The organism is Bradyrhizobium sp. RT6a (genome assembly GCF_040547675.1).
Classification (GTDB): domain Bacteria; phylum Pseudomonadota; class Alphaproteobacteria; order Rhizobiales; family Xanthobacteraceae; genus Bradyrhizobium.
This window is the reverse complement of the sequence record NZ_JBEPQC010000002.1, coordinates 902,829-1,123,792: the sequence shown is the minus strand read 5'-3', so window position 1 is coordinate 1,123,792 and position 220,964 is coordinate 902,829. Positions and strand designations below refer to the sequence as shown.

At 64.4% G+C, this 220,964-nt stretch carries 227 protein-coding genes, 3 tRNA genes and 2 pseudogenes (2 of these 232 cut by a window edge); 95 read left to right on the top strand and 137 right to left on the bottom strand.

What is annotated here, in order from left to right; translation table 11 throughout:
• From ABIC03_RS15320 to ABIC03_RS15285, 8 genes are all read right to left on the bottom strand, one after another.
• Positions 1-426 carry the 5' portion of a hypothetical protein gene (locus ABIC03_RS15320; protein ID WP_354058914.1) on the bottom strand. 267 nt of this gene lie to the left of the window's left edge, so only the first 426 of its 693 coding nucleotides appear in the window; the start codon lies at positions 424-426; its stop codon lies off the left edge, out of view.
• 125 nt (positions 427-551) lie between these two features.
• A tRNA-Pro gene (locus ABIC03_RS15315) sits at positions 552-629 on the bottom strand.
• Between the two features lie 110 nt (positions 630-739).
• Complete coding sequence (locus ABIC03_RS15310) at positions 740-1,318, bottom strand: MerR family transcriptional regulator (protein ID WP_354058913.1); 579 nt, start codon at positions 1,316-1,318, stop codon at positions 740-742.
• 27 nt (positions 1,319-1,345) lie between these two features.
• Complete coding sequence (locus ABIC03_RS15305; protein ID WP_018456841.1) at positions 1,346-1,687, bottom strand: integration host factor subunit alpha; 342 nt, start codon at positions 1,685-1,687, stop codon at positions 1,346-1,348.
• A gap of 133 nt (positions 1,688-1,820) precedes the next feature.
• On the bottom strand, positions 1,821-2,801 hold the full coding sequence (locus ABIC03_RS15300; RefSeq protein ID WP_026233249.1) for a beta-ketoacyl-ACP synthase III: 981 nt from the start codon (positions 2,799-2,801) through the stop codon (positions 1,821-1,823).
• On the bottom strand, positions 2,798-3,859 hold the full coding sequence (gene plsX, locus ABIC03_RS15295) for a phosphate acyltransferase PlsX (protein WP_354058912.1): 1,062 nt from the start codon (positions 3,857-3,859) through the stop codon (positions 2,798-2,800). Before plsX ends, ABIC03_RS15300 begins: the two co-directional genes overlap by 4 nt.
• 298 nt (positions 3,860-4,157) lie before the next feature.
• Positions 4,158-4,721 carry a YceD family protein gene (locus ABIC03_RS15290; RefSeq protein ID WP_354058911.1) on the bottom strand — a complete coding sequence of 188 codons (564 nt, stop codon included), beginning with the start codon at positions 4,719-4,721 and terminating at the stop codon, positions 4,158-4,160.
• Positions 4,718-5,269 (bottom strand): ubiquinol-cytochrome C chaperone family protein, encoded by a 552-nt coding sequence (locus tag ABIC03_RS15285; RefSeq protein ID WP_354058910.1) that lies wholly within the window; start codon positions 5,267-5,269, stop codon positions 4,718-4,720. The genes ABIC03_RS15290 and ABIC03_RS15285 overlap by 4 nt, the downstream gene beginning before the upstream one ends.
• A 98-nt stretch (positions 5,270-5,367) precedes the next feature.
• Here ABIC03_RS15285 and ABIC03_RS15280 point away from each other — a divergent pair, with 98 nt between their 5' ends.
• Both ABIC03_RS15280 and ABIC03_RS15275 read left to right on the top strand, forming a co-directional pair.
• Positions 5,368-5,853 carry an outer membrane protein assembly factor BamE gene (locus tag ABIC03_RS15280; RefSeq protein WP_354058909.1) on the top strand — a complete coding sequence of 162 codons (486 nt, stop codon included), beginning with the start codon at positions 5,368-5,370 and terminating at the stop codon, positions 5,851-5,853.
• Positions 5,854-5,938: 85 nt separating this feature from the next.
• Positions 5,939-6,940 carry a Bug family tripartite tricarboxylate transporter substrate binding protein gene (locus ABIC03_RS15275; protein WP_354058908.1) on the top strand — a complete coding sequence of 334 codons (1,002 nt, stop codon included), beginning with the start codon at positions 5,939-5,941 and terminating at the stop codon, positions 6,938-6,940.
• A gap of 174 nt (positions 6,941-7,114) precedes the next feature.
• Here the strand turns inward: ABIC03_RS15275 and ABIC03_RS15270 are convergent, their stop codons facing one another.
• The 12 genes from ABIC03_RS15270 to ABIC03_RS15215 form a co-directional block, all read right to left on the bottom strand.
• Positions 7,115-9,235 (bottom strand): sodium-translocating pyrophosphatase, encoded by a 2,121-nt coding sequence (locus ABIC03_RS15270; protein ID WP_007611089.1) that lies wholly within the window; start codon positions 9,233-9,235, stop codon positions 7,115-7,117.
• Positions 9,236-9,471: 236 nt separating this feature from the next.
• Positions 9,472-10,470, bottom strand: coding sequence for a thiamine-phosphate kinase (thiL, locus tag ABIC03_RS15265; RefSeq protein ID WP_354058907.1), 999 nt, complete (start codon positions 10,468-10,470; stop codon positions 9,472-9,474).
• 176 nt (positions 10,471-10,646) lie between these two features.
• Positions 10,647-11,144: a transcription antitermination factor NusB gene (nusB, locus tag ABIC03_RS15260; protein WP_007611091.1), complete on the bottom strand. Its 498-nt coding sequence runs from the start codon at positions 11,142-11,144 to the stop codon at positions 10,647-10,649.
• Positions 11,145-11,146: 2 nt separating this feature from the next.
• On the bottom strand, positions 11,147-11,638 hold the full coding sequence (gene ribH / locus ABIC03_RS15255) for a 6,7-dimethyl-8-ribityllumazine synthase (RefSeq protein WP_354059654.1): 492 nt from the start codon (positions 11,636-11,638) through the stop codon (positions 11,147-11,149).
• 110 nt (positions 11,639-11,748) lie between these two features.
• Positions 11,749-12,372, bottom strand: a complete 624-nt coding sequence (locus ABIC03_RS15250; RefSeq protein ID WP_354058906.1) for a riboflavin synthase — start codon at positions 12,370-12,372, stop codon at positions 11,749-11,751.
• Entirely contained in the window at positions 12,372-13,520 is a 1,149-nt protein-coding gene (ribD, locus tag ABIC03_RS15245; protein WP_354058905.1) for a bifunctional diaminohydroxyphosphoribosylaminopyrimidine deaminase/5-amino-6-(5-phosphoribosylamino)uracil reductase RibD, read from the bottom strand. The genes ABIC03_RS15250 and ribD overlap by 1 nt, the downstream gene beginning before the upstream one ends.
• Entirely contained in the window at positions 13,517-13,999 is a 483-nt protein-coding gene (gene nrdR, locus ABIC03_RS15240) for a transcriptional regulator NrdR (protein ID WP_007603426.1), read from the bottom strand. Before nrdR ends, ribD begins: the two co-directional genes overlap by 4 nt.
• Positions 14,000-14,028: 29 nt before the next feature.
• A complete protein-coding gene (gene glyA, locus ABIC03_RS15235; RefSeq protein ID WP_007611109.1) occupies positions 14,029-15,327 on the bottom strand; it encodes a serine hydroxymethyltransferase in 1,299 nt (432 codons plus the stop codon).
• 270 nt (positions 15,328-15,597) lie between these two features.
• Positions 15,598-15,819, bottom strand: coding sequence for a hypothetical protein (locus tag ABIC03_RS15230; RefSeq protein WP_007603423.1), 222 nt, complete (start codon positions 15,817-15,819; stop codon positions 15,598-15,600).
• Positions 15,820-15,856: 37 nt separating this feature from the next.
• A complete protein-coding gene (locus ABIC03_RS15225; protein ID WP_275167861.1) occupies positions 15,857-16,093 on the bottom strand; it encodes a hypothetical protein in 237 nt (78 codons plus the stop codon).
• 201 nt (positions 16,094-16,294) lie between these two features.
• Complete coding sequence (ldtR, locus tag ABIC03_RS15220) at positions 16,295-16,813, bottom strand: transcriptional regulator LdtR (protein WP_007603420.1); 519 nt, start codon at positions 16,811-16,813, stop codon at positions 16,295-16,297.
• A gap of 498 nt (positions 16,814-17,311) precedes the next feature.
• Positions 17,312-17,809: a DUF6163 family protein gene (locus ABIC03_RS15215; RefSeq protein WP_354058904.1), complete on the bottom strand. Its 498-nt coding sequence runs from the start codon at positions 17,807-17,809 to the stop codon at positions 17,312-17,314.
• A gap of 135 nt (positions 17,810-17,944) precedes the next feature.
• Between ABIC03_RS15215 and hemB the strand changes: the two genes are divergently transcribed.
• The 4 genes from hemB (at position 17,945) to ABIC03_RS15195 (ending at position 21,186) form a co-directional block, all read left to right on the top strand.
• Positions 17,945-19,006, top strand: a complete 1,062-nt coding sequence (hemB, locus tag ABIC03_RS15210; RefSeq protein WP_354058903.1) for a porphobilinogen synthase — start codon at positions 17,945-17,947, stop codon at positions 19,004-19,006.
• A gap of 297 nt (positions 19,007-19,303) precedes the next feature.
• Entirely contained in the window at positions 19,304-19,837 is a 534-nt protein-coding gene (locus tag ABIC03_RS15205; protein WP_275167864.1) for an RDD family protein, read from the top strand.
• Positions 19,838-19,986: 149 nt separating this feature from the next.
• Positions 19,987-20,763: an arginyltransferase gene (locus ABIC03_RS15200; protein ID WP_007603416.1), complete on the top strand. Its 777-nt coding sequence runs from the start codon at positions 19,987-19,989 to the stop codon at positions 20,761-20,763.
• A gap of 66 nt (positions 20,764-20,829) precedes the next feature.
• Positions 20,830-21,186, top strand: a complete 357-nt coding sequence (locus tag ABIC03_RS15195) for a hypothetical protein (protein WP_354058902.1) — start codon at positions 20,830-20,832, stop codon at positions 21,184-21,186.
• Positions 21,187-21,225: 39 nt separating this feature from the next.
• On the opposite strand, the gene ABIC03_RS15190 is transcribed toward ABIC03_RS15195, so the two are convergent.
• Positions 21,226-22,581 carry an Nramp family divalent metal transporter gene (locus ABIC03_RS15190; RefSeq protein WP_275167866.1) on the bottom strand — a complete coding sequence of 452 codons (1,356 nt, stop codon included), beginning with the start codon at positions 22,579-22,581 and terminating at the stop codon, positions 21,226-21,228.
• A gap of 167 nt (positions 22,582-22,748) precedes the next feature.
• On the opposite strand from ABIC03_RS15190, the gene ABIC03_RS15185 reads away from it, so the two are divergent.
• The gene (locus tag ABIC03_RS15185) at positions 22,749-23,993 is read left to right on the top strand and encodes an MFS transporter (RefSeq protein ID WP_354058901.1); all 1,245 of its coding nucleotides are present in this window, start codon (positions 22,749-22,751) and stop codon (positions 23,991-23,993) included.
• A gap of 114 nt (positions 23,994-24,107) precedes the next feature.
• On the opposite strand, the gene ABIC03_RS15180 is transcribed toward ABIC03_RS15185, so the two are convergent.
• Positions 24,108-25,367 carry an adenylate/guanylate cyclase domain-containing protein gene (locus ABIC03_RS15180; protein WP_354058900.1) on the bottom strand — a complete coding sequence of 420 codons (1,260 nt, stop codon included), beginning with the start codon at positions 25,365-25,367 and terminating at the stop codon, positions 24,108-24,110.
• 185 nt (positions 25,368-25,552) lie between these two features.
• On the opposite strand from ABIC03_RS15180, the gene ABIC03_RS15175 reads away from it, so the two are divergent.
• Both ABIC03_RS15175 and ABIC03_RS15170 read left to right on the top strand, forming a co-directional pair.
• The gene (locus ABIC03_RS15175) at positions 25,553-26,710 is read left to right on the top strand and encodes an MFS transporter (RefSeq protein ID WP_354058899.1); all 1,158 of its coding nucleotides are present in this window, start codon (positions 25,553-25,555) and stop codon (positions 26,708-26,710) included.
• A gap of 31 nt (positions 26,711-26,741) precedes the next feature.
• Positions 26,742-26,933, top strand: coding sequence for a hypothetical protein (locus ABIC03_RS15170; RefSeq protein WP_354058898.1), 192 nt, complete (start codon positions 26,742-26,744; stop codon positions 26,931-26,933).
• A 5-nt stretch (positions 26,934-26,938) separates the two neighbouring features.
• Here the strand turns inward: ABIC03_RS15170 and ABIC03_RS15165 are convergent, their stop codons facing one another.
• Together ABIC03_RS15165 and dmeF are read right to left on the bottom strand one after the other, a co-directional pair.
• Positions 26,939-27,793, bottom strand: a complete 855-nt coding sequence (locus tag ABIC03_RS15165) for an N-acyl homoserine lactonase family protein (RefSeq protein ID WP_354058897.1) — start codon at positions 27,791-27,793, stop codon at positions 26,939-26,941.
• 78 nt (positions 27,794-27,871) lie between these two features.
• On the bottom strand, positions 27,872-28,822 hold the full coding sequence (dmeF, locus tag ABIC03_RS15160) for a CDF family Co(II)/Ni(II) efflux transporter DmeF (RefSeq protein ID WP_354058896.1): 951 nt from the start codon (positions 28,820-28,822) through the stop codon (positions 27,872-27,874).
• Positions 28,823-29,018: 196 nt separating this feature from the next.
• Between dmeF and ABIC03_RS15155 the strand changes: the two genes are divergently transcribed.
• From ABIC03_RS15155 to ABIC03_RS15145, 3 genes are all read left to right on the top strand, one after another.
• Positions 29,019-29,837, top strand: coding sequence for a chromate resistance protein ChrB domain-containing protein (locus ABIC03_RS15155; protein ID WP_247298211.1), 819 nt, complete (start codon positions 29,019-29,021; stop codon positions 29,835-29,837).
• Positions 29,837-31,222: a chromate efflux transporter gene (gene chrA, locus ABIC03_RS15150; RefSeq protein ID WP_354058895.1), complete on the top strand. Its 1,386-nt coding sequence runs from the start codon at positions 29,837-29,839 to the stop codon at positions 31,220-31,222. The genes ABIC03_RS15155 and chrA overlap by 1 nt, the downstream gene beginning before the upstream one ends.
• 1,314 nt (positions 31,223-32,536) lie before the next feature.
• On the top strand, positions 32,537-33,751 hold the full coding sequence (locus ABIC03_RS15145) for a YeeE/YedE family protein (RefSeq protein WP_354058894.1): 1,215 nt from the start codon (positions 32,537-32,539) through the stop codon (positions 33,749-33,751).
• 35 nt (positions 33,752-33,786) lie between these two features.
• Here the strand turns inward: ABIC03_RS15145 and ABIC03_RS15140 are convergent, their stop codons facing one another.
• Both ABIC03_RS15140 and ABIC03_RS15135 read right to left on the bottom strand, forming a co-directional pair.
• The gene (locus tag ABIC03_RS15140) at positions 33,787-35,331 is read right to left on the bottom strand and encodes a GMC family oxidoreductase (protein ID WP_354058893.1); all 1,545 of its coding nucleotides are present in this window, start codon (positions 35,329-35,331) and stop codon (positions 33,787-33,789) included.
• Between the two features lie 4 nt (positions 35,332-35,335).
• Positions 35,336-36,886, bottom strand: a complete 1,551-nt coding sequence (locus ABIC03_RS15135) for an ABC transporter substrate-binding protein (RefSeq protein WP_354058892.1) — start codon at positions 36,884-36,886, stop codon at positions 35,336-35,338.
• Between ABIC03_RS15135 and ABIC03_RS15130 the strand changes: the two genes are divergently transcribed.
• The gene (locus ABIC03_RS15130; protein ID WP_275167877.1) at positions 36,864-37,067 is read left to right on the top strand and encodes a hypothetical protein; all 204 of its coding nucleotides are present in this window, start codon (positions 36,864-36,866) and stop codon (positions 37,065-37,067) included. The two genes, ABIC03_RS15135 and ABIC03_RS15130, sit on opposite strands and share 23 nt — an antisense overlap.
• A 75-nt stretch (positions 37,068-37,142) precedes the next feature.
• On the opposite strand, the gene parC is transcribed toward ABIC03_RS15130, so the two are convergent.
• The 11 genes from parC to rpoZ all read right to left on the bottom strand — a co-directional run bounded on the left by parC (position 37,143) and on the right by rpoZ (position 48,014).
• The gene (parC, locus tag ABIC03_RS15125) at positions 37,143-39,401 is read right to left on the bottom strand and encodes a DNA topoisomerase IV subunit A (RefSeq protein ID WP_354058891.1); all 2,259 of its coding nucleotides are present in this window, start codon (positions 39,399-39,401) and stop codon (positions 37,143-37,145) included.
• A gap of 61 nt (positions 39,402-39,462) precedes the next feature.
• A complete protein-coding gene (locus ABIC03_RS15120) occupies positions 39,463-39,747 on the bottom strand; it encodes a hypothetical protein (protein ID WP_275167879.1) in 285 nt (94 codons plus the stop codon).
• A gap of 100 nt (positions 39,748-39,847) precedes the next feature.
• Positions 39,848-40,600, bottom strand: coding sequence for a DNA repair protein RecO (gene recO / locus ABIC03_RS15115; RefSeq protein ID WP_354058890.1), 753 nt, complete (start codon positions 40,598-40,600; stop codon positions 39,848-39,850).
• 120 nt (positions 40,601-40,720) lie between these two features.
• Positions 40,721-41,101, bottom strand: coding sequence for a hypothetical protein (locus ABIC03_RS15110; RefSeq protein WP_275167881.1), 381 nt, complete (start codon positions 41,099-41,101; stop codon positions 40,721-40,723).
• A 21-nt stretch (positions 41,102-41,122) separates the two neighbouring features.
• Positions 41,123-42,049 carry a GTPase Era gene (gene era / locus ABIC03_RS15105; RefSeq protein WP_354058889.1) on the bottom strand — a complete coding sequence of 309 codons (927 nt, stop codon included), beginning with the start codon at positions 42,047-42,049 and terminating at the stop codon, positions 41,123-41,125.
• Positions 42,039-42,905 carry a ribonuclease III gene (gene rnc / locus ABIC03_RS15100; RefSeq protein WP_354058888.1) on the bottom strand — a complete coding sequence of 289 codons (867 nt, stop codon included), beginning with the start codon at positions 42,903-42,905 and terminating at the stop codon, positions 42,039-42,041. The genes era and rnc overlap by 11 nt, the downstream gene beginning before the upstream one ends.
• The gene (gene lepB / locus ABIC03_RS15095; protein WP_354058887.1) at positions 42,902-43,666 is read right to left on the bottom strand and encodes a signal peptidase I; all 765 of its coding nucleotides are present in this window, start codon (positions 43,664-43,666) and stop codon (positions 42,902-42,904) included. Before lepB ends, rnc begins: the two co-directional genes overlap by 4 nt.
• A gap of 248 nt (positions 43,667-43,914) precedes the next feature.
• Positions 43,915-44,334 (bottom strand): holo-ACP synthase, encoded by a 420-nt coding sequence (acpS, locus tag ABIC03_RS15090; protein ID WP_354058886.1) that lies wholly within the window; start codon positions 44,332-44,334, stop codon positions 43,915-43,917.
• A complete protein-coding gene (locus tag ABIC03_RS15085) occupies positions 44,331-45,083 on the bottom strand; it encodes a pyridoxine 5'-phosphate synthase (RefSeq protein ID WP_354058885.1) in 753 nt (250 codons plus the stop codon). Before ABIC03_RS15085 ends, acpS begins: the two co-directional genes overlap by 4 nt.
• A gap of 45 nt (positions 45,084-45,128) precedes the next feature.
• A complete protein-coding gene (locus ABIC03_RS15080) occupies positions 45,129-47,414 on the bottom strand; it encodes a RelA/SpoT family protein (protein ID WP_007611189.1) in 2,286 nt (761 codons plus the stop codon).
• A 207-nt stretch (positions 47,415-47,621) separates the two neighbouring features.
• Positions 47,622-48,014, bottom strand: a complete 393-nt coding sequence (rpoZ, locus tag ABIC03_RS15075) for a DNA-directed RNA polymerase subunit omega (RefSeq protein ID WP_007603391.1) — start codon at positions 48,012-48,014, stop codon at positions 47,622-47,624.
• A 329-nt stretch (positions 48,015-48,343) separates the two neighbouring features.
• On the opposite strand from rpoZ, the gene ABIC03_RS15070 reads away from it, so the two are divergent.
• A complete protein-coding gene (locus tag ABIC03_RS15070; RefSeq protein ID WP_007603390.1) occupies positions 48,344-48,991 on the top strand; it encodes a LabA-like NYN domain-containing protein in 648 nt (215 codons plus the stop codon).
• Complete coding sequence (locus ABIC03_RS15065) at positions 48,972-49,646, top strand: uracil-DNA glycosylase (protein WP_354058884.1); 675 nt, start codon at positions 48,972-48,974, stop codon at positions 49,644-49,646. The genes ABIC03_RS15070 and ABIC03_RS15065 overlap by 20 nt, the downstream gene beginning before the upstream one ends.
• On the opposite strand, the gene ABIC03_RS15060 is transcribed toward ABIC03_RS15065, so the two are convergent.
• The 4 genes from ABIC03_RS15060 to dapA are packed head-to-tail and all read right to left on the bottom strand — an operon-like array spanning position 49,643 to position 52,133.
• Positions 49,643-50,236 (bottom strand): peroxiredoxin, encoded by a 594-nt coding sequence (locus ABIC03_RS15060; RefSeq protein WP_354058883.1) that lies wholly within the window; start codon positions 50,234-50,236, stop codon positions 49,643-49,645. The two genes, ABIC03_RS15065 and ABIC03_RS15060, sit on opposite strands and share 4 nt — an antisense overlap.
• Positions 50,237-50,240: 4 nt before the next feature.
• Positions 50,241-50,714: an SsrA-binding protein SmpB gene (gene smpB, locus ABIC03_RS15055; protein ID WP_027567292.1), complete on the bottom strand. Its 474-nt coding sequence runs from the start codon at positions 50,712-50,714 to the stop codon at positions 50,241-50,243.
• 59 nt (positions 50,715-50,773) lie between these two features.
• Complete coding sequence (mscL, locus tag ABIC03_RS15050; protein WP_027567293.1) at positions 50,774-51,190, bottom strand: large conductance mechanosensitive channel protein MscL; 417 nt, start codon at positions 51,188-51,190, stop codon at positions 50,774-50,776.
• Positions 51,191-51,242: 52 nt separating this feature from the next.
• The gene (gene dapA / locus ABIC03_RS15045; protein ID WP_007603384.1) at positions 51,243-52,133 is read right to left on the bottom strand and encodes a 4-hydroxy-tetrahydrodipicolinate synthase; all 891 of its coding nucleotides are present in this window, start codon (positions 52,131-52,133) and stop codon (positions 51,243-51,245) included.
• Positions 52,134-52,426: 293 nt separating this feature from the next.
• On the opposite strand from dapA, the gene ABIC03_RS15040 reads away from it, so the two are divergent.
• Both ABIC03_RS15040 and ABIC03_RS15035 read left to right on the top strand, forming a co-directional pair.
• On the top strand, positions 52,427-54,844 hold the full coding sequence (locus ABIC03_RS15040; RefSeq protein WP_354058881.1) for a transglycosylase SLT domain-containing protein: 2,418 nt from the start codon (positions 52,427-52,429) through the stop codon (positions 54,842-54,844).
• Between the two features lie 636 nt (positions 54,845-55,480).
• Positions 55,481-55,573: transfer RNA gene (locus ABIC03_RS15035), tRNA-Ser, on the top strand.
• 153 nt (positions 55,574-55,726) lie between these two features.
• Here the strand turns inward: ABIC03_RS15035 and ABIC03_RS15030 are convergent.
• From ABIC03_RS15030 to ABIC03_RS14995, 8 genes are all read right to left on the bottom strand, one after another.
• Positions 55,727-55,993 (bottom strand): hypothetical protein, encoded by a 267-nt coding sequence (locus ABIC03_RS15030; RefSeq protein WP_275167891.1) that lies wholly within the window; start codon positions 55,991-55,993, stop codon positions 55,727-55,729.
• A 1,707-nt stretch (positions 55,994-57,700) separates the two neighbouring features.
• Entirely contained in the window at positions 57,701-59,179 is a 1,479-nt protein-coding gene (gatB, locus tag ABIC03_RS15025) for an Asp-tRNA(Asn)/Glu-tRNA(Gln) amidotransferase subunit GatB (RefSeq protein ID WP_275167892.1), read from the bottom strand.
• The gene (locus ABIC03_RS15020) at positions 59,176-59,478 is read right to left on the bottom strand and encodes a hypothetical protein (RefSeq protein ID WP_354058880.1); all 303 of its coding nucleotides are present in this window, start codon (positions 59,476-59,478) and stop codon (positions 59,176-59,178) included. The genes gatB and ABIC03_RS15020 overlap by 4 nt, the downstream gene beginning before the upstream one ends.
• Positions 59,469-60,944 carry an Asp-tRNA(Asn)/Glu-tRNA(Gln) amidotransferase subunit GatA gene (gatA, locus tag ABIC03_RS15015; protein ID WP_275167894.1) on the bottom strand — a complete coding sequence of 492 codons (1,476 nt, stop codon included), beginning with the start codon at positions 60,942-60,944 and terminating at the stop codon, positions 59,469-59,471. The genes ABIC03_RS15020 and gatA overlap by 10 nt, the downstream gene beginning before the upstream one ends.
• Positions 60,941-61,153 (bottom strand): hypothetical protein, encoded by a 213-nt coding sequence (locus ABIC03_RS15010; protein ID WP_007611210.1) that lies wholly within the window; start codon positions 61,151-61,153, stop codon positions 60,941-60,943. The genes gatA and ABIC03_RS15010 overlap by 4 nt, the downstream gene beginning before the upstream one ends.
• Positions 61,154-61,235: 82 nt before the next feature.
• Positions 61,236-61,523 (bottom strand): Asp-tRNA(Asn)/Glu-tRNA(Gln) amidotransferase subunit GatC, encoded by a 288-nt coding sequence (gatC, locus tag ABIC03_RS15005; protein WP_354058879.1) that lies wholly within the window; start codon positions 61,521-61,523, stop codon positions 61,236-61,238.
• A gap of 77 nt (positions 61,524-61,600) precedes the next feature.
• Positions 61,601-62,677 (bottom strand): NAD(P)H-dependent flavin oxidoreductase, encoded by a 1,077-nt coding sequence (locus tag ABIC03_RS15000; protein WP_354058878.1) that lies wholly within the window; start codon positions 62,675-62,677, stop codon positions 61,601-61,603.
• 17 nt (positions 62,678-62,694) lie between these two features.
• Positions 62,695-63,672: an NAD(P)H-dependent flavin oxidoreductase gene (locus ABIC03_RS14995; protein ID WP_354058877.1), complete on the bottom strand. Its 978-nt coding sequence runs from the start codon at positions 63,670-63,672 to the stop codon at positions 62,695-62,697.
• Between the two features lie 97 nt (positions 63,673-63,769).
• Between ABIC03_RS14995 and ABIC03_RS14990 the strand changes: the two genes are divergently transcribed.
• Together ABIC03_RS14990 and ABIC03_RS14985 are read left to right on the top strand one after the other, a co-directional pair.
• Positions 63,770-64,660, top strand: coding sequence for a LysR family transcriptional regulator (locus ABIC03_RS14990; protein WP_354058876.1), 891 nt, complete (start codon positions 63,770-63,772; stop codon positions 64,658-64,660).
• A 216-nt stretch (positions 64,661-64,876) separates the two neighbouring features.
• A complete protein-coding gene (locus tag ABIC03_RS14985) occupies positions 64,877-65,812 on the top strand; it encodes a cyclase family protein (protein WP_354058875.1) in 936 nt (311 codons plus the stop codon).
• Positions 65,813-65,987: 175 nt separating this feature from the next.
• Here ABIC03_RS14985 and ABIC03_RS14980 read toward each other — a convergent pair whose 3' ends face one another.
• A complete protein-coding gene (locus tag ABIC03_RS14980) occupies positions 65,988-68,213 on the bottom strand; it encodes a DNA/RNA non-specific endonuclease (protein ID WP_354058874.1) in 2,226 nt (741 codons plus the stop codon).
• Between the two features lie 303 nt (positions 68,214-68,516).
• Positions 68,517-68,730 (bottom strand): annotated as a pseudogene (locus tag ABIC03_RS14975) (hypothetical protein).
• 46 nt (positions 68,731-68,776) lie between these two features.
• Between ABIC03_RS14975 and ruvX the strand changes: the two are divergent.
• Both ruvX and ABIC03_RS14965 read left to right on the top strand, forming a co-directional pair.
• The gene (ruvX, locus tag ABIC03_RS14970) at positions 68,777-69,268 is read left to right on the top strand and encodes a Holliday junction resolvase RuvX (RefSeq protein WP_354058873.1); all 492 of its coding nucleotides are present in this window, start codon (positions 68,777-68,779) and stop codon (positions 69,266-69,268) included.
• Positions 69,269-69,271: 3 nt separating this feature from the next.
• Complete coding sequence (locus ABIC03_RS14965; protein WP_354058872.1) at positions 69,272-70,195, top strand: AEC family transporter; 924 nt, start codon at positions 69,272-69,274, stop codon at positions 70,193-70,195.
• Here the strand turns inward: ABIC03_RS14965 and ABIC03_RS14960 are convergent.
• Positions 70,192-70,962 carry a CPBP family intramembrane glutamic endopeptidase gene (locus tag ABIC03_RS14960; protein WP_275168398.1) on the bottom strand — a complete coding sequence of 257 codons (771 nt, stop codon included), beginning with the start codon at positions 70,960-70,962 and terminating at the stop codon, positions 70,192-70,194. The two genes, ABIC03_RS14965 and ABIC03_RS14960, sit on opposite strands and share 4 nt — an antisense overlap.
• A 46-nt stretch (positions 70,963-71,008) precedes the next feature.
• On the bottom strand, positions 71,009-71,758 hold the full coding sequence (locus ABIC03_RS14955) for a M15 family metallopeptidase (protein WP_354058871.1): 750 nt from the start codon (positions 71,756-71,758) through the stop codon (positions 71,009-71,011).
• A gap of 207 nt (positions 71,759-71,965) precedes the next feature.
• On the opposite strand from ABIC03_RS14955, the gene ABIC03_RS14950 reads away from it, so the two are divergent.
• From ABIC03_RS14950 to ABIC03_RS14935, 4 genes are all read left to right on the top strand, one after another.
• Positions 71,966-72,913 (top strand): aspartate carbamoyltransferase catalytic subunit, encoded by a 948-nt coding sequence (locus ABIC03_RS14950; RefSeq protein ID WP_007603315.1) that lies wholly within the window; start codon positions 71,966-71,968, stop codon positions 72,911-72,913.
• Between the two features lie 5 nt (positions 72,914-72,918).
• Positions 72,919-74,220 carry a dihydroorotase gene (locus ABIC03_RS14945; protein WP_354059652.1) on the top strand — a complete coding sequence of 434 codons (1,302 nt, stop codon included), beginning with the start codon at positions 72,919-72,921 and terminating at the stop codon, positions 74,218-74,220.
• Between the two features lie 32 nt (positions 74,221-74,252).
• Positions 74,253-74,849 (top strand): glycerol-3-phosphate 1-O-acyltransferase PlsY, encoded by a 597-nt coding sequence (gene plsY, locus ABIC03_RS14940; protein ID WP_354058870.1) that lies wholly within the window; start codon positions 74,253-74,255, stop codon positions 74,847-74,849.
• A gap of 144 nt (positions 74,850-74,993) precedes the next feature.
• Complete coding sequence (locus ABIC03_RS14935; RefSeq protein ID WP_354058869.1) at positions 74,994-76,196, top strand: patatin-like phospholipase family protein; 1,203 nt, start codon at positions 74,994-74,996, stop codon at positions 76,194-76,196.
• Here ABIC03_RS14935 and ABIC03_RS14930 read toward each other — a convergent pair.
• A complete protein-coding gene (locus tag ABIC03_RS14930; RefSeq protein WP_354058868.1) occupies positions 76,188-77,432 on the bottom strand; it encodes an amidase in 1,245 nt (414 codons plus the stop codon). The two genes, ABIC03_RS14935 and ABIC03_RS14930, sit on opposite strands and share 9 nt — an antisense overlap.
• Positions 77,433-77,522: 90 nt before the next feature.
• Between ABIC03_RS14930 and dprA the strand changes: the two genes are divergently transcribed.
• Positions 77,523-78,665: a DNA-processing protein DprA gene (gene dprA / locus ABIC03_RS14925; RefSeq protein WP_354058867.1), complete on the top strand. Its 1,143-nt coding sequence runs from the start codon at positions 77,523-77,525 to the stop codon at positions 78,663-78,665.
• On the opposite strand, the gene ABIC03_RS14920 is transcribed toward dprA, so the two are convergent.
• A complete protein-coding gene (locus ABIC03_RS14920) occupies positions 78,662-79,072 on the bottom strand; it encodes a winged helix-turn-helix transcriptional regulator (protein ID WP_354058866.1) in 411 nt (136 codons plus the stop codon). The two genes, dprA and ABIC03_RS14920, sit on opposite strands and share 4 nt — an antisense overlap.
• An 83-nt stretch (positions 79,073-79,155) precedes the next feature.
• Between ABIC03_RS14920 and ABIC03_RS14915 the strand changes: the two genes are divergently transcribed.
• Entirely contained in the window at positions 79,156-79,764 is a 609-nt protein-coding gene (locus ABIC03_RS14915) for an FMN-dependent NADH-azoreductase (protein ID WP_354058865.1), read from the top strand.
• A 71-nt stretch (positions 79,765-79,835) separates the two neighbouring features.
• Here the strand turns inward: ABIC03_RS14915 and ABIC03_RS14910 are convergent, their stop codons facing one another.
• Together ABIC03_RS14910 and ABIC03_RS14905 are read right to left on the bottom strand one after the other, a co-directional pair.
• The gene (locus ABIC03_RS14910) at positions 79,836-80,018 is read right to left on the bottom strand and encodes a hypothetical protein (RefSeq protein WP_354058864.1); all 183 of its coding nucleotides are present in this window, start codon (positions 80,016-80,018) and stop codon (positions 79,836-79,838) included.
• 174 nt (positions 80,019-80,192) lie between these two features.
• Complete coding sequence (locus ABIC03_RS14905) at positions 80,193-80,966, bottom strand: SDR family oxidoreductase (protein ID WP_275167913.1); 774 nt, start codon at positions 80,964-80,966, stop codon at positions 80,193-80,195.
• A gap of 121 nt (positions 80,967-81,087) precedes the next feature.
• Between ABIC03_RS14905 and ABIC03_RS14900 the strand changes: the two genes are divergently transcribed.
• Entirely contained in the window at positions 81,088-81,558 is a 471-nt protein-coding gene (locus tag ABIC03_RS14900; protein WP_354058863.1) for a winged helix-turn-helix transcriptional regulator, read from the top strand.
• Between the two features lie 199 nt (positions 81,559-81,757).
• On the opposite strand, the gene ABIC03_RS14895 is transcribed toward ABIC03_RS14900, so the two are convergent.
• Positions 81,758-81,997 carry a hypothetical protein gene (locus ABIC03_RS14895; RefSeq protein ID WP_007603303.1) on the bottom strand — a complete coding sequence of 80 codons (240 nt, stop codon included), beginning with the start codon at positions 81,995-81,997 and terminating at the stop codon, positions 81,758-81,760.
• A gap of 227 nt (positions 81,998-82,224) precedes the next feature.
• Here ABIC03_RS14895 and topA point away from each other — a divergent pair, with 227 nt between their 5' ends.
• The 8 genes from topA (at position 82,225) to ABIC03_RS14855 (ending at position 93,508) form a co-directional block, all read left to right on the top strand.
• Positions 82,225-84,969 carry a type I DNA topoisomerase gene (gene topA, locus ABIC03_RS14890; protein WP_354058862.1) on the top strand — a complete coding sequence of 915 codons (2,745 nt, stop codon included), beginning with the start codon at positions 82,225-82,227 and terminating at the stop codon, positions 84,967-84,969.
• Positions 84,970-84,976: 7 nt separating this feature from the next.
• A complete protein-coding gene (gene rnr / locus ABIC03_RS14885; RefSeq protein WP_354058861.1) occupies positions 84,977-87,334 on the top strand; it encodes a ribonuclease R in 2,358 nt (785 codons plus the stop codon).
• Positions 87,328-87,762 (top strand): DUF983 domain-containing protein, encoded by a 435-nt coding sequence (locus tag ABIC03_RS14880; RefSeq protein WP_275167918.1) that lies wholly within the window; start codon positions 87,328-87,330, stop codon positions 87,760-87,762. Before rnr ends, ABIC03_RS14880 begins: the two co-directional genes overlap by 7 nt.
• Positions 87,763-87,794: 32 nt before the next feature.
• Positions 87,795-88,541: an NUDIX hydrolase gene (locus ABIC03_RS14875; protein WP_354058860.1), complete on the top strand. Its 747-nt coding sequence runs from the start codon at positions 87,795-87,797 to the stop codon at positions 88,539-88,541.
• Between the two features lie 246 nt (positions 88,542-88,787).
• Entirely contained in the window at positions 88,788-90,113 is a 1,326-nt protein-coding gene (locus ABIC03_RS14870; protein ID WP_354058859.1) for an LLM class flavin-dependent oxidoreductase, read from the top strand.
• 124 nt (positions 90,114-90,237) lie between these two features.
• The gene (rpmG, locus tag ABIC03_RS14865; protein ID WP_007603295.1) at positions 90,238-90,405 is read left to right on the top strand and encodes a 50S ribosomal protein L33; all 168 of its coding nucleotides are present in this window, start codon (positions 90,238-90,240) and stop codon (positions 90,403-90,405) included.
• 1,080 nt (positions 90,406-91,485) lie between these two features.
• Positions 91,486-92,154 (top strand): helix-turn-helix domain-containing protein, encoded by a 669-nt coding sequence (locus ABIC03_RS14860; RefSeq protein ID WP_354058858.1) that lies wholly within the window; start codon positions 91,486-91,488, stop codon positions 92,152-92,154.
• A 112-nt stretch (positions 92,155-92,266) separates the two neighbouring features.
• On the top strand, positions 92,267-93,508 hold the full coding sequence (locus ABIC03_RS14855) for an acyltransferase family protein (RefSeq protein ID WP_354058857.1): 1,242 nt from the start codon (positions 92,267-92,269) through the stop codon (positions 93,506-93,508).
• Between the two features lie 248 nt (positions 93,509-93,756).
• Here the strand turns inward: ABIC03_RS14855 and ABIC03_RS14850 are convergent, their stop codons facing one another.
• Both ABIC03_RS14850 and ABIC03_RS14845 read right to left on the bottom strand, forming a co-directional pair.
• Positions 93,757-94,077: a DUF6572 domain-containing protein gene (locus tag ABIC03_RS14850; protein ID WP_275167926.1), complete on the bottom strand. Its 321-nt coding sequence runs from the start codon at positions 94,075-94,077 to the stop codon at positions 93,757-93,759.
• 723 nt (positions 94,078-94,800) lie between these two features.
• Positions 94,801-95,496: a Clp protease N-terminal domain-containing protein gene (locus ABIC03_RS14845; protein WP_354058856.1), complete on the bottom strand. Its 696-nt coding sequence runs from the start codon at positions 95,494-95,496 to the stop codon at positions 94,801-94,803.
• A gap of 375 nt (positions 95,497-95,871) precedes the next feature.
• Here ABIC03_RS14845 and ABIC03_RS14840 point away from each other — a divergent pair, with 375 nt between their 5' ends.
• A complete protein-coding gene (locus tag ABIC03_RS14840; protein ID WP_354058855.1) occupies positions 95,872-97,185 on the top strand; it encodes a serine hydrolase domain-containing protein in 1,314 nt (437 codons plus the stop codon).
• Positions 97,186-97,347: 162 nt separating this feature from the next.
• Here ABIC03_RS14840 and ABIC03_RS14835 read toward each other — a convergent pair whose 3' ends face one another.
• Both ABIC03_RS14835 and ABIC03_RS14830 read right to left on the bottom strand, forming a co-directional pair.
• Positions 97,348-97,680: a hypothetical protein gene (locus tag ABIC03_RS14835; RefSeq protein WP_275167929.1), complete on the bottom strand. Its 333-nt coding sequence runs from the start codon at positions 97,678-97,680 to the stop codon at positions 97,348-97,350.
• A gap of 199 nt (positions 97,681-97,879) precedes the next feature.
• Positions 97,880-99,118 carry an MFS transporter gene (locus tag ABIC03_RS14830; protein ID WP_354058854.1) on the bottom strand — a complete coding sequence of 413 codons (1,239 nt, stop codon included), beginning with the start codon at positions 99,116-99,118 and terminating at the stop codon, positions 97,880-97,882.
• A gap of 129 nt (positions 99,119-99,247) precedes the next feature.
• Here ABIC03_RS14830 and ABIC03_RS14825 point away from each other — a divergent pair, with 129 nt between their 5' ends.
• The gene (locus ABIC03_RS14825) at positions 99,248-99,856 is read left to right on the top strand and encodes a TetR/AcrR family transcriptional regulator (RefSeq protein ID WP_354058853.1); all 609 of its coding nucleotides are present in this window, start codon (positions 99,248-99,250) and stop codon (positions 99,854-99,856) included.
• A 414-nt stretch (positions 99,857-100,270) separates the two neighbouring features.
• On the opposite strand, the gene ABIC03_RS14820 is transcribed toward ABIC03_RS14825, so the two are convergent.
• A complete protein-coding gene (locus ABIC03_RS14820; RefSeq protein ID WP_354058852.1) occupies positions 100,271-100,471 on the bottom strand; it encodes a hypothetical protein in 201 nt (66 codons plus the stop codon).
• Positions 100,472-100,750: 279 nt separating this feature from the next.
• On the opposite strand from ABIC03_RS14820, the gene ABIC03_RS14815 reads away from it, so the two are divergent.
• Positions 100,751-101,122 (top strand): hypothetical protein, encoded by a 372-nt coding sequence (locus ABIC03_RS14815; protein WP_354058851.1) that lies wholly within the window; start codon positions 100,751-100,753, stop codon positions 101,120-101,122.
• A gap of 251 nt (positions 101,123-101,373) precedes the next feature.
• Here the strand turns inward: ABIC03_RS14815 and ABIC03_RS14810 are convergent, their stop codons facing one another.
• Positions 101,374-102,747: a PleD family two-component system response regulator gene (locus ABIC03_RS14810; RefSeq protein ID WP_018455158.1), complete on the bottom strand. Its 1,374-nt coding sequence runs from the start codon at positions 102,745-102,747 to the stop codon at positions 101,374-101,376.
• A gap of 14 nt (positions 102,748-102,761) precedes the next feature.
• On the bottom strand, positions 102,762-103,127 hold the full coding sequence (locus ABIC03_RS14805; RefSeq protein ID WP_007603272.1) for a response regulator: 366 nt from the start codon (positions 103,125-103,127) through the stop codon (positions 102,762-102,764).
• Positions 103,128-103,367: 240 nt separating this feature from the next.
• On the opposite strand from ABIC03_RS14805, the gene ABIC03_RS14800 reads away from it, so the two are divergent.
• From ABIC03_RS14800 to ABIC03_RS14790, 3 genes are read left to right on the top strand one after another with little or no spacing between them, the layout of a single operon-like run.
• Entirely contained in the window at positions 103,368-103,679 is a 312-nt protein-coding gene (locus ABIC03_RS14800) for a DUF3572 domain-containing protein (protein WP_354058850.1), read from the top strand.
• Positions 103,676-104,965, top strand: coding sequence for a DNA polymerase IV (locus ABIC03_RS14795; RefSeq protein WP_354058849.1), 1,290 nt, complete (start codon positions 103,676-103,678; stop codon positions 104,963-104,965). Before ABIC03_RS14800 ends, ABIC03_RS14795 begins: the two co-directional genes overlap by 4 nt.
• Complete coding sequence (locus ABIC03_RS14790; protein WP_354058848.1) at positions 104,965-105,372, top strand: ACT domain-containing protein; 408 nt, start codon at positions 104,965-104,967, stop codon at positions 105,370-105,372. The genes ABIC03_RS14795 and ABIC03_RS14790 overlap by 1 nt, the downstream gene beginning before the upstream one ends.
• A 93-nt stretch (positions 105,373-105,465) precedes the next feature.
• Here the strand turns inward: ABIC03_RS14790 and ABIC03_RS14785 are convergent, their stop codons facing one another.
• Both ABIC03_RS14785 and ABIC03_RS14780 read right to left on the bottom strand, forming a co-directional pair.
• The gene (locus ABIC03_RS14785; RefSeq protein WP_007603265.1) at positions 105,466-105,867 is read right to left on the bottom strand and encodes a RidA family protein; all 402 of its coding nucleotides are present in this window, start codon (positions 105,865-105,867) and stop codon (positions 105,466-105,468) included.
• A gap of 66 nt (positions 105,868-105,933) precedes the next feature.
• Positions 105,934-106,779: a cell envelope integrity EipB family protein gene (locus ABIC03_RS14780; protein WP_275167938.1), complete on the bottom strand. Its 846-nt coding sequence runs from the start codon at positions 106,777-106,779 to the stop codon at positions 105,934-105,936.
• A 234-nt stretch (positions 106,780-107,013) separates the two neighbouring features.
• Between ABIC03_RS14780 and ABIC03_RS14775 the strand changes: the two genes are divergently transcribed.
• Genes ABIC03_RS14775 through ABIC03_RS14760 form a run of 4 tightly spaced genes read left to right on the top strand, consistent with a single transcriptional unit; the run spans position 107,014 to position 110,010 of the window.
• Positions 107,014-107,481 carry a RidA family protein gene (locus ABIC03_RS14775; protein WP_007611287.1) on the top strand — a complete coding sequence of 156 codons (468 nt, stop codon included), beginning with the start codon at positions 107,014-107,016 and terminating at the stop codon, positions 107,479-107,481.
• 5 nt (positions 107,482-107,486) lie between these two features.
• Positions 107,487-108,233 carry a glycerophosphodiester phosphodiesterase gene (locus tag ABIC03_RS14770; RefSeq protein WP_354058847.1) on the top strand — a complete coding sequence of 249 codons (747 nt, stop codon included), beginning with the start codon at positions 107,487-107,489 and terminating at the stop codon, positions 108,231-108,233.
• Between the two features lie 54 nt (positions 108,234-108,287).
• Positions 108,288-109,529, top strand: a complete 1,242-nt coding sequence (locus ABIC03_RS14765) for a GNAT family N-acetyltransferase (RefSeq protein ID WP_354059650.1) — start codon at positions 108,288-108,290, stop codon at positions 109,527-109,529.
• 52 nt (positions 109,530-109,581) lie between these two features.
• Positions 109,582-110,010: an HIT family protein gene (locus ABIC03_RS14760; protein WP_275167941.1), complete on the top strand. Its 429-nt coding sequence runs from the start codon at positions 109,582-109,584 to the stop codon at positions 110,008-110,010.
• A 117-nt stretch (positions 110,011-110,127) separates the two neighbouring features.
• On the opposite strand, the gene tsaA is transcribed toward ABIC03_RS14760, so the two are convergent.
• From tsaA to ABIC03_RS14735, 5 genes are all read right to left on the bottom strand, one after another.
• The gene (gene tsaA / locus ABIC03_RS14755; RefSeq protein ID WP_354058846.1) at positions 110,128-110,619 is read right to left on the bottom strand and encodes a tRNA (N6-threonylcarbamoyladenosine(37)-N6)-methyltransferase TrmO; all 492 of its coding nucleotides are present in this window, start codon (positions 110,617-110,619) and stop codon (positions 110,128-110,130) included.
• Positions 110,620-110,650: 31 nt separating this feature from the next.
• Positions 110,651-111,001 (bottom strand): AzlD domain-containing protein, encoded by a 351-nt coding sequence (locus ABIC03_RS14750; protein WP_354058845.1) that lies wholly within the window; start codon positions 110,999-111,001, stop codon positions 110,651-110,653.
• Positions 110,998-111,738: an AzlC family ABC transporter permease gene (locus ABIC03_RS14745; protein ID WP_354058844.1), complete on the bottom strand. Its 741-nt coding sequence runs from the start codon at positions 111,736-111,738 to the stop codon at positions 110,998-111,000. The genes ABIC03_RS14750 and ABIC03_RS14745 overlap by 4 nt, the downstream gene beginning before the upstream one ends.
• Positions 111,739-111,840: 102 nt before the next feature.
• A complete protein-coding gene (locus ABIC03_RS14740) occupies positions 111,841-112,395 on the bottom strand; it encodes a hypothetical protein (protein WP_354058843.1) in 555 nt (184 codons plus the stop codon).
• A 130-nt stretch (positions 112,396-112,525) separates the two neighbouring features.
• Positions 112,526-113,473: a transglycosylase SLT domain-containing protein gene (locus ABIC03_RS14735; protein WP_354058842.1), complete on the bottom strand. Its 948-nt coding sequence runs from the start codon at positions 113,471-113,473 to the stop codon at positions 112,526-112,528.
• A gap of 114 nt (positions 113,474-113,587) precedes the next feature.
• Here ABIC03_RS14735 and ABIC03_RS14730 point away from each other — a divergent pair, with 114 nt between their 5' ends.
• Positions 113,588-114,628, top strand: coding sequence for a TRAP transporter substrate-binding protein (locus tag ABIC03_RS14730; protein ID WP_354058841.1), 1,041 nt, complete (start codon positions 113,588-113,590; stop codon positions 114,626-114,628).
• A gap of 55 nt (positions 114,629-114,683) precedes the next feature.
• Here the strand turns inward: ABIC03_RS14730 and ABIC03_RS14725 are convergent, their stop codons facing one another.
• Positions 114,684-114,884 carry a hypothetical protein gene (locus ABIC03_RS14725; protein WP_275167947.1) on the bottom strand — a complete coding sequence of 67 codons (201 nt, stop codon included), beginning with the start codon at positions 114,882-114,884 and terminating at the stop codon, positions 114,684-114,686.
• A gap of 79 nt (positions 114,885-114,963) precedes the next feature.
• A complete protein-coding gene (locus tag ABIC03_RS14720; RefSeq protein WP_354058840.1) occupies positions 114,964-115,260 on the bottom strand; it encodes a hypothetical protein in 297 nt (98 codons plus the stop codon).
• A 233-nt stretch (positions 115,261-115,493) separates the two neighbouring features.
• On the opposite strand from ABIC03_RS14720, the gene ABIC03_RS14715 reads away from it, so the two are divergent.
• Positions 115,494-116,132: an HAD family hydrolase gene (locus ABIC03_RS14715; protein WP_354058839.1), complete on the top strand. Its 639-nt coding sequence runs from the start codon at positions 115,494-115,496 to the stop codon at positions 116,130-116,132.
• A gap of 4 nt (positions 116,133-116,136) precedes the next feature.
• Here ABIC03_RS14715 and ABIC03_RS14710 read toward each other — a convergent pair whose 3' ends face one another.
• Positions 116,137-117,177 (bottom strand): phenylacetaldoxime dehydratase family protein, encoded by a 1,041-nt coding sequence (locus ABIC03_RS14710; RefSeq protein ID WP_354058838.1) that lies wholly within the window; start codon positions 117,175-117,177, stop codon positions 116,137-116,139.
• A 27-nt stretch (positions 117,178-117,204) separates the two neighbouring features.
• A complete protein-coding gene (locus tag ABIC03_RS14705; RefSeq protein WP_354058837.1) occupies positions 117,205-118,221 on the bottom strand; it encodes a carbon-nitrogen hydrolase family protein in 1,017 nt (338 codons plus the stop codon).
• A gap of 197 nt (positions 118,222-118,418) precedes the next feature.
• On the opposite strand from ABIC03_RS14705, the gene ABIC03_RS14700 reads away from it, so the two are divergent.
• On the top strand, positions 118,419-119,375 hold the full coding sequence (locus ABIC03_RS14700) for an AraC-like ligand-binding domain-containing protein (RefSeq protein WP_354058836.1): 957 nt from the start codon (positions 118,419-118,421) through the stop codon (positions 119,373-119,375).
• Between the two features lie 24 nt (positions 119,376-119,399).
• On the opposite strand, the gene ABIC03_RS14695 is transcribed toward ABIC03_RS14700, so the two are convergent.
• Together ABIC03_RS14695 and ABIC03_RS14690 are read right to left on the bottom strand one after the other, a co-directional pair.
• On the bottom strand, positions 119,400-120,302 hold the full coding sequence (locus tag ABIC03_RS14695; RefSeq protein WP_354058835.1) for an amino acid ABC transporter substrate-binding protein: 903 nt from the start codon (positions 120,300-120,302) through the stop codon (positions 119,400-119,402).
• Between the two features lie 19 nt (positions 120,303-120,321).
• Positions 120,322-121,644 (bottom strand): aspartate aminotransferase family protein, encoded by a 1,323-nt coding sequence (locus ABIC03_RS14690; RefSeq protein ID WP_354058834.1) that lies wholly within the window; start codon positions 121,642-121,644, stop codon positions 120,322-120,324.
• A 221-nt stretch (positions 121,645-121,865) separates the two neighbouring features.
• Here ABIC03_RS14690 and ABIC03_RS14685 point away from each other — a divergent pair, with 221 nt between their 5' ends.
• From ABIC03_RS14685 to ABIC03_RS14670, 4 genes are all read left to right on the top strand, one after another.
• Positions 121,866-122,771 (top strand): LysR substrate-binding domain-containing protein, encoded by a 906-nt coding sequence (locus ABIC03_RS14685; RefSeq protein WP_354058833.1) that lies wholly within the window; start codon positions 121,866-121,868, stop codon positions 122,769-122,771.
• Positions 122,772-122,889: 118 nt separating this feature from the next.
• Entirely contained in the window at positions 122,890-123,915 is a 1,026-nt protein-coding gene (locus ABIC03_RS14680; RefSeq protein WP_354058832.1) for an aldo/keto reductase, read from the top strand.
• 89 nt (positions 123,916-124,004) lie between these two features.
• Positions 124,005-124,166: a hypothetical protein gene (locus ABIC03_RS14675; protein WP_275167956.1), complete on the top strand. Its 162-nt coding sequence runs from the start codon at positions 124,005-124,007 to the stop codon at positions 124,164-124,166.
• Between the two features lie 162 nt (positions 124,167-124,328).
• Positions 124,329-125,735, top strand: a complete 1,407-nt coding sequence (locus tag ABIC03_RS14670) for an MFS transporter (protein ID WP_502916925.1) — start codon at positions 124,329-124,331, stop codon at positions 125,733-125,735.
• A 46-nt stretch (positions 125,736-125,781) separates the two neighbouring features.
• On the opposite strand, the gene ABIC03_RS14665 is transcribed toward ABIC03_RS14670, so the two are convergent.
• The 5 genes from ABIC03_RS14665 to ABIC03_RS14645 form a co-directional block, all read right to left on the bottom strand.
• A complete protein-coding gene (locus ABIC03_RS14665; RefSeq protein ID WP_354058830.1) occupies positions 125,782-126,327 on the bottom strand; it encodes a cupin domain-containing protein in 546 nt (181 codons plus the stop codon).
• A gap of 81 nt (positions 126,328-126,408) precedes the next feature.
• Positions 126,409-128,814, bottom strand: coding sequence for an ATP-dependent Clp protease ATP-binding subunit ClpA (gene clpA / locus ABIC03_RS14660; protein ID WP_247498631.1), 2,406 nt, complete (start codon positions 128,812-128,814; stop codon positions 126,409-126,411).
• 293 nt (positions 128,815-129,107) lie between these two features.
• A complete protein-coding gene (gene clpS / locus ABIC03_RS14655) occupies positions 129,108-129,440 on the bottom strand; it encodes an ATP-dependent Clp protease adapter ClpS (protein ID WP_018455182.1) in 333 nt (110 codons plus the stop codon).
• Between the two features lie 478 nt (positions 129,441-129,918).
• The gene (locus tag ABIC03_RS14650; RefSeq protein ID WP_354058829.1) at positions 129,919-130,062 is read right to left on the bottom strand and encodes a hypothetical protein; all 144 of its coding nucleotides are present in this window, start codon (positions 130,060-130,062) and stop codon (positions 129,919-129,921) included.
• A 161-nt stretch (positions 130,063-130,223) separates the two neighbouring features.
• The gene (locus ABIC03_RS14645) at positions 130,224-130,562 is read right to left on the bottom strand and encodes a phasin family protein (RefSeq protein ID WP_354058828.1); all 339 of its coding nucleotides are present in this window, start codon (positions 130,560-130,562) and stop codon (positions 130,224-130,226) included.
• Between the two features lie 387 nt (positions 130,563-130,949).
• Between ABIC03_RS14645 and ABIC03_RS14640 the strand changes: the two genes are divergently transcribed.
• Positions 130,950-132,794 carry a D-alanyl-D-alanine carboxypeptidase gene (locus ABIC03_RS14640; RefSeq protein ID WP_275167962.1) on the top strand — a complete coding sequence of 615 codons (1,845 nt, stop codon included), beginning with the start codon at positions 130,950-130,952 and terminating at the stop codon, positions 132,792-132,794.
• Between the two features lie 223 nt (positions 132,795-133,017).
• On the opposite strand, the gene ABIC03_RS14635 is transcribed toward ABIC03_RS14640, so the two are convergent.
• The 4 genes from ABIC03_RS14635 to ABIC03_RS14620 all read right to left on the bottom strand — a co-directional run bounded on the left by ABIC03_RS14635 (position 133,018) and on the right by ABIC03_RS14620 (position 136,815).
• A complete protein-coding gene (locus ABIC03_RS14635) occupies positions 133,018-133,743 on the bottom strand; it encodes a DnaJ domain-containing protein (protein WP_007603236.1) in 726 nt (241 codons plus the stop codon).
• Positions 133,744-133,813: 70 nt separating this feature from the next.
• On the bottom strand, positions 133,814-134,563 hold the full coding sequence (locus ABIC03_RS14630; protein ID WP_354058827.1) for a vWA domain-containing protein: 750 nt from the start codon (positions 134,561-134,563) through the stop codon (positions 133,814-133,816).
• 122 nt (positions 134,564-134,685) lie between these two features.
• Entirely contained in the window at positions 134,686-135,546 is an 861-nt protein-coding gene (locus tag ABIC03_RS14625) for an alpha/beta fold hydrolase (RefSeq protein WP_275167964.1), read from the bottom strand.
• Positions 135,547-135,891: 345 nt separating this feature from the next.
• Complete coding sequence (locus tag ABIC03_RS14620) at positions 135,892-136,815, bottom strand: division plane positioning ATPase MipZ (RefSeq protein WP_007603231.1); 924 nt, start codon at positions 136,813-136,815, stop codon at positions 135,892-135,894.
• A gap of 274 nt (positions 136,816-137,089) precedes the next feature.
• Between ABIC03_RS14620 and panC the strand changes: the two genes are divergently transcribed.
• Positions 137,090-137,941, top strand: a complete 852-nt coding sequence (panC, locus tag ABIC03_RS14615; protein ID WP_354058826.1) for a pantoate--beta-alanine ligase — start codon at positions 137,090-137,092, stop codon at positions 137,939-137,941.
• On the opposite strand, the gene ABIC03_RS14610 is transcribed toward panC, so the two are convergent.
• The 4 genes from ABIC03_RS14610 to ABIC03_RS14595 all read right to left on the bottom strand — a co-directional run bounded on the left by ABIC03_RS14610 (position 137,938) and on the right by ABIC03_RS14595 (position 140,725).
• On the bottom strand, positions 137,938-138,378 hold the full coding sequence (locus ABIC03_RS14610) for a DUF1489 family protein (RefSeq protein WP_275167966.1): 441 nt from the start codon (positions 138,376-138,378) through the stop codon (positions 137,938-137,940). The genes panC and ABIC03_RS14610 overlap by 4 nt on opposite strands.
• A 42-nt stretch (positions 138,379-138,420) precedes the next feature.
• Positions 138,421-139,392: a hypothetical protein gene (locus tag ABIC03_RS14605; protein ID WP_354058825.1), complete on the bottom strand. Its 972-nt coding sequence runs from the start codon at positions 139,390-139,392 to the stop codon at positions 138,421-138,423.
• A gap of 159 nt (positions 139,393-139,551) precedes the next feature.
• Complete coding sequence (locus tag ABIC03_RS14600; RefSeq protein ID WP_007611353.1) at positions 139,552-139,755, bottom strand: hypothetical protein; 204 nt, start codon at positions 139,753-139,755, stop codon at positions 139,552-139,554.
• 307 nt (positions 139,756-140,062) lie between these two features.
• Complete coding sequence (locus ABIC03_RS14595; RefSeq protein WP_354058824.1) at positions 140,063-140,725, bottom strand: glutathione S-transferase family protein; 663 nt, start codon at positions 140,723-140,725, stop codon at positions 140,063-140,065.
• 125 nt (positions 140,726-140,850) lie between these two features.
• Here ABIC03_RS14595 and ABIC03_RS14590 point away from each other — a divergent pair, with 125 nt between their 5' ends.
• From ABIC03_RS14590 to ABIC03_RS14580, 3 genes are all read left to right on the top strand, one after another.
• A complete protein-coding gene (locus tag ABIC03_RS14590; protein WP_354058823.1) occupies positions 140,851-141,567 on the top strand; it encodes a DUF599 domain-containing protein in 717 nt (238 codons plus the stop codon).
• A 1,033-nt stretch (positions 141,568-142,600) separates the two neighbouring features.
• The gene (locus ABIC03_RS14585; protein ID WP_354058822.1) at positions 142,601-143,866 is read left to right on the top strand and encodes a glycosyltransferase family 2 protein; all 1,266 of its coding nucleotides are present in this window, start codon (positions 142,601-142,603) and stop codon (positions 143,864-143,866) included.
• Entirely contained in the window at positions 143,863-144,915 is a 1,053-nt protein-coding gene (locus ABIC03_RS14580; protein WP_354058821.1) for an HlyD family secretion protein, read from the top strand. The genes ABIC03_RS14585 and ABIC03_RS14580 overlap by 4 nt, the downstream gene beginning before the upstream one ends.
• A 612-nt stretch (positions 144,916-145,527) precedes the next feature.
• Here the strand turns inward: ABIC03_RS14580 and tolA are convergent.
• The 4 genes from tolA to mgtE form a co-directional block, all read right to left on the bottom strand.
• Entirely contained in the window at positions 145,528-146,523 is a 996-nt protein-coding gene (tolA, locus tag ABIC03_RS14575) for a cell envelope integrity protein TolA (RefSeq protein WP_354058820.1), read from the bottom strand.
• 49 nt (positions 146,524-146,572) lie between these two features.
• Positions 146,573-147,391, bottom strand: coding sequence for an aldo/keto reductase (locus tag ABIC03_RS14570; protein WP_354058819.1), 819 nt, complete (start codon positions 147,389-147,391; stop codon positions 146,573-146,575).
• A gap of 172 nt (positions 147,392-147,563) precedes the next feature.
• Positions 147,564-147,911, bottom strand: a complete 348-nt coding sequence (locus tag ABIC03_RS14565) for a helix-turn-helix domain-containing protein (RefSeq protein ID WP_354058818.1) — start codon at positions 147,909-147,911, stop codon at positions 147,564-147,566.
• Between the two features lie 160 nt (positions 147,912-148,071).
• Positions 148,072-149,493, bottom strand: a complete 1,422-nt coding sequence (mgtE, locus tag ABIC03_RS14560; RefSeq protein ID WP_354058817.1) for a magnesium transporter — start codon at positions 149,491-149,493, stop codon at positions 148,072-148,074.
• A gap of 116 nt (positions 149,494-149,609) precedes the next feature.
• Between mgtE and ABIC03_RS14555 the strand changes: the two genes are divergently transcribed.
• Together ABIC03_RS14555 and ABIC03_RS14550 are read left to right on the top strand one after the other, a co-directional pair.
• Positions 149,610-150,383: a polysaccharide deacetylase family protein gene (locus ABIC03_RS14555; protein WP_354058816.1), complete on the top strand. Its 774-nt coding sequence runs from the start codon at positions 149,610-149,612 to the stop codon at positions 150,381-150,383.
• Between the two features lie 190 nt (positions 150,384-150,573).
• Positions 150,574-151,899, top strand: a complete 1,326-nt coding sequence (locus ABIC03_RS14550; protein ID WP_354058815.1) for a polysaccharide deacetylase family protein — start codon at positions 150,574-150,576, stop codon at positions 151,897-151,899.
• A 3-nt stretch (positions 151,900-151,902) separates the two neighbouring features.
• Here ABIC03_RS14550 and ABIC03_RS14545 read toward each other — a convergent pair whose 3' ends face one another.
• A complete protein-coding gene (locus ABIC03_RS14545) occupies positions 151,903-152,277 on the bottom strand; it encodes a hypothetical protein (RefSeq protein ID WP_275167978.1) in 375 nt (124 codons plus the stop codon).
• A 283-nt stretch (positions 152,278-152,560) separates the two neighbouring features.
• Here ABIC03_RS14545 and ABIC03_RS14540 point away from each other — a divergent pair, with 283 nt between their 5' ends.
• Positions 152,561-152,818, top strand: coding sequence for a hypothetical protein (locus tag ABIC03_RS14540; protein WP_275167979.1), 258 nt, complete (start codon positions 152,561-152,563; stop codon positions 152,816-152,818).
• 22 nt (positions 152,819-152,840) lie between these two features.
• Here the strand turns inward: ABIC03_RS14540 and ABIC03_RS14535 are convergent, their stop codons facing one another.
• The 7 genes from ABIC03_RS14535 to ABIC03_RS14505 form a co-directional block, all read right to left on the bottom strand.
• Positions 152,841-153,029, bottom strand: a complete 189-nt coding sequence (locus ABIC03_RS14535) for a hypothetical protein (protein WP_354058814.1) — start codon at positions 153,027-153,029, stop codon at positions 152,841-152,843.
• Positions 153,030-153,039: 10 nt separating this feature from the next.
• On the bottom strand, positions 153,040-153,369 hold the full coding sequence (locus tag ABIC03_RS14530; protein ID WP_007611368.1) for a four-helix bundle copper-binding protein: 330 nt from the start codon (positions 153,367-153,369) through the stop codon (positions 153,040-153,042).
• A 101-nt stretch (positions 153,370-153,470) separates the two neighbouring features.
• On the bottom strand, positions 153,471-154,415 hold the full coding sequence (locus tag ABIC03_RS14525; protein ID WP_275167982.1) for a cation diffusion facilitator family transporter: 945 nt from the start codon (positions 154,413-154,415) through the stop codon (positions 153,471-153,473).
• A gap of 18 nt (positions 154,416-154,433) precedes the next feature.
• Positions 154,434-155,339 (bottom strand): NAD(P)/FAD-dependent oxidoreductase, encoded by a 906-nt coding sequence (locus ABIC03_RS14520; protein ID WP_275167983.1) that lies wholly within the window; start codon positions 155,337-155,339, stop codon positions 154,434-154,436.
• Positions 155,336-156,412 carry a flavodoxin family protein gene (locus tag ABIC03_RS14515; protein ID WP_354058813.1) on the bottom strand — a complete coding sequence of 359 codons (1,077 nt, stop codon included), beginning with the start codon at positions 156,410-156,412 and terminating at the stop codon, positions 155,336-155,338. The genes ABIC03_RS14520 and ABIC03_RS14515 overlap by 4 nt, the downstream gene beginning before the upstream one ends.
• A gap of 80 nt (positions 156,413-156,492) precedes the next feature.
• The gene (locus ABIC03_RS14510; protein WP_275167985.1) at positions 156,493-156,693 is read right to left on the bottom strand and encodes a hypothetical protein; all 201 of its coding nucleotides are present in this window, start codon (positions 156,691-156,693) and stop codon (positions 156,493-156,495) included.
• 2 nt (positions 156,694-156,695) lie between these two features.
• Positions 156,696-156,902 carry a hypothetical protein gene (locus tag ABIC03_RS14505; RefSeq protein WP_018455208.1) on the bottom strand — a complete coding sequence of 69 codons (207 nt, stop codon included), beginning with the start codon at positions 156,900-156,902 and terminating at the stop codon, positions 156,696-156,698.
• A gap of 168 nt (positions 156,903-157,070) precedes the next feature.
• Between ABIC03_RS14505 and ABIC03_RS14500 the strand changes: the two genes are divergently transcribed.
• Complete coding sequence (locus ABIC03_RS14500; RefSeq protein ID WP_354058812.1) at positions 157,071-157,286, top strand: hypothetical protein; 216 nt, start codon at positions 157,071-157,073, stop codon at positions 157,284-157,286.
• Positions 157,287-157,335: 49 nt separating this feature from the next.
• Here the strand turns inward: ABIC03_RS14500 and ABIC03_RS14495 are convergent, their stop codons facing one another.
• The 5 genes from ABIC03_RS14495 to ABIC03_RS14475 all read right to left on the bottom strand — a co-directional run bounded on the left by ABIC03_RS14495 (position 157,336) and on the right by ABIC03_RS14475 (position 163,072).
• Positions 157,336-157,566 (bottom strand): hypothetical protein, encoded by a 231-nt coding sequence (locus tag ABIC03_RS14495; RefSeq protein WP_354058811.1) that lies wholly within the window; start codon positions 157,564-157,566, stop codon positions 157,336-157,338.
• A 117-nt stretch (positions 157,567-157,683) separates the two neighbouring features.
• Positions 157,684-158,430, bottom strand: coding sequence for a Crp/Fnr family transcriptional regulator (locus tag ABIC03_RS14490; protein WP_354058810.1), 747 nt, complete (start codon positions 158,428-158,430; stop codon positions 157,684-157,686).
• On the bottom strand, positions 158,430-161,597 hold the full coding sequence (locus ABIC03_RS14485) for a CheR family methyltransferase (protein ID WP_354058809.1): 3,168 nt from the start codon (positions 161,595-161,597) through the stop codon (positions 158,430-158,432). The genes ABIC03_RS14490 and ABIC03_RS14485 overlap by 1 nt, the downstream gene beginning before the upstream one ends.
• A 192-nt stretch (positions 161,598-161,789) precedes the next feature.
• Positions 161,790-162,056, bottom strand: a complete 267-nt coding sequence (locus ABIC03_RS14480) for a hypothetical protein (protein ID WP_354058808.1) — start codon at positions 162,054-162,056, stop codon at positions 161,790-161,792.
• An 8-nt stretch (positions 162,057-162,064) separates the two neighbouring features.
• Positions 162,065-163,072: a chemotaxis protein CheB gene (locus ABIC03_RS14475; protein WP_354058807.1), complete on the bottom strand. Its 1,008-nt coding sequence runs from the start codon at positions 163,070-163,072 to the stop codon at positions 162,065-162,067.
• An 87-nt stretch (positions 163,073-163,159) separates the two neighbouring features.
• Between ABIC03_RS14475 and ABIC03_RS14470 the strand changes: the two genes are divergently transcribed.
• Complete coding sequence (locus tag ABIC03_RS14470) at positions 163,160-163,564, top strand: response regulator (RefSeq protein WP_354058806.1); 405 nt, start codon at positions 163,160-163,162, stop codon at positions 163,562-163,564.
• A 345-nt stretch (positions 163,565-163,909) separates the two neighbouring features.
• On the opposite strand, the gene ABIC03_RS14465 is transcribed toward ABIC03_RS14470, so the two are convergent.
• A complete protein-coding gene (locus ABIC03_RS14465; RefSeq protein ID WP_354058805.1) occupies positions 163,910-164,692 on the bottom strand; it encodes an SDR family NAD(P)-dependent oxidoreductase in 783 nt (260 codons plus the stop codon).
• A gap of 172 nt (positions 164,693-164,864) precedes the next feature.
• Between ABIC03_RS14465 and ABIC03_RS14460 the strand changes: the two genes are divergently transcribed.
• The 5 genes from ABIC03_RS14460 to ABIC03_RS14440 all read left to right on the top strand — a co-directional run bounded on the left by ABIC03_RS14460 (position 164,865) and on the right by ABIC03_RS14440 (position 169,723).
• Positions 164,865-166,040 (top strand): zinc-dependent alcohol dehydrogenase, encoded by a 1,176-nt coding sequence (locus ABIC03_RS14460; RefSeq protein WP_354058804.1) that lies wholly within the window; start codon positions 164,865-164,867, stop codon positions 166,038-166,040.
• Positions 166,041-166,051: 11 nt separating this feature from the next.
• Entirely contained in the window at positions 166,052-166,594 is a 543-nt protein-coding gene (locus ABIC03_RS14455) for a hypothetical protein (protein ID WP_275167995.1), read from the top strand.
• Positions 166,595-166,637: 43 nt separating this feature from the next.
• Positions 166,638-168,242 (top strand): alpha-amylase family glycosyl hydrolase, encoded by a 1,605-nt coding sequence (locus ABIC03_RS14450; protein ID WP_354058803.1) that lies wholly within the window; start codon positions 166,638-166,640, stop codon positions 168,240-168,242.
• Between the two features lie 144 nt (positions 168,243-168,386).
• Complete coding sequence (locus ABIC03_RS14445; RefSeq protein ID WP_007603181.1) at positions 168,387-168,566, top strand: CsbD family protein; 180 nt, start codon at positions 168,387-168,389, stop codon at positions 168,564-168,566.
• Positions 168,563-169,723, top strand: coding sequence for a DUF305 domain-containing protein (locus ABIC03_RS14440; RefSeq protein WP_354058802.1), 1,161 nt, complete (start codon positions 168,563-168,565; stop codon positions 169,721-169,723). Before ABIC03_RS14445 ends, ABIC03_RS14440 begins: the two co-directional genes overlap by 4 nt.
• Before the next feature lie 12 nt (positions 169,724-169,735).
• Here ABIC03_RS14440 and ABIC03_RS14435 read toward each other — a convergent pair whose 3' ends face one another.
• A complete protein-coding gene (locus ABIC03_RS14435; protein ID WP_354058801.1) occupies positions 169,736-170,344 on the bottom strand; it encodes a cysteine hydrolase family protein in 609 nt (202 codons plus the stop codon).
• A gap of 257 nt (positions 170,345-170,601) precedes the next feature.
• On the opposite strand from ABIC03_RS14435, the gene ABIC03_RS14430 reads away from it, so the two are divergent.
• Both ABIC03_RS14430 and ABIC03_RS14425 read left to right on the top strand, forming a co-directional pair.
• Complete coding sequence (locus tag ABIC03_RS14430; protein ID WP_354058800.1) at positions 170,602-171,231, top strand: DUF1326 domain-containing protein; 630 nt, start codon at positions 170,602-170,604, stop codon at positions 171,229-171,231.
• Positions 171,232-171,297: 66 nt separating this feature from the next.
• Positions 171,298-172,119 (top strand): DUF2182 domain-containing protein, encoded by an 822-nt coding sequence (locus ABIC03_RS14425; protein ID WP_354058799.1) that lies wholly within the window; start codon positions 171,298-171,300, stop codon positions 172,117-172,119.
• A gap of 148 nt (positions 172,120-172,267) precedes the next feature.
• Here ABIC03_RS14425 and ABIC03_RS14420 read toward each other — a convergent pair.
• Positions 172,268-172,352: transfer RNA gene (locus ABIC03_RS14420), tRNA-Leu, on the bottom strand.
• 203 nt (positions 172,353-172,555) lie between these two features.
• A complete protein-coding gene (locus tag ABIC03_RS14415; protein WP_007603171.1) occupies positions 172,556-172,798 on the bottom strand; it encodes a FliM/FliN family flagellar motor switch protein in 243 nt (80 codons plus the stop codon).
• A gap of 80 nt (positions 172,799-172,878) precedes the next feature.
• Here ABIC03_RS14415 and lipB point away from each other — a divergent pair, with 80 nt between their 5' ends.
• Together lipB and ABIC03_RS14405 are read left to right on the top strand one after the other, a co-directional pair.
• Positions 172,879-173,613 carry a lipoyl(octanoyl) transferase LipB gene (gene lipB, locus ABIC03_RS14410; protein WP_354058798.1) on the top strand — a complete coding sequence of 245 codons (735 nt, stop codon included), beginning with the start codon at positions 172,879-172,881 and terminating at the stop codon, positions 173,611-173,613.
• 197 nt (positions 173,614-173,810) lie between these two features.
• Positions 173,811-174,524 (top strand): DNA helicase, encoded by a 714-nt coding sequence (locus ABIC03_RS14405; RefSeq protein WP_354058797.1) that lies wholly within the window; start codon positions 173,811-173,813, stop codon positions 174,522-174,524.
• A 61-nt stretch (positions 174,525-174,585) separates the two neighbouring features.
• Here ABIC03_RS14405 and ABIC03_RS14400 read toward each other — a convergent pair whose 3' ends face one another.
• Positions 174,586-175,008, bottom strand: a complete 423-nt coding sequence (locus ABIC03_RS14400; RefSeq protein WP_027518492.1) for a tautomerase family protein — start codon at positions 175,006-175,008, stop codon at positions 174,586-174,588.
• 112 nt (positions 175,009-175,120) lie between these two features.
• Between ABIC03_RS14400 and ABIC03_RS14395 the strand changes: the two genes are divergently transcribed.
• Positions 175,121-175,975, top strand: a complete 855-nt coding sequence (locus ABIC03_RS14395) for a LysR family transcriptional regulator (RefSeq protein WP_354058796.1) — start codon at positions 175,121-175,123, stop codon at positions 175,973-175,975.
• Between the two features lie 12 nt (positions 175,976-175,987).
• On the opposite strand, the gene ABIC03_RS14390 is transcribed toward ABIC03_RS14395, so the two are convergent.
• The 3 genes from ABIC03_RS14390 to ABIC03_RS14380 are packed head-to-tail and all read right to left on the bottom strand — an operon-like array spanning position 175,988 to position 178,660.
• Positions 175,988-177,424: a TIGR01777 family oxidoreductase gene (locus ABIC03_RS14390; RefSeq protein ID WP_354058795.1), complete on the bottom strand. Its 1,437-nt coding sequence runs from the start codon at positions 177,422-177,424 to the stop codon at positions 175,988-175,990.
• Positions 177,421-178,086: a DUF4166 domain-containing protein gene (locus tag ABIC03_RS14385; RefSeq protein ID WP_354058794.1), complete on the bottom strand. Its 666-nt coding sequence runs from the start codon at positions 178,084-178,086 to the stop codon at positions 177,421-177,423. The genes ABIC03_RS14390 and ABIC03_RS14385 overlap by 4 nt, the downstream gene beginning before the upstream one ends.
• A 16-nt stretch (positions 178,087-178,102) precedes the next feature.
• Positions 178,103-178,660, bottom strand: a complete 558-nt coding sequence (locus ABIC03_RS14380; RefSeq protein ID WP_354058793.1) for a GbsR/MarR family transcriptional regulator — start codon at positions 178,658-178,660, stop codon at positions 178,103-178,105.
• A gap of 152 nt (positions 178,661-178,812) precedes the next feature.
• On the opposite strand from ABIC03_RS14380, the gene ABIC03_RS14375 reads away from it, so the two are divergent.
• Positions 178,813-180,333 (top strand): PAS domain-containing hybrid sensor histidine kinase/response regulator family protein, encoded by a 1,521-nt coding sequence (locus ABIC03_RS14375; protein WP_354058792.1) that lies wholly within the window; start codon positions 178,813-178,815, stop codon positions 180,331-180,333.
• Between the two features lie 8 nt (positions 180,334-180,341).
• Here ABIC03_RS14375 and ABIC03_RS14370 read toward each other — a convergent pair whose 3' ends face one another.
• The 5 genes from ABIC03_RS14370 to ABIC03_RS14350 all read right to left on the bottom strand — a co-directional run bounded on the left by ABIC03_RS14370 (position 180,342) and on the right by ABIC03_RS14350 (position 185,061).
• Positions 180,342-180,641 (bottom strand): acylphosphatase, encoded by a 300-nt coding sequence (locus ABIC03_RS14370; protein WP_027518495.1) that lies wholly within the window; start codon positions 180,639-180,641, stop codon positions 180,342-180,344.
• Complete coding sequence (locus tag ABIC03_RS14365; RefSeq protein WP_354058791.1) at positions 180,638-181,504, bottom strand: isocitrate lyase/PEP mutase family protein; 867 nt, start codon at positions 181,502-181,504, stop codon at positions 180,638-180,640. The genes ABIC03_RS14370 and ABIC03_RS14365 overlap by 4 nt, the downstream gene beginning before the upstream one ends.
• 72 nt (positions 181,505-181,576) lie before the next feature.
• Positions 181,577-183,592 carry an acetyl-CoA carboxylase biotin carboxylase subunit gene (locus ABIC03_RS14360; RefSeq protein ID WP_354058790.1) on the bottom strand — a complete coding sequence of 672 codons (2,016 nt, stop codon included), beginning with the start codon at positions 183,590-183,592 and terminating at the stop codon, positions 181,577-181,579.
• Between the two features lie 183 nt (positions 183,593-183,775).
• Positions 183,776-184,846 carry a zinc-binding metallopeptidase family protein gene (locus ABIC03_RS14355; protein ID WP_354058789.1) on the bottom strand — a complete coding sequence of 357 codons (1,071 nt, stop codon included), beginning with the start codon at positions 184,844-184,846 and terminating at the stop codon, positions 183,776-183,778.
• Positions 184,843-185,061 (bottom strand): hypothetical protein, encoded by a 219-nt coding sequence (locus ABIC03_RS14350; protein WP_354058788.1) that lies wholly within the window; start codon positions 185,059-185,061, stop codon positions 184,843-184,845. Before ABIC03_RS14350 ends, ABIC03_RS14355 begins: the two co-directional genes overlap by 4 nt.
• On the opposite strand from ABIC03_RS14350, the gene ABIC03_RS14345 reads away from it, so the two are divergent.
• The 3 genes from ABIC03_RS14345 to ABIC03_RS14335 all read left to right on the top strand — a co-directional run bounded on the left by ABIC03_RS14345 (position 185,062) and on the right by ABIC03_RS14335 (position 189,413).
• Positions 185,062-187,539 carry a PAS domain S-box protein gene (locus tag ABIC03_RS14345; RefSeq protein ID WP_354058787.1) on the top strand — a complete coding sequence of 826 codons (2,478 nt, stop codon included), beginning with the start codon at positions 185,062-185,064 and terminating at the stop codon, positions 187,537-187,539.
• Between the two features lie 282 nt (positions 187,540-187,821).
• Positions 187,822-189,072, top strand: coding sequence for an arsenic transporter (locus ABIC03_RS14340; RefSeq protein ID WP_354058786.1), 1,251 nt, complete (start codon positions 187,822-187,824; stop codon positions 189,070-189,072).
• A gap of 110 nt (positions 189,073-189,182) precedes the next feature.
• Complete coding sequence (locus ABIC03_RS14335; RefSeq protein ID WP_354058785.1) at positions 189,183-189,413, top strand: hypothetical protein; 231 nt, start codon at positions 189,183-189,185, stop codon at positions 189,411-189,413.
• 51 nt (positions 189,414-189,464) lie between these two features.
• On the opposite strand, the gene ABIC03_RS14330 is transcribed toward ABIC03_RS14335, so the two are convergent.
• Together ABIC03_RS14330 and ABIC03_RS14325 are read right to left on the bottom strand one after the other, a co-directional pair.
• On the bottom strand, positions 189,465-190,829 hold the full coding sequence (locus tag ABIC03_RS14330) for an MFS transporter (RefSeq protein WP_342761015.1): 1,365 nt from the start codon (positions 190,827-190,829) through the stop codon (positions 189,465-189,467).
• 23 nt (positions 190,830-190,852) lie between these two features.
• Positions 190,853-191,617, bottom strand: coding sequence for a GntR family transcriptional regulator (locus ABIC03_RS14325; protein ID WP_275168016.1), 765 nt, complete (start codon positions 191,615-191,617; stop codon positions 190,853-190,855).
• Positions 191,618-191,796: 179 nt separating this feature from the next.
• Here ABIC03_RS14325 and ABIC03_RS14320 point away from each other — a divergent pair, with 179 nt between their 5' ends.
• Genes ABIC03_RS14320 through ABIC03_RS14310 form a run of 3 tightly spaced genes read left to right on the top strand, consistent with a single transcriptional unit; the run spans position 191,797 to position 194,836 of the window.
• Positions 191,797-192,996, top strand: a complete 1,200-nt coding sequence (locus tag ABIC03_RS14320; RefSeq protein ID WP_354058784.1) for a mandelate racemase/muconate lactonizing enzyme family protein — start codon at positions 191,797-191,799, stop codon at positions 192,994-192,996.
• 13 nt (positions 192,997-193,009) lie between these two features.
• Positions 193,010-193,777, top strand: a complete 768-nt coding sequence (locus ABIC03_RS14315; protein WP_354058783.1) for an SDR family oxidoreductase — start codon at positions 193,010-193,012, stop codon at positions 193,775-193,777.
• Between the two features lie 27 nt (positions 193,778-193,804).
• Positions 193,805-194,836: an L-idonate 5-dehydrogenase gene (locus ABIC03_RS14310; RefSeq protein ID WP_354058782.1), complete on the top strand. Its 1,032-nt coding sequence runs from the start codon at positions 193,805-193,807 to the stop codon at positions 194,834-194,836.
• 1 nt (position 194,837) lies between these two features.
• On the opposite strand, the gene ABIC03_RS14305 is transcribed toward ABIC03_RS14310, so the two are convergent.
• Complete coding sequence (locus tag ABIC03_RS14305) at positions 194,838-195,713, bottom strand: DUF3280 domain-containing protein (protein WP_354058781.1); 876 nt, start codon at positions 195,711-195,713, stop codon at positions 194,838-194,840.
• Between the two features lie 191 nt (positions 195,714-195,904).
• Here ABIC03_RS14305 and ABIC03_RS14300 point away from each other — a divergent pair, with 191 nt between their 5' ends.
• Entirely contained in the window at positions 195,905-197,290 is a 1,386-nt protein-coding gene (locus ABIC03_RS14300) for a HAMP domain-containing sensor histidine kinase (protein ID WP_354058780.1), read from the top strand.
• On the top strand, positions 197,287-197,949 hold the full coding sequence (locus ABIC03_RS14295; protein WP_354058779.1) for a response regulator: 663 nt from the start codon (positions 197,287-197,289) through the stop codon (positions 197,947-197,949). Before ABIC03_RS14300 ends, ABIC03_RS14295 begins: the two co-directional genes overlap by 4 nt.
• Before the next feature lie 16 nt (positions 197,950-197,965).
• On the opposite strand, the gene ABIC03_RS14290 is transcribed toward ABIC03_RS14295, so the two are convergent.
• Positions 197,966-198,949 carry a VOC family protein gene (locus tag ABIC03_RS14290; RefSeq protein ID WP_354058778.1) on the bottom strand — a complete coding sequence of 328 codons (984 nt, stop codon included), beginning with the start codon at positions 198,947-198,949 and terminating at the stop codon, positions 197,966-197,968.
• 146 nt (positions 198,950-199,095) lie between these two features.
• Between ABIC03_RS14290 and ABIC03_RS14285 the strand changes: the two genes are divergently transcribed.
• The 4 genes from ABIC03_RS14285 to ABIC03_RS14270 all read left to right on the top strand — a co-directional run bounded on the left by ABIC03_RS14285 (position 199,096) and on the right by ABIC03_RS14270 (position 203,601).
• Positions 199,096-199,884: a DNA-binding transcriptional regulator gene (locus ABIC03_RS14285; RefSeq protein WP_275168022.1), complete on the top strand. Its 789-nt coding sequence runs from the start codon at positions 199,096-199,098 to the stop codon at positions 199,882-199,884.
• Positions 199,885-199,960: 76 nt separating this feature from the next.
• A complete protein-coding gene (gene mhpA, locus ABIC03_RS14280; protein WP_354058777.1) occupies positions 199,961-201,469 on the top strand; it encodes a bifunctional 3-(3-hydroxy-phenyl)propionate/3-hydroxycinnamic acid hydroxylase MhpA in 1,509 nt (502 codons plus the stop codon).
• Positions 201,470-201,493: 24 nt separating this feature from the next.
• Positions 201,494-202,345: a fumarylacetoacetate hydrolase family protein gene (locus tag ABIC03_RS14275; RefSeq protein WP_354058776.1), complete on the top strand. Its 852-nt coding sequence runs from the start codon at positions 201,494-201,496 to the stop codon at positions 202,343-202,345.
• A 44-nt stretch (positions 202,346-202,389) separates the two neighbouring features.
• A complete protein-coding gene (locus ABIC03_RS14270) occupies positions 202,390-203,601 on the top strand; it encodes an ABC transporter substrate-binding protein (protein WP_275168025.1) in 1,212 nt (403 codons plus the stop codon).
• A 4-nt stretch (positions 203,602-203,605) separates the two neighbouring features.
• Here ABIC03_RS14270 and ABIC03_RS14265 read toward each other — a convergent pair whose 3' ends face one another.
• Complete coding sequence (locus ABIC03_RS14265) at positions 203,606-204,448, bottom strand: hypothetical protein (RefSeq protein WP_354058775.1); 843 nt, start codon at positions 204,446-204,448, stop codon at positions 203,606-203,608.
• 210 nt (positions 204,449-204,658) lie between these two features.
• Between ABIC03_RS14265 and ABIC03_RS14260 the strand changes: the two genes are divergently transcribed.
• The 3 genes and pseudogenes from ABIC03_RS14260 to ABIC03_RS14250 all read left to right on the top strand — a co-directional run bounded on the left by ABIC03_RS14260 (position 204,659) and on the right by ABIC03_RS14250 (position 207,790).
• On the top strand, positions 204,659-205,537 hold the full coding sequence (locus ABIC03_RS14260) for an IclR family transcriptional regulator (RefSeq protein ID WP_354058774.1): 879 nt from the start codon (positions 204,659-204,661) through the stop codon (positions 205,535-205,537).
• A 36-nt stretch (positions 205,538-205,573) separates the two neighbouring features.
• A complete protein-coding gene (locus ABIC03_RS14255) occupies positions 205,574-206,548 on the top strand; it encodes a Bug family tripartite tricarboxylate transporter substrate binding protein (protein WP_354058773.1) in 975 nt (324 codons plus the stop codon).
• A 22-nt stretch (positions 206,549-206,570) separates the two neighbouring features.
• A pseudogene (locus ABIC03_RS14250) lies at positions 206,571-207,790 on the top strand (ABC transporter substrate-binding protein).
• A gap of 121 nt (positions 207,791-207,911) precedes the next feature.
• Here the strand turns inward: ABIC03_RS14250 and ABIC03_RS14245 are convergent.
• Together ABIC03_RS14245 and ABIC03_RS14240 are read right to left on the bottom strand one after the other, a co-directional pair.
• Positions 207,912-208,403, bottom strand: coding sequence for an SRPBCC family protein (locus tag ABIC03_RS14245; RefSeq protein WP_275168030.1), 492 nt, complete (start codon positions 208,401-208,403; stop codon positions 207,912-207,914).
• A gap of 2 nt (positions 208,404-208,405) precedes the next feature.
• The gene (locus ABIC03_RS14240) at positions 208,406-208,798 is read right to left on the bottom strand and encodes an ArsR/SmtB family transcription factor (RefSeq protein ID WP_354058772.1); all 393 of its coding nucleotides are present in this window, start codon (positions 208,796-208,798) and stop codon (positions 208,406-208,408) included.
• A 371-nt stretch (positions 208,799-209,169) separates the two neighbouring features.
• On the opposite strand from ABIC03_RS14240, the gene ABIC03_RS14235 reads away from it, so the two are divergent.
• The gene (locus tag ABIC03_RS14235; protein ID WP_354058771.1) at positions 209,170-210,231 is read left to right on the top strand and encodes a serine hydrolase; all 1,062 of its coding nucleotides are present in this window, start codon (positions 209,170-209,172) and stop codon (positions 210,229-210,231) included.
• 65 nt (positions 210,232-210,296) lie between these two features.
• On the opposite strand, the gene ABIC03_RS14230 is transcribed toward ABIC03_RS14235, so the two are convergent.
• Together ABIC03_RS14230 and ABIC03_RS14225 are read right to left on the bottom strand one after the other, a co-directional pair.
• Positions 210,297-211,130, bottom strand: a complete 834-nt coding sequence (locus tag ABIC03_RS14230) for an outer membrane protein (protein ID WP_354058770.1) — start codon at positions 211,128-211,130, stop codon at positions 210,297-210,299.
• A 270-nt stretch (positions 211,131-211,400) separates the two neighbouring features.
• A complete protein-coding gene (locus ABIC03_RS14225) occupies positions 211,401-212,117 on the bottom strand; it encodes an SDR family oxidoreductase (protein WP_354058769.1) in 717 nt (238 codons plus the stop codon).
• A gap of 103 nt (positions 212,118-212,220) precedes the next feature.
• Here ABIC03_RS14225 and ABIC03_RS14220 point away from each other — a divergent pair, with 103 nt between their 5' ends.
• Positions 212,221-213,063, top strand: coding sequence for a GNAT family N-acetyltransferase (locus tag ABIC03_RS14220; RefSeq protein WP_354058768.1), 843 nt, complete (start codon positions 212,221-212,223; stop codon positions 213,061-213,063).
• A gap of 18 nt (positions 213,064-213,081) precedes the next feature.
• Here the strand turns inward: ABIC03_RS14220 and ABIC03_RS14215 are convergent, their stop codons facing one another.
• Positions 213,082-213,522 (bottom strand): hypothetical protein, encoded by a 441-nt coding sequence (locus tag ABIC03_RS14215; RefSeq protein ID WP_354058767.1) that lies wholly within the window; start codon positions 213,520-213,522, stop codon positions 213,082-213,084.
• A 283-nt stretch (positions 213,523-213,805) separates the two neighbouring features.
• Between ABIC03_RS14215 and ABIC03_RS14210 the strand changes: the two genes are divergently transcribed.
• Entirely contained in the window at positions 213,806-214,090 is a 285-nt protein-coding gene (locus ABIC03_RS14210) for a hypothetical protein (protein WP_354058766.1), read from the top strand.
• A 53-nt stretch (positions 214,091-214,143) separates the two neighbouring features.
• On the opposite strand, the gene ABIC03_RS14205 is transcribed toward ABIC03_RS14210, so the two are convergent.
• The 6 genes from ABIC03_RS14205 to ABIC03_RS14180 form a co-directional block, all read right to left on the bottom strand.
• Positions 214,144-214,434, bottom strand: coding sequence for a hypothetical protein (locus ABIC03_RS14205; protein WP_354058765.1), 291 nt, complete (start codon positions 214,432-214,434; stop codon positions 214,144-214,146).
• Positions 214,435-214,454: 20 nt separating this feature from the next.
• Positions 214,455-214,877: a curlin gene (locus ABIC03_RS14200; protein ID WP_354058764.1), complete on the bottom strand. Its 423-nt coding sequence runs from the start codon at positions 214,875-214,877 to the stop codon at positions 214,455-214,457.
• 71 nt (positions 214,878-214,948) lie between these two features.
• Entirely contained in the window at positions 214,949-215,326 is a 378-nt protein-coding gene (locus ABIC03_RS14195) for a curlin (protein WP_354059648.1), read from the bottom strand.
• 32 nt (positions 215,327-215,358) lie between these two features.
• Positions 215,359-215,751, bottom strand: coding sequence for a curlin (locus ABIC03_RS14190; protein ID WP_275168038.1), 393 nt, complete (start codon positions 215,749-215,751; stop codon positions 215,359-215,361).
• Between the two features lie 118 nt (positions 215,752-215,869).
• Entirely contained in the window at positions 215,870-216,271 is a 402-nt protein-coding gene (locus tag ABIC03_RS14185) for a curlin subunit CsgB (protein WP_275168039.1), read from the bottom strand.
• Positions 216,272-216,436: 165 nt separating this feature from the next.
• Complete coding sequence (locus ABIC03_RS14180; protein ID WP_354058763.1) at positions 216,437-217,096, bottom strand: response regulator transcription factor; 660 nt, start codon at positions 217,094-217,096, stop codon at positions 216,437-216,439.
• A gap of 643 nt (positions 217,097-217,739) precedes the next feature.
• Between ABIC03_RS14180 and ABIC03_RS14175 the strand changes: the two genes are divergently transcribed.
• The 3 genes in view from ABIC03_RS14175 to ABIC03_RS14165 are tightly spaced (each overlapping or abutting the next) and all read left to right on the top strand, a layout consistent with a single transcriptional unit that may run on beyond the window.
• Positions 217,740-219,167: an efflux RND transporter periplasmic adaptor subunit gene (locus ABIC03_RS14175; protein WP_354058762.1), complete on the top strand. Its 1,428-nt coding sequence runs from the start codon at positions 217,740-217,742 to the stop codon at positions 219,165-219,167.
• A complete protein-coding gene (locus ABIC03_RS14170) occupies positions 219,164-219,889 on the top strand; it encodes an ABC transporter ATP-binding protein (protein WP_354058761.1) in 726 nt (241 codons plus the stop codon). Before ABIC03_RS14175 ends, ABIC03_RS14170 begins: the two co-directional genes overlap by 4 nt.
• Positions 219,886-220,964 carry the 5' portion of an ABC transporter permease gene (locus tag ABIC03_RS14165; RefSeq protein WP_354058760.1) on the top strand. Its footprint extends 145 nt past the window's final position, so the window shows 1,079 of its 1,224 coding nt (coding positions 1-1,079); it begins with the start codon at positions 219,886-219,888; its stop codon lies off the right edge, out of view. Before ABIC03_RS14170 ends, ABIC03_RS14165 begins: the two co-directional genes overlap by 4 nt.

Genomic DNA, 220,964 nt, shown 5'->3' with positions numbered 1-220,964 from the left:
AAACCGGTTGATCGGATGCATGAACAGAACCGAATAGCCTTCCGGCGCTTCGATCAGCCATGGGTTACGAAACTTGATGAGAAGCCGGTCCGGCTCGAACAACGGCGATCCCGTGACCTGACTGGAGTCGTGAAATCCAACGGGAGAGCGCGGGAAATCGAGCTCACCACCGGCTGGCAGGTCACTGTCCCAGGAAATTTCCCCGTTCTCAAACCTGACATCGCACATCAATGGGATCAGGAAGCCGCTCGTCATGGCGTCGACGACCGGAGGGCATCGCTTGACCGTATCCTCCTCGCGCTGATTGATCGCGTTGAAGGCCCGCGTCGGCATCGCCTTCAGCCAGGCAGGCAGGCCCAAACTCGCAGGGATCGGCGCCGGCAATTTGTCTTCAAGGCCCGGCGGGCAGCGGAACTTGAGGGGCATCGGCTCGTCGGGCACTTCTGATGCTCCCATTGTCGCCGGGCGCGCACCGTGAGCCTCATCGCGGACAGACAAAGCGCGTATCGCGATGCTTTTCGCGTGTGTACTCAGCCAAATCTACGAACAAATGGTCGGAGCGAGAGGATTTGAACCTCCGACCCCTAGTCTCCCAGACTAGTGCGCTAACCGGGCTGCGCCACGCTCCGAACGTCGTTCCATTAGCTAGGATCGCCGGTTTGCGCAAGGCGAGGTGACACCATTTTGGTGTCGCCATCGAAAGGCACTGGAACTGCCCCAAAGCCGAGGAGATCCGGCGTCAGGCGTCCTTCAGCGCCTGATCCAGCATTTCGCGGCAGGCGATGAGCTCGGCGAGCACCCGTCCTAGGCGCTCCCGGTCGATGGCGCTGGGGCCGGCGGCCGCGGCGGGGGTGCCGCCCTTGCGGAAGGTGGTGAGGATTTCCTCGTCGTCGGTCTCGGAGAAGCGGAAGTCGATGCCCTCCTCCTCCTCGCCCTGGTAGTCGTCATCGTCGCTGTCGCGGGCGCCGCGGACGCCGGTCTCCTCCTCGGGCTCCATCAGGCTGGCGCCGACGGCGTCCTCGATGGCGCCGAACGAGACCGCGGCCGCACCGTCGGCGAGGCCCTGCACCGATTTGACGCCGTGTTCCTTGAGGATCCGCTGCACCCCGCGGATGGTGTAGCCCTCCCCGTAGAGCAGACGGCGGATGCCCTTGAGCAGGTCGACGTCGTCGGGGCGGTAATAGCGGCGGCCGCCGCTGCGCTTCATCGGCTTGATCTGGGAGAAACGCGTCTCCCAGAACCGCAGCACGTGCTGCGGAATGTCGAGTTCCTGCGCTACTTCGCTGATGGTTCGGAACGCATCCGGCGCCTTGTCCAAATGCCAAATCCTTATCCGGAGGGCGGATTACGCCTCGGGTTGCGCCTTGCTGGCGTCGCCATTGGTGCGGTGCTGGGCGTTGATGCGCTGCTTCAGGATCGCCGACGGCTTGAAGACCATGACCCGGCGCGGCGAGATCGGCACCTCGGTGCCGGTCTTGGGATTGCGACCGATGCGCTGACCCTTCTTGCGGACCATGAAGGAGCCGAACGAGGACAGCTTCACCGTCTCGCCTTTCTCAAGGCAATCGGTGATCTCCTTCAGCACGAGTTCCACGAAGGCGGACGATTCCGTCCGCGACAGCCCCACCTTCTGGTAGACGGCTTCGCACAGATCGACACGCGTTACGGTTTTACTTTGATCGGTCATCGCCCTGCCCCACATCACGGCGAACAATTGTTGTCTGAAATTATGAGCTTACGATACGGCGGTCAACAGCGCTCATCAATGCAGGCGCATCGATAATCCGCGCTGATTCGGGCAAAATTTTATCGACTGTGGCTTACCAGCGCACCAGCGCGGAGCCCCAGGTGAAGCCGCCGCCCATGGCTTCGAGCAGAACCAGGTCGCCACGCTTGATGCGGCCGTCCTTGCGCGCCACCGACAGCGCCAGCGGGATCGAGGCCGCCGAGGTGTTGCCGTGAAGGTCCACCGTCAGCACCACCTTCTCCGGCGCGATATGGAGCTTGTGTGCGGACGCGTCGATGATTCGCTTGTTGGCCTGGTGCGGCACGAACCAGTCGATGCTGTCGGCATTGAGCCCGGTCGCCTTGAAGGCGTCGACGATCACGTCGGTGATCATGCCGACCGCGTGCTTGAAGACCTCGCGGCCCTCCATGCGCAGATGGCCGACAGTCTGGGTCGAGGACGGGCCGCCGTCGACGAACAGCTTCGCCTTGTGGCGGCCGTCGGAGCGCAGATGCGTGGTCACGATCCCGCGGTCGGTCGCGGCATTGCCCGGCTGCTCCTGCGCCTCCAGCACCACCGCGCCGGCGCCGTCGCCGAACAGCACGCAGGTGCCACGGTCGGTCCAGTCGAGGATGCGCGAGAAGGTTTCCGCCCCGATCACCAGCGCGCGCTTGAAGGCACCCGTGCGCAGGAAATTATCGGCGGTGGCAAGCCCGAACACGAAGCCCGAGCACACCGCCTGAAGGTCGAAGGCCGCGCCATGGTTGATGCCGAGCCCGTGCTGCACGGCGACCGCGCTTGCGGGGAAGGTGTTGTCGGGCGTCGAGGTCGCGAGCACGATCAGGTCGATCGACTGCGCGTCCACGCCGGCATCGGCGAGCGCAGCCTGCGCCGCCTTGAGCGCCAGATGCGAGGTGAACTCGCCCTCGGCTGCGATATGCCGCTCGCGAATGCCGGTGCGCTGCACGATCCACTCGTCGGACGTGTCAATGCGCGCCGCCAATTGGGCGTTGGTCACCACCTGCTCCGGCAAATAAGAGCCGCAGCCCAGCACGACCGAACGAATTTGAGTCACGAAACAGCCTCCTGCGCGGCCTGCACGGAATTGAGTGCACCACCTTCGCGGTTGAGCATCTGATTGATCTTGTTGAGGAGATCGAATTTGACCATCTCATAGCCAACATCGATCGCATAGGCAAAGCCTTCGGAGCTGATTCCGCCATGGCTCTTGACCACGATCCCGTTCAACCCCAGCAACACGCCGCCGTTCGATTTGTTCGGATCCATCTTGTTGCGCAGGGCCTGGAAGGCGTTGCGCGCAAAGAGATAGCCGAGCTTTGACAGCCAGCCCCGCTTCATCTCGTTGCGGAGCAATTCCGCCATCTGCCGCGCGGTTCCCTCCGCGGCCTTCAAAGCGATGTTGCCGGCGTAGCCTTCGGTCACGATGACGTCCGCGACCCCCTTGCCGATGCCGTCGCCCTCGACGAAGCCGACATAGTCGAGCTCGGGCAGGTTCCTGGCGCGCAGGATTTCGCCGGCCTCGCGAATCTCCTCGTGCCCCTTGATCTCCTCGACCCCGATATTGAGCAGGCCGACCGTGGGACGCGTCTTGTTGAACAACACGCTGGCCATCGCTGCGCCCATGATGGCGAGCGACACCAGATGGTGCGTATCGCCGCCGATGCTGGCGCCGAGGTCGAGAACGACGGAATCGCCGCGCCTGGTCGGCCACATGCCGGCGATCGCGGGACGGTCGATGCCCGGCAGCGTGCGCAGGTGGAAGCGCGACATCGCCATCAGCGCGCCGGTATTCCCGGCGGACACCGCAACATCCGCCTCGCCCTTTTTCACCGCATCGATGGCAAGCCACATGGAGGAGGTCCTGCGGCCGCGTCGCAGCGCCTGGCTCGGCTTTTCCTCGCCGCTGACCGCGACATCGGTATGGATGATCTTCGACGCGGCCTTCAGCGCGGGGTGGCGGTCGAGCTCGGGCTCAATCTTGGCGCGGTCCCCGATCAGCAGGAATTCGATCTCGCGATGCCTCTGGAGCGAGATGGCGGCGCCTGGAATGACCACGGCGGCGCCGGCGTCGCCCCCCATGGCGTCAAGCGCGATGCGAACCTTGCTTGGCATAAAAGTCCTGGAAACCTGGTCTGGTGCGGTCTTGAACGAGCGGGGCCGCAAATGGGTTCGCCACGAACATGGCGGTCGGTCAAGCGCCACTCCGCACCCGGACCGGGGCGCGACAATAGCGTTTTGTTACCCCGAAACAACCTCTTGCCCCCAGCCTTTTGCATTCGGGAACATCGGGCTGCGGACGGACTAATTCACAAGAAATACATGAAAATCAAATAGATAATTTGACCCTTCAAACCATCATCGCAAACACCTCGCCCCCCGTAGCAAAGCGGTCCTCCGGGCAAGACGGCACCTATTTGTCCTTCTTCCTGTCCTGGAGTGCCTTCAGGACCGCAAAGGGATGGTCCTCCGGATCGGGGGCGATGACCTCGGACTCAAACACCACCCCCGGCTTCCGCGGATAGGGATCGACCGCCAGGAACAGAGCGTCGGTGGCGAGCCGACCGAGGTCGATGATCCCATTGACGATCGCCTCCGGCGGGTCGGCGACCTGCTCCTGATCGTCCTTCCCCTCCTCCATCAGGTCGGCCAGGCGGCGGACCTCGGCCTCGGGGGCAAATATCAGGTCCACCTCCTCGTCGATCTCGCTCTCCATGGGGTCAAGCGTCACCACGCAGGTCTGGCCGATCCGGGCGCGGACGTGCCCCGTGACCTGGATCCGGTCGCCGCTTTTCGGCACGACATCGAAATCGGCCTGGACCGAGACAACCTCGCGCAAACCTGCCGTCTCGGCCATGGCTTGCCGCTCGGCGGCCGAGGCCTCGAGCTTGCGATGCAGGCCGGTGTCCGGGATCTGTGCAACGATGACGGGCACCCGCCAGGGATCTGGCCCGGATGCTGGTATCGGTCGGCTCATGGCGTGACATCCTCAGGGAGCGCTGGAGGAAACTTGAAAGACGCACCCAGCAGTGCGGCCTCGCCGGTCCGGCCGAGCTCGGCCTCGGCAGCCCTGGCATAGGCCGCGAGCCGCTGCGCCTGGTCCATGCCGGCCCCATTCAAGATATTCTTGCAGATCGCCCATGCCAGCGCCTCGCCGCCGCTTTCCATGGCCTGATCGTAAGCCTGGACCCGGCCGTAAAACGCCTCGCCGAAGGCCCGCATCCGCTTCGGCACGGTCTGGTCGCCTATCCCCATCTCGCGCAGATTGTCGTCCATGTCCTCGCAGAAGCGGTCGAACAGCGCCTGCGACAGCTCGGTGGCGCCCTGAACCGTGCGCAGACGGCGCAGCAGCAGCCACAGGTGCAGCAGCAACAGATCGAAACGCCCGTTAACGGTATCCGGCACGCCCAAGTCGCGGTAAAATATGGGTTCTCGCGCCTGCGTCACGATCATGCCATAGATGGCTTCAATGGTGCCCGGCGAGGCTAGGCGGGGTTTCCTGAAGTGATTGAACGGCCAAAGCATTGTGGTTTCCGCAAGCGGGCGCGCGCGTGTTGCATTCAGAGCCTCCGCCCGGTACTTCAGCGCCTCGCGCGACGCAAGGGGACGGAATCAGTTCCGCTATGACGATAACGAACCAGACTAGCCTGCGTGCAGACAAGCGGCGCGGCCTTCATGCACGTTGGCGCGGCTTGCGCCTGTTCGCGGCTGCGGCCCTGGTTGGTGCTGCGCTTGCGGGCTGCACCGGCGAGCAGTTCCAGAAGGGCTATATCCTGCCGCCCAACGCGCTCGAGCAGATCCCGATCGGTGCGAGCCAGGACCAAGTGCTGATCGTGATGGGCACCCCCTCCACGGTCGCAACCCTCGACGGCGAGGTGTTCTATTACATCTCGCAACGCTCCGAGCGCATGGTCGCCTTCATGAACCAGAGGGTGGTCGACCAGCGCGTCATCGCGGTCTATTTCGACAAGAACCGACGCGTGCGCCGGCTTGCGAATTACGGCCTCCAGGACGGCAAGATCTTCGACTTCATCAGCCGGACCACTCCGACGTCGGGCCAGGAGATGGGCTACCTCACGCCGATCTTCAAGCTGCTCAGCTTTAACTGAGCCTTCAGCCTGCGGCTTCGTGCGGCTTGCCGTTGCGCATCCGCTTCCATACGCTCCTGCAAAACAAGATGCAGGGAGTGGATTCGTGCCCAATAAATTGCTGTCCCGCCGTCGCGTGCTCACCGGCGCTGCCGCCATCTCGGCCGCAGCGATCCTGCCGCGATCGAGCCTGGCGGACTGGAAGCCCACCGAAAACGTCCGCCTCGTCGTGCCGGCAGCCGCCGGCGGTTCGACCGACGTAATGGGGCGGCTTCTGGCCGCGCATCTGCAGACCGCCTGGGGCCAATCGGCCGTGGTGGAAAACCGCTCCGGCGGCGGCGGCACGATCGGCACCGCCGAGGTGGTCCGCGCCAAGCCGGACGGTCACACCATCCTGATCGGCAATCCCGGCCCGAACGCGATCGCCTACAGCATCTTCAAGAACCTTACCTACAAGCCGGACCAGCTCCAGCCGGTCTCCAACATGATCCGGATCCCGAACATCGTCTCGGCGCATCCCAAGACCGGCATCAAGTCGATCGCCGAGCTGGTCGCCTATCTCAAGGCCAATCCGGACAAGCTCAGCTACGCCTCCTCTGGCGTCGGCCAGAGCCCTCACCTCACCGGCGCCTGGTTCCTGCAGCTCACCGGGCTGAAGATGACGCATATCCCGTTCCGCGGCGCCGGTCCCGCGCTCCAGGCGGCGCTCGCCGGCGACATCCAGATCCTGTTCGACAATCTCTATCCGAGCCTGCCGCAGGTGCAGAACGGCACCCTCACCGGCCTCTGCGTCACCACGACCGAGCGCAGCGACCTTGCACCGAACCTGCCGACCATGCGCGAGAGCGCGCCCGAGCTTGCGGCTTTCGACGTCTCGTCGTGGTTCTCGGTTTTCCTGCCGAAGGGTGTGCAGCCCGCCGTTCTCGAAGCGCTCAACCTTCAAGTGAAGGCGATGCTCCAGCGCGACGACATCAAGAAGAACATCGTGGCCATGGGCGCCCGTGCCGACTACGGCACGCCCGACCAGTTTGCCGCCTTCGTGGACGCCGAGACGAAGAAGTTCGCCGGCATCATCCAGAAGGAAGGGCTGCAGATGGACGTGCAGTAGGCGCTACTTCCGTCATCGCGAGCGCGGCGAAGCAATCCAGAATTCCTCAGTGGAACGACCCTGGATTGCTTCGTCGCGAGAGCTCCTCGCAATGACGTGGTGAGGGCGTCCAACCCATCAAACAAAAACCCCGCGGCTTTCGCCGCGGGGTTTTGTGTTTCTCGCCGACGCTCCTCAGTGGGCGAGGATCGCCAGCAGCAGCAGCGCCACGATGTTCGTGATCTTGATCATCGGGTTCACCGCGGGACCTGCCGTGTCCTTGTAGGGATCGCCGACGGTGTCGCCGGTCACGGCCGCCTTGTGGGCGTCACTGCCCTTGCCGCCGAAGTGACCGTCCTCGATGTACTTCTTGGCGTTGTCCCAGGCGCCGCCGCCCGAGGTCATGGAGATCGCGACGAACAGGCCCGTCACGATCACGCCGAGCAGCATCGCGCCCACGGCCGAGAACGCCGCCGACTTGCCGGCCGCCCCGCCCCCCGCGATCGCATAGATCACGAAGTAGACGAAGATCGGTGACAGCACCGGAAGCAGCGAGGGGATGATCATTTCCTTGATCGCCGCCTTGGTCAAAAGGTCGACCGCCTTGCCGTAATCCGGCTTGTCGGTGCCTTGCATGATCCCCGGCTTCTCGCGGAATTGTCGGCGGACCTCCTCGACGATCGCGCTCGCCGCGCGGCCCACGGCGGTCATGCCCATCGCGCCGAACAGATACGGCAAGAGACCGCCGAACAACAGGCCCACCACGACGTAGGGGTTGTTGAGCGAGAAGTCCGGTTTGACGCCGGCGAAGTAGGCGTGGTGCGCGGAGTCCGCAATGAAGAACTTGAGATCCTCGTTGTAGGCCGCGAACAGCACCAGGGCGCCGAGACCGGCGGAGCCGATCGCGTAGCCCTTGGTCACCGCCTTGGTGGTGTTGCCGACCGCATCGAGCGCGTCGGTCGACTTGCGAACCTCCTTCGGCAGGCCCGCCATCTCGGCAATGCCGCCCGCGTTGTCGGTCACCGGGCCGAACGCGTCGAGCGCGACGACCATGCCGGCAAGCGCAAGCATCGTGGCGGTCGCGATCGCGATGCCGAACAGGCCGGCGAGGCTGTGGGTGACCAGGATGCCGGCGATGATGACGATCGCGGGCAGCGCGGTCGACTCCATCGAGATGGCGAGGCCCTGGATCACGTTGGTGCCGTGGCCGGTCACCGAGGCCTGGGCGATCGACTTTACGGGACGATAGTCGGTGCCGGTGTAGTATTCGGTGATCCAGATGATCAGCGCGGTGACGGCGAGGCCGACCACGCCGCACTCGAACAGCGCCATGCCGGTATAATCGACGCCGGCGAGCTTGCCGAACCCGATCAGGTAATAGATCACGCCGGCGATGCCGACCAGCGACAGGACGCCGGTTGCGATCAGACCCTTGTACAGCGCGCCCATGATCGACTGGCTCGGTCCCAGCTTCACGAAGAAGGTGCCGATGATCGAGGTGATGATGCAGATGCCGCCGATGGCGAGCGGCAACGTCATCATGTCGGCGAGGATCGGCGTCTTGGCGAAGAAGATCGCCGCCAGGACCATGGTGGCGACCGCGGTCACCGCATAGGTTTCGAACAGGTCGGCGGCCATGCCGGCGCAGTCGCCGACATTGTCGCCCACGTTGTCGGCGATGGTGGCCGGGTTGCGCGGATCGTCCTCGGGAATGCCGGCCTCGACCTTGCCGACGAGGTCGCCGCCGACGTCCGCACCCTTGGTGAAGATGCCGCCGCCGAGACGGGCGAAGATCGAGATCAGCGAGGCGCCGAAGCCGAGCGCCACCATGGCGTCGATGACGACCCGGCTGTCAGGCGCAAGCTTCAGCGAATGGACCAGGAAGCCGAAATAGAGGGTCACGCCGAGCAGCGCGAGACCCGCAACCAGCATGCCGGTGATGGCGCCCGCCTTGAAGGCAAGCTCGAGACCACCCGCGAGCGACGTCGTCGCCGCCTGGGCGGTGCGCACATTGGCGCGGACCGAGACGTTCATGCCGATGAAGCCGGCCGCCCCCGACAGGATCGCGCCGATGGCAAAACCGATCGCGACATAGAGCCCAAGGAAATAGGCAAGCAGCACGAAGATGACGATGCCGACCATCCCGATCGTGGTGTACTGACGCCGCAGGTAGGCCTGTGCGCCTTCGCGCACCGCTGCCGCGATTTCCTGCATGCGCGGAGACCCCGCATCCGCGCTCAACACCGAAGACGTCGCCCAGATCGCGTAGACGACGGAAAGCACTCCGCAGAGCACAATCAACCATAATGCTGTCATGTGATTTTTTGCCTCAGATCCTTGATGAACGTACCCCCGGCGCCTTTTGTTTTTCCGTCGTGCGGTGCGGCGCCTTGATTTGAAAAAGGCCGCCCCTTGCCCGAAGGCGCGGCCCTAGTCGGTCACGACCTTGCCAAAATCAAATTGAGGGTGCAACGCCAGATGAGGCCGAAAAGGCCGATCTCGGCAGGTATTTAGGCTGGTCTGGGAGTCCCGACGCCGGTTTGGAGCATTTCCTAGAAGTGGCTGTAGGAGAGCCGCTTCAAGACCAGCTCCTGGCCCTGCCCGTCCAGGAAGCGCGGCCGCTCATGGCCCGCGACGATCGTGCCGATGGCCGTGACGGCAAGGCCTGCCGCCCGCCCCAAGGCAATCAGCGCGTCGCTTTGCGCCGGCGGAACGGTGCACAGCACCTCGTAATCGTCACCCCCGGCAAACAACGTTTCAACGGAAACGACGTTGCCCGCGATCAGGCCGGCCGCAGCGGCCGAGAGCGGCACGCTCATCACGTCGATCGTGGCCGAGACGCCTGATGCCGCACAGAGCTTGGTCAGATCTCCGGCAAGGCCGTCGGAGACATCCATCGCAGCCGTCGCATGGTCACGCACGGCCTGCGCGAGAACATTGCGCGGCTGCGGCACGCGATAGCGCGAGATCAGCGTCTCGCGCGCGTGCGGATCGGAGGCCAGCGCATTCGCCACCGCGCCGCCCGTGAGCACATCGAGGCCAAGCGCGGCGTCGCCAATCGTCCCGGTGACCAGGATACGGTCGCCCGGCTTGGCGCCGGTGCGGCCGACCATCCGCCCCTGCGGTACGCGGCCAAAGGCGGTGATCGAGATCATCTGCGGCCCCGGCGTCGACACCGTATCGCCGCCGAGCAGCGGACAGGCGAAGGTTTTCGCATCCTCGCCGAGCGCGTTCGCGAACGGCCTGAGCCAGGCGTCTTCCTGGCTGCGCAGCGCCAGTGTCAGCACGAACCCGGCCGGCATGGCCCCCTTGGCAGCGAGATCGGACAGGTTCACCCGCAGCGCCTTGCGCGCGATGGTATCGGGCGGATCGCTGGCAAGATAATGCACGCCCTCCACCACCGCGTCGGTGGTGACGACGATGTCGCCGCCGAGTGCCTGCAGGATGGCGGCATCGTCCACCAGCCCCAGCGCGCCGGGATCAGTCGCCAGCGGCTTGAAATAGCGCGCGATAAGGGAGTCTTCGGGGGAGGGATTGTGCGGGCTGGTCATTAGCGTCAGCCACACACATCGCTGTCATCGCCCGGCTTGACCGCGCGATCCAGTATTCCAGAGACGATCGTGTGACATCGATAGGCCGCGGCGTACTGGATCACCCGCCTTCGCGGGTGATGACAGCGGAATATGGGGCAGCCACATCGCATCAATTCACCGCCCTGCGTCTCAATCTACCCCCGCCCGAACTCGTCACCGCGAAACTGGCGGCCGATCTGGTCGAGCACCGCGTTGACCATGCCGGTCTCCTCGCGGTCGACGAAGGCATTGGCGACGTCGACATATTCGGACACGACGACCCGGCCCGGCACGTCCTTGCGGTGTTCCAGTTCGTAGGCCCCTGCCCGCAGCACCGCGCGCAGGATCGCTTCGATGCGCTTCAACGGCCAGCCCTTCGACAGCGCCTCGTCGATCAGCGGATCGAGCTTCTTCTGGTCGCGCACGACACCGGAGACGACATCGCGGAAGAACGCCGCTTCCGCCGGGAGATATGTGTCGCCCTCGACCTCGTTGCCGAGCCAGTGGCTCTCGAACTCCGCAAAAATGTCGTTGATGCCGGCTCCGCCGATATCCATCTGGTACAGCGCCTGCACGGCTGCGAGGCGCGCCGCACCGCGCCGGTTCGCCTTCTTCTCCGTGCCCGCCGGCGGCTTCTTGTTGTTATCGGCCATGATCAAGCCCGCGCCAGCCGGCGCTTTATGCGCAGCATCGCAATCGCGGCCCGCGCGGCATCGCCGCCCTTGTTCAGCTCGCTGGCGCGCGCCCGCGCCCAGGCCTGCGCTTCGGTGTTGACGGTGAGGATGCCGTTGCCGAGCGGCAGCTTTCGCGCCACCGCCAGATCCATCAGCGCGCGGGAGGATTCCTGCGAGACGATTTCGAAATGGATGGTGTCGCCACGGATCACGCAGCCGAGCGCGATCGCGGCGTCATAGGGCCTGCCATTGGCGGCCGCGGCATCAACCGCGATGGCGATCGCCGCAGGAATCTCCAGTGCGCCGGGAACCGTGATGACGTCGTGGGTCAGACCGGCCGCCTTCAGCTCGGCCACCGCGCCTTCGAGCATGGCGTCCTGGAGATCGTCATAAAACCGTGCCTCGACAATCAGCGCGCGTGCGCCGGAGATGTCGGTCTGGTCCTTCAGGGGTGCGCGCCGCGCGTCTGCCATCATAAGCCTACTGTGTCATTGCCGGACTTGACCCGGCAATCCCTGGGTCAGGACCTCTTAAGAGCATGGATGCGCGGGTCAAGCCCGCGCATGACGAAGTTTCATCACCGTCACTTCATTTCCGTCAGCCGCGCCGCGTAGCGGGCCATCAGATCGACCTCGATATTGACCTCATTCCCCGCCTTCCAGCCGCCGATCGTCGTGACCGTCAGGGTGTGCGGAATGATCAGCACCGAAAAGGTCACGTCCTTCACCGTATTAACCGTCAGCGAGACGCCGTCGAGCGTGATCGAGCCCTTGGTCGCGATGAACCGCGCCAGCTCCCGGGTCGTGGAGAGCTCGAACCGCGCCATGTCGGGCAGGTCCTCGCGGCTGACGAGGGTCGCGATGCCGTCGGCATGGCCGGCGACGATATGCCCGCCGAGCTCGTCGCCGATCTTGAGCGCACGCTCGAGATTGAGCCTGGTGCCGACCGTCCAGTGCTTTGCCGTCGTCAGCGCCAGCGTCTCGGCCGCGGCATCGACGTCGAACCAGGTCCTTTGAGCAGAGTCTTTGCCGGCTTCGACGCCGGAAGCAACCACGGTCAGGCAGACGCCGTTGCAGGCGATCGAGGCGCCGTCCGCAATGGTGGTCTGGTCGTAGCGGCAGGCGATGCGCAGCCGGTGCAACTGACCCTGCACCGTCGGCGTGAAGCCGACGATCTCGCCGATATCGGTGACAATGCCGGTGAACATTACGCGCGCTCGTAGATGGTGAGAGTATCCTTGTCGAAGGTTTCGCTAGCATGAACCTTGTAGGCCTGCGACTGCGTGATTTTCGACAGGGGCAATGCAGCGAGCGCATCCACCCCGTCGGCGCCCACCGCCTCCGCGCCGCGGAACAGCCAGATCTCGTCAACGAGGTCAACGGCGATAAAGGATGCCGCGACGCGGCTGCCGCCCTCGACCATCAGCCGCGTGATGCCCTTGGCGGCCAATGCGTGCAGCACGGCCGCAAGATCGAGTCCCGAGGCATTGCCGGGCGGCACGCGGATCACCTGCGCGCCGGCAGCACCGAGCCGCGTGGCGGCCGCGGCCTCCGCGAGTTCAGAACCCACTACCCACAGCGGAATCTCGCGCGCGGAGCCCACGAGCCTGCTCGCGCCGGGAATGCGCAGGCTCTGATCGAGCACCATGCGCACCGGTGAGCGCGCGGCCATGCCCGGCAGGCGGCAGTCGAGCTGCGGATCGTCCGCCAGCACCGTGCCGATGCCGACCAGGATGGCGTCGCTCTGGGCGCGCAAAAGATGCACGCGGTCGCGCGCCGCCTCGCCGGTGATCGCGACCGGCTTGCCCCCGGCCGCGCCGATCTTGCCGTCGGGCGAGACCGCGAGCTTCAGGATCACATGCGGGCGGTGACCCCTGATGCGGCGGAAATGCCCGGCGTGGTCGAAGGCGGCTTCGCGCGCGCACAGACCCACATCCACCATGATGCCGGCCGCGCGCAGCCGCGCATGGCCCTGACCGGCGACTTCCGGATTGGGATCCTCGATCGCGGCCACCACGCGCTTGATGCCGGCGGCGATCACTGCGTCGGCGCACGGTGGCGACTTGCCGAAATGCGAGCACGGCTCCAGCGTGACGTAGAGCGTGGCGCCGCGTGCGGCCTCGCCTGCGCGCCGCAGCGCTTCAGGCTCGCCATGCGGCCGTCCGCCCGGTTGGGTCCAGCCGCGGCCGACGATCACGCCGTCCTTGACGATGACGGCGCCGACGGCGGGATTGGGCCAGGTGCGTCCCTGCCCGCGCCTGCCGAGCGCCAGCGCAAGCTCCATGAAGCGCCGGTCGGCATCCCTGGACTCGCGCGCCTTCTGCGCGAATTGATCCTCCAGGATGCGGAAGATCATTTGCGGATCGCGGCGAGCCGCGCTTCCTCCTCACCGGAGAGCTCACCGAGCACGTCGGCGAAATCCTTGGCCTCGCGGAAATTGCGGTAGACCGAGGCGAAGCGGACATAGGCGACGTCGTCGAGCGTGCGCAGATGCTCCATCACGGTCTCGCCGATCACTTCGGAGGAGATTTCAGCCTCGCCCCCGGTCTCGAGCTCGCGCACGATGGTGGAGACCATCTTCTCCACCCGTTCCGGCTCGACCTGCCGCTTGCGCAAGCTGATCGACACCGAGCGCATCAGCTTGTCGCGGTCGAACGGCACGCGGCGGCCGTTGCGCTTGATCACCGTGAGCTCGCGCAGCTGCACCCGCTCGAAGGTGGTGAAGCGGAAATTGCAGGCAACGCACACGCGCCGCCTGCGGATCACGGAAGAGTCCTCGGTCGGACGCGAGTCCTTCACCTGCGTATCGAGACTGTTGCAGTTCGGGCAGCGCATCCGTTGACCTTGACCGGTTTTCTTGGACCTTACTGATAGATCGGGAAACGGTCGGTGAGCGCCTTGACCCGTTCCTTGATCGCGGCTTCCACCAGCGGCGCCTTGCCGTCGGAGGACTGCGCGATCGCGTTCAGCACCTCGGCGATCATGCCGCCGACCTGCTGGAATTCAGCAACACCAAAGCCGCGGGTGGTAGCCGCCGGCGTGCCCAGACGAATACCGGAGGTGACGAACGGCGATTCGGGGTCGAAAGGAATGCCATTCTTGTTGCAGGTGATGGCCGCGCGGACCAGCGCCTTCTCCGAAGCGTTGCCCTTCAGGCCCTTCGGCCGGAGGTCAACGAGCATCAGATGGTTGTCGGTGCCGCCGGAGACGATATCGAAGCCGTGGCCCTTCATCGCCTCGGCCAGCGCCTTGGCGTTCTCGACGACGTTCTTCGCATAGACCTTGAAGTCCGGCCGCAGCGCCTCGGCGAAGGCGACCGCCTTTGCCGCGATCACATGCATCAGGGGGCCGCCCTGCAGGCCCGGGAAGATCGCCGAGTTGAATTTCTTGGTCAGCGCCTCGTCATTCCACAGCATCAAGCCGCCACGCGGACCACGCAGCGATTTGTGGGTCGTGGTGGTGGTGATGTGGGCATACGGCACCGGCGAGGCATGCACGCCGCCGGCGACGAGACCGGCGAAGTGCGCCATGTCGACCAGGAGGTACGCGCCGACGCTGTCCGCGATCTCGCGGAAGCGCTTGAAGTCCCAGGCGCGCGAATAAGCCGAGCCGCCGGCCACGATCAGCTTCGGCTTGACCTCCGCGGCCTGCTTGGCGACGGCGTCCATGTCGATAATCTGGTCCTCGCGGCGCACGGTGTAGTGCGCGGCCTTGAACCATTTGCCGCTCATGTTGACGGGGGAGCCGTGGGTGAGATGGCCGCCGGCCGCAAGATCGAGCCCCATGAAGGTGTCGCCGGGCTGAAGCAGCGCCAGAAACACCGCCTGGTTCATCTGGCTGCCGGAGTTCGGCTGCACGTTGGCGAAGTTGGCACCGAACAGCTTCTTGGCGCGATCGATCGCGAGATTCTCGGCAACGTCGACCCACTCACAACCGCCGTAGTAGCGCGCGCCGGGATAGCCTTCCGCATATTTGTTGGTCATCACCGAACCCTGCGCTTCCAGTACGGCACGGCTGACGATGTTCTCGGAGGCGATCAGCTCGACCTCATGACGCTGGCGGCCGAGCTCGCCCTTGATGGCGGCTGCGATTTCCGGGTCAGCCTGCTCGAGCGAGGCGGTGAAAAACGAATCGGGCGCGGAGGCGGTTTTGGCGAAGGTCATCTTGCGAATATCTCCACCGCCGCAGCCTTTTGGCGGGCTACGGGCGGGTCTGGTGTGGCGATCGGAAGCGGCGAGCGCGATCTACCACATCGCCCGCAACAGGCCAAGGGTTTGCGGGTCGGGCCTGAGATTTATGCAAGATATGGTGGGGATCGAAGATTTTCGACACCGGGGCGGTTCTATGGAATCGCCCCGTATTCGACCCTAAGGAATAAGGCCGCTTTGAGCCTCAAACTTCCGGCTGGACCCGCTGGCCGAGGCCAGCGCCCCTCACAGCCCGGTATACCCCGCCTTCACGGGATCCACGCTGCCGTCGAGCTGCCGCAGATAGGTCAGCCCGCAAACCGTCAACCTGTGGGTGTCCTTCTCGCCGGCTTCCATCAACGTATTGAGATAGTTGGTGACCTTTTCCCGCGCCTCGGCGCTCGCCGCAGACGTGCGGTTGGCGAGCAAATCGTAGGTATGCATGATCCGGTCGATGGCAGCTTCCATGGCACCCTCTGGTTCTTGCCGCGTTTGGGAGTTGAGATCAGGCAACTGCTTTGGCCTCGGACTGCGCCTCGAACCTGACGATGGCCTTGTTGGCCAGCCTGATCTTGTTGAATTCGCCGCGCTGGAGCAGCTTGATGACGATCTCGAGCAGACGTTCGTCGGTGACGAGGGTGTCCCGGATCGCGCCCGAGCGGCGAAGATAGTTCGCGGCGATGGCATAGGCCTCGCTCACGAGTTCCACGTTCATCACCCCCACGCCACGCTCGACCAGCATCGTCCGCCCTCCGATCGAAGGGGATAAGCACCGAACCGGGAACTCGTTCCCTGCCCTTGGGGATTTTTTTCGCAACCGCGAAATGGAAAAACGCACCGGTCCGGACACAGCCGGGCCGGCGCGCTTGGGGAAGCTCAGGCACGTTCGGGAGGCTTGCCGGTCTTGTTGTGGGCCGGCTTGGCCAAATCCCGTCGAAAGAGCTCAGAGACGATACAGGATCTGGTCGGTCCAGAACCGCTCGAGGCGGTGCAGCGACTTGTTGAGGGTCGAGAACTCCTCGCCCGAGATGCCGCCGACCTGCTCGACCGTCTTGACGTGCTTCTGGTAGAGCGAGTCGACGATGCGACGAACTTCCTGGCCCTGCGGCGTCAGGCGGATGCGCACCGAGCGGCGATCGACGCGCGAGCGCTGATGATCGAGGAAGCCGAGCTCGACGAGCTTCTTCAGATTGTAGGAGACGTTGGAGCCGAGGTAATAACCGCGCGTGCGCAGTTCGCCGGCGGTCAGCTCCTTGTCGCCGATGTTGTAGAGCAGCAGCGCCTGCACCGAGTTGATGTCCGCACGGCCGCGGCGATCGAACTCGTCCTTGATGACGTCGAGCAGCCGGCGATGCAGCCGCTCCACCAGAGTCAAAGCTTCCAGATAGAGCGTCTGCACCGAACCCTGCTGGCCGGAGACGCGCTCTGCGGTATCTGCCGCAGTTGCGACGGCTTTCATCATGACACTTCCCCTGTTGTCGTTTTTATCGACACTCATTCGACGAAACTTGTGTCCCGTCTGATAGGTGCAACTTAAGGGGCTCGTTTGAAGATCGGCTTAAATAAGAGAATAAAGAGATCATGAATTTAAGACAGTGAATTGCGGATTAAGCCTGTGCCACAAGCACTTTTCGCAATAGTCTGTTGACTCTCGCAAGGTCCTGTTCACCCTCCGTCCGCCGCGATTGTCGCATTCCAGAACAGCCCCGCCCCGTTTCGAAACGGCCGCGTAAGAGCTGTGGCGGAACACGCTGGTTAGCGAAAACTTACGTCGAATTTTACGCAACCAACCGTCAACCAAGCGCGACATTCTCGTGTCCCGGACCAGCACAGCGAAGCGGAGCGCAGAGCCGGGACCCAGAAGGCCAGAGACGAGATCGCGGAGAAATGGGCCCCGGCTCTGCAACGCATCACGCCGCGCGTGCGGCGCGCTGCATTGCGTCCGGGGCACGAGAGTTTGCTATGGCGGCCGTTCGCGTGCGGCCATCCAGGCGAGCGCGAGATAGGCGGCCAGCATGAAGGCTTCGACCCCGACCACAACCAGGCTGCCGCCGTAGATGCCCGGGAACATCAGCTCGATCACCGCCATCGATACCACGGTCGTCAGCCACACCACGGCGCCCCAGGGCGTCGCCAGCCACAGCCCGACCGCGGCAACAAGTTCGATCACGGCGAAGTAGATGGTCGAGGCCTGCCAGGCCATCGACTGGTTTTCGAACGCCTCGTCCTCGCCGCCGACGAAGCCCGTCACCTGCGCCCAATGATAGAGACCCTTGAGGATCGAGAGCAGCGCCATCACCCGCAGGAACAGCACGAGCCGGCGCGTCCAGACATTGTCGTCGGACTCGGCTCGCTCGGACGAGATCGCCGCCACCGACATTGCACTGTCTCTGGCATTGTCTCGGACGGCGTCCCTGGCGCCGTCGCGGGCCGCATCGCGGGTGGAGATCTCGGACATGCCCCCTTCTGGCTGCTTTGCCCCGCAAAATCAATCGGCTGCGCCCAATCAGTTCTTTGCCTTGCGGCAGCTCAAGCCGCGGTGACGGGAACCATGCGAGCTGGTATAAGAATAATTCCAGCCGGAGGAAGAGTGATGGCGATCAAATACGGACGTCCGATCGAATTGCGCGAGGTCTCGCGCCGGGATGGCACTGCGGCCTCCCCTGCCCTCGATCTGACCGTCCGCCCGCGCCGCAACCGCAAGGCCGAATGGGCCCGGCGCATGGTGCGCGAGAACGTGCTCACGACGGACGATCTGATCTGGCCGCTGTTTCTGATCGACGGCAACAACAAGCGCGAGCAGATCGCCTCGATGCCGGGCGTCGAGCGTCTCAGCGTCGACCAGGCCGTGCGCGACGCCGAACGCGCGATGAAGCTCACCATCCCCTGCCTCGCGCTGTTTCCCTACACCGATCCGTCCCTGCGCGACGAGGAGGGCTCGGAAGCCACCAACCCGAACAATCTGGTCTGCCAGGCGGTGCGCGCGATCAAGAAGGAGTTTCCGGAGATCGGCATTCTCTGCGACGTTGCACTCGATCCCTTCACCAGCCACGGCCATGACGGCCTGATCTCCGACGGCAAGATCCTGAACGACGAGACCGTCGCCGTGCTGGTGCGTCAGGCCCTGGTGCAGGCCGAAGCCGGCTGCGACATCATCGCGCCCTCCGACATGATGGACGGCCGCGTCGCCGCGATCCGCGAGGGCCTGGATCGTACCGGCCTGCTCGACGTGCAGATCATGGCCTATGCCGCAAAATACGCTTCCGCCTTCTACGGCCCGTTCCGCGATGCCATTGGCTCCGCCAAGACGCTCACCGGCGACAAGCGCACCTACCAGATGGACAGCGCCAACACCGACGAGGCGCTGCGCGAGGTCGAGCTCGACATCGCCGAGGGCGCCGACATGGTGATGGTCAAGCCCGGCATGCCCTATCTCGACGTCGTCCGCCGCGTGAAGGACACGTTCGCGATGCCGACCTTCGCCTACCAGGTGTCCGGCGAATACGCGATGATCGCCGCAGCCGCCAACAACGGCTGGCTCGACGGCGAGCGCGCCATGATGGAGAGCCTGCTCGCGTTCAAGCGCGCCGGCGCCGACGGTGTGCTGAGCTATTTCGCACCGAAGGCGGCGGAGAAGCTCCGCGCGCAGGTGTAGGCCCCAATGTCGTCCCGGCGAAGGCCGGGACCCATACCGCGTGATCCAACGAGAGCGCGCAGTATTGGTACCGGGGAAGCGATCGACCCCTAAGTCTTCGCCAAACTGCTCTGCGTGGTTATGGGTCCCGGCCTTCGCCGGGACGACACTGTTGCTGTGGCGTCAGCTCCCTCTCCTCGCGGCTACCGCCGCCCCCGAATCGCCGGAATATTTCGGCTTGTTAATCGCGGCACCCTTGGCACGCGGACGGCCTATTCCCATGTGCTGCCACGGGAGTTTCCCCTCGGGAGGACGGTCATGTCGTATTCGGACTCGGGCAATGCCTGGCGCAGTGATGGTGCGGCTCACGCCTACGATCCCTATCTGCACCCGGAACTGTTCCGCGGCGTTGCGACGCGGCGGGTGTTCGCCTTCCTGATCGACATGGTCGTGATCTCGGTGCCGGTGATCCTCGGCTACCTCTTCATTGCGGTGTTCGGCGTGGTCACGCTCGGCATCGGCTGGGCGCTGTTCTGGCTGGCCTGGCCTGCCTCCGTGATCTGGGCCATCGTCTATTACGGCGCCTGCATCGGCGGTCCGTCGTCCGCGACCATCGGAATGCGCGTGATGGATCTGGAGCTCCGCACCTGGTACGGCGCGCCCGGGTATTTCGTGCTGGGCGCCACCCACGCGGTGCTGTTCTGGGTGACGTTCTCGTTCCTGTCGCCCTTCGTGGTCCTGGTCGGCCTGTTCAACGGCCGCAGGCGCTTGCTGCACGATTTCGTGCTGGGAACGGTCGTGATCAACAATTCCGTTCGTGCGCCGGTGCCTCAAGGCGCCAGGACCTACTGATCAAAGGACCTACTGATCAACCAACCTGGATCAAGAACCTATCAACCTGGACCCGCTATGCTGTCCGACCTGACCTGCCGAGTAGACCGATTGACCGGGGGCTTTCGTAGCGCGATGCTGATGCACATTTTGGAGGCCCACGACGTCCCTTGACCCAGCACTCGCGCGATACCCCACAATTTTACCTCACGGCGCCCTCCCCCTGCCCCTATCTGCCGGGCCGGCACGAGCGCAAGGTGTTTACGCACCTCGTAGGTGAGCGCGCCGGTGATCTCAACGACCTCCTGACCCATGGCGGCTTCCGTCGTAGCCAATCGATCGCCTACCGTCCCGCCTGCGACCAGTGTCGCGCCTGCGTCTCGGTCCGGGTGATCGCCAACGAGTTCCGCCCCTCCCGCAACTTCCGCAAGGTGATCGCGCGCAACGCCGACATCATCGGCGAGCAGCGCAGCGCAGTGCCGACCTCCGAGCAATATTCGGTGTTCCGCGCCTATCTCGATTCCCGTCACCGCCACGGCGGCATGGCGGATATGACCGTGCTCGACTACGCCATGATGGTCGAGGACAGCCACGTCGAAACCCGCATCATCGAGTACCGCAAGCGCGGCCCCGACAGCGGCATCACCGGCCGGGGCGAAGAGCTGATCGCGGTCGCGCTGACCGACGTGCTCAGCGACGGCCTGTCGATGGTCTATTCGTTCTTCGAGCCCGGCGAAGTCAGCCGCTCGATGGGCACCTTCATGATCCTCGACCACATCGCCCGCGCCCGCCGGCAGGGATTGCCTTACGTCTATCTCGGCTACTGGATCGAGGGCTCCAAGAAGATGGACTACAAGGCCCGCTTCCTGCCGCAGCAGCGCCTCGCGCCGTCAGGTTGGCTGCGCATCGACGCGCAAGGCGATGCGGCGTCCGAGCCGCAGGATTGATCGGCGCGCCGATCTAATAAGCCGGCAGTTCGTACCGCGAGATGGGACCAGCGCCGGAGGTTTTGCTTGTCGAGTATCTATGATCTGATCGCGCGGGGCATGGTCGAGCGCCAGCAGGTGCTCTGTTTCTATCAAGGGCACCCGCGTTCAATTTGCCCCGCAATACTGGGCCATACCGATGGCGAGGAACGAACGCTCGCCTTTCAGTTTGGCGGCAGTTCCAGCAAAGGCTTGGCGCCCGGAGGGGCCTGGAAGTGCTTTAAGCTGGCGGAGATGACGAAGGTCGCGCTTCAGAGGGGGAAATGGCACGCGGGCTCGAGACATCGCAAGCGCCAACAATGCGTCAAGGTTGTCGATCTCGACGTCAATCCCCTCAGTCCTTACCGGCCGCGACGCCCGCTTGGCCAGAAGCCAAGTGCGTGATTGCGGCCTCAGCACTTGATGGGCAGGGGCGCGCAACAATCACGATCCGAACAGCGTATCCGCGAGCAGCTTCAGGTTCAAAACCACGATGATGCCGGCAACGATCCAAGCGATCGCCGCGACCCACGCCGGGATTACGAACTTGCCCATCTTGCGGCGGTCCGAGACGAACCGCACCAGCGGGATCACGGCGAAAGGCAGCTGCATCGACAGCACCACCTGGCTGAATACCAGGAGATCCGCCGTGCCGCGCTCGCCGTAGATCGCGGTGACGACGATCACGGGAACGATCGCGATGCCGCGCGTCAGCAACCGGCGCGCCCAGCTCGGCAGGCGTAAATCGAGAAAGCCTTCCATCACGATCTGGCCGGCGAGTGTCGCCGTCACCGTTGAATTCAGGCCCGAGGCGAGCAGCGCCACCGCGAACAGCGTCGAGGCGATGCCAAGACCGAGCAGCGGTGACAGCAGCTCGAAGGCCTGGCCGATCTCGGCGACGTCGGCATGGCCGCTCTTGTGGAAGGTTGCCGCCGCCACCACGAGGATCGCGGCATTGATGAACAGCGCCAGCATCAGGGCGATGGTCGAGTCCGTTGTCGCCCATTTGATCGCCTCGCGCCGGCCGGTGTCGTTGCGCTCATAGGCGCGCGTCTGCACGATCGAGGAATGCAGATAGAGATTATGCGGCATCACGGTTGCGCCGATGATGCCGATCGCGATGTAGAGCATTTCGGGGTTGGTGAAGATCTCGGTCTTCGGCACAAATCCCCTCAGCATCTCGGCCACCGGCGGTGCGGCCGCGGCAAGCTGAACCGTGAAGCAGACAGCGATCACGACGAGCAGTGCGATGACGAAAGCTTCGAGGAAACGGAAGCCACGGTTCATCAGGATGAGCAGCAAAAAGGCATCCAGCGCAGCGATCAGCGCGCCGCCGATCAGGGGAATGCCGAACAAGAGTTTGAGCGCAATCGCCGTGCCGATGACCTCGGCGAGATCGCAGGCGATGATCGCCGCCTCGCAGGCGAGCCACAGCATGAAGTTCACCGCCGGCGAATAGGTCGCGCGGCAGGCCTGCGCGAGGTCACGGTCGGTGACGATGCCGAGCCGCGCCGCCAGCGATTGCAGCAGGATCGCCATCAAATTCGAGAGCAGGATGACGGAGAGCAGCGTGTAGCCGAACTTGGACCCGCCGGCGAGGTCGGTCGCCCAATTGCCGGGGTCCATGTAGCCGACCGAGACCAGATAGCCCGGGCCGACGAAGGCGAGCAGGCGCCGCCACCACACCCCCGCGATCGGGATCGCCACCGTGGCATTCACCTCGGCCAGGCTCTTGGTGGCAGGCGCGTCGGAGCGCCAGCCGGCGGCGTCTTGGGTCAGATCGGGAGAGCGAGCATCCATGGGGCGAGAATACCGAAGTCGAGCCTTATTGCAACTCATTTGCAACTGCATCTAGCCGCATCGTTGCCTCGGCGGTCGATATGTGTCGCCCCTGTCGGGAAGCGGGTGGGTTTGGCGCCCTCGGGAGGCGGATACTGGCGCCAACCCGACTTTGCAGGAAATGAGCCATGTCAAATCCGCCGCGCCTCCCCGAGACATTCAACCGCCTCGCCTGGTCCAATTTGGCTGCACAGTCGGCCGAACAGATCGCGCTGGCTGCGGCCCCCATCGTCGCGGTGCTGACGCTCGGCGTCGCCGAGGGCCAGACCGGCCTGCTCCAGACCGCGCTGACCCTGCCCTTCGTCCTCTTCGCCATTCCGGCCGGCCTGCTGGCCGACCGCATCTCCCGCCGCTCGCTGATGGCGGGCGCCGAGGCGCTGCGGGCCGCGGCCCTTGCAGCGATCGTGCTGCTGCTCGCGCTCGGCGCGCTCAATCTGTCGCTGCTGGCGCTGCTCGGCTTTGCCGCCGTGTGCGGCACCGTCGTCTACAGCGTGGCCGCGCCGGCGCTGGTGCCCTCGTTGGTGAGTTCGGACCTGTTGCCGGCAGCCAACGCGCGGATCGAGCTCGCACGCACCATCGCCTTCGCCAGCGGCCCTGCGCTCGGCGGCGCGCTGGTGGGGTGGTGGGGCGCGAGCCCGGCCTTCGGCTTTGCGGCTGCGCTATCCGCGATCGCCGTCGTGCTGCTCTCCGGCATCTACGAGCCCGCCCGCACGTCGGGGCCACGGCGACATCCGTTTCAGGACATCCGCGAGGGCGCGGCCTTCGTGTTTCACCATCCGCTGCTGCGGCCGGTCTTTATCACCCAGTTCATCTTCAACACCGGATGGTTTCTGCAGATCGCGGTGTTCGTGCCTTACGCCGTGCGTCACCTCGGCCTGACCGCCGCAGGCATCGGCACGGTGCTGACGATGTACGGCGTCGGTATGGTGATCGGCGCGCTGTTCGCCACGCGCGTGATGAAGCGTGTCGCGTTCGGCACGGTCGTCGGCCTCGGCCCCGTCACCGGCTTCGTTGCCGCAATGGTGATGGCGCTGACGGTGCTGGTCCCCTCGCCCTGGCTTGCGGCCTTGAGCTTCTTCCTGCTCGGCGTCGGGCCGATCCTGTGGGTGATCTCGACCACGACGTTGCGCCAGTCGGTGACGCCGCCGCGCCTCCTGGGCCGCGTCTCCGCCATCAACATCATGAGCTACGGCGCCCGCCCGGTCGGCTCGGCACTGGGAGCGATCGTCGGCGGCCTCTGGAGCGCGGAAGCGTGCCTTTATCTCGCCGCCGCCGTGTTCGGCGTGCAGGCCCTGGTGATCTGGCTCTCGCCCGCGGTGGCGCTGGACCGGCAGCCGGACATGGTGGGCGATGAGGCGGTGGCGCGGTGTTAGCTGCACCGTCATTGCGAGCGAAGCGAAGCAATCCAGAATCTCTCCGCGGGAACAGTCTGGATTGCTTCGTCGCAAGCGCTCCTCGCAATGACGGAGTTTGTGGGAGCAGCCAGCCTAGTTCGCCAGATACCGCTCGTAGCTCCCCGTCACCGGCTCGCTCGCGTCCACTTCCGGATCGAGCGTGTAGAGATCCTGCGCGCGGCCGATGCCGCGGAGCGCGTAGCGACCGGTGGAGACGAGATAGCGGCGGCCGGCGGCATCGAGGCCCTTGTAGAATTCCGCCGACGCCAGCAGCTCGCGATCGACCGAACGGCTCATCGAGGCGATGCGACTGACCTCGTTCACGGTCGGACCGACCACGGTGAAGTCAAGCCGGTCCTCGCTCCCGATATTGCCGTAGAAGACTTCGCCGACATGCAGGCCGATATAGGCGGACGTGGTGGGACGGCCCTCGGCGCCCCGCCGCAGGTTCAGCGCTGCCACGTTCTTGCGGAACAGATGCTCCGCCCGCAGCGCCGCGCGCCGAGCGTGCGCCATGTCCTCGCCGGTAAACATCGCGAGCACGCCGTCGCCGATCAGCTTCAAGACGTCGCCGCCGGCTTCGTGGATCGCATCGATCACGGCCTGCGCATAGTCGTTGAGGAACGGGATGATCTCGTCGGGGCCGATGCTCTCGCTGATTCCGGTCGAGCCGCGCAGATCCGAATACCAGAGCACGGCGTTGATGCGCTCGGTGACGCCGCGCGAGATGCGTCCGCTCAAGACCTGCTCTGACGCATCGCGTCCGAGATAGACGCGGCCGAGCGTGCGCGCGATGTCGACCTGCTGCGCCGACTTGATCGCGAGCCCCAGCACCGGCACGAGATCGCGCAGCGCCGCGAGCTCGCCTTCGGCGAAGCCGCTGTCGCGTCGGGTTGTCCAGGAGGAGTAGAGGCAGTCCATCTGCCCGAGCGCTCCGGTCTCCCCGAAGCGGTGCACGAAGGCCAGGAAATGGCGGTGACCCGTTTCGGCGAGCTCGCCGATCTGCGAAAAATCGAGCGAGGGCGCGTCGGCGAGGTCGATCACCATCTCGTCGTGACCATGCTCGAGCAAATGATAGAACACCGACCGGCGCCAATTGTTGGCCGCGTCGCCCTCGGCCGTCGAGCCGTATTCGACGACATCGCTCTCGTTGGTCGGCGTATCGCTCCAGCGGAAGGCGCGACCCTCATAGATCGGGTGCAGCGTATCAATGACGACAAGCCCACGCGAGAGCTCCAGCCCTTCGGCGCAGCAGCGCTCGCAGAAGCCGCGCAGCAGTTCGGGTTCGGGCAGGCCGGTGAGCCCCTGGCCCGCCAGCCAGTTCATCAGAGCAAGGCGCGAGGTCAATTGCATGCGCCATTATGCCGTGCATTCGTGACGAGCGAAAGGCGGCGCGCGGACCTTGCGTCGCCAAAGCTCCTGCTCAGGGCCGAGGCTCCCGCCCGCGGCAGGTCGCATATGTCGCGGACGCTGTTGACGCGCTCCCGCCTCGCGCTGCAAATGCGAGTGATGCCACCGCCGATCAGAAATACGGGGATATGAGCCAGCGCCAGCTTCCGATCATCCTGGCGCTCGGTACCACGCAGACCCTGGCCTGGGCCTCGAGCTACTATCTGCCGGCGCTGCTCGCCGATCCCATGGCGCGCGATCTCGGCATCTCCTCCAACTGGGTCTTTGGCGCGTTCTCGGCCTCGCTGGTGATCTCGGCGCTGCTCGGGCCACGCATCGGGCGACAGATCGATCTGGTCGGCGGCCGGCAGGTGCTCTCGGTGTCGAACCTGACGATCGCCGCCGGCCTCATGCTGCTCGGCCTCTCGCAATCCGTGGCGGTGATGGCGATGGCCTGGCTCGTGCTCGGCATCGGCATGGCAATGGGGCTCTACGACGCCGCCTTCGCCGCGCTCGGCCGCATCTACGGCACCGAGGCGCGCAGGCCGATCACCGGCATCACGTTGATGGCGGGCTTTGCATCGACCGTCGGCTGGCCGCTCACCGCCTGGGGCCTGTCGCATTTCGGCTGGCGCGAGACCTGCTTTGCCTGGGCCGCTGCCAATATCCTGATCGGCCTGCCGCTGAATTTCTTCATGCTGCCGACAATCAAGGGCGCTAGGCAGGCCGCAGCGACCGCAGAGAAGCCGCATCTGCCGCTCGACCGCACCATGATCCTGCTCGCCTTCGTTTTCGCCGCGGTCTGGACCGTCACCGGCGCGATGGCCGCGCATTTCCCGCGTATCCTGGAGACCACCGGCGCGACGCCGGTGGAGGCGATCGCGGCCGGTGCGCTGATCGGCCCCGCGCAAGTGGCCGCGCGGGTTCTGGAAGCGGGCTTCCTCAGCCGCTTTCATCCGCTGTGGTCGACGCGGCTCGCCTGCCTCACCCACCCGATCGGCGCGGTGGTCGTGGCGATCTTCGGCGGCGCCGCGGCTAGCGCGTTTGCGCTATTCCACGGCTCTGGCAACGGCATCCTGACCATCGCGCGCGGCACGCTGCCGCTGTCGATCTTCGGTCCCAAGGATTTCGGCTATCGCCTCGGCATCATCGGCGCGCCGGCACGGATGGCGCAGGCCGTGGCGCCGCTGGCCTTTGGCCTGCTCATCGACGTCATGGGCGCCAAGGTGCTGATCGTCTCGTCCGCGCTCAGCCTCTCGGCACTGGCCGCGCTATTCATGATCCGCGCGCAACCGCGGCCGGATTGACCGGGCGGAAGCTTTCGCGCACAAGCGGAGCATGACCGACGACACGCGCCCGCCCCGCACATTCAAAGGCCTCCTGCGCTGGGCGACCACGCCGCCGCAGGCCTGGGGTGTCTATCTCCTCGCCATCATCCTGGTCTGGCTGATCTCCTTCTACGCCGGCTCGCTGAAGCCGAAGAAGGCGCCGGACGCGAGCCCGCCCGCCGTGACCGCGCCGAAAGGCTAGCCGCGTCAGTCATAAAACTCAGGCGACATCTTCTGGCTGTCGCGCTGGGACTTGTCGTGGTTGATCCAGAGCTGCGCCTTCTCCTTGCCGAGCGTGTCGGCGATCTTCTGCATCGAGGCCGCGCTCTGGTCCTTGTTGGCATTCATGCTGGGCACACGGCGGTTGTCCCAATTATCCTTGAAATGCACGGCGTCGCCCGACAGCACGACGGCGCCGGTCTTCGGCAGCTTCACCAGCAGCGATTGATGTCCCGGCGTATGGCCGGGCGTCGACAGGATGGTCACGCTGCCGTCGCCGAACACGTCCTTGTCGCCCGCAAGCAGCTCGACCGGATGGGACGGCTTGAAGCGCGGCTCGTTGTTGGCGCCGGGCCAGTCATACTCGGCCTTCTGCACGTAGAGCGTGGCGTGCGGGAACAGCTCGACATTGCCGGTGTGGTCGGGATGGGTGTGCGAGACGGCCATCATCTTGATGTCATCCGGCTTGAGGCCGAGCTGTTCGAGCTGGGCGGCAAGCGTCTTCGGCCGGCGCCAGGTCACCGCCTTGGGATCGGCGGGCGCGAGGCCGTTCGGCATCGCGGCGACTGCGTCGGCGATGCCGGTGTCCCACAGGAACCAGCCCTTGGCGTGCTTGACCAGATAGCAGCTGTCGACGAAGTCCATCGTCTTGCCCTCATTGAGGCCGGGCGTCCAGCGCGAGATGTCGCCGGCGGTGCCCTCCCCGCAATTGAGGACGTAGAGCTTTTCGACACCGGTCTTTTCGGATTGCGCAAGCGCCGCATGACCGGACAGAACGAGTGCAGCGACGGCGACAGCGAGCTTGATCCTTCGCGCGATCCTCGGCGTGATCTTTGGCGTCATTCGTTCCTCCCTTGCAGCCATTGTCGGCTGTGACCGAGGGTCAACCCCGGCCAGTTCGCAGAATTCCCGCAGACCGATTTAATGCAGGCAGGTCTCGACCTCGACGGTGACGTGGCTCAGCCCCTTGAGCCCGGCGAGCCGCCTCTTGTAGACGGCCGGCTGCTTCGGCGTGTCCGACACCACCGAGATCAGCACCGCGCAATGGCCGGGACCGACCTGCCACAGATGCAAATCGGTGACGCGGTCGTCGCCGACCTCCATGCGCGCCCGGATCACACGCTCCAGCTTCTCGTCCGCGCGCACGTCGAGCAGCACCGCGCCCGATGTCTTGATCAGGCCGAACGCCCAGCTTGCGATCACGGCACTGCCAATCAGGCCGACGGCCGGATCGGCCCAGGTCCATCCCGAATACATGGCGACCACGAGCGCGGCGATCGCCAGCACCGAGGTCGCTGCGTCCGCCATGACGTGGACATAGGCCGCGCGAAGATTGTTGTCGTGATGATGCTGGTGATGATCATGCTCATGATCCTCGTGATCATCATGCGCATGGCCGTGATGGTGGTGATCGTGGCTGTCACGGAGCAGCCAGGCACTTGCGAGATTGACGCACAGGCCGAGGGCAGCGACCGCGATCGCCTCGCCATAGACGATCGGCACCGGCGTGATCAGCCGCAGCACGCTCTCATAGGCGATCTCGACCGCGATCAGTCCGAGGATGATCGCGCTAGCGAAGGCGGCGAGATCGCCGAATTTGCCTGTGCCGAAGCTGAAATGCGAGCTCCCCAGATGCCGCCGCGCAAAACGATACGCGAATGCGGCAATCCCCAGCGCCGCCGCATGCGTGCCCATGTGCCAGCCGTCGGCGAGCAGCGCCATCGAGCCGAACAGCGAGCCGGCGACGATCTCGCCGACCATCATGACCAGCGTCAGGACGACGACGAGCCAGGTGCGCCGCTCGTTCTCGTCGTGCTTTTCGCCCAGAAAGGCGTGGTCATGGGTCCATTGTTCGATGGAATGGGAATGCATCACAACGTCTCCGAAAGGTCCGGCCCGTTGACCCGCAATATAGACCTGCGGGGGTCCCGGACAAAATCCGGCGAAACGAGCCGATTGACAGATAGGTGACGTTTCGATGTAATGAAGTGCATGGGGATTTGAGCGATCTCCCCACGAGGCGACATGCCCAAGTATCGCGTCCCGTTGTTTTTCACGAGGGCGCATCATGTCTTCCTACACCACGATATCATCTGACAAACTGGCACGGTTGATCGGCACGGCGAATGCCCCTGCCCTGATCGACGTGCGCACCGACGAGGATTTTGCCGCCGACCGGCGGTTGATCCCGGGTTCGATCAAGCTCAGCCACGACAATGTTCCGGAATGGGGTGCCGAATTCGCCGGCCGCACCGCGATCGTCTCCTGCCTGCGCGGCGCAAAGCTGGCGCAGGGCACGGCGGCCTGGCTCAGGCAGCTCGGGGTTCAGGCCGAGACGCTGGAAGGCGGCTTCGAGGGATGGAAGGACGCAAAGCTGCCGCTGCTGGATACCCGCAAGCTGCCGCCGCGCGACGCCAAGGGCCGAACCGTCTGGGTGACGCGGGCGCGGCCCAAGGTGGACCGCATCGCCTGCCCCTGGCTGATCCGACGCTTCGTCGATCCAAACGCGGTGTTCCTGTTCGTGGCTCCGTCCGAAGTGGTTGCCGTCGGCGAACGCTTCAAGGCAGCCCCGTTCGACATCGAGAACGTGTTCTGGAGCCACCGTGGCGAGCTCTGCACCTTCGACGTGATGATCGAGGAGTTCGGGATTGCCGCGCCGGCGCTGCTCCGGCTCGCAACGCTGGTGCGCGGCGCCGACACCGCGCGCCCCGACCTTGCGCCGGAGGCCCCCGGCCTGCTCGCAGCTTCGCTCGGGCTGTCGCGGATGTATGATGACGACCTCGAACAGCTCGAGGCCGGCATGCTGCTCTACGACGCCTTCTATCGCTGGTGCCGCGACGCCACGTCTGAGACCCATAACTGGCCGACCAACAAGGCGAAGGCTTGATGGATACCCGTACGACCGACACAGGAGCTGATGCCGGCCACGGCGTCAGCTTCAGTGAAGCCTTTCGCGTCTGGCTCCGTGTCGCCTGCCTGAGTTTTGGCGGGCCCGCGGGCCAGATCGCGGTCATGCATCGCATCCTGGTCGAGGAGAAGAACTGGATCTCAGAAGCCCGTTTCCTCCACGCGCTCAATTACTGCATGCTGCTGCCGGGCCCGGAGGCGCAGCAGCTTGCGACCTATGTCGGCTGGCTGATGCACCGCACCGCCGGCGGGCTGATGGCGGGCGGGCTGTTCATCCTGCCCGGCATCATCGCCATCATGGGCCTGAGCTACGTCTATGCCGCCTTCGGCAATGTCAGCTTCGTCGAGGCGCTGTTCTTCGGGCTGAAAGCCGCCGTGCTCGCCATCGTCGTCGAGGCGGTGGTGCGGGTCGGCAAGCGCGCGCTGAAGAACCGCATCATGATCGCGCTCGCCGCGATCGCCTTCGTCGCGATTTTCTTCTTCGCGATCCCCTTCCCGGTCATCATCATCGCCGCAGGCATCATCGGATACATCGGCGCCAAGCAGGGCCGTCCGGAATTCGCGCCGGCCGGCCACGGGCCTGCCGGCAGCAGCGCCGTGATCGACAGCATGCTCGGCGACGCTGTGCCCGAGCATGTACGCCCCAACACCGCGCGCGCGATCCGGGTCGGCGCGTTGTGGCTGGCGCTCTGGCTGGTGCCGGTGATCGCGCTGTTGCTCGCTGTCGGACAAGACAGTGTCTTCAGTCACATCGCGCTGTTCTTCTCGAAAATGGCGCTGGTCACTTTCGGTGGCGCCTACGCCGTGCTGGCCTATGTCGCCCAGCAGGCCGTCGAGCACTATCACTGGCTCAAGCCGCACGAGATGCTCGACGGCCTCGGCATGGCCGAGACCACGCCGGGCCCTTTGATCATGGTGCTGCAGTTCGTGGGTTTCATGGCCGCCTTCCGCGATCCCAGCGGCCTGTCGCCGATTCTTGCGGCCACGCTGGGCGGATTGCTCGCGACCTGGGTCACCTTCACGCCCTGCTTCCTCTGGATTTTCGTAGGCGCCCCCTACGTCGAACGGCTGCGCGGCAACAAGGGCCTCGGCGGTGCGCTCAGTGCGATCACGGCCGCCGTCGTCGGCGTGATCCTCAACCTCTCGATCTGGTTCGCGCTGCACACGCTATTCCGCGAGACCGTGCCGGTGCACACCTTCCCGTTTGCCTTCGACATGCCGGTCCTGACCAGCGTCGATGTGCCGGCGCTGCTGCTGTCGATGGCGGCCGCAACCGCGATCTTCCGGTTCAAGCTGGGGATGTTGACGGTGCTGGCGGGCAGCTGCGTCGCCGGCGTGGCGTTGCGGCTGGCGGGGGTGATCTAGGACGCGAACTAATTGGTTCGTTGCGTCCAGCTTCTATCGAAAGGAACGTTGAATCCGACTGGGCAGCATGGTGGCCTTGGGCCAGTCGCGGAGTTGAATGAGGTCGAACCTTGTTGGGCGGTCGCGGACTTATTCAACGCGTCATGTAAAACAATACAAAAAGCACCGCTACTAACAACACTAGGTCGATGCTGGACAAGACTCTATCCACGCTCGCATAGGTCTTTGGGAAACGCCGTCTGGCCCCTTGCCAAGGCAAAATGCTGCCACAGCGAGTCCGACGAAAATGAATGAGCCGGTTAAGAACGTCCACATGATCCGGATGGATACAGGCAAAGTTATCGAACGGAAAGTCCGCATGGGGTCATGAACCGTCGATGAGCAAGCTCGGCATCACGTCCCGTCGGGCAAAACAGCCGCGACCATTTCCGCCACACCGCCTGTCAAGCCCACTTCGCAAAATATTCCACTTTACCGAAATTCGGATTCGACGTACAAGCGACACACCCTAGCCCGAGACAAGGGGCGGATCGCGATCGTCACGAACCGCGGGCTGGGCAGCGATGGACGCGACGGCGTCCGGCATAATAGGCATTGCAGGGCGGCTTCGGCCGTGAGCAATGGCCTTCGTGCCTACGACACGATGCCGACAGCGTCTTCGCATGGCTTCGGGTGTGAGCACACGCCAGTTCCCGAGGTCCCAGCGAAGACGTGCGCGGACGAACAAGTCGTGTGGTCCTGACGCCCGGGGTCTGTGCGTCAAGTCCTGCGGTGATGTGGCGGCCCGACCGGGCGCGCGCATCAGTCATCTGCATGGCGACGGGGGCAATAGTGCATCGCTCCCCGGGGAGAGCACGAAGGACACGTTAAAACCATCGCGCAGGGAAGGCCGGGCGATCCGGCGAACCTGTGGTCCACCCCGTGTGCATTTCCATCGCGCACGGACCTGCGGGTGCCAGCCAGCGCCCGGCCTTCCCTGCGCCCTTGTCTCAATGAGAGCGATGCGACGAAGCAAAACTCGGGCGGAACGCGCCGCGAGATCGCGAACGCTCGTCCGCTGTTTGAAACGTGTAACGGAGCGATGGCTGGGCGAACCTCACCCTCGGTGTCGTCGCCCGGCTTGACCGGCGACCCAGTACTCCGAGACGATCGTGATCGAGAAGAGAAGCCGCGGCGTACTGGATGCCCCGGTCGAGCCGGGGCATGACAGCCTTTCCTAGCGCCATCGCATCAGTTCCAAGGTGGAAGATTGGAACGGGAAGAATTCGCCCCGGTTAGCTCCCACTGCTGAAGGATCTGCTTTTTGGATGAGCCATGACCGATCTATCTATCGATGCGCGGCTGCTTGCCCCTGACAATGACCGCCACGGCGCCAATCTCACGGTCGTCGCTGTCGCGGCGGCAATTCTTCTGGCGGGCGCAGCCGCCTTGTCAGGCACAATTTCCTGGCAACAGGGATTGCTGTTTCTTCTCGGAGGCGCACTTGGCCTGACGCTGTACCATGCGCTGTTCGGGTTCACCTCGGCCTGGCGGGTCTTCATTGTTGCGCGACGAGGCGCCGGCCTCCGTGCGCAAATGGTCATGCTCGCGCTGGCGACGGCCCTCTTCTTTCCGGCCCTGGCGCAGGGCACGCTGTTCGGCGTTGCCGTACATGGCGAGCTCGGCGCGGTGGGCGTGGGCATGCTGACCGGCGCTTTCCTGTTCGGCCTTGGAATGCAGCTTGGCGGCGGCTGCGCCTCGGGAACGCTTTATACCGCCGGCGGCGGTAACACCCGTATGCTGGTGACCCTGTCGGCCTTCATCGCCGGATCGACGCTCGGTGCATTGCATCTGCCGTGGTGGAGCGCGCTGCCGAACGTCGGCGCCGTCTCGTTGGTCGAACGATTCGGATGGCTGCCGGCGCTCGTGCTCTGCTGGGCCGTCATGGCTGCGATCTACCTCATCACCATCAGGGCCGAGATCGGCCGGCACGGCGAAATCGAGCCGGGAGCGCGGACGAAGCTGCGCGGCGCGCGCCGCTTCATGCAGGGGCCGTGGCCGCTCCTGTGGGGCGCGATCCTGCTCGCGATCGGAAATTTCGCCACGCTCTATCTTGCGGGACGTCCCTGGGGCATCACCTCCGCTTTCGCGCTCTGGGGATCGAAGATCCTGATGAGCCTCGGCGTCGACGTCGCGTCATGGCCCTATTGGCAGGGCCCGCGCGCTCCGTCGCTGCACCAAAACGTCTTCGCCGACATCACCTCCGTCATGGACTTCGGCATCATCCTGGGAGCGTTGCTGGCCGCAGGCCTCGCCGGAAAATTCCATCCGACATGGCGCATCTCCGCATCCTCGCTCCTCGCCGCCATCATCGGCGGCCTGCTGCTCGGGTATGGCGCCCGGCTCGCCTATGGCTGCAATATCGGCGCCTACTTCAGCGGGATCGCATCGGGCAGCCTGCATGGCTGGTGCTGGCTGGTCGCGGCTTTCGTCGGCAACATTCTGGGGACACAGCTCCGACCGCTGTTCGGCCTGGCCGTCGAGCGGTAGGTCTTCGTCTGCGCGCCGGCGATCGATGCTGCCGTCTAGCGCATGATCATTCGCGCAATCGCCTCGCCGATCACCACCGTCGTGAAATGCGTGTTGGCCCGGCAATCCGATGGCATGATCGAGGCGTCGGCGACGCGCAGGCCGGAGATGCCCTTCACGGTGCCGTCAGGGTTGACCACGCCGTCGGCGTCGTTGACGCCGGTCATGCGGCAGCTGCCGGCGGCGTGCTGGATATCGCCGGTCTCTCGGCGCAGCAGCGCGTCGAGCTCGTGATCGGGCAAGGCCGCAGCCTGCGGCAGCGTCAGATCGGTGTCGGCGAGCCGGATCCAGTCGGCGATGCCCGATAGCGCCGGCTGGGCGGTGATCACGGCCAGCCGCCTCACCGCATCCATCATGCGCAGCATGTCGCGGCGATCAGCCAGCATGTTCTCCTCGACGACAGGATCGATCGCAGGGTCGGTCGAGGCCAGCTTGAGCGTACCTCGCGAATACGCGTTGAACAGGCCGGCCCCGATCGCGCCCGGCACGCCGATGCCGCGATGGTTGAAGGCGATCAGGATCATGTCGCGCTTGCCGCCGTCGGCGAGGCCCGACGAATAGGTCACGCAGCAATTGGTATGACGCGTGTCCGGATCGGTCGGCCGCAGGTCTTCGTGGAGCTGGATCGTGGCGCGAAACAGCGGGTGGTCGAAGAAGTGCCGGCCGACCGGCAGGTCGCGCTCGACCGCGATTCCCATCGCCTTCAGCTCTTCAGCCGGTCCGATGCCCGAGCGCAGCAGGATCGCCGGGCTGTGGATCGCGCCGGCGCACAGCACGATCTGGCGCGCGCTGATCTCGCTGGTGCCCTGCCCCTCGATGTGAACGCGAAGGCCGGTCGCCCGCCCGTCACTGATCAAGACGCGATCGACCAATGCGTGCCCGCGAATCTCGAGATTGGCGCGGCCGCGCGCGGGCTCCAGATAACCTTCATTGGTGGTGATGCGGCGGCTGTCGCGGCTGTTGATGGGATAGCAGGCGACGCCCTCGCCGTCAGGACCGTTGACGTCGGCGCACCAGGGATAGCCGCTCGCCAGCGCTGCATCGCGCAAGCCGCGATCGATCGGCCCCCATTTTTCCGGCGGCGCGCGATAGACCGGCAGCGGTCCGCCGCGGCCATGGCCGGCGGCATCGCCGAATTCCTGATCATCCTCGATCACCGAGAACAACGGCATCACGTCCTTAGCCGACCAGCCGGTGCAGCCATTGGCCGCCCATTCGTCGAACGCGTCGGCGACGCCGCGGATGGCGATCTGGCCGTTCATCATCGACGAGCCGCCGAGCCCCTTGCCGCGCCAGTAGAAGCGGGGCTCCTGGCCGGCCACACGGCGCGTCAGAAGATCCGGCCACTGCCATTTCTCCTGGTACTCGCGCTTGTGGATGATCGGGATCGGATTTGGCGTCATCACTTCCCAAGGCGCCTCGTCGGCGCGCCAGTCCAGGCCCGCCTCCAGCAGCAGGACGCGCCGGGCGGGATCTTCCGAGAGCCGCGCCGCAACGGCGGCGCCGGCGGAGCCGCCGCCCACAACAATGACATCGTACATCGCGCTACTTCTCAACATTCCAGAACACCGGGATGGCGGACGGTATCAGGCCGCGCAAACTGGCGCGAGAGGCCGCGGGCTGGGCGAACTGGCCCCACGGTATAGCGGGTGCCTGATCGTACATGACGGCCTGGATCTCGCCTGCGATCTTCTTGCGATCCTCCTCGGCGGGCGCCTTGGCAAAGGCCTCCATCAGCGGCTTGATGCGCGCGTCGCACTGCCAGCCGGTGAAGTCGGCGCAATTGAAGGCGACCATGACGTTGGTCAAGGGCGAACCGAGATCGAAACCGCCGGCATGGACGCCATAGACGCTCCAGCCCTCCTTCTTGGCGCGGCGCGCCAGCACGCTCGCCCAGTCCATCACCTGGAGGTCGACGGTGAAGCCGGCCTGTTTCAGCCGCTCGGCCAGCACCTGCGCCGAGACGCGCGGGGCTTCAAGATCGTTGGCCTCCATCACGATGACAGGCTCGCCGGCATATTTTGTCGCCTTCAGCGCGGCTCTCGCCGCCTCGATCGACGGGCTGACTGCGGCGTCAGTCCCGGCCTTGCTGTCATAGGTGGTGCCGCAGGTGAAGTACGTCGCGCAAGGTGCCGCGTATTTGGCGTCCAGGCCGAGTGCGTCCAGCACCTCGCGCTGATCGACCAGCTTCCACAGCACGCGTCTGATGGCGGGATCGTCGAACGGCTTTGATGCGGCATTGAGGCGATAAGCTCCGGCGAACATGTTGCCGCCGGTGAAATTGACCAGCTTCACCCGTGAGTTCTTCTCCATGGTCGGCAGCAGATCGAACGGCGCGTATTGCATGAAATCGACTTCGCCGGATTGCAGCGCGGAGGCTGCGGTCGCGCCATCTGGAATGACGCGGATCTCGAGCGTATCGAGGCTGACGCGCTTGCCGCCGGCGAGAAAGTCGGCAGGCTCGGGACGCGGCACATAGTCGGCGAATTTCTTCAGGACCATGCGATCGCCGGTGCGGTGATCGGCCTTGCTGTAGACGAACGGGCCGGAGCCGACGATCTCGGTGATGCGCTGGTCGCCGGGCGTTTTGGCAATGCGCTCAGGCATCATGAAGGCGACCGGGCTGACGGGATTGCCGAGTGCGTCGATGACGAGACCAGACGGCTCCTTCAGGGTCAGCACGAAGGTTTTTGCGTCGGTCGGCTCGAGCGAGGCCGTGATCGCGAAGATGCGACGGCCGAGCGCGCTGCGGGTGCCCCAGCGGCGCAGCGAAGCGACGCAATCGGCGGCGGTGACCGGCTGGCCGTCATGCCATTTCAGGCCATCGCGCAGCGTGAAACTGTAGGTCAAGCCATCGGCCGAGACTTTCCAGTCCTGCACCATCTGCGGCTTGATCTCGCCTTTGGAATCCTTCGCAAACAGCGTGTCGAACACCATGTAGCCAAACGTGCGCGAAATGTAGGCCGTGGAGAAATGCGGATCGAGCGTGACGATCTCCGCCTCGAGCACCGCGACGAGATTGCCTGCCGCATGCGCCGGCGCCGCGGTCAGCGCCAAGGCGAGCAGCGCCGGAATGAAAGCCTTCAGTTTGGACATTGGTGCCTTTGCCGTTTTGACTGAAACGTTTGCAGTCGCCAGGAAAAAGCAATGTTCGTGCCCGTTCGATGAAAGCACTCATGCGCACACGGCTATCTGCCGCGCGTTTGCGCGCCACACCCTCACTGTCATCGCCCGGCTTGACCGGGCGATCCAGTATTCCAGAAAAAGCTATGATTGAGCCGAGAAGTCGCGGCGTACTGGATGCCCCGCCTACGCGGGGCATGACACTGTCGATATGGCAACGGCCCGCGGACTACCCGATCACCCTGCCGAACTTGTTCGACTTCGGGAATCCCTTCGGCGGCAGACGGCCGGCGTCGGCGCGGGAGCCTTTCCACTCGGCGAGCTCCTTCATGGTCGCAGAGAATTCGCGTCCTGCGGAGTCTTTCCAGGTCAGGCCCGTCTTGGCGTCGAACACGGCAATGTCGGAGAGGCCGCCGTCCTTGTACTTCTGCAAGCGAACGCCGCGGCCGCGGGCCATCTCCGGCACCTGGTCGAGCGGGAAGATCAGCATCTTGCGGTTCTCGCCGATGACCGCGACGGTATCGCCGAGCACTTCGGTGACCGTGCGCGCCTCGTTCGGCATGTCGACGTTGAGGACCTGCTTGCCCTTCTTGGTGGTGCCGACGCAATCGTCCTCGTTGACCACAAAGCCCTGGCCCTCGTGGCTCGCGACCAGGAATTTGCGTCCGCCCTTGTTGACGAACAGCGTGACCGGCGCGGCCTCCGGCTCGAGATCGATGAACTGGCGGATCGGCTCGCCGTGACCGCGGCCGCCCGGAAGTTTTGCGACATCGAGCGAATAGAACTTGCCGTTAGTGGCGAACAGCAGCAGCTTCGAGGTCGTTTCCGCGAAAAACGCGAACCCGAGCTTGTCGTCCTGCTTGAAAGCCAGGCCCGAGAGATCCTCGACGTGGCCCTTGAGGGTGCGGATCCAGCCCTTGTCGGAGACCACGACCGTCACCGGCTCGCGCTCGACCAGAGCCTCTTCGATCGCGGCGAGATCGTGTTCGGGCGCGTCGGCAAAGGTGGTGCGGCGCTTGCCGAGCGGGGTCTTCGGTCCGAACATGTCGCGGACCTTTCCGACCTGCTCGCCGACCTTCTTCCACTGCTCGGGTTCGGACGCCAGCAATCCCTCGATGCCCTTCAGCTCCTTGCGAAGATCCTTGTCCTCGCTGCGGATCTCCATCTCCTCGAGCTTGCGCAGGCTTCGCAGCCGCATGTTGAGGATGGCTTCGGCCTGCAGCTCGGTGAGCTTGAACGCCTTGATCAGCGCCGGCTTTGGCTCGTCCTCGTTGCGGATGATCCTGATCACCTCGTCGATGTTCAGGTAGGCAATCAGCAAGCCGCCGAGAATCTCCAGACGGCGCTCGATTTCGGCCTTGCGATGATTGGTGCGACGGATCAGCACGTCGCGCAGATGGTCGAGCCATTCGCGCAAGCATTCCGCGAGCCCCACGACTTTGGGAATGCGGCCCTTGATCAGCACGTTGAGGTTCAGCGGAATCTTGTTTTCGAGCTCGGTCAGCCGGAACAGCGATTCCATCATCAGCGCGGGATCGACGTTCTTCGATTTCGGCTCGATCACGATACGGACGTCTTCGGCCGACTCGTCCCTGATATCGCCGACCAGCGGCAGCTTCTTCTGGTCCAGCAGCTCGGCGATCTTCTCGATCAACCGCGACTTCTGCACCAGAAAGGGTATCTCCGAGACGACGACGACCCAGGTGCCGCGCGCGCCCTCTTCTTGCTCCCATCGGGAGCGGACGCGGAACGAGCCGCGGCCGGTGGTGTAGGCTTCAGCGATCGCCTGCTTGGAATCGACGCAGATCCCGCCGGTCGGGAAATCCGGACCTTTGACCCATTTCAGCAGCGCCTTGGATTTTGCGTCGGGCTTCTCGATCAGATGCAGCGCGGCGTCGCAGAGTTCGGCGGCGTTGTGCGGCGGGATCGATGTCGCCATGCCGACTGCGATACCTTGCGCACCATTGGCGAGCAGGTTCGGGAAGCCACCGGGCAGGACGATCGGCTCTTTCGACTGGCCATCGTAATTGGGGCGGAATTCGACCCCGTCCTCATCGATGCCGTCGAGCAGAAGCCGCGCGACGTCGGTCATGCGCGCTTCGGTGTAGCGGTAGGCGGCGGGATTATCGCCGTCGATATTGCCGAAATTGCCCTGGCCGTCGACCAGCGGGTATCGCGAGGAGAAATCCTGCGCCAGGCGCACCATGGCGTCGTAGATCGCCTGGTCGCCGTGCGGATGGAACGAGCCCATCACGTCGCCGACGATTTTGGCGGATTTCTTGAACGCCGTGCCTGGATCGAGCCGGAGCAGGCGCATGCCGTAGAGGATGCGCCGGTGCACCGGCTTCAGGCCGTCGCGCGCATCGGGCAGCGCGCGGTGCATGATGGTGGAGAGCGCGTACGCAAGATAGCGCTCTTCCAGCGCCTCACGCAGCGGCACCTCGTGAATTTCGGCCGGGTCCTCCGGCGGAATCAATCGTTTTCCCATGCCGCCCGGTTAAACCGTGGAAGCGAATCGGGCAAGGATCGATTGGTTCCCTGTAGGCGGCCTACTGGCCGGCCCAGCCTGCGGTGAAGGTCTGGGTGGGTGGCGCGGCTTTAGCCTGCGTGGTGGCCGGGGCATTGGTCAGGCACCGCCGGGCCGTCTCGATCTCGGCCTCTGTCGCGCCCTTGGACCTCGCCCATGCCTCTGCGGCTGCAGCGGAATATTTGGCCACATAGAATCTGACGACGGTACAGGAGGCACGGCGAAAGACGCCCGGCTGCTCACCCGCGAGGGCATCCGGCGCCAGCGCGATCAGCGCTGCCGATATCACAAGTCCCTTGATCAGCATTAGGATATCCCCGGTTGGAACCCCCGGGGGCAAGTCAGGGAAACCCGGTTTCGTTCCACGGCGGACCAGCATATTGCGACGATGCAGAGTCGCGTCAGGCTCATGGCGCGGGCATTGTGGCCTTTGCCTGCTGTCGAATCAGCGCGTTGATGAAGCCTGCTCGCGCGTCGGAATGGCCCTGCCCGCGCGGCTCCAGCACGTGGCGCAACAGGAACAGGCCGGTCAGTCGAAAGCCGTCCTGGAGATCCTCGTCGGTGAGGTCGCCGTGCACCTCGCCCTGGCGCAGGAACGGCGGCAGTCGCAACAGGCGGTCGCGCCACGGTTCGCCCGCTCCGCGCGACACCGCGCCGCCGGATTTGGGCGAGACGTAGATCAGGTCGGTGGTTTCTCCAGTCACGGCGCAGTTTTCCAGCGCCAGCCCGAATCCGAGTTCGGTGAGCATCGCCAGCTCGAAATGGATCACGTGTACGGCGGCGCTGCCGATGTCGTCGAAATCGTCCAGCGAATGTTCGAGCAGCGCCAGGAGGTTTTCGTGCGGATCGCGCTCCGGCAGCAACCGCGCAATCGAGGCGAGATGCGTGATGCCGTAGACGCCGTGGGATGATCCCAGCAGCGTCGCCGCCCTTAGCTTGAGGCCCTCGATGGCATAGGTGCCGAGATGCTCGTCGAGCCGCGCCCGCCACACCACGCTGAGGCTGTTGCCGGGCTGCAGCAGCGGCCGCATCCGTGAGCCGGCGCCGCCGCGGACGAGACCGAGATGGCGGCCGTGCGCACGGCTCAGCAGCTCGACGATGGCGCTAGATTCGCCATGCCGCCGCACCCCCAGCACGATGCCTTCGTCGGTCCATTCCATGGGTGAAGTCTAGCGGATTCCGGTCTTCAATCGTAGGGCGGATTGGCCGAAGGCGTCATCCGCCAATCGCGCGTCACTCCTGGATGGCGGATTACGCGCCGCCAATCACCCGGCGCGGCCTTACGCGTTAAACCAGCCCTGCGCGTCGCCGCGAAACGAGAAATACAGCCCCATCGCCGTCAGCACGCAGGAGACGATCTCGATGGCGCTGTCGAGTTCCATGCCCTTCTGGCCGATGATCTGGCCGAGCGAGATCACCGACAGCACGAGCGCTGCCGCCAGCACCCAGCGCGGCCAGTTCTTGCGCCCGTGCGCGGCCAGCCTGACGAAATAGACCAGCAGCAGGATCATGCCGCCGGCGAACAGCATCGACGTCATGATCATCTGCTCGGTCATCTCGGCTGTGGGCGTGCGGTCCTGCACCGCCACCGACAGGGCATCAAGCATCAACGATGCATAGAGCAACGCTTCGAAGCGCCGTACGTTGCTGGGTACGCTCATCGCTGACCGATCTTTTCTTGGTTATTCTTTGGGAAATTCCAGGCCCATCTCGCGGTAGCGATCAGGATCGTCGCTCCAGTTCTCGCGCACCTTGACGAACAGGAACAGGTGCACCGGCACGCCCAGGATCTCGCCGATCTCCTTGCGCGAGTCCGCGCCGATCGACTTGATGGTGGCGCCGCCCGCGCCGAGCACGATCTTGCGCTGGCTTTCGCGCTCGACGAAAATCGTCTGCTCGATGCGCACCGACTTGTCCTTGCGCTCCTCCCACTTATCGGTCTCGACGGTGGACTGGTAGGGCAATTCCTGGTGCAGCTTGCGAAAGATCTTCTCGCGGGTGATCTCGGCCGCAAGCTGCCGCATCGGCGCGTCCGACATCTGGTCTTCGGGATAGAGGAACGGACCCGGCGGCACGATCTCGGCCAGTGTATGCCTGAGGTCGTCGACGCCGTCGCCGGAGATCGCCGCGATCATAAAGGTCTTTGCGAACGCCATGCGCTCGTTGGCGGCCTGCGCCAGTGCCAGCAGCTTCTCGCGCTGGACCAGGTCGACCTTGTTGATGACCAGAATCTTCTCGTGCTTGACGCTGGCGACCTTGGTGAGGATCGCCTCGGCTTCCTCGTCGATGCCGGCCTTGGCATCCAGCAGCACGCAGACGAGATCGGCATCATGCGCGCCGCTCCAGGCGGTCGAGACCATGGCGCGGTCGAGCCGGCGCTTGGGCAGGAAGATGCCGGGCGTATCGACCAGGATGATCTGCGCGTTGTGCTCGATCACGATGCCGCGGATCAGCGCGCGCGTGGTCTGCACCTTGCGCGACACGATCGTGACCTTGGCCCCGACCAGCGCGTTGACCAGAGTGGATTTGCCGACGTTGGGCGCGCCGATCAGCGCGACGAAGCCGCAGCGCGTCGCAGTGGGCGCCTCGCCGCTTGCTTCAACCGTCATTGCCGCCGCCAACGCCTTCACGTTCGATCATCACTGAAGCTGCCACCTTCTCTGCCGCGCGCTTGCTGCCGCCAATACCTTCCGCCGGCGCCAGCCCCGGCAGGTCGACCGCGACGCGGAATTGCGGATCGTGATGCGGGCCGGTGCGCTCGACCTCGCGGTAAACCGGCGTCGGCAATCCCTTGCCCTGCGCCCATTCCTGGAGAACGGTCTTGGGATCACGCAACGGACGCCGCGGCTTGTGCATGCGCTCGGTCCAGTTGCGCTTGACGAAGTCGGCCGCCGCCGCGTAGCCGCCGTCGAGGAAGACGGCGCCGATCACGGCCTCGCAGATGTCGCCGAGCACGCTCTTGCGCAGGCGCGCGTCGGCGCTGGAGCCGACCGAGCCGAGCTTGATGTCGTCGAGCAGACCGAGCGACTTGGCGACATCGGCGCAGCTCTCTTTGCGCACCAGTTCGGCAAGTCGCTTGGACAGCTCGCCTTCGTCGGCGTTCGGGAAGGTGTGATAGAGCATGTCGGAGACGACGAGCCCGAGCACGTGGTCGCCGAGGAATTCCAGCCGCTGATAGCTGTCGCCGCGCTTGCGCCCGGACTTCAGCGCGGAGACATGCGTGATGCCTTGCATCAAGAGGTTCGGATCGGCAAAGCTGTAGCCGATGCGTGCCTCGAGCCCCGCATTCGCATCCGAGCCCCTGGCCTTGCTGCTCCGCACCCGCTTCTTCTTTGCAGGCGCCTTGTTTTCAGGAGTCTTGATCTCAAGAGTCTTGTTCTCAAGAGTCTTGGTCGCAGCTTCGCCGTCGGGGCCCGCTTGCGCCTCGGTCGGCAGGGTCGCGATGTCCTTGGCTTCGTCTTTCATCGGACGATTTTGAAGAAGCGATTCCAGCGCACCGCCCAGGGCCAGCGCCAGAACATCCAGGCATGCTCGCCTTCGGCGATGGAGAAGAAGATCATCTGGGCGCGCCCGATCAAATTCTCCTGCGGCACGTAGCCGACCTGACCGAGGAAGCGGCTGTCGGTGGAGTTGTCGCGGTTGTCGCCCATCATGAAGAAGTGGCCGGTCGGCACGGTGTAGACGTTGGTGTTGTCGACGTAGCCGTTATCGGCGCAGTCCAGCGTCTCGTAGGACACGCCGTTAGGGAGCGTTTCCTTCCAGCGCTTCACCCGGGAGACGCCGCTGCCTTCAGCGCCGCAGGGGTCCTCGCCGACAAATTCGCTCATGCGCTGCCGCTCGACCGGCGCGTCGTTGATGTAGAGCAGCCCGTCCCGCATCTGGATGCGGTCGCCGGGAAGGCCGATCACGCGCTTGATGTAGTCGGTGGAATCGTCCTTCGGCAGGCGGAATACGACGATGTCGCCGCGGTTCGGGTCCGAGCCCCAGATCCGCCCCGAGAACAGCGGCGGCGAGAACGGGATCGAGTAGTGGCTGTAGCCGTAGGAATATTTCGAGACGAACAGATAGTCGCCGACCAGCAGTGTCGCCTTCATCGAGCCGGATGGGATGTTGAACGGCTGAAACAGGAAGGTGCGGATCACCAGCGCGATCAGGAGAGCGTGGATCACGACCCGGATCGTTTCGCCGATGCCGCTCTCAGTTTTCGTTCCTGAAGTCACGCTCATTGCTCTCTCAATTCCGGCGGGCGGTCACAGCGCGCCCTCCTCCCGCGAACAGCCCATCGCTCGCGGCCCAAGGAGATTGTCCTGATTCTGATAATGAGGGCCAATTCCGGCGTAAAGCCGAATTCGCCCAGCCTGATTTGCGTCCGCGGACTTTTAGACGGTTGTCGGAGACCACGCAATCAAGGATCGCATCAAAACTGCATAAGCGCTTGATTTTGAATGCGAATTATAAAATGATCGGTGCGCCTTCAGGGTTTGGCCAGCGGCACGGCGGAAATGATGACGAAGGCCTGTGCCAACGGCCAGTCATCGGTGATCGACAGGTCGATCTGCGGCGCGAACCCCTCCGGCGTCAGGGCCTGGAGCCGGGCCAGCGCCCCGCCCGTCAATTGCATGGTTGGTCGCCCTCCCGGCATGTTGACCACCCCCATGTCGCGCCACCATACGCCGCGCCTGATGCCGGTGCCGAGCGCCTTGGAGCAGGCCTCCTTGGCGGCGAAGCGCTTGGCGTAGGTTGCCACCACCATCTTCTCGTTCTTGGCGCGCCGCTCCGCCTTGGCCCGCTCGGCCGCGGTGAAGATGCGGTCGAGGAAGCGCTCGCCATGGCGGTCGATCACCTTGCCGACCCGGGTGATATCGATCAGATCGGAGCCGATGCCGATGATCATGCCCGGCTCCGGCCGCGGTCCATTGCCGCGCGCATGCTGCGCACCGTCTCGGCGAGACCGACGAACAGGGCTTCGCCGATCATGTAGTACCCGATGTTGAGCTCCATGATCTCAGGCAAGGCTGCGATCGTCTCCGCCGTCGCGTAGTCCAGCCCGTGTCCGGCGTGAACCTCCAGCCCCGCTTCCTTCGCCAGCTTCGCCCCCGCCACGATCCGCCGCCATTCGGCCTCGGCCTTGTCGGCGTGGCCGTCGACGACAGCGTCGCACCAGGCGCCGGTGTGGATCTCGATCACGGGCGCGCGCAGCCGCGCCGCCATCTCGATCTGGGCGGGATCGGCCGCAATGAACAGCGACACCCGGATGCCGGCATCGTTCAGCCGCGCGATATAGGGCGCCAGCGCATTGTGCTGGCCGACGACGTCTAGCCCGCCTTCGGTCGTCACCTCCTGGCGGCGCTCCGGCACGAGGCACACCGCGTGCGGTCTAGTGGCGAGCGAAATGCGCATCATCTCGTCGGTCGCCGCCATCTCGAAATTGAGCGGCTTGGAGATCTCGGCTTTCAGCCGCGCCATGTCCTCGTCGCGGATATGCCGGCGGTCCTCACGCAAATGAGCGGTGATGCCGTCGGCACCGGCCTCGATCGCCAGCAGCGCCGCGCGCACCGGATCGGGATTGCGGCCGCCGCGCGCGTTACGCAGGGTCGCGACATGGTCGACATTGACGCCGAGGCGGAGCGGAGGTGCAGGCATTTCAGGACTCACGGAATCATAGGAATAGACCAGGACGGAAGGCGTCTATCCATTAACACGTTCGGCGCGGGCGACGACCGCCTTCGCGCGCAGCTGGGCCAGGATCGCGCTCAAATGCTTGAGATCGTAGACTTCGAGATCGATCGTCGTCTCCGTGAAGTCCGGTGAGCGGCGCTGCATGCTGATGTTGTCGATGTTGCCGTCGTGCTCGGCGATCACGGTCGCGATCTGCGCCAGCGCGCCGGGCTCGTTGACGTTCTCGACCTTGATGCGGGCCGGGAAGCGCTGCGGCGCGGAGTCCTCGATGTCCCAGCGCACGTCGAGCCAGCGCTCCGGCTCTTCCTCGAAATCCTTCAGGGCCGGCGCCTGGATCGGGTAGATGGTGATGCCCTCGCCCGGCGTGACGATGCCGACGATGCGGTCACCGGGCACCGCGCCGCCGTTCGGCGCGAACTTCACCGGCAGGTCGGAATTGATGCCGCGGATCGGGATCGCGACCGGGCTGCGCGGCGGTTCGGACGACTTCTCCTTGAGCTTGGCGGCAAGCCCCTTCTTGACGCCGTAGCGCGCGATGCGCTCCTCCTTGTAGTCGGGATACATCGCACGCGCCACGTGGGAGGCCTTGATCTCGCCGCGCCCCACAGCCGCCATCACGTCCTCGATCGAGGTCCGCGCGAGGCGCGGCAGCGCGCCCTTGAGCTTGTCGTCGGCGTATTCGATCTTGGCGCGCTCGAACAGGCGCTCGACGATGCGCCGGCCGAGACCGACATATTGATCGCGCACCGCGGTCCTGGTGGCGCGGCGGATCGCGGCGCGCGCCTTTCCGGTGACCGCGAGTGTTTCCCATGCGGACGGCGGCGCCGCTTGCGCTTCCGAGGTCAGCACCTCGACTTCGTCGCCGTTCTGGAGCTCCGAGGACAGCGGCGCAAACTGGCCGTTGATCTTGCAGCCCACCGCGCTGTTGCCGACGTCGGTATGCACGGCATAGGCGAAGTCGATCACGTTGGCATGGCGCGGCAGCGCGATCAGCTTGCCCTTCGGGGTGAAGCAGAACACCTGGTCGTGGAACAGCTCGAGCTTGGTGTGCTCGAGGAATTCCTCGGGGTTGGCGCTCTCCGAGAGAATGCCGATGGTGTGGCGCAACCAGGCGAATGCATTGGACTCGCGCTTGAGGAATTCGGTCGGCGAGCCCACGCCTTCCTTGTAGAACACGTGTGCGGCGATGCCGCGCTCGGCGATCTGGTCCATCGCCTCGGTGCGGATCTGCAGCTCGACGCGCTGATTGCCGGGGCCGATCACGGTGGTGTGGATCGAGCGATAGTCGTTCTGCTTCGGCGTCGAGATGTAGTCCTTGAACCGCCCGGGCACGACCGGCCAGTTCGTGTGGACGATGCCGAGCGCGCGATAGCAGGCTTCGATGTCGTTGACGACGACGCGGAAGCCGAAGATGTCGGACAATTGCTCGAAGCCGACCGACTTGCGCTCCATCTTGGTCCAGATCGAAAATGGCTTCTTGCGGCGGCCATAGACCCGCGCCCCAAGACCCCGGTGGCGCAGATTGTTGGAGAGCTGGTCCTCGATTTCGCCGATCAGATTGCGGTTGCGCTCCGCCAGCGCATCGAGCCGCTGCATCACCACCGAATAGGCTTCCGGGTCGAGGGTCCGGAACGACAGGTCCTCCAGCTCCTCGCGCATTTCCTGCATGCCCATGCGCCCTGCCAGCGGCGCATAGATGTCGAGCGTCTCCTCGGCAATGCGCCGTCGCGATTCCGTCGGCACGAAGTCCAGCGTGCGCATGTTGTGCAGGCGATCGGCGAGCTTCACCAGGAGCACGCGAACGTCGTCGGCAATGGCCAGCAACAATTTGCGCAGATTTTCGGCCTGCTTGGCCTCCCGCGACACCAGCTCCAGCCGCTTCAGCTTGGTCAGGCCCTCGACCAGCGCGCCGATCTCGGGCCCGAAGATCTGGTCGATCTCGGCCCGGGTCGCTTCGGTGTCCTCGATCGTGTCGTGCAGCAGCGCAGCCACGATGGTGGCGTCGTCGAGCTTCAGATCGGTAAGAATCGCCGCCACTTCAAGCGGGTGGGAGAAGTATGGGTCGCCCGAGGCGCGGGTCTGCGAGCCGTGCGCCTTCATGGCGTAGACATAGGCGCGGTTCAGCAAATCTTCGTCGGTGTTGGGATTGTAGGACCTGACACGCTCGACGAGGTCATATTGACGCATCATGCGGGCGCGAGGCTTCGCCGGGCGCGCCACCGGCGCAGTCGGGGCCACGGCAACCGATTCGGTTGCGGCCTGCATCTGCGTTGGTGTGCGGCGTCGATATACCATGCCGTCCTGCCTTCAAACGGACCACGACACAGCCCGTTGTATACATCTTAGCTCCGATCGCGCGCGTGTCCGATCAATTCAGTGACAGGGACAGGCGCGAACCGACGACGCTATGGTAACCACGAAAACGCCAACAAAAGCAAAGGCCCGAACGACGGTTCGGGCCTTATCAGATCACAAAGAAGTCGATGAGCGCGACGGGACGATTTACTCGTCTTCCTCGGGCTGCTCCTCGGGCGGCGCCAGGCCTTCGAGACCCTTCAGGAGCTCTTCTTCCGTCATGCGCTCAACGGCGACTTCGGTATCGTCTGCATCCACGCTTGCACCGGCGGAACCGATCAGCGGCACAGTGTCCGGCTCGGGTTCGTCGACCTCGACGAACTTCTGCAGCGAATGCACCAACTCCTCGCGGAGGTCCTCCGGCGAAATGGTGGTCTCTGCAATTTCGCGCAAAGACACAACAGGGTTCTTGTCGTTATCGCGGTCAACCGTTAGTTGTGAACCAGACGAAATCATGCGGGCGCGGTGGGCGGCCAGCAGGACCAGGTCAAACCGGTTGTCGACCTTGTCGATACAATCTTCTACGGTGACGCGAGCCATCGACTGTCGCTCCGTTGTGGGTGAGACGAAATATGTGGATGAATGCCGCTACTTATAGGGACCGGGAGGGTTTCGCAAGGCCAATTTGTGATTTGGTCTCGCCAAACGGCTCTGCTACCCCCACATTGGGGCTGGGATGGGTGGTTTCCCGGGTTGTTGGCGACGGCAGCGCCGGGTCTATGCAAGTTGGCCATAACTATACCTTGATTGCCCCGACTTCTCCGGATTTGCGGTTTCGACGGGTTTCGGCGGGACTTTAGAAGTGCGCGGCTTGCTGTCGCCGCGCCAACAAAAAACGATCAATCACGAACTCTACGCGAGCAAACTGAATGTCACCTTCCTCTACCGACAAGATCGCGCTCTTCATCGATGGAGCCAATCTCTACGCGACGGCGAAAACTCTGGGCTTCGACATCGATTACAAGCGCCTGCTGAAGGAGTTTCAGAGCCGCGGGACGCTGCTTAGGGCGTTCTACTACACCGCGATCATCGAGGATCAGGAGTACTCCTCGATCCGGCCGCTGATCGACTGGCTCGACTACAACGGCTACACCGTGGTCACGAAGGCGACCAAGGAGTTCATCGACGCCTCCGGCCGCCGCAAGGTCAAGGGCAACATGGACATCGAGCTCGCCGTGAACGCCATGGAGCTCGCCGAGCACATCGACCAGATGGTGCTGTTCTCGGGCGACGGCGACTTCCGCTCCCTGGTCGAGGCCGTTCAGCGCCGCGGCGTGCGGGTCACCGTGATTTCCACGATCGCGAGCCAGCCGCCGATGATCGCCGACGAGCTGCGCCGCCAGGCCGACGTCTTCACCGACCTCGTCGAGCTGCAGTCCAAGCTCGGCCGCGACCCGTCCGAACGCCCCGCCCCGCGTGACCGCGGCGACCGCGAGGCGCGCCACCACGCTCCGCAGTTCCTCCAGCGCGCGACCACGATGGCGCCGGCGAGGGGCGATGACGACTTCGAGGAGTGAGGCGGCCCGGTCAAGCCGCCAGCCTCTCAGCCTCGTCCCCGACCGTGACTGTCCGCTCTGTCCGCGCCTGGTCGCCTTTCGCGAGGCGAACCGCGCGCGCGAACCATCGTGGCACAATGCTCCGGTTGCGCCTTTCGGCGACATCAAGGCGCGCCTGCTGATCGTCGGCCTTGCGCCGGGGATGCAGGGCGCCAACCGCACCGGCCGTCCCTTCACCGGCGACTATGCCGGCGACCTGCTCTACGCGACGCTGCTCGAATACGGTTTCGCCAAGGGCAAATATCAGGCGCGTCCCGACGACGGCCTGAAGCTGGTCGACTGTCGGATCGCCAATGCGGTGCATTGCGTGCCGCCGCAGAACAAGCCGCTACCGATCGAGATCAATACGTGCCGGCAGTTCCTCGCGGCGAATCTCGCAACGATGCCGAACCTGCGCGCGATCGTCGCCCTCGGGCGCATTGCGCACGATACCGTGCTCAAGCCGCTGAACCTGAAGGGATCGCAAGCCCCCTTCGGCCACGGCGCCGTGCATCAGGCCGGCGCATTCAGGCTCTACGACAGCTATCACTGCTCCCGCTACAACACGAACACCCGCGTGCTGACGCCAGACATGTTCCGCTCCGTGTTCGCGAAGGTAAAGTCCGACCTCGACTAATCCTGAGACAAGCCCTTGGCGGGATTGGCCTTCAGCCAGTCCAGGACATCGCCGGCGTTTCGGTCGGGCGGAAACACCGGATAGAACACATGCGTGATCCTGGCGTCGTCGACGATCAGCGCAACGCGCTTCATCAGCGTCAGGCCCGCGACCTCCATGGTCGGCAAATTCAGGGCGCGCGTAAGCACCAGCTTCTCGTCCGAGAGCACCGGGAACGGCAGATGAAGCCGCGAGGCCATCTCGGTCTGGTACGCGTTGCTCTGGGTCGAGAGGCCGAACACCTGCGCGGCGCCGGCGGCCTTCAGCTCGGCAAACAGATCGCGAAACGCGCAAGTCTGCGGCGTGCAACCGCGCGCGCCCGGGATCATGTCCCAATCGTCGACCAGCGCGATCTTGCCGGGCTCGCCGGTGCGCGGATAGCCAAACACCACGGTCCGGCCACGCAGCGCCGACAGCGCGACTGACGTGTCGTCAGTGGCGAGCAGGCTGATCGGCGGCAGCGTCATGCCTTTCAGGTGCGCGGCGCCGCCGTCGTCGGCGGGTGCGGGAATCCGGGTCCAATCGACCTCGAGCAGGTTTCTCTGAGTCATCCCGCTATCCCCTCGCCCGCATCAGGCGGCCCTTCTCCCGGCTCCAGTCGCGCTTCTTCTCGGACTCACGCTTGTCGTGCAGCTTCTTGCCTTTTGCAACCGCGAGCTGTAATTTGGCGCGACCACGCTCGTTGAAGTAAAGCTTGAGCGGGATCAGCGTCATGCCTTCGCGGTCGACCGCACCCATCAGCTTGTTGATCTGCTTGCGATGCAGCAGCAGTTTTCGCGGCCGCTTGGGTTCGTGATTGAAGCGGTTGCCCTGGAGATATTCGGGAATGGTGGCGTTGATCAGCCAGATCTCGCCGTCCTTGGAATCGGCGTAGGATTCCGCGATCGTGCTCTTGCCGCTGCGGATCGACTTGACCTCGGTGCCGGTCAACGCAATGCCGACCTCGATCGTATCCTCGATCGCATAGTTGAAGCGGGCCTTGCGATTTTCCGCCATAACCTTGATCGGACGTTCGTTCTTGTCGGCCATGGAAGACAAACCTGATCGAGATGCGCGAGGACGCTAACAGTTTGGATGAAGCGCGCGCGTCAAGACTTCTTGAGGAGATCGCGGATCTCGGTCAGCAGCTCGACCTCGGCCGACGGCTTTGGCGGAGCGGCAGGCTCCGCCTCGTCCTTGCGCTTCAACTTGTTCATGGCACGGATCACCAGGAACAGCACGAAGGCAATGATGATGAAGTTGATCGTCAGCGTGAGGAAGTTGCCCCAAGCCAAGACGGCGCCCTGCTTTTTCGCGTCCGCGAGGTTTGCGGCGGTGACTTTGCCCGAAAGCGGCGTGAAGTAGTTCGAGAAGTCGAGGCCGCCGGTCGCTGCGCCGATGATCGGCATGATCACGTCGCCGACCAGTGACGTCACGATGGCGCCGAAGGCCGCGCCGATGATGACGCCGACCGCGAGGTCGACGACGTTGCCCTTCATGGCGAACTCGCGGAACTCCGTGAGCATCCGCGTGCCTCTTGCCTCGATCGCCATGGAAGCTCCCCGATCGGCTAGCGCGTCAGTTGATGAGGCCGGCATGAACCATCGCGCTGCGCACGGCAACGCGGGTCGGCTCGGTGACCGGCACCATCGGCAACCGCAGCGTCTCGTCCAGCTTGCCGAGCAGCGACAGCGCGTACTTGATCGGCGCCGGATTGCTCTCGATGAAGAGGTTGTTGTGCAGCGGCATCAGCTTGTCGTGCAGCTTCAGCGCGGTGGCATGATCGCCCTTCGCCCAGGCAGCCTGGAACTCGGAGCACAGCCGCGGCGCGACGTTCGAGGTCACCGAGATGCAGCCATGGCCGCCATGGGCCATGTAACCGAGGATGGTCGCATCCTCGCCCGAGAGCTGGTTGAAGTCCTCGCCCATCGCCGCGCGTTGCTGCGAGACGCGCACCATGCTGGCAGTGGCGTCCTTGACGCCGGCGATGTTCTTCAGCTCCCACAGCCGCGCCATGGTGTCGACCGACATGTCGATCACCGAGCGCGGCGGGATGTTGTAGATGATGATCGGAATCCCGATCGCGTCGTTGATCGCCTTGAAGTGCTGGTACATGCCTTCCTGGGTCGGCTTGTTGTAGTAGGGCGTCACGACCAGAACCGCGTTCGCGCCCGCCTTCTCGGCGTGCTGGGCGAGCTCGATCGCCTCCTTGGTCGAGTTGGAGCCGGCGCCGGCGACGACAGGCACGCGGCCTTTCGCTTCCTCGATGCACCATTCGACGACCTTCTTGTGCTCGTCATGGCTCAACGTCGGGCTCTCGCCGGTGGTGCCGACCGGGACCAGGCCGTTGGTGCCCTCTGAAATCTGCCAGTTGACCAGGGAGCGGAACGCCGCCTCGTCCAGCGAGCCGTTCTTGAACGGCGTGACCAAGGCGGTGAACGATCCCCGGAATTTCGTCTTGGCTGCCATGGACTTCCTCCGTACGCGGCGATCTCGAGCGAGCCGCATTCATATCGGGTCTATCCCGCCGGTAAAAGACCCGCCTCGGCGTGACGCACCGTTTAGGCCGCGATTTTGCCGCGGTGGTGGTGCAAACCCGGCGAAGGTAAGCGGCTGTTGGTATTTTGTCCGCATATTCAATCAAATACAGCCAGATCTTGTACAGCTGGGTCTTGAGCCAATTGACTGATTCGGGGCGACGAAACGCCGTGATCTCCTTTCCGCGCGCCGCATGGCGATCCACTACTCTGATCGTATGCCTGATGGCAGGGCTGTCGGCCGGCTGCGCCGCCTGGGCCAAATCCAATGAGACAACCGCGGAGACCGTCAAGGAAACCGCGAAGGAAACCGGGAAACCGGCGGCCAAACCAGCCGCCAAGGACACCGCGAAGGGGGCGTCAAAGGGAACCGGCAAGGAAACTTCGAAGGACGCCGCCAAGGGGGCAAGCAAGGGCGCAAGCAACGGCGCGACCAGTGCCCCCGCCAAGGATGTTGCGAAGAAGCCTGCCAAGGATGCGGGTAAGGATGCTGGCAAGAACGCAGGCAAGGAACCTGCGAAGGAGAAGCTGAAGCCCACGGCGGCCGCGCCAAAGTCAACGCCGACCGCTGGCGGCTCGGCCCCGAAGACCGCAGCCGCGCCGGCTGCGACGGCCACCGTCAGACCGACCGCCCCGGCCTCCGCCAAGCCCCTCGCGGCTCCGGTCCTGGCTCCGGCGACCCGCCAGCATGCCGCTCCGCGCAAGCCGGTCACACCGGCTGCGGTTGCCGCGACCTCCTCGACCTCGCAAGCCGACAAGGACACGCTGGAGACCGTGATCGAGCTCGTGCGCAAGCGCAAGGCGGGCGACGCCAGCAGTGCCGCGGCCACGATCTCCGATCCAGTCGCGCGAAAACTGGCGGAATGGATCATCCTTCGCAGCGAGGACAATGGCGCGACTGTGGAGCGCTACCGCGCCTTCCTGTCCGCCAATCCGAGCTGGCCGTCGCAGACCTTCCTGCGCCGGCGCCTGGAGGCCGCGATGTGGGACGACAGGCGCGACGACCAGGTCGCTTGGTCATGGTTCGAAAACGAATCCCCCGTGTCCGCCAAGGGCCGCTTCACGCTCGCCAAGGCGATGCTGGCGCGCGGCGACCGCGCCAACGCCGAACGTCTGGTGCGCGATGCCTGGCGCAGCGACCCGATGTCGGAAGACACCGAGAACAACGCACTCGACCAGTTCGGCGCGCTGCTGACGCCCGGCGATCAGAAGGCACGGATGGACACGCTGCTCTACGGCAGCGAGAACGAGGCCGCACTGCGTGCTGCGAAGCGCCTCGGGGCCGGCTATGTCGCACTCGCCAAGGCCCGAATCGCCTCCCTCAAGAAAGCGCCGAACGCTCGTGCGCTGCTCGACGCCGTGCCGCGCGAGCTGCACGGCGATCCCGGCTTCATCTTCAGCAAGATCCAGCTGCTGCGCCGCGAGGAGAAATTTGCCGAAGCCGCCCAGCTCATGCTGTCGGCACCGAAGGATCCGGGCCGGCTCCACAATCTCGACGAATGGTGGATCGAGCGGCGCCTCCTGGCGCGCAAGATGATCGACACCGAGGAATTTCGCAGCGCCTATCTGATCGCGCGCGATGCGGCCCTGCCCTCCCGCGACATCTACAAGACCGAGCAGGAGTTCACCGCCGGCTGGATCGCGCTGCGTTTCCTCAACGATCCCGCGGCCGCCACCCAGCATTTTGCCCGCATCGGGATCGGCAGCGTCAATCCGACCGCGCTGGCGCGCGCCGGCTATTGGCAGGGCCGCGCCGCCGAAGCTGCAGGCCGCCAGCAGGAGGCGCGTAACGCCTACGCGCGGGCAGCCGAGCAATCCACCAGCTATTACGGCCAGCTCGCACGCGCCAAGCTCGGCCTGCCGCAGATCGAGCTCAACGCGCAGCCGCGCAGCCGCGGTGCCGAACGGCTGGAGATCGTGCGCGCCGCGCAGCTGCTCTACGAGCTCGACGAGCGTGAGATGGCGATACCTGTTCTCGCCGACATGGGCGAGAACGGCGATCCCGAAGCGCTTGCCGGCCTCGGCGAGCTCACCCAGCGCCACAGCGACGCGCGCGGCATGCTGCTGCTGGGCAAGGCCGCGCTCAATCGCGGGCTGCCGTTCGATTTCTATGCCTATCCCGTCAACGGCATTCCGCAGTTCACGCCGATCGGCCCCGAGGTCGAGCGCAGCATCATCTACGCCATTGCGCGGCAGGAGAGCGCCTTCAATCCTTCGGTCGTCTCCCCGGCGCAGGCCTATGGGCTGATGCAGGTGACGCCGGAGGCCGCACGCTATGTCTGCAAGCGGCACGGCGGGACCTACGATCTGGGGCGTCTGAAGAACGATTCGGCCTACAACGCCACGCTCGGCTCGGCCGAACTCGGTGGACTGCTCGAGGACTATCGCGGCTCCTACATCATGACCTTCGCCGCCTACAATGCCGGCCGCGGCAGTGTGAAGAAGTGGATCGATCGCTACGGCGATCCGCGCGACCCCAAGGTCGACGCGGTCGACTGGGTCGAGCTGATCCCGTTCTCCGAGACGCGCAACTACGTGCAGCGGATCATGGAGAACCTTCAGGTCTACCGCGCCCGCTTCGGCGGCGGCACGCGGTTGCAGATCGAAGCCGATTTGCGCCGCGGCGGCGGCAGCGTGGAGTAGCGATCATCCTCCCTCGACGCGCTGCGGTGAGTCCGTTGGCGGCAGCTGCCATCGTCGCCAGTACTTGAGCCACCGGCGAAGAGCTGGGGTGCGAAGCGTCAGGCGGGCTTTCTCGCGATGCCCGTTGGCGGCAAAGCAAAGGGAGAACTATTGGCCTTCCTTGCGGCGACGCCTGGCGCGACGGGGGGCTCCTCGGCCGGCGAGCGAGTTATCCCGACGATAATAGTGAGAGCGCCTTTCCCGCAGCCTGACACGGGACCCGTCGGCCGATCCGAGAGCGATCACCGCTCCTCAGCTTGTGGCGAATCGGGGAAAGAGGCAATCAAATCAATCACTTGCAAATGAACCACTCGACAGAGGCGATCGACGAGGAAGGCAGTCGTCCCCCGCGCGAGCCATCCGATCTAATTTGATAGCAAAATCAGTCGTTTATGCGGATGAAGGGAGCCTTTGTCCGCGCCAAAACCGCTCATAATACAGGCGCCAGAACCTCCAGCTTTGTGTCCGTTATCGCGGCGTTACGTTCTCGCCCCGGGAGCAAACCGCTTGGTTTCGGAATTCGCTGGGAATATTCGAGCAAAAACACACGCTTCCAAATTGACCAGCCCAAGTAATTAGATGCATAAGGCTCGCACCGGAGAGGTGGCCGAGTGGCTGAAGGCAACGCTTTGCTAAAGCGTCATACGGTCTCAAGCTGTATCGAGGGTTCGAATCCCTCCCTCTCCGCCACTCCGCGGCAGAATCTGAGATCTGTGCGTTCCTTCACCTGACACCCGACGGCGGTCTCATGCGGCTCCGAACCGGATGGGGGACCACGAGGGAACCTGATTCAGCGAAAGCCAGGTTCACCTCCGAAACGGCGTCCAAGACCTGATTCTCCGCTCAGTGGGCGGAGACCCACGCCCTCGCGTCGCGCTGCGCGGCCGAGATATCGGCGTCCGACATCTGTCCGGCGACTTCCTGGCGCAGTGTCACGGCGTCCTTGCGGCCCTTGAGCGCGGCGAGGTTGAACCATTTGTGCGCGGCGACGAGATCGACAAGACCGGAGCGTCCGCTCGCCCAATAGAGGCCGCGCTCGAACAGCACGTCCGACAGCGCGCCTGCGTCGATCGGCGTCGCGGTCTCCAGATCGAAAGTACCCTGAAACATAACGCATCCCCTTTTTTCTTATGCCGCCTCGTCCCCCGAGCGCGGCTCCCGTCCAATCAACTGTTCAACTCATCCCCGGGGCTTCTTGCCCGTGCCGTTTGCCGGCTTGTTGGAGGTAATGATGGCGGGCAAATTTGAATGGCAGTTTAAGTATCGCGATGAAGCAGACGTAAACGCGCCAGCCCCAGGCGCGCACGACAAATGCAAGAAGTCCCGGTTTCGCAGGCACTTCTGCAATTTGTCAGATTCGGTTTACCTTGGGATTTTGGGAGAACGATAACCATCGCGCACGGTGACGCGTGTCCTGTGGTGTCCCCGCCCGCTGTCGTCACCGGTATTCCAGAGATAGCAATGGTCTCACGAGAAGCCGCGGCGAACTGGATCGCCAGGTCGGAGCCAGGCGACGACACGGCGAATGGAGAAGCGGCGCGTGAACAGCGTGCAACAGCGCCGCAGCCTCCCTGCTCAAGAAGCGCGCATATGAAGAAACATATGGCTGGAAGCTCGACTGCGGCCATCCTTCGAGACGCCCGCCTGCGGCGGGCCGTCAGGATGGGGGATGAGTATGCGGCAGCATCAACGCAGATGGACGCAGCCGAGCCTTATCCTGAGGAGGCCCCGAAGCGGTCGTCTCGAAGGACGAGGCGCTCGCTCAGGCGTCGCCGAGACGTCACATGCGAGAGCCCGGCCTGCTCAAGAGCAGAACAGCCACGTCGCGGTCAGATCAACAATGTCGGGAGATGGGAATGCCGGCAATACCCCGGCCTCATGAGAACGAGGGCGTCGGCGAACACGTCAGGACCAGATTCCACGTTGGCCCGAAGGCCGCTTGTGAAATTGCGGAGCCCCTTACGGAGAACCGCACCGAACGAAGAAAACCTGTTTCTTCTGCCGGATCGGGCTTAGCGAGCGAACTCGCGAAGAGAACGATCCGACCGTTGACCTGATGTCTCGCCGACACCCTCTATCGTCGACCAGAACCTTTTGAGAGGCGCTGATGACGTGCCGGCTCTCTAGGAGCCGGCAACTTCAAAAAGCGAAGTTACTTCTTCTTGGCGACCTTGCGGGTCTTCTTCGCAGTCTTCTTCACTGCGCTCTTCGCCTTCTTCGCCTTCTTTGCCTTCTTAGCTTTCTTGGCCATGTTGCCCTCCGATGTGTGAGATGGCTTAATCGCTGCATGCAGTCGGGGATCGAGTGCACACTCATCCCGAATACACCAACACAACGAAAAAAACAGCGTCTCGCTTAAAGAAGTGTTGACGGCGAAACGCGCCTGCGCTGGCGAACGCGATGCAAGCGGACTGCATGAGTTGTGCTTGCGATCGCAGAGAGTGCCCGCGGCATCGACGTTTGCAAAAGATGCGACTGCAGAAAAACACTATGCAGCAAGTATTTTTCTGCACGCGCGCATCGCGCGCGATCGATGTCATGACGTATCGCGCCGATCGCGCGAGCGCCTCGCGAAGGCGCTTCGCGGACTCTGAGTCGCGACTTTTGGCAACGAAAATATTTTCATGATTAACGGCGCCAGGGCTCGTCAGAGCGTGTGCAAGTCGCCGTTTTGCGCGAATCGCGTGACGGCGATTCGGTCGGCGTGTCGCGTTCGATCGGGATGAAGTTCGTCGCCGAGGATGCGCGCGAGCGTCACATCGTGAACCGAAAGCGAGGTGACGACTCCTGTCCGTCACCTCGTTCGAACGCGCGAGGTCAGATGCCGAGCTTGGACTTGAGCAGCTCGTTGACGCTCTGCGGGTTGGCCTTGCCGCCGGATGCCTTCATCACCTGGCCGACGAACCAGCCGAGTGACTGCGGCTTGTCCTTGACCTGCGCCGCCTTGTCGGGATTGGCCGCGATGATGTCGTCGACAACCTTTTCGATCGCGGAAAGATCCGTGACCTGCTTCATGCCGCGGCTTTCGACCAGCGCGCGGGGATCGCCGCCCTCCTGCCAAACGATCTCGAACAGATCCTTGGCGATCTTGCCGGAGATCGTACCCTCGCCGATCAGGTCGATGATCCCTGAGAGCTGTGCGGCATCGACCGGAGAGTCCGTAATGTCCCGGCCTTCCTTGTTGAGACGACCGAACAGCTCGTTGATCACCCAGTTGGCGGCGACCTTGCCATCGCGCGCGCGGTTGGCGAGCTTCTCCAGCACGGTCTCGTAGAACACCGCGCTCTCGCGCTCGGCGACCAGCACGCCGGCGTCGTAGGCCGACAGGCCGAGATCCGCGACGAAGCGCGTCTTCTTCTGGTCCGGCAGCTCGGGCAGCCCAGCCTTCAGCTCGTCGACAAAGCTTTGCGAGAACTCCAGCGGCAGCAGGTCGGGATCAGGGAAGTAGCGGTAGTCGTGCGCCTCTTCCTTGGACCGCATCGACCGCGTCTCGCCCTTGTTAGGGTCGTAGAGCCGGGTCTCCTGGTCGATCGCGCCGCCCTCCTCGAGGATTTCGATCTGGCGCCGGGCCTCGTACTCGATCGCCTGGCCGATGAAGGTGATCGAGTTCATGTTCTTGATCTCGCAGCGGGTGCCGAGCGGCGCGCCCGGCTTGCGCACGGAGACGTTGACGTCGGCGCGCAGGGATCCCTTCTCCATGTCGCCGTCGCAGGTGCCGAGATAGCGCAGGATCGAGCGCAGCTTGGTCACATAGGCCTTGGCCTGCTCGGCATCGCGGATGTCGGGTTTCGACACGATCTCCATCAGCGCCACGCCGCAGCGGTTGAGGTCGACATAGGACATGGTCGGCGACTGATCGTGCAGCAATTTGCCGGCATCCTGTTCCAGATGCAGCCGCTCGATGCCGATCGTGGCGGTCTTGCCGCCGTCCAGTTCGACCACGACCTCGCCTTCGCCGACGATTGGCGACTTGTACTGGCTGATCTGGTAGCCCTGCGGCGAGTCCGGATAGAAATAGTTCTTGCGGTCGAACACCGAGCGCAGATTGATCTGCGCGTTGAGGCCTAATCCGGTCCGGACAGCCTGCCTGACGCATTCCTCGTTGATGACGGGCAGCATGCCCGGCATCGCCGCGTCGACCAGCGACACATGCGTGTTCGGCTCGCCGCCGAACGCGGTGGAGGCACCGGAGAACAGCTTCGCGTTCGACGTCACCTGAGCGTGGACCTCCAGGCCGATGACCATCTCCCAGTCACCGGTTGAGCCCTTCAGAAGCTTGTGCGTGGCCGTGCTCATGTCTTGCTCCCGAGCAGCGTGGCAGCGATCCGCTCCCACTCTGCTTGTAATGAATCCGTTGCCACGGGCTGGCCGGCCTGGCGGTACCAATAGCCGGCATTGCCAAGGTCGCCCTCGACGCGATGCAGATAGGCGTGCACCCAGGCGGCCTCGCGGCTGCTCTCGTCCTGGACGATTCTGTGCGCCTGGTCCCAGTCGCCCTTGGCGGCCCACCACAAGCCGGCGAGCGGCGCGCTGAGATCCGGCGGCGGCGCGGCGCCGTCGAGGCTGGCGATATACGCCGCCATGTTCACCACCATTTCGCCGGCGTGAAGCGGCCGGCGGCCTGCTCGATCACCTCACCGAGCGAGAACAGCGTCTCCTCGTCGAAGGGACGACCGATCAGCTGCAGGCCGAGCGGCAGGCCCTGCGCGTCCTTGCCGGCGGGCACGGCGATGCCCGGCAGGCCCGCCATGTTCACAGTCACCGTGAAGATGTCGTTGAGGTACATCTCGACAGGGTCCGCGCCGCCCTTCTCGCCGATGCCGAACGCCGCCGACGGCGTCGCCGGCGTCAGGATGGCGTCGACGCCCTTGGCGAAGCAATCCTCAAAGTCCTTCTTGATCAGCGTGCGCACCTTCTGGGCACGCAAATAATAGGCGTCGTAATAGCCGGCCGAGAGCACGTAGGTACCGATCATGACGCGGCGCTTCACCTCGGCGCCAAAACCTTCTGCGCGGGTGTTCTCGTAGAGTTCGTTGATGTTCCGGCCCTGCTCGCGCAGGCCGAAGCGCACGCCGTCGTAGCGCGCGAGGTTGGAGGACGCCTCCGCCGGGGCCACGATGTAATAGGCCGGCAACGCGTATTTGGTGTGCGGCAGCGACACCTCGACGAGCTCGGCGCCGGCCGCTTTCAGCCAGGCCGCGCCCTCGCTCCAGAGCTTTTCGATCTCGGCCGGCATGCCGTCAAGACGATACTCCTTGGGAATGCCGATCCGGATGCCCTTCACGGACTTGCCGATCGCGGCCTCGTAGTCCGGCACGGGCATGTCGACCGAGGTCGTGTCCTTCGGATCGTGGCCGGCCATCGAGCGCAGCAATATCGCGGCATCGCGCGTGCTGCGCGCGATCGGACCGGCCTGGTCGAGCGAGGAGGCAAAAGCGACGATGCCCCAGCGCGAACAGCGGCCGTAGGTCGGCTTGATGCCGACGGTCGCGGTGAACGCCGCCGGCTGACGGATCGAGCCGCCAGTATCGGTCGCGGTCGCACCCATGCACAGCAGCGCCGCAACGGCCGAGGCCGAGCCGCCGGACGAGCCGCCCGGCACCAGCGTCGTGTTGGAGCCATCACGCCGCCAGGGATTGCCGACCGGGCCGAAGCACGAGGTCTCGTTCGCCGAGCCCATCGCGAACTCGTCATTGTTGAGCTTGCCCAGCATCACCGCGCCGTCGCGCCAGAGCTGCGAGGTGATGGTGGACTCGTAAGTCGGCACGAAATTGCCGAGGATTTTCGAGCACGCGGTGGTGCGGACGCCCTTGGTCGCAAACAGGTCCTTGATGCCGAGCGGAATGCCGGCGAGCGGTCCCGCATCACCCTTGGCGATCTTCTCGTCGACGGCCTTCGCCATGTCACGCGCGCGGTCGGGCGTCTCCATGACGAAAGCATTGAGCACGCGCGCGGCTTCGATCGCGTTCAGATGCGCGTCGGTCAGCTCAAGGGACGTAAAAGTCTTGGCCGCGAGGCCCTTGCGGGCCTCCGCGAGCGTCAGCGATGTCAAATCGGTCATTTATTGATCGGGCTGCAGAAGAACGGAGACAGGGACTTGTCGTTGGCCGGGTCGTCTTTCTTGGCGGCCGCTTTCGCAGCCGCCTCGATCTCGTCGAGCACGGCATTGACGGCGACGTTGGGGTCGGCAGCCTTGCCCTGCCGCTCCATCTTGTCGAGATAGTTCATGTAGGCCTGATAGGCCTTCTCGTCGTCGCAAAGCATGCACATCGACAGCGTCCTAAGACTCTTTAGTTTGACGCGTTTTCTTTATGCGAACCGGCTTCCACTTCGCTCGAAAACGCTATGTAAATTACTCGACGACCTTGGGTACAAGATAGAAGTGACCTTCGGTCGCAGGCGCGTTGGCAACGATATCGTCGGCGATCTCGCCGTCATTGACCAAATCCTGCCGCTTCTTCATCTGCATCGGGGTGACCGAGGTCATGGGCTCCACACCCTCGACATTGACCTCCGAGAGCTGCTCGACAAAAGCGAGCATGGCGTTGAGCTCGCCCTGCAGATGCGGAACCTCGCTCTCTGAAACCGCAATGCGCGCCAGATGCGCGATGCGGCGGACGGTAGTGGCGTCGACGGACATTATATAAGGCCTCTCACGGCAAAACCTATGTGCCGTATAGCAGAGGCCGCTTTTGCGCCGCAACCGGCGCCTCCCGCCTATCCAGCCAGCGCTTTCAGGCGTGCCAGGGCCGATTCCGCCAGATGCCGCGTCAATTCGGCTGCCGGGACCTCGCGGCCCAGGGCGATCGCCTGCCCGGCCCAGAGATTGGTGAAATCCACCCTGCCCTGCTTCTCGGCCGCCGCCTTCAGCGGCCCCAGGGCCGTTGCGGCATGGGGAAATGGCGGCGCGTCCGGCGAAATCGGGCCGGCCTCGCGCATCAGGCGGTTTTGGACGCCGCGCGCCGGCCGCCCCGTCATGACATTGGTGATGACGGTGGAATCATCCCGTCCCTCGGCGAGCGCCGCGCGGGCCGCCGCACTGACCTTGGATTCCGGACAGCGCAGATAGGCACTTCCGATCTGCACGCCGGATGCACCGAGCGCGAAGGCGGCTGCAATGCCGCGGCCGTCCGCAACGCCGCCGGCCGCAATCACCGGGACCTTCACCGCGTCGACCACCTGCGGCACCAGCGCAAAGGTGCCGGGCTGTTCGGAGATCTTGTCGGTCAGGAACATGCCACGATGGCCGCCGGCCTCCGCACCTTGTGCGATCACCGCATCAGCGCCGTGCTGCTCGAGCCAGACCGCTTCCTTCACCGTCGTCGCCGAGGAGATGACGAGACATCCAGCCGCCTTGACCCGCTTGAGCAGCGCGTCCTCCGGCAAGCCGAAATGGAAGCTGACGATCTCCGGCTTCAGCTCCTCCACGACCTCGCAGAAGCCGGCGTCGAACGGCGCGCGGTTCGCGGCATTGATGGGTGCGGCGGGATCGAGGCCATGCTCATTGTAGTAGCCCGCGAGGCGCTGTTTCCAGCGCGCCTCCGCCTCGGCCGTGAGCTCGACCGGTGTGTGGCAAAAGAAATTCATGTTCACCGGCGCGGAGACGCGCTGCCGGATGATGTTGACCTGCTCGCGCGCCTTCTCCGGCGACAGCATTGCGCTCGGCAGCGAGCCGAGCCCCCCGCCTTGCGCAACGGCGATCACCAACTCCGCGTCCATCACGCCGGCCATCGGCGCCAGCACGATCGGGAATTCGGTCTTGAAGAGATCGATCAGACGACGGTTCGGCCACATGGTTGTTCTCTCGCACTTTAGGCGGACACGCTGGAATTGCGCCGACCGATTAGCAGTTGCTCGGCCTCGGTCGCAATCCGTTCGACGATTTCGGCGGCAGACGGAATATCATGGATCAGGCCGACCGCCTCGCCCGCGATCACCGCGGCGATGTCGAAATTGCCTGCTGCCTTCGCGGCCGCATACTCGGCCCCGACTGCGGCGACATTCTGCATCAGTTCGACCTCGCGGCCGATCCAGCGTCTGGCGTGATCGTTGACAAGGCACCGGCCGGTAAACGGCGCGGGCCAGACATTGTTGCGGGAGAGATCGAAAATGATTCCCCGCACTGTTGCGCCACTATCTGCCGCGCAGATGCGCCGCTTGGCCTCTTCCGCACCATCGGCCTCCTGGCTCGCGTAGAAGCGCGTGCCGAGCAGCACGCCGCTTGCACCGAGCATCATCATGGCCGCAAGTCCCCGCCCATCGGCAATGCCGCCGGCCGCGACCACCGGCACACGACCCGCGGCAAGATCGACGATTGCCGGCACGAGATCCATCGTGGTGCGCGAAGCGCCGTGACCGCCGGCCTCTGTCCCCTGTGCGATCAGGATATCAGCGCCCGCATCGAGCGCTTGCCGCGCCATCGTCTCGTCCTGCACCTGGCAGATCAGGCGTGCACCGGCGCATTTGATGCTCGCCGCGAAGGGTGCGGGATCGCCGAACGACAACATGATCGCGGATGGGTTTGCGGCGAGCGCAATGTCGAGAAGTTCGGGCCGCTTGGCGAGGCTCCAAGTTATAAAGCCGATCCCGAACGGCGCCTTCATGCCGGCGAGCTTGGCAATCTCCTGCTCCAGCCAAATCCTCTCGCCGTAGCCGCCGCCCAGGATGCCGAAGCCGCCGGCGCGGCTTACCGCCGCCACGAGGCGGCTGCCTGCCACGACGTCCATCGGCGCCAGCAGGATCGGATGCTCAATCTCCAATAGCGTGGTCAGCGACGTCGCGATCGGCATGGCTCCTCCCAGGTCTGGACAGTGAGACTAGGCGCGAATACCATTCTCTAAAATTGAATTCTTGCGAACGCTGCCATCTCAAAAGAGAAACGATATTATGGAACTCAGCGACATCCAGACCTTCGCCGCCGTCGCCCGTACCGGGGGCATCACCCGCGCGGCCGAAGAGCTCAACACGGTGCAGTCCAACGTGACCCAGCGCGTGAAGGCGCTGGAGGCGGAGATCGGTACGCCGCTGTTCGAACGCCATAGCCGCGGCATGACCCTGACCGGCGCGGGCAAAAGGCTGTTACCTTACGCGCAACGGATGTCCGCACTGGCGCGCGAGGCCGTGCTCGCGGCCTGCGACGACGGCGAGCCCAAGGGACCGCTCGCGATCGGCTCGATGGAAACGACCGCAGCGGTGCGGCTGCCGCCATTGCTCGCGGACTTTCATCACCGCTTTCCAGCCGTCCGGCTGAGCCTGCGCACCGCGCCCACCGCCGACCTCGTCGCTTGCGTGCTCGAAGGCACGCTCGACGGCGCCTTCGTCGCAGGTCCGATCGCGCATGCCGATCTCATCGCGACAAGCGCGTTCCGCGAAGAGCTGGTGCTGGTCAGCGCGCGGCGCTGGGCCACGCTGGCCGAGCTGCGCGCCGGCACGCCGGAATCCGGCCCGACCGCGCTGGCGTTCCGCACCGGCTGCACCTACCGGCAGCGGCTGGAACAGATCTTTGTCGAGTTCGGCTGGCCGTCAGCCGCACGCTTCGAGCTCGGCACGCTCGACGGCATGATCGGCTGTGTCGCCGCCGACATGGGCGTGACGCTGCTGCCGCGCGCCGTCGTCGAACGCAGCGCGATCAACGGCAGCGTGTCGATCCACGCACTGAGCCATTCGCACGCGCAGGTCGAGACGCTCTTCATCCAGCGTCGTGCCGGACATCAAACCAGCGCGCTGAGCGGGTTTGCCGGCTGCCTGAAGCAAGACGACGAAGTCATCGCAGCCTGAGATGCCAGCGCGTTCCACCGCGCGAAATTCTCCGTCACAAATCTGTCGCACTTGATCAGATCGACGCTGGGCGCAGCGAGTGCTGCGTTCAGCCGCCGCAGCATGGCACCGCGAAAAGTTTTGAAGCCCGCGGCTTTTCTACGTTAGGATGAGCGACTGGCCAGCGCGAAATCATAACGAAGCCAAACATCGGCAAAAACATCGGGAGGACTATTGATGCGCAATACGCTCGTGTTGTGCTGTGTCGCCGCGTTGTCTGCGACGATCGAAACAGCAAGCGCCCAAGACTGGACCAAATCGAAATGGGGGCCGAACGACGAGATCGGTGCTGCCAACTACATGACGCCCGAACTCGTGCTGAAGTCCGCATCTCTGGTGAAGACCGGAAAGACCTACGCACTCGGCATTCCCGTTACGTCCAGCACGCCGGCCTATCCGCCGCGCAGCTTCAAGATCACCGTGGTGCAGCCGGGACAGGCGGGCAGCGCAGGTCTCGGACCGAACAAGGCGACCTATAACGACGACATCCTGGACACATGGGTCGGCATCGGCAGCCAGCTCGACGGCCTCGGCCATCTCGGCGTCGAGCACGTCTACTACAACGGCAACAAGCTCGCCGACTTCGCCGATCCCACCGGGTTGAAGAAGCTCGGTATCGAGAAGGTCCCTCCGATCGTCACCCGCGGCGTGCTGCTCGACATGGCGGCGTATTACAACACTGATATCGTGAAGGAAGGCACCGCCTTCAACGCCAAGGAGATCGACGAAGTCGCCAAGAAGCAGGGCGTCGAGATCCGACAGGGCGACGTCGTCATCTTCCACACCGGCTGGCTCAGCCTGATCGGCAAGGACGACAAGCGTTATTCGGCCGGCGAGCCCGGTCTCGGCGTCGAAGGCGCAAAATACCTGACCAGCAAGGGCGTCGTCGCGATCGGTGCCGACACCTGGGCGCTCGAGGTGCTGCCGTTCGAGTCCAAGAACGTGTTCGAGGTGCACCAGATCCTGCTCGCGATGAACGGGACCTACATCCTCGAGAATATGGACACGGCCGCGCTCGCCCGGGACAAGGGCTACGAATTCCTGTTCGTGCTCGGCCAGCCGCGCTGGACCGGCGGCGTGCAGGCGATGATCAACCCGATCGCGATCCGTTGATCGGGAGCTGCCCATCACGGGCGAGGATGGCCTGCCGCCCGGCAAGCCGCCTCGCCCGCTCTTCGTTTGTCCCGCCCGTCATCGCGGCCTGAGATGCCTACGCCGCAGCGCGACGACGGCCCGGATCGCCTGGGGTCTCGCGACACCCCTCCGCATCATATCCGACCGCGTCCGCCTAGATTCGGATCTCCTCGTAGGACTCGATGAGACGCGGGCCGACCGAGGTCTCCTCGTGCGAGTCCGCGTCGGCGAGATTGCCGAAGCCGAGCTTGGTCAGCTTCGCAAGATCCGCAATCGAGACCTGAAATACGCTGACATCTTCCTCGGACATGCGCTCGAGCAGATCCGCCTCCTCGATCCGGTCGATCCCCATGACCAGCTCTCTCTGGCTCATCAGGAATGCCGCCGCCTTGAGGACATCGTCTTCGCGGTCGCGCCGGATCAGTATCTTCCAGAAATACTTCGGAATCTGGATACCACCGAAGCTCGGATCCTTGTGCGGCCGACCGGACGGATTGGGCACATTGGATCCATCGGCGTCCGGTCCGTTGAAGACCGGTCCGTTCATCACGATGCCCTTCTCCTTGCCTTCAAGCAGAACATTACGCGTGTAATCCTCCAACCCTGCCCAGAGCTGCTTGCCCTGGTTGAACGAGAAGAACTGCGGCGAGCAATTGGTGAAATGGAAGGAATCGTCGCCGTGTTGCTTGGCCTTGGCGACCGTATCGCCCCAGGTCGCATCCAGGCGGCGCACGAGATGACCGCGGTCGAACGGATTCTTGCTGCGATCCGCCTCGAAAGTGGCCTGCTTGCGGTAGAACTCGTCGCCGATCTGGGCGTCCTCGTCGATGCGCGGATCGCGCAGCCAGGAATCACCCTCGCGCTTGCCGACGTCCTGCTGCTTTCCGCCGTCGATATTGACGCAGCTGAAGAAGGCAAGCCTGCGCTGTTTGTTCATGACGACGCTATAGTTGAAATACTTCAGCTCGAACTGTTTGGACTTCCCCTTCAACATCGCAATCTCGGGTTTAAGTTCAGCGGGAATCTTCGGCAAGGCGACGGAGAATTTGCCGCTGCCGAGAAAATTAGTCTTGAATCCCGGACGGGATTTAAGCGTGCTCTGGTCGATATGCACTGCCTCCATGGGCAGACCGTTGTTCGCGCTGATGTGAGGCAACAAGCCGAGCGGCGGAGCGACCAAAGGCCTGCTGCCGTTCTGCTTGCCGCCATTCGGCGCCCCTCCGTTGCCTCCGGCCGGGACTGGCAGGCGAGCCAACGGGGGCAAAGAAACATCCTTCCTGAACATGGGCAGCGGCACGCGAAACGGGACCACCAGCGACGCGCCGTCGACGGATTGCTCGACCCAGACGTTGGTGCCGTACGGCGCTGTTACGATCGAAGGCGGCTGGGCTCTCTGGACCTCGTGCCGGGTCGGCGGCTCAACCTCGTCAAGAACCGGTCTGATCAGGGCATGGGAACCAACGGCAATCTTGAGATCGGCAACGATTGCACTGATCCGGATGCCTTCGTTGGCGATCCAGTCGATCGAGGTTTCATCCATCGATGGATCCCAAACCTTGCCGTCCTTGGTGAGAGTGCGGCCCTGCGCATTCTTCTTTGGAATACCGCTGTGGTGCAGCGCGACCACCTGCCAGAAGCGGTTGAACGCCGGCGAACCAGACGACCCGGCCGTCGTATCGGTGTTATACCAGAGGAAGTCTCCGACATATTTAAGCAGCTTGTTCTCGCGGACGCAGACCTGCTTCATCTGTCCGCTGGGATGCTGGATGATGGTGAGGTACTCGCCGGGGTCCGCCTTGCCGGGCGCACCGCTGAGCGGCAACCACCCCCAATTCTCAAGCTCCTCGTGACCTGACAGCGAGGTCGGCGCCACCGCGACGATTGAGAAATCGAGTCTGTCGTTGGTGTAGAAGAATTTGGCCGGCTCGAATCCGAACCGGATCGGCACCCGCTCTTCTCCCGAAATGTCCAGCTCATAATCGAAATCGGCGATCGAATTGGCTGCGTCGACCGGCTTGCCGAAAACGTGATGGTTCGTCATCAGCAGGCCCGGCCCGATCAGAAAGCCCGAACCATAGCCGAGCAGATTCGACTTCATGTCCCTGAGGTGAATGCGACACACCGAGCGCGAGGCCGCGGTGCCCTTGGCGAGATAGTTGATGCTGTCGAGATCATTGCCCTGGATGATCCGCTCCAGGCCAATCTCTGCCGCCTGCACGTTCCCCGTCTCCGCGAACAGCTGGCGCTGGCGCAGGATTTTCTTGTCGGAGCTTATCTGGATCGGGCCATCGCCTAATTTTCGGTTCAGGGCTTCAGGTGAAAACTCGGCTTGCTTAAATCGCCTTTCTGAGCCCGCGATCAGGCTTGGCTTGATGAGCATGATGACCTCTCAAAAATGACTGGACGAATCTGGACGTTGTCGGGGGCGCATCGAAAATTTGCGCGAAGGTTGCAGCGCCGCCGGACTGTCGGGTGCTGCCCATCGTTCTGGAAATCGGAGGCTTCGCCCCGCACTACTTTAGACTATAAATTTAATTTACCGCAACCAGAGCGTCAATCGATGCGCGCGGCCGGAGACGCGACATCATGCCATCGTCCGCGACGTCACCCGTGTGAGATTTGCCACAAATGGTCGATACACCTGCGCATCACGATTTCGCGCGTCGTGGTGCCGCCGGACGATCTACGGCCTGAGACGCCAGCGCCGCAGCGCCACGACGGCCCAGATCGCCTCCGACCACGCCGAACGGCCAGGCCCCTTGCAGGAAGCCGTAGGCCGAACCGAGCACGCAGGACATTGCGAACAGCAGCACGAACCAGTGGCTGCGGTCTTCCAGGGCGTAAGTGACCAGCATCGCCGTCACGGCGAACAGGCCAAATAGTGTCAGCGCATCCATGTTCCGGGTTCACTCCGCAGCGCGACGCGTGATATGCGCTAACACCATGCCGGCTCTTATCCTGCCTCTCGTCGATGCTGCAATCCACTGGCCCGAACGCGGCGGGTTGGTCGGCCTTGATCTGGGTACCAAGACCATTGGCGTTGCCGTCTCCAATCCGGACCGCCGGTTAGCGACCGGCGTCGAGACGATCCAGCGCAAGGCGTTCAAGCAGGATGCCGCCCGGCTGCTCGCGATTGCCGGTGAACGCAAGGCCGTCGGCTTCGTGCTCGGCCTGCCCATCAACATGGACGGCAGCGAGGGCCCGCGCGCGCAATCGACCCGGGCGTTTGCCCGCAACCTCGCCGGCCTGACCCCGCTGCCGATCGGCCTCTGGGACGAGCGCCTGTCGACCGCTGCGGTCGAGCGCGAGCTGATCGGCATGGACGTCAGCCGCGCCAAGCGCGCCGAAGTGATCGACGAGCACGCCGCGATCTTCATCCTGCAAGGCGCGCTCGACCGCCTCGCCAATCTGCGCGCAGCCCCGGGGCCAGGCTGATCCATGGCCGTCGTGATCGCGGCGCTCCTCCCCGTCTTCATCCTGATCGTGCTCGGCGTGGTGCTGAGGCGCACCCTGATGCGGCTCGACACGCAATGGAACGGGCTGGAGCGGCTAACTTATTTCGTGCTGTTTCCGATGCTGCTGGTCCAGACGCTGGTGAAGGCCGACCTGTCCAGCGTGCCGGTCGCCGGCGTCGGCGGCGCGCTGCTGCTGTCGGCGCTCGCGATGTCGCTGCTCTGCCTCGCGCTCCGCCCGGCTCTCGCACGGCTCGACATCGAAGGTCCCGCCTTCACCTCGATCTTCCAGGGCGCGATCCGCTGGCAGACCTATGTGGCGCTGTCCGTCTCCGCCAACATGTTCGGCGAGATCGGGCTGGCGCTCGCCTCGGTCGCGATGGTGGCGATCATTCCTCTGGTCAACGTCCTCAGCGTCGCGGTGCTCGCGCACTTCGCCGCGCCGGAGAAGCAATCCGCGCGCGCGATCGTCATGACGGTTGTCCGCAATCCCCTGATCTGGGCCTGCGCGATCGGCCTCGTCATCAATGTCATTCATCTGCCGCTGCCCCGGATCTGGCATGAGGTAGCAGACGCACTCGGCCGCTCCTCCCTCGCCATCGGCCTGCTCGTCACCGGCGCCGGACTGCATCTAAAAGGCCTGCTCCGCCCCAGCGCGGGCGCCGCTATCGGCGTGGTGTTCAAGCTGGTGTTGATGCCGATGGTCGCGCTGGTGCTTGCCGTCTGGTTCGGACTGTCCGGTGACAGCCTCGCGATCGTCGCGATCTGCGCCGCAGTGCCGACCTCGACCAGCGCCTATGTGCTGGCCCGCCAGATGGGCGGCGATGCCCCACTGCTGGCGCAGATCATCACGCTGCAGACGATTTTGGCGGCGATCACCATGCCGATCGCCATCGCGCTGGTGGCCTAACTCCCCAGCCACATCGTCAGCACCACCGCCGTCAGATTGTTCAGCGCGTGCAGCACGATCGTGAGCCAGAGCGAGTTGCTGCGGTAGCGCATGTAGCCGAACCACAGGCCGATGGAGAAGACCTCGGCGAGGAAGTACAGGTCGTATTGCAGGTGCACGACCGTCCACAGCAGCGACGACAGGATGATCGCGCCGGGCACGCGCAGGAAACTCGCCGACCAGCCGCGATAAAGGAAGCCGCGCGCCAAAATCTCTTCCGACATCGGCGCTGCCACGCTGAATGCGAACAACAGGAAGAAGGCTGCGCCCTTATCGCGGCCAGATTTCAACAGATCGGTCATGAAGCCCGGCGTGGCCTCGCGGCCGAGGCTCCGCGACATCGTCTCCCAGGCCACGACGATCAGGATGAGGCCAACGGCGCCAAACAGGAGTTGCTTCCAGGACGGCCAATGCAGCGCGAGATAGTCGACGAAGGAGGTCTTCTTGATGCGGATGGCAAGCCACACCGCGGCCAGTGTCGCCGGCAGGCCCAATATCACCGACAGCGCGAGCGCCTGCGGCTCGCCGCCGACGAGCTGAAGCGACGCGAGGTCCATCGGCAGGCCACGCTGTACCGCCAGCAGAACGATGGCGCCGATCTGTCCGACGAACATTGCAGCGAAAATGACGACGCCCCATATCGCCGTGCCCCAGAATTTCCAGACGCGCGTCGCCTCGTGCGCTGGCGTCGCAGTCAGCGGCGGATGATCGGGATTGAGCGAGTCCATCAAGGCGCTTTCATTGGGGAGCATTCCGGGCTGGTCGGATTGCGATCTACTTCGTCCGCGGCGGAATCGGGAAATCATAGGCCGCCCCGCCCGCCCCCGGCAGGGAAAAATGCCACCACTCCTTCGCATAGTTCACAAAGCCTTGCCTCGCCATCGCTGCCACGAGCCGCTTGCGCCAGGCGCGCTGGTCCGGACTGATCGACGGTGCGGCGGTGTGCCCTTTCACGTCGGTGCAGTCATAGCCGGTGCCCATGTCGACGCTGCCCTCTGGCGGGCGAGCCTCGACCGGCGCGGTACAGTCAGCGTAGGCCTTTGACGGGTCGTATTTGCCTGAATTGTCGGCCTTGAGATCGACCAGCGTGAGATCGAGCGCGGCGCCCGTCGAATGCTGCGAGCGGCTTGCGATGTAGCCGAGGCGGAATAACTCGGTCTTGGGAATTTTGGGATTGTAGCGCCGCTCGGCGGCCGTCTCGTGGCCGTTCTGCGACCACCTGACCATATCGAGCGAGGCCCGCGCCGGCCGGTAGCAGTCGAACATCTTCAGCGAGAGATTTTGCGCCGCCAGTTCCTGCTGCACCGCCTTCAGCCGCAGCCCCACCTCCCGCTTCACCACGCATTCGCCGGCGCCGTAGCCGGCGAGCGGACGGCCGACGAAATTGTTCGAGGTGGCGTAGCGGATGTCCTGGACGATGCTGGGGTCGACGTCGCGCAAATAGACGAAACCGCCGGGAAGCGATTGGGCATGGGCGGATGAGATGAAGCCGATTGCTACAAGAGCGGTAAGACCTGTTTTCACGATGCCTCCACATCCTCCGGCGTCATTCCGGGGCGGCTCGAAGAGTCGAACTATGGTGCGGGCTCCCGCACCAGAGAATCTCGAGATTCCGGGTTCGATGCTTCGCATCGCCCCGGAATGACGACAAGGTACAGATCGGGGGATAACTCCCCGCCCGGGCTTTGGCCCTTGCCCCCCCGGCCATCCCCGCCTATAGGTCTCGCTTTAATGACATCGAAATCGACCTTCGTCCTCGGCCACCGGCATTTGCTGGGCATCGAGGGCCTTTCCGCGGCCGACATCACCGGCCTCCTCGACCTGTCCGAAGAATATGTCGAGCTCAACCGCCAGGTTGACAAGAAGCGCACCGTCCTGCGTGGACGGACGCAGGTGAACCTCTTCTTCGAGGCTTCCACCCGGACCCAATCCTCGTTCGAGCTCGCCGGCAAACGGCTGGGCGCCGACGTCATGAACATGTCGGTCTCCTCCTCGTCCATCAAAAAAGGCGAGACGCTGGTCGACACGGCCATGACGCTCAACGCCATGCACCCGGATATCCTGGTGGTGCGCCATCACGCCTCCGGCGCGGTGGAACTGTTGGCCCGCAAAGTCGACGGTTCCGTGATCAATGCCGGCGACGGCGCGCATGAACATCCGACCCAGGCCCTGCTCGACGCGCTGACCATTCGCCGCAACAAGGGCCGGCTCGAGGGCCTCGTGGTCGCGATCTGCGGCGACGTGCTGCATTCGCGCGTCGCCCGATCCAACATCATCCTGCTCAACGCGATGGGCGCCCGCGTCCGCGTCGTCGGCCCCTCCACGCTGCTGCCGCCCGGCATCGAGCGGATGGGCGTCGAGGTCGCGCGCGACATGCGCGAGGGGCTCAACGGCGCCGACATCGTCATGATGTTGCGGCTCCAGCGCGAGCGCATGAACGGCTCCTTCGTGCCATCCACCTCCGAGTATTTCCATTATTTCGGGCTGGACCAGAAGAAGCTCGCCTACGCCAAGCCAGACGCCCTCGTCATGCATCCCGGCCCCATGAACCGCGGCGTCGAGATCGACACTGCGGTCGCTGACGGCGCCCAGTCCCTGATCCGCGAACAGGTGGAAATGGGCGTGGCCGTGCGCATGGCGGTGCTGGAAGCGCTCGCCCGCAACCTGCCGAACGCGTGATGCTCATGTTGACCGACCGCCGACCCATCCTCCTTGCCAATGCCCGCGTCGTCGATCCCAGCAGGGATTTCGATGGACCCGGCGATGTCCTGATTGCCGACGGCATCATCCGGGAGACCCGCCGCGGCATCGGCGCTGCCGGCGTCCCCGAGGGCACCGACGTCGTCAACTGCGCCGGCAAGATCGTCGCGCCCGGCCTGATCGACATGCGCGCCTTCGTCGGAGAGCCCGGCTTCAGCCATCGCGAGACCTTTGCCTCCGCAAGCCAGGCGGCTGCGACCGGCGGCATCACCACCATCATCTGCCAGCCCGACACTTCGCCCGTCATCGACAACTCGGCGACGGTGGACTTCGTGATGCGTCGCGCCCGCGACACTGCCATCGTCAACATTCAGCCGATGGCGGCGCTGACCAAGGGCATGCGCGGCGAGGAGATGACCGAGTTCGGTCTCCTCAAGGCAGCCGGCGCGATCGCCTTCAGCGACTGCGACAAAAGCGTGATCAATGCGCAGGTGATGCGCCGCGCCTTGACCTATGCGCGCGATTTCGACGCGCTGATCGTGCACTACACCGAGGATCGCGATCTCGTCGGCGAAGGCGTGATGAACGAGGGCGAGTTCGCGTCGCGGCTCGGCCTGATGGGCATCCCGAACGCGGCGGAAGCCGTGATGCTGGAGCGCGACATGCGCCTGGTCGCGCTCACCGGCGGCCGTTATCACGCGGCGTCGCTGACCTGCATCGAGTCGCTCGACGTGCTCAAGCGCGCCCGCGACGCCGGCCTCGCCGTGACCGCCTCGGCCTCGATCAACCACCTTGCGCTGAACGAGAACGACATCGGCCCTTACCGTTCATTCCTCAAGCTGTCGCCGCCGCTGCGCACCGAGGACGACCGCCGCGCGCTGGTCGCCGCCGTCGCCTCCGGCCTCGTCGACGTCATCATGTCCGACCACAATCCGCAGGACGTTGAGGTCAAGCGCCTGCCTTTCGCGGAAGCAGCCCCCGGCGCGATCGGACTGGAGACCATGCTCCCGGCGGGCCTTCGGCTCGTGCATAATGACGAGCTGGGCCTCAAGACGCTGATCCGGGCGATGTCGACCCGGCCGGCCGAGATTTTGGGATTGCCTGGCGGAACCTTGCGTCCGGGCAGCCCCGCCGACGTCATCGTGATTGACCCCGATGTCCCCTGGGTGGTCGATCCCGCCGACCTCAAATCGCCCTGCAAGAACACGCCGTTCGACGAGGCCCGCTTTACAGGCCGCGTGATGCGCACCATTGTCGGCGGACGGACCGTGTACGAGCATGTCTGACGTGCGGAGCTGCAGCCAGGGAATTTGCAGACATGGCACTTGAATTGTTCCTGCCGGTGGCTTTCGCCATCGGCTACCTGCTCGGCTCGATTCCGTTCGGATTGATCCTGACGAGACTCGGCGGCACACAGGATATCCGCTCGATCGGCTCGGGCAGCATCGGCGCCACCAACGTGCTGCGCACGGGACGCAAGAGCCTTGCCGCGGGGACCCTGCTGCTGGACGCGCTCAAAGGCACCGTCGCGGTGGTGATCGCCGGCTACATCGCCGGTCCCAATGCCGCGATGCTGGCCGGACTCGGCGCCTTCCTCGGCCATCTCTTCCCGGTCTGGCTCAAGTTCCGCGGCGGCAAGGGTGTCGCCGTCTATATCGGCGTCATGCTCGGGCTGTTCTGGCCGGCCGCGGTGGTGTTCTGCCTGCTCTGGTTGGCGACCGCGTTCACCGCCCGCTATTCCTCGCTCTCGGCCCTGGTGGCCTCGTTCATCACCCCGCTGTTCCTGTTGTGGTTCGGCCAGCCCGCGCTCGCGGCGCTGGCGGCAGTGCTGACGCTGCTGCTGTTCTATGCTCATCGCGAGAACATCAAGCGACTGCAATCGGGCAAGGAAAGCCGGATCGGCGAGAAGGCATAAGCCGGGAATCCACGGATACCGCGGCACCCCTTCTGCATTATATCCAAATGGTGTTCGCAACTTGCAGCCGAATCACGGCTGTATGGACGAACGGGTTCCTGGCTTGGCCCTGATCGTGGGCATGGCTCTACGCGGTTGCTCAGAATGAGCGAGAAGATTGTCAGCTCGCATGTTGAAGGTGGCTTGCAGGGCACTGCGGCAAGCCGGATGCTCTCGACGACGGACATCTGGTCCGCTGGGCCCTTGCCGCTTGTCGCACCAGCGCCTGCTTCCGTCTCGCCACCATCGCGCGAGCCCGATCCGATCGTGGAAGCGCGGAAACCGGTCGAAAGCGTAACTGTCGCAGCGCCCATCGCGCACGATCGAACGCCGGGGCAATGGCCGCCGCAAAAACTGTCGCTGGCGCTTCAGGGCGGCGGCACCTTCGCTGCTTTCACCTGGGGCGTGCTGGAGCGGCTGCTGGAGGAGCCATCCATCGCGATCGACACCATCAGCGGCGCCAGCGCCGGCGCCATCAACGCGCTGCTGCTCGCCTCCGGTTTCGCCGAAGGCGGCCGTGAAGGCGCGCGTGCGCGGCTGAACCGGTTCTGGATCCGGCTGATGCACGAGGCTTCGTTCCGATCGCTGATGCTGATCGGCGGCTTCTCGCCGGCGGGAAGCTCGGTCGCGTTCGGTCCGACGCTGCGCTCCGGCCAGTTCGATCCGTTCGATCTCGATCCGCTGCGGCAGGCGCTGTCGCGCGACATCAACTTTTCCGCGTTGCGCGACGCGCGCTGTCCGAAGCTTCTGATCGCGGCGACCCGGATCCGCGACGGACAGCAGCAGATCTTCAGCAACGACGTGATCACCGCAGACGTCGCGCTGGCCTCGACCTGTCCACCGCTGGTTCATTGCGCGGTGGAGATCGACGGCGAGGCTTATTGGGACGGCGGCCTCGGCGGCAATCCGCCACTGCTGCGGCTCGTGCAGGACACGACGAGCACCGAAATCCTGCTCGTCCAGGTCACGCCGGCGCGCGACAGCTACGTGCCGATCACGCTCGCCGCGATCGACCGCAGGCTGGACCAGATCGCGGCCAACGCCGCCCTCAATGCCGAGATCGCGGCGATGGAATGGGCGCAATCGCAGACCGGATCGTCGTTGCGGCTCTCAAGAATCGCCGCGGAAGATTTCGTCGACGGCCTGGCGCAGCGCTCGTCCACCGATCTCGGCCGCGGTTTCATTCGCGCGCTGCACCGCAGCGGCCGCGAGGCCGCCGGGCGCTGGCTCAAGCAAGGTGCCGATCACAGCGTAGCGCCGGCCGCATCCGGCCAGCGCATCGTTGCCCTCGAACCTGCGCTAGCCTGATTTCGCCAGCGCCTGCTCCAGGAACCACGCCGTCGCCAGCGCATGCGCGTCGTTGCCGAAGCGCGCGATCACCTGCACGCCGATCGGCAGGCCATTGGCCTTGAGCACCGGCACGTTGACGCAAGGGTTGCCCATCAGCGTCCAGAGCCTGTTGTAGCGGGGATCGCCGGTGCTCGCGAGCTCCTTGGCCGGCGGCGTGCCTGGCGCCGAATAGGTCAGAAGCACGTCGAACCGCTCGAACAATTCGCCGAGCTCGCGGCGCCCGCGGCGGCTGATCCGGCGTGCGTCGTCGTAGTCCTTGGGTGTGAGACCGACCGTCGCGTCGAGACTGGCGCGCAGCATCGGCGCGATCTCGTCGTGGCGTTCGGAAAATTCCCAGGCGAGCGCGCGATGCGCCTCGAAGTCCTGAATGATCGGATGGATGCGCCAGGCCTCCTGCACCGCCTGCGGCAGATCGATGGTCTGCACGCCGGCGCCGGCCTTCTCGGCGGCCTTGATCGCGGCCTGCAGCCCCTCCTCGGCGGCCGGCTCCACCGCACCGGCGAACTCCTGCCGGACCACCCCGATGCGCGGCGCCTTCGCCGGGACAATGCCAGTGAATTCGGTGCGGCCGGACATCGCCAGCAGTCCCCGCGCGAGATCTTCCGCGCGCGCGCCGAACAGGCCGACCGTGTCGAGCGCCCACGAATAGCATTTGACGCCGACCGTCGGCAGCATCCGGAACGACGGCTTGATCGCGGCGGTCCCGCAATAGGCCGCAGGCCGGATCACCGAGCCGCCGGTCTGGGTCCCCAGTGCCAGCGGGATCATGCCGGCACCGACCGCCGCGGCCGAGCCCGAGGACGAGCCGCCCGGCGTATGGCCGAGATTGTGCGGATTGAGCGTCGGGGTCGGATCGCGCGAGGCGAACGCCGTGGTCGTGGTCTTGCCGATGATGGTGGCGCCCGCCCGCTTCAGCATCATCACCACAGGCGCGTCCGCGCGCGGCTGCCAACCGCGATAGATCGATGATCCCATCTCGGTCGGGAAATCAGCGGTGTCGATGATGTCCTTGATCCCGACCGCGATGCCGCGCAGCGCCCCGGCGCCTTGCGCCTTCGCGGAGCTGTCGTGACGGACGAAGGCGTGGACGTCCTTCTCCCTGGCCTCGATGGCTGCATGCGACTGCGCGATGGCGGCCTCAGGCGAAAGCTCGCCCGCTTCGATGCGGCGCTGGAGGTCGGCGAGTGAGATCATGGCAAAACCCTTCTTATTGGGATCGCTTTTAGCATCGCGACGAAGCCGCGCAAGCGCACGCCACTGTTGCCCACGCCCTCAGGTTGTTCCATGCTGTGCCTGCAAGGAGCCGCCGTGGACGCCATCAATCCAAGTGTAGAGCTGACCGAAGCCGACAGGATCGACCGCCTGCGGCTGATCCGGTCCGACAATGTCGGGCCGCGCACGTTCCGGTCGCTGGTCGATCATTTCGGCACGGCGCGCGCGGCGCTGGAGCGGCTGCCGGATCTCGCACGCCGTGGCGGTGCGCAGCGATCGGCACGCATCTGTAGCGCCGACGAGGCGAAAGCCGAGCTTGCCGCCAGCCGCAAATTCGGCATCGCCTGGCTCGCGCCCGGAGAGGACGGCTATCCGGCGCGGCTGGCAACGCTCGACGATGCGCCCCCGTTGCTCGCCGTACGCGGCGACAATGCCACGCTGGTGCGGCCGATGATTGCGATCGTCGGCTCGCGCAATGCCTCCGGTGCAGGCTTGAAATTCGCCGGTCAGCTCGCCCGCGAGCTTGGTGAAGCCGGCTTTGTCGTCATCTCCGGCCTCGCCCGCGGCGTCGATCAGGCCGCGCACCGCGCCAGCATCGAGAGCGGCACCATCGCCGTGCTCGCCGGCGGACATGACTGCATCTACCCGCCGGAGCATGGCGCTCTCATCGCCGCGATCCTCGACCGCAAGGGTGCTGCGATCTCGGAGATGCCGCTCGGCCATGAGCCGCGCGCCCGCGACTTCCCCCGTCGCAACCGGCTGATCTCGGGCGCCGCGCTCGGCGTCGTCGTGGTCGAGGCGGCGCATCGCTCGGGCTCCCTAATCACCGCGCGCATGGCGGCCGAACAGGGCCGCGAAGTGTTCGCGGTGCCGGGCTCGCCGCTCGATCCGCGCGCCGCCGGCACCAATGATCTGATCAAGCAGGGCGCGACGCTCGTCACCGAAGCCGCCGACGTCGTCAACGCAGTCGCACCGATCATGGAGCGGCCGCTGATGCGCACCGCGAACGAGCCCGACCGCGAGCCGTTCGAAAGCGACCCGCAAGGACACGACCGCGACCAGATCACCGGCCTGCTCGGCCCTGCCCCCGTCACGATCGACGATCTCGTGCGGATGTCCGGCGCCTCGCCTGCCATCGTGCGCACCGTGCTCTTGGAGCTCGAGCTCGCCGGCCGGCTCGAACGCCACGGCGGTGGCCTTGTCTCGCTGCTTTAAGGAGTGTTCCGCTCGTCGAAGCGCGTGCGCGCCGAGGCGATCTGCTGCTGATGGGTGATCGCCCATTCGCCGAGTGCCTTCACCGGCTGCTGCAATCCGCGGCCGAGATCGGTCAGCTCGTAATCCACCCGCGGCGGAATGGTCGGGAAGATCGTGCGCGTGACCAGGCCGTCGCGCTCGAGCCCGCGCAGTGTCAGGGTCAGCATCCGCTGCGAGATGCCGTTGATCATGCGCTTGAGCTCGTTGAAGCGCTTGGGTCCATCACTCAGCATCATGATCACGAACACGCTCCATTTGTCGCCGACGCGCGCGAGGATCGAGGCGACGCCACGGCAGTCCGCGTGGTCGCGATCCGGCATCGGTGGGGCAGTCAAATCGATGTGCGCAGGTTTCAAGGATGTGCCCATGGCTCAAAAATGTGCGTTCTTGCGGGGATTTCGATAGTCACTCATGTAGCTCTGGTTACAAACTTATACCAGGGTGATCCCGAATGAAACTCCTCCACATCGACTCCAGCGTGCTCGGCCCCCACTCCGTCTCCCGGCAGGTCTCGGCCGCCATCGTCGACCGTCTCCGGCAGGCGACGCCATCGCTGGACATCGTCTATCGCGACCTGACGCAGAGCCCGCTCGCCCATCTCTCCGGCTCGCATCTGGCGGCCGCGCAAGGCGCGCCTGCGCCGGCGGAACTCGGCCCCGACCTCGCCGCCAGCAAGGCCGCGCTGGACGAGTTTCTTGCAGCGGACATCGTCGTGATCGGCGCGCCCATGTACAATTTCACGATTCCGAGCCAGCTCAAGGCCTGGATCGACCGGGTCCTGGTGGCGGGGAAGACGTTCAGCTACGGAGCCAACGGCCCGCAGGGCCTTGCCGGCGGCAAGCGCGTGATCTTCGCGATCTCGCGCGGGGGCTATTACGGCGCCGGCTCGCCCGCCGCGTCGCTGGAGCACCTCGAAAGCTATCTGCGGGGCGTGTTCGGCTTCATGGGCATCCATCACCCCGAATTCATCAGCGCCGACGGAATCCAGGTCGGGCCGGAGCATCGCGAGAAGTCGCTTGCAACCGCGCTTCAGGCGGCAACCAGCCTTCGCGCGGCCTGACGCAACGCGCACATCGTCGGCCGCCGCAACTCGGTCGCGGCGGCTGATCGAGCGGTGCGCGATCGGCGAAGCTAAAACCAGGCGCCCTGAATGCCGAGGATGACGGCGACGAGCGAGACGAACAGGCCGATGCCGGCAAAAAGAGCGACCCCGATGAACTCGGAGGTGTCGGAACGCTTGGCGGGAACGATGGTATTTTCAGTGTAAATACGCGGTGCTGAAATCGGGGAAATAATACGAGCTGCCTTTGGCATATCGGGCTCCCTTGAAATGAGTCTCGTGACCCCTGCCCGTAAAAGGGTCTTGGCAGCCAAAGCGAAGGTTCAACGCCTCACGCAAGGTTCAGAAAATACAGCTCGCGAGAGGTGGGGATCAGCCGGCGCAACCGCTTTGCGTGCGCCGACCGATTCAATTTTCACTTCAATTGATCAGCCACGATAGATCGGCGCACCGCTCGGCGAGGCGACCGCACCGCCGTCGACGAAGATTTCCTGGCCCTGCACATGCGCGGAATCGTCGGAGGCCAGGAACAGCACCGTCTTCGCGACGTGATCTGTTTCGCCAATGCGCCCCAGAGGCGTCGTCAGCGCGATCCGCTTCTCAAACGCCTTCTCGGCTTCGGGCGTCGCAGTCGCAGGTCCCCAGATCGGCGTGCGGATCGCACCGGGCGCGACCACGTTGACGCGAATGCCGCGCGGCGACAGTTCTGATGCCATGATCCGCGCCATCGCCCGCACGCCGGCTTTGGCGGCGCCATACGCCGAATAGCCGGGAATGCCGAGCACGGAGATCACCGAGCCGTTGAGGATGATCGAGGCGTTGTCGTTGAGATAAGGCAACGCGGACTGAACGGTGAAGAACACGCTGGTCAGATTGGTGCTGATGACCTTCTCGAAGACCTCCAGCGTGGCCGACCCCAGCGGGGTGCCGCCGGCGATACCGGCATTGGCGAACACGATGTCGAACTTGCCGAATTTTTCCGCGCCCTTCTTGATCGCAGCTTCGGTCGCGGCAATGTCGGTGGCGTCGGCGGCCAGCGCGAGCCCGTTCGGCCCGAGCTCCTTCGCGGCCGCCTCGAGCGTCTCCTTGTTGCGCCCGGTGATCACCACCTTGGCGCCCTCGGCCACGAACAGCTTTGCCGTCGCCAGTCCAATGCCGCTATTGCCGCCGGTGATCAGGGCCGTCTTGTTCTTCAGTCTCACGTTCGCCTCCAGTGGTTGCATCATAAAACTATGATTGCCATCTAGGGCATATGGTTTTATGATGCAACCACACAAGCGCGTGATCGGCTCTGAGATCGGGCGATCGCGAAAGGACTAAGCAATGGTGAAACGAACGAGCTTCGAGGGCGATACCTGTCCGATCGCACGCTCGCTGGAAGCGATCGGCGACCGGTGGTCGCTGCTGATCATCCGCGAGGCGCTGTTCGGCCTGCGCCGCTTCGGCGAGTTTCAGAGCAAGCTAGGCATGGCCAAGAACATCTTGTCGGCACGGCTGGGCTCACTCGTGGACCACGGCATTTTAGCAACCGCCCCCGCGTCCGACGGCAGCGCCTATCAGGAATATGTGCTGACGCCGAAGGGCCGCGGCGTCTTCCCGGTGTTGGTAGCGCTGCGCCAATGGAGCGAGGAATTCGACGATCGCCCGTCGGAGATCGCGACCATCCTGGTCGATCGCGAGAAAGGCCGCCCGGTGCGCAAGCTGGAGCTGCGCGCGGAGGACGGGCGATTGCTGACGCAAGCCGATACCACGCTGAAGCCACGGCCGGCGCCGCGGCGGCGGTCGGCGGGATAGCGGCGCGCTGTCTCTCCAATGTCGTCCTGGCGAAAGCCAGGACCCATTACCCCAAGCAGGAGTTTGGCGAAGACTCGTCACCCGGAATTCCCACCGCGCTCCGGTCGATAGACCTCGCGGTATGGGTCCTGGCTTTCGCCAGGACGACTCCGGAGAGAGAGAGAGAGAGAGCGTGATCGATTCCGCTCGGTCTTCGCTGCTACGACAGCTTGCGCTTGCTCCGCAGCCGCAGATGCTCGTCAGCTTCCAGCTTGGTCATGCCCAGGAGATAATGCAGCACGTCGAGCTTGTGCCGTTCGGCGAGCTTGCGCAGTGCCCCGACCTGCTCGGCGATGAAGGCGACCGCCTCCTCGACGCCGCCCTCCCCCGGTTCCTCGTGACGCGAGCCTCCAGCCGCGCGCGATGCGGCGCCCGCCCGTTTCTTTCCTGGCTTAGTCACCAGCCCCCACCCGAATCCATGCCCCGCAGAAACATTACGCCGACATCGGCCGCAACTCAAAGGTGGTGTTTTGCAACTTTCTCGATATGAAACTTTTCCCATCTGGATGGCTTTCAACACCCCTCGATTTGACAGCGAGGGCCTCACCACCCATGTTCGGGACGAAAGGGCCGACCCGAATCTCATCGAATTCGGCCCCAAATTTCCCCATAAGTTACTGGAACTACATGAATATCGTCATTGTGGAGTCGCCGGCGAAAGCCAAGACGATCAACAAGTATTTGGGCTCGTCCTACGAGGTTCTGGCCTCGTTTGGCCATGTCCGCGACTTGCCCGCGAAGAACGGCTCCGTCGATCCCGACGCCAATTTCAAGATGATCTGGGAGGTCGACCCCAAGGCGGCCGGCCGGCTCAACGACATTGCCAAGTCCCTCAAGAACGCCGATCGCCTGATTCTGGCCACCGACCCTGATCGCGAGGGCGAGGCCATCTCCTGGCACGTGCTGGAGGTCTTGAAAGAGAAGCGTGCGCTCAAGGACCACAAGATCGAGCGCGTGGTGTTCAACGCCATCACCAAGCAGGCGGTCACGGACGCCATGAAGCATCCGCGCCAGATCGATGGTGCGCTGGTCGACGCCTATATGGCGCGCCGCGCGCTGGACTATCTGGTCGGCTTCACCCTCTCCCCCGTGCTGTGGCGCAAGCTGCCGGGCGCCCGCTCGGCGGGCCGCGTGCAGTCGGTCGCGCTGCGGCTGGTCTGCGACCGCGAGCTCGAGATCGAAAAGTTCGTTGCGCGCGAATACTGGTCGCTGATCGCGACCCTGCTGACGCCGCGCGGCGACGCCTTTGAGGCACGTCTCGTCGGCGCCGACGGCAAGAAGATCCAGCGCCTCGACATCGGCACCGGCGCGGAAGCCGAGGACTTCAAGAAGGCGCTGGAAGCCGCCAGCTACGCCGTGACCGCGGTCGATGCCAAGCCGGCCCGGCGCAATCCGCAGGCGCCCTTCACCACCTCGACGCTGCAACAGGAGGCCAGCCGCAAATACGGCTTTGCGCCGGCGCACACCATGCGCATCGCGCAGCGGCTCTATGAGGGCATCGACATCGGCGGCGAGACCACCGGACTCATTACTTATATGCGGACCGACGGCGTGCAGATCGATCCGTCCGCGATCACCCAGGCACGCAAGGTGATCGGCGAGGATTACGGCAACGCCTATGTGCCGGACGCACCGCGCCAGTACCAGGCCAAGGCCAAGAACGCCCAGGAAGCCCACGAAGCGATCCGGCCGACCGACATGTCGCGCCGTCCCGACAGCATGAGCCGCAAGCTCGAGTCCGATCAGGCGAGGCTCTATGAACTGATCTGGAAGCGCACCATCGCGAGCCAGATGGAATCGGCCGAGCTGGAACGCACCACGGTCGACATCACGGCGAAAGTTGGCGGCCGCACGCTCGACCTGCGCGCCACCGGCCAGGTCGTCAAGTTCGACGGCTTCCTCGCACTTTATCAGGAAGGCCGCGACGACGAGGAGGACGAGGACTCCCGCCGCCTGCCCGCGATGAGCCCCAACGATGCGTTGAAGCGGCAGTCGCTCGCCGTCACCCAGCACTTCACCGAGCCGCCGCCGCGCTTCTCCGAAGCCTCGCTGGTCAAGCGCATGGAAGAGCTCGGGATCGGCCGGCCCTCGACCTATGCCTCGATCCTCCAGGTTCTCAAGGACCGCGGCTACGTCAAGCTCGAGAAGAAGCGCCTGCACGGCGAAGACAAGGGCCGCGTCGTGGTCGCTTTCCTCGAAAGCTTCTTTGCCCGCTATGTCGAATACGACTTCACCGCCAATCTGGAAGAGCAGCTCGACCGCATCTCCAACAACGAGATCTCCTGGCAGCAGGTGCTGAAGGATTTCTGGACCGGCTTCATCGGCGCGGTCGACGAGATCAAGGACCTGCGCGTCGCGCAGGTACTCGACGTGCTCGACGACATGCTGGGACAGCACATCTATCCGCCCCGCACCGACGGCGGCGACATCAGGCAGTGCCCGAGCTGCGGCAACGGACGGCTCAATCTCAAGGCCGGCAAGTTCGGCGCCTTCGTTGGCTGCTCGAATTATCCGGAATGCCGCTACACCCGTCAGCTCGCCGCCGATGGTGAGGCCACCGCCGATCGTTCGCTCGGCCAGGACCCCGATACGGGTCGCGATGTCTGGGTCAAGGCCGGCCGGTTCGGGCCCTACATCCAGCTCGGCGAGCAGAAGGATTATGCGGAGGGCGAGAAGCCGAAGCGCGCAGGCATTCCGAAGGGGACCTCCCCTGGAGATGTCGAGCTCGAGCTTGCGCTCAAGCTGCTGTCGCTGCCGCGCGAGATCGGCAAGCATCCGGAAACCGGCGAGCCGATCACGGCAGGTCTCGGCCGCTTCGGCCCGTTCGTAAAACACGAGAAGACCTACGCGAGCCTGGAGGCCGGCGACGAAGTGTTCGACATCGGCATCAACCGCGCCGTGACGCTGATCGCGGAGAAGATCGCCAAGGGCCCGAGCCGCCGCTTCGGCGCCGATCCCGGCAAGGCGATCGGCGATCATCCCACCCTCGGCACCGTCACGGTGAAGGGCGGTCGCTACGGCGCCTATGTCACGGCGGGCGGCGTCAATGCGACGATCCCGAGCGACATCGAGAAAGATGCCATCACGCTGCCGCAGGCGATCGCGCTGATCGATGAGCGCGCGGCCAAGGGCGGCGGCAAGAAACCGAAGAAGGCGGCGAAGCCGGCCAAGGCCAAGAAGGCTGCGGCGAAGGCCGCCGACGGCGATGACGCCGCGCCAAAAACCAAAAAGCCGGCCGCGAAGAAGGCGGCCAAACCCAAATCCGAATCCACCAGCAAGGCGCGCGCCGCCGTGTCGTCGACGGCCAAAACGTCGCCGACCAAGGCAGCTGGCGCCAAAGCTCCGGCCAAGAAAAGTGCCGGCACCAAATAGAGGTTAAGTGAAACGCAAGAATGACCGTGGCTTTCCCGACAGGGCAGCCATCGTCGCCTTCATTAAGGCAAATCCTGGCAAGGTCGGAACCCGCGAAATTGCACGCGAGTTTGGCCTGAAGAACGCCGACCGCATCGAGCTCAAGCGCATGCTGCGCGAGCTCGCCGACGACGGGCTCGTCAAGAAAAAGCGCCATACGATTTCAGAGCCGGACAGCCTGCCGCCGACGCTGGTCGCCGACATCACCGGGCGCGACGCCGACGGCGAGCTGGTCGCCTCCCCGACCGAATGGGACGAGGTCGAAAGCGGCGAACCGCCAAAGATCCTCATCACGATGCCGCGCCGGCCCAAGCCCGGCACCGCGGCCGGCGTCGGCGATCGCGCGCTGCTGCGGGTCGAGCGCTCCGATGAGACCGAAGGCCCGGCCTATCGCGGCCACATCATCAAGGTCTTCGACAAGACCAAGAGCCGCATCCTCGGCGTCTTCCGCAGCCTGCCCGAAGGCGGCGGACGGATCATCCCCGTCGACAAGAAGTCCGCCGACCGCGAGCTGAACATCGCCCCGACCGAGACGCACGGCGCGCAGGACGGCGATCTCGTCAGCGTCGACATCATCCGCTCGCGCGGCTTTGGGCTGGCATCGGGCCGCGTCAAGGAGAAGCTCGGCTCGGTCAAGTCGGAGAAGGCGATCAGCCTGATCGCGATCTACGCGCACGACATCCCGCTGCAATTCCGCCCCGCGGCGGAGCGCGAGGCCGAAGCGGCGGAGCCGGCCACTTTGAAGGGGCGCGAGGACTGGCGCGACGTGCCGCTCGTCACCATCGATCCGCCGGATGCCAAGGATCACGACGACGCGGTGCACGCGCAGCCGGATCCTGATCCCAACAACAAGGGCGGCTTCATCGTCGATGTCGCCATCGCCGATGTGAGCTTCTACGTGCGGCCGGGCACCGCGCTCGACCGCGACGCGCTCGATCGCGGCAACTCGGTCTATTTCCCCGATCGCGTCGTGCCGATGCTGCCGGAGCGCATCTCCAACAATCTGTGCTCGCTGGTGCCGGGCGAGCCGCGCGGCGCGCTCGCAGTGCGGATGATCATCGGCCCCGACGGGCGGAAACGCTCGCACAGCTTCCATCGCATCCTGATGCGCTCCGCAGCCAAGTTGAACTATGCCCAGGCGCAGGCCGCGATCGACGGCCGGCCGGACGACACCACGGGCCCCCTGCTCGATCCGATCCTGCGGCCGCTCTATGCCGCCTATGCCTGCGTCAAGCGCGCACGAGACGAACGCGATCCGCTCAATCTCGACCTGCCCGAGCGCAAGATCCTGTTGAAGAGCGACGGCACCGTCGACCGCGTCGTCGTCCCCGACAGGCTCGACGCGCACAAGCTGATCGAGGAGTTCATGATCCTCGCCAATGTCGCGGCAGCCGAGATGCTCGAGAAGAAGTCGCTGCCGCTGATCTACCGCGTGCATGACGAGCCGACCCTGGAAAAGGTCCACGCGCTTGCGGAATTCCTGGAGACGCTGGACGTTCCGTTCGCGAAAGGCGGCGCGCTGCGCCCCGCTCTGTTCAACCGCGTACTGGCGCAGCTCGAAGGCCACGACCACTTTCCGCTGGTGAGCGAGGTCGTGCTGCGCGCCCAGGCGCAGGCCGAATATTCCTCGGAGAACTACGGTCATTTCGGCCTGAACCTGCGCCGCTATGCGCATTTCACCTCGCCGATCCGCCGCTATGCCGATCTCGTCGTGCACCGTGCGCTGGTTCGCGCGCTCGGGCTCGGCGAAGGCGCGCTGCCCGACACCGAGACGCCGGAAACCTTGAGCGAGGTCGCAGCCCACATCTCGGTCACCGAGCGGCGCGCGATGAAAGCGGAGCGCGAGACCGTCGACCGCCTGATCGCGCACCATCTCGCCGACCGCATCGGTTCGAGCTTCCAGGGCCGCGTCTCCGGCGTCACGCGCGCCGGCCTGTTCGTCAAGCTCGCCGAGACCGGCGCCGACGGCCTGATCCCGATCCGCTCCTTGGGCACGGAATATTTCAACTATGACGAGGGCCGCCATGCCCTGGTCGGCACGCGCAGCGGCACCATGCATCAGCTCGGTGACGTCGTTGACGTCCGCTTGATTGAAGCAGCCCCCATCGCAGGCGCGCTACGCTTCGAGCTGCTGTCGTCATCGTCCGGCGAGACCGCGCCGCGGGGCCGCAGGTCATCCGGTCCGCAGCGCCGCCCCTCGTTCAAGGCGCACCCCGGGCGCAGTCCCGACAAGAAGCGCAAGCCGGACAAGCCGAAGAAACCCAGCAAGGGCAAAAAGGCCAAGGGAAAAAGCAAGGGCAAGGGCCAGAAGGGCAAGGCATGGTGAGCGCAGCCCCGAAGATCTGGACCCGCGAGACCGGCCTTGTCGAGAAGCGCGACGTCTTTGCTGCGATGAGGCGCGGCTTTCGCGGCCGCTGCCCGCGCTGCGGCGAGGGAAAGCTGTTCCGCGCCTTCCTGAAGACCGCGGACAATTGCTCGGTCTGCGGCCTCGATTTCACGCCGCATCGCGCCGACGATTTGCCCGCCTATCTCGTCATCGTCATCGTCGGGCACATCGTGGTGCCGGCTATTCTGTGGATCGAGACCAACTACACCACGCCGGTCTGGATCAGCTTCGCGGCCTATCTGCCCTTCACCTTCGTCGCCTCGCTCGCCCTGCTGCAGCCGGTGAAGGGAGCCGTGGTCGGATTGCAATGGGCTCTGCGCATGCATGGGTTTGACGAGAACCCGACCGATGGTATTCCGCCGGTGTAAGCAAAATAAGCAAAAGTGGTTTGGGTGAGGACATGACGGATACGGCGCAGGCAGAAAAGGCGAAGATCCACGAGGGCAAGGAAGCCGATCATCATCCTTATTTCCGCCCGCGGGATGCGGCGACCCTGATCCTGGTCGACCGCAGCGGCACAACTCCAAAAGTCCTGGTCGGCAAGCGCCACGACAACGTGGTGTTCATGCCCGGAAAGTTCGTTTTTCCCGGCGGCCGTGTCGACAAGGACGATTATCGGGTGCCATGCGCGGCGCCTGTAACCGCCGAGCTTGAAGCCAATCTCGCCAAGGGCAGTCCGAAGACGCCGGCCTCGCGCGCGAAGTCGCTCGCGATTGCCGCGATCCGCGAGGCCTGCGAGGAAACGGGTCTCTGCCTCGGGCGCAAGGCGGAGGTGAAGGCCAAGCTCGAAGGTCCCTGGAAGCCTTTCGCCGATGCGGGCCTGTTGCCCGATCCCTCCAGCCTGTTCCTGATCGCGCGCGCGATCACCCCGCCCGGCCGCGTCAAGCGGTTCGACACCCGCTTCTTCACGGCGGACGCCTCCGCGATCGCCCATCGCGTCGACGGCGTGATCCATGCCGATGCCGAGCTGGTCGAACTGGTCTGGGTCGAGCTCGGCTCAAAGCCGCTCGCCGATCTGCATCCGATGACGCGCAACGTGCTCAACGAGCTCGACACCCGCCTCGCCACTGGCCCGCTCCGCCACGACGCGCCGGTGCCGTTCTTCCATTTCTACGGCGGCAAGATGCAGAAGGATATTTTGAGCTGACTGGCCGCGCGGGCCCACGTCTCTCCTCCGTCATTCCGGGGCGCGCGAAGCGCGAACCCGGAATCCATTCATCACCGTCCTTGCTGCTCGATGGATTCCGGGTTCGCCGCTACGCGGCGCCCTGGAATGACGGGTTTGTGCTGAGCTGATATCGAAAAACAAAATAATCTTCCCGCCTTCCCCGATGGCGGAGTTCCAGGGCATGCCTATGTCTTCCGGAACGACACCAAAAACGGACACCGGGCGATGGCACAACGGCAACTCAAGCTTGGCGCGTTCATGCGCCCGATCAGCATCCACACCGGCGCCTGGCGCTATCCCGGAGCCTGGCCCGACGCCAATTTCAACTTCGGCCACATCAAGACGCTGATCCAGAAGCTCGAGGCCGGCAAGTTCGACGCCTTCTTCATGGCCGATCACCTCGCCGTCTTGAACATGCCGGTCAATGCGCTCAAGCGCAGCCACACGGTCACCTCGTTCGAACCATTCACGCTGTTGTCGGCGCTCTCCGCCGTCACCGAGCGGATCGGCCTGATCGCGACGGGCTCGACCACATTCGACGAGCCCTATCACGTCGCGCGGCGCTTCGCTTCGCTCGACCATCTCAGCGGCGGCCGGGCGGGCTGGAACATCGTCACCACCTCGAACCCGGATGCGGCGCTGAATTTCGGTCTCGACGACCACATGGAGCACGCCGAGCGCTACAAGCGCGCCCGCGAGTTCTACGATGTCGTCACTGGCCTCTGGGATTCCTTTGCCGACGACGCCTTCGTGCGCGACGTCGAAAGCGGTGTGTTCGTCGATCCCGCCAAGATGCATGTGCTCGACCATCAGGGCAAATATCTCAAAGTGCGCGGCCCCCTCAACATCGCCCGCCCGGTCCAGGGCTGGCCGGTGATCGTGCAGGCCGGCGCCTCCGAGGACGGCAGGCAGCTCGCCGCCGAGACCGCGGAAGCCGTCTTCACCGGCGGCGGCAGTCTTGCCGACAGCCAGAAACTCTATGCCGACATCAAGGGCCGCATGGAGAAGGTCGGCCGCGATCCCGAACACCTCAAGATTCTCCCCGGCGCCTTCGTCGTGGTCGGCGACAGCGTCGATGAAGCCAAGGAGAAGCGCGCGCAGCTCGACAGCCGCGTGCACTATGACAGCGCCATCGCCTCGCTCTCGGTCATCCTCGGCACCGATGCCTCCGGCTTCGATCCGGATGGACCGCTTCCCGAAATTCCCGAGACCAACGCCAGCAAGAGTGGCCGCCAGCGCATGGTCGACCTCGCCGCCCGCGACAAACTCACGGTGCGCCAGCTCGCCCAGCGCGTCGGCGGCTATGGCGGGCTATCCTTCGTCGGGACGGCCAAAACCATCGCCGACCAGATGGAGGAATGGCTGGTCGGGCGCGGCTCCGACGGCTTCAATATCATGTTCCCGTTCCTGCCCGCCGGCCTCGACGATTTCGTCGACAAGGTGGTCCCGGAGCTGCAGCGCCGCGGGATTTTCCGGAAAGAGTACGAAGGGCCCACTTTGAGAGAGAATCTGGGCTTGCCGCGGCCCAAAAACCGGTTCTTCGAGGCGTAATCGGGCCGATTTGAGCGGTTTTCGACCCCTAAAATCTTGACATCAAGCCGTTTCTGGCTAGGTTGCCGGCCAACGCGGGCCATTTGGCCGGCTCCAGATTCCCTTCATTCCTGAGGTTCTGAACATGGCCAAAGCGGTCACCATCAAGGTCAAGCTCGTGTCCTCGGCCGACACCGGCTTCTACTACGTCGCCAAGAAGAATTCGCGCACCATGACCGACAAGCTGGTCAAGAAGAAGTACGACCCCGTGGCGCGCAAGCACGTCGAATTCCGCGAAGCCAAGATCAAGTAAGAAGATCAAGTAAGATCGCGGATAGACTGAAGAACTTCTGCGGGGCCCTTTCGGGCCCCGTTTCATTTTGTACCCTCCTCTCTCGTGTCCCGGACGCGCGGCAGCGTGCAACGCTGCTGCGCAGAGCCGGGACCTAGAATGCAACACGGCACGCCGCGGAGACATGGGCCCCGGCTCTGCAGCGCACCGCTGAAGAAGCGCTGCGCTGCGTCCGGGGCACGAGAGCTGAACTCGGCGCGGTGAGTCATCCGCAGGCGTTTCATCAACCCCCGGTTGCTCGGCGCAAAATGTATGTTACCGTGCACTTGCCGGGCAGAATGTCCGTCCCGGCTTTGGAAGGACATGGTCATGAGATTCTCATCAAGCCTTGTCGTGCCTTCAGCCGTCGCTGCCTTGTCAACAATCTTGCTGTGCGCGCCGGCAGCGTCGCAAATCCCAACCGGCTCCGCCGCCACGATTCCCCCTGTAACGGTCGACGCGCCGAAACAGGTGGCAAGGCCGCACGTGCTGGTGCGGGGTGCAAACACAATTGCGCCGCGTCGGACTGCGCCAACAGCTCAAACGTCAGCCGCGCGCACGCCTTCTTACGCGCCGGGTTCTGTGATGGGGAGAATTGCCAGCCTGGAGAAAGTCGCCAGCAGCTGCAACGGTGGCTGTGCATCGAGCTTTCCGAAAGGCAAGGAGCCTTGGATCGGATGTAGCGAGTCGGGCGGCCAACTAGACTACGGACCCTTCTCACCAACCTGCCGAGACACCATCACCCACACATCTTACCTGGGTTGCGTCGAAACAAAGACGTTCTTGGGCGAAGGCCGCAACAAGGCCCACTGGTTGTGCAGCAGCCTGGCCGCCGGCAACAGGTTTAAGGTCGCCGATCTCAAGCGGTCAGGACGCACGCGTTAGTTCATACCGCTGGCGTAGCGAACAACGAGCCGCCAGCCTGCCCAAAAGCTGGCGGCTTTTCTTTTCGCCTTGCTGCAGTACCGCTGCGCTCATTGCATCGAACTTGATCTCCCTCAACCTTGCTTGCCGTTCTTTCCCATAGCCTCAGTTTGGTTCCGCGCAAGCGGGGGAGGAACGATGCTCGTAAGAAAGCAACAAATTGTGCCTCAACGGCCAAGCTCGAGCGAATTGAATGCGCTCGCCGGGCACGCTGTGTTTTGCAGCGAATTCAAATATCGACGCGGCACCGAGATCTTCGGAGAGGCGGAGCCGATCCAATATCTTTACCAGGTCAAGAGCGGGGCGGTTCGAAGCTATAAATTGTTGGCCGACGGTCGGCGGCAGATTATGGCCTTTCATTTGCCGGGTGACATCTTCGGCGTCGAGAACGGTGCAGTTCACCGATTTACCGCCGAGGCGATTGTGGAAACGATTGTCCGCCTGACCGACCGCCAGAATGTCGCTGAGCACGAGCGTGGCAGTGCGACCGTGACCAACAACGTGCTCAGGCTCGTCACCGGCAGCCTTCAACATGCCGAAACTCACATGCTGTTACTCGGGAGGAAAACGGCAATCGAGAAGGTCGCGGCTTTCTTGATCGAGATGGACGTCCGCTTGACTGCGGCCGGAATTATGAGCCTCCCCATGAACCGTCGCGATATCGCCGACTATTTGGGGCTGACGCTGGAGACGGTGTCACGTGCTCTGTCACAACTCAGGGATCGTGACATTCTCAGCTTCATCGGGCAGTCCCAGCGACAAATCATATTGCGGGATCGAGCAAAATTGACCGAGTTCGATCAATGAGCGGAATTGATGCATTTGGCCCGGGACAGACCAAGTGTGACCCACCTCGCAGAGCGCCGTGACCGGTTTCAATATCTCCAGCGGGATCGTTGCATGAACCTGGTCCATTCCCGTGAAGAGCCATTTGCCGTTGCTGGATCCGCTGCGCTTCGCCGCCGCCCTCGGCGTCGCCATGTTTCACCAGATGTTCTGGTCCTGGGCTTGGACCTCGATCGGCGTCCCGGGTTTCGAGCGCACCGTCGCCGCCGATGTTCTCTACCCGTCCGCCGCGCCCTACACATGGTTCGGCTGGGTCGGCGTTGAAATCTTCTTTGTCATTTCCGGTTTCGTCATCGCGAATTCCGCGAGCACATCTTCGCCGGGCGAGTTTCTCCTTGGCCGCGCGCTCAGGATTTATCCGGCGGTCTGGGTTTGCGCCACCGCGACCTTCCTCGTTCTGCTCCTCTTCGGAAGCGGACCCGCATCCGAATTCATTCGGCCCTACATCCACGCCATGCTGATGGTCCCGAAGGGCGTCACAGGCCAATGGCTTGACGAGGTCTACTGGACGCTGGCCGCCGAGACGGCATTTTATGGTCTCGTGTTCTGCGCGATGCTCACGAAGAGGATCACCCTGCGGCACCTGGCCTGGGGGCTCACCATCTACAGCGCAATCTTCAATGCCGTCGCGCTGCTCGTGCTGTCTTGCACGACGCCGTCCGACTTGCCTTATCTGGTCATTCTAATGTTCCGGGTGCCGTGCGCGGCGTTCCTGCTGACGCATGGCTGCTTCTTTGCGCTGGGGATCTGGCTGTTCATCTCCGCGAACAGACAATTGACGGTGCTCGAACAGATCGCAATTGCCATCACGTGCCTTTCGGGCGCGGCGGAAATCTACTTCTTTGCCTCGTTTTTCTTGACGTCCATCCCCGCCATCGCGGATCAATCAGCCCTAGTGCCGATCATGGTGTGGGCGGCTGCGGTGCTCCTCATTGCCCTCGCCGCGAACCGGCACCGGCGCTCTGCGGGCAGAGCCTCTCCTGAAGCACCAGCCTATTTGAGAACGCTCGGACTGATCACCTATCCGCTCTATCTCACGCACAACGTCATTGGCACCGCGATCATTCGTGCCCTGGTCGATGCCGGCTGGGACGCCACCTCGGCCGTATGGGTCGCGCTGGGCATGCTTGTTCTGGTCTGCTGGTTCATTTGCGCGAAGGTCGAGCCCGCCGTCAGAGGCGCGCTGATGCAAACCCTTTCGTATTTCGGAAAGCTGCCGGAAAGGCAGCCGGCATCGCGCCGCCCGGCACTGGCGCAGGGGCTGCGACTGTACCCCGCACGTTCCCTGTCGCGTCCCGGACGCGCTGCAGCGTGAAACGCTGCTGCGCAGAGCCGGGACCCAGAAAGCGACACAGCACGCTGCAGAGACGTAGGTCCCGGCTCTGCAGCGCACCGCTGAAGAAGCGCTGCGCTGCGTCCGGCAAGGAAAGCACGAGCGAGGCGCGCTTCTGGAAGCGTCGCCTCCGCTGTGCGCGCATGAGACGATGTTGAGCCGTGCCGCACCAATGTCGGCTATGGGCCAACAGGCGACTTTCGCGAAAGCAGCCGCCTGCCGAGAGAGTCTTATAGCGACCGAACTTCAAAACCAAATCCTGCCGCCTCAATGGCGGCCAAGGTCTTGGCAAAGAACCACTCGGCTTCGTTTGGAATTGGAAACTTTAAAAACACTGAAATTATAATTGCGCGTCCTGCAAGCTCCGGACGTTTCGCGGTCATCTCACCGCATTCAATAAAGCGGAGATAGGCATTGAGCTTTTCTTGCAGGATAAAAAGGTGGGATTTGACGTCCTCCCACGGGAGGTGATCTGAAATTGTCAGGACGGCTCTGCCGGTGGGATCATCTATCCCGATAAAATCGACAACTTCGATTTTCTCAACGGTCATCTGGCTTAATCTTGCGCTGCTCGCCATTGACCTTGCCCGCGTTGCGCGATGTCCGGAATGGGTCACAAGCGGCATTCGGCCGGATGCACACGGTCGGTCGGCTATGGGCCAGAAACGGAAATCTGCCCTTCAGAAATACCTGCATGCTAGATCATAGCGCCGGACGTGAGGTGCGGGCTCCATCACTGCGACCTGAGCACGATCACCAACTTCCCCCACGAAGCGCCCGCAGGGCCGAACGACAACGTCGACTGGCGGTACCTTGTTCGCCTCCCATTGCTCAATTTCCATTTCGACAATGTCGTTCGAACACTCCCTCGACACGCCAAGTACGCGGCCGGAAAGGATCTTCGCTTCGGGACGGGGCTTATCGCATGTTGTAAACTGGTATTCTGCGCGGCACCTAACCGGAACGCATTGCTTGTCTTGTGCGGAAGCGAGTGGTTGAACAATCGCCATCAACGCAAAGAAAAGAAGAGTGCGAGCGACACAAGTCTCGGCATTCTGGCTCTTAGCTCCGCTTGTTCGATGCCGCTAGGTTCTGCGAGCATAAGACATGATGGTCTCGGAGGGCAAATGACCGCTCAGGGTCAAAATGCGAAGAACTCAGGTTGAGCAAATCTGGTCCGCTCGACCACGATGAGCGGACCTCCGACAGACCCGGCGCAACTTCGCAGTTGGGCCAATCTGCGGATTAGTTCCGCGAGTGGTCGCGGTACTGTTTCAGGGGCCGGCGGTGCCATTTCGTTTAGCGATACCTCGTTCGACGAAGTTTGCTGCATCCTCCGCCGACATGTCCTGACCGTAAAGCCTCCGCACCGCCGGGCTTAGCCGCTCGGCAAAGGTGACGACCAGCACATTATTGCCGGTGACCTCCTGCTGTCCCATCTGTTCGGCGTGGGCCTCCGCGCGCTGCATTACGCGCTGAAACGCGGCCGTGGGGCGAGATCCACCTATGGATATGCCAGTTTCGACAACGATGGATCGCAAATCATTGTCAATATAGTCGGTCAGGCTTTTCTTGATCGCCGTAAGATCGACACGGCAAGCCTGCATAACCTTTGAGGCGTTTGGATCATCGGTTAGCGCGAGCAGCAGATGCTCACACGTCGTGTACTGATGCTTTCGCGCGTCACCATGAGCAAGAGCGCGCTGCAACGTGCGTTCCAGTTCGCTGGAGAAACGAGACACTCGGGGTCTGATCCCTGCATCGATCGTTGCGGGTGATGGCGTTGTCGCTTCGGCCCGGGGCGTGCTGACCTCGCCTCGAATTGTAGCAGCAAGCGTGTTCCAGTCCGCAGCGCCAAACGCTTGGGCAATCAATTCAAGGCTTTGGCTATTGGTGATCTTCAGGCCGTGATCGCCGAGGAAGACCCGGGCCGTATGCGCCATGGTCTTTGCGTCGCGATAGTCGCGCATGATCTTTCATCCTTTGCTTGAACGAAGCCGAGGTGCCAGGCGCTTGCGTTGCTGACCCGTTCGTTCGGGCAAAGGGTTTAGAAAGATCGATGATACGTTCACCATCCCCAATTGGGGCGCAAGCGGCAGGTCGTATCTACCTCAAGTCATCATGATCTTGTTGCAAACTGCTGTCAATTGCTCCTGACGAGATGGATCGTGTCCGTCTTGGGTCGATCGCGTCGGTTCAGCCGCGTCTCGGCCATGTCTCGTCTAACCTCTAAAGCTGACTGGCCGGACTCCTTCGCGAGTGTCTCCTCCAGGCCAACTAGAGACATACTCCTTGAAGTTTCTACTCAATTTGGTCTCTACTAATGGGAGCCCTTGGGGATTTATATGTCGGAGCAGCAATATTCCCGTCGTGAGGCTGTTTCATCGCTGGCTGCTACAGTCGCCTGTGCATTGGCCGGCCCCATCTCCGCAGCCGCAGAACCAGCTTCCGCGGGCGAGACGCAAGACTGCGCCGGACCGATTTTCTCCACTGCAGGTCCAAACGCCGAGCTGTACGGAGCCAAAGATGGTTATCCTCTTCCCGACATTATGGAGGCGCGGAGGCAAGGCGACCCTTGGGAGCCAAAATACCGTGTCGGCGCATTCACCCATATCGATAACATCTATCCAACACGGCTCATCAAGCGAGCTGTGACGCCTTGGAAGTTCAAGTGCTCGAAGGCAGAAGTTTACTACAATTTTCAGGGAAGCAAGCTTTCGCCCCTCGACTACATGTCGCGCAATCCGGTCACCGGCCTGCTGATCGCGAAGGACGACCAGATTATCTTCGAGCGCTATCAGTACGCGCGAACCGATCAAGATCGGTTCGTATCCCAGTCCATGGTCAAGTCGATAACCGGACTGTTGATCGGGATCGCCATCTCGGAGGGCGCGATCAAGTCAGTCAATGATATCCCCGAAGGTTATGTGCCGGGCTTTATGGGCAGCGAGTACGGCAGGACGCCCATTCGCGATCTGCTGCACATGTCCTCAGGCGTGGATTTCGGTGAAACAAGAGACGGAGGACGTGACCTCAATCGCCTGTGGAACGGTATGGGGATCGCGTTCCCGGACACGAAATTGGGCACGATTAAGAGCATCGTGCAATTCAATCAGCGAATCGCCCCAGCGGGAACGAGATTTTACTACGCCAGCATTGAAGCCGACGTACTCGGCATGGTGCTTCATAGTGCTGTTGACAAGTCAGCGTCTGACTATCTGCGCGAGAAAGTATGGGAGCCGATCGGCGCGGAAGCTGATGCCACTTGGTTGGTAGACGCAGAAGGATTTGAACTGGGACATTTCGGTTTCAATGCCGTTCTGCGCGATTACGCCCGGCTCGGGCGTTTGCTGGCGCATGATGGCGCATGGAATGGCAAGCAGATCGTTCCGACGCAATGGATGATCGATGCAACAACCGGTCGAGCTTCGGATGGCTATCTGCTACCGGGCGTGGCGACGAAAAGATTTGGTTACGGTTATCTTTTGTGGCTGTTTCCCGGTGAGAGGCGGCAGTTCGCGTTGTTAGGATTCAAAGGCCAGTATATTTGCGTTGACCCGACCTCCAAGATTGTCATGGTGCACACTGCAATTGAGGACCCGGTACATCGAGACGAGCCATGGGCCTTGTGGTCAGCAATGGTCGATCAGCTAGGCTGATAGTAGCTCGGACAAACTCGGCATTGACCGCTTTGGGTCACAAGCGGTCCTCGGGCGGATGGGCACGGCAGGTCGGCTATGGGCCAATAGCGGAAATGGCTTTTGGCTTACACAGATGTCTAGTTAAGCGCGTGGTCCATCCGCGATGACGCACGCAGGCAATTATTCATTACTCGTCTTCGTTTGTCGCCTGCGCAACCGTCGCTCGATCACTTCGCCTAGTGGCGTATCCGGTGATTTGCGAAACGCCTTCAGCTTCTTCATTCGACCTTTGCGCAATGCTTGCGACTGGGCTTCATCGGCAACTTCGTCCGCAACGGCCCCCTGCGCAGCGATGAGGGCTTGTCTCACCGCCCGCCGCTCATCCTGATGCGAGAGCTGCTTGCTGCGCGGAATGTTCTTTCGACTGCTCTTCTGATTTTCGCCGTAGGTGTTTCGTCGGTCGTTTGTGTAGCTCAGTTGCTTCTTTTCCCGTGGAGTTTTGACCTTACTCACAGCTAGCCTCCGAGCTAGACCGGCGATGACGGGGCGGCCGCACGTCCTGCTCGTATTGATCGATAACCGCTCACGTCACCATCGACCAATAGCGGTACAATTTGGTGGTCGCCAGGTCCGCTCCGGCTCAGAAGCGGCCGATCACGACCAAGCAGCGCGCCGTCCGCTGTAAATTAGCGGGCGCTTACGAGCACCCTCCCTACGCCGTCCGCAACACCGGCGTCGGCGGCTGCGACGGCCGGATCAGCGCGAACGCCACCTGCACGATGCCGCCGGCCAGCCCCAGCGCGACGCCGATGCGCCAGGCCATCGTATACGAGCCGAGCGCGTCGTAGAGCACCCCTCCTCCGTAGGCGCCGAGGAAGCTGCCGATCTGGTGGCTCATGAAGGCGAGACCCTGGATCATCGCCTGCCAGCGCAGGCCGAACATCTCGGCGACCGCGCCCGCGACCAGCGGGCCGACACCCATCCACAGGAAGCCCATGATCGCCCCGAACAGCAAGGTCGAGGCAGGCGTCGCCGGCAGCATGAAGTACCAGGCCAGCGCGAGTGAGCGGAAGATGTAGATGCCGCCGAGCAGCGCGAGCTTGTTCCAGCGCTGGCCGGCCCAGCCGAAGAACAGCGAGCCGAGCACGTTGAAGCCGCCGATCATGCCGAGCGTCTGCGCGCTCAGCATCGGATCGAGGCCGCAGATCGCGAGATAGGACGGCAGGTGCGTCGTGAGGAACACGAGTTGCATGCCGCAGACGAGATAGGCGCAGGTCATGACCACGAATGACGCGTTGCCGAACGCGGTCTTCGCCGCGATCATGGCCGTGGCATCGACGATCTCGTCAGTCGCGGGCTTCGGCAGCGGGACCGCGTCGACGCGCCCGGCATACCAGGCCGCCGGGATCATCAGCACCGACATCACCACGAAGCCGGCGAGCCCGACGCGCCAGCCGAATCCCTCGTTGAGCATCTGCCCGATCGGCGCCGACAGGAGCGCGCCGAGCGAGCCAGCGCCGGAGACGATGCCGAGCACGGTGGAGCGCACCGTTGCGGGCACCGCACGCGCCGCCACCGACATCGCGATCGCGGCCGCGGTGCAGGCCAGCGACGTGCCGATCAGCACGCCGGCGCCGATCATGATGGCGACGAGACCGCTCGCGGTTGCCATCAGCACCAGGCCCGCGATGTACATGAACGAGCCTGCGATCATGATGGGACGGAAGCCGTAGCGCGTGGTCATCGCGCCCGCGAGCGGCTGGAGAAAGCCCCAGGCGAGATTTTGCACGGCCAGCGCCAGCGTGAAGTCGGAGATCGACAGATGAATGTCGTGGGTCAGCGGCTGCATGAAGATGCCGAGACTCTGCCGCAGCCCCATGCTCAGCGTCAGCATGATCGAGGCGCCGATCAGGATGGGCAATGTCGGGCGCAGGACCTGCAACAGGGGCATTTTTGTCTCCCTCATCGGCGCGGCCGGGGCGCCGTCGTCTGCAATATCGGTTGATTTTGGTTACACAGACCTGTGTACTTAGGCTATGGATAGCGCGCGCTGTCAAGCGAACAGGACATTCACCGCCGCATGGCTCCCCCGCCCGCCCCACAGACGATGAAAGAGCGGATCCTCGAGACCGCCGACAGGCTGTTCTATCTGCAGGGCATTCGCGCCATCGGCGTCGACACCATCGCGGCCGAGATCGGCATCTCCAAGCGCACGCTCTACAACCACTTCCCCTCCAAGGATGCGCTGATCGCGGCCTATCTGGAGCGCCGCTTCGTGCAGCCCCGCCCCTCCGACAAGCCTCCGGCCGAGCAGATCCTCGCAACATTCGATTCGCTGGAGCGCCGCTTCGCCGCAAAAGACTTTCGCGGCTGTCCGTTCGTGAATGCGGTCGCCGAGCTTGGCCCGGCCGACCGCGCCGTGAAGAAGATCGCAATCGCCTTCAAGGAAAGCCGCCGCATCTGGTTTCGCGACCGCCTCAACGAGCTCGGCGTTGCGAACGCAGAGGCGCTCGCAACGCAGCTCGTGCTGCTGGTCGACGGCTCGATTGCGCAGGACCTCGTCCGCGACGACCCCGCAATGGCCCGCGCCGCCAAGGAAGCGGCGACGGTGTTATTGCGGAATGCGGGGGTGGATGTGGGCAATGAGGCTGCGGTGAAGCCAGGCGAGCGGGCGGCCCGGCATCCCTGACTCTGCCGAAGGACCAGAACCCGATCCGCTCGCCGCAAAAAGGCTGGAGGCGAGCACGCACCGCAATGTCTGTTGAAGGAAGTGATCTGAAAGGAACCATCGCCATTTCGGCGTAGTTGACCTTCTTTACACGGAGAAGGTCATGAATCGAAAAACGCTTCTTCTTACAGCCGCGCAGTCCTTCGCTGTTGCCCCCGTCCTCGCACAAGGCGGCGGAGGAGGAGGTGGTGGTGCCGGCGGAGGCGCGGGTGGCGCGGCCGCGAGCGGCGCCGCGTCCGGATCATCCGCGAGCTCAGGCGCAGGTACTGGCACGTCTGGCGCCGCCAATGGAGGCCCCTCGGCGCCATCCGGCATGGGCACAAACGGAACCTCAACCGGCGCTCACACCAACAACTCTCCAACCAACCCGAACGTTCAGCCCCCGACGCCGAACGGCAACACCGCGAGCACACCGGCCGCACCGGGCAGTTCGGGCACGAGCGGCACCGCGTCCGGGTCGACACAGACGGGCACCCAAAACGGGAGCGACAGGTCCGGCATCACGGCAACCAACGGTGCCAACAGCGACAACAAGGGCCAGATGAGCCCCGCGGAGCAAGCAAGGACGGGCAGCAAGACGCTTCCGCAAGATCAAACTCCAGGAGCCGTCAGTGCGCCGGGCGTCGGCGTCGGTCATGCGGCGAACGGTTTGCCGATCGGCACGCCCGGTTCGGGGACCAGCAACGTCGATCAGAAGTAATCCGGACTTTGTCCATCTCCACAGGGCCCGCTACGGCGGGCCTTTTCTGTGACGTGCTGAAGGGAGTGGAAGGCCAAGGGCTGCGAGGGGGAGACATGGGGTAAACTTGGCATCAGGCGGCCCTGCCGATACATTGGTTTCTTTTGGGGCGTGCCATGACCAAACTGTCGTCGTTGCTATCATTTTCATTTCTGATCATCTGCACCCCGGCCTGGGCTGACGAGATGAACATCCAATTCACGTTTGGACCTCCGCGGCCCTGCACCACCGTCTTTCCAAATCCCGAAATCAAGATGAAAAGTGTTCCGCCCGGCACGCGCACGATCGTCGTCAAGTTTCGCAGAGAGAAGAACTACGAGATGGGGGGCCAGGAGATCCCATTTCCTTCAGATAACATCGTGAAGCCGGAGAGCTTACGAACTTGGGGCCCCTGCAATTCCGGCCTGTACACTTACGAAATCGTCGCAAAGTCCAGCACGGGCGCGGCTCTGGCCAAGGCAGAATGGTCGGAGCCGTATCCTCCCTGACTTGAAGGGTGGACGCCCGCTTGTCCCGCCGTGGCATGCTGGATTCCTCGCCTGCGCGGGGAATGACGGCGGAGTTTGTGAGATGTTCGGGATGCTAGCAGGATGCTCCTGTTTTGCCCGACGAGTCAAACGGCGTTGCTGTCTGCATCAGCCGTTTTGTAACCCGCGTAAGCTATTGATTTAGCTGGCGCCGGCTACTGTGCATGGGGTTGTTTTCGCGTTTTTTTTTGCGCCGGCCTGTGTGAGCGGCCTCACGCCGCGTGCGACACCACGCGATTGCGGCCGTCGTGCTTGGCGCGATACAGCGCGGTGTCGGCGCGCTTGAGCACGTCGCCAACCGCCTCGCCCTTCTGCTCCAGCGTGGTCAGGCCGATCGAGATCGTGACCTCGATGCGCTTGGTTCCCTTGTGGATCGCAAAGGGCTCGCCGGCGATCGAGCGGCGCAGGCGCTCGGCGACCATGCCGGCGACGTGGAGATCGGTCTCGGGCATCACGATGACGAATTCCTCGCCGCCGTAGCGGCAGGCCAGGTCGATGCCGCGGATCGACTTGCGGACCCGCACGGCGAATTCGCGCAGCACGTCGTCGCCGGCGTCGTGGCCGTAATTGTCGTTGATCGATTTGAAGTAGTCGATGTCCAGGATCATCAGCGCCAGCGGCTTGCCGCGGGTCGCGGCCTGCTCGGCCAGCGTCGCCAGATGGCTCTCCATGTAGCGGCGATTGTGCAGCCCGGTGAGCGCATCCGTGATCGCCATCTCGATCGAGTTCTGCACGTTGTCGCGCAGATGGTCGGTGTAGCGGCGGCGGCGGATCTGGGTGCGGGCACGCGCCAGCAGCTCGATCTTGTCGATGGGACGCAGCAGATAGTCGTTGACCCCGATTTCGAGCCCACGCAGCAGCCGCGTCGCGTTCTCGGGGTCGGCGATCGCCAGGATCGGCACATGCCGCGTGCGCTCCAGCGAGCGCGCCTGGCTGCACAGCCGCAGGCCGTCGAAATTGTTCAGGTCGAGCGAGACGATCAGCAGATCGTAATTGCCCTCGGCGGCATGGAACAGCGCCTCCGTCGGGTTCGGCTCGACGTCGATGGTGTGCTCGGCGGCGAGGATCGTCGCCAGCCGCTCATAGGAGGACTGGCGGTCGTCGACCAGGAGGATGCGGCCGCCCTTGCCGGTGTCGGAGATTGCACTGCGCTCGGGCGCCTGCATGCCGATCTCGAGCGAGGTGATGGCGCGCATGCGCAGCTCGTCGGTCATCATCTTCAGCCGGGTCAGCGAACGCACGCGCGCGATCAGCACGACATCGGAGACGGGTTTTGTCAGGAAATCGTCGGCGCCGGCTTCCAGCCCGCGGTTGCGGTCGGACGGGCTGTCGAGCGCGGTGACCATCACGACGGGAATGTGATGCGTGGCCGGATCGGTCTTGAGGCGGCGGCAGACCTCGAAACCGTCCATGTCCGGCATCATGACGTCGAGCAGGATGATGTCGCATTCGGCGCGGGCGCAGATCGCCAGCGCCTCGGTGCCGTTCGCGGCGGTCATCACGTCGAAATATTCGGCGGACAGGCGGGCTTCGAGCAGCTTGACGTTGGCAGGGACGTCGTCGACGACGAGGATACGCGCGGACACTGTGAACTCACTTCCTATCCGATGAAACGTCGGACCGTCTCAATGAATTTGCCGACCGAGATCGGCTTGGACAAATAGGCTTCGCAGCCGCCCTCGCGGATGCGCTCTTCGTCGCCCTTCATCGCGAACGCCGTGACGGCGACGACGGGAATACTGCGCAGCTCCGGATCGTCCTTGATCCAGCGCGTCACCTCCAGGCCCGAGACCTGCGGCAATTGGATATCCATCAGCACGAGGTCGGGCCGCATCTTGCGAACGAGGTCGAGCGCCTCGTAGCCGTTGCTGGTGCCGGTGGTCTGGTAGCCGTGCGCCTCCAACAGGTCGCGGAAGAGCTTCATGTTGAGCTCGTTGTCTTCCACGATCAGGACGGTCTTAGCCATCCCGCCCTCCTGATTGGTCCGCAGACCGATGCATGTGACGCCTCAGGCGCCGGTCGCCGGCGCTTCGAAAACTGGATTCAAACTAGCCTCGAATTCGCTTGAGTTTCGTTAAACCCGAGGGCCGACTTTCTGCGATGTGGTTTCCAGTTGCTTGTCGGGGGTCGCAAGACTCAGGAACGAGACTCGGGCATGGTGGCCCAAAGTAGACACCGAAAGTTAACGGAAAGGCAAACCGGCCACGTGAAAAAGCCTGTTCACAACCCCCGCGAAGTCGCTGAAATCGTTGCGCTTCAGGCGCTGTCTTTCGTCGCGGGCGAGCCGGAGCGGCTGGGCCTGTTCCTGGCCGAGACAGGGGTCGGCCCCGAGATGCTGCGCAATGCCGCCTCGGACCCCAATTTCCTGCTCAGCGTGCTCGATTTCGTGATGCGCGATGACGCCACGGTGAAGGCCTTTGCCTCGTCCGCGGAACTGCATCCGACCAACGTTGCCGCAGCGCGGCAAGTTCTCGGCGACGCGCTCGGCGACCCCAATTGGGAGCGCGACGTGCCGTGACCTCCCTGGAGACGGCCGGCCCCCGCTGCTTCTGCCGGGATTGTTCGGCCGATCTGGATATCGGCGTGCGGCGCTGTTCCGCCTGCGGTTCCCCCCGCCTCGCCCGCCACCGCGCGCTCGCAAGCCTGACCATCGCCCATATCGACTGCGACGCCTTCTACGCGACCGTCGAGAAGCGCGACAATCCCGACATCGCCGACAAGCCCGTCATCATCGGCGGGGGCAAGCGCGGCGTCGTGTCGGCCGCCTGCTACATCGCGCGGACCTACGGCGTGCGCTCGGCCATGCCGATGTACAAGGCGCTGGAAGCCTGCCCGCACGCGGCCGTGATCCCGCCGGACATGACGAAATATGTCCGGGTCGGGCGCGAGGTGCGCCAGGCCATGCAGGCGCTGACGCCGCTGGTCGAGCCGCTCTCGATCGACGAGGCTTTCCTCGATCTCTCCGGCACCGAGCGGGTGCACGGCATGATCCCGGCCAAGGTGCTGGCGCGGTTTGCGCGCAACATCGAGCGCGACATCGGCATCACCGTTTCGGTCGGCCTCTCCTGCAACAAGTTCCTGGCCAAGATCGCCTCCGACCTCGACAAGCCGCGCGGGTTTGCCGCGATTGACCCGGAGGAAGCTCGTTTGATGTTGGCGGAGAAGCCGGTCGGTTTCATTTTCGGCGTTGGACCCGCGACGCAGGAGCGTCTGGTGCAACGCGGCTTCCGCATCATCGCCGACCTGCAGAAGGCCGACGAGATCGAGATGATGCGGCAGTTTCCGAGTGACGGCCGCAGGCTGTGGCGGCTCGCGCGCGGCATCGACGACCGCCGCGTCGAGCCCGATCGGGGCGCCAAAACGATTTCGAGCGAGACGACGTTCGAGACCGACATCCGGGATTTTGCGACGCTGGAGAAGATCCTGTGGCGGCTCTGCGAGAAGACGTCGTCTCGCCTCAAGAGCAGCGAGCTCGCCGGCTCGACCGTCACGCTGAAGCTGAAGACCGCCGATTTCCGCCAACGCACGCGCTCGCAGTCGATTATGGCCCCGACGCAGCTTGCCGCGAAGATATTCTCGATCTGCCGCGAGATGCTGGCGAAAGAGATCGACGGCACCGCCTTCCGCCTGATGGGCGCCGGCGTCAGCGCACTGCGCGAGGGTTCAGTCGCCGACGACACCGACATGCTCGACCGCCGCGCCGCCCACGCCGAGCGCGCGGTGGACAGCTTGCGCAAGAAATTCGGCAGCGCCGCAGTGATCCGCGGCATCGCGTATGAGGGGCCGGAGAAGGCGCAGGAGTGATGACAGGCGAACGCAATCTCGACGCGCTGCTGAGAGACATGAAGCCGGATCGGCGGCCGGGCATTTTCGTGTTCTGCGCCATCCCGACAAACCAGCCGATCCCCGCGGCGCTCAGCCCTTTGCTGACGTTCCGCGAGCAGGAAGGAACGACGCTCGTGATCCCACGCGAACAGGCCGAAGCGGCGGGACTACGGTACGCATTCGCATCGTGCCTGATCACCCTGACGGTTCACTCCGCACTCGATGCGGTGGGCTTCCTGGCGGCGATCACGGCGCGTCTCGCCGCAGCCGGCATCAGCGTGAACGCCGTTTCGGCGTTCCACCACGATCATCTGTTTGTGCCGGCTGACAGGGCAGACGACGCGATGGCTGTCCTGCAAGAGATGTCCAAGGCGACGCACTCGTAGCCCGGATGGAGCGCAGCGCAATCCGGGACAGTGCATCTGCGGACACAGCTTCCCGGATTGCGCTTTCGCTCCATCCGGGCTACGGGAAAGACCTCAATCCGCGACCGCGACCGCCTCGATCTCGATCATCCATTCCGGCGCGGCGAGCGCCGAGACGCCGACGAGCGTCGAGGCCGGCGGCTCCATGCCTTCGAAGAAGGCCGAGCGGGCCTTGCCGATGATCGGGCGCAGTTCCGGCTTGTAGTTCACGACAAAGGTCGTGATCTTCACGATATTGGCGTAGCTCGCGCCGGCTGCTTTCAGTGCATGCCCGAGATTCTGCATCACCTGCGTGGTCTGCGCGGCCAGATCGCCCTCGCCGACAATCCGCCCTTCCTCGTCCACTGACACCTGGCCGGAGATGTAGATCGTCCGCGCACCGGTGGCGGTGACGACATGCGAATAGGCGGGATTGTGATGCAGGCCGCTGGGGCGGAGATGATCGAGCTTGGGCATGTCTGGCCTCCCGGACGTTTGTGGTTGGAAGGGAGCGTAGCCAGAGACCGCGGTGCAGACCAGCCCTCAATTGCAGGGCTTGCTGTCCTTCGCGTCGAACTTGCCCATCGCGCCCGAAATCACAAAATCGTTGTAATCGAGCACAAGCTGGCGCGAGACGCCGTTCTCGTAGAGTTCGAACGCCATCGCATAGACCGGCGTCTGCTCGCCTTCCTTCCGCTGGGCCTCACGGTCGAAATAGCTGACGGTGACTGGCCAGCGCTTGAGCGACTTCATGTGCTCGTCGGACGTTGAGGGATCGGGCGAGCCTTCGCGTTCAGCCGGGATCGGCTGGCCGATCACGGTCAGCGTGTTGTAGACCTTCTGGCCATCGTCGGAGCCGTCATAGACGGAGAGCTCGAGCAGCGACTTGCCGTCCTTGGCAGCGGCAATGATGCGCTGGATCTGTTCGGTCGGGAATACGATCTTGCCGTCGAGCGTAAAGCTCTTCGGCGCCGGCAGCTTCAGCTTGACGTTGATGTGGTCGCCGTCGCGCTCCGCCGAGCCGTCGACCCGGCCGGCATCTGCCTCGTTCATCCGCGTCTCGATCTTGAAACGGTAGCTTTTGCCGCCGGCGTCCTCCCAGGAATTGGAGCGGAGGTCGCTGAGCGTGACCTTGCCCTCGCCGCTGTCGAGCTCGGAGACCTGGCGGAATTCGGAGGTGTAGCCCTCGCACGAACTTCCCGTGAAATTGTAGAGGATGCGGCCGCGCGCGCTGTTGATCGAATTGGAGCGCGATTTCACCAGGCTCAAATCATAGAGCGCCTGATGCGCGAGGAACGGACCGTTCGCGGCCAGCGCCCCGCCTCCGGGGCCGAGAGCGGCCGCCGCGAGCGCCGTCACACCGAGCGAAGTCCGGAAAAGGTGCAGCATGTCTGGTCCCTTGGGGAAAGCGCAGATTCCACATTTTAATGACCGTTCCATTGCGTCGCAACTGAGGCCGTTTCACGTAAAGTTGCGGCCCCTGGGTTGAACCTTCTGCCCCGCCTCAACAAATTGCCACCCCCGAGGGTTGCTTGCATGTGGCGGCACGATGGGCGAAACAGGCTCGCCCGCGCTGCAACAGATGCGCCCGGGCGGATGGATTTTGGACAACGAGGGTCGGACATGGCGGGCACGGTCGAGCAGAAGCTGGCGGAACAGGGCATCAAGCTACACGAGGCCCCCACCCCGGTAGCCAATTACGTGCCGTTTGTGCGCACCGGTAATCTGCTGTTCGTCTCGGGCCAGGTTTGCTTCGATCCCGCCGGCAAGCTGATCGCCAAGGGCAAGCTCGGCGCCGGCGTGACCATCGAAGACGGCGCCGCAGCCGCCCGCGGCTGCGCCGTCAACCTGCTGGCCCAGGTCAAGGCGGCGCTCGGCGACCTCGACAAGGTCGTGCGCGTGGTGCGCCTCGGCGGCTTCATCAACTCGGCGCCGGACTTCCTGGACGGGCCGAAGGTCCTCAACGGCGCCTCCGACCTGATGGTCGCTGCCTTCGGTGACAAGGGCCGCCATGCCCGCACCACCGTCGGCGTCGCCTCCCTGCCCGCGGATGCGGCGGTCGAGGTCGAAGGCGTGTTCGAGGTCGCCTGAGGCGAATGCGCGCTCCTGATTGGCTGACAGCCCGCCCGGTCGCCCATCGCGGCCTGCACGACATTGCCCGCGGCATCGTCGAGAACATGCCGGGCGCGGTACAGGCCGCGATTGCGGGCAATTTCTCGATCGAGGTCGACATCCAGCTCTCCGCCGACAGCGAGGCCATGGTGCATCACGATCATGCGCTCGGCCGCCTCACCGAAACCACCGGGCCGCTGGTCGACAAGACCGCCGCCGAGCTGAAGGCGCTCACCTTCAAGGACACGGCCGAGCGGATGATGTCGCTCAGCGATCTCTGCGGCCTGGTCGCCGGCCGCGTGCCGCTGGTGATCGAGGTCAAGAGCCATTTTGACGGCGACCGCAAGCTGGTGAAGCGGATGGCCGAGGTGCTGGCATCCTATGACGGCCCCGCCGTCGGCATGTCCTTCGACCCGGACCAGGTACTGGCGCTGCGCGAGCTGTTGCCCTCCCGCCCCCGCGGCATCGTCGCGCAGCGGAGCTATGAGGACGAATACTGGGCTTACCTGACCCAGCAGCAGCGCGACAACATGCTGTACCTGCGCCACGGCTTCCAGACCCAGCCGGATTTCGTCGCCTTCAGGGTCGACGACCTGCCCGCCCCCGCCCCCTGGATCGCCCGCAATGTGTTCGGCTGCGCTCTGCTCGGCTGGACCGTGCGTACGACCGAGCAACGGACGCGGGTCACACAATATGCGGATCAGATGATCTTCGAGGGCTTCGTGCCGTAGGCTTGATGTTCCCCACTCTTGAAGTCGCTGCTGCAATGCACGATCTTGGGCATGATGGCACCATCCGAAATCACCCTTGAGGCCGTACCTTCCATTGGCGAAGTATCGCCGGACGACTGGGACGCCTGCGCCAATCCCGGCAAGTCCTGTAACGGGCATGGCAAGGGAACCTCATCCGGGCTTCCAGGCGATTCCCTCGGCCTCTCAAAGCCTGCCTATAACCCTTTCGTCTCCCACGCGTTTTTATCCGCCGTTGAGAAATCGGGTTCGGCAACGATCCGCACCGGCTGGGGGCCGCGGCACCTCGTGGCCAAGATCGACGGCCGCGTCGCCGGCGTCGTGCCCTGCTATCTGAAATCGCACTCGCAAGGCGAATACGTCTTCGACCGCGGCTGGGCGGACGCCTACGAGCGCGCCGGCGGGCGTTACTATCCGAAGCTGCAGGTTTCAGTTCCCTTCACGCCGGCGACGGGACCGCGGCTGCTGGTTCGCGACGGCGTCGACGGCGAGCGCATCACGGAGGCGCTGGCGAGCGGGCTGGTGGCGCTGTGCGGCGTCAGCAAGGCTTCCTCGGTGCACGTCACTTTCGCGCGCGAGGCGGAGTGGAAGCTGCTCGCCGAGCACGGCTTCCTCCAGCGCACCGACCAGCAGTTCCACTGGCACAACGAGGGCTTTGCGAGTTTCGACGATTTCCTGGCGACGCTGAACTCCCGCCACCGCAAATCGATCAAGCGCGAGCGGCGCGATGCGCTGGCTGCCGGGATCACCATCCACTGCCTCACGGGCAAGGACATCACCGAAGACGCATGGGATGCGTTTTTCATGTTCTACATGGAGACCGGCTCGCGCAAATGGGGCCGGCCATATCTGACGCGGGAATTCTTTTCGCTGATCGGCGAGACCATGAGCCAGGACGTGCTGCTGGTCATGGCACGCCGCAACGATCGCTGGATCGCGGGCGCGATCAACTTCATCGGTTCGGACACGCTGTTCGGCCGCAACTGGGGTGCGGTCGAGCATCATCCCTTCCTGCATTTCGAGGTCTGCTATTATCAGGCGATCGACTTCGCCATCCAACGCGGCCTGGGGAATGTCGAAGCGGGCGCGCAAGGCGAGCACAAGATCGCACGCGGCTACCTGCCGCGAACCACCCACTCCGCTCACTTCATCGCCGATCCGGGCTTGCGCCGCGCCATCGACGATTACCTCAAGCGCGAGCGCGCCTATGTTGCGGAAGCCGGACGGGAGCTGGCCGAGCTCGGCCCGTTCCGCAAAGGCGCCGACGAGGCGCCTTGACGGTTCGTTGCGGCTGGTGACAGTAAGCGCAAAATTCCAGGGAGCCGCCGCCATGACAGCCTACGACCCCAACAACATCTTCGCGAAGATCCTGCGCGGCGAATTCTCCTGCCACAAGGTTTACGAGGATGAGCACGTGCTCGCGTTCCTCGACATCATGCCGCGGGTACCGGGCCACACGCTGGTGATTCCAAAAGCTCCTGCCCGCAACATCCTCGACATCAAGCCTGATGACTACGCCCATGTCGCCCGCGGCGCGCACAAGATCGCTGCCGCAGCGATGACGGCGTTTAGGGCTGACGGCATCACCGTGCAGCAGTTCAACGAGGCGGCCGGCGGACAGGTGGTGTTTCATCTCCACATGCACGTGATGCCGCGCCACGACGGCGTGGCGATGCTTCCGCCCGCCAGCCGCAAGGAAGACGTCAAGGTGCTGGAAGAGAACGCGACCAAGCTGATCGCAGCGTTGAAGGCGGGCTGACGCTCTCCACCCGTCATTGCGAGCGCAGCGAAGCAATCCAGACTGCCTCCGCGGCTACAGTCTGGATTGCTTCGTCGCAAGAGCTCCTCGCAATGACGGTGGGGCGGAGCGCGCCCCTTACTCCGTCTGGAAATCCCCCGGCTGCGGGGCGGCCAACGGCGTGAACTCGCAACGATCCGGCTTGATGTCGATCAGCGGCGTGTTGTCGAGGCAATCGAGCCCGCGCACCAGAATCGCGTTGCCCTCAATGCCGACCAGCTTCACGATGGAGGTGCCGATCGGATTGGGGCGCACCGGCGAGCGCAGCGAAAACGTGCCGCGGGTCTTCTCGTTGTTCTTAGGGCTTTGCAAGATGATGTCACGGCGCGACTTGTCGAGCCAGTAGAGCACTTCGAGATTGCTGTAGAAATCGACACCCTTGATCGCCGGCACGAACGGCTCGAAGATCTCGAGGCGGCATATCGGGCCGTCTGTCCGGCCCTGGCGCGGGGTCTCCATCCGCGAGCTCCAGGGCGTGCGGATGCGGCCGATGAAGACGAGGCCGGCATCCTGCGTCGGCGGCAGCTCGATAGAGACTTCACCCTCGCGGAGCTCGTTTTCGCGAACCATATTTCCAATTCCCTGCTGTTCGCCGGCGGTTTTACCTCAACCACCACTTGCCGGCCAGCATGAAGACTTCGCCCGCGACCACGCCCGCGAAGATCGAGCGGCGGGTCAGCAGGAAGACGACGAGGCCGGCGCCGACCGCACCGTAGCGTAAGGCATCCGGCACACTCGCAAGCGCCCCGGGCGGCTCGACCACGATCTGGGCGATGACGCCGGCCAGGATCGCGGTGGCGACCGCCCGCACCCAGACCAGAAGCTCGGAGCCCTCGTCGATGCCGCCCCCGAACCACAGGCCCAGCATGCGCCATATCTGGTTGGGAACAACGCCGGCGACGAACAGCACCGCCAGCGCGTGCCAGTCGCCAATGAGTTGCGCAAAGCTCATGCGCGCACCTCCCGCCACCAATGCACACCATAGGCGATCGTGCCAGCCACGAGGCCGCTGACGAGAATGTCGAGGCCGGAGTTCATCTTCGCGGCCAGTGGATAGAGCAGGATCCCGAGCGTCAGCGCGACGACGTCGGCGACCTCCCGGCTGTTGCGTGCGGTCGAGAACAGGAAGGAGAGCGGCGTCAGCAAAAGGATCGCCGCCCCAAGCGTCTGAGTCAGATTGGCGGCAAGGAAATAGCCGACCGTGTTGGCGGTGAGACACACCGAGACAAGACCGAAGCCAAGTCCGTTGACGAAGGCGATCCGGCGTTCACGCGGCACCTGCGGCAGGAAGCGATGGCATTCGACCCACAGTGTCACCGCGGTGAGATGCGCCGCGAAAAACAGCTCGCGCCGTTTGGTCGTCGGCGTGCGCATCAGCGGCAGCACCGAGACCACCATCGGAAACAGGCGGACGGCGCTGACGGTGACCGCGATCGCGGACTGGACGATTGTCGCGCCGGAGCCAAGCGTGGTGATCAGGATGATCTGCGCCGGACCTGCCCAGACGAACAGCGTCGAGCAGAGCGCCCAGAGCAGGCTGAAATGTGTGTCGTGGGCGAGCGCACCGATGCCGAGATAGGTCGCGAACAGCACGAGGGTGAGGATCGTCTGCGTAATCGAGCGCAGTCCCCACACAAAGGCGCGCCAGGGACTTTGCCATTGAGGTGAATCGAGCGGAGGAAGTGCCACGGGAGTCTTGGCCGGATGAGGAATCGTGCCCGCATAACGGGCAATGCGGCGGCTTGCGTCAAGGAAGCGCGCGGCGGGGCTGGCATGCACCGTCAACGTTGCCTAGCGCCAGGCGATGCCCGGAGAGATCACATCGAACAAGCCGGTCCACACCATGATCGCACACGGGCCCAATGAGCCTGCCAAGGATAGCCGTTCAAAAGCATGAATGGACGCCCGCCTGGTCACGATGAAATATGCGAGAGCGATGGCGATCAATGGCAGCTTGAAAGTGTACAACAGCGTAAGCGGCACCGACTGGACAATCAGTTTGGCGACGGGCAGATCAAAAAACTTGATGTCGACAACGCTGGAGCCGATCCAGGCAACGAGAGTGACCGCCAACAGCGCCAAAACGGCGGTCATTCTTATCTGGTACCGGTGGCAGATGAGCCAGAACGCCAACGAGCTCCAGCCGAGGCAGATGACGACCTTGCTCACCCCGACGGTTCCGCTGATCGGATGCCCTTCCAGCTTCGCAGCCCACAATAGAGCGTTGGAGAAGTCTGCATTCAAGGCAAGCCAGAGCACTAGGCTCGCCACACAAGCGCACGCCAGAGCAATTCTTTGGACCGTTCCGGCGGAATCTGCGGGTGTTGCGTCGCCGATCACCTGCATCAGGTTCCGAAGCTCCACTCTCCGCGGGTCTGTTCGCGCGTCGATTGTCCTTTCACACGGTTGCATCCAACGCGCAAGATCAAGCAATGCTTGACCTCGCTCCTCACCACGGAGCAGCTCCAGCTCTCTCCTACCCGGTCACACCGCGATTCTTCAGCACGAAGCACGCCCCGCCGGCCTTGCGGATGCGACCGCAGAGTTCATCCGCCTCGCTCCGCGTATCGGCGCCGATGCGAACCTGGTAGAAGGCGCGCGTGCCGCGGCTGCGCATCACCGAGCTGAGCAGGCTCGGATCACGTTCGCCGATCACGGCGCTCAGCCGCGTGACCGCACGGGAATACATCGCCAGCGCCCGGTTGCGGTCAAAGCCCGCGGCGAGCTGCACACCCCATATCTTTGCAGCCGCGAGCTCCACATGCTGCTCGAGCTCGGCGACGAAGGCATTGGGCGCGCGCTTCAACAGCGCCATCAGATCGCGGCAGCTTGTCGGTGGCGCGCTGGGCGGCCCCTTGCCGGTCGCGCCTGCCTTGGCCCAGGCATCGACGCTCGTGCCAGTGATGGCAAGAACGTAATTGCGGGTCTGCTCCGGCATGCCGCCGGTGCCGGCGAGCCATTCCTGCACCCGCCGCGGCCCGGCATTGTAGGCGGCCGCCGCCAGGCCGAGATTGCCGAACTGGTTGCGCAGCTCATTCAGGAATTCCGCCGACTTCGGCAGCGCCTGCACCGGATTGAACGGATTGAGCAGCCCGCGCTCGCTCGCGGTGCCCGGCATGAATTGCGCGATCCCCTGCGCCCGCTCGCCGCTGCGCGTCACCGGGCCAACCGCGTCGGTCTGAAAGCGGCTCTCCTGCCAGATAACCCGGGCGAAGAACTCCAGCGGCAGATTGGCATCGCGCGCCGCGGCCTCGATAATCAGGCAGATCGACTCCCGCGTATCGTTCTCGCGCGCATCCGCGGGCTTCGCCGGTGGCATCGCGAGCTCTTCGACGCTGGGGACGGCGACATCGGTCTTGGCGGGCGAACTGTCCCATGCCGCGGCCTGTGTCGCCAAGACAAGCAACGCGGGGATGACGCACATCGCAATCTGCACCCATCCTGTGCAGGCATGATGGTGGCGCGCCTCGGCGCGGCATGCGACAGTGCGATCAACAATGTTGTGGCATCGTGCCATGGTTTGACGAGTCGCCAATATATGCTGCCTGACCTGCTTCTCCCAATGCCTTACCCCGCCAAACGGATCCGCGCGATCCTTGTCCTCGTCGCACTCATCCTGAACGTCGCGCCAGCCGCCGCGCAGGTGACGTCTCAAGTCACATCTCAAGTCACTTGGCGGATGACCACGGAATACCCCGAAAATAACATCTCCGGGATTGGACTCACGACCTTCGCCAGCCGCGTCTCCGAGCGTACCCACGGTTTCGTGACCGTGACGAACGCCTTCGACAACCAGCTCAAGATCAACTCGGGCGAGATGCCGCGCGCGGCGCTGGACGGCCGGATCGCGGGCGGCGATGCCTTCGCGGGCGCGCTCTCGGGCCTCGACCCTGTGCTCGGATTGTCCACCCTGCCCTTTCTGGTGCAATCGTTGGATCTCGCCCGCGCTATCAATCTGCGGGCGCGGCCACTCTATGAAAAGGCGCTCGCGGCGCGCGGCCTCAAGCTGCTCTATGTGACGATCTGGCCGGCCACGGGCCTCTGGACGGAGCGGTCGCTCGAAGGTGCCGACGATTTGCCGAATCTGAACTTGCGAACCTACGATGCCAATTCCACCGAGGTCATGCGCGCGGCCGGCGCGAACGCACAATTCCTGCCGATGGACGCCGCGCTCGCCGGACTGAAGGAGCACCGGCTGAATGCCTTCCTCACCTCCGGCGACGGCGGCGCGGGGCGCAAGCTGTGGGACTTCCTGCCGCACTTCACGGCCATCAACTACGCGATGCCGATCTCGATCGCCTTCGTCCGCAGCGACGCCTTTGCCGAACTGTCCGAGCCGATGCAGCGCGAGGTGCTGGCCGCGGCGGCCGAGACAGAACAGAGCCAGCTCGCGCTACTGACCCACCGCACCATCGAGAACTATGCGCGCATGCGCGACAATGGCGTCCATATCGCCGAGCCGGCGCCTGCGTTCCTTGTCACGGAGCTGCGGAAGGCAGCAAAGGACGCGATCGCCGCCTGGGAAACCCGGGCAGGCGCGGAGGCGACCGCCATCGTCGAATGGGCGAGACAGCAATGAGGGAGCGCTAGCGGCATCAGCAATGAACGCTCCGCTGGTGTCGCTGCCTACTGCCTTAGTTTTTGACCGGAACCGAGATTTCGCCCCGGATGGCGCGGTCGAGGGCATCGATCAGCGCCTGGATCTCGATAAACTTGTTGCGCGCGCGCTCGGCCGTGTCGCGCACAAAGGGAGCGGCCAGCACTTTCGCATGCGCGTCCCTGTCCTCGATCATGCGATCACGGGCCTTCTTCAGAGTTTCAAGTCGCTCGCTCATCCGGCCTCTCCTGAAAAAATTCGTCTCGATCTCTCGTTCGGACTCGCCGATGAACGAGAACGCGGCGAACGAGCACCCCTCAACAGCCGCGACAGATGTTCTTCAGCTTCGCTGCGGTTCTGGCCTCTTCCGCCACGAACGGGTCCTTGTAGGCAGCACGGGATCCATCGTTCTCCGCAGCAGCAGGCTTTTTTTCCTTCGGCGGAAACGCAGCATCATAGCAGGCGAGACGTCCGCTCGTGCTTTCGATCGCCCGGCAGTCCGGCCCTGCCGCGACAGCGCCTTGCGACAGAGTGACAAGCATCAATGTGGCAAGCATCAATGCGACGAGAAGCGCTCTCCGGCGAATCCAATCAACCAAACGAAGTCTGGCCATACACGCTCCTGCTGAGTCGGCGGGAGCGCTGGTGACCCTCAGTCACCGGTCGATGCCAATGAAAGGCGGTGATGGCGCCACCCTACGCTTCCCTCCCGCGAATAGCGAGCTTTAAGGGATACGCAATATCAGGAGGGCCGGATTTCGGCGTGACAATGGTTGCGCGTTTGCCTTGGTCCGCGGCCTCGTTTAGGTCTGGCAATAGGCGGCGGTATCAACACCGGCACGGCAATATGGTGACACTCTATTTCGATCTCGACGGCACGCTGACCAACCCGAAGCCCGGGATCACGCGCTCGATCCAGTACGCCCTGGAGCGGCTCAACGTCGCGGTGCCGAGCGAGGACGAGTTGACCTGGTGCATCGGGCCGCCGCTGCATGCCAGCCTGCAAAAGCTCACGGGCAGCGCGGAACTCGCCGACCGGGCGCTGCTGCTCTATCGCGAACGCTTCAGCGATGTCGGCTTGTTCGAGAACGAGGCCTATGCCGGCATCATGGATACGCTGACAACGCTTGCCGCGACAACACCGCGCATGTTCGTGGCGACCAGCAAGCCCGCGGTCTACGCCACCCGTATCGTCGAGCATTTTGGCCTAAAACCGTATTTCGAGCGAGTATTCGGCTCCGAGCTCGACGGCACGCGCGTCGACAAGCGCGACCTGCTGCGCTACGCGCTCGGCGAAACCAAGGTCGATCCCGCCAGCGCGATCATGATCGGCGACCGCAGCCATGACGTGGTCGGCGCCCGCACCAACGGCATGACCGCGATCGGCGTGCTCTATGGCTACGGCAGCGAGGCCGAACTGCGGGACGCCGGCGCGCATCACATCTGCGCGGCGCATCCCGAGCTGCTCGGCCATTGCGTGCTCTAGTCGATCAAGCGCTGACGGTCTCCACCGCCGCCAGCATGCCGGTCTTGGCGTGACAGTTGAGGTACTCGAAGAACTGCTCGTCGGCAGCAGCCACGGTGACCTCGTGGTAGAGCCGCAGTTTTGCCGAGGGGCCGAGCGTCGACAGGTACTTCATCGCGGCGCCGAATATCCTGACGTGGGTCGGATGCGATTCCGCCCACCGCTCCAGCGCCGCCAGGCTCTTCCACCAGCTTTGACCGTAGGACTTTTCACTCACGTCCCCGTCGGCTGCAAGCACGCGCATGTAACGGTTGGCGTAGCAGCCGATGCCGAGGCCGTCATCGCGCAGGAAGTCCATGCCCTCGCGCAACACCGGTTCGACGTCGTCCAGATAGAGCTTTCGCTCCGACGACTCGGTATCGCTCCAATCCTGGCCTGATCGGATCAGGCAGAGATTGTCGTGCGCCTGCACGCGCAGCCGCGCCCCGTCGCGGATCAATTCGGGATTGCCGCCGGGCGACATCGGATCGGTCTGCGACAGCGGGATGCGGTCGCGCATGCCGCCCCAATAGGCGTGCTCCTGCACCTCGCCGCTCATTCCGCCGGCGATTGCGGCGACGCCCTCAGGCCGGCCGAGCGAGGAAAACAGCGTCTCGTGCCGCGCCACCGTGGGGCGCAGCACCTCGATGAAAGCGCCGATGCCCTCGGGCGCCTTTCCGGTCCAGGCCTCGCGCGCCGGAGCAAACCATTTGTCGAACCGCGCAATGTCGTCCCAATAGGCCACCGAGACGACGTTCTCGTAGCCGGCCTGATCAACATATTGCGCGCGGTCCCAATGCGAAGGCCCGCCTTCCGCGGCAAACCGCACCGCGATTTCAGAGAGCGCGTCCGTCGCAGCCGCCGGCGCCGTGCCGCGATATTGAAGGCCGAAATAGGCCATCACGACCCGGTTCACCGCAGGCTTATAGCGCGCCACGAAGGACGGGTATGGCGGCTGGTAATCGTCCGGCACGCGCTTGTGGCGCGTGCGCGGGGTCTCGAGATGCAGAGGAATTGCGGATTCCATGAGCGTGCCTCCCCTCGATTCCGGCGATCAGCTCGCCGCCGCGGCAATGTCCGTGGGCTCGACGGTGTCCACCGGCAGCGCAAACTGCTCGACGCGCTGGTATCGCTTCTTATTGAGCAGGAGCCGGGTCACGTCGGGGCGCGAATAGTGCCCGGCTGGATCAGCGGCATTCTTGGCGACGCCGATGGCGCCAAGATCGATCTCGGCGATCAAGAGGCCCTCCTGGTCCGGCGCGAGCTTGTCGCCGATCTGGCTGCCATCGGGGCCGTAGATCGCAGCGAAGCCACCGCCGGCATGCAGCAGCGCATGCTTGTCCGGCCGATCACAGAGTTCGTCGATCATCGCTTGCGAGACCGTTGCGCAAGGGGCGAGCACGAAGCAGGAGCCCTCGACCGCATAGACCCGCGAGGCGGCATTATTCACCTCGGCGCCGAGCGCCGGTGCGAAGGGATCGTAGAGCGAAAAGCTCGGCCAGGCCGCGACATGGACCTGCTCGTTCTGGGCGTACATCGCGTATTTCGACAGCGGCTGGAGATGCTCCCAGCAGCACAGTGCGCCGATGCGGCCGATGTCGGACCGCGCGTGCACGGCGAGATCGCTGCCGTCGCCCTCGCCATAGACCGTGCGCTCGGCATGGGTCGGCCGCAGCTTGCGGCGCTTCGCGATGGTCTCGCCGTCGGGCCCGATCAGCCATTGCGCCAGATAAAGACTGCCGCCGTCGCGCTCGGCCAGGCCCAACACGGCGGTGAGCTTGGCCTTGCGCACGGCGTCGCGCAGCCGGTCGGCCTGCGGACTGTCATAGGACAGCGAATTGTCGAAATAACGCTGCACGAAGCCGCGGCCGATGGCCCAGGCCGGCGAATCCATCCAGATGTGCCAGGGGTAACCGGGGATGAAGGCCTCCGGAAAGGCGATCAGCTTGGCGCCCTTCTCGGCGGCCTCCTTGATCAGGGCGATCGACTTGTCGATCGAGGCGTCGAGATCGAGCCAGGCGGGCGCCGCCTGCACCACCGCGACCTTGTATTTCGGATGTTCGATGCCCATTGCCGCCTCCCTTGCCGGTTGATCGGAAGCCAGGTCCGATGCAGTCTATTGGGCCAGAGCCGGACGGCGGGCGCTCGACCGCGGCGGAACAAAAACTCGACCGGACGGATTCGCCGACCCGGTACGGGATTTGCCTCCGTCAGGCGGGACCTGCGCCAACACGCGATTTTGCGGGATGTGAAAGGGAGGCTCTGCAGATGCCAATCCAGTTCACCACGGACGACAGCCCAGGCCATCGTCGGCTTGCGCTCTGGCAGGATATCGTTTGCGACGTCTTCGTCGGGCTCGACTGCAAGTCAGATCTTGGCAGCGCCTTTCGTGGCTCGGTCACCCGGGCGCCACTGGGCAAGGCGGAATGCTCCGAGGTCTGCTCCGACCGTCAGCACGTGTTGCGCACGCCCTCGCGCATCGCGCGCTCGGATCAGGATTTCATCCTGATCGCGCTCGGCAATCGCGGCACCGGCGGCGTGGTGCAGGACGGCCGCGAGGCCGTGGTGCATCCGGGAGAGTTTGCACTCTACGACACCACCCGTCCCTACGAGCTGAAGTTCGACGGCACCTTCACGCAGACCATCTTCAAGGTACCGCGCGAGATGCTGCAGCGCCGGCTCGGCGCGACTGAAACCCTGACAGCCAGCGCTTTCGGACCAGACTCGCCGCTGCAGAGGATCGCCTACGATTTTATCTACCGGCTCTGCCAAAGCGCGGATCAGATCGATCCGCACCACGCCGCCGCTCTGTCGGAACAGGCCGTCGATGTCCTGGCGATGGCACTAGGCGAGCGGCTGGGCAAGACGCCGCTGCCGTCCTCGACCCATCGCTCGGCCCTGCTCTATCGGCTGAAGGCGCATATCCGGGCGCATCTTGCCGATCCCGACCTCTCGCTGTCCGAGACCGCCGCGGCGCTCGGCATATCCTCCCGCTATGTCAACGATCTCCTCGCCGACGCCGACACCTCGTTCCAGCGCTACGTCCTCGGTGAGCGCCTCACTCAATGTCGGCGCGACCTCGCCTCCCCCGTACTCGCCCACCGCCACATCAGCGAAATCGCCTTTGCCTGGGGCTTCAACGACGTCTCGCATTTCGGCCGCGTCTTCCGCGAGCATTTCGGGATGTCACCGCGCGACTTCCGGCAGAGCCAGTCGCGGCATTGACGCAAGGTTTGCCGAGAGCATCGCCTACGGCACAAGCGCATCGCTGGGGGGCGCGACGCGGGCCTTCATCGCTTCGCTCATGGGAAGCTGGAGGTTCTGCCCTTTCGGCGGAATCGGCGACTCGAACCACTTCGCGTAGAGCCTCCCGAATTCACCGGACACCATCTTCTCCTTGATCGCGGCATCGACGACGGCCTTGAACTCGGGATCTTCCCTGCGGGTCACTAGCCCATAGTAAGAAGGCGCATAGGTGGCCGCCAACATCCGGAAAACCCTGGGATCGGAGGCGTTCGCGACGAGACCGGCAACCAGGATATCGTCCTCGAACCACGCCGTGGCGCGACCCGTTCCCAGCATGAGGAGCGACTCGGCGTGGTCCTTGGCCTGGACGATCGTCACATTCAGCTTCTGGTCATCGAGGAGCTTCTTGGCGACCCCGAAATTCAGCGAGCCCTGCGTGATGACGACCGTCTGCCCGTCAAGTCCTTTCGGCTCCATCAGCTGCGACGAGGCCGACACCAGCCAGCGCGGCGATGCCACATAGGTCGCAACGGAGAACGCCACCTGCTTTTGCCGTTCGGCCGTATTGGTCGTGCTGCCGCACTCGACGTCGATGGTACTGTTCTGGAGCAGCGGGATGCGATTGGACGCATTCACCGGAACGTATTCGATCTCCAGTTCGAGCCGCTGCAACATGACCTTGACCTTGTCGGCCACTGCGGCACAGAGGTCGAGCGAGAGCCCGGTCGGTTTCTGATCTGCTCCGAGAAAGGCGAACGGAATCGACGCCTCGCGGTAGCCGAAGCTGATCTTGCCGACCTCCCTGATCTTTTCCAAAGTCGGACTCGCCGCTTGTGCGGCCCCCATTTCGAGCAGCGCGAGTGATGCGACGGCAATGGCGAGCTTCGGCGCGTGTACGCGGATCATGTCAGCCTCCAACCAGTTGCTAAGCAGTGGGATTTCGCGACAGCTCGTCGAGACTTTCTCTCAAAGCCCGATCAAGGATCTCAACGGCGCGATCGATCTCCTCGGTCGAGACGGTCAACGGCGGCGCGATACGCCACACCGATCCGCGCTCGGGGCGGCGGCGGATGTTCATGCTCAGCCCGTACTCGAAGCACTTCTTCGTGGTGAGGCCGCCAAGCTGGTGGGCTGGGCGTCGGCTGTTGCGATCACTGACCAGCTCGACGCCAAGCAGAAGGCCCATGCCCCTGATGTCGCCGATCTGCTCGTATTTCTGCTGGAGCCCTTCGAACCGGCCTCGCAGGTAGGCACCCATCTCGTTGGCGCGTGCGACAAGTTTCTCCTCAGTGATCACGCGCAGCACCGCGAGCCCGACCTCGGCAAGCAAGGGATCGGAGACGTGGCTGGTGTAATAAGTAAAGTGATCCTCGTGGAGCTTGCTCTCGATCGCCTCGGTGGTCGATACCGCCGCAAGCGGAAGCCCACCGCCGAGCGTCTTCGACATGGTCATGATATCCGGAACGACCCCGAAATATTCGGATCCCGTCTTCTTGCCGATACGCCCGAAAGCAGTCTGGGCCTCGTCGAAGATCAGCAGCATGCCGCGTTCATCAGCCGCCTTTCGCAGGGCCTCCATGAACGCCTTCGGCGGCACCAGCACGCCGCCGGCGCTGATCACGGGCTCCGCGATGATCGCAGCACCCCTCCCGCTCGACTGCATGTCGAACATCTTCAGGGCGAGTTCGAGATTGGCGAGCGCAGACTCGTCCTCGCTGCCCTTTGCGATGTAGGGCCGGAAGGCGTTCGGCTCCGGGATGACGAACACGCCGGGCGGCGGCACGCCATATCCCTTGCGGTCGCTTGCCATCGAGACCGATGCGGCACCGCCGGTGATGCCGTGCCACGAGCCGCCGAGAACGAGCACCTCGTAGCCGCCGGTGTACATCTTGGCCATCCGGAGCGCGACTTCCGTTGCTTCCGAACCGGTATTGATGAAGATCGAGCGTTTGAGATCCCCGGGCAGCCAATCCCTCGCCAGCACCTGGGCGAGCTCGGCGACCACTTCGGGGATCATCCCGCTGAAGAGATGGAAGGCCTTCTTCCCTGCACTCTCCACCGCCGCGACGATAGCCGGATGGTTGTGGCCGATGGTGGCGCACATCTGGCCCGAGGTGAAATCGAGATAATCGCGCCCATCGCTGTCGGTCACGATCGTCCCCTTCGCCGAGGTGAAGAGGTTCGGAAACACGTCTCCGCCATAGCGGACGAGGAATTCGTCGGCGGCCTGTTTCAGCGCTGAAGTCATGGGTTCTCCTCGGGCAAGCGGCATCCGCCGCACAGCCGTGCGGTGTGGCGATGCACTCGCCGTTATCGGGTCGGTCTTTTGGGGCACGAAGCTGTTGCTTCAGGGCGTTTGCGGTACAAGAATTGCCTGAGCAACGGATAAATTCGTACCGGGCAGACATGATGGGCGCCAGTTCAAAAAACTCAGCAGCCGATGAGGTGGAGTCAACACCGCGGTCGAGAATGCCGCCGCTCAAGGCGCTGTCGGCATTCGAAGCCGCTTCGCGCCACGGCAGCTTCAGCCGCGCCGCAGAGGAGCTCGGGGTTACGCCCTCCGCGATCAGCCACCACATCCAGAAGTTGGAGGATTTCCTCGGCGTTCGTGTTTTTTCGCGGCACGCCGGCCGCGCGGTGCTCACCAATGCCGGCCGCGTCTATGCCGCCGAGATCGAGCGCGCATTCGGAATGATCATGGGCGCGACGCGGCTGGTCGCGCCGCAGTCGCAGCGCAATCATCTGTTCATCGCGATCGGCCCGAGCTTTGCCGCCAAATGGCTCCAGCCGCGGATCGGGAATTTCATCGGCGAGCATCCGGAGATCGGGATCAGGCTGTCGACTATCGCCGACTTGCGCGACCTCGATACCATTCGCTTCGATCTCGCCATCGCCTACGGACGCCCGCCCGTCCTCAACGACCGGCAGATCGAGCCGCTTCTGGCTGAGCGTCTGCGTCCGCTCTGTAGCCCGCTTCTGATCGAGCAACTCGGACTTCACGAGCCCGGCGATCTTGCCCGCGCCACGTTGATTCATTCGTCGAACGCGCTGACCTGGACCGACTATCTGCGAAAGGTTGTCGGCACGACGATCAAGGCACGCCACGAATTGTGGTTCGATCGATCCACCATGGCCATCGACGCCGCTGTCGAAGGTCTCGGCGTCGTCCTGGAGAGCGAGATCCTCGCCGCCGACGAGCTGGAAAAGGGCACCCTAGTCGCGCCGTTCCGTCAGCCCCAATTCGAGGTCGAGACCGTGTCTTATTATCTCGTGCGGTCCGCCGAGGCCAAAGGCCGCGGCCATGTCGACGCGTTCGAAGCCTGGCTGCGCGCGAAGATCACGGCTGCGAATTTGAAGGGGACAATCGTGGCGTAACGCGTGCGGCCCCAGCAGAGCCGCTATGTGAGCACGCAATAGGACACGGCGCGTGCTTGCTCTACCATCCGGCACCGGGTCGCGGGGATCAATCAGCGGCCAGCCAAGGAGCATATCGATGGAATACCGACGCCTGGGCCGCTCGGGCCTCATGGTGCCCGCCTTGAGTCTTGGGACCGGTACCTTCGGCGGCGTTGGCCGTCTCGCTGCATGGGGCACCACTGACGCGACCGAAGCGCGGCGCCTTCTGGATATCTGTCTCGATGCCGGCGTCTCGATGTTCGACACCGCGAACGTCTATTCGCTCGGTGAGTCCGAGCGCGTTCTCGGCGAGGCCATCAAGGGCCGCCGCGACAAGGTTTTGGTCTCGACCAAGGCGACGTTCCGCTTTGGCGACGGCCCCAACGACATCGGATCGTCGCGGCAGCATCTGCTCACGGCCATCGATGCTTCGCTGAACCGGCTCGGAACCGATTACATCGACCTGTTCCAGCTCCACGGCTTCGACGCCTTCACCCCGCCTGAAGAGGTGCTCGCGACTCTCGACGTGCTCGTGCGCGCCGGCAAGATCCGCTACGTCGGCGTGTCGAACTTTTCGGGTTGGCACCTGATGAAATCGCTCGGCGTTGCCGACAAGCATGGCTTCCCGCGCTACGTCGCCAACCAGACCTATTACTCACTGATCGGACGCGACTACGAATGGGAGCTGATGCCGCTCGGCCTCGACCAGGGCCTCGGCGCAGTGGTCTGGTCGCCGCTCGGATGGGGACGCCTCACCGGAAAGATCCGCCGCGGCCAGCCAAAGCCTGACGTAAGCCGCTTGCCCAAGACGGCCGAGTTCGGCCCGCCCGTGCCGGACGAGCACGTCTATCGCGTCGTCGATGCGATCGACGAGGTCGCCAAGGAAACCGGCAAGAGCGTCTCGCAGATCGCGCTGAACTGGCTGCTGCAGCGTCCGACCGTCTCGACCCTGATCATCGGCGCGCGCAACGAGACGCAGCTGCGCGAAAATCTCGGCGCAGTCGGCTGGTCATTGACCCAGGACCAGATCGCAAAGCTCGATGCGGCCAGCAAGGTGACGCTGCCCTATCCTTACTGGCACCAGCGCACGGCCTTTAGTGACCGCAATCCGCCGCCGGTTTAGCGACCGGGCGCGCGGCGCAGGGCCGGCTTGAGCTGCATCAAGCTGGTCCGCGCCGACAGTGGCATCGTGCGCACCCGCGAGGCAGCCCGATGCGCCGATTTGCCATGAAGGCCCTGTTCACCGCTCTCAATCTCAAGCGCGCCGAGCGGAGCGGGATTGATCGGGATCGGACCATCCTGATCGTCTCGACCGCGGTGACGGTTGGGCTCGTCGCGCTCTATGTGTTCGGGAAGTCGACCTCGCGCTGGTGAGCCCGCGAGGGCGTCCCGACCCATGCCCGCGGTGCCGGGAGACCCGCTCCCGGCGCAGGAACCGCCCGTATCCTGCCGGGTTGCGATGCATCTCGCAATTTTCTAGTCCGGAGACGAACCACGGCTCGAATCAAGCACGCCGCCATCATGTCGCCAACCCAAATGGAGTACGCCGACGGCCTGCCGCAGCCGCAGCGCAGCCAGGCGGTCCTGACCATTGCGCTCGGCATCATCATGGCAGTGGTCGACAGCGCCATCGCCAACGTCGCGCTGCCGACGATCGCGGCCGACCTAGACGCCAGCCCGGCGTTCTCGATCTGGATCGTCAACGGCTACCAGCTCGCGATCACCATCTCGCTGCTGCCGCTGGCTTCGCTCGGCGAGATCGTCGGCTATCGCCGCGTCTATCTGGTCGGCCTGGTGCTGTTCACGCTTGCCTCCGCATTCTGCGCGCTGGCGCATACGCTGCCGCTCCTCACGATTGCCCGCATCGTGCAGGGGTTCGGCGCGGCCGGTATCATGAGCGTCAACGCAGCGCTGGTGCGTTTCACTTACCCACGCAGCCAGCTCGGCCGCGGCATCGGACTCAACGCTCTCGTCGTCGCCTTCTCAGCCGCGGTTGGCCCGACGCTCGCCGCCGGTATCCTGGCGTTCGGCAGCTGGCCCTGGCTGTTCGCCATCAACGTCCCGCTCGGCGCGGTGACATTGGTACTGGGCCTGCGCAGCCTTCCGCACACCAGGCCTGCGAGCCATTCCTTCGACTGGCAGAGCGCGGGACTGTCCGCGATCACTTTCGGCGTCGGCATCGCGGCCGTCGATAGCGTCGGTCATGGCGAAGCGGCGATCACCTGCCTCGCGCAGTTCGCCATCGCGCTCGTCGCCGGCGCACTGCTGATCTACCGCGAGACCCACATGGCCTCGCCGCTGCTGCCGATCGACCTGTTGCGCATTCCGGTGTTCGCCCTGTCGATTGCGACCTCGATCGCCTCGTTCTGCGGGCAGATGCTGGCCTTCGTTGCGATCCCCTTCTACCTCCAGAGCCGCTTCGGCTATTCGGCGGTGCATATGGGTCTCTTGATCACGCCGTGGCCGATCGCGGTGGCGTTCGCAGCACCCCTCGCCGGTCGCCTGGTCGAGCATTATCCGGCCGGCCTGCTCGGCGGCATCGGGCTCACGCTGTTCGCCTGCGGCCTCGCTGCGCTCGCCTTGCTGCCGGCGGCGCCGACGCCGCTCGACGTGATCTGGCGGATGGCGCTGGCCGGCGCCGGCTTCGGCCTGTTCCAGACCCCGAACAACCGCACCATGATCGCGGCCGCCCCGCGCGAGCGTGCCGGCGGTGCCAGCGGCATGCTCGGGACGGCGCGGCTGCTTGGGCAGACCACCGGCGCAGCGCTGGTCGCGCTGTTCCTCGGCCGCTATCCGATCGAGGGAACCAGGATCGCGTTGCTGACCGGCGTCGGCTTCGCGCTCTGCGGCGCGGCGCTGAGCATGTTGCGGCTGTCGCCCGCGGGCGCGCGCGGCGCCGAGCATGTTCGCGTGCAAGACGACCAGCGCCTGCGCGGCGAATAGCGCGTGACCATTTGGGAAGGCCGATTTCGGCTGCGTCCGCCGCGCCTCACATCTTCACCATCTCGGTGCGATATTTCGGCAGCAGTGCTGCGATCAGCCTACCCTTCTCAGCCATTTCTTCCGGGGTCGGCTTCGGCGGTGGCGATGTGCGGCTTTCGACGGGAAAGCCAACCGCCAGGAAGAATTCGTCCTGTCCCGCTGGCGTGCACATGCAGAGCATACGGGCCGTCTTGCCGGACACATTCTTGAACGCGTGCGGCGCGTTGGCCGGAACGTTGACCGTCGCCCCCGCACTTACGGTATGGGACTTACCGCGAAAGGTGAATTCAAGTTCGCCTTCGAGCAGCGTGAACATTTCCTCGAAGTCGTGGCGATGCGGCGGGGGCCCGCCGCCGGCGGGCACCAGCATGTCGACCAGGCAATAGCGTCCTGCGGTCTGCGCGCCCGACACCAGGACCGTGTAGGTGCCGCCGGCCACAGAGATATGCGGCACGTCAGCGCCGTCGGGATCGGCGACCGTCAGGGCGCGGCCGGGATCGTCGGCGGGGATCGAGGAAGCTGACGACGAGTTTGCAGAAGGCGTGTTGGTCATACCGGATCTTCTTGCTTATATTTGACTGCCAATAAGAAAGGCCGGCTTCTCAGCCGGCCTTTTCAATTCATCGCGTGCGGATCAAGCCTTGACCAGCGGGCTCTTGGTCGGCCCCTTCGAGCCGCCGGGGCCACCGGGCTTGGACTTGCCCGGCGGACGCTTGCGGGCACCCGGGAGCTTCTCCTGCTTCGGCGTGACCGGACCCTCGACGAACTCAAAGCCGATCTTGTCCTTGGTCTCGTCGGCCTCGTCCTTGACCAGAACGACGCGGACATGGCCGCCACCCTTGAGCTTGCCGAACAGCACTTCGTCGGCCAGCGGCTTCTTGATGTGCTCCTGGATCACGCGGGCCATGGGACGTGCGCCCATCTGCTCGTCGTAACCATGCTTCACCAGCCAGGTCTTGGCGGGTTCGGACAGCTCGATGGTGACATCGCGATCGCCGAGTTGCGCTTCGAGCTGAAGCACGAACTTCTCGACCACCGTCCCGATCACCTCGACGCTGAGATGGCCGAACGACACAACGGCATCGAGACGGTTGCGGAATTCCGGCGCGAACTGCCGGTTGATCGCCTCGTGGTCGTCGCCTTCCCGCTTCGAACGCGTGAAGCCGAACGCCTGCTTGGCGAGATCGGACGCGCCCGCATTCGTGGTCATGATCAGGATCACGTTGCGGAAATTGACCTGCTTGCCATTGTGGTCGGTGAGCCGGCCGTGATCCATGATCTGGAGCAACACGTTATAGAGATCTGGATGTGCCTTCTCGATCTCGTCGAGCAGCACCACGCAATGCGGATGCTGGTCGACGCCGTCAGTGAGCAGGCCGCCCTGATCGAAGCCGACATAGCCGGGAGGCGCGCCGATCAGACGCGACACGGTGTGCCGCTCCATGTATTCGGACATGTCGAAGCGCAACAGCTCGACGCCGAGCGACGCCGCAAGCTGCTTTGCGACCTCGGTCTTGCCGACGCCGGTCGGACCCGAGAACAGATAGCAGCCGATCGGCTTTTCCGGCTCGCGCAGGCCGGCTCGCGCCAGCTTGATCGAAGCGGCGAGCGACTCGATCGCCTTGTCCTGACCGAACACGGTACGCTTCAGGGTCTGCTCGAGATGCTTGAGCACCTCGGCATCGTCCTTCGACACGCTCTTCGGCGGGATCCGCGCCATCGAGGCGATCGTAGTCTCGATCTCCTTGATGCCGATGGTCTTCTTGCGCTTGTTCTCGGCGACCAGCATCTGCGCCGCGCCGGATTCGTCGATCACGTCGATCGCCTTATCCGGCAGCTTGCGGTCGTGGATGTAGCGCGAAGAGAGCTGAACCGCAGCTTCGATCGCCTCATTGGTGTATTTCAGCCTGTGGTAGTCTTCGAAATACGGCTTGAGGCCCTTGAGGATTGCGATCGCATCCTCGACAGTCGGCTCGTTGACGTCGATCTTCTGGAAGCGCCGCACCAGCGCGCGGTCCTTCTCGAAGTGCTGGCGGTATTCCTTGTAGGTGGTCGAGCCCATGCAGCGGATGGTGCCGGAAGCGAGCGCGGGCTTGAGCAAGTTCGAGGCATCCATCGCCCCGCCCGACGTCGCGCCCGCACCGATCACGGTGTGGATCTCATCGATGAACAGGATGGCGTTGGGATGCGCCTCGAGCTCCTTCAGCACCTGCTTCAAACGTTCCTCGAAGTCGCCGCGATAGCGCGTGCCGGCGAGCAGCGTGCCCATGTCGAGCGAGAACACGGTCGCAGCCGCCAGAACCTCCGGCACCTCACTGTCGACGATGCGCTTGGCCAGGCCCTCCGCAATCGCGGTCTTGCCGACCCCCGCTTCGCCCACGAACAGCGGATTGTTCTTCTGCCGGCGGCACAGCACCTGGATCGCACGGTTGATCTCGGAATTGCGTCCGATCACCGGATCGATCTTGCCGTCGCGCGCCTTCTTGTTGAGATTGACGCAATAGGTCTCGAGCGCCTCGCCCTTCTTCTTGGCGTCCTCGCTGCCCTTGGTCTCGGTCTCCTCGTCGACACCGCGCACCGGCCGCGCCTCGGAGACACCCGGCCGCTTGGCGATACCGTGGCTGATATAGTTGACGGCGTCGTAGCGCGTCATGTCCTGCTCCTGCAGGAAATACGCGGCATGGCTCTCGCGCTCGGCAAAGATCGCGATCAGCACGTTGGCGCCGGTCACCTCTTCGCGACCGGACGACTGCACGTGGATCACCGCGCGCTGGATCACGCGCTGGAAACCTGCGGTCGGCTTGGCGTCGTCGGCGCCGTCCGTCACCAGGTTCTCGAATTCGGTCTCAAGATAATTGACGAGGCTCGTACGGAGCTTGTCGAGGTCGACGCTACAGGCGCGCATGACGGCGGCTGCATCGGAGTCGTCGATCAGGGAGAGCAAAAGATGCTCGAGCGTCGCGTATTGGTGATGACGCTCGTTTGCGATCGCCAGTGCACGATGCAGGGATTGTTCAAGGCTTTGGGAAAAAGTCGGCATTCGCGTCCTCTATGGCCCCCACCATCATGATCGTCATCGCCCGGTCAGGCAACAACAACCTTTGTCACATATAGTTATACAAGATCGCGGCGAAAGACCGGTTCCGCGACTCAGGCGGCTGCACAGCTGCGGTACTTTTCGATGCAAAACCCGTTCCGATTGGGGCACGATCGGCACCGGTCCGAAATTCCGTAGTTTTGCCGTCTGCAACGAACATCACGCGCAGACATCACGCGGCAATCACTGCGACATGCCCAAGCACCGGCTTCAAACGTGCCGTAACGTGTGGTGTTTTACTTCTTTTCCATCACGCATTGCAGGGGATGCTGGTGCTTGCGAGCGAAATCCATCACCTGCGTCACCTTGGTCTCGGCGATCTCGTAGGTGAACACGCCGCACTCCCCGATCCCGTGATGATGAACGTGCAGCATGATCTTGGTTGCGGCCTCGGCGTCCTTCTGGAAGAATTTCTCCAGCACATGAACGACGAATTCCATCGGCGTGTAATCGTCGTTCAGGATCAGCACACGGTACAGGTTCGGCCGCTTGGTCTTCGGCTTGACCTTGGTGATGACGGACGTGTTTGGCGCAGAGGGACCGCCGGAACGGTTCTCGTCGTTGCTCATCAGGGGAGCGTGGGCGGCGGCGGCCGCGGACAGGTCTGGTCTGGAAGACAGTTGCGGCATGGCTCAGGCGTTCAAATTCCCCACGGAAGCGTATGGCGGTTCGCCGCGCAGCCCCGGCCTTCGGAGTTCGCACAGGCGCACCGCCTTGTTGGATCGCCGCTTCCAACCGGTCCGGTCCAAGCCAGATCGGCTTCACCGAATATGGGCCTGACCCCGGCTCGCCGCAAGCGTGCGACAGCTCGGCCGAGGCGGCCATGGCGGTCCCGATTCCCGGGTCGGGCGATCCTCGCCAAGGTTAGTCAATCCGGACTGATTTGACAAAACCTTCCGCCCCGCCCGTTTAGAAGATGTTGACCAGGAACCCGGCCGGGAACGCGGCTGCGGCGGTTTCGAGCGGGATATCTCCGGTTTCTACGGACCAATTGACCCTCAATGGCGTGACGCGAAAAGGGGCAAAGGCACAGATTTCCGGGGATCGTCACGCCTCGCAGATCGACGCGCGGCAGAAGAAGCTGTGCGATAACGCCAAGGCGGCGAACATCACGATCCATACGGTGCAGGTGAACACCGGCAGCGACCCGACCTCCAGCGTGCTGCAATATTGCGCGAACGGCACCGACAAGTTCTATCGAGTGACGAAGGCAGATCAGACGTCTCGGTGTTCAAGGACATCGGCACGTCGCCGTCGAAGCGGCGCGCGGCGCGCTGAGACCACACCCCGCGATAAACAAAAAAGCCCGGCTGCTTCAGCCGGGCCTTTGATTCCAGGACGTCGAGGAAACGTTAGTTCGTCGCCGGAGTGAACTTCGACACGAGGGTCTCGACCGGCTTGAACGCCTGCTTGGCGAGGTCGCTGTAGAGGCCGGCGATCTTCTGCGATTCCGCGACGAAGGTTTCGTAGGCGGAACGGGCGAAATCGGTCTGCGCTTCCATCGCCTTGTCCAGCGACTTCACGCCGGAAAGCTTCTCGACGAAAGACTTGGTGTCTTCGAACGACTTCTTGGTGTAGTCGCCGTAGGCGCTGGCGATCGCCTGAAGGCCGTGCTGCATCGAGGTCGCGGAGGCGACGTACTGCTCGAAATGCTCTTTCCCGTAGCCTTGAAAGTCTTCAACCTTGAACATTCGGAATCCTTTTCCCTAGCTCTCGTCGGGAAGCCCCGGCTCCCTGACTCTGCTCACAATTAGTGCAACGCACAAAAAAGTCAAGAATTTTGTGCGTCGCACAAATACCTACAAAATTTGCCACGAATCCCGGGGTTTCCCGCAATGGTTCCTTAAGCTTTTGGAAACCGCGGCGCCCTACCTTGATTCCCTGGACGTGTTCAACTTCCACAAGCGGCCAAAAGCCGTTGGAGAACATCACCTTAGCCAGAACAGCGGCTCAGGCCCAACGTCCCCCGCGGCGAACACCTGCGGAGGGCCAGCCTGAGCAGGTAATGATCCCGGGTCCATTGGGCACAATTTCGCCTCACGAGCCGGTGATCAAGTCAGAAACGGGGACGGGGTTTCATGCTTCGTAAAAACTTGTCTTCCTCGCGCTTGGCGCGGGTTGGCGTTTTTGGGCTTCTTGCGGTCACCACTGCAGTCATCTTCACCACAGATGCTGCCGAGGCGCGGCGCCACCGGCGTCACACCGCGCACCACCGCGTGCAGCGCGATGTGTCCGAGAGTTCCAGCCCGAAATTCGCGTCGATCATCGTCGACGGCAATTCCGGCTCCGTGCTTCAGGCCACGAGTCCCGACGGGATCCGCCATCCGGCCTCGCTGACCAAGATCATGACGCTCTATCTGCTGTTCGAGCGCCTCGAGTCAGGGAAGATGAAGCTCGACACCGAGATGCCGGTGTCGCAGCACGCCGCCGATCAGGATCCCACCAAGCTGAACCTGCGTGCCGGCCAGACCATTCGCGTCGAGGACGCGATCAAGGGTCTCGTCACCCGCTCCGCCAACGACGCAGCCGTTGTGATCGCGGAAGCCATTGGCGGCGACGAGGACGACTTCGCCCAGATGATGACGCGCAAGGCGCGTTCGCTCGGCATGTCCAGGACGGTTTACCGCAACGCCAACGGCCTTCCCAACGACGAGCAGGTCACGACCGCCCGCGACCAGGCCACGCTCGGCCGCGCCATCCAGGAGCGCTTCCCGCGCTACTATCGTTATTTCGCGACCTCGACGTTCAACTGGCGCGGACAGTCGATCCGGAACCACAATCATCTGCTCGGTAATGTCGAGGGCGTGGACGGCATCAAGACCGGCTACACCCGCGCCTCCGGCTTCAATCTCGTGACCTCGATGCGCCGCGGCAACCGCCACCTGATCGGCGTGGTGCTGGGCGGCCGCAGCGGCGGCTCGCGCGACGCCATCATGCGCAACCTGCTCGCGGAGAACCTCGATAAGGCCGCGACCACCCACACCGTCGCGGCGGTCACCGAGCGCAACGGCTCCGACGCCGCTGCCGAGGTTGCCGATGCGTCGGACACCCCGGCCCGCTCCGCTCCGCAGGTCCAGGCTGCCCCTGCTCCCGAAGCAGCCCCGTCGCGTCTCGCCGCGCGCCTGGCGACGCTTGCGGCTGCGACCGCCGCGGTGCCGCCGGCTCAGCCCAGATCTGAAGCCAACAAGCCTGAAGTTCGGCCGACTGAATCCAAGATCGAGCCTGCGCCGCTCACCAATGGCGTGATCTCGAGCCAGCCGCTCTCGATCATCCCCGGCTCGTCCGAGCCGATGAAGCCGGTCCGGGTCAAGACCGTCCAGGTCAAGGCCGGCGCCGTGAAGGTCGCCTCGGCCGCCCCGGCTCAGATCGCACCGCAGGTCACGAGCACGATTGCGGCTCGCTCCGACATCGCCGAAACCTCCGGCGCCGTCGTCGCCCGGGCAGACCTCATCAACAAGCACGAGATCGTCAGCCAACCGGAAGCGCCGAAGGCCGAGATCGCCCGTGCCGAGCTGCCGCGGCAGCCGGCGGGCTTCGGCACCGGCAACGGCATCCTCGGCGTATTGCCGGCCGCAACCGCCGCTGCGCCCGCCCCGGCTGCTCCGAAGCTCGCGTCAGCCGACCCGGCGCTGCAGCCGATCCAGATGAGCGCCACCACGAAGCCGGTCGTCACCCACAGCGGCTGGATCGTCCAGGTCGGCGCGCTCGAGAGCGAGAACGAAGCCCAGCAGCGCATCGACGCCGCACGCAGCTCGGCCCGCGGCCTGCTCAGCAAGGCCGACCCGTTCACCGAGCCGGTCGTCGCGAAAGACAATCGCAAGCTCTACCGCGCCCGCTTCGCCGGGCTCGACCGAGACCAGGCCGAAGCCGTCTGCCGCACCCTGAAGCGCGCCGATATCTCCTGCATGACCGTCCGCAACTGATCTTTCGCACCGCTCCAATGAAAATGCCCGCGCCTCGCGCGGGCATTTTCATTTTTGGGATGCGGTGACCGACGAGGCTGTTCCACGACAACCTCTCGTCAAGGATTTACGGTTAAAACTTTACGCAAGGGATCGACCACGCCGACAACGGCGGGCATCGGGCGACGGCAAACAGAGCAAACGGAGCTCACACGGGACGAGCGTTTGTAGCGTGGTGCCGGAGTTAGCCGTTATGCGTGCGAAGCAGAGTATCCTTGGCCTCGTTTACACGGGCAGCGAGATACGTCGAGCCCCCTTGGTCGGGATGCAGTTTCTTCATCAGGGACTTGTGAGCCCGGCTGATGTCGTCACGCCCCGCCCCCGGCTGCAGGCCAAGGATCTGATAGGCCTCCTCCGTCGTCATTTTGCCGGTCGCCACCGTGCGGCGCTGCCCCCCTGCCGCGTCGCCCTGCGCGTTCTGACGCCAAGCGGGAAACCGGCGGTCCAGATAGCTTTCAAGTAGGGCCACGCTCTCGGCGTCGAACGCCGGGACCATTGCCAGCAGGGCCGCGAGATCGAACTCATCGAGATCGCGCCCGGCGTGAGGACCGGCGACGATCCGGCCTCCGAGTTGGCCGGAATCGTGATCGAGCCGCATATCCAGGAATTGCGAGCGCACGCGCGAGGCCTGACCGGCCGGGCGCGTCGCGCCCCCGCCGAACAGCCCGCCGATATTGCCGAAGCCGGCGTTTGCCATCGGTGTCCAGCCCAGGAGCCCGGCACCGAATATCCCGAGCGGGATCGCCACCACCAGTTCGCCCTTCAAGCCCGTGAACGCTGCGACAGCCAGCGCCACCACGCCGCCGCCGAACCTGATCGCGCGTGCCAGCACGGCCGGATTGGCCGAACGGAACATCTGGAGCAGCAGATAAAGGGTGATAACAGCGATAGCGCCGGCGATCAGGGTCATGGCCGGAATATAGTCGGCCTACCGCCAAAAAGCATCGTGTCCTTGTGCCACCGCCGGCCGCGCGCCAGCGCTACTTCATCTGGCCGATCAGCCTGGCCGCGCCACTGGCGGTCTTCGCCAATTGCAACAGCGCCTCGCGTCCGCCGGCCGCGTAGGCGGCGGCTGCGCGCAACAGTTCGCGCAACTGCGCCGCCGCGCCCGGATCAAACCGGCACCAGGCGCCGCCGGTCAGGCGCGCGATCTCGCGAAAGGTTTGCTCGGCCACCGCGTCATGGCCTTCCTGAAATACGAACACAGGCACTTTGAGCATGCCTAGCTCGCCGGCCTTGGCGCAGAGCTCGTCGACGTTCTCCTCCATGGCGTCGCCGACGAAGACAACGGCGCGCACGCCGGATGCGACCGCCTCGCGCCGCGCCTCGCTCAGCACCTTGCCGATCTGGGTGTCGCCGCCACGGCAATCGATCTTGCTCATCAGCGCCGCAAGCCTGGCGCTGTCGGAGATCCATCCCGTGGCGCGGCACTCGTTGAAGCCGCGATAGTAGACGAGCCGGATGTCGAGACTGCCGAGCGCGGCGGTCTCACGGAACATGTCGGCCTGAAGCGCGCAGGCCATGTCCCAGGTCGGCTGCCGACTCATCGTCGCATCCAGCGCGAAGATCAGCCGTCCCTTCGCACCGGGCGCATGCGGTGATAGCGCGCGCGCGTTGGCGACGAAGGCGGCGATGTCCTCCGAGGTCGAGGTCCCCGCCTGCGGCACAGCGCCGCCTGGTTGCGCCGAGACGGCATCGCGGCCGCGCGGTTTGATGGGTTCGCCCGACATCCCTTGACCCTAGCGTGAGCGACTAATGTGGTCAGCGGATCAAGCCCGGTCAATGTGCAAAGCCCCCGCAGGCGGTAGCCGGCGGAGGCTTTGAAGAATCGGTATCGACGATGAGGAAGGCGTCAGCTCTTGGCAGGCGCCATCAGAGCGACCGGTCCGGGCTCGAGAATCTTGGGCGGGGACGATTGCGTGTCGACCGGCGCCACTTCGCTGTCGGTCGCGCTCAGGAACTTGTCGAGCATGCCCTGGATCGAGTTCTTGGCCGCGTCCGGACCGGTGTCGCGCATGTCGTTGTGCTGGAATTCGGTCTTCACGACCTGGATGCCGGCCTTCTCGCATTCCTCGTCGGTCGGGATCACGCCCGCATCGGCCTTGAACTGCGGGTCGGTGGAGCGGAACGACAGGATCTTGAACTTGCCGGCGGTGACGAAGGGCACGCGAAGATTGTCGAGCGTGACGACCTTCTTGACCTCATCCGGATACTGCTTGGCGAAATACATCGTGATGTCGCCGCCCATGGAGTGGCCGACCATTGTCACCCTGTCGTAGTCGGCGTTGGGCTGAACCTTCTTCATCTCCTGCATCGCGAGATGGATGTTGGCGACGCCGCGCAGGATCTGCGGCAGCCGGCCGACATAGATCTCGCCGGGCTTGGTCACCATCGGAGGATCGGTCGGCAAATCATGCTGCGGGCTGACGACGAGGTAGCCGCGCGCCGCGAAAATGTTGGCGAGGAAGCCGTACTCGGTGTTCTTGACGGTGTTGCCGTGGTTGATCACGGCGACCGGCATCGTGATCATGCCGGCATTGGCCTGCATTTCCTTGTCACGACGGATCGCGATATCGACGGGCACCGCACGGTTGTCGCGCGAGGCATCGTAGAAGGTGATGGTCTCGTGCCTGATTGCCCACTTGCTCGCCGTAAAATAGGCGACGCCACAGAGGGCACTGACCGAAACCAGAACGGCAATTCCACGCTTCATTTTCGTCCTCAGCCTCAGGCTCTTGCGGCCTGAATCCCTGTTGAAAATCGTGTTCTTCCGGAGCTCTTCGGCCCCTGGTCGCCTATTCCCTAATATATGTCACAGGCGCGTGACAGGAAGGCTAAATATTGTGAACCATCAGCCCTTTCATTGTGCGGCGCACACGTTTCTTGGGCACCTCGCTCTCACACGGCTACGCCAGGGTGCACCTCACCTTCCGACGCAACCTGTCTCGATCGGGTTCAATTTTGCAGTAAACGCGGGGTGAAAACGGTTGAGCGCGGGCTCGGTTCCCGCGGGAGACCGTCCGCTTTGATCGGCCGGAAGTAGCGATATACCGCCGCCTCAGGCGCCGAGGATGTCGTGAACCTCGAGCGGCTTGTCGACCTGATTGAACCACTCGGCGCGGTTGGCCGCGCGGCGGCGTCCGCGCTCGTCGAGCGGAAGCTTGAGCTGGCGGAGCAGGCTCGTCACCTCCTCCCGCGCGGTGAGATGGCCGAGATTGGGCCGCATGCCGAGCGTGGCCTCGTCGATCTCGTCCAGCGCGGTCAGACCGCGCGGGAAGAACTCGCGATAGACGACGCGTTCGGCGAAACCGTCGACGTAGCGGAAGCCGAGCCGCAGCGACAAATCCTTCAATCCCTCGGCAACCAGCTGCTTGTTGCGCGAGCCGAGCATCGACAGGCGGTTGCGCACCACGATCCAGTCGGTGGTCGCGCCGTCGAGCTGGCGACGCTTGCGCCTGACGTCCCGCACCATCTCGGCGTAGTGGCTCTCGCCCGTCACCGCGTAATTGGCGGGATCGACGGTGCCGAGCACATCGAAATCGAGAAAGCTGTCGTTGATCGGGGTCACCAGCGTGTCGGCCATCGAGTGCGCAAGCCGCATCAGGTAGCTGTCGGTGCCGGGGGTATCGATGACGATGAAGTCGAAACTGCTCTCGACCGCCGAGACCGCTTCCATGAACTGAAGGAACTCCGAATTCTCGTTCTCGGCGACCTGCATGGTCTCACCGAGCTTGATGCAGCGATGCAGCGGCAGTTCGAGGTCGAGCTTGGTGCGGCGCGCCCAGGCGGAACGGTTGTTGATGTAGTGAGTAAAGCTCTGCTGACGGCAGTCGAGGTCGATGGTGGCGACGCGCTGGCCGGCTTTCAGAAGCGCGACTGCGATGTGCAGGGCGGTCGTCGACTTGCCGGAGCCGCCCTTCTCGTTGCCGAGCACGACAACATGCGCCGAGCCGGACTGGCCTTGGCTAGCTTGCACAAGCATCGCGATCCTCAACACCCCTAACTAATATCTTCAAGTTGGCCGCGTCTGCGGTCAAGTGAAATGCGTGACAGGCAATACAATTCGCGGCGCGCCGTCCTTCATCATGAATCGCCGCGCCGCTTCGCGTCTGTGATCCAGCCCACAATGTCGCGACCTCTTGCGCGCGGGATGCTGTGCCGCATCCGGATGCGTGGCGTCCATGGTCGCCGCTTGTTAAGGTTAGCCTGCCGGGCGCCGGGACGCGCCCGTCGATTCCCAACCGCGTCGAGTTCTGATGTCACGCAGCCCCTTGATCGCCCGCACGGTCCCCAACTTGCGACGCGCCGTCGACAATCTTCGCAAGCGAAAGGCCACGATCGCGCTGGTCCCGACCATGGGAGCGCTCCATGACGGCCATGTGTCGCTGGTGCGCCTGGCCCGACGGCGCGCGAGCCGCGTCGTGGTGTCGATCTTCGTCAATCCGACCCAGTTCGCTCCGACCGAGGATTTTGGCGCCTATCCGCGAACCTGGAAGGCCGATCTCGCCAGGCTCGCCGCCGAGGACGTCGATATCGTCTGGCATCCCGGCGCCGAGGCCATGTATCCGGAGGGCTTTGCGACCCGCATCGTGCCGGAGGGACCGGCGCTGGCCGGCCTTGAGGACCGCTTCCGCCCGCATTTCTTCCGCGGCGTCGCCACCGTCGTCGGCAAGCTGTTCACGCAGTGCCGGCCGGATGTCGCGATCTTCGGCGAGAAGGATTTTCAGCAGTTGCGAGTGGTGGCGCAGATGGCCCGCGACCTCGACCTCGGCGTCAAGGTGATCGGTTCCCGCACCGTGCGCGAGCGCGACGGGCTCGCGATGTCCTCGCGCAACGTCTATTTGTCGCCACAGGAGCGGCAGACCGCAACCACACTGTACCGCGCCATGAAGGAGAGCGCCGGGCGCATCCGCGCTGGCGAGGCGGTCGCGGCCGCAATGGCGCGCGCAGCCGCGATGATCATGGCGGCCGGCTTTGAGCTCGACTATTTCGAGGTCCGCCATGCAGCGACCCTGGCGCCTGTCACCTCGCGCAAGGACGGCCCCTTGCGCATCCTAGTCGCGGCCAAGCTCGGCACGACCCGGCTGATCGACAATATCGCGGTTTAGAGCAGCCCGAGATCGCGCAGCTCGCGCCGCATCGGCTCCGGCATCGCCGCGATCGAGCCGGCGGCGGACTTGCCGAGATCGGGCGGCACCGAATCGTCGGCAAGGTAGCGCCAGCCCTGGAACGGGCGCATCGGCCGCGGCGACACGGGGATCACCTTCGGCTGCATCACGATCCGGCAGCGCCCGATGCCGTCCTTGTCGCGGAACGGCTCGATGCCGATGATCTTTTCGCGCGCGGCGACCTCGCCCTTGATCACCCAATAGAGCGACCCGCCCGACAGGATCTCGGCGTCGCGCTTGGGCATCATGCGGGTGATGTGGATGTGATGTTGCGGCAGACCCTTCTTCTTGGCGGTCTGCATCCGTTCGGCGGTCCACTCCTTCAATTCCTTGACGGATTCGCAGCCGACGGCGAGCTTGATCAGATGTAGTGGCATGCCCCAGCATTAGCCGGGCAGCCACCCATTTGGAATGCCGATCTACTCGTTATCCGCAGCCGGGGGAGCCCCAGGCGGCGGCGTGAGCGGAACCGGTGCTGCCGCCGGCGCCCGCGCAGCCTTCGGCGCAGGCGGCCTCTTCGCGGCGGGAGCTGCGGCCTGTGCCGAAGCGGCTGCCGGGGCGCGCGGAGCCGGCGCGGCCGCTGCGTTCGCGGCGGGCGCCGTGTGGCGCGTCGGCTCCGGATTCATGATGCTGACCGGCGGCGTCGACGAGGCGCTCGGGAATTCCGCATTGGTCGGCTTGCCCGTCGGCATCGACGGCGGCAGTCCGGCGAGCGCGGCCGTGGCCGGCAACGATTGCGCCGCTGCAGGCGCATTCCAGGTCGGGGCGTAGCGCGCGACCAGCGTGTCGTAGAGATGGGAATCCATGTTGGCGGCGACCTGCTGCTGATCGGTCAGCGAGCGGAAGGCCGCGCAGTCGAACTGCGTGCAGCCGTCGCGCACGACCAGCACCTGCGCGACCAGGCCGTAGCGATCACGCTCCAGCGACTTGCGCAGCACCTTGATGTCGGGCGTCAGGCTGTTCTCGGCGGTCGCGGCATCGCCGAGCGCCGTCAGCCGGTCGATCCTGGCCGCGGTGGTGGAGACGGCCGCCGCCGCCGCGTCAGGCGCGCCGAACAGCGCCTTCTCGCAGCCAATGGCCACGGCATCGCCAGCGAGTTCGTCAAGGCAGGACAGCGCCGGCAGGCTCGCGATCATCGCGGCCTGTGCGCGCGCCTCGGTCGGCGTGGTCTGCCCCGCCGGTCCATCGACGCGCACGACGGCAGCCAGCGCGATGGCAATGGCGAACAGCGTAATGACGCTCAGCGCACCGTTGGCGACCGACCTCTCGGCGCGCAGCAGCGTGACCAGGAGGATCAGTCCGAAGAAGCCGGCAGCCGCCAGCATCATCCACATTGGAAGGGCCGGCGAGCGCCCGATTTGGTCGAGCGACGAGGCCCATGCCCAGTTCATGCGCGACGTCCCCTCACGCGAGCAGAGAGCGAATGGTCAAAGCGAGCACCGAGAGTCGGCAACTGCCCCCGGCCCACCTTTTGAAGGTGAAGCGGGCCTTTTGACGGCGGCAGAATACAATTCCCCGAGGACGCGCCAATGCGCGGATAGCGTCGGCCTTCAGGACAGCGCGAGTTGGCTTTCCTTGGCGACGCGTTCGAAGGCTTCGGTCGAGCTCTTGATCCGGTACTGACAGTCGTCACCATCGGTCGGCAGGAGGCGGATGACCTCATACGAGCCGCTGGCAGCGGGGCGTGCGACATTGCTCGCGGTGAACAATACGCGCGCGCCAATAGGGAATTTGTGCTTCAACACCCTCTCCATCACTCAAACAACGCCTGCCACGCCCATGGTCCCACTGCGTCGGCCGGCCGGAAACCCGGCCGCTGTATAGCATGCAGCGGGCGTTTTTGGCCAGCAGTATGCAACATGGCAAACGTGCGAATTTTGCAGTTATTTCAGCGTGATGCCGCCAGCCGATGATACCGCTGGAACCGGTCCTTCAGGCGGTATGGGGCAAACGGCCGTCGGGGCTGCCGTGATCCACCCGCGTGGGCGGTTCCTGGGCCGTGAGGTCCCTCTCCTCGCCGACCACTCGGGCGATCGAGCGAGGCCCGATCGCAACCGCGGATTACACGTTCTCGAACTTTTCGATGACCAGCGTTTCGGCGAGCCCGTCCCGGGTCCATTCCTGGAACGCCGGCAGCGCCAGCATCGTGTCCATGTAGGCCTTGGTCTCCGGCGTGACCTCGATCGCGTAGGTGCGGAAGCGGTGCACCACCGGAGCATACATCGCATCGGCCGCGCCGAAGCGCCCGAACAGGAACGGTCCATCGGCGCCATACCGGGTCCGGCACTCGCGCCAGATCTCCTGCACGCGCGCGATGTTGGCCTCGGCGTCCGCCGACAGCGTCACGGCGCGCACCGGGCGGTGCAGGTTCATGCCGCATTCGTTGCGAAGGGCCATGAAGCCGGAATGCATCTCGGCGCACACCGAACGGGCATGGGCGCGGGCGGCGGCGTCGTCCGGCCACAGCTTCACTTCCGGATAGCGCTCGGCAATGTATTCGATGATGCTGAGCGAATCCCACACCGTGATGTCGCCGTGGACCAGCACCGGCACCTTGCCCGCGCGGCTGAACGAGATGATCTGCTCCTTGTCCGCGGGATTGTCGGTGTAGAGCGGGATGAGGGTCTCCACGAACGGGATATCGTTGGCGCGGAGCGCGAGCCAGGGCCGCATCGACCATGACGAGTAATTCTTGTTGCCGATTGCGAGTTTCAGCGCAGCCATGTCAATCCATCCTTCCCGATACGCCTTGAAGCGAGCCGCTTTTAACGCCATCGCCTGCCGCCAATCAATCGTTGCTGCACCTCGCCATGCGTGGCAAGCGTTGCGATCCTCGCCAGGAGACAGACATGAGCAGGCATTGGGTCGACATCACCGCCGTCGGCTTCTTCATCATCGAATGGCTGGTCTACGCGCTGACGCTGGAGCATTCGGCCTATGGCCGCGACAGCCTGTCGGCGCGCATGAACCGCTACCGCGAGGTGTGGGTGCGCCGGCTGCTCGACCGCGACGCGCGCATGGTCGACATGCAGATCATGGCCTCGCTGCAGAACGGCACCGCCTTCTTCGCCTCCACCAGCCTGATCGCGCTCGGCGGCGCGCTGGCGCTGCTGCACGCGACCAACGATGCGATCACGATCTTGAGCAAGCTGCCGGTCGATCTCAGCACCTCGCCGGCGATGTGGGAGCTGAAATGCGTCGGCCTCGTCCTGATCTGCGTCTATGCCTTCTTCAAATTCGCCTGGTCGTACCGCCTGTTCAACTATGTCGCGATCCTGTTCGGCGGCATGCCGGCGGCCTCGCAGCGTGACACGCCGGAGGCCGAAGCTCATGTGATCCGCACCTCGCGCCTGTTCGAATCCGCCGGCCGCCATTTCAACCGCGGCCAGCGTGCCTTCTTCTTCGCACTCGGCTATCTCGGCTGGTTCGTCAGCCCCTGGGTATTGTTCGTGACCACGGCAGCCGTGGTAATCGTGACGTGGCGACGGCAATTCGCCTCGAGCGCGTGGGAGGCCATGGCGCCGGAGGTGGTGGATGGCGAGGAGATGCGGAAGCGCGGTCGTTGACGCGCTCGTGTCCCGGACGCGCTGCAGCGCTCTTGCGCTGCGTCCGGGGCACGAGAGCGGAGTGTGGCGGACAAGTCGCTACGCTCGCATTGACGCAGTATGAGGCGGCAGCGCTACTTTTCCAGCTCGCATTTTGAATTGCAGACATAGCTTCGCGCTCTCGCGGGATTTCGCCCGTATCTTTGCCTGGTCACTTCACCCTCTTATCCAAGAGGGTACAGGGAAGCCTGCGATCAAAGTCCTAAGCCGGCGGTCTCGGCCTGCTATGTGTAGCGATTGCCGCACGGGAAGTCCGTAAAGCCGCTTTGATCTATCTCAATTCTCTGACAGGAGCGGGCATCAGTTTGAGAGAGTCGCGCCCATCGCTTCGCCGCGCCGGCCGGGCGGTTGGGCGCTTCCAGGGAGCTCGATATGATCAAGTCGCTCGGAATTGCCACGTTCGCCTTCTTCTTCGCAGTATCGGCTCAGGCGATGACACCTGCCCCGATTGCACAGCCCGAAAGCCTGATTACGGAAGTCGCTGCTGCCTGCGGCGTCGGCAGGACACGTATCAACGGCGTGTGCGTGGCACGGACGACCGTCCGGCATACCCGTCGGGCGGTTCGCAGATGTGTGAGAGGGACGACGTGCTGATTGGTTGTCCTCAAGGACAATACGCAAATTGGTGCGTCGCGATTAGAATTCTGGAGTACCGACCCCAACGGTACATCGACGCCCCCACCGGCCTCAGTCTTTCCAGACTGAGGCCGTCTTGCGCCTGAAAGGTTGGACGGACCGGTTACCTTGTGGGATTTATCGGCGCGGGGAACAACTCCAACCGCAACGCTGATGCCGGCACGCCAACAATAGCCTTCGAGAGCCGGTCATCGTCAACTGACGAAGCCGACGCTGCAGGTGAATAGCGCAAACACAAAAAGCAAATGTTTACGCAATTTACCACTCGACTATCAACGCGATGGTCTTCATTTTCTCGTCTGGTAATTGCCTTCGCTTGGTTTGGTCGGATGCTCGGAATCGTAGTGGAGGTGGCGGCATGTCCGAAATGGTGGAAGTGCTCGCCGGAACGAGTTTATTTCTACTCGCCTTCTCGCTGCTGATATTCGACATCCCCCGCTACACCTTATCGCTGGTGTCTCTTGCTCTGTTCAGCTCGAAGCGGCGAAGCGCCAGCGCGACGGTTTGCCAGGCGACAGTAAGCGTGATTATCCCGACATTCAACGGCGGCTCCGGGCTTGGTCCTTCGATCAGCTCGCTGCGCCGGCAAACCCTGCGACCTGTCGAAATCATCGTCGTCGACGACGGCTCCACCGACGAAACACGCGCGGTAGCGGAGCGGGCGAGAGCGCAGGGCCTGGTTGACATGGTCATCTGCCATGGGACCCGCTGCGGCCGCAGCGCTGCCATCAACGCTGCAGCACGGTTCGCCCGCGGCGCTCTGCTTTTGACCGTGGATGCCGACACTGTCTTCGAACCGAACGCGGTTGAGCGCCTCGCTGCTGCGTTCGGCGATCCGCTCGTCGCCGGCGCAAGTTGCAGCATCGCGGTCAGCAACGAGCGCGACTCGATATGGACAGGACTTCAAAGCGTCGAATACCTGATGTCGATCACCGCGGGGCGGTCGATCCTCGACGTGGTGGATGCGATCGCGTGTCTATCCGGCGCCTGTTCCATGTATCGCCGGGATATTTTCGCGCAGCAGGGCGGGCTCGACGTCGGCCCGGGAGAGGATATGGAGTACACCTTGCGGCTCCGCAGGCTCGGCTATGTCATTCGCTTCGTGTCGGACGCCTGGGCGGAAACAGCCGGCCCCGCAGGCGGCATAAGTCTGTTGCGCCAGCGGGCGCGCTGGGATCGCGATGCTCTGCGCATCCGTTTCATGATGTATGGCGAGCTGAGTTTTCGCCACCCGCTGGAGCGTTTACCGGACACAATCCAACGGCTGGACTTCATCGTCTTCGATCTCGTTCCGACGCTCAGCCTGCCATTCTACTTGGCCTACATCGTGCTGCTGTTCGGCTCGAATGCCGTGTTGTTTCTGTCGGCGATCTACCTATTGTTGCTCTGGATCTCGGTATTCAATATGGCACTTGTGTTCGCCCTATTCCATCGATCCGTCGGAACCTTCGGCTGGAAGATGGCGCTGATCTTTCCGCTTTACCAAGGCGTCTATCTGAAGTGCGCGCGGTTCTTTTCCTATTCTTCAGAAATTATCTTTGCCTCGTCGCGGAACGATGATTTCGTACCGCCGCGCGTTCGCCGTGCATTGTTCGGAGATCGGACAGAAGAGGTGGCCAAATGACAGTCACCCTGACGCGACTCGATCCGCATATTCCCGATCCTATCGAGAGCCGTCGGCGTGCGGCCGGACGGGCCGTCCGCGCCGCCTATGCGACAATCGTATTCGGCATACTCGCATTCTTTGTCGTCTATTTCGGGAGGCCACTCCTCTATCTCGGCGGCCCAGGTAGCGTGTCCTCGCCGAGATATTTGGTTTCACTGCCTTACATCGTGCAGATTAACAGCATCACCGTGCTGAGAGGTGCATCGGTCAGGGCCGGCGAAGAAATCGGAAGGGTTCGGTCTCCGCAGCACGATGAAATCGTCGCGACTTATATGCGCTCGCTCGCGGACATCGCTGGCCGCAAGGCGGAACTGCGTGTCAAAGCCCGGGTTGCGCGCGAATCTCTCGACGCGACGCGCTCACATTTGCGCCTTGCTGAGGAAGCTGTCGAGCTTATCGCAACCTCATCGGCTGCGAGCCTGAATTACCGCATAGACATGTCCCGGGAGCGCGCCCTGGCGAACAAAGCCGTGGTCTCGCAGGAGGCGGAAGCCGCCGAAGCCAGCACTCAATTGGCTGCTCTCGACGAATTCAGCCGGCAACTCGGTGACCGCCTCGAAAAAGTTGAAAGCAGATTTGCCGATGGGAGAGTCTTTGCGCCCATAGCTGGCATCGTCGCGAACAATCCTGCGCGTGCCGGCCAGTCACTGGTGGCGGGCACTCCGATTGCAGAAATTCTCGACCCCACGGATGTCTTCGTCGATTGGTACGTTCCCAACGAACGCCTGTCCGATCCAAAAGTCGGCAACGAAGTCTTTGTGCTGTTCGGCAACCGACGAATTCTGGGCAAAATCGCGGAAATTTTGCCTGTGTCCGATGTGTACCCCGGAGCGGGCTCATCGGCGGCGCGCGAGCGTACCGCCTCGCAAATCGCGCGAATTCGGTTCAGCCCAGGCGCACATCCCCCGGCGCTGAACTCGGCCGTCGACGTTCACATGCACTACACACAACTCAGCGCGCGGATCGCTTCCATGCTGGTGGGACTATTCGGGCTCGACGAGCTGTGAGAGGGAGCGAGGTGCAGCATGCAGATCGAAGGGACTCAAACGAATTGCCCGGCTTGCGGCTCATCCGCTCTGATCTCGTTTCCGGTATTCCACCACATGATCTGCGCCTACGTTGGTCCGGAGTATGACTTCGCACCAAGCATCGCGGGATATACGTGCCCGAAGTGCTGCCGCGACATTGTATCGGCTGACCCAGCTTGCGAGATCGTGGGCACTAGCGCGCGGTGCACAAGGTGTTGGGTTGAGATGGTGGTGTCCCCAGCGTGTGCTCCGGCTGGCTTGTAAGGATTAGCGGCGATCTCGGCTTGTCAGTCGCCAGACGCAAATTTGGACGTACGGTCATTCTATGCGCTGAGCAGCAAGTGGGGGCCGTACGCTAGGAGGCCATTCCGATCAGGTCTGACAACTTGACGTGCCCGTCGCCGCGACCGACCTGGGTGGTCTCGCTTCAGGCACAAAGCGGAATATATTTGCGCGAGCGGATTGACAGAGGGGACACAGAGGCGGTCGTGTAGCCCGGATGGAGCGCAGCGGCGCAATCCGGGAAGGTGCCAGACGCAGCGCGAGCGGCCCCGGATTGCGCTGCGCTCCATCGGGCTAGATGACTACCTGCTAGCCGCCGAAATCCCGTGGTGTGAACGGCAGGTCCATCACCTTCCATTCCCCGTATTTGTCGGCCGGCAGCATCTTGTAGGGCTGGCAGGCCTGAAGCGCGCTCATGGCCGACTTCACGAGCGCAACGCCCTTTGCCGACGGCGGGGCTTCGATCAGGATCGGTTCGCGCGCCAGCGTGCCGTCGGTCGCGAGCACCGTGCGCAGCTTGATGTTGACGTTGTCGGTCGGCGCAACCCCGGCCGGCAGTTTGGCGCAGCTACGCAAGTGACGACGCAGCTCGGCGATCACTTCGGCCGGCAACTTGGCCGCGATTGAATCCTTGGCATCGCCGCCATCGTCCTTGGGGGCGTCCTTCGGCAGCTCCGCCGGCAATTCCGGCGGCAGGCCCAGCATGACGCCGTACTTGACAGTGACGTCAGGCTCCGGCGCCTGAAAGGCCGGGGGCGGCGCGGCTGGCTGCTGCATCGCTTGTGGCAGTAGCTGCGGCGCCGGGGGCTGCGGTGTCGGGGGCTGCGGCGTCGCCTGAGGCGGCGGCGACTGCGATGGCTGAGGCTGTGGCTGTTGAGGCTGCGGTTGCGTCTGCGCATTTGCCTCGCGCTGCTGCTGCGACGTCTGCGAAGGCTGTGGCTGCGGCTGTTTCTGCTGCGGCTGTTCAGGCGAGGCCTGCTGCTTCGAGGACGGTGCCGCGGCCTGCTGCTTCGCCTCGGGATTCGGCGCGGCCGCCGCCTTGTCCTTGTCGGTGAAATCCAGCTTCGGTAGTTTCAGGTCAGGGGGCAGCTCCGGCGGCTTCTTGAGCTTTTCCTCGGCCTTCTCCTCGGCTTTGGCCTCCTCCTGCTTCACCTGCTCCGGCGTCACGATGCTGACGGAAACCGATTCGGGCGGGCTGGCGTGAAACGGATGGACTTTGCTGATCACGATGATCAGCGCGACCAGCGTCAGATGGGCGATCGCCGACGCCGCAATGTCCGTCCGTATGATCTTCCGCAGTTCCATCGCCTGACTTCAGGTTGCCAAGCTGGTCCTAGCATACGGCAGCCCCCTCTCAATCCCATTTTGGCGCGAAGCCGAAATCGGTCAGGCGGCCCCTGGGACTGGCCAGCGCGGCGATTTGGGCCATCTCGTCGTCCGAAAGCTCGAAATCGAAGATCTCGATGTTTTCCGACAGGCGTTCGACGCGCGAGGTGCGCGGGATCGCAGCGACATTCTGTTGCACCAGCCAGCGCAGGCAGACCTGCGCCGGCGTCTTGCGATGAAGACGCCCGATCTCGGCGAGCGTCTGGTCGGTCTTGATCCGCCCCTTGGCGATCGGGCTGTAGGCGACCAGCGCGAGCCCGTGCTGATCGCAAGCCGCCCTCACCTTCGCCTGGTCGAGATAAGGATGGTATTCGACCTGGTTGCAGGCCAGCGGCTCCGGTGACAACGCCACCGCCTGCTCGATCAGCGCGACGGTGAAATTGGAGACGCCGATGTGGCGGGTCAGGCCCATGCGCTTGGCATGCGACAGTGCGCCCAGCGTCTCCTCCAGCGGCACGTGCGAATTGGGCCAGTGCAGCAGCAGGAGATCGACCGAGGGAAGCCGCATGCGCGCCAGACTCTCCTTGACCGAGCGCTCGAGATCATGGGGCGCAAAATGGTTGGTCCAGACTTTTGTCGTCAGGAAGATGTCGTCGCGGCGCACGCCGGAGGCACGCAAGCCGTCGCCGACCTCGCGCTCATTCTCGTAAACCTGTGCGGTATCGATGTGGCGATAGCCGAGCCGTAGCGCCTGCTCGACCACACGTGCGCACATGCGCCCGCTCAGCTCCCAGGTTCCGAGCCCGATCGCCGGTATTCTTGCGCCATTGGTCTCGACGAACAGCATGAGGAATCCTCTCTGTCGCGGTCGCCCCAAATCATCGTCCAGGCGTCATTATGAACCCGGCTGGCGACACTGCCAACGGACGACGCCGGCCGCCGAGCCGGATCTTGCGCGCAATACTAACGGGAGGTTCGCGCCAGACCTTGACGCCAGACCTTGACGTCAGGCCTTGAGCTCAGGCTTTGGCGAGCGCCTGGAACACGGTGTCGGGCGAATGCGCGATCACCGCGAGCAGCGCGCGGGCGGGTCCCCGCGGGGCGCGCTTGCCCTGCTCCCAGTTGCGGATGGTCTCGACGGGAACGCCGAGTTTGGCCGCAAACTCCATCTGGGTCAGGCAGGCGCGTCGGCGCAAATCGCGCACGGCGAGTGAGCTGGCTTCGGCCGGCGCTGCGCTGGCCGCAGGCTGGATTGGCAAGGGCTGGATTGAAAAGGGCTGGATCGGAAGCGGCTGGACAGGAAACTCCTGCCCGTCCCGCAACTCGACGATCCGTCCGTCCGCCTTCAGCCGCACACGCATGCTCATTCCCCCAAGCACGGCGATGATGCGGCAGGCCGCTTAAGTTCGGATTAAAGATGATGGCCAGTAGCCGGATGGAGCGCAGCGCAATCCGGGGCGTCTCTCGAGCGGACGCAGCGGCCCCGGACTACGCTTCGCTCCATCCAGGCTACGATTTCAACAGCTCCTACCTGAGCCCAAACCACAGCGTCGCAATTCCAAGGAAGGAGAAGAAGCCGACGACGTCGGTGACCGTTGTCACGAACGTGCCAGAGGCGACAGCCGGATCGGCCCTGACACGTTCGAGCGCCATCGGGATCAGGATGCCTCCGAGCGCGCCGGCGAAGAGGTTCACGATGATGGCAAGCCCGATGACGACGCCGAGGCCCGGGATCCTGAACCAGGCCACCGCGGCCACGCCCGTGATCACGGCAAAGGCGAGACCGTTGACGAGGCCGACCAGGCCCTCGCGCATCACCACGCGCCAGGCATTGGAGGAGCCGAGCTCGCGCGTCGCCAGCGCCCGCACCGCGACCGTCATGGTCTGGGTCGCGGCATTGCCGCCCTGGCTTGCGACGATCGGCGCCAGCACGGCAAGCGCCACCATCTTCTCGAGCTGGCCCTCGAACAGGCCAAGCACGGAGGACGCCAGAAATGCGGTGGCGAGATTGACCAGCAGCCAGTTGAACCGCGCGCGCGCAATGGTGAACACGGTGTCGGAGAGCTCTTCGTCGCTGTTGACGCCGCCGAGTGCCTTGAGGTCCTCGTCCGCCTCTTCCTCGATGACGTCGACGACGTCGTCGACGGTGATGACGCCGACGAGCCGGTCCTGGGTGTCGAGCACCGGGGCTGCGACGAGATTGTACTTGCCGAACATGCGCGCCACCTCCTCCTGGTCCTCCAGGACGGAGACGCGGCGGCGATCCTCGTCGGTCAGCTCGGCAAGCGCCACCGGGCGGCGGGCACGCAGCAGCACGTCGAGCGAGACCGCGCCCTGCCAGTGCTGCTCCTTGTCGACGACGTAGATCTCGTAGAAGCGGTCGGGCAGATCCGGCGTCTCGCGCATGTAGTCGATCGCCTGTCCCACGGTGAAATCCTGCGGCACCGCGATGAACTCGGTCTGCATCCGGCGGCCGGCGGAATTTTCCGGATAAAGCAGGCTGCGCTCGAGCACGACGCGCTCCTTGAGCGGCAGCTTCTCGAGGATCTCCTCCTGATCGGCCTGATCGAGCGTTTCCAGCAGCTCGACCGCATCGTCGGATTCGAGCTCGAGCACACCTTCCGCGACCGTCTGCGGCGGCAGTTCCTCGAGGATCTCCTCGCGCACGCCCTCGTCGAGCTCGTTTAGCGCGGAGAAGTCGAAATCGCGCCCCGTCAGTTCGACCAAGCGGACCCGATCGTCAGGCTCGAGAGCCCCGATGAGATCGCCGAGATCGGCCTCGTGCAGCTCGGCAACGCAGGCGCGCAGCGCAGCGCTGTCGCCGGCCTCGATCGCATGGGCAATTTCCGCGACGAATTCGTGACGAATCTCGCCGTCTTCATTGCGCATCGGCACGTGGTCGAGTACCGATTCCGCGGCAGACGCGGCACCGTCCAGATGTTCATCCATGGCGCGCCTCGCCGTTCGACAGGTTGGAACGAGTGGTCTGAGCTGATGGTTCAGGCAATACCCACAAGGCAACTCTGAGCGCAATGACAAAGATGCTTCGACTGAGGTGGCCCTCGATGGCGGCGGGCGCAGCCCTGGCCGCCCTCAGCGGCATCGCCTCGACTGAAGCCGCCGAGTGCCCGCGCAAGGACGCGCTCGGCACCTCCCGCATTCTGAGCGTCGACGCCAAGACCACGCCGCGCGTGGGCCTGAAGAGTTTTCCGCAGACGTTGCCACTCGCCGACCACGAGGTCGTGCTGACCTTCGACGACGGACCGCATCCGCCGACGACGTCGAAGGTATTGGCGGCGCTGGCGCAGGAATGCGTGCGCGCGACCTTCTTCCTGATCGGCCTGCACGCCTCCGAACACCCCGACATGGTCAAGCGCATCGCCCGCGAGGGCCACAGCATCGGCCACCACACCTTCTCGCATCCGTTCATGGCGCGGATCCCGCTCGACAAGGCGAAGAGCGAGATCGACCGCGGCATTGCCGCCGACGAGATGGCGCTGCACGGCACGCCGACGACGACACCCTCGACGCCGTTCTTCCGGTTTCCCTATTTCGAAGCCACCCAAGCCCAGCTCGACCTGCTGCAGTCCCGCGGCATCGTCGTGTTCGGGGCTGACCTGTGGGCCAGCGACTGGAACGAGATGACGCCGGAGCAGCAATTGAAGCTCGTCACCGAGCGCCTCGCCGCCGCCGGCAAGGGTATCATCCTCTTCCACGATCCCAAGGCGCGCACGGCTGCGATCATGCCGGCCTTCCTGCGGTATCTGAGGGAGAACGGCTATCGGGTGGTTCACGTCGTGCCGGCGGGCACATCACAGAAGAGTGCCGACGCACATTGATGCCGGAATGTCACGCCGGCGCAAAATGGGGTGATTTGGGCCCTATTAACAGTCTGTTCATGCTACGCCATGCAAGTATCAAGGGGACTTGTCGCGGCACGGTTCGGGGTCGGGGTTCTTGCGCCTGAACCGTTTGCCGATGTCTCCGACCTACTATGGCGGCAATCGCGCAAGAGGGCAGACGGGGTTCATGATCGGAAGTAGCGTTGTTGCTCGGACGCGATCGTGGATCGTCCTTTGCTTTGGCGGATTGCTTGGTGTCCTGACCATCGGCTCGCCGGCGGCCATTGCGGCCGACTGCCCCGGTCATCCGGACGCGCTCGGGACCTCCCGCACGCTCGTGGTCGATCCGCACGCGCATCCTCTCATCGGCACCATGCAATACCGCGAGACGCTGCCGCTGAAGGACCATGAAGTCGTCCTGACCTTCGACGACGGCCCGTTGCCGAAATATTCCAACCAGGTGCTGCAGATCCTCGCCGACGAGTGCATCAAGGCGACCTTCTTCATCATCGGCGAACAGGCCAAGGCGAACCCGGAAGGCGTGCGCAAGCTGGTCGCGGCGGGCCACACCGTCGGCACGCACAGCATGAACCATCCGCTCACAATGGACCGGATGCCGCTCGACAAGGCCGAGGCGCAAATCAATGGCGGCATCGAGTGGACATCGGCCGCGATGACCGATCCGTCCAAGCTGGCGCCGTTCTTCCGCATTCCCGGCCTGATGCGCGCCGAAGGTGTCGAGAACCTTCTGATCTCGCGCGGCATCCAGGTCTGGAGCGCCGATTTCCCGGCCGACGACTGGCGCCATGTGTCGTCCGATCGCGTCTATCAGCTCGCGATCCAGCGGCTCGAGGCCAAGGGCAAAGGCATCCTGCTGCTGCACGACATTCAGGCTCGCACGGTAGCGGCGCTGCCGAAGATCATCCGCGACCTCAAGGCGCGCGGCTATCGCATCGTGCACGTGGTGCCCGCGACCGCCGAGCAGCCGGCGACGCCGACAACGCCGGTGGAATGGCTGCTGCATCCGCCGACCGAGACCACACCGATCGCGCGCTGGCCGGCCGTGCCGAACTTCGTGTTCGCGCATACCAAGACCCTTCCGGTGCCCTCGCTGGCCGACCTCAACGCGCAGACCGCGCATCAGCCGCTGCTGCCGCGCAAGACCATGGCGCTCGCCAACGTCGCGGCCACCCTGCCCGTGCCCGGCCGCGATCTCTTTGCGATCCCCGAGGGCTCGGTCGAGGTGCTGCTGTCGACGACCTTGTTGCGGCGCGCCGCGACGCGCCTGGCCATGGCGGCCGAGACGCCCCGTGCGGCCAAGGGCAAAGCCGGCAAGCCGCGCGCTGCCCGCACCGCACATGCTGTTCATGGCACACCGAAGCATGCCGCAGAGGCCGAGGGCACTGCCCCCAAGAGCACTGGCCCCAAGAGCACTGCCCCTAAGAGCGCCGCGCCCAAGAGCACCGCGCCGCGCCCGACCCGTGTGGCGAGCCTGAAGAAGCGCGCGCAGTAGAGCCTATTGTCGCATGATGTTGGCGACGCAGAGCAGCACGATCAACGCCAGAAAGAACAGGTCCATATAGGACTTGACCTCGCCGTCGCGCCGCAGCCGCGCGACGTCGACCACGACCTGCCTGCGCGTGTTCGTTCCGCCCGCGCCGTCATTGATCGGGCCTTGTAGCCGCTTGGTCTCGGCCTCCAGCCGCTCGATCTTCTGGTAGAAGTAAAACGCCCGCAGCGTCGAGGCTGCGCGCATGCCGCTATAGATCAGCACGAGGATCGCGATGATCGCCCGGTTCTGGTACTTCTCCATGAAATTCAGGCTGAAATAGACCATCGCCATGAATGCGAAATTGGTCACGAAGCGATAGACGAAGCTTAGAAAGACCATGCGGGCTCAAGCCTTGAAGGGTGGTGCAACCGGACCGTGTTGCGAATGCGGGGATCAGGGGCCAGACCGGAACAGCCGGCCTGAATGCACTGCAGGCCGGTCTACGCCAATTTTGTTTCGACAAAGATACTATTGCCCCGGCAATGCCGCCTTTTAGCCACGCCCGGCCATAATGCAAGCCGGAGCAGGGCCGCCGGTCCCTTCCGCGCCTGCTGAGTGCAACGGCTCCTTGGAGATTTGGCGGAAGTCCCGATAGACTGGGTTACCACTGTGGGGTCTGCCGATGCCGAAGAAGGGAATTACCGGCCACGACGACTGGGTTCTGACCGAGGCGCTGGCGACTGCGCTGGTCGCGCTGGAGCAGCTCGACACCAAGCACCAGCCGAACGCGCATATGGACGACATCCGCAAGATGCTCTCGAACGGCAAGGAGCCGGCGGCGGTGAGCCTGCACCTCGCCCAGGCCAAATGCCGGCTGTTTCCCGACCTCGATCCACTGGAGATCTACCGGGAATACGGCATTGGCGAGGAATATGGCTGAGGGCGCCGGTGACCGGCCGGACTCAAGGTCCGCCGGCGACCGATCCGGCAATCACCATGACCAGCGCGGCCAAGTCGATCTTGCCGTTGACGATCAGCTCCTGCGAGGCTTTCGCATCGTCCGCGCGTTCGACCTTCAGCAATTGCGGCCGGTTGGCCGCCTGCCGCTTCAGCTCCTCGACGATGGCTTCCGTGAGTTTCTCTTCCAGCATGGGCTTGTCCTCAGGCCGCCATCGCACGGCAGGATTGTGCGCAGGAGCGGCACATGGCGACGCACTCGTCCATGCCGCCGACCCGCTCGCAATCCTCGGCGCATTCGCTGCAGATTTCGGCGCATTCGCCGCACGTATGCCGGTGATGCGGCGTATTGATCAGCATGAAATGCGCTGCCGTCCGGCACATTTCGGCGCACGCCATCATCAAGCGGAAATGCTTGGGCTCGACGTGCTTGCCGCCCGTCTCGAGACAATGGTTCATCGCCGTGCCGAGGCAGGTCTGGTAGCAGCTCATGCAGAGCGCGATGCAGCGCGTCATGTCTTCGGATTGAGCCATCCGGTATCTCCAATGCTGGCCCCCTGCACGGGTCAACCAAGGGGATGTTGCGATCGTTCCTGCCGTCGTGCCGATTGTGACGTCCAGGGAACCTCGCAAAGCTAGCCGTAACGCCTCGCGCGCACCGCGCGGTAGCGGGCATCGGTCTGCGGCTTGATGAATAGCGCCGCCACGCTTGGATGGCGTTTGCGTATCTCCGTCTCAATCGAAATGACGCATCGCTCGATGTCGTCGGCGCGCTTGTCATCCGCAAATTCAATGCTGAGGGCCGCAACGACCTCGATCGGCGACAGCTGCACCGTCAGAAGGCCGTTGGCCCTGAGCACGCCGGGCGAGCGCCTTGCGATGTCGAGGATCGATCGCGCAAGCTCCGGATCGGCGGGCTCGCCGATCAGCAGGCTCTTGCTCTCGCGCGCGAGACCGATCGACACGATCGCCAGCAATATCCCGATCAGGATCGAACCGATCCCGTCCCAGACCGGCTGGCGCAGCCATACGGCGGCCGCAGTGGCCGCCGCGGCAATGGCGATGCCGACCAGCGCCGCGCTGTCCTCGAGCAGCACCATGAATGCCGGAGGATCCTTGCTGCGAACGAAAGCCTGATAATATCCGAACCGCTGGCCGTCGGAGCTGAAGCGCCGCAGGGCAACCAGCCAGGAGCCGCCTTCAAACAGGAATGACAGCCCGAGCACCACGAAGCTGACGATCGGACTCTCGATCGGCTCGGGTGCGGCGACATGCAGGATGCCCTGATACAGCGAGACACCGGCGCCCAGCGCGAAGATCAGCAGCGCAACGATGAAGCTCCAGAAATACAGCTCGCGCCCGTAGCCGAGCGGATGGGATTCGTCGGGCGAACGGCTCGCGCGCCGGTAGCCGTAGAGCAGCAGGATCTCGTTGGTCGTGTCGACGAGCGAATGCACCGCTTCGCTCGTCATGGCCGAACTTCCCGTCCACGCAGCGGCGCCGATCTTCGTGACCGCGACCAGGACATTGCCGAAGAGCGCCGCATAGACCGCGGTCTTCGAGGATGATTCTGTGACCAATGTCCGATACCCCGCTCCTCATGCCAGCCGCCGCGGCAGGCTGTTGTGGATCGTGCAGGCGGCGAGCGCGGCGTGGCCGAACGCGACCGAGATCTGGTGCAGGTCGGTGACGATGTCGCCGATCCCGTAGAGCCCGTCGACCGAGCTGCGCTGATGGTCGTCGACTTTCAGATGGCCGTCTGCGGTGTGTTCGGCCCCAAGCGTCATCGCGAGATGCGAGCGCACTTCCGCACCCATCACCGGGTAGACCATCTCGAATTGCGCCGTCCGGTCATCGGCGAAGACGGCTTCAACGCCGTCGTCTCCCCGTCTCAGGCGCAGGCCGGGGGCGACGACGATCTCGACGCCCGCTCCAATCAGCTCCGGTGCCGCGGCCTTCCCGTCCTCCTCGCCTGTTGCGAGCAGCGTCACGTCGCGCGAGTAGCCGCGCATGAACAGCGCCTTGCCGGCGGCACGGTGAAGCGGACCGACGATGCCGATGCGGCGGCCGATCGCCTCGAAGGCGTCGCAGATGGGACAGTAGCGCAACAGCCCGTCCGCGACTGCCGCGCGCCATTCGTCGAATGGCGGATGGGTATCGACGATGCCGCAGGCAAGGATGACGGTGGCGGCGGTATGCGCGCCGCCGTTCCAGATCGCCTGAAACCCTCGCTCGTGTCGCCGCAAGGCGGTGACTTCGACGGCCACTCGCGTGACCGCGAGCTCGCCCAGTTGCGCGGACATGCGCGCAAGCAGGTCGGTACCGGACAGGCCGTGGACGAAGCCCGGCACATTGTGACTGCGCGGGATCAGCGCCGCCCGGCTCGCACCTGCGTCCACGACACAGACGCGGCGCCGAAATCGCGCGAGGTAGATCGCGGCCATCAGCCCGGCGGGGCCGCCGCCGACGATCAGGCAATCATAGGACTGATCATCCGCCGTCATTTGGGATTTGGATCGGACAGGCCCGCACCGGGCTCGCGAAGCTTTCCGCTCCGGGCCAGCCTGACCGCATTGCCCAGCGCGCGCGCGGCGTTCTGCACCTCTGTCTGGAATACCCTGTCGTCATCGAGGTCGCGGTGCGAGGTGGCGTAGGGCTCCATGTAACCGACATAGCCATCGAGTTCGGCGAAGCGGCCCGCCGAGATCAGCTGCATGTCGGTCAACCAATCCGACAGGGCCCGGCGCACGCCCTCGGCACCGACCGCATCGCCGTGAACGACAAGGCCGAAATGACGGCCGGCGAGATGGCGCGGATAAGACCAGCCCTTCAGCTCCAGCGCCTTCGCCTCGGCAGCCTTCTTGCCATGGGTCGAGGTCGGATCGGGATTGCCGCCGTCGGCGCAGACCATGCGATCCATCATCGACTTGAGTCCGGCGGGCACGTGATACCAATTCACCGGCGTCACGATCAGGATGCCGTGGGCCGCGACCCACAGCGGATAGATATCGTTCATCCAGTCGTCGGTCTGCCCCAGCGAATAGTTCGGATAGCAGCTGCACGGCCAGTGGCAGAGCGGCATCGCGGTTCCGACGCAGGATTTGCAGGGATGGATCGTCTTGCCGAACTCCGAAGCCAGGCGCGACAGATCGAGGATGTCGACGGCAAAACCAAGCTCGGCAAAGACTGGCTCGGCGAGCTCGACCAGACGCCAGGTCTTGGACATCTCGCCGGGACAGGTGTGCTCGCTGCGCGCCGAGCCATTGATGAGGAGGATGCGCGGCGTCTCGTCCGCATCGTCATGGCGCCGCTGCGCCGCCAGGATCTTTGCGCGCGCATCAAGCCAGTCGATGGCGATGTCGTAATCGGGATCGGAGAATCCCGGGCCCGCCTTTCGCGTCAGCGGGGCCTTGCGTGAATTGCTGTAGGCATCCCAGGCAGCACCAACGATGGCATCGAGCTCGCGCTGGAGCGGTGCAAAAGCGGGATCGACGAACCGGCTCCTGTAGCGGTGCTCGAAGGCCTCGCGCGAGAGCTTGACGGGCGGCATCCCCTTGCGAACGTCGGCTTCCGTCATGCTGGCTCCTCGCAAGGTCGGTACAGTCCGACCAACCCGGGGCGCAGCGCGCGGTTCCTCCTCGCTCTCCTCTCGTGGCTCTACTGGCGAACAACGTCCGGCGGCACATCGAATTGCGCAATGCGCTGGTCCAGCCGCCACAGTTCGATGCGGTGCACCAGCACGAGCGAGGCGGCCTCGCGCTTGGCCTGCTCATCATTGTCGCAGACCAGGTTGATGCATCCAAACACATGCCCGTCCGGATCGATCTGGAACGCGCGGTAGTGCTTGATGCTCCGCATCGTCATCCTCCCCGTCTCGGGTACACGGGTTCGCTCAGCCAGTCCGTCAGGTTCGAGGTCACCTCGTTCTGCTTGGCGCGCTGAAGCAGCATGTCGCGTTCCTTGCCGGGCGGCAGGCTGCGCGCGCGCTCGCGAGCGGTTTGGGCAAATGCTGCCAACCGCTCCTGGAGCGATTGGGTCTGTTTCCTGCGGTTGCGTTTCGCGGTCATTGTACCTTCACAAAGCCCTTCAGATGGAAGGAATTGGGATGGGAGGAATTGGCCCCGGCGGGAGGTCGGCGCCGGGGCCAGAGTTTCGTGCCGGTTGGGGCGGCCCAGCCCGGCAGTGTTGGCAGCTTCGGCCGCAACCGCAGGTTCCGGCATTTCAATAAGTTAACGGTGCGTGATTTTGCCGGTGCGAAACAAAACGGCCGAGCAGCGACGGATGCGCGCATTCCCTTCGCGCGCCCACGCCGCTTCGACTGCGCCGGAACCGAAATGCTGCAGCGCCCGGTCGCGGCCATTCGCAGCAAGGCGCAGCGCGAAGGCATTTCGCTGAAGCCCGCCAACCGCTCGCCTTACAACAGGCGATCCAAAGCAGCGAAGCGGCGTTGAGTGGGGCGCCCATCCCGGCGCATGCTGCGCGTTTTGGTGTCGTCGGCTCCTATTCCGGCGGCACGCGGTGTCGGAGATCCTGCTCTTCCCGGTTGTCGCGGAGGGCCTTGAGCTCCGAGCGCAGCATCGCGCTTTCCATCACCACACGGCGCACCTCGCGCGTGGCGTCATCAAGCTGATCCGCGACCGCTCTGCGCTGCGCCCGGAGGGCGCGGCTTGCTTCGATCGCGCGCTCAGCGCGGGCAAGCAGGACGTCGTTCATGGAACGACGATAGGACATTCGGGACGAAACCGCCTTTACGTAAGTTACGTCAATTACTCAAAACCAGCCATCCGCTCAAAAAACAGTCGCGAACGCTAACCTGGATCAAGTCTCCCGGAACCGCAGAGAAATCGCTTAGCTGCGTCGATAGAGTTGCAAATAGCTCGGCGAGAACAGCGCCGCGTCCTTGAGCGCATCGAGATCGGTGATGGTCAGCGTGCGATCGCGCAGCACGATCAGGCCGGAGGCACGCAGCTCCTGAACCGTGCGGTTGAGATGGACCACCGACAGGCCAGTGGCGTCCGCAAGATCCATTTGCGTCACCGGCATCACGCAGGAATTGCCTTCGACCATGCCGACGGGACGTAGCCGCTCGATGATTTCGCAAAACAAATGGGCCACGCGCTCGAAGGCCACCCGGCGGCCGAGATTGATAGCCCATTCGCGCTGGATGGCACTGTTGACGAGAGTCTCGCACAAGAACGCTTCCGCCAGCGAGCGATCGGCAGCCACCAGACTCTCGAACCGCGCGCGCTTGATTTCGGTGTAGGCGACCGGCGTCATCGCCGCGATGGAATGATCCATCACGGGCAGCAGGAAGGCGTGCGCATCGCAACTCTCGCCAGGAAAAAGAAAATTGACGATCTGCCGCCGGCCGTCCTCCAGCGTCTTGTAGCGGCAGAGCCAGCCCGACAGCACGAGGCGGATGCTGTCGACCGGATCGCCCTCCGAGATCAGATCCTCGCCCGCCCCTGCGCGCTGGATTCCCTCGAGCATTGCGTATTCGAGCGAGGTGCGGGCCTCCGTCGACAAGGTTCTCAGCGCGTTCAGCCGGCGAATGACCGGGTCCACCTGGCTGCGATCTATCGTCGACAAGGGCATCAGTTGGCCACCGCCGGTGTATGGAACGCCCGCTTGCTGAGAGGAATGGCGATCGTGCATTCCAATCCCCTGGGATTGAACGCCATCGTGGTCTGCCCCTTGAACTCGAACGCGAGTGTGCGCTCAAGAAGCTCGGTCCCAAATCCTTTATGCGGCGGCGGCGCAACCGGCGGCCCACCGCGCTCCCGCCACTCGAACACCAGCTCCGCCGGGTTGGTGCCCTGCTCGAGGCGCCAGGAAATCTCGATGCGACCTGTCGGCCGGCTCAGGGCGCCGTATTTCAGCGCGTTGGTTGCGAGTTCGTGAATGGCAAGGGCAAAGGTTTCCGCGGCCTTCGACTGAAAACGCACGGTGGGGCCGCTGACACGTACCTGCTCTCCTTCCCTTGCATTATAGGCCAGCAGTTCCTCGACGGCGAGGTATTCGAGGTCTACGCCGCCCTCGGGATCGCGGGTCACCAGCGCCTGGGTTCGGGCGAATGCGTTGAGCCGGCCATCGAGATGGGAAGCAAACTCCTCGACCGTCGAACTGCTATCGGCCGTGCGACGGGCGATCGAGCGCACCACGCCCAGCGTGTTGCGGACCCGATGCTGGAGCTCGGCCAGCAGCAGGCGCTGCCGCTCCTCGGCGCGGGTAATCGCGGTGACATCGACGAACGTGATCACGACCCCGGCGATAAAATTGTCGATGCTGCGATAGGGCAGGATGCGGACGATATAGCGCGTGCCGCTGTCTGGATCCCTGAGCTCGCGCTCGGCGATGGCAAGCGTCCGCAGCACGCCGCGAATGTCGTCATAGAGCTCCTCGATCGGGATGCGCGCCTTGATGTGCGCGATGGGGCGGCCCGTGTCGGTCTCGACGAGATGCAGAACCTGCGTGATCGCCGGCGTGAAGTTCATCACGCGCAAATCGTTATCGAGGAACACGGTCGCGATTTGCGTGCTCTCCAGGAAATTCTCGAGATCGCTGGTGGCGCGCGTCAATTCCTGGACGCGGTGGGCCAGCTCGCCGTTCACGGTGGTCAGTTCCTCATTGACCGACTGCAATTCCTCGCGTGAAGTTTCGAGCTCCTCGTTTGCCGACTGAAGCTCTTCATTGAGCGACTGGTATTCCTCGTTGGAGGACTTCAGCTCCTCGTTGGTGCTTTCGAGCTCTTCGATGGTTGCCTGAAGGCGCTCCCGCGTCGCCCGCAGCTCGCCTTCGATACGCTCGACATGCTCGGTCTGCACCAGCGCGCTGGGCCTGCTCTCGCCGGCATCGGTGTTGCGCACCGGCCCGTCCTTGAACAGAACGACGAAATTGCGGTGGTCGCTGCCGCCGTCATGGATCGGCTCAACCATGATGTCGACGAGAACACGATGGCCGTTGGCGCCGAGTTGCACCTGCTCGGTATGGGCGGGCTCGTTGGTCTCCGCCGCGCGGCTGAGCACCGTGCGCAGGTCCAGGCGGAGATCGCGGTGGACGAGTTGGAGCAAATCGAGCGTGGCGGCGCCTGCCGTCGGCTCGATGTAGCGGCCGGTGCGGCCGGAGAAGTGCAGGACCTGAAAGTTGCCGTCAGTGATGACATAAGCTGGCGCGTAGCGCTCCGCGACCCTTTGCGCGCGGCGCTCCAGCCCGACGTCGGGGCGGAACGAGCGCAACGGCGGCACCTCGGCGGGCGCCCTGCCCGCAACGGTCGTGATCGGAAATTCCGGCGGCAGCCGCGTTCCGGTCTCGAGCTTCTTGAAGATGCGGGCGCGGCGATCGATCGGCGCGAACAGTTTTGGATGCCGCGTCACGTTCTCGGAATTGCCGAGGAACAGGTAACGATCCGGCAGAAGCGCGAAGTGGAAGAGCGGGATCACCCGGTTCTGCAATTCGGCGTTGAGGTAGATCAACAGATTGCGGCAGGAGACGAGATCGAGCTTCGAGAACGGTGCGTCCTTGGTCACGTTGTGCTGCGAGAAGATGCACATCTCGCGCAGCTCCTTGACCACGCAATAGGTATCGCCCTCGCGCACGAACCAGCGCGCCAGGCGCTCGCTGGTCATGTCCGTCTCGATCTTGGTGCGATAGCGGCCGACGCGCGCGGCCGCTAGCGCCCGTCCGTCGATGTCGGTCGCGAAGATCTGAACCTGCGGCACGGAGTCCATTTTGGCCATGTGCTCGCGCAGGAGGATACCGATCGAATAGGCCTCCTCTCCGGTGGCGCAGCCGAGCACCCAGACGCGAACCTGCTGGCCCGCGCTCTTGCCTTCGAACATCTTCGGGACGATCTGGCTCTCCAGCACCTCGAATTCGCGCTTATCGCGGAAGAATTCGGTGACGCCGATCAAGAGGTCGTTGAAAAGGTGCTGGGCCTCATCGTCGTCGTTGCGCAGGAAATCGACATAGGCGGAAATCTCGGCGATCTGAACCACCTGCATCCGCCGCTGCACGCGACGCAGGAAGGTGTTCTGCTTGTAGCCGTGGAAATCATTGCCGGTCTTGCTGCGCAGGATGTCGGCGATGCGCGACAGCGAGGTCGCGGCAGCGGCCAGCACCTCGTCGAACCCCTGCTTCTCTTCCAGCCGCCGCAGATGACGGGCATAGACCTGGATGTGCTCGGCGATCTCTTCCGGAGAGAGCACATAATCGGCGATCGCCGCCGGCGTGTTGGAGTCCTCGAGATGCTCAGCCTCGTCGCTCGCGCCCTTTTCGGCGATAGCGAGACCACCATGATCCTTCAGCGTCGCGGTGCCCAGCGTGCCGTGGCCACCGATGCCGGACAGGATCACGCCGATCGATTGCTCGGCGCGTTCTTCCGCCAGCGAGACCAGGAAGCTGTCGATTGTTGCCCGCTCGCCGGGCGCCTGCTCGGCCGCGCGGACGGCGAAGCGACCGCCCTGGATCGTCGTGATCTGCGCCGGCGGGCACAGATAGATCGTGCCGCCCTCGATGGTTTGCCCGTCGCTGATGTCGGCGATCTTGCCGCCGTTGGAGTTTTGCACGATCCGGCGCAGCCGCGGCTCGTCGAGCGCCTCGTGATGTTGGAGCGCCAGCACGACGGCCTGATCGGCGCCCACGGTCAGCTTGGAAAAGAACCGCTCGACGCTATCCAGTGCTGTCGGCGCGGCGCCCACCCCGATGACCAGCGGGGACCTGGTCTGGCGCTCTGTTTCGACCGATTGGTCGCCGATTTCATGCATGGTCTCGGTAGCTCTCATTCATTGGCGTGAAGCGGGACGCCCGCTCGCGGCAATATCAGAAATGATGTTATCCCAATAGGTGGAAGGCGGAAACGTCGCGCTGCGTTCCATACGGCGAACATCGGTGTCAATTGCCGACCAGAGATGTACGCGCCCGGCATGGAGCCAGGCGGCCTGCCAACGCCCCCTGGATCACTCCGGACCGACTTGCTGCCGGAGATAGCTAATCCGCTGCTCGATCAGGATGCGGTGGCGGAGCCATTCCGTCAGGGTCTGCTTCAGCACCTCGACTAACCGCTCCGCCTGGCCGGCGTCGTGGCCACCGGCACTGAGTTCACGGATCCGCTCCTCCTGATCGCGGATGCGCTGGCAACCCTCCTCGATATCCCGATCGGCCTTGATCAGGTGGCGGCGCTCGGTGTCGAGCTGCTCGGTCCAATCGGCGAGGGAAATGGTCATGGCGACCTTCAAGCCTCCCGCTTGCGAGCCGGAGGATCGAGCGACTTTAGCACGACGCGCCGGATCATGTCGGCATATTCGCGATATTCGGCAGCCCGCGCCTGGTACATCTCGGCAACCGCAGGCCGGCCGTTGCGCCGGCCGTCGGCGGCCATGCGCTGCACCAGCTCAGCCCGCTCCTCGATAATGCGCAGTGCGACCCGCAGGGCTTCATCCACTTGCCCCTCCTGCTCTTTTGCGAGGATGTCGGCGGCGTAGGCGTGACCGACCTGACAGCGGAAGCGCATCGGGTGCGAGTCCTTCATCTCGGACAGCACCCCCCCGCAGGCCGGACAGGTCAGCGCAACCGGATCAGCCACCGAGAGCAGCTTGTCACTGCCGATCCGTTCGCCGGCCGCGATCTCGACCTCGAGCCGGATCTCCGGTGGGATCGGCAGCGCGGCGCCGGCAGCCTCCCTGGCGAGATCGGACAGCACATCGCCCATTCCGGCGCCGGGGACGCAAAGATCGATGATGGTCGCCTCAAGGGCGCTCCTTGGCATTTCATCGGCGATGGCGTCCGAGGGGTCCTGTACCACCGAAATTCCGCCGCAACGCTTGATGGCGTTGAGACCGGCCGCACCGTCCGACAATAGGCCGCTCAGGAGCACACCGATGACGCGCGGGCCGTAATTGATGGCGGCCGAGCGGAACAAGGCGTCGATGGCCGGCCGGACCATGTTCTCGCGCGGACCGCGCCCGAGGAACACGCGATCTTCGGACAGCAGCAGATGATGGTCAGGTGCGGCAAGATAAACCTGGCCGGGCTCGATCCTCATGCCGTTTTCGGCCTGCCGGACCGGCAGCGGGCCGGCACTGCTGGCAACTGTCGATAGAATGCCGATGCCCTGCGCCGGGATGTGCAGGACGATGAACACCGCCGCGGGCAAATCCGGCGGCAGCCGGCCCAGGATCTGCTTCAGCGGCGCGGTCGCGCCGGCCGAGCCACCTATGACGATGATGTCGCGGTTGCTCATGGAACCCACTATCGGTTGTATTCGTTTGTACCAAGGCGGGTCACCGCCCTATGTTCCTACCGACCGCAAAGGAAGGCACGAGGCACCATGGCGATTTCGCCTGGATCGTCAGGTCCACAGTCGCCGCTCAGCGGGCGGCGCATCTTCATTGTCGAGGACGAATATTTTCTCGCCGATGACATCGGCAAGGCATGTCAGGCGCTCGGTGCAGAGGTCGCGGGGCCGGCCGGTGATCTCGACGACGCGCTCAGGATCCTGCGAGATGGCGGCATCCTGGATGCCGCCGTGCTCGACGTGAACATCCGCAGCGAGATGATCTTTCCTGTCGCACGCGAACTGAAGGCACGGAACATACCGTTCCTGTTCACGACCGGCTACGACAAGGTCGCGATCAGTCCGGAATTCCACGACGTGCCGATCCTGGAGAAACCGATCGATCTGCCGGCGATGGCTCAGAGGCTGGCCGCGCTAATCGCCAATCCGCACGGTTGAGCCTGATAGCGATCAGAACAGATGCGCGAAAGCGAGCCAGGCGGTCACCGCCAGGCACAGGAGCACCGCAGCATAGGGCAACGCGATCCGCAATCAGCAGCCCTCCCGGCCGTCAGCCCATCATCATCCAGACGATCGCCGCCATCATCACCAGAAAGCCCGTGATCGCCGTTGCGACAAAGGCCTGTTCGACGCGATCCATCGGCATCACAGCCCCCTTTTTCCCAGCCGAACCAGTCTGAAGGCTCGGGGAGTTTTACGCATTAGGCTATGTGAATCGGCGTGCTCCTTTGTTGGTCCGCGGGAACGACCGCACCGCCCAGCAGAGATTGCGAGAGCATCGTTCTACGACTTCGCCGTGCCCGGCTCCGCCATCTTGCGATGCTGTTTTGCCAACATCTCGTTCGGCGTGACGTTGGCGATTGTGGTCTGAAGCTTGTTCTTCATGCCGGTCACGATGTCGGACTCGCCCCGCAACATGGCGTCGAAGCCGGCCTTCGCGACGTCGTAGGCACTGTCCTTCGGCTCGGTGCCGACCTTGGTGTCCATCATGTCGGCTCGGCGGAAGAACTCGGTTTCCGTGGCGCCCGGCATCAGACAGGTGACGGTGACGTCGCTGTCGCGCAGCTCCTCGCGCAGTGCAAATGAGAATGAATCGAGAAACGCCTTGCTGGCGTTGTAGACCGCCTGAAAACTGCCCGGCGTGAATCCCGCGATCGAGCCCGTGATCAGGATACGGCCAGAATTGCGGCGGAGCATCTCGTTGCCGGCGCGATGGATCAGATACAGCGTGCCGGTGATGTTGGTATCGACGAGGTGCTTGATCCTGGCAAAATCCTGATCGAGGAAGGCCTTGCCGAGGCCGACGCCGGCGTTGGCCAGCAGGGCGTCGATCGGCCGGTCGCCGACCGCGGCGCAGAGCTTGTCGACGCCTTCAGTGGTGGCGAGATCGGCCTCGACCGCCTCGACGCTGGCGCCGAGCCTGCGAAGATCGACGGCCACCCTCTCGATCTCGGGCTCGTCCGCCGCGATGACAAGGTTGAAGCCTCCTTTGGCACAACATCTGGCGAGTTCCAGGCCGATGCCGGTGGAGGCGCCGGTGACGACGGCGAGTTGATTGGCGGCCATGAGCGTATCCTTCGCTTGTCCTTGAGTGGGATTGATGACGCTCCAATCACCGCAATGGCCGCTCGTTCCTATCGGGACACAGGCTGGTGCGGCGCGAAGATTTTGCACTGGGCGATAGCAACCATCGTTCGTTGTTCGACTTGGATGCCTCGTAGCTCGCGGGAGAACAGAGATGAAGGCGCTGGTTTGGCACGGCAAGGAAGACATTCGCTGCGACACCGTCACCGATCCTGAGATTCAGGATCAACGCGACGCGATCATCAAGGTCACGAGCTGCGCCATCTGCGGCTCGGACCTCCACCTCTTTCACAATTACATTCCGGGCATGCTGCCCGGCGACATCATGGGCCACGAGACCATGGGCGAAGTGGTCGAGGTCGGCTCCGGCGTCGACGGCAAGCTGAAGAAGGGCGACCGCGTCGTCGTGCCCTTCACGATCATTTGCGGCGAATGCGACCAGTGCAAGCGCGGCAATTACTCGGTCTGCGAAACCACCAATCGCAAACGCCATCTGGCAGACAAGGCATTTGGACACACGACGGCCGGCCTGTTCGGCTATACGCATTTGACCGGCGGCTATCCCGGCGGCCAGGCCGAGTATCTGCGCGTGCCGTTCGCCGACGCCACCCACATCAAGGTGCCCGACGGCATTCCCGACGAGAAGCTGCTGTTTCTCAGCGACATCTTCCCGACCGGTTGGCAGGCCGCCGCGCAATGCGACATCGAGCCAACCGACACGGTCGCGATCTGGGGCTGCGGGCCCGTGGGGCAGATGGCGATCCGCAGCGCCATCCTGCTCGGCGCCAACCAGGTGATCGCGATCGACTGCCTTCCCGAACGGCTCAGCATGGCCGAAGCCGGCGGCGCCACCACCATTAATTTCGAAAACGAAAGCGTCCTGGAGCGGCTCGAGGAGCTCACCGACGGCAGAGGCCCCGAAAAATGCATCGATTGCGTCGGCATGGAGTCGCATGTGATGGCCTCCCTGCCCGACACGCTGCTCGATCGCGCCAAGCAGATGGCGATGGTGGAGAGCGACCGGCCGCACGTGCTGCGCGAGATGATCTATGTTTGCCGCCCCGGCGGCATCATCTCGGTGCCCGGCGTGTACAGCGGATTCTCCGACATGCTTCCGATGGGCGCCTTCATGAACAAGGGCCTGCAGATGCGCACCGGCCAGACCCACGTCAACCGCTGGACCGACGACCTGCTCCGCCGCATCGAGGAAGGCCAGATCGATCCGTCCTTCGTCATCACCCACACCGTCCCACTCAGCCAAGGCCCCGAGATGTATCAGGTGTTTCGCGACAAGCGCGACTCCTGCGTCAAGGTCGTGCTGAAGCCCTGAGGAGTAAGTCCATGTTTCATTTTTCCAACATCGTTCGCACCAAGGGCGACCCGAAAATCGTCGAGGGCGGCCCGAGCCTGAAGCGGCCCGAAGACCAGCTCGCCCGTGCGCTCGGCTGGTTCAGCATCGGTCTCGGCGTCGTGGAATTCTTCGCCCCGCGGCGCGTCACGGAGACGCTGGGCATGGAAGGCCATGAGACGTTGGTTCGCACCTTCGGCGTGCGCGAGATTCTGGCCGGGATCATGACGCTCTCGGTCGAGAAGAACGCCGGCCTGTGGGCCCGCGTCGGCGGCGACGGCCTCGATGCCGCCGCGCTGCTCTCGGGGCTGACCGCGGACAATCCCAAAAAGGGCAATATCGCGCTGGCGCTGCTGATGGTCGGCGGCATCGCGATGCTCGACTACCGCGCCGCGCAGGATACCAAGCCGCAGCGGCCGCCGCGCGACGCACGGCGCAAGCTGTATCCGAACCGTAGCGGCTATCCCAAGGGCATCGAGAGCGCCCGAACCGCGGCCAAGCAGATCGCAGCGAACGCTACGGCGGGACGTACCTGAAGGCCACACGACGAGGTAATGCAAGACGAGGTGATGCAAGGCAATGAGCGAGGCGTCCCGTAACGAAGGTGCGTGGTGGAAATCCGCCGTCATCTACGAAATCGCACTGATCTCGTTCCAGGACTCGGACGGCGACGGCAAGGGCGACCTCGCCGGCCTGACCTCGCGGATCGACTATCTGAAATGGCTCGGCGTCGACGCGGTGTGGCTGACGCCGATCCACAAGAGCCCGTTCCGCGACCTCGGCTACGACATCTCCGACTACTGCTCCATTGACCCTGCGTTCGGCAACCTCGACGCGTTCGACCGCCTGCTCAAGGCCCTGCACACGGCGGGGATCCGCGTGATCCTCGATCTCGTGCCCAATCATACCGCGAACGACCACGCATGGTTCGTCGAGAGCAGCAGTTCACGGAACAGCGCGAAGGCCGATTGGTACTTCTGGGCCGACGCGGCCGAGAATGGCGGCCCGCCCAACAACTGGCTGAGCCGGTTTGGCGGCAGCGGCTGGGAATGGTGCGAGGCGCGGCGGCAATATTACTACCATTCCTTCCTGGTCGAGCAGCCCGATCTGAACTGGAGAAACCCGCAGCTGCGCGCTGCGATCGCCGATGTCATGCGCTTCTGGCTCGATCGCGGCGTCGACGGCTTCCGCGTCGACGCCAGCGCGGTGCTGATCAAGGACGCGCTGCTCCGCGACAATCCGCATAACCCGCAAGCGGAAGGCAAGCCGCCGCCGCAGCGCCAGACGCCCGTCTTTACCGACGACCGACCGGAGACGATGGATTGCATCGAATTCATCCGCGAGGTGATCGATGGCTATCCAGGGCGGATGTTGTGCGGCGAAGTCCAGGGCAAGACCGACCGCATCGGCCACTTCTACGGCAACGACCGACCGCGCCTGCATCTGCCGCTCAATTTCGCACTGCTCGACTCGCAATGGGACGCGCTGTCCCTGCAAGCAACGATCGACGCGTATTTCAACGCTATCCCGGATCATGCTTGGCCGGTCTGGGTGATCGGTGGTCACGACAAGCAGCGGATCGCGAGCAAGATCGGCGAGCCGCAAATGCGCGTGCTGGCGATGCTGCTGATGACGCTGCGGGGAACGCCATTCTTCTTCATGGGCGACGAGATCGGCCGCAAGCGCGTTCCCATCCCGCCCGACCGCGTCCACGATCCCTTCGAGAAGCTCGTGCCGGGGTACGGCCTTTGCCGCGATCCCGAGCGCGCGCCGATGCGATGGGATGACAGCAGCAACGGCGGCTTTACAACCGGCGATCCATGGCTGCCGCTGGAGCCTCCCGACGGCGCAGCCAACGTGGCCGCGCAGCAGCGCGACCCACGTTCGATCCTGACGCTGTTTCGCGCGCTGATGACGCTGCGGCGCGAGCACGCGTGCCTGCGCCACGGCGGCTACGAGCCGCTACGCTCGCAGAACGACGTTCTTGCCTACAGGCGGACGGACGGCGGCAAGGAAATTCTGGTCGTGCTCAACATCGCCGCCGAGCCGCGGAAGTGGCATTGGCAAGGTCGCGGCCGCCTGCTGATGTCGACGCATCTCGACCTGCCGTCCGAGCCGTTGCCGGGCGCCTCAATCCTGCTCCGCGGCAATGAAGGCGTGATCATCGAACTCGAGCCAAGATGACGGCCGAGGAACCATCCGCGCGGCAGCGAGTCTCATTCAACGCTTCCGACGTCCCCCTGCCGGAGGCTGAATAGACGAAACCGCGGCCCCGGCGCTCATCCCCCTTCAAGCGCCGGGGTAGCGGCGCGAGCGTGGAGGCAGACCATGAGCAAGACCAAGGGCCTCGGTCAGCGGATCGCTGGCAAGGCGAAACAGGCCGTCGGCGAGATCGTCGGCGATCAGGATCTCCATGAGGAAGGCAAGGAGCAGGCGGAGCGCGGCCGGGACGAACAGAGCAAGCCGAGCGAGCTCAATCCGTTGAAGAAACTCAATCAGCTGACGTGAACGCCGCCGCGCCGTCAGCCATTTCCAATTCGATTCGCACCGGTGATGAAGGCGCCTCACGGCGACGCTCGCGCTGGATCGCCGCTGCCGAACTCGGCCTGATCAGCAGCACCTTCTCGACCATCGTCAGCCAGCTCTCCGCCGCGCGCCTCGGACGCGATGCCGCCGTCGACTGGATGACGGTCGCCGCGATCCCCGCGCGCGATTGGGCGATCAGCGCAGAGCCGTCGTGGAGCGCGATCCTTGCCGGGATAGCCTTCCATCAATGGGCGGACTTCTCCTGGGCGGTGGTGTTCTTCGGCCTGCTCGGGCGCTGGACCGCGGACCTGCGGCCGCTCACGATCCTGCTGCTCGCACTGCCCTGGGCCGTGTTCTCGTCGAGCATGGAATGGTTCGTGCTGGTGCCGCTGTTTCCGTTCTGGCAGCCGCTGTTCACGCTGCAGCAGCCCTACTGGATCGGCCTGCTCGTTCACGCCTCCTCGGCCGTGATGTATCCCCTGTTCGCCCGGTTGCGCTGGAGGCGAAGCGCGGCACCCGCGCGCGATGCTCGCTTCACCAATGCCTGGATCACCGGCGCGCTGGCTCTGATCGCGCTGCTCGGAGCGACGGCGTTGTTCGGCAGCCATGGTTACGAGCCGCCATGGATGGGCCGCGACAGGGATTCGGACCAGAGTTACATCCGTCACATGACCGCGCATCATGCCCAGGGCATCGAGCTGGCCCGGATCGCCGCCGAGCGCGCGCAGGACCGGCATCTGCGAAAGCTGGCGATGCTGATGGTCGCAAGCCAGACCGGCGAGAACCGGATTTTCGAGACGTGGTGGTTGAGCTGGTTCGACACCGAGATGCCCGATTGCAGCTCGGACGAACGTGCCGCCATGCCGGGCTTCCTGACACAGGCCGAGATGCGACAGGTCAAGGCCGCGCCGTCGGATCAATTCGACTCGCTGTTCGTCGAAACGATGAGCAAGCACCACGCCGGCGCCGTCAAGATGGCTGACCAGATGTGGCATAGCGGCGGCGATCTGCGCCTGCGTGTGATGGCGCACGCCATCCGCCACGAGCAGCAGGGCGAGATCGCGCTGATGCACGGCGCCAGCGGCATTGCCGCCGTCGCCACCGCCTTCCACAACATGCTCGGCGACAATTTCAATTGAGCGGATCGTCCCCTACTCGCTCCAGAACTCCGCCAATTCCTCGGCGGTCATCAGATCGACCTGGCCGTGAAAGCGAGTGCGGTACATCGTCATGAGCGCATCGTGGCCGACGTCGGACGAGCTGCACAGCGCATCCTCGATGATGACGACCCGAAAACCGAGATCGACGGCGCTCAGGACCGTCGAGAGCACGCAGACGTCGGTCTCCGCCCCGGTGATGACGACCGTGCCGACGTTCTTGTCAATCAGCAGGCTCGCGAGACCGGGATTGCTGAACGCGGAATAGGCCGGCTTGTCGATGATGGCAGCCGGCGGAACGAAGCGGCTCAGGGCCGGCACGAGTTCAAGACCGGACGGCGGAAGCTGCTTGCGGGTCGCCTGTCGCCAGCGACGAAAATAGCTCTGCCATTGCCCCGGACGATCTTCCGGGTCCTCGGGCGTGATGAATCGCGTGAAGATCGTTCTGGCCTGATGGCGCGAAACGATCGAGGCGATCGTCGGCAAGACCCTCGCCATCCATGGCGTCTCCCAGAGACCGCCAGGAGCGAAGATGTTCTGCATGTCGATGCACAAGTGAACGGCGTCGCTGATGTCGGTAACTTCCGACGCGCTGTCTTTCATCGTTCTCCACCATCAGGAACATGGCCGCGCGCCGGGAGCCGGGATTTCCGCAGCGAGCTCACCGACTGCAATGCGATTCCGACGGCCATCGTTCCCCGGTCATCCGCACCGGAGGAAGTGCTTGCCGACGCAGACCAATCAAGAGAAGCCCGGCGTCGGTGGAATCGGCTTGCGCGGCTTCCCAACCAAGCGTAATTTTCAACTCTACGTAGCTCATTCGAAAGCATCTATCGGGTTCGGCCAAGCGGGAGACAGCAATGGCGGATGTCCCATGGCACCTTTCCGGTGACTATTTCGAGAATTGCAGTTGCAGCATCGTGTGTCCCTGCCTGGTGTCGGCGGCGCCCCCGTTGACCGCGCGACCGACCGAGGGCTTCTGCAACGTACCGCTGATCTTCCACATCGAGACCGGCCGCTATGGCGATATCGCGCTCGATGAGCTCAATGTGCTCGTCATCCTCCACGCACCTGGGATCATGGCAGACGGAGACTGGTCGGTGGCCGCCTATATCGATCAGCGCGCCAACGATGATCAGACCGAAGCCCTGGCTGCAATCTTCACCGGCGGTGCCGGCGGTCCCATGGCCGCGTTCGCGCCGCTGATCAGCAAGAACCTGGGGGTACGCAAGGTCCCGATCACGTTCCGGATCGACGGCAAGACGCGGTCCGCGGAAATACCCGGCATCCTGCACATGTCCGTCGATCCGCTACCGACCATGCATCCGAGCGGCGAGATGTGGGTGAACATCGGTCATCCGGTCAGCCCCGACGCCATGGTGATGGGCGTCGGCGCCGCCGGCAATACCTTTAGCGATCATGGCATGCGCTGGGATAATTCCGGCAGGAACGGCCTGTATGCACCGATCCGCTGGTCGAACCAGGCGTAACGTAAACTCCCGATAACCCGCCTGCATCAGCGGCCGGCAACATCGATCGCACAACATCGATCGCAAATGACGGACAGCCCCCTGGAAGCCGTGCTGCGGCGCGATCGCTGGATCGTCGGCGGCGCGATCGTCCTCATTGTCGCGCTGGCATGGAGCTATGTGCTCTGGCTCGCCAACGACATGGACATGGGCGGCATGGACATGACCGAGTTCCGCATGATCCCGGCCGGGACCGGAATCATGCTGCCGGCCAACGAGCCGTGGCGAACGATCGAGTTCGCCTATGTGTTCCTGATGTGGGCGGTGATGATGGTTGGAATGATGGCTCCCTCTGCCGCGCCGATGATCCTGATGTACGCCCGCGTAGGCCGACAGGGCAAAGCGCAAGGCAAGCCATTCGCCGCGACCGGCTGGTTTGCTGCCGGTTATCTTTTCGCCTGGTGCGGCTTTTCGCTGGCAGCCACCTTGCTCCAATGGGCGATCGAGCGGGCTGCCCTGCTGGATTCCCGGATGGCGATCGCGAGCAACCTGCTCGGCGCCATCGTGCTGATCGCGGCGGGCGTCTATCAATGGACACGGCTGAAAGACGTCTGCCTCGCCCAATGTCAGTCGCCCTTTCTATTCCTGATGCGCCACGGCGGCTTTCGCAGCGACCTGCGAGGCTGCGTGCTGCTGGGCTTTCGGCATGGAGGCTACTGTGTCGGCTGCTGCTGGGTTTTGATGGCGCTGTTGTTCGTGGGTGGCGTGATGAACGTGCTCTGGATCGCGCTTCTGTCGCTGCTTGTACTTTTGGAGAAAGTCACACCGGTGGGACGCTGGATCGCGCGGGCTGCCGGCATCGCCTGTGTGGCCGCTGGCGCCTGGCTCCTGCTGACCTTGCCGCGGTGATTACGGCTGGCGGCCGATCACGCCGACGGAGAACCCTCGGCCGCGAGATCGAACATCGGAGGCTGGTGGAGGCCACATTCCAGGGTTCGCAGCGCGAACCCGTAGGGCACTGAAGATCGCGAAAAGATCCTTCGCGTGTCTGTTTGCTTGGTGCGCTCGGAGGGACTCGAACCCCCACGATTTTACTCACTGCCACCTCAAGGCAGCGCGTCTACCAATTCCGCCACGAGCGCTTTTGGGGATGCCGGCTTGAGGCTTGAAGGCCAACCGGATCAACGGCGCCGATCTAACAAATCCATCAGAGGGGTACAAGCCTCCAAAGGCCCTGAATTCCACAAGCTTGGCAGGAAAGTTCCGGCTCTTCGCGCCGGGATCGGCCTTTTCCGCCTGCCCAGGCGGCTGCGCGTGCCCGGGCCGCTACCGCGTGCCCAGGCCGCTACCGCGTGCCCGGGATGCGTGGCAGCATCTGCTTGACCTCGACCGCGATCCGGTTGCGGTCGACCAGCACGACGCCGGAGGCGACCGGCAAATTATTGGCCAAAACCTTGACCTCGTCGGCCTCGGTTGCGTCCAGCTCGATGATGGCGCCGCGGGAAAGACGTAATACCTGATGGATCGGCATGGTGGTCGTCCCGAGGACGACCATGAGATCCACGGTGACTTTGTCGAGAGTAGGCACTGCAGCACCACCGCAACTTGGGACTAGGACTAGGGACTTGGTATTTGCGCCTGCGATCATCACCCGGTTATGGTTAGCCAATGGTTAATTCACCCCAAAACCCCCGCCAAGAGCTCGATTTGACGTCGTTTTCCGCCTCCTCCGGCGAGCCCGTGGAGTGGCGGATTTCGGACGCGCCCGTGCCCTATCCGGAGGCCGTGACCGAAATGGAGGCGCGCGTCGCGGCGATCGCCGCCGGTGAAGCCCCGGAGCTGGTCTGGCTGCTGGAGCACCCCCCGCTCTACACGTCCGGTACCTCCGGCAAGAAATCCGACCTGCTCGATGCCCGATTCCCGACCTTTGCCACCGGGCGCGGCGGCCAGCTCACCTATCACGGGCCCGGCCAGCGCGTGGCCTATGTCATGCTCGACCTCAAGCGCCGCCGGCCGGATGTCCGGGCCTATGTCGCGAGCCTGGAGGAGCTGATTCTGCGGACACTCGCTGCCTTCAACCTCCGTGGCGAACGGCGCGAGGACCGGGTCGGCGTCTGGGTCAAGCGGCCCGACAAGGGACCCGAGCACGAGGACAAGATCGCGGCGATCGGCGTCCGGCTGAAGCGCTGGGTCTCGTTCCACGGCATCGCCATCAATGTCGAGCCAGAGCTGTCGCATTTCGCCGGCATCGTGCCCTGCGGCGTCGCCGATCCCCGCTACGGCGTCACCTCGCTGGTCGATCTCGGCCAGCTCGCGACGATGGCCGATGTCGACGTCGCGCTCCGGCAGGCCTTCGAGGAGCTGTTCGGGCCAACCCGGGCGCCGATGGCGGAAGCCGTCTGACGCTTTCTGTAGAGCGCCCAGCCTCTCTCATTCTCCGCAAACCCGGAATCAGCTACGCTCGATTTCGGTGTCGCCCACGCCTCCCCCCTCCGCCGGGAAAGTACATTCATGCCGGGCGAATTGATCATCGGACCGACTGTTCGAGCGCCAGGCACAAGGAGGGGTTGCGTTTCAGCTCGCAATGGGAGGTTTTCGCGATGAGACTGTCTGCACCCATCTATCATCTGAAGCGAAGAGCGAAGCGCCTGTCCCGCGAGGAAGGCATCCCGCTGCACGATGCGCTCGACCGCATCGCCGCGACGGAAGGCTTTTCCGCCTGGAGCATGCTCGCGGCGAAAGCGGCCGCAGCGACGCCGGCCAACAGGCTCTTCCCGCAATTCCGACCGGGCGACCTGGTGCTGGTCGGCGCGCGCCCCGGCCAGGGCAAGACGCTGATGAGCCTCGAGCTTGCCGTGGAGGCGATGCGGTCGGGCCACCGCGCGGCGTTCTTCTCGCTCGAATACACCGAGAAAGACGTCTTCGATCGCTTTCGGGCGATCCGCGTGGACCCGGCGCAATTCGACAAACTCTTCGAGGTCGACTGCTCCGACGCCATCAGTGCCGACTACGTCGTCAAGCAGATGGCCGCAGCACCGCGTGGCACGGTCGTGGTGATAGACTATCTGCAACTGCTCGACCAGCGGCGGGAAAATCCCGACCTCACCGTTCAGGTGCGCGCGTTGAAATCATTCGCGCGCGACAAGGGATTGATCGTCGTCTTTATCTCGCAGATCGACCGCTCCTATGATCCCTCGCTCAAGCCCTGCCCTGACCTGGACGATGTCAGGCTGCCAAACCCGCTCGATCTGAAGCTGTTCGACAAGACCTGTTTCCTGAACAAGGACGAAGTTCAGTTTCGCATAGCGAGCTGACGATCAGGAGGCCCAACCGCTTCAGGCCGCGGGTGCGGTTGTTCACCCGCGGCCTCGCTCCTCATGCCTTCTCCGGCGAAACCTCGAGCTTGCCGGCGATGTAGCGCCGTTCCTGGGTCAGGCCGCCAAAGCCATAGGCGTCGCCCTTGACCTCGTCGACATGCAGATAGGTCTCGTGATGCAGCGGGCCCAGGATCCCGGCCATGCGCTGGAACATCGCGGCGAGGTAGGTGGCCTTCTCGTCCTTGGTGTTGGTGCCTTCGCTGACGTGGATGTCGATCCAGTAGCTCGCCAGCTTTTGCTCCGCGAGCGACTTGCCGCCGGCGAACCAGTCGCCCGCCTCCACTGACTTCACGATGATGGCGGTGACCTCCGGATCCTTGTGCAGGATTTTTGCGGTAAGCTCGGACACGGCGCTCGCGATGTCGGCTTTCAGCGAAGGCGACTGGCGGGAGGTGGTGTAGGACACGGTGATCAGCGGCATGGTCGTTCTCCTCGGATGTCGCGCAAGTGTTGCGCGGCGTTGGGGAGAAGCTAGACCCGACCTCGACATTTTGGTATCTTATCTCTGTTGATACCAGTGATAAGATATCATTATGATAGCAACGCTCGACATCGCCACGGTCCAAGCCTTCCTGATGGTCGCCGACCTCCAGAGCTTTACGCGGACCGCCGAAGCGCTCGGCACGACGCAGGCAGCGGTTAGTCTGAAGCTGCAACGGCTCGAAACGCTGCTCGGCAAGCGCCTCGTCGAGCGCTCGCCGCGCGCAGTCCGGCTCACGGCAGACGGCGCGACCTTCCTCGAGCGCGCCCGCGCCCTGATCGCGGCACATGACCTCGCGCTGTCGGGCGAGGCGTCAGTCGCGCAGTCGCTCTCGCTTGGCATCTCCGATCACGCCGCAGGCCCCGAACTGGTACCCCTGCTCGAACGCCTGCATGCGATGTCGTCGAACCTCACGCTCGCCGTCACCATCGGTTTCTCGCGCGAGATGCAGGAGGCTTATGATTCGGGCCAACTGGATGCGGTGATCGTGCGCCAGGAAGGCAGCCGCCGCGGCGGCGAGACGCTGGCCGAGGACGAGTTCGGCTGGTTCGCATCACGACGCTTTGCCGTGCCGAAGGGCGAACAGTTGCCGCTCGCGACGCTCGCCCCACCCTGCGGCGTTCGCGCCATCGCGGTGCGCGCGCTCGACAAGGCCGGCCTCAAATGGCGTGAGCGCTTCGTCGGCGGCGGCGTCACCGCCGTGGTCGCAGCCGCACTGGCCGGACTTGCAATCGCGCCGCTGGCGCGACGGATCGCGCCTCCCGGGCTGGTCGACATCGGGCCGACGCACAAGCTGCCGAAACTCGGCAGCTCGAAGGTGATGCTCCATTCGAAGGTCAGCGATCCCGCCAAGCTGGCGGCATTGCGCGCGGTGGCGGCGACGTTCCGGAGCGTGGCGGCGGTCTGACGCCGCACGGCTTTACAAGATCGCCTCGAACGCGCTTCGCAGCGTCTCGTGGCGGAACACAAAACCGCGGCTTAACGCCTTGTTCGGCAGCACGCGCTGGCCGCCGAGCAGGAGTTCGTCGGCGAAGCCGCCGCCGATCCGGCGCAGCAGGCCGCCCGGAATCCGAAACACGGCGGGCCGATGCAGACGGCGGCCGAGCTCCTCGCTGAACTTTGCGTTGGTGACGGGGATCGGCGCGGTGGCATTGACGGGACCCGTCAGATCAGGCGTCGCCATCACATAGGCGATCAGCCGGATCAGATCGTCGCGCTCGATCCAGGACATCCACTGCCGCCCGGTGCCGATGGGACCGCCGAGCCCGAACTCGAACGGCGTCAGCATGCGCGTGACGAAGCCGCCTTCGGTGCCGAGCACGAGGCCGATGCGCAAATTGACCACGCGGACGCCGAGCTCCTCCGCCGGTCGCGCCGCCGCCTCCCAGGCCGCGCACAGCTCGTGGCTGAAGCAGGCGTGCGACTTCGCCGATTCCGTCAGCACCTGGTCGGCCCACAGTCCGTACCAGCCGATCGCAGAGCCGCTGACGAGCACCTCGGGCTTGCGCTCCAGCCGCGCGATCAATCTTACGATCTCGCCTGTCATGTCGATGCGCGAGTTGAGGATCTTCGCGCGCTTCGCCTCGGTCCACAGGCCGTTGCCGATCGGCTCGCCGGCGAGATTGACGATGGCATCGAGAGGCGTGTCCGAGGCGAGCTGATCGAGGCTGGTGATCAGCGTGACCGGCGGCGGCAGCATATCGGCCTTCGCGGGATTGCGGATCAGCGCAATGACCTGATGCCCTGCTCCGCTGAGGCTCGCTGCGAGGCGGCTGCCGATGAAGCCGGTGGCGCCTGATATCAGCACGGTCTTGCGGCCGGAGAGCTTTTCGACGAGCCCATGCGCGGGAACGCTTCGCATGCGGCCGAGCCGGCGCGTCGCCGCGAAATCCCTGACCCCGCAGAGCGCCGCACCGACCGCACAGGCCGTCGCGGCAACGCTGAGCAGGCCCTGATGGACCAGCCTCGCGCCGAACGGCTGCAGGGCCCAGTCGATCAGCATCGGCAGCAGCAGCACCAGGATGGCGCCGTAATTGATCGCGAGCAGCGTGTGATTGATCCGCTCGCTCGGCGGCAGTTTTCGGCTCAGATCCTCCTCGACGAAATCCATCAGCGTGATGACGATCTCGGCAACCAGCACCGCGACGACCAGCAGCGCCAGCACGCCATGGACTTCGAGCCAGCCGAGCACGAGGAACAGCAGCGCATAGAGCATGTTGCGGATGCCGTGCAGCTTCAGCTCAAAACGCTGCGACGGACGCCAGGCCAGCCGTTCGGTGAATTCGTGGTGATAGAAGGTGTCGAACACGCCCATCACGATCTGGATGGCGATGAGCGTCCACATGAGCTGTGTCATGACACGGCCTCCCTGAACATGGCGGACTGGTGGATCAGCGCGCCGTAACGCGGATGAACGACATCGAGGGTGAAGCGGAAGGCGCCCTCGCCGAGATCGCTGTGCGTCACCGTGAGTTCGCCCGGCGTCAGCCATCGCGGCAGCGGAATCCACAGACGTCCAAACTGGAGCCCATAACCGGCGCTGCGAAATGTCAGCGCCTGGTCCTCGACTGCGATGCGGAGCGCCATCGAGACGCCGAAGCCGACATATTCCTCGAGCCCGGTCGGACCGGCAAAGCGTTTGGCGGAATGGATCACTTGCGGAAAGCCGCGCTTGCGCGCGCAGATGCGGGTCCAAGTCTGGCCGCCGCCCCCGGCGTCTTCGGTCACCGTGACGACGATGGGGACGCCGGTGTCGCGGCCGGTCGGCAACGGACCGCCGAGCAGGCGCGCGGCTTGGGCGAACCACCAGCCGATGCCGCTGAAGCCGATCTCATCGACCACGCCGACATAGACGACGCTGTCGCCGTCGGCGACGCGTTTCGAAAAGCGTCGCCAGGTCGCCAGCGGCAGCCGGCCCCAATCCTCGTCCGACAGCAGCGCGCGGAAGCGGCGATCGTCGAGCAGTTTCGTGTGAGCGAAGGTCGGTGCGTTGGAGCCTGATAATCTTGCCGACGTCATCGCACCCTCCTCAAACCTATTTGGCCTTGCCCAGCGGCAGCAGATTGGCGATCTTCTCGCCAAGCCGCATCAAGGCGACCAGCCGCGGCCGCGGCACCTTCAGCATTTGCACGAACCAGTGGTCGGCGAGCTCGGTGAAGGCGAGCATCTCCTTCAGCCGTTTGCTCGCGACCGGATTGATGGTCGGATCGTCGGCGGCATCGGACACGCAGGCCCTGAGCGCTGTGATCGCCGGATCAAGCTCCCGCTCCTTGCGCCGCGCCGCGATCCGGGCAGCGACCTCCCAGATGTCGGTCTCGGCCTCGTAATGGTCACGGCGATCGCCGAGAATCGGGACGCGCCGGATCAGGTTCCAGGCGAGCAGCTCCTTGAGCGAGTTGGAGACGTTGGAGCGGGCCATGCCGAGGGTGTCGGCGATGTCCTCGGCCGTCATCGGCGCCTCGGCCAGATAGAGCAGCCCGTGGATCTGGCTGACCGAGCGATTGACCCCCCACTGGTCCCCCATGTCGCCCCAATGCAGGATGAAGCGCTCGACGGCGGCTGGGAGTTTCTTTCTTCCGATTATTTCTGTCATGACAGAAATATCTGACGAATAGGATCGGCCGTCAAGAGCATCCCCTGGCTTGCGCCCTGCATACGGGCTCGCAATATTGCCTAAAAAGGTTCCAAGCTCGGGGAACAATCCGCCACCTGCGGCGTTTGCCCCCGTTAAGGCAGGGTCCGGGAATGGTCGAGAAGTTCAGTCAGCAGAGAGACTTGTTCGAGAGTGAACGCAGTTTCCGCCTGTTGGTTGAAGGGGTCGCGGACTACGCCCTGTACATGCTGGATCCCACCGGGATCATCACCAGCTGGAACATCGGCGGCGAGCGCATCAAGGGCTATTCGCCCGGGGAGATCCTCGGCCAGCACTTTTCCCGTTTCTACACCGAGACCGACCGCGCCAACGGTAAGCCCGCCCGTGCGCTCGGGATCGCGCGGGACAAGGGCCGTTACGAGGAGGAAGGCTGGCGCGTCCGCAAGGACGGCACCTTCTTCTGGGCGAGCGTCGTGATCGATCCGATCTACGAGGACGGCAAGCTGGTCGGCTTCGCCAAGATCACGCGCGACATCACCGAGCGCCGCAATACCCAGATCAAGCTCGAGGCGATGCAGAAGCAGCTCGCCGAATCCCAGAAATTCGATGCGCTCGGCCAGCTCACCGGCGGGGTCGCCCACGACTTCAACAATCTCCTGATGATCATCAGCGGCAGCCTCCACATGCTGAAACGAGGGGCCGACGACGAAGCCAAGCTTCAGCGTGCGATCTCGGCGATCGAGACGGCCGCCAGGCGAGGCGCGGCGCTGACCAACCAGCTCCTCACCTTCGCACGGCGGCAGAGCGTCAATCCGCAGGCGATCGACTTCGCCGACCGCATCGCGGCGATCCGCGAGGTGCTCGACGCCGGCGTCGGCAGCTCCGTGCGCCTGGCTTTCGACGTCAGCAGCGACGTCTGGCCGATCAGGACCGACGTCTCCGAGCTAGAGACCGCGCTGCTCAACCTCGTCATCAATGCCCGCGACGCGATGCCCGACGGAGGCACGGTGACGATCGCAGCGCGCAATCTCGTGCTCGACGAGGACCCCCTCGTGGGCGAATTCATCGCGATCGACGTCACCGATACCGGCTTCGGCATTCCCTCCGACGTTCTCGACAAGATCTTCGAGCCGTTCTTCACGACCAAGCCGATCGGAAAAGGCACCGGCCTCGGTCTCTCCCAGGTGCACGGCTTCGCCCATCAGGCCGGCGGCACGGTCCGGGTCGCGAGCGCGCTCGGCAAAGGCACGACCTTCACCATCCTCCTGCCGCGCGGCGAAGACGCACCGTCGCGCGATGCGGCGGCAGAACCGGCGTTTCAAGGCAGCGGCACTGTGCTGCTGGTCGAGGACAATCCGGACGTCGCCGCCGTCAGCATCGGTCTTCTGGAGCAGCTCGGCTATCACGTGCGCCGGGTCGCGGACGCCGAAGCCGCCTTGAGCGAGATCGAGAAGAACGGCGTCGACTTCGTGTTCTCGGATATCGTCATGCCCGGCAAGATGGACGGGCTCAGCCTCGCCCATCACCTCCGCCAGATCCGCCCCGGCCTGCCGATCCTGCTCGCCACCGGCTACAGCGAAGTCGCCGCAGGCGTGCGCGGCGACTTCCCGATCCTGCGCAAGCCCTACGAGATCCACGAATTGAGCGAAGCGATCGCCAAGCTGCCGCGGTGATTCTTTAGCTACACCGTCGGCAACACCGAAAACGCCTCGCCTGCCCGGCGCAAGTTCAGCTCATCGACGTCGGCCGTCTCGCTGGTGACGCTGTCGACGCGCGAGGACGGCGGGCCGTGGCGGCACAGCGCAACCATGTCGGCGACGTGCTTTGGCGGCCCTGCGAACAGCGCTTCGACGCTGCCGTCGCGGCGGTTGCGGACCCAGCCCTCGAGACCGCACGTCGTCGCCTGATGCTCGAGCCAGGCCCGATAGCCGACGCCCTGCACGCGCCCGCGGATCATCACCTGGAGGATCGCCCGGCTCATTGTTTCAGTCCGAGGACATCGGCGCTGCGCGCCTTGACGTCGGCCTCGCGCGTGACGCGGCTGGTCAAGTCCGATGATGGCAGGCCCTTGAGATTCTTCGGCGCCGTGCCGTCGCGCAGCGCCTTCTGCGTCTCGTAGACGGCCTGCGTTGCGGCCGCGATCGGCGCATGGCCCTGAAGCGCGATGCGAACGCGCCAGCCAGCGAGATCATCGAGCACGTCCAACTCCTGCGGCGCGCCGCCGAGCACGATCGGCAGGCGCGTGGCGGATGTGATCGCCTCGAGCTCGGCGCGCGACTTGATGCCGGTGAAGAACAGCGCATCGACGCCGGCTGCCTCATAGGCCCTGGCGCGGCGGATCGCATCCTCGATCGAGGTGATCGAGGCCGCACCGGTGCGCCCCATGATGACGAGCGACGGATCGCCGCGGCCGTCGAGTGCCGCCTTCATCTTGCCGACGCCCTCCTCCAGCGAGATCAGCTGCGTCTTCGCTGCGCCGAAGCCAGCCGGCAGCAGCGTGTCCTCGATGGTGAGGCCGGCGGCGCCCGCCGTTTCCAGCTCCTGCACCGTCCGGCGCACGTTGAGCGCGTTGCCATAGCCGTGATCGGCATCGACCAGCACCGGAAGTGCTGCCGCACGCGACATCCGCCGCATCTGCTCGGCAAGCTCGGTGAGCGTGATCAGCGTGATGTCGGGGTCGCCGAGCACCGCGAGCGAAGCCACCGAGCCGCCGAACATGCCGAGCGGGAAACCGAGATCCTCGGCGATGCGGATCGAGATGGCGTCGTAGACCGAGCCGGGATGGACGCAAGTCCCGCCCGACAGGATCGATCGCAGTTTTTCGCGGCGGGAACGAAAGGCCATGGTGATGTCTCGGTTAGTGCGAATTGCGTCCCGCCGTCGTCCTGGCTTTCGCAAGGACGACATTGAGGCCCCTTACGCAAACTCCAAAATCAGCGCATCCACCGCGAGCGTCGAACCGGCGCTGGCGTGGATCTTCTTCACCGTGCCGTCCTGCTCGGCGCGCAGCACGTTCTGCATCTTCATGGCTTCGACCACCGCGAGCGTCTCGCCCGCCTTGACCTCCTGCCCTTCGGTCACCGCGATCGAGACCACGAGGCCGGGCATTGGACAAAGCAGCTTCTTGCCGGTGTCGGCAGCCGTGGTCACCGGCATCAGCCGCGCCGAGGCTGCTTCCGCTTCGGTCCAGACATAGACCGGCACCTCGACACCCTGATGCGCGAGGCGAATGCCGTTCGCGATCGGGCGCACCTGAACCGCCACGATGTGCCCGTCGATGGTGCCCTGCCAGACCGGATCGCCCGGCTTCCACGGCGATTGCAACAGATGCGCATTGCCGGCCTTGCCGTCGGCATCGAGGAAACGCACCGCGACCGCCTCGCCCTCGCGCGCGATCTCCAGCAGGATCTCCTGACGGTCGAGCCAGACCGCACGGCGACGCTCGCGCTGCACGATGCGGCCGCCCATCTGACCCGAGATCTGCCGCTTGCGCTCGCCGAGCACGTGATCGATGGCGGCGCCGACCGCGGCAAGCCGCCGTGCGACCTCGCCTTCCGGCACACGCACGGCAAACCCCTTGGGGAATTCCTCCGCGATGAAGCCCGTGGAGAGCCGGCCTTCGCGCCAGCGCGGATGATGCATCAGCGCCGACAGGAACGGGATGTTGTGACGGATACCGTCCACGTAGAACGAGTCCAGTGCGGTGGCCTGCGCCTCGATCGCGGCCGCGCGCGACGGCGCGTGGGTGACGAGCTTGGCGATCATCGGATCGTAATGGATCGAGATCTCGCCGCCCTCCTGCACGCCGGTGTCGTTGCGCACCGTGATTCCATCCTGGCTCGCTTCCGCCGGCGGACGGTATTTCACCAGGCGACCGATCGAGGGCAGGAAGTTGCGGAACGGGTCCTCGGCATAGAGACGCGATTCCACAGCCCAGCCCGTCAGCGTGACGTCCTTCTGCGTGATCGCGAGCTTCTCGCCGGCGGCGACGCGGAGCATCTGCTCGACGAGGTCGACGCCGGTGACGAGCTCGGTGACGGGGTGCTCGACCTGGAGGCGCGTGTTCATCTCCAGGAAGTAGAAGCTCTTGTCCTGCCCCGCGACGAATTCAACGGTGCCGGCGGAGTCGTAATTCACGGCCTTGGCGAGTGCGACCGCCTGCTCGCCCATCTTGCGGCGGGTGGCTTCGTCGAGCAGCGGCGACGGCGCTTCCTCGATGACCTTCTGGTTGCGGCGCTGGATCGAGCATTCGCGCTCGCCGAGATAGATCACGTTGCCGTGCTTGTCGCCCAGCAGCTGGATCTCGATGTGGCGGGGGTCGACGATGAACTTCTCGATGAAGACGCGGTCGTCGCCGAACGAGGCCTTGGCCTCGGCCTTGGCGAGGTTGAATCCCTCTGCGACCTCGGAGGTCGAATGCGCGATGCGCATGCCCTTGCCGCCGCCGCCGGCGGAGGCCTTGATCATCACGGGATAGCCGATCTCGTCGGCGATCTTGACCGCGTGCGTGGCGTCCTCGATGACGCCGAGATAGCCGGGCACGGTCGAGACTTTCGCCTTCGCCGCAGCCCTCTTGGATTCGATCTTGTCGCCCATCGCCGCAATCGCGCCCGGGTTGGGGCCGATGAAGACGATGCCCGCCGCCTCCAGCGCGCGCGGGAACGCCTCGCGCTCGGACAGGAAGCCGTAACCGGGATGCACGGCTTCGGCGCCGGTCTTGCGGCAGGCCTCCACGATCTTCTCGATCACCAGATAGCTCTCGGCCGCAGCCGGCGGGCCGATCAGCACGGCCTCGTCGGCCATCTCGACATGGAGCGCGTCGCGGTCGACCTCGGAATAGACCGCGACCGTTTGAACTCCCATGCGGCGAGCGGTCTTGATGACCCGGCAGGCGATTTCGCCGCGATTGGCGATCAGAATGCGTTTGAACATGCTTTTCTTGAGTCTCGACCTTGGGCGGGACCCTTCCCTGGCCGTTGGAGCCTATGGGACGGGCCGTGTGGCTCCCGTGGTACATCAAAATAGGCCGGAGGCAACGGGCAAAATCCGGCCGCTCTGGCGTACCAGCGCAAGACCGAAGCAAGACTGAAACGGGCCTGGCAGGCCCCGGACGGCCTACGGCTTCCCGGCCTTGCCCACGTCCCGGACCAGGCCATGAATGAAGCCGAGCTTCTCGACGACGACCGGCGAGAGGATGAACGGATAGAGGTCGCGCATGCCCATGGCGCGGTTGACGCTGTTCATGGCGAAGGTGAAGGGCAGCCATGCGTTGACGATCGCCTCGACGTCCCTCGCTTCGTAAGGGTTGAAGCGGATGCGCGTCGTCAACTCCCCGTCGCGGTCCACCTTGGGCCGTACCTCCATTCCGAACTCGCTAGCCATCTCCAGGGTATCGACGATGTGGAGATAGTGCGCCCAGGTCTCAGCGAAATCCTCCCAGGGGTGCGTGGTCGCGTAGGCCGAAACGTAGTTCTGCTGCCAGTCCGGCGGGGCGCCCTCGGCATAGTGGCGCTGCAAGGCCTGGCCGTAATCGGCGGAATCGTCGCCGAACACGGCGCGGCATTCGTCCAGCTTGCCGCCGTCGCGGACCAGCACGTCCCAGAAATAGTGCCCGACCTCGTGGCGGAAATGCCCGAGCAGCGTCCGGTAGGGTTCGCCCATCTCCAGCCTGCGCCGCTCGCGCTCGATGTCGTCGGCCTCGGTCAGCGCGATCGTGATCAGGCCGTTGTCGTGACCGGTCAGGACCTTCTGCCCGCTCTGCGGATCGTCGGCGAGGAAATTGAAGATCAGGCCATGTTCGGGATTGTCCTGCCGGGTCTGGAGCGGCAGCTTCCAGCGGATCAGGGAATAGAACAGCCGGTGCTTCGCCATCTCCAGCTCGCGCCAGCCGGCGAGTTGCGCCTGATCCGACAGGTCCGGCACGACGCCGTTATGGCGGCAGGCGCGGCAATAGCCGGTGGTATCACCTGCATCCGTCAGCCAGTTACAGGAATCATATTCGGCATTGCGGCACGGCAGGCGTCCTCTACCCTTGTCGGCGAGCGTGGCCCAGGCCTCGCCGTCGGGCTCGATCGCCGACATCGTCTCCTTCTCCGGCAGGAACGCGACGCGATGGCCGCAGCGTTCGCAGGCGCGGTTCTCGAAATAGAGGACGTTGCCGCAGGCCTGGCAGACAAAAAGCTTCAAGATTTAGCCTCTTCGGAAAGCGAGTGTTTTGTAATGAAAGTTGCGGCCGCTCGGAGATACGCGCGCGGAGGGCTCATCGTTCCAAGGTTCGGAACAAATAGCCAGATCTGGCGTTCGTTCATACCCAGCACGCTGCATTCGGCGGCGCCTTTCTTTCCATATTTCTTTTGAGCAATGGCCATCACGCGTCGTCTGTGTGAATATCGGTCGGCCACGTGCGCTCCCGCATCACAACGGCCATCGCCTTGAACGATCCTTCGCCCGAGACCATCGCCGCCGAAAGGCTGCGCCAGCACCTGGAAGATGTCGCGCGCGAGCGCGACAGCGCCTATCGCGCGCTCCAGGAACGCGAAGCCGAGCTTGCGCGCATCCAGCGCATCGGCAAGGTCGGCGGTCTCGAAGTCGACTTCCGCGAAGGCTTCAAGAACCGCCGTTCGCCTGAATATCTGATGCTCCACGGCCTGCCGCCGGAAGCGGCCGACGAGTCGCACGAAGACTGGATCAATCGCATTCATCCCGACGACCGCGACGCCACGGTGAAGCACTTCATCGATTCGCTGTCCGGCACCAGCGAGGACTACACCGCCGAATACCGCATCATCCGCCCCAGCGACGGCGAGACCCGCTGGATCCGCGTCGTGGCCAAGATCGAGCGCGACGGTGGCGGCCGCGCCGTCCGCCTCGTCGGCGCCCATATCGACGTCACCGACCAGATGCTGGTGCGCGAGACCCTGCGCGAGAGCGAGGAGCGCTTCCGGCTGATCGCCGACAGCGCGCCGGTGCCGATCTGGGTCACCAAACTGGACCGCACACGATCCTTCGCCAATCAAGCCTATGTCGATTTCGTCGGCCTGCCCTACGACCAGGCCATCTCCTTCGACTGGCGCAAGGTGCTGCATCCGGACGATCTGCCGCATGTGCTGCAGCAGTCCGTCCAGGGTGAAGCATCGCTCAAACCGTTCGTGCTGGAAGCCCGCTACAAGAACGCCGCCGGCGAATGGCGCTGGCTGCGTTCGGAATCGCAGCCGCGCTGGGACCCGACCGGCAGGCATATCGGCTTCATCGGCGTTGCCCATGACATCACGGTGGCCAAGCAGGCCGAGATCGAGCTCCGGCAGCTCAACGAGACGCTGGAAGAACGTATCGTCGAGCGCACTGCCGAGCTCGAATCCAACGAGGCGCGGCTGCGCGCGATCCTGGAGACCAGCAACCAGTACCAGGGCCTCGTCAATCTCAGGGGCGAGCTGCTTTACGCCAACACGACCGTGCTCGACGCCATCAAGGCGAGCCCTGCGGACGTGATCGGAAAGCCGTTATGGCAGACGCCCTGGTTCAGCACGACAGACGGCATGAGCGCGCGGGTGCGCGAGGCCTTCGACACCGTGCTCAAGGGCGAAGCCGTGCGGCTGGAGATGCGGCTGCGCCTTCCCATCGGCGAGCGCGATTTCGAGTTCGGCATGCGCCCGGTGCTCGACCGCCACGGCAACATCACCGGCGCGGTACCCGAGGCGGTGGACATCACCGAGCGCCGCCGCGGCGAGGAAGCGCTGCGGCAATCGCAGAAGATGGAGGCGATCGGCCAGCTCACCGGCGGCGTCGCGCACGATTTCAACAATCTGCTCACCATCATCCGCTCGGCAACCGATTTCCTGCGCCGCCGCGAGCTGCCGGAGGAGCGCCGCCGCCGCTATGTCGATGCCATCTCCGACACCGTCGAGCGGGCCTCCAAGCTGACCGCCCAGCTGCTGGCGTTTGCACGCCGGCAGCCGCTGAAACCGCAGATCTTCAACGTCGGCAGCCAGGTCGAAGGCGTCGCGCAGCTGGTCCGGCCGCTGGTCGGTGGCCGCATCGAAATCGCGGTGGAGGTTCACGATGGCGACTGCTTCACGATCGCCGATGTCGCGCAATTCGAGACCGCGCTGATCAACCTCGCCGTCAACGCCCGCGACGCCATGGACGGCGAAGGCCGCCTCACGATAGCCGTCCGGAAAGTTCAGGGCATCCCTAACCTGCGGGCGCAGTCGGCGCGCGGCGGCGACTATGTCGCGATCTCGGTCGCCGACACCGGCAGCGGTATCGCGCCCGACAACATCGAGGCCATCTTCGAGCCGTTCTTCACCACCAAGGAGGTCGGCAAGGGTACCGGCCTCGGGCTGAGCCAGGCCTTCGGCTTCGCAAAGCAGTCCGAGGGCGACATCGCCGTGACGAGCACGCATGGTGAAGGCGCGACTTTCACCATTTATCTGCCGCGGGCGCATAGCCCCGCGACGGATCAGGAAGCCGCGGCGCTGACCTATGAGGCCGTCGCCACCGGGCGCGGCTATCGCGTGCTCGTGGTGGAAGACGACGACGAGGTCGGCCGCTTCTCCACTGAGCTGCTGGAAGACCTCGGCTATGTCGTCCGCCGCGTCGCCAACGCCAATGCGGCGCTCGCCATCCTCGGCGAGAACGAGTTCGCCGTCGACCTCGTCTTCTCCGACGTCATCATGCCCGGCATGAACGGCGTCGAGCTCGCCGGCATCATCCGCGAACGCTATCCGGGCCTGCCCGTCGTACTCACCTCTGGTTACAGCAACGTCCTCGCCGAGAACGCCGATCGCGGTTTCGAACTGATCCAGAAGCCGTATTCGGTGGAATTGCTCTCGCGCATCTTGCGCAAGGCGATCACGGCAAAGCCGTCGATCACGCGGTGAGTGTTGTGATTGCACGAAGCTGACAAAAACTCCGTCATTGCGAGCGCAGCGAAGCAATCCAGAATCTTCCCGCAGGAACAGTCTGGATTGCTTCGTCGCTGCGCTCCTCGCAATGACGGCGCGTGCCGTTCCAACCTAACATACTTTTGAACAAAATTGAGGACTGAAGCTCAGGCCGCGACGCGGCAAATCACAGGTGGCGGTCCGCGGCCCGCAGGGGAGACACCGCCGGCGGCTTCCGCTATGGCTGCCGAATGAGCCTTCCCACTTCGAGTACCGAACGTGCCGTCTGACGCCATCCTGGCCTGGAGCATCATCGTCGCTGCGACCGCAGGCGTCATCGTCCGGCCCTTTCGCCTGCCGGAGGCGATCTGGGCCGCCATCGGCGCCAGTGCGCTCGTGCTGTTCGGCTTGCTGCCGTGGCGGGATGCGTTGACAGGCATCGGGAAGGGTGTCGATGTCTATCTCTTCCTGATCGGCATGATGCTGATCGCCGAGCTGGCGCGGCTCGAAGGCCTGTTCGACTATCTCGCGGCGCTCGCCGTGGAATATGCCGGCGGCTCGCCGCAGCGACTGTTCTTGCTGATCTACATCGTCGGCACGTTCGTCACCGTCCTGCTCTCGAACGATGCCACCGCGATCGTGCTGACGCCCGCCGTCTATGCCGCGACGCGCGCAGCCGGCGCCAAGCCGCTGCCTTATCTCTTCGTCTGCGCCTTCATCGCCAACGCCGCAAGTTTCGTGCTGCCGATCTCCAACCCGGCCAATCTGGTCGTGTTCGGGGCCCACATGCCTGAGCTCACCGAATGGCTGCGCCTGTTCGCCCTGCCCTCGGCGGCCTCGATCCTGCTGACCTATGTCGTGCTGCGCCTGACCCAGCACCGCGCCCTGAAGGAAGAAACCATCGCGCGCAGCGTGCCGCATCCGAAGCTCGGCCGCGGTGGCAAGCTGACCGCCATCGGCATCGTGGCGATCGGAATCGTGCTGGTCACGGCCTCCGCGCTGGGCCAGCAATTGGGCCTGCCGACCTTCGTCTGCGGCGTGGTGACAGCGGCAATCGTGCTGCTGCTCAGCCGGCAATCGCCGCTCCCCGTGCTGCGCGGCGTCTCCTGGAGTGTGCTGCCGCTGGTCGGCGGCCTGTTCGTGATGGTGGAAGCGCTGATCAAGACCGGCGTGATCGGACGGCTCAGCGCGCTGCTGCATGAAGCCGTCGGGCAATCCGTTACGAAGGCGGCCTGGAGCGTCGGCATCGCCACCGCGATCGCCGACAACATCGCCAACAATCTTCCCATCGGCCTCGTTGCTGGCTCGGTCGCCGCCAGCGATCATTTGCCCGCGCCGGTCGTGAGCGCCATCCTGATCGGCGTCGATCTCGGGCCCAACCTGTCGGTGACCGGTTCGCTCGCCACGATCCTGTGGCTGGTGGCGTTGCGGCGGGAGAAGATCGAAGTCGGCGCTTGGCCGTTCCTGAAGCTCGGACTGCTGGTGACGCCGCCCGCCTTGATCGCAGCGCTTGCGGCCGCGATCCGTTAGCGCGGCCGATTAAGTCCAGTTGTTTGCGGTGCATCAATGCCGACGGTCTGACCGCGGCTAGAGTTCACCTGTCGCGTGATCGAGACATGCCGCGACAAGGAAGGTTCATCATGCAGATTCAATCGAAGGCGCTACCGCAGAGCTTTTCCCTGCGGCGCGAAATCCAGAGCTACATCGCTGGCGGCCGGGGCGAGACGTCCCATCCCCTGCTCGTCCTCTCGGTCGTGGCGCTGCTGACTCTGTTCGCCATCGTGGAAATCGACCTGCACTCCGCCCAGCTTCAGGCCATCGGCCTGCTCAGCCATGGGATCGGGATCGATCCCGTCTTCCTGAGCCCGTAGCAGGACAAAGCCCGATCGCGGCCGTCGCGGCCGCGACCGGGTCACGCATCGTCAATCGTTCTCGTAGCCGTAGACTTCCGGCAGGATGAAGATTGCGGCAAGCAATCCGATCAGCGGGAAGATCGCGACCATCAGCGTGGCGTTCGCCTGCCCGATCGCAGCGAACACCGTCGGGAACAGGAAGATCGCGAGGAACGACGGCAGCTTCACGAACATGTAGGCGAAGCCGCTGGCGGTGCCGCGATATTTCGGCTTGGCGACCATGGTCGGGATCGTCATGCAGTTCGACGCATCCCAATAATGGCCCCACAGCATCGCGGCAGCCGCGAACGGCAGCAGGATCTTGTTGTCGGTGTAGAGAGCGAAGGCCGCGACCAGCAGCGAGGCCAGCACGATCGAGAAGCCCGCGATCGAGATGCCGCGATGGCCGATCTTCGGCGTCAGCAGCGGACCGACCCAGCCCGACAAGGCGGCGAAGGAGAACAGCGCCATCGTCACCAGATTTATGCCGAGCACGCTCGACACGCCGACCATCACAAAGAGCACCGGCAGGTAGAACGCGAAGGTCGAGAACTCGCTGGCTTGCGCGAAGCAGGCGATCCAGCCGTAGATCGTGGCGCGCCAGCGGATCGGATCCTTCTTGAGGTCGGCGAGGAACGCGCGGGTGGAGACCTTCGGCACTTCGACGTCATGGTCCGGCAGCATGGCGAGATCGTCGTTGAACATCTCACGCGCGACCTGCTTGGCCTCGCGGTAGCGTCCCTTCTGCACCAGCCACACCGCCGTCTCAGGCACGTCGTGGCGCATCACCAGGATGATCAGCGCCGGCAGCGCGCCGAGGCCGAGCGTCACCCGCCACAGCATCTCGTGCTGCATGTCGATCAGCAGGAAGATCACGATGACGCCGATGGTGAGGACCTCACCGACCGCGAACATGAACTGCCAGCGGTTGCCCATGACCTCGCGCTCGCCCTTGGCCATGGATTCCATGATGTAGGTGTAGCCGGTCGAGATGTCCGAACCGAGCGGTATGCCGAGCAGGAAGCGGATCACGACGAGCCAGCCGACGCTGGGTACGAAGGCCTGCGCCAGCGCCAGCACGATGAACAGCACCATCGTCACCAGAAACATGACGCGGCGGCCGATCTTGTCGGAAAGCCAGCCGCCGAGCAGTGCGCCGATCATGGCGCCGCCTTGCGTACCGGCCGCGGCCAGGCCCAGCATCAGCGGATCGGGATTGAACTGCTCCTTGATGAAGATCAGCACGAAGGCGATCGAATAGAGATCCCAGGCTTCGACCAGGATCGAGGCCATCATCAGCCAGCCGACCTTGTTGCCCTTGGGACTGTAGTTCGTGATGAGGTAGCGGACCGCGGCTTCGCTCGCGGTCGGTTGTGGCATCGCCATCGTCGACATCTTTGGTCCTCTCTTAAACTCTCTTACGTGCCAAGTAGCGGCTCGATGCTGCAATCGAGCAGGCGCGGGTCGATCCCGACCTCCATGCCGGTGAACATCTCGCCCATGTAGTCGATCAGTGCATCGCTCGCCTTCACCGCGTCCTCGACACGACGATTGGCAACCGCATTAAGAATAGCCAGATGATGATCGATTGTTCCTGACAGCTCGGCCTGTCCCGGCATGAAACGGTGGTGGATGTAGCCGATACGCCGGTACAGCGTGTGCAACGGCCGCAGCGTGTGCACCAGAAACGGTTCGCCTGCCGCCTCCAGCACCAGCGCGTCGATGCGGCGGTCGATATGATTGAACTCGTCGAGGGTCAGATTGGCGCGGCGCTCGCGCAGAAGGCGCTCGATATGCAGCGCCTGATTGCGGTGCGAGAGACTGGCGCGATCGGCCGCGAGCCGGATCACGAAGCGCTCCATGTCGCGGCGCAAGGCCAGCAGCATGCGCTCGCGTGCCAGATCGATCGGCGCAATGCGCAGACCGTGGCGCGGACGGATGATGATCAATGTATCGGCGGAGAGACGATTGACGGCGTGATGAACCGGCGTGCGGCCGAAGCCGGTGATGTGCTGCAATTCCAGCATCGTCATGAACTGGCCGGGCTTGAGCTCGCAATGGACGAGCAGCTCTTCGATCCTCTGATAGGCGAGCTCGAAAAAGTTGAGACGGTTGCGCCGGGAGGGCTTGCCCTCGGCGTCGTCGTTCCTCACCACTTCGAGCGCGCGCTTGCGTGTTGCCATGTCGTCTCTCCCTCAGCCCGCGCCGTCGTTGCAGGGCGGCGCCTTGTTGGTGATATCCCTAAAACATGTTGTGATATATTACAAGGGAGCGTAATACTCGGCATGCGCCCGCACCATGTTGCGGTGCGGAATGACAACAAGACGGCGCTGCGCGCGCCTGCGATGGGAGGAGTATTGCCGTGAAGATCACGTCGATCGAGACGCTGCGCACCGAAGAATTCTCCAACGTCATCTGGGTGCGCGTCCACACCGACACGGGCATGATCGGTCTTGGCGAAACCTTCTACGGCGCCGGCGCCGTCGAGGCGCAGATCCACGATACCTTTGCCGGCCGCCTGCTCGGCCGCAATCCGCTGCACATCGAGGCGATCCATCGCGACATGCTGAATCTGCCGATGGCGCAGTCCTCCACCGGCGTCGAATATCGCGCGGCTTCGGCCATCGACATCGCGCTATGGGACCTGTTCGGCAAGGTCTGCAATCAGCCGGTGCACCAGATGCTTGGCGGCCTCTGCCGCGACAAGCAGCGCATCTACAACACCTGCGCCGGCACCCAATATGTCCGCTCGACCAATATCAGCCCGGTCGCGAACTGGAATCTTGGCGCTGCCAAGGGTCCCTATGAGGATCTCGATGGCTTCATGCACCACGCCGATGCGCTTGCCGAAAATCTGCTGGAGAGCGGCATCTCGGCGATGAAGATCTGGCCGTTCGATCCGGCGGCGCAGGAGAACAAGGGCCTGTACATCACCGCCGCCCAGATGAAGCACGCGATCGAGCCGTTTGAAAAAATCCGCAAGGCCGTCGGCGACAAGATGGAGATCATGGTCGAGCTCCATTCGCTCTGGAACCTGCCGACCGCAAAACTAATCGCCCGCGCGCTCGAGCCCTACAAGCCGACCTGGTACGAAGACCCGATCCGGATGAACTCGCCGCAGGCGCTGGCCGAATACGCCCGCTGCACCGACGTCTGGGTCTGCGCCAGCGAGACGCTGGGCTCGCGCTTCCCCTACAAGGACATGCTCGACCGCGACGCCATGCATGTGGTGATGGCGGATCTGTGCTGGACCGGCGGCCTCACCGAGGGCCGCAAGATCGCGGCGATGGCCGAGACCTATCACCGGCCCTTCGCACCGCACGACTGCATCGGCCCGATCGGCTTCATCGCCGCCATCCACATGTCGTTCAGCCAGCCCAACACGCTGATCCAGGAATCGGTGCGCGCCTTCTACAAGGGCTGGTACAATGAGCTCGTGACCACCATGCCCACGATCAAGGACGGTTTTGTCTATCCGATGGAAGGCCCCGGCCTCGGCGTCGACCTTCTGCCCGCCGTATTCGACCGCTCCGATCTGACCGTGCGCCGTTCCAACTCTTGAGGATATTTTTGAGATGAGCACCGCCCTCTTCGACCTTTCCGGCCGCACCGCGCTGGTGACCGGCTCCTCCCGCGGTCTCGGCCGCGCCATTGCCGAGGGCATGGCCAAGGCCGGCGCCAGGATCATCGTCAACGGCGTCGATCCCAACCGCGTCGAGCAGGTTGTCGCCGAGTTTCGCGCCGCCGGCTACCTGGCCGAGGGCGCCGCGTTCAACGTCACCGACGAGCCTGCAATCGTCGCCGCCTTCAACCACTTCGACAACAAGGGCATCGCGGTCGACATCCTCGTCAACAATGCCGGCATCCAGCACCGCAAGCCGCTGGTGGAGTTCACCACCGACGAGTGGCGCAAGGTGATCGAGACCAACCTCACCAGCGCCTTCGTGATCGGCCGCGAGGCGGCCAAGCGCATGATCCCGCGCAAGCACGGCAAGATCATCAACATCGGCTCACTCGGCAGCGAGCTCGCGCGCCCCACGATTGCGCCCTACACCGCCGCCAAGGGCGGCATCAAGAACCTGACCCGCTCGATGGCGGTGGAATGGGCCCAGCACGGCATTCAGGCCAACGCGATCGGCCCCGGCTACATGCTGACCGACATGAACGAGGCGCTGGTCAACAACACCGACTTCAACAACTGGCTGATGGGCCGCGTTCCCTCCAAGCGCTGGGGCCGGCCGGACGAGCTGGTGGGCGCTGCGATCTTCCTGGCCTCGGATGCATCGACCTATGTCAACGGCCAGATCATCTATGTCGATGGCGGCATGATCGCCGCTATGTGAAGCCGCGAAACCCTGAGGGAGCCAAGCATGCGCGCCGTCGTCATTCACGCACCGAAAGATCTGCGGATCGATAGCTATCCGGATGCAGCGCCCGGTCCGGGTGAAGTCCGCGTCAAGATCGCGAATGGCGGCATCTGCGGCTCCGATCTGCACTACTATCATCACGGCGGCTTCGGCGTCGTGCGGATCCAGCAACCGATGGCGCTGGGGCACGAGATCGCCGGCGTGGTCGCAGCCGTCGGTGACGGCGTCACGAATGTGAAGCCGGGCACCCGCGTCGCGGTCAATCCGAGCAAGCCGTGCGGCCAGTGTCTGCATTGCCAGGAAGGCATGCGCAACCAGTGCCTCGACATGCGCTTCCTCGGCAGCGCGATGCGCTTTCCCCATGTGCAGGGCGGCTTTCGCGAATTCATCACGGTCGATGCCGCGCAGGCCGTTCCGATCACCGACAAGCTGTCGCTGGCGGAAGCCGCGGTCGCCGAGCCGCTCGCGGTGTGCCTGCACGCCGGCAAGCAGGCCGGGGCCCTGCTCGGCAAGCGCGTGCTGATCACCGGCTGCGGCCCGATCGGCGCGCTGATGATTTTGGTCTCGCGCTTCGGCGGCGCGGCCGAGATCGTGGTCACCGATGTCGCGGAGGCGCCGCTTGCCGTCGCAAGGCAACTCGGCGCCACTCACGCCATCAATGTCGCCGCCGATGCCACGGCGCTCGATCCGTGGCGCAACGGCAAGGGCGTGTTCGACACGCTGTTCGAAGCCTCGGGCAACCAGGCAGCGCTGCGCACCGCGCTCGACGTGCTCAGGCCCGGCGCCACGCTGGTGCAGCTCGGCCTCGGCGGCGAGATGACGCTGCCGATCAACGCCATCGTCGCCAAGGAATTGCAGCTGCGCGGCACCTTCCGCTTCGATCCCGAGTTCGAGCTGGCGGTGCGGCTGATGGGCGAAGGCCTGATCGACGTCAAGCCGCTGATCACGGCGACCCTGCCGTTCGAGAACGCGGTCGCAGCGTTCGAACTCGCCAGCGACCGCTCGCAATCGATGAAGGTGCAGTTGACGTTCTGAGCTACTGGCTTTCGACCAGCTTTTCGCTGACCAGCCGCACGGCGCCCCGTTTCCACGAATAGTCCGCGCCCAGGCGCAGGCCGCTGTCGCCGCGTGCCAGCACCGCGCCGGTCCTGGCATCGCGCACCTGGAAGCCGAGCGTGTACTCGGTGCGGCTGACCCGCCGCACCACCCCGATCAGCGACTGATCCGCACCCAGCCCTTGCGCAATCGCCGCCTCGCAGCCGCCGCAGTCGCGTAAAGCGCGCGCCTTCACCGCCTCCCCGTTCGCGGCGCCGACATCGACGAGGCGGTAGCGGTCGGATCTGCCGAGGGCGTCGCGGACGCTGCCGGTCACTTCGGCCAGATAGGATGCGTCCGCGGCCGCGAGGCCGGCGGCCGGCGCCGCGGTGTTGTCGTCGAGCTCGAATTCGAACACCGCCAGTGCGATCGGCGCGGGCGTGCCGAGCGCGGCCATGACCTCGCGCGACACGAAGATCTCGGCGCGCTCCCACGATTCATCATTGTCGCCGCGGAACGTGTAGAGCTTGTCCATCACGACCTTTTTGGCGCCGACGTCGATCACGGCGACCTTGGCCCATTGCACCAAGGTGCTCGTCTTCTGGATGCCGCCGATTACCTTGAACGCCGCGCCGTCCTGGGCCGACGGTACGAGCCGGTAGCGCCGGTCGCCTCCAATGTCCCGCCTGAGCGCGGCCATGAAGGCCGACAGTCGTCGCTCATGGGCGGCGGTCTGGTTGGCGGGTTCAGCCGACGTATCGGTATAACTGAAGTCGGCCATGGCGACGCCGATGGCCGTTTCGGCACCGGCCGACGCATAAGCCGCCGGAAGGACGACAAGGAGACAGACTGAGAGGATCAACCGGCGCAGGTGCATAAATGTGCCTCGTGTGACGGAGCGGCGCGCCAATCTGGACGGCGCAATCAGGCCATGCAGCAGCGCCGGTCCCGGCGATGGCCGGGAAAATTTCACGACGGTGCACCGCACTCAAGCCTGGCGGCTTTGCGCCGGATGCGTTCTGCCGTTTAATGCAATCGCGACAACCCGTTCGCACCAGGTGCCCGCCGATGTGGAACCGACCGAGGTTCGATCTCAAAGTCCGTCTGACGTTGCGCGTGGCCGCGATATCGGCCGCCTGCTTCGCGGCGATCTCCGCCTATTTCCTGATTACGTCCGACCGCGAGGCGCATGCGCGCCTCGACGATATCGCCGCCATCGTGTCCAAGACGCTGGAACTGCAGCAGGGCAAGATCCAGTGGGTCGCGAGCCCGCGCTCGGACTTTCCCAACCTCGACCCCGTTTCGGCTTATGTGATGACGCCCGGTCTGTGCCTGGCGTTCCGCGGCACGAGCGGCGACGTCCTCCAGCGCTTCTGTAGCGGCGCGCCTGTCCCGGCGAACCCGCCGCCGCAAGCCTTCACGGCGTTCTATCGCGGCTTGTTCGACCCCGGCCGCGAGGCGGCACGGCCCGTGATCGTGCGCGGGACGAAGCTCGGCGAGGCCGTGGTCTCGGTCGAGCCGGGCGTCCAGACCGCGGAGGCTTGGCACGAGGCCGGCCGCCTGATGCTCGCGCTCGCGATCGCGCTGCCGCTGCTCTGCGGGCTGGTCTACGCCGCGCTGGCGCGCGCGCTGCGCCCCACCCGCATGATCCGCACCGGGCTCGAGCGGATTGCCGCCAATGACCTCACCACGCGGCTGCCGCCGTTCGACCTTGCCGAGCTCTCCGCGATCCGCGACGGCTTCAACCATCTCGCCGAAAGCCTCGAGACCGCGCTTGCCGAACGCAGCGAGCTGACGCGGAAGCTGATCGCGCTCCAGGACGAGGAGCGCCGCCATCTCGCGCGCGAGCTGCATGACGAGTTCGGCCAGTCGCTTGCCGCCATCCGCGCGCTCGCCTCCTCCGCCCGCCAGACCGCCGCGCAAGAGTGTCCCTCCCTGCTTGGCGAATGCGACGGCATCGCGCGGACCGCAACCGGCATGATGGAGACGTTGCGCGGCACATTGTTCCGGCTGCGGCCGCCCGATGTGGAGGAGCTCGGGCTCGTCGCCAGCCTCGAAGGCCTCGTCGCGGGCTGGAATGGGCGCAGCCGCGGCGAGACGCGCTTCTCGATCCGGTTCGACGGCGCATTCGAGACCCTGCCGGCCACGATCAGCGCCAGCCTCTACCGGATCGTGCAGGAGGCGCTCACCAATGCCGCCAAACATGCCGTCGCCACGCGGGTCAGCCTGGAATTGACGATGGGGGCCAGCGAGATCGCCCTTGCGATCGACGATGACGGACGCGCGAGCGATCCCGTCGCGAAATCCGGAATGGGCCTGCTCGGCATGCGCGAGCGCGTGGCCGCCTTGCGTGGCCAATTGAGCTTCGAGGCCGCGCCGAACGGCGGCTCCGCACTGCGCGTGGTCATTCCGCTCGCAGCCGCCGATCGGCCGCCGTTGGAGCATGCCGCATGAGCGCGGCGGAAGCGACCATTTTGCTGGTCGACGACCATTCCGTGGTCCGCGAGGGCTATCGCTCCGTGCTTCAGAAGCAGCCGGGACTTCGCGTCATCGCCGAAGCCGCCGACGGCGCCGAGGCCTACCGTCTCTACAAATCGGAGGCGCCCGACCTCGTCATCATGGACCTGAGCATGCCAGGCATCGGCGGCATTGAGGCGGTCAGGCGCATCCGGCAGTGGGACAAGGGCGCGAGGATTCTCGTCTTCACCATGCACGAGAATGTCGGCTTTGCCGTGCAGGCGATCCGCGCCGGCGCCAGAGGCTATGTCACCAAGACCAGTCCCCCGGAGACATTGGTGCGCGCCGTGATGGACGTGCTCGCCGGCAAGATCGCGATCAGCCCCGACATCGACCATGAGCTCGCGCTGAGCCGGCTCGCCGGAGAAAGCTCTGCCGCCGACGTCCTCACGCCGCGCGAATTCGAAGTGCTGCGGCTCCTGCTCGCCGAGAACACGACAGAGGAGATCGCCGAGACGCTCCATGTCAGCCCGAAGACGGTGGCGAACCTGCATTCCCTGATCAAGGACAAGCTCGGCGTCGGCTCCGACATCGAGCTGGTCAGGCTGGCACTGCGCCAGGGCATCTTGACGGAGGTCGATCTCGGCGAGGCCTGATCGTATCCGCCCCGGATTACTCCCGCGCGACCACCGAATCCAGCCACGCGCAATTCAGTGGCGGCACGCGGGGGTCGGCCACACGAACGCCGCGCGACGCTGCATCCAGTCTCATGTCGCGAAGGCGCTTGCGCTGCTCCTCGGGCATGTAGAGCCGCTCGTGGCCCCATAGCGACGGGCCGTCAAAGGTCTCGTGTGGCTTCCAGGTCTCGGGATCGATCACACGACCGCCCCAGCCATATTCGATGAAGAAGCCGGATGGCGTGTTCACGTAGAACGACGTCATGTGGTCGTTGGTATGCCGTCCTAGCGTGTAGGCGACGCGGCCGTCGTCCATCTGCGCGAGATCGTAGCCCTGCCCGACATCATCGAGGCTGCCAATTTCGACCATGAAATGGTGCAGCGCTTTCCGCCCTGAGCCAACCATTGCGAAGGAGTGGTGACGGCCGTTGACGTGGAAGAAATAGAGCCCGTAGGGCTTGAGGCCGAAATCGGAAACTTGAAAGCCGAGCACGTCGCGATAGAACGGCACCAACGGTTCGACTTCCTCGACGTTGAGCACGACATGCCCCATGCCGAGCGCGCCGGTGCGGAAGCCCGAGATTGGCCGTCCGGGCTTGAACGGCTCGGTCGCCAGCTCCGGTTTGTAGAAGGCTTCGAGCCGGTTGCCGGCGAGATCGCTGAATACGATCAGCTCGGCCACATGCCGCTCGTCGGCCAGCGCGCGGGAGCCGCGGGTCACCTTCACGCCGTGGCTTTCCAGACGGCCGGCGAGACGGTCGAGGTCCGCGGTCGAGGGAACCTCCCATCCCATCACCGCGAGCCCGGCATCACTGCTGCCGTCGACCACTAGGCGCTGCTTGTGGTCGTCCATGCGGAAAGCGCGCATCTTGCCGCCGCGATCCACCTGCTGCATGCCGAGCAGCCCGGTCGCCATCCGGCCCCACTGGTCGAGCTGGGATGAATTGATCCCGATATAGCCGAGCGCGGTGATTTCCATCGAATTCCTCCCGAGGGCATCGCGTCCGCCGCACTGCGGTGAACTTGATACCGGCCGCGCGCGATCCTACGGTGGCATCCGCAATCGCTTCGCGTTCGCAAAGACGATAATCGCGAGGCCGCAGGCCACAAGGGAGGAAATGCGAAGTGTCCAAGGAGCGGACGAACGGTCAGCCGCGGCAGCCTGAAGGCGTCCGCGCCTTCAAGCGTGGGCTGGACGTGCTGCACGAAGTCAATCGCTCCGGCGGCATTCGCGCCGGTGACGTGGCCCGCGCGCTCGACCTGCCTCGCCCGACCGTCTACCGCCTGCTCGAGACCTTGGAAGAGCTCGGCTATGTCGCGCGCAGCGCCAGCGACGACCGCTTTCGTGTGACCCGGCGGGCGCTCAGTCTTGGCGATGGCTACGATCCCGGCGTCGTGATCTGCCAGGCGGCAGCACCTTTCCTCGCCGAGCTGAGCAAGGGCCTGGTCTGGCCGGTCGATCTCTCGACCTACGAAAACGCCGCGATGGTGGTGCAGGAGACCACGCATTCGCGCAGCCCGCTCTCGATCGACCGCGGCATGATCGGCAAGCGCCTGCCGATGCTGCGCACCTCCGCGGGGCGGGCCTATCTCGCCGCCAGCCCCGCGCGCGAACGCGACCTGATTGTCAATCATCTGCGCCGGATCGACGAGGCCGACGACCGCCCCTTCCTCGACGAAGGCCGCCTCGGCCGAATGATCGCCGAGACGCAGGCGCGCGGATACGCGATCCGCAGCGAGGGCGAATACAATCCCAAGACTGCCTCGATCGCCGTACCTATCGTGCGGAACGGCGCGGTATTTGGCTGCATCTCCATCATCTGGATCCGCTCGGCCCTCGGAATCGAAGAGGCGGTGGTGCAGTTTGCGGCGCAGCTCCAGGAGACGGCGTCGGCCATTCCCGTCGAGATCTAGGCGAGCCGTCCGCTGGGCGGACACTTGGCGCGGCGGCGTTGATACGACTGCATCCCTTGGGGAAGAGATAGTCCCCATGCAAGATAAATCCGCCCCTGAAGAGTTTGACGTCGTGATCGTCGGCCGCGGCCCGGTCGGAGCCACGCTGGCCAACCTGCTTGGCCTGTGCGGCGTGCGGACGCTGGTGCTGGAGCGCGAGGCGCGGACCTATCATCTGCCGCGGGCGGTCCATTTCGACGACGAATGCATGCGGGTGTTCCAAACCCTCGGCCTCGCCGACGCGATCCTGCCGCATGTCATCCTCAGCCCCGGCATGCTCTTTCTCGACGCCGACGGCCGGATGCTGCTGGATTGGTCGCGGCCGCAGACATTGACGCCGATGGGATGGAATCTCAGCTATCGCTTCCATCAGCCTGACCTGGAGGACGCGCTGATCGCTGGCCTCGCGCGCTGGCCACACATCGCCTTGCGCAACCGCTGCGACGTGTTCGCGCTGGATCAGGACGAGATCGGCGTACGCGTCCGTTACGAGGACCTTTCCAACGGGAGGCTGAGCGAAGTCCGTGCCGGCTACGTCATCGGTTGCGACGGTGCTCGCTCTCTGGTGCGCCGCTTCATCGGCTCCGGCATGGACGATCTCGGCTTCCACGAGCGGTGGCTGGTGATCGACGTGCTGCTCAAGCGCAACCGCGACGATCTCGGCGACTACAGTATCCAGCATTGCGATCCACGCCGGCCGGCGACCTATATCCGCGGCACCGGCACGCGGCGACGCTGGGAGATCACAGTTCTGCCCGACGAAGACTCCCAGGTGGTCGCGCAGCCAGCGAAGGTCTGGGAGCTGCTGTCGCGCTGGATCACGCCCGAGGACGCCGAACTCGAGCGCGCCGCGGTCTACACCTTTCATTCCATCATCGCGCAGCAATGGCGGAGCGGTCGTCTGCTGCTCGCCGGCGACTCCGCACACCAGACCCCGCCCTTTCTCGGCCAGGGCATGTGCGCCGGCATCCGAGATGCCGCCAACCTTGCCTGGAAGCTCGCTGCAGTCCTGCACGGACTGGCGGATCCAAGCCTGCTCGACACCTATCAGAGCGAGCGCCAGCCGCACGTGCGCGAGTTCATTGAGCTCGCGATCCGCCTCGGCGGCGTCATCAACACCAAGGCGATCGAAGCGGGCCTTGCGGCCGGCGAGGCGCGCGCGAATGCGCCGGTCAGGCTCGAGGTCAAAAAGCCCCTGCTCGGCCCCGGCCTCGCGCTCGGCGATCACCCGCTCGCCGGACATCTTGCGCCGCAATTCGAATTGAAGGACGGCCGCCGCGGCGACGACCGGGTTGGCTACAGCCACGTGCTCCTCGTCGAGAGCGCCGCGACGATCTCATCGCGTCTTGCTCTTTCGCAATCTGGAACCGAAATCCTGACCAGCGACGATGCCGAAGGCGTCGGGTCATGGCTGCGCGAGCACGGCATCATCGCCGCGCTCGTTCGCCCGGATCGCTACGTCCGCGGCAGCGCCGGCAACAACACCGAGCTCGACCGGCTGATTGCCGCCGTCACACCTGCAACCCACGTGCCGTCCGCGGCCTGAACCGACTTCTCCCAAGGATATCTCATGAAGCTGCTCTCTTTCATCACCGACGGCCATGCCTCTTTCGGGGCTGTCAAGGACAATGGGGTCGTCGATCTCGGCACACGCATCGCGGGCTGCACCACGTTGCGGCAGTTGCTCGAAGCTGGGCGCGTTGCCGAGGCGGCAAAGCACGCCGCATCCGCTGCGCCAGATCATGCACTCGACGAGATCACCTTTGCCCCGGTCATCCCCGATCCCGGCAAGATCATCTGCGTCGGCCTCAACTATCGCGACCACGTCGCCGAAACGGGGCGCACCGTCACCGAGAAGCCTGCGCTGTTCGTGCGCTTCCCCTGCAGCCAGGTCGGCCATCTCCAGCCGATTGTGAAGCCAAAGGTGAGTGACGATTTCGACTATGAAGGCGAGCTTGCGCTCGTCATCGGCAAGGCAGGCCGCCACATCTCCGCGAGCCGCGCACGCGACCACATCGCCGGCTATTCTTGCTACAACGAAGGCAGCATTCGCGACTGGCAGCGCCACACCAGCCAATTCCTCTCCGGCAAGACCTTTGCCGAGAGCGGCAGCTTTGGCCCGTGGCTGGTGACGGCGGACGAGATCCCCGATCCGTCAAAGCTCAACTTGCAGACACGGCTGAACGGGACCGTCGTGCAAGACACCACCACCGATCTCCTGATCACCGCAATCCCCGAACTGATCGCCTACATCTCGACGATCTGCCCGCTCGTCCCCGGTGACGTCATCGTGACAGGCACGCCCGGCGGCGTCGGCGCCAAGCGCAAGCCGCCCCTGTGGATGCGCCCCGGCGACACTGTCGAGGTCGAAATCTCCGGCATCGGCATCCTGCGCAATAAGGTCGTCGCCGAGCCGGCCTGACTGCCGACGCCAATCAATCAAACATAACAACATCAGGAAACGCCATGGCCATCCTCCGCACGACATCCGCCGCCACTCTGTTGATCACGCTGGCGCTCGCAGGTACTCCCGCGCGTGCCGAGATCAAGGGCGAGGCCGTCCGCATCGGCGTCCTCACAGATATGAACGGCATCTTTGCGACCGCGATGGGCCCGGGCTCGGTCGAGGCGGCGCGCATGGCGGCGGAAGAGTTCGGCGGTAAGATCAACGGCAAGCCGATCGAGATCCTGCAGGCCGACCACCAGAACAAGCCGGACCTTGCGGCCTCGCTCGCCCGCAAATGGTTCAGCGACGGCGTGCAGGCGATCGCGGACGGCGGCAGTTCCGGTGCCGCGCTCGCGGTGCAGGAACTGGTGCGCGGCAACGGAAAGATCTTCCTCATCTCGGGCGCAGGCGCCAACCAGCTCACCGATGAAGCCTGTGCCGCGGGCAGCGTGCAGTGGACCCAGGATGCCTATTCGACCGCGACCGCGGTGGTCTCCGGCATCATGCAGACCAGCAAGGAGCCGTGGTTCTTCATCACCGGCGACTACGCCTTCGGCCATTCGATCGAGACAACCGCGCGCGCCCGCATCACCGAGCTCGGCGGCAAGGTCGCCGGCAGCGTCAAGGCGCAGCTCGGCACGCCCGACTACAGCTCGTTCCTGCTTCAGGCGCAGTCCTCGGGTGCAAAAATCCTGGCAATCAACGTTGCCGGCGACAACGCCACCGCAATCAAGCAGGCGGAAGAATTCGGCCTTGCCGACCAGGGCATCAAGATCGTGCCGATGTCATTCCAGAATGTCGATATCGAGGCCGTCGGGTTGAAGGCGACGCGCGGCGATCTCATCGTCACCTCGTTCTTCGAGGACGTCTCGCCGACGGCCCGGAAATTCTCCGATGCGTTCTTCGCCCGCCGCAAAGCGATGCCGTCGCAAATCCAGGCGGGCGTCTATTCCGCCGTGCGCCACTATCTCCAGGCGATGAAGGATACCGACTCAGACGACAGCACGGCTGTAATGGCCAAGATGAAGGCGACGCCCGTCTCCGACGCTTACACGCCCAACGGCCGCATCCGCGAGGACCAGCGCATGGTGCATGATCTGTATTTGGTGCAGGTCAAGACGCCTGAGGAATCCAAAGGGCCCTGGGATTTCGTCAAGCTGGTCGCGACCATCCCGCCCGACCAGGCCTTCCGCCCGCTCGAACGCAGCAAGTGCGGCCTGGTCGGCAAATAATCTGTCAAGCCAGATAGCGCGTGAGATAGCCGTCCATCGCGTAGAGCGCACAGAGCGCGAGGCTCGACCACACGGCGGCGGTGAAATACAGGAACATCCAGGTCAGCTCGCCCTTCCAGTGCGCGATGTCGTGGGTCACGACCCAGCGGGTCGAGACGTCATGCAGGCCTTCGAGGAAGCCGAGCAATCTGTTGCCCTCTTCATGCCCTGCCCGCCAGCGGCTGAGATACATCGGCACGTCGACGGTGACGAGGAAGGCCAGGAAGCAGGCGATGCCGACGATGCCGGCAATCAACGCCCAGCGCACCGGCCCCTGGAATTCCGGCATCAGCCGGCACAGCGCGATGCCCGCGAGGAAGAATGTCACCGCCCACAGCGAGTTCTCGATCGCGTTAAAAAGGAAGTTGGTCGTCACCACCGCATACCAGGAGAAGCACTCCGCGATGATGATGATGGGCACGATCACCCACGCGATGTTCACCACCGTCTCGGCGCCCGTCATGGTCCCGAGCTGATGCAGGATGACCGCCCATTGCGCGGCGAAGCACAGTTCGGCCACGGTCGCGACCGTGCGGCCGACGAAGACGCTGGAGAGCCAGGTGTCGAACAGGCAGATGCGCTGCACGTCGGCGCGCGGCAGGAACGAGCGGAAGGCGCAGCCGAAGACGTAACCGGCGCAGAGCAGGAACATCAGCCCGATGTCGGAGCCGCCGCTGATGCTGCCGGCGGGCGTCGGGTAGAATTCGCGGTACAGCATGAACCAGACGAGAATGTTGGCAGCACTGACCAGCGTCAGGGACCCCCACCACCACGCGAGGGGATTTGTCCGCGCCTGCCACTGCAACATGAATCGCTCCGATGTAATCGATATGACATTCAGTCGTAATAATCCTGTCACAACAAGCCACGCAATCGCGACGAAAATCTGTGTGCGGCGGGGCTCTTCGCGCACATTCTTGCCCTACTGCACAGCCGCCGCATGTCCGGATAATGGACATAGAACTACATTTCATGAATCTATTGGACATCTGGCGGGACCGGGTTCATTAAAGCCTGCATGGCCAGAACCGCCTCCAAACCGATCCGCGCCTCCTCGTCCGCTGCCGCCGTGCTGGCGGACAGCATCGATGACGCCGCGTTCGCGACGACGCTGGCGAAAGGTCTCGTAGTGCTCGAAGCGTTCAAGGCGGGGGCGACCCAGCTCGGCAACATGGAGCTGTCGACGCTGACCGGGATTCCGCGCCCGACGGTGGCGCGGCTGACGCACACGCTCGCGGAGCTCGGCTACCTCCGCTACGACGCCGAACGCGCCAAATATCGCGTCGGTGCGCGCGCACTCCGCATGGCGCATCCGCTGCTCGCCGACATGCAGTTCCGCCAGGTCGCGCGTCCCATGATGCAGGAGCTGGCGCTAAGCGTGCGGGGCACGGTCTCGATCGGCCTGCTCGATGCGACCTCCATGATCTATGTCGAGACCGCGCGCTCCGGCGACGTCGGCCCGCACGTCCCCGACATCGGCATGCCCATTTCCGTGGTGATGACCGCGATGGGCCGTGCCGCGGCGGCGACCTTGCCGCAGGCCGATGCCGCGCTGCTTGAAGAGCGCATTGCAAGCGAGGACACCGAGCTGTGGTCGTCCTTCCGCGAGACCTACCGCGCCGGCCTCACACAATGCGCCAGCCGCGGCTTCTGCACTTGTTTCGGCGAGTACATCGCCTCCATCCATGCCGTCGCCGCGCCGCTGTTTCATGCGCGTGAGGCGAAGCAGGCCTTTTCGATCAATTGCGGTATTCCCGCGTTCCGGCTCCAGCCCGGCCAGCTGGAGGGCGAGATCGGCCCGCGCATTGCCGCCCTTGCCGACAGCATCCGCACCATGGTTGGCGCGGCGCCGGCGACCGAAACACAGAAGCAAAACAAGAAGAGCGCCAGGCGATGAACAAGACAATCGGCGCTCCGCCACCGGGAGGCCACCATGACCGTCACACGGCGAACATTTTTGGGCACCCTCGCCCTTTTGCTATCGGGACTTCCATTCTCCGCACACGCTGAGGACGCCTGGCCGTCGCGTATGGTGCGGCTGATCTCGCCTTATGGGCCCGGCGGCTCCAACGACATCTCGCTGCGGCTGCTGGCCGAAGAGTTCGGCCGCAACCTGCACCAGCAGTTCATCGTCGAGAACAAGCCGGGCGCCGGCACCCGCATCGCCAACGACACGGTCGCGCATGCGCCGGGCGACGGCTATACCCTCCTCTATGTCGCGGCCCCCTACGCCACTGCCGAAGCACTGTTCGGCAAGCTGACCTATGAGCGCAAGGATCTGCAGCCGGTCGCGATGGCAGTGATCGCGCCGCTGTTCCTGATCATCAGCGCGGACGCGCCGTTCAAGACGCTCCCCGAATTGATCGCCTACGGCAAATCGAAGCCGGATGGCCTGACCTTCGCCTCGCCCGGCGCCGGCTCGCAGCCGCATCTTGCCGGCGAACTTCTGTTCAGGGATGCCGGCGTCAAGGGGCTCAACATTCCCTTCCGTGGCGATGCCGCGTCCTACACCGAGCTGCTCGCCGGCCGCGTCGATGCCACGCTGACGGCACTGCCGACCGCACTGCCCTACATCCAGAGCGGCAAGTTCATTGTGCTCGGCGTCGCTTCCGCCGAACGCAGCGCGCTCTATCCGCAAGCGCCGACCCTGCGCGAGCAGGGTTTTCCCAACGTGGCCGCCGCCGGCTGGTACGGCTTCATGGCGCCTTCGACGACGCCGCGCGCCATCGTCGACAAGCTGCAGGCCGAAGTGTTGCGCGCGCTGGCCCAGCCGGCGATCAAGGACAAGCTGACCGCCCAGGGCCTCGAAGTGCGCGCCGGTACCGCGGCCGAGTTCGGCCAGTTCATCGACAACGAAACAAAAAAGTGGACCGGGCTGATCCGCGAGGCCGGCCTCAAGGGCGAGTGACAGTCACGGACAGGGAATGGAAATGAAAAACCTACTTCTCAAACGCATCGCGGCACCTGCGATCGTTCTCGCGCTATCGATCCCGGCGGCACAGGCGCAGAAGAAATACGATCCAGGCGCTTCCGACGCCGAGATCAAGGTCGGCCAGACCGTCCCGCTCAGTGGGCCGGCCTCGGCCTATGCCGTCATCGGCAAGACCCAGGCCGCCTACATGAAGATGATCAACGACCAGGGCGGCGTCAACGGCCGCAAGGTCAATTTGATCCAGTATGACGACGCCTATTCGCCTCCGAAGACGGTTGAGCAGACCCGCAAGCTGGTCGAAAGCGACGAAGTGCTGCTGACCTTCCAGATCATCGGCACGGCGCCGAATGTCGCCGTGCAAAAATATCTCAACGCCAAGAAGGTCCCGCAGCTCTTCGCGGCAACGGGCGCGGCGCGTTTCACCGATCCGAAGAACTTCCCCTGGACCATGGGCTTCAACCCGTCCTACCTCGTCGAGGGCCGGATCTACGCGCAATATCTTCTGAAGAACTATCCGAACGCCAGGATCGGCGTGCTCTACCAGAACGACGATCTCGGCAAGGATTATCTCGCCGGCTTCAAGGCAGGTCTCGGCGACAAGGCGAAGATGATCGTCGCCGAGACGTCCTACGAGATCACCGAGCCGGCCGTCGACTCGCAGATCCTGCGGTTGAAGGACGCAGGCGCTGACACGCTGTTCAGCGCCACGACGCCGAAACAGGCCGCGCAGGCGATCAAGAAGGTCGCCGAGATCGGCTGGAAGCCACTGCACATCATCGACATCAACGCCTCCTCGGTCAGCGCGGTGCTGAAGCCCGCCGGACTCGACAACGCCAAGGGCGTCGTCAGCGTCGGTTATGTCAAGGATTCAGCCGATCCCGAATGGAAAGACGATCCCGGCATGAAGCGATATCTCACTTGATGGCCAAGTACTACCCGGAGGGCGACAAGGATTCGAACCTGAACGTCTATGGCTATATCACCGCGCAGTTGCTGGTGCAGGTGCTGAAACAATGCGGCGACGATCTCACGCGCGAGAACGTGATGCGCCAGGCCGCAAGCCTAAACAACATCACACTCGACCTGACGCTGCCGGGCATCTCGGTGACGACGACGCCGACCGACTACCGCGTCAACAAGCAGTTCCAGATGGTGCAGTTCGACGGCCAGCGCTGGCAGAAACTCGGCGACATCGTCACGGACGAGGCGAAGGAATGAAGCGCCCCTCATCCTGAGGGGCGCGCGCCGTGAAGACTGAAGGCCTCACCGGTGGTCCTCGTGCCTCGAGGCGGCCGCTCCGCGGCCTTCTCGGTATGAAGGAGGAAGGTGGCTGTTCGCGCTACCTCTTCATCCCGCCCACATAGGCCGCCAGCTTGTCGAGCGTCTGGTAGCCGTATTCGACGGCACCGAAGTTGATCATGCCGTCGCGCTGCGCCGTGCTCGAGGCCAGCTGCCGCATCATCAGAACCGTCTTGCCGTTGCTCTGTTCGGCGAAGGTGACGGTGAAACGGAACATGCCGGGATCCTCGTCCTGGTCGACGCCGTGATCCATCTCCATCAAGGACGGCCGCTCGATGCGGCGAAAGCGCATGCGGTTCGGATAGACCGTGCCGTCCGGGCCGATCATGTTGAAGCGCCAGACGCCGCCAACCCGCACGTCGATCTCGAAGGTCTCGAGCTTGAAGCCCTTCGGCCCGAACCACTGCGGCAGATGCTTCGGGTCGGACCACGCTTCGAACACCAGATCGCGCGGCGCGTCGATCACGCGCGACATCACGATCTCGCGGTCGAGCGACCATTGCGACAGAGCGGGATTGGCAGAATTCGTCATCGTCAGGAACCTTTCTGTTTGGTTGTCTTGTTAGCTGTCTTGGACGGGCGCTTGGCGGCCGCCCTTTCCTTCTTCAGTTGCATGACGTAGGCCTCGAACCGATCGAGCCGCGCCTCCCAGATCGCGCGCTGCTGCTGGAACCAGTCCTCCGCGCCGACAAGCGCGTCGGGACTGAGGCGGCAGGTGCGCACGCGGCCGGACTTCTCCGACAGGACGAGGCCGCTCGTCTCCAGCACGTGGATGTGTTTCATGAAGCTCGGCAGCGCCATCTCGAAGGGATCGGCAAGCTCGCCGACCGACGCCTCGCCGGCGCAGAGCCGCATCACGATCGCCCGCCGGGTGGGATCGGCAAGGGCCGCGAAAACCTGATCGAGCTGGGATATTTGGTTAGCCATGGGGCTAACTATAGGATTGCCGCCAACCGCCGTCAACAATTGTTAGCCAATTAGCTAAGTTAAATTTCGCCGGCTGGTAGCCTGGATGAAGCGAAGCGTAATCCGGGGCGCTCACTCGGCTGCGGCACTTTCCCGGATTGCGCTTCGCTCCATCGGGCTACGGACCACTCGCACGGAACCCACCACGCGCAATCGTGAATAGGGAGACACGGCCCGTCCCCCTACAAGAGACGTGGGGGCGCATCGCATTCTGCGTCAGAGCCGTGCCGCCTGTTCTCACCTCATCGCATCTCAGCCGGCGGGCGCTCGCCCGGGCTGCGCTCGTTCCGCTCGCTCTTGCCTGGCCGCGGGGGGCCGCCGCGGATTCCGACATGATCGCGCAGATGCGCGACATCGTCGCGAACGAGCTGGCGCCGACCGTGACGCCGGACCAGCCGGGCGGCCTTGCCGTCGCGCTTTATGCCGGCGGCCATGTCGAGTTCTTCAACTACGGCTTTGCCGACGACGCCACGCATAGGCCGGTCACGCCCGACACCCTGTTCAACCTAGGCTCCCTGCGCAAGCCGTTCGAGGCGACGCTGGTTGCGCTCGGCACCCTTCGCGGCGAGCTGCAGCTCGACGATCGTCTGGCGAAATATCTCCCCGAGCTCACCGGCGACTATGTCCGCCGCATCACCGTCGGCGAGCTCGTCACGCACACCTCGGGCATGCTGCTGCCGACCGACCATCCGCCGTGGCCGAGCGACACTTTCTCCCGCGCGCAGCTCATCGAGATGTTCAACAGCTGGAGACCGCAAGCCGGCGAAGTGCCGGGCAAGCAGCGCGTCTACAGCCACGCCGGCTACGTGCTGCTTCAACTGGTGCTCGGGCGCTGTTACGGCGCTCCGATCTCGACCCTGTTCGAACAACGCATCTTCAAGCCGATCGGCATGAATGCGACCTCCGTGCCCGAACGTGGCGAGGACGGCCGTGCCATCATGAACGAGGCCTGGATGCAGCGCGCGGTCCAGGGCTATTCGGATCAGGGCATGGCGATCGGCCCCATCGGCAACCAGCAGAGCTATTTTGATTTCTCCGGCACGGGCCAGATGTTTTCCTCGCCGCGGGATCTCGCGACATTCGTTGCTGCCTGCATCGACGGGCGGACGATCGAGCCTCACTTGCGCGAGGCATTGCGGATCACGCAGCACGAGATCTTCCGCGTCGACGACAAGTTCGGACAGGCAATGGCCTGGGAGACGGTGCGTCTTCCCGAGGTCACCGTCGTCGACAAGCCGGGCGGGCTCAACAACGCGTCCGGCTATATCGGACTCGTTCCGGCGCAGCGGTTGGGCATCGCCCTGCTCGCCAATCGGGGCGAATATCCCCACGAGATCGCACGCTACAGGATCCTGCCCGCACTGGTGCATCTGGTGGCGTCCCACGCAGGCTGAGGTCCAAACGGAAAGCCCCGGCCAGGCCGGGGCTTTCCACGCCAGATCAGGAAACGGGATGAAGCTCAGTACCTGGCGACGACCGGTCCGCCGAACTTGTAGTTCACGCCGACCCGCACGATGTTCGACTTGAGGTCGACCGAGTGGGTGTAGACGTTGCTCGGATTTGCCGTGCCGCCTGCGAAACTCGTAAGATTGGTGCTGGTCGCGCTGGCGCGGCCGAGATCGACATAGAGATATTCGGCCTTGAGCGACCAGCCGCCGCCGAACGCATATTCGGTGCCCACACCCGCGGTCCAGCCGAGGCGGGTGTCGCGGATCGCGGCCGATTCTGATGCCGCGGAGAAGGTGTCGGTGAAGATGAAATTGCCCTTCACCTCCGCGATCGCCGCACCGCCCGTGGCGTAGAGCAGCCAGGTCGGAGCCGCGAGGAAGCCGATGCGGCCGCGGATGGTGGCGAGCCAGTCGGCCGAGACCGACGACGACACCGTGAAGCCGGTCGGCGCGCAGCAGGGATAGAGCGCCGAGCCGCTCGCGCCGCCCTTGAAGCCGAAATAGTTGATGTCGCCCTCGAGGCCGAGCACGGCGTGGTTGACCTGCCAGTTATAGCCCGCGGTGAAGCCGCCGGTCACGCTGGAGCTGTTGACGCGCTGGGCGCCGACCGTGTTGATGGCGGGAACGCTGCTGGGGTCGAAATAGCCGGTCGGCGTCCAGATGGTCGAAGTGGTCGGATCGGCGCTCCCCCACTGTCCGCCGACATTGCCGCCGACATAGAAGCCGGTCCAGTTGTAGGCCGTCGCCATCATCGGCGCTTTGGTATAGTTCGCCGCGAGGTCGGCCGCCTGCACGGATGCGGAGCCCAAAACGACCGCGGCAACTGCCAGCAAAAACTTCTTCATTCCAGTCTCCTTGCCTCACGCGATCGATCTCGCGTTTCGAATGCGCGGGCGAAAGTTGGCCGGGCGCAGATCGGGCATAGGCTGCCGATCCCTCGCCGTCTTGGGCTGCGGCGAAGTTCATAGGGACTGTGACGTAGTGTGAGCCGTGCGGCACGCGAACGCGTCACGGGTGTGACCGAGGGGCCACGCGTCATCGCACATCCGCGGCGCATGACGCACGCCAATGTCGCATCACGACAAACGCGCGAAACGCGATTCGAGCCCCGCATCTCAGACCGAGCGCGTCAGTCCGCCGTCGACGCGGATATTCTGGCCGGTGATGTAGGCAGCACCGTCGGACGCCAGGAACGAGACGGTCGCCGCGATCTCCTCGACCTTGCCGTAGCGCTTCATCGGCACGCTGTCGCGGCGCGCATCCAGCTGCGGCAGGCTGTCGATCCAGCCCGGGAGCACGTTGTTCATGCGGATGTTCTCGGCGGCATGGGTGTCGGTGAAGATCTTCGTGAAGGCGGCAAGGCCGGCGCGGAACACCGCAGAGGTCGGAAACATCGCGCTCGGCTCAAATGCCCAGGCGGTCGAGATGTTGATGATGGCGCCGCCCTTCTGCGTCTGCATGATTGGCATCACCAGCCGGGTCGGACGGATCACGTTGAGCAGATAGATGTCGAGGCCGGTGTGCCACTGCTCGTCGGTGATCTCCGTGATCGCCGCCCGGGGCCCATGGCCCGCGCTGTTGACGAGCACGTCGATGCGTCCCCATTTGGCCATCGCGCCATCGACCAGCCGCTTCAGATCGTCGTTCGACTTGTTGGAACCGGTGACCCCCAATCCGCCGAGCTCGGCTGCCAGCGCCTCGCCCTTGCCGGAGGAGGACAGGATGGCGACGCGAAAGCCGTCGGCTGCGAGCCGGCGCGCAGCCCCTGCCCCCATGCCGCTGCCGCCTGCGGTCACGAGTGCGACCTTCTCCGCTGCCTTCTCTGCTGCCATGAATCCTCTGTGATATCGTGGAGGCGAGCCGCAGGCCCGGCCCGTCATGGGCCTTCTACCGCCGGACCAGCCGGACGGTCCACCATCGAAAGCGACCTGAAAGATGAGCGATTTGCAGATCCGCAATTTGCGACCCGAGGAAATCGCCATCGCCGTCGACTGGGCCGCGGCCGAGGGCTGGAATCCGGGCCTCTCCGACGCCGTCTGTTTCGCGATCCCCGACCCAAACGGCTTTTTCGTTGGCGAGATCGACGGCGAGCCGGTCGCGACTATCTCCTGCGTCAACTACGACGATCGCTTCGCCTTCCTCGGCTTCTACATCGTGCGCGAAGGTTTTCGCGGCTCCGGCCATGGCCTCCGCATCTGGAACGCGGCGATCGCGCATGCGGGCACCCGCGTGATCGGCCTCGACGGGGTCGTGGCGCAGCAGGACAATTACAAAAGGTCCGGCTTTCAGCTTGCTCACGCCAATATCCGCTATGGCGGCTTCGTCGCCGCGCCACAGAGGCCGCCCGCCGATGTCATTGCGCTAGGCTCGATCCCGTTCGCGCTCATTGAAGCCGACGATAGAACGGTGTTCCCGGCTCCGCGCGGCGCCTTCCTGCGTGCCTGGATCGGCGCATCAGGACATGTCGGTCGCGCGCTGCTGCGCGACGGCAAGCTCGCTGCATGGGGCGTGATCCGGCCGTGCCGGACCGGCCGCAAGATCGGCCCGCTCGTCGCCGACGACCGCGCGGCAGCGGACGCGATCGTGCAGGCCTTGCTGGCAAGCGCAAACGGCGGCGAAATCTTCCTCGACGTCCCTGCCGTCAATCGCGAGGCGATCGCGCTCGCGGAAGAGCTCGGGCTGAAGCCGGTGTTCGAGACGGCGCGGATGTACACAGGACCGATCGCGCCGCTGCGGATCGACCGCGTCTTCGGCGTGACCAGTTTTGAGCTGGGCTAGCTGAGCCGAATGCGCGGCTCAGTAGCAGCGCATGATGTTGACCGTGTGCTCGCCGCCGCCGCGGCCGGGCACAGTCACCTGCTCCGTCGGACAGCTCGGCACGTAGGGCCGGTCTGACGGCACCACGTTCGGCGGGAAGCGATGGCTCCAATCCCAGGGAACGTCATACGTATAGGTGTAGCGCACATCACTGGAGACGGGTTGGGCAGTCTCGGCGAAAGGCTGGCCGTAGCCTGCGTTGTCATAGTAGAACCCGCCACCGCCCGGCCAGTAGACCCACGGCGTGTTGCGGCCGCGGAACCTGGCGCCCGGCGCGATCGACGGACGCGCCGCCGGACCGGAAGGCGTGGCGGCATGTGCGACGGTGCCGCCGGGCCTGGCAAAACTGTCGCTGGGGGCAAGGAGCAGCGCGGCTGCGCTGAGCGAGGCGAGCAACGCCCCAAATGATCTGGACATCATGATACGCACCAACTCGTTTGGCTTCGCGGATAGCGGCTCCCCACGACACGCTAGGCCGGGCTGTCGCCCACCCGCAAACGTATAATTAATTATTGGTTAAGGCACGGGATTAACAGGGAACAAGCTGCGGCAAGTCGCCCGGGTTTTCCGGCCGATGTCGCACGTGTTCCGGGAAAGCGGACTTCATAACCAGTTGATCGGAGTTGATCGCTTCGGCCGACAACACCCGGAACGCTCCCGCACTGCGGTCGTTGGCTCCCGACACCAGCAAGGAGCATCTCCAATGCAGAACAAGTCAAAACTCCTCTGCCTGATCACGGCTTCACTCGTCGCGGGCACCACGGCCGCCTCGGCCCAGGGCTATGATTGGAACGGAGCGCGCGCGGGATGGGACCGCACCGCTCCCGCTTACGAGCCGGTTCAGCCACGCGCGTACTATCCGGATGTCGCCGGACCGTACGGTGCGCTCAACGGCACCAACCATCCAGCGCCGAGCTCGACGCAGGGCGATGTCGGCCCGGATGGCAACAACAACGGCACACTGACCGGCGTCTATCGCAGCTGGTAACGCTCGCTCACGATGTGGCCCATCGTCCATCACGGACGATGGGCCTTCGTGCGTCAGCGGCCCTGCTGCTTGCGCAGCCAGTCCAGCATGTCCTGTGGATTTCCGGTGCCCTGCGACACAATGGCGGTGTTGCCACCGCTGCGGCGATAGACCGTGGTGCGCCCAGGCTCCTTCTCGATCTTGACCTCGGCCTGCGCCGGATCGCCGCTCTGGGTAATGACGGACGTGCCATTCTCGTCCTGAACTATTGTGGTGTGGCCGTCACCTGACTCGCCGGCTCCCGCCGGCCCGGTTGTCGTTGCCATCATGATGCTCATTCCTGCTGCGAGTACGATGAACCTCATGTTGCACCTCGCCTTCTCGATCACCGGCTGAACTGAAATATCGACAGCCAGTTGAAGCGCCCGAATTGTCGCACCGTTCCGGTGTTCATATCTCCGATCTGGAGCAGGAGGGCGTTGGTGGAACTACCGACCTGAGTGATATCGGCAATGTTGCTCACGCCGGACTGACCGATCGCCACGTTGGTGGTGCCACCCACCTGGATCACATTGACATAATTTCGCGTGCCGTTCTGGATGATCGTCGCATCGACCGTTCCCGTGCCACCGATCTGGATGACACGCGCGATATTGATGCGGCTGTTCTCCTCGATCGTAACAGGCTGGACTTCGTTGCCGAACTGCACGACCGTTTCGATGCTCACGTTCCGGTTCGTCACGCCGCGCTGGACGGATCCGGCGGAGGCCTCGGAAGCGACGCTGACAGCGGCGAGCAATGCCGCCAATGCCAGGAGAAGTCTACCGCGTTTCATCGCCTTGCCCCATCACATTTCTGATGGCGGTGAGGTCGCCCAGCTCAATGGCTATTCTGGACAACCGTCGCCGAGTTAAACGCACCGAACTGCGACAGGAAACTGCTGGTCGACTGGCCGGCCTGGCCGACAAACGCGACATTGTTCACGCCTGCCTGCCCGACCGATGCCGACGTCGTCCCGCCGAATTGCAGGATTCCGGTCGCGTTGTTCGTGCCGTTTTGAGTGACGGTCGCGCTGGTGCTGCCGCCGATCATGAACACGCCGGCCATGTTGAGTTGGCTGCTTTGGTTCAACACGACCGGCGGGCCGCCGAGCGACACGATGGTCTTGATGTCGGCGGTCTGGGCACCGGCCGATCCGGCGCCCACGCAACACAAGGTGAGAAATGCGCCACAGGCGGCGCCTGAAAAATGCCTCATGACATGCCTCGCGACTGAAAATTGATTTGCGATCAAGGAGTCTGCTGCAAAATCGTCGAGCCGTTCAGGATTCCGAGCTGTCCGACGCCAGCCGCGTTGTTCGCGCCGATCTGGCCGATCAAACTCGAATTGGAGCCGCCGACCTGGCCGAGTAACGCGGTGTTGGACGCCGTCGCAGTCGTGCCGCCCTGCCCGATCACCGAGGTGTTGACGGTAAGGAACGAGCCCGTCTGCAACGTGGTCGCAGTATTGGTGGCGCCGAATTGCATCGTGGTGGCGCTGTTGTTGGTGCCGCCACTCTGCGAGATGAAGGAGTTGTTGGTGGTGCCGAATTGCAGCACGCTGGCCGAGTTGCCGGCCTGGGCATCGACGGCGGTCAACAAGCTGAACGCGACGATCGTGGCAACGAGATATTTTTGATGCATGACATTTCCTCCGCAAAGTCGGCGGACAACCTCTCACTGAGTCGTCCCGCCCGAGGCGGTGCTTTCAAGAATGGCGCGGACGCGCCGCAGTTGACGCGTCCGGCCAAACGGGGCTGGCTTAGTGCGCGGTCTGCGAGACGGTGCTGCCGTTGACGCCGAACACGCTGAGCTGTCCGACGGCGGCGGCGTTGTTCTGGAGCGGGGCAGGCCCGAACGAGTTCTGGGTGATCGCGCTGCCGTTGTTGCCGAACGCCACCTGGCCGGTCGTTGCCGAGTTCTGCACGCCGATCTGGTTCACCGTGCTGCCGTTGTTGAGCGAGGCCGCGCTGGTGCCCTGCATCGTGGTCGCGCTGTTGATGATGCCGAGCTGGCTGGTCGACGAGGTGTCGTTGGTGAGGCCCTGCTGCGAGACGCTGGAACCGTTCACGACGCCCACTTGCACCGTGGTCGAGGTGTTGGCGGCCTGCGCGGCGGAGGACAGGGCGAGCACTGCAACGGAAGCGAAAAACAATTTGCGCATGGAATATCCTTTCTGGCTAAGATCTCTGACTGGGTTCGGATGCCGTCTTGGAGGAGGTCGACATCGCAGGACAGACTTTGAACCGATCGTGCTGCGTGCGACAGACTGCAGTTCATGCTAATCGGTACGGACTAGACGTTGCGCGGCGTCTTGGTGCCCGCGGTACTAGCTGTACGGTTGTCCCGTGCCGGTTCGTGTCGTCTCTTCTTCGCGTCCCATGCTGTCGACCAACCGCACCACCTCGATCGGCGAGCGAAGCTCCAGCTTTCGCATCATCCGGGTGCGATGGACCTTCGCCGTCACTTCGCTCACCCCAAGCCTCGCCGCGATCTGCTTGGCCACGAGACCTTCGGCCATCAACAGCATGATCTCGCGCTCCCTCGCCGTCAGCGTTTCGACACGCTGGCGAGCTTCGCGCACGCTATCTTCGCGTTCGAGCCGCCTGCGGTCGCGCTCGATGCCATGCCTGATCGCGTCGAGGATCTCCTGTTCGCGAAAGGGTTTTGGAAGAAACTCGACCGCGCCACGCTTCATGGCCTCGACCGAGACGCGGACGTCGGAATGGCCGCTGATGAAGACGATCGGGATGAGCACGCCCGTCTCGGCGAGCCGGCGCTGAAGCTCGAGGCCGGTCGGCGCCGTGCCGGGAAAACGGACGTCGAGCACGAGGCATGAAGGCCCGTCGGAAATATTGCCCGCGACGAACTCGTCCGTCGATGCAAACAATTTTACCTGATGCCCGGTCTCCTCGCAGAGACTTCCTATCGCGGTTCGAATCTGAATTTCGTCGTCAATGATATAAACTGTGGCTTGACCTGAACTCATGGCAACGGGCTCCCCGGCTTGGGGCTCGATGAACAAGCATCGAGCCATCCATTCTTCTTGCAAGCGAGATCAAGGTGCTTGGATGAATTCGCGAGGATCGAGCGAGTCGCGCCGATCCGCCGCTTCGACGTCTTAGGGCCAACACCCGTTCAAGACGAGTGAAGGTGTTCACATATCGGCTTTCGTGATTGCGGGGATTTGCCCTCGCGACCTGCGGCATCATGGCGAGGCGCGATATCGACAATGCGACGATCGGGAATGCGACAATCGGAAATGCGACGATCGGGCGTCGGAACTTCGGTCTCGCCGACTGCGTCATGGCGTCGCCACCCACGTGCCGACTTGAACGCCAGGCGCTGGCCGCTTCGGCCAGAGCAGACGGGACGTTCAGTCAGCTTGTCGAGTTCGATACCGCGCGCATCATATCGATACGCTCCGTATGTATTTCCGGCAAGTCACGAAAAATAGTACCCGCAGGCTTTACTTCTGGATCATCAAGCGCGCCCGACCGTCGCCCCGGCAGCGGCGACACACTGACGATCGACTGCGTTTTTGGCCATTTACAACCATAGCGAGTTTGCAACCATAGCGCGATCTTTGCCTTTGCCGCCAACGATGCCATTTCAAGAGGCGGGTTTTCGATATGCGATTTGTGCCAGTTATTGCCTTGCTCGGAACTGCATGTGGCCTCGCCGCGGTCTACGCCGCCGGGCCAGCCGTCATCACCGACGCGGCCGGGAGCGCCGCGGAGAAGGCGGCCCGCGCCTTTGAATCGACCCAGCGGCTGCTCAAACCCGTCAGCCTGGAAGCACGGAGCTTCGGATCGGATGCCCCCGTGTTCCGCTATGCCTCGATCCAGCGCGGCAGCATCGAGCAGACCATCACCGTCACCGGCGCCCTGCAGCCGGTCAAGACGATCGAGGTGGGTTCCCAGCTGTCCGGGCAGCTCGCCCGGGTCTATGTCGATTTCAACGACACCGTCAGCAAGGATCAGCCGCTCGCCCTGATCGATCCGCGCAGCTTTGCGGCCAAGGTCGACGAGGCCAGGGCCTCTCTGGCCGTTGCCAATTCCCTGGTCGACGTCGCCCGGGCCAAGCTCGATCGCACCAGGATCGACCTGCAAAACGCGAGGGGGAGCCGGGACGTGCTCGCCGCCAAGCTCGACAGCGCTCAGGCCGTCAAGAGTTCGGCGCAAAAGACCCTGCAGCGGAAGCAGGCCCTCCAGTCGCAAAACGTGGTGGCCACGACGGCGGTCGACGACGCGCAGACAGAGTTCACCGCGCGTCTGGCCCAGGAACGCGAGGCCGAAGTTCTGATGTCCCTCAACTCCTATGCGGTGGATGGGGCGCAGGCCGACGTCCGCCGAATCGAGGCGGAATTGCAGCAGACACGAATGGCCGTGCCGGAGAAGGCGGCCGTTCTCGCTGCCGCCCAGGCCGATCTCGACCGCACCGTGATCCGCTCGCCGATCGATGGCGTCGTCGTCGGAAGGTTCGTCAACGAGGGCCAGACCCTCGCGGTCGGACTGGAATCGCGCACCACCTTCGTGGTCGCGCACCGGCTTGAGGACATGGAAATCCACGCGCAGGTCGACGAAGCCGATATCGGGCGCATCGCGCCCGACCAGCGCGCCCATTTCACGGTGGACGCTTACCCGGACCGCCGCTTCGAGGCGGTGGTGCGGCAGGTGCGCAAGGCACCGCAGAACCAGCAGCACGTCGTGACCTACACCGTCGTCCTGGCGACCTCCAATCTCGACGGCGCGTTGCTGCCCGGCATGACCGCCCTGGTGAAGATCGTGATCGAGCGGCAGGACGACGTGCTGAAAGTGCCGCTTGCCGCGTTGCGCTTCCAGCCCTCCGGCACGCAGCCGGATGCCGCGGCACGCAGCGGGGTGTGGGCGCGCACCGCAAGCGGCTTACTCCGGCGCATTCCCGTCACCGTCGGCGCGGCCGGCACCGAACAGGTCGCGCTCAGGAGCGGAGACCTCGTCGAGGGCAGTCAGGTCGCCGTGGGTCAGGCCATCCGGCCGGCCGGCATGGAGTTTCTCGGAATCAGGTTCGGATCATGACGGCCCTCCCGCCCCTCATCAGCCTGCAGTCGGTCTCCAGGACCTATCGTGCCGACGGCGTAGCGGTGACTGCGGTGCGCAATGTCAGCTTCGACATCGAACGAGGCGAGATCGTCGCGGTGATGGGACCGTCCGGCTCGGGAAAATCGACGCTGATGAACATGATCGGGCTGCTCGACCTGCCGAGCGAGGGCGCGCTCTATCTCGAGGGAGCGGATGTCGCCGATCTCTCGGAAGACCGCCGGTCGTCCCTGCGCGCCCGTAGCATCGGCTTCGTATTCCAGTCCTACAATCTGCTCGCTCGCCACAATGCGATTGAGAACGTCGCGCTGCCGCTGGTCTATTGCGGCATCAGCCGCAAGGAACGTCTGGCCCGCGCCGAGCAGAGCCTGGAGGCCGTCGGCATGGTGCACCGGGCCCACCACTTCCCGCGGCAGCTCTCGGGCGGCGAGCAGCAGCGCGTCGCGATCGCGCGCGCACTGATCGCCTCCCCGCTGATCGTGCTCGCCGACGAGCCGACCGGCGCGCTCGACAGCCGTACCGGCGCCGAGATACTGGCCCTGTTCGCCGCGCTCAACCGGACCGGCCAGACCATCGTGATGATCACGCATGATCCAGGGATCGCGACCCAGTGCCGGCGCACGATCCGCTTGCACGACGGCGCGCTCGTCGCTGACGAAACGCTCGCTCCGATCCTGCCGAAACGGAGCGCTGCGCCATGACGATGCTCCAGGGCTTTCAGATCGCGTTGCACGCCTTGCGGCTCAATCCGTTGCGCAGCATCCTCACCATGCTCGGCATCGTGATCGGCGTTGCCTCCATCGTGACGGTGTTTGCGATCGGGTCCGGCGCCCAGCTTCGTCTCCAGGAGCAGATCCGCTCGATCGGCGCCAACGTGTTGATGATCAACCCCGGCGCGGTCTACCAGGGCGGCGTGCGTCTCAAGGATGGCAGCAAGCTGACCATGACCGAGAGCGACGTGCAGGCGATCCTCGAGCAGATCCCCGAGATCCAGGCAGCGGCCGGCTCGATTGCAGGAACGGCCCAGGTCATTCACGAGAGCAAGAACTGGAACACGACGATCAACGGAACGACGACCGGGCACTTCATGGTGCGCGACTGGCAGCTTGCGACCGGCCGCTATTTTTCCGGCACCGAGGAGGCAGGCGCCGGCAAGGTCGTGATCCTCGGCAGCACGGTCGCGCAGGAGCTGTTCGCGCCCGGCGAGAATCCGATCGGTGCACAGATCAGGATCATGAAGGTGCCGCTCGAAGTGGTCGGCGTCCTCGATCGCAAGGGGCCGGCGCAGGACGACGTCGCCTTCGTGCCGCTCACCACGGCCAAGCTGCGCTTCCTCGGCAGCGCGAGCAACATCAACCGGGATTCGGTCGCCTACATCATCGCCAAGGTGGCTGCGGACGGACAAATGGCGGGGGCGCGAACGGAGATCGAAAACCTGCTGCGGCAACGCCACCGTATCCCCGCCGGCCAGGAGGACGACTTCAAGGTCCAGGATCCGGCCGCCGCCATGGAAGCGCAGCAGGGAGCGATCCGGACCGTCGCGCTCCTGCTCGTCGCCATCGCCTCGGTCTCGCTGCTCGTCGGCGGCATCAGCATCATGAACGTCATGATCGTGTCGGTCACCGAGCGCACGCGGGAGATCGGAATCCGCCGCGCGCTTGGCGGGCGGATGCGGGACATCCGTCTTCAGTTTCTCTGCGAGGCGCTCGTGCTCTGCCTGCTCGGCGGCGCGATCGGCGTCGGTGCGGGCGTCACGCTCTCGATGACGGTGGCTCG

Coding starts and splice junctions, on each gene's coding strand:
- ABIC03_RS15305 (WP_018456841.1), bottom strand. CDS start 1,687: ATGACCGATCAAAGTAAAACCGTAACGCGTGTCGATCTGTGCGAAGCC.
- plsX (WP_354058912.1), bottom strand. CDS start 3,859: ATGCCAAGCAAGGTTCGCATCGCGCTTGACGCCATGGGGGGCGACGCC.
- ABIC03_RS15290 (WP_354058911.1), bottom strand. CDS start 4,721: ATGAGCCGACCGATACCAGCATCCGGGCCAGATCCCTGGCGGGTGCCC.
- ABIC03_RS15285 (WP_354058910.1), bottom strand. CDS start 5,269: ATGCTTTGGCCGTTCAATCACTTCAGGAAACCCCGCCTAGCCTCGCCG.
- ABIC03_RS15280 (WP_354058909.1), top strand. CDS start 5,368: ATGACGATAACGAACCAGACTAGCCTGCGTGCAGACAAGCGGCGCGGC.
- ABIC03_RS15270 (WP_007611089.1), bottom strand. CDS start 9,235: ATGACAGCATTATGGTTGATTGTGCTCTGCGGAGTGCTTTCCGTCGTC.
- thiL (WP_354058907.1), bottom strand. CDS start 10,470: ATGACCAGCCCGCACAATCCCTCCCCCGAAGACTCCCTTATCGCGCGC.
- nusB (WP_007611091.1), bottom strand. CDS start 11,144: ATGGCCGATAACAACAAGAAGCCGCCGGCGGGCACGGAGAAGAAGGCG.
- ribH (WP_354059654.1), bottom strand. CDS start 11,638: ATGGCAGACGCGCGGCGCGCACCCCTGAAGGACCAGACCGACATCTCC.
- ABIC03_RS15250 (WP_354058906.1), bottom strand. CDS start 12,372: ATGTTCACCGGCATTGTCACCGATATCGGCGAGATCGTCGGCTTCACG.
- ribD (WP_354058905.1), bottom strand. CDS start 13,520: ATGATCTTCCGCATCCTGGAGGATCAATTCGCGCAGAAGGCGCGCGAG.
- nrdR (WP_007603426.1), bottom strand. CDS start 13,999: ATGCGCTGCCCGAACTGCAACAGTCTCGATACGCAGGTGAAGGACTCG.
- glyA (WP_007611109.1), bottom strand. CDS start 15,327: ATGACCTTCGCCAAAACCGCCTCCGCGCCCGATTCGTTTTTCACCGCC.
- ABIC03_RS15230 (WP_007603423.1), bottom strand. CDS start 15,819: ATGGAAGCTGCCATCGACCGGATCATGCATACCTACGATTTGCTCGCC.
- ABIC03_RS15225 (WP_275167861.1), bottom strand. CDS start 16,093: ATGCTGGTCGAGCGTGGCGTGGGGGTGATGAACGTGGAACTCGTGAGC.
- ldtR (WP_007603420.1), bottom strand. CDS start 16,813: ATGATGAAAGCCGTCGCAACTGCGGCAGATACCGCAGAGCGCGTCTCC.
- ABIC03_RS15215 (WP_354058904.1), bottom strand. CDS start 17,809: ATGTCCGAGATCTCCACCCGCGATGCGGCCCGCGACGGCGCCAGGGAC.
- hemB (WP_354058903.1), top strand. CDS start 17,945: ATGGCGATCAAATACGGACGTCCGATCGAATTGCGCGAGGTCTCGCGC.
- ABIC03_RS15205 (WP_275167864.1), top strand. CDS start 19,304: ATGTCGTATTCGGACTCGGGCAATGCCTGGCGCAGTGATGGTGCGGCT.
- ABIC03_RS15190 (WP_275167866.1), bottom strand. CDS start 22,581: ATGGATGCTCGCTCTCCCGATCTGACCCAAGACGCCGCCGGCTGGCGC.
- ABIC03_RS15185 (WP_354058901.1), top strand. CDS start 22,749: ATGTCAAATCCGCCGCGCCTCCCCGAGACATTCAACCGCCTCGCCTGG.
- ABIC03_RS15180 (WP_354058900.1), bottom strand. CDS start 25,367: ATGCAATTGACCTCGCGCCTTGCTCTGATGAACTGGCTGGCGGGCCAG.
- ABIC03_RS15175 (WP_354058899.1), top strand. CDS start 25,553: ATGAGCCAGCGCCAGCTTCCGATCATCCTGGCGCTCGGTACCACGCAG.
- ABIC03_RS15170 (WP_354058898.1), top strand. CDS start 26,742: ATGACCGACGACACGCGCCCGCCCCGCACATTCAAAGGCCTCCTGCGC.
- ABIC03_RS15165 (WP_354058897.1), bottom strand. CDS start 27,793: ATGACGCCAAAGATCACGCCGAGGATCGCGCGAAGGATCAAGCTCGCT.
- dmeF (WP_354058896.1), bottom strand. CDS start 28,822: ATGCATTCCCATTCCATCGAACAATGGACCCATGACCACGCCTTTCTG.
- ABIC03_RS15155 (WP_247298211.1), top strand. CDS start 29,019: ATGTCTTCCTACACCACGATATCATCTGACAAACTGGCACGGTTGATC.
- chrA (WP_354058895.1), top strand. CDS start 29,837: ATGGATACCCGTACGACCGACACAGGAGCTGATGCCGGCCACGGCGTC.
- ABIC03_RS15145 (WP_354058894.1), top strand. CDS start 32,537: ATGACCGATCTATCTATCGATGCGCGGCTGCTTGCCCCTGACAATGAC.
- ABIC03_RS15140 (WP_354058893.1), bottom strand. CDS start 35,331: ATGTACGATGTCATTGTTGTGGGCGGCGGCTCCGCCGGCGCCGCCGTT.
- ABIC03_RS15130 (WP_275167877.1), top strand. CDS start 36,864: ATGAAAGCCTTCAGTTTGGACATTGGTGCCTTTGCCGTTTTGACTGAA.
- ABIC03_RS15135 (WP_354058892.1), bottom strand. CDS start 36,886: ATGTCCAAACTGAAGGCTTTCATTCCGGCGCTGCTCGCCTTGGCGCTG.
- parC (WP_354058891.1), bottom strand. CDS start 39,401: ATGGGAAAACGATTGATTCCGCCGGAGGACCCGGCCGAAATTCACGAG.
- ABIC03_RS15120 (WP_275167879.1), bottom strand. CDS start 39,747: ATGCTGATCAAGGGACTTGTGATATCGGCAGCGCTGATCGCGCTGGCG.
- recO (WP_354058890.1), bottom strand. CDS start 40,600: ATGGAATGGACCGACGAAGGCATCGTGCTGGGGGTGCGGCGGCATGGC.
- ABIC03_RS15110 (WP_275167881.1), bottom strand. CDS start 41,101: ATGAGCGTACCCAGCAACGTACGGCGCTTCGAAGCGTTGCTCTATGCA.
- era (WP_354058889.1), bottom strand. CDS start 42,049: ATGACGGTTGAAGCAAGCGGCGAGGCGCCCACTGCGACGCGCTGCGGC.
- rnc (WP_354058888.1), bottom strand. CDS start 42,905: ATGAAAGACGAAGCCAAGGACATCGCGACCCTGCCGACCGAGGCGCAA.
- lepB (WP_354058887.1), bottom strand. CDS start 43,666: ATGAGCGTGACTTCAGGAACGAAAACTGAGAGCGGCATCGGCGAAACG.
- acpS (WP_354058886.1), bottom strand. CDS start 44,334: ATGATCATCGGCATCGGCTCCGATCTGATCGATATCACCCGGGTCGGC.
- ABIC03_RS15085 (WP_354058885.1), bottom strand. CDS start 45,083: ATGCCTGCACCTCCGCTCCGCCTCGGCGTCAATGTCGACCATGTCGCG.
- ABIC03_RS15080 (WP_007611189.1), bottom strand. CDS start 47,414: ATGGTATATCGACGCCGCACACCAACGCAGATGCAGGCCGCAACCGAA.
- rpoZ (WP_007603391.1), bottom strand. CDS start 48,014: ATGGCTCGCGTCACCGTAGAAGATTGTATCGACAAGGTCGACAACCGG.
- ABIC03_RS15070 (WP_007603390.1), top strand. CDS start 48,344: ATGTCACCTTCCTCTACCGACAAGATCGCGCTCTTCATCGATGGAGCC.
- ABIC03_RS15065 (WP_354058884.1), top strand. CDS start 48,972: ATGACGACTTCGAGGAGTGAGGCGGCCCGGTCAAGCCGCCAGCCTCTC.
- ABIC03_RS15060 (WP_354058883.1), bottom strand. CDS start 50,236: ATGACTCAGAGAAACCTGCTCGAGGTCGATTGGACCCGGATTCCCGCA.
- smpB (WP_027567292.1), bottom strand. CDS start 50,714: ATGGCCGACAAGAACGAACGTCCGATCAAGGTTATGGCGGAAAATCGC.
- mscL (WP_027567293.1), bottom strand. CDS start 51,190: ATGCTCACGGAGTTCCGCGAGTTCGCCATGAAGGGCAACGTCGTCGAC.
- dapA (WP_007603384.1), bottom strand. CDS start 52,133: ATGGCAGCCAAGACGAAATTCCGGGGATCGTTCACCGCCTTGGTCACG.
- ABIC03_RS15040 (WP_354058881.1), top strand. CDS start 52,427: ATGGCAGGGCTGTCGGCCGGCTGCGCCGCCTGGGCCAAATCCAATGAG.
- ABIC03_RS15030 (WP_275167891.1), bottom strand. CDS start 55,993: ATGTTTCAGGGTACTTTCGATCTGGAGACCGCGACGCCGATCGACGCA.
- gatB (WP_275167892.1), bottom strand. CDS start 59,179: ATGAGCACGGCCACGCACAAGCTTCTGAAGGGCTCAACCGGTGACTGG.
- ABIC03_RS15020 (WP_354058880.1), bottom strand. CDS start 59,478: ATGGTGGTGAACATGGCGGCGTATATCGCCAGCCTCGACGGCGCCGCG.
- gatA (WP_275167894.1), bottom strand. CDS start 60,944: ATGACCGATTTGACATCGCTGACGCTCGCGGAGGCCCGCAAGGGCCTC.
- ABIC03_RS15010 (WP_007611210.1), bottom strand. CDS start 61,153: ATGTGCATGCTTTGCGACGACGAGAAGGCCTATCAGGCCTACATGAAC.
- gatC (WP_354058879.1), bottom strand. CDS start 61,523: ATGTCCGTCGACGCCACTACCGTCCGCCGCATCGCGCATCTGGCGCGC.
- ABIC03_RS15000 (WP_354058878.1), bottom strand. CDS start 62,677: ATGTGGCCGAACCGTCGTCTGATCGATCTCTTCAAGACCGAATTCCCG.
- ABIC03_RS14995 (WP_354058877.1), bottom strand. CDS start 63,672: ATGCCGATCGCGACGTCGCTGACCACGCTATTGGAGATTGAGCATCCG.
- ABIC03_RS14990 (WP_354058876.1), top strand. CDS start 63,770: ATGGAACTCAGCGACATCCAGACCTTCGCCGCCGTCGCCCGTACCGGG.
- ABIC03_RS14985 (WP_354058875.1), top strand. CDS start 64,877: ATGCGCAATACGCTCGTGTTGTGCTGTGTCGCCGCGTTGTCTGCGACG.
- ABIC03_RS14980 (WP_354058874.1), bottom strand. CDS start 68,213: ATGCTCATCAAGCCAAGCCTGATCGCGGGCTCAGAAAGGCGATTTAAG.
- ruvX (WP_354058873.1), top strand. CDS start 68,777: ATGCCGGCTCTTATCCTGCCTCTCGTCGATGCTGCAATCCACTGGCCC.
- ABIC03_RS14965 (WP_354058872.1), top strand. CDS start 69,272: ATGGCCGTCGTGATCGCGGCGCTCCTCCCCGTCTTCATCCTGATCGTG.
- ABIC03_RS14960 (WP_275168398.1), bottom strand. CDS start 70,962: ATGGACTCGCTCAATCCCGATCATCCGCCGCTGACTGCGACGCCAGCG.
- ABIC03_RS14950 (WP_007603315.1), top strand. CDS start 71,966: ATGACATCGAAATCGACCTTCGTCCTCGGCCACCGGCATTTGCTGGGC.
- ABIC03_RS14945 (WP_354059652.1), top strand. CDS start 72,919: ATGTTGACCGACCGCCGACCCATCCTCCTTGCCAATGCCCGCGTCGTC.
- plsY (WP_354058870.1), top strand. CDS start 74,253: ATGGCACTTGAATTGTTCCTGCCGGTGGCTTTCGCCATCGGCTACCTG.
- ABIC03_RS14935 (WP_354058869.1), top strand. CDS start 74,994: ATGAGCGAGAAGATTGTCAGCTCGCATGTTGAAGGTGGCTTGCAGGGC.
- ABIC03_RS14930 (WP_354058868.1), bottom strand. CDS start 77,432: ATGATCTCACTCGCCGACCTCCAGCGCCGCATCGAAGCGGGCGAGCTT.
- dprA (WP_354058867.1), top strand. CDS start 77,523: ATGCTGTGCCTGCAAGGAGCCGCCGTGGACGCCATCAATCCAAGTGTA.
- ABIC03_RS14920 (WP_354058866.1), bottom strand. CDS start 79,072: ATGGGCACATCCTTGAAACCTGCGCACATCGATTTGACTGCCCCACCG.
- ABIC03_RS14915 (WP_354058865.1), top strand. CDS start 79,156: ATGAAACTCCTCCACATCGACTCCAGCGTGCTCGGCCCCCACTCCGTC.
- ABIC03_RS14910 (WP_354058864.1), bottom strand. CDS start 80,018: ATGCCAAAGGCAGCTCGTATTATTTCCCCGATTTCAGCACCGCGTATT.
- ABIC03_RS14900 (WP_354058863.1), top strand. CDS start 81,088: ATGGTGAAACGAACGAGCTTCGAGGGCGATACCTGTCCGATCGCACGC.
- topA (WP_354058862.1), top strand. CDS start 82,225: ATGAATATCGTCATTGTGGAGTCGCCGGCGAAAGCCAAGACGATCAAC.
- ABIC03_RS14880 (WP_275167918.1), top strand. CDS start 87,328: ATGGTGAGCGCAGCCCCGAAGATCTGGACCCGCGAGACCGGCCTTGTC.
- ABIC03_RS14875 (WP_354058860.1), top strand. CDS start 87,795: ATGACGGATACGGCGCAGGCAGAAAAGGCGAAGATCCACGAGGGCAAG.
- ABIC03_RS14870 (WP_354058859.1), top strand. CDS start 88,788: ATGGCACAACGGCAACTCAAGCTTGGCGCGTTCATGCGCCCGATCAGC.
- rpmG (WP_007603295.1), top strand. CDS start 90,238: ATGGCCAAAGCGGTCACCATCAAGGTCAAGCTCGTGTCCTCGGCCGAC.
- ABIC03_RS14860 (WP_354058858.1), top strand. CDS start 91,486: ATGCTCGTAAGAAAGCAACAAATTGTGCCTCAACGGCCAAGCTCGAGC.
- ABIC03_RS14850 (WP_275167926.1), bottom strand. CDS start 94,077: ATGACCGTTGAGAAAATCGAAGTTGTCGATTTTATCGGGATAGATGAT.
- ABIC03_RS14845 (WP_354058856.1), bottom strand. CDS start 95,496: ATGCGCGACTATCGCGACGCAAAGACCATGGCGCATACGGCCCGGGTC.
- ABIC03_RS14840 (WP_354058855.1), top strand. CDS start 95,872: ATGTCGGAGCAGCAATATTCCCGTCGTGAGGCTGTTTCATCGCTGGCT.
- ABIC03_RS14830 (WP_354058854.1), bottom strand. CDS start 99,118: ATGCCCCTGTTGCAGGTCCTGCGCCCGACATTGCCCATCCTGATCGGC.
- ABIC03_RS14825 (WP_354058853.1), top strand. CDS start 99,248: ATGGCTCCCCCGCCCGCCCCACAGACGATGAAAGAGCGGATCCTCGAG.
- ABIC03_RS14815 (WP_354058851.1), top strand. CDS start 100,751: ATGACCAAACTGTCGTCGTTGCTATCATTTTCATTTCTGATCATCTGC.
- ABIC03_RS14805 (WP_007603272.1), bottom strand. CDS start 103,127: ATGGCTAAGACCGTCCTGATCGTGGAAGACAACGAGCTCAACATGAAG.
- ABIC03_RS14790 (WP_354058848.1), top strand. CDS start 104,965: ATGACAGGCGAACGCAATCTCGACGCGCTGCTGAGAGACATGAAGCCG.
- ABIC03_RS14785 (WP_007603265.1), bottom strand. CDS start 105,867: ATGCCCAAGCTCGATCATCTCCGCCCCAGCGGCCTGCATCACAATCCC.
- ABIC03_RS14780 (WP_275167938.1), bottom strand. CDS start 106,779: ATGCTGCACCTTTTCCGGACTTCGCTCGGTGTGACGGCGCTCGCGGCG.
- ABIC03_RS14775 (WP_007611287.1), top strand. CDS start 107,014: ATGGCGGGCACGGTCGAGCAGAAGCTGGCGGAACAGGGCATCAAGCTA.
- ABIC03_RS14770 (WP_354058847.1), top strand. CDS start 107,487: ATGCGCGCTCCTGATTGGCTGACAGCCCGCCCGGTCGCCCATCGCGGC.
- ABIC03_RS14765 (WP_354059650.1), top strand. CDS start 108,288: ATGGCACCATCCGAAATCACCCTTGAGGCCGTACCTTCCATTGGCGAA.
- ABIC03_RS14760 (WP_275167941.1), top strand. CDS start 109,582: ATGACAGCCTACGACCCCAACAACATCTTCGCGAAGATCCTGCGCGGC.
- tsaA (WP_354058846.1), bottom strand. CDS start 110,619: ATGGTTCGCGAAAACGAGCTCCGCGAGGGTGAAGTCTCTATCGAGCTG.
- ABIC03_RS14750 (WP_354058845.1), bottom strand. CDS start 111,001: ATGAGCTTTGCGCAACTCATTGGCGACTGGCACGCGCTGGCGGTGCTG.
- ABIC03_RS14740 (WP_354058843.1), bottom strand. CDS start 112,395: ATGCAGGTGATCGGCGACGCAACACCCGCAGATTCCGCCGGAACGGTC.
- ABIC03_RS14735 (WP_354058842.1), bottom strand. CDS start 113,473: ATGTGCGTCATCCCCGCGTTGCTTGTCTTGGCGACACAGGCCGCGGCA.
- ABIC03_RS14730 (WP_354058841.1), top strand. CDS start 113,588: ATGCTGCCTGACCTGCTTCTCCCAATGCCTTACCCCGCCAAACGGATC.
- ABIC03_RS14725 (WP_275167947.1), bottom strand. CDS start 114,884: ATGAGCGAGCGACTTGAAACTCTGAAGAAGGCCCGTGATCGCATGATC.
- ABIC03_RS14720 (WP_354058840.1), bottom strand. CDS start 115,260: ATGGCCAGACTTCGTTTGGTTGATTGGATTCGCCGGAGAGCGCTTCTC.
- ABIC03_RS14715 (WP_354058839.1), top strand. CDS start 115,494: ATGGTGACACTCTATTTCGATCTCGACGGCACGCTGACCAACCCGAAG.
- ABIC03_RS14710 (WP_354058838.1), bottom strand. CDS start 117,177: ATGGAATCCGCAATTCCTCTGCATCTCGAGACCCCGCGCACGCGCCAC.
- ABIC03_RS14705 (WP_354058837.1), bottom strand. CDS start 118,221: ATGGGCATCGAACATCCGAAATACAAGGTCGCGGTGGTGCAGGCGGCG.
- ABIC03_RS14700 (WP_354058836.1), top strand. CDS start 118,419: ATGCCAATCCAGTTCACCACGGACGACAGCCCAGGCCATCGTCGGCTT.
- ABIC03_RS14695 (WP_354058835.1), bottom strand. CDS start 120,302: ATGATCCGCGTACACGCGCCGAAGCTCGCCATTGCCGTCGCATCACTC.
- ABIC03_RS14690 (WP_354058834.1), bottom strand. CDS start 121,644: ATGACTTCAGCGCTGAAACAGGCCGCCGACGAATTCCTCGTCCGCTAT.
- ABIC03_RS14685 (WP_354058833.1), top strand. CDS start 121,866: ATGCCGCCGCTCAAGGCGCTGTCGGCATTCGAAGCCGCTTCGCGCCAC.
- ABIC03_RS14680 (WP_354058832.1), top strand. CDS start 122,890: ATGGAATACCGACGCCTGGGCCGCTCGGGCCTCATGGTGCCCGCCTTG.
- ABIC03_RS14675 (WP_275167956.1), top strand. CDS start 124,005: ATGCGCCGATTTGCCATGAAGGCCCTGTTCACCGCTCTCAATCTCAAG.
- ABIC03_RS14670 (WP_502916925.1), top strand. CDS start 124,329: ATGGAGTACGCCGACGGCCTGCCGCAGCCGCAGCGCAGCCAGGCGGTC.
- ABIC03_RS14665 (WP_354058830.1), bottom strand. CDS start 126,327: ATGACCAACACGCCTTCTGCAAACTCGTCGTCAGCTTCCTCGATCCCC.
- clpA (WP_247498631.1), bottom strand. CDS start 128,814: ATGCCGACTTTTTCCCAAAGCCTTGAACAATCCCTGCATCGTGCACTG.
- clpS (WP_018455182.1), bottom strand. CDS start 129,440: ATGAGCAACGACGAGAACCGTTCCGGCGGTCCCTCTGCGCCAAACACG.
- ABIC03_RS14645 (WP_354058828.1), bottom strand. CDS start 130,562: ATGTTCAAGGTTGAAGACTTTCAAGGCTACGGGAAAGAGCATTTCGAG.
- ABIC03_RS14640 (WP_275167962.1), top strand. CDS start 130,950: ATGCTTCGTAAAAACTTGTCTTCCTCGCGCTTGGCGCGGGTTGGCGTT.
- ABIC03_RS14635 (WP_007603236.1), bottom strand. CDS start 133,743: ATGACCCTGATCGCCGGCGCTATCGCTGTTATCACCCTTTATCTGCTG.
- ABIC03_RS14630 (WP_354058827.1), bottom strand. CDS start 134,563: ATGTCGGGCGAACCCATCAAACCGCGCGGCCGCGATGCCGTCTCGGCG.
- ABIC03_RS14625 (WP_275167964.1), bottom strand. CDS start 135,546: ATGAAGCGTGGAATTGCCGTTCTGGTTTCGGTCAGTGCCCTCTGTGGC.
- ABIC03_RS14620 (WP_007603231.1), bottom strand. CDS start 136,815: ATGCTTGTGCAAGCTAGCCAAGGCCAGTCCGGCTCGGCGCATGTTGTC.
- panC (WP_354058826.1), top strand. CDS start 137,090: ATGTCACGCAGCCCCTTGATCGCCCGCACGGTCCCCAACTTGCGACGC.
- ABIC03_RS14610 (WP_275167966.1), bottom strand. CDS start 138,378: ATGCCACTACATCTGATCAAGCTCGCCGTCGGCTGCGAATCCGTCAAG.
- ABIC03_RS14605 (WP_354058825.1), bottom strand. CDS start 139,392: ATGAACTGGGCATGGGCCTCGTCGCTCGACCAAATCGGGCGCTCGCCG.
- ABIC03_RS14600 (WP_007611353.1), bottom strand. CDS start 139,755: ATGGAGAGGGTGTTGAAGCACAAATTCCCTATTGGCGCGCGCGTATTG.
- ABIC03_RS14595 (WP_354058824.1), bottom strand. CDS start 140,725: ATGGCTGCGCTGAAACTCGCAATCGGCAACAAGAATTACTCGTCATGG.
- ABIC03_RS14590 (WP_354058823.1), top strand. CDS start 140,851: ATGAGCAGGCATTGGGTCGACATCACCGCCGTCGGCTTCTTCATCATC.
- ABIC03_RS14585 (WP_354058822.1), top strand. CDS start 142,601: ATGTCCGAAATGGTGGAAGTGCTCGCCGGAACGAGTTTATTTCTACTC.
- ABIC03_RS14580 (WP_354058821.1), top strand. CDS start 143,863: ATGACAGTCACCCTGACGCGACTCGATCCGCATATTCCCGATCCTATC.
- tolA (WP_354058820.1), bottom strand. CDS start 146,523: ATGGAACTGCGGAAGATCATACGGACGGACATTGCGGCGTCGGCGATC.
- ABIC03_RS14570 (WP_354058819.1), bottom strand. CDS start 147,391: ATGCTGTTCGTCGAGACCAATGGCGCAAGAATACCGGCGATCGGGCTC.
- ABIC03_RS14565 (WP_354058818.1), bottom strand. CDS start 147,911: ATGAGCATGCGTGTGCGGCTGAAGGCGGACGGACGGATCGTCGAGTTG.
- mgtE (WP_354058817.1), bottom strand. CDS start 149,493: ATGGATGAACATCTGGACGGTGCCGCGTCTGCCGCGGAATCGGTACTC.
- ABIC03_RS14555 (WP_354058816.1), top strand. CDS start 149,610: ATGGCGGCGGGCGCAGCCCTGGCCGCCCTCAGCGGCATCGCCTCGACT.
- ABIC03_RS14550 (WP_354058815.1), top strand. CDS start 150,574: ATGATCGGAAGTAGCGTTGTTGCTCGGACGCGATCGTGGATCGTCCTT.
- ABIC03_RS14545 (WP_275167978.1), bottom strand. CDS start 152,277: ATGGTCTTTCTAAGCTTCGTCTATCGCTTCGTGACCAATTTCGCATTC.
- ABIC03_RS14540 (WP_275167979.1), top strand. CDS start 152,561: ATGCCGAAGAAGGGAATTACCGGCCACGACGACTGGGTTCTGACCGAG.
- ABIC03_RS14535 (WP_354058814.1), bottom strand. CDS start 153,029: ATGCTGGAAGAGAAACTCACGGAAGCCATCGTCGAGGAGCTGAAGCGG.
- ABIC03_RS14530 (WP_007611368.1), bottom strand. CDS start 153,369: ATGGCTCAATCCGAAGACATGACGCGCTGCATCGCGCTCTGCATGAGC.
- ABIC03_RS14520 (WP_275167983.1), bottom strand. CDS start 155,339: ATGACGGCGGATGATCAGTCCTATGATTGCCTGATCGTCGGCGGCGGC.
- ABIC03_RS14515 (WP_354058813.1), bottom strand. CDS start 156,412: ATGACGGAAGCCGACGTTCGCAAGGGGATGCCGCCCGTCAAGCTCTCG.
- ABIC03_RS14510 (WP_275167985.1), bottom strand. CDS start 156,693: ATGCGGAGCATCAAGCACTACCGCGCGTTCCAGATCGATCCGGACGGG.
- ABIC03_RS14505 (WP_018455208.1), bottom strand. CDS start 156,902: ATGACCGCGAAACGCAACCGCAGGAAACAGACCCAATCGCTCCAGGAG.
- ABIC03_RS14495 (WP_354058811.1), bottom strand. CDS start 157,566: ATGTCCTATCGTCGTTCCATGAACGACGTCCTGCTTGCCCGCGCTGAG.
- ABIC03_RS14490 (WP_354058810.1), bottom strand. CDS start 158,430: ATGCCCTTGTCGACGATAGATCGCAGCCAGGTGGACCCGGTCATTCGC.
- ABIC03_RS14485 (WP_354058809.1), bottom strand. CDS start 161,597: ATGCATGAAATCGGCGACCAATCGGTCGAAACAGAGCGCCAGACCAGG.
- ABIC03_RS14480 (WP_354058808.1), bottom strand. CDS start 162,056: ATGACCATTTCCCTCGCCGATTGGACCGAGCAGCTCGACACCGAGCGC.
- ABIC03_RS14475 (WP_354058807.1), bottom strand. CDS start 163,072: ATGAGCAACCGCGACATCATCGTCATAGGTGGCTCGGCCGGCGCGACC.
- ABIC03_RS14470 (WP_354058806.1), top strand. CDS start 163,160: ATGGCGATTTCGCCTGGATCGTCAGGTCCACAGTCGCCGCTCAGCGGG.
- ABIC03_RS14465 (WP_354058805.1), bottom strand. CDS start 164,692: ATGGCCGCCAATCAACTCGCCGTCGTCACCGGCGCCTCCACCGGCATC.
- ABIC03_RS14460 (WP_354058804.1), top strand. CDS start 164,865: ATGAAGGCGCTGGTTTGGCACGGCAAGGAAGACATTCGCTGCGACACC.
- ABIC03_RS14455 (WP_275167995.1), top strand. CDS start 166,052: ATGTTTCATTTTTCCAACATCGTTCGCACCAAGGGCGACCCGAAAATC.
- ABIC03_RS14450 (WP_354058803.1), top strand. CDS start 166,638: ATGAGCGAGGCGTCCCGTAACGAAGGTGCGTGGTGGAAATCCGCCGTC.
- ABIC03_RS14445 (WP_007603181.1), top strand. CDS start 168,387: ATGAGCAAGACCAAGGGCCTCGGTCAGCGGATCGCTGGCAAGGCGAAA.
- ABIC03_RS14435 (WP_354058801.1), bottom strand. CDS start 170,344: ATGAAAGACAGCGCGTCGGAAGTTACCGACATCAGCGACGCCGTTCAC.
- ABIC03_RS14430 (WP_354058800.1), top strand. CDS start 170,602: ATGGCGGATGTCCCATGGCACCTTTCCGGTGACTATTTCGAGAATTGC.
- ABIC03_RS14425 (WP_354058799.1), top strand. CDS start 171,298: ATGACGGACAGCCCCCTGGAAGCCGTGCTGCGGCGCGATCGCTGGATC.
- lipB (WP_354058798.1), top strand. CDS start 172,879: ATGGTTAATTCACCCCAAAACCCCCGCCAAGAGCTCGATTTGACGTCG.
- ABIC03_RS14405 (WP_354058797.1), top strand. CDS start 173,811: ATGAGACTGTCTGCACCCATCTATCATCTGAAGCGAAGAGCGAAGCGC.
- ABIC03_RS14400 (WP_027518492.1), bottom strand. CDS start 175,008: ATGCCGCTGATCACCGTGTCCTACACCACCTCCCGCCAGTCGCCTTCG.
- ABIC03_RS14395 (WP_354058796.1), top strand. CDS start 175,121: ATGATAGCAACGCTCGACATCGCCACGGTCCAAGCCTTCCTGATGGTC.
- ABIC03_RS14390 (WP_354058795.1), bottom strand. CDS start 177,424: ATGACACAGCTCATGTGGACGCTCATCGCCATCCAGATCGTGATGGGC.
- ABIC03_RS14385 (WP_354058794.1), bottom strand. CDS start 178,086: ATGACGTCGGCAAGATTATCAGGCTCCAACGCACCGACCTTCGCTCAC.
- ABIC03_RS14380 (WP_354058793.1), bottom strand. CDS start 178,660: ATGACAGAAATAATCGGAAGAAAGAAACTCCCAGCCGCCGTCGAGCGC.
- ABIC03_RS14375 (WP_354058792.1), top strand. CDS start 178,813: ATGGTCGAGAAGTTCAGTCAGCAGAGAGACTTGTTCGAGAGTGAACGC.
- ABIC03_RS14370 (WP_027518495.1), bottom strand. CDS start 180,641: ATGAGCCGGGCGATCCTCCAGGTGATGATCCGCGGGCGCGTGCAGGGC.
- ABIC03_RS14365 (WP_354058791.1), bottom strand. CDS start 181,504: ATGGCCTTTCGTTCCCGCCGCGAAAAACTGCGATCGATCCTGTCGGGC.
- ABIC03_RS14360 (WP_354058790.1), bottom strand. CDS start 183,592: ATGTTCAAACGCATTCTGATCGCCAATCGCGGCGAAATCGCCTGCCGG.
- ABIC03_RS14335 (WP_354058785.1), top strand. CDS start 189,183: ATGCAGATTCAATCGAAGGCGCTACCGCAGAGCTTTTCCCTGCGGCGC.
- ABIC03_RS14330 (WP_342761015.1), bottom strand. CDS start 190,829: ATGTCGACGATGGCGATGCCACAACCGACCGCGAGCGAAGCCGCGGTC.
- ABIC03_RS14325 (WP_275168016.1), bottom strand. CDS start 191,617: ATGGCAACACGCAAGCGCGCGCTCGAAGTGGTGAGGAACGACGACGCC.
- ABIC03_RS14315 (WP_354058783.1), top strand. CDS start 193,010: ATGAGCACCGCCCTCTTCGACCTTTCCGGCCGCACCGCGCTGGTGACC.
- ABIC03_RS14310 (WP_354058782.1), top strand. CDS start 193,805: ATGCGCGCCGTCGTCATTCACGCACCGAAAGATCTGCGGATCGATAGC.
- ABIC03_RS14305 (WP_354058781.1), bottom strand. CDS start 195,713: ATGCACCTGCGCCGGTTGATCCTCTCAGTCTGTCTCCTTGTCGTCCTT.
- ABIC03_RS14300 (WP_354058780.1), top strand. CDS start 195,905: ATGTGGAACCGACCGAGGTTCGATCTCAAAGTCCGTCTGACGTTGCGC.
- ABIC03_RS14295 (WP_354058779.1), top strand. CDS start 197,287: ATGAGCGCGGCGGAAGCGACCATTTTGCTGGTCGACGACCATTCCGTG.
- ABIC03_RS14290 (WP_354058778.1), bottom strand. CDS start 198,949: ATGGAAATCACCGCGCTCGGCTATATCGGGATCAATTCATCCCAGCTC.
- mhpA (WP_354058777.1), top strand. CDS start 199,961: ATGCAAGATAAATCCGCCCCTGAAGAGTTTGACGTCGTGATCGTCGGC.
- ABIC03_RS14275 (WP_354058776.1), top strand. CDS start 201,494: ATGAAGCTGCTCTCTTTCATCACCGACGGCCATGCCTCTTTCGGGGCT.
- ABIC03_RS14270 (WP_275168025.1), top strand. CDS start 202,390: ATGGCCATCCTCCGCACGACATCCGCCGCCACTCTGTTGATCACGCTG.
- ABIC03_RS14265 (WP_354058775.1), bottom strand. CDS start 204,448: ATGTTGCAGTGGCAGGCGCGGACAAATCCCCTCGCGTGGTGGTGGGGG.
- ABIC03_RS14260 (WP_354058774.1), top strand. CDS start 204,659: ATGGCCAGAACCGCCTCCAAACCGATCCGCGCCTCCTCGTCCGCTGCC.
- ABIC03_RS14255 (WP_354058773.1), top strand. CDS start 205,574: ATGACCGTCACACGGCGAACATTTTTGGGCACCCTCGCCCTTTTGCTA.
- ABIC03_RS14245 (WP_275168030.1), bottom strand. CDS start 208,403: ATGACGAATTCTGCCAATCCCGCTCTGTCGCAATGGTCGCTCGACCGC.
- ABIC03_RS14240 (WP_354058772.1), bottom strand. CDS start 208,798: ATGGCTAACCAAATATCCCAGCTCGATCAGGTTTTCGCGGCCCTTGCC.
- ABIC03_RS14235 (WP_354058771.1), top strand. CDS start 209,170: ATGATCGCGCAGATGCGCGACATCGTCGCGAACGAGCTGGCGCCGACC.
- ABIC03_RS14230 (WP_354058770.1), bottom strand. CDS start 211,130: ATGAAGAAGTTTTTGCTGGCAGTTGCCGCGGTCGTTTTGGGCTCCGCA.
- ABIC03_RS14225 (WP_354058769.1), bottom strand. CDS start 212,117: ATGGCAGCAGAGAAGGCAGCGGAGAAGGTCGCACTCGTGACCGCAGGC.
- ABIC03_RS14220 (WP_354058768.1), top strand. CDS start 212,221: ATGAGCGATTTGCAGATCCGCAATTTGCGACCCGAGGAAATCGCCATC.
- ABIC03_RS14215 (WP_354058767.1), bottom strand. CDS start 213,522: ATGATGTCCAGATCATTTGGGGCGTTGCTCGCCTCGCTCAGCGCAGCC.
- ABIC03_RS14210 (WP_354058766.1), top strand. CDS start 213,806: ATGCAGAACAAGTCAAAACTCCTCTGCCTGATCACGGCTTCACTCGTC.
- ABIC03_RS14205 (WP_354058765.1), bottom strand. CDS start 214,434: ATGAGGTTCATCGTACTCGCAGCAGGAATGAGCATCATGATGGCAACG.
- ABIC03_RS14195 (WP_354059648.1), bottom strand. CDS start 215,326: ATGAGGCATTTTTCAGGCGCCGCCTGTGGCGCATTTCTCACCTTGTGT.
- ABIC03_RS14190 (WP_275168038.1), bottom strand. CDS start 215,751: ATGCATCAAAAATATCTCGTTGCCACGATCGTCGCGTTCAGCTTGTTG.
- ABIC03_RS14185 (WP_275168039.1), bottom strand. CDS start 216,271: ATGCGCAAATTGTTTTTCGCTTCCGTTGCAGTGCTCGCCCTGTCCTCC.
- ABIC03_RS14180 (WP_354058763.1), bottom strand. CDS start 217,096: ATGAGTTCAGGTCAAGCCACAGTTTATATCATTGACGACGAAATTCAG.
- ABIC03_RS14175 (WP_354058762.1), top strand. CDS start 217,740: ATGCGATTTGTGCCAGTTATTGCCTTGCTCGGAACTGCATGTGGCCTC.
- ABIC03_RS14170 (WP_354058761.1), top strand. CDS start 219,164: ATGACGGCCCTCCCGCCCCTCATCAGCCTGCAGTCGGTCTCCAGGACC.